Annotated in this window: 200 protein-coding genes, 4 tRNA genes and 15 pseudogenes (1 of these 219 cut by a window edge); 77 read left to right on the top strand and 142 right to left on the bottom strand. The window is 62.3% G+C overall.

Features of this window, described 5'->3' with window-relative positions:
• Positions 1-937 carry the start of an ABC transporter substrate-binding protein/permease gene (locus tag F8O05_RS08265; protein WP_158052254.1) on the bottom strand. The gene continues 1,361 nt to the left of window position 1, outside the view, so only the first 937 of its 2,298 coding nucleotides appear in the window; the start codon lies at positions 935-937; its stop codon lies off the left edge, out of view.
• 167 nt (positions 938-1,104) lie between these two features.
• Between F8O05_RS08265 and F8O05_RS08260 the strand changes: the two genes are divergently transcribed.
• The 5 genes from F8O05_RS08260 (at position 1,105) to F8O05_RS08245 (ending at position 5,193) form a co-directional block, all read left to right on the top strand.
• The gene (locus F8O05_RS08260; protein ID WP_158052253.1) at positions 1,105-2,043 is read left to right on the top strand and encodes a zinc-binding dehydrogenase; all 939 of its coding nucleotides are present in this window, start codon (positions 1,105-1,107) and stop codon (positions 2,041-2,043) included.
• A gap of 171 nt (positions 2,044-2,214) precedes the next feature.
• Positions 2,215-2,754 carry a M20/M25/M40 family metallo-hydrolase gene (locus F8O05_RS15245; RefSeq protein WP_318655817.1) on the top strand — a complete coding sequence of 180 codons (540 nt, stop codon included), beginning with the start codon at positions 2,215-2,217 and terminating at the stop codon, positions 2,752-2,754.
• The gene (locus tag F8O05_RS15240) at positions 2,660-3,058 is read left to right on the top strand and encodes a zinc-binding metallopeptidase family protein (protein WP_318655816.1); all 399 of its coding nucleotides are present in this window, start codon (positions 2,660-2,662) and stop codon (positions 3,056-3,058) included. Before F8O05_RS15245 ends, F8O05_RS15240 begins: the two co-directional genes overlap by 95 nt.
• 73 nt (positions 3,059-3,131) lie before the next feature.
• Positions 3,132-4,211 carry a flavin-containing monooxygenase gene (locus tag F8O05_RS08250; protein WP_192497095.1) on the top strand — a complete coding sequence of 360 codons (1,080 nt, stop codon included), beginning with the start codon at positions 3,132-3,134 and terminating at the stop codon, positions 4,209-4,211.
• Positions 4,212-4,344: 133 nt separating this feature from the next.
• A complete protein-coding gene (locus F8O05_RS08245; RefSeq protein WP_158052252.1) occupies positions 4,345-5,193 on the top strand; it encodes an HpcH/HpaI aldolase/citrate lyase family protein in 849 nt (282 codons plus the stop codon).
• Here F8O05_RS08245 and F8O05_RS08240 read toward each other — a convergent pair.
• Positions 5,190-5,690, bottom strand: a complete 501-nt coding sequence (locus tag F8O05_RS08240; RefSeq protein ID WP_158052251.1) for a VOC family protein — start codon at positions 5,688-5,690, stop codon at positions 5,190-5,192. The two genes, F8O05_RS08245 and F8O05_RS08240, sit on opposite strands and share 4 nt — an antisense overlap.
• A 76-nt stretch (positions 5,691-5,766) precedes the next feature.
• Here F8O05_RS08240 and F8O05_RS08235 point away from each other — a divergent pair, with 76 nt between their 5' ends.
• The 6 genes from F8O05_RS08235 (at position 5,767) to nhaA (ending at position 12,142) form a co-directional block, all read left to right on the top strand.
• The gene (locus F8O05_RS08235) at positions 5,767-5,958 is read left to right on the top strand and encodes a hypothetical protein (RefSeq protein WP_225735804.1); all 192 of its coding nucleotides are present in this window, start codon (positions 5,767-5,769) and stop codon (positions 5,956-5,958) included.
• A 216-nt stretch (positions 5,959-6,174) separates the two neighbouring features.
• Complete coding sequence (gene chrA, locus F8O05_RS08230; RefSeq protein ID WP_225735803.1) at positions 6,175-7,380, top strand: chromate efflux transporter; 1,206 nt, start codon at positions 6,175-6,177, stop codon at positions 7,378-7,380.
• A 125-nt stretch (positions 7,381-7,505) separates the two neighbouring features.
• The gene (locus F8O05_RS08225; RefSeq protein WP_404811364.1) at positions 7,506-7,745 is read left to right on the top strand and encodes a heavy-metal-associated domain-containing protein; all 240 of its coding nucleotides are present in this window, start codon (positions 7,506-7,508) and stop codon (positions 7,743-7,745) included.
• A 43-nt stretch (positions 7,746-7,788) separates the two neighbouring features.
• Positions 7,789-9,786, top strand: a complete 1,998-nt coding sequence (locus tag F8O05_RS08220; RefSeq protein ID WP_404811362.1) for a heavy metal translocating P-type ATPase — start codon at positions 7,789-7,791, stop codon at positions 9,784-9,786.
• A gap of 99 nt (positions 9,787-9,885) precedes the next feature.
• Positions 9,886-10,593: a Crp/Fnr family transcriptional regulator gene (locus tag F8O05_RS08215; RefSeq protein ID WP_225735802.1), complete on the top strand. Its 708-nt coding sequence runs from the start codon at positions 9,886-9,888 to the stop codon at positions 10,591-10,593.
• 190 nt (positions 10,594-10,783) lie between these two features.
• Complete coding sequence (gene nhaA / locus F8O05_RS08210; protein ID WP_225735801.1) at positions 10,784-12,142, top strand: Na+/H+ antiporter NhaA; 1,359 nt, start codon at positions 10,784-10,786, stop codon at positions 12,140-12,142.
• Between the two features lie 29 nt (positions 12,143-12,171).
• Here the strand turns inward: nhaA and F8O05_RS08205 are convergent, their stop codons facing one another.
• Both F8O05_RS08205 and F8O05_RS08200 read right to left on the bottom strand, forming a co-directional pair.
• Positions 12,172-12,591, bottom strand: coding sequence for an arsenate reductase ArsC (locus tag F8O05_RS08205; RefSeq protein WP_158052246.1), 420 nt, complete (start codon positions 12,589-12,591; stop codon positions 12,172-12,174).
• A gap of 20 nt (positions 12,592-12,611) precedes the next feature.
• A pseudogene (locus F8O05_RS08200) lies at positions 12,612-13,442 on the bottom strand (arsenate reductase/protein-tyrosine-phosphatase family protein); the annotation flags it as partial.
• Between F8O05_RS08200 and F8O05_RS15285 the strand changes: the two are divergent.
• Both F8O05_RS15285 and F8O05_RS15010 read left to right on the top strand, forming a co-directional pair.
• Positions 13,345-13,825 (top strand): annotated as a pseudogene (locus F8O05_RS15285) (cupin domain-containing protein); the annotation flags it as partial. The pseudogenes F8O05_RS08200 and F8O05_RS15285 sit on opposite strands and share 98 nt — an antisense overlap.
• On the top strand, positions 13,826-14,278 hold the full coding sequence (locus tag F8O05_RS15010; RefSeq protein ID WP_225735809.1) for a helix-turn-helix transcriptional regulator: 453 nt from the start codon (positions 13,826-13,828) through the stop codon (positions 14,276-14,278).
• A gap of 100 nt (positions 14,279-14,378) precedes the next feature.
• On the opposite strand, the gene F8O05_RS08190 is transcribed toward F8O05_RS15010, so the two are convergent.
• The 7 genes and pseudogenes from F8O05_RS08190 to F8O05_RS08160 all read right to left on the bottom strand — a co-directional run bounded on the left by F8O05_RS08190 (position 14,379) and on the right by F8O05_RS08160 (position 24,255).
• Positions 14,379-15,584 carry a Fic family protein gene (locus F8O05_RS08190; RefSeq protein ID WP_192497094.1) on the bottom strand — a complete coding sequence of 402 codons (1,206 nt, stop codon included), beginning with the start codon at positions 15,582-15,584 and terminating at the stop codon, positions 14,379-14,381.
• Between the two features lie 236 nt (positions 15,585-15,820).
• A complete protein-coding gene (locus tag F8O05_RS08185) occupies positions 15,821-18,937 on the bottom strand; it encodes a type I restriction endonuclease subunit R (RefSeq protein WP_158052245.1) in 3,117 nt (1,038 codons plus the stop codon).
• The gene (locus F8O05_RS08180) at positions 18,938-20,056 is read right to left on the bottom strand and encodes a restriction endonuclease subunit S (protein ID WP_158052244.1); all 1,119 of its coding nucleotides are present in this window, start codon (positions 20,054-20,056) and stop codon (positions 18,938-18,940) included.
• A 92-nt stretch (positions 20,057-20,148) separates the two neighbouring features.
• Positions 20,149-22,221: a type I restriction-modification system subunit M gene (locus F8O05_RS08175; protein WP_318655815.1), complete on the bottom strand. Its 2,073-nt coding sequence runs from the start codon at positions 22,219-22,221 to the stop codon at positions 20,149-20,151.
• A complete protein-coding gene (locus F8O05_RS08170; protein ID WP_158052243.1) occupies positions 22,218-23,072 on the bottom strand; it encodes an aminotransferase class I/II-fold pyridoxal phosphate-dependent enzyme in 855 nt (284 codons plus the stop codon). The genes F8O05_RS08175 and F8O05_RS08170 overlap by 4 nt, the downstream gene beginning before the upstream one ends.
• A gap of 48 nt (positions 23,073-23,120) precedes the next feature.
• Positions 23,121-23,567 carry a protein kinase family protein gene (locus tag F8O05_RS08165; protein ID WP_158052242.1) on the bottom strand — a complete coding sequence of 149 codons (447 nt, stop codon included), beginning with the start codon at positions 23,565-23,567 and terminating at the stop codon, positions 23,121-23,123.
• A pseudogene (locus F8O05_RS08160) lies at positions 23,564-24,255 on the bottom strand (histidine phosphatase family protein). Before F8O05_RS08160 ends, F8O05_RS08165 begins: the two are co-directional and overlap by 4 nt.
• On the opposite strand from F8O05_RS08160, the pseudogene F8O05_RS08155 reads away from it, so the two are divergent.
• Both F8O05_RS08155 and F8O05_RS08150 read left to right on the top strand, forming a co-directional pair.
• Positions 24,143-24,718 (top strand): annotated as a pseudogene (locus tag F8O05_RS08155) (hypothetical protein); the annotation flags it as partial. The pseudogenes F8O05_RS08160 and F8O05_RS08155 sit on opposite strands and share 113 nt — an antisense overlap.
• Before the next feature lie 455 nt (positions 24,719-25,173).
• The gene (locus F8O05_RS08150; RefSeq protein ID WP_158052241.1) at positions 25,174-26,250 is read left to right on the top strand and encodes a 2,3-butanediol dehydrogenase; all 1,077 of its coding nucleotides are present in this window, start codon (positions 25,174-25,176) and stop codon (positions 26,248-26,250) included.
• On the opposite strand, the pseudogene F8O05_RS08145 reads toward F8O05_RS08150, so the two are convergent.
• A pseudogene (locus tag F8O05_RS08145) lies at positions 26,247-26,744 on the bottom strand (HAD-IC family P-type ATPase); the annotation flags it as partial. The gene F8O05_RS08150 and the pseudogene F8O05_RS08145 overlap by 4 nt on opposite strands.
• Positions 26,745-26,841: 97 nt before the next feature.
• Between F8O05_RS08145 and F8O05_RS08140 the strand changes: the two are divergent.
• Positions 26,842-28,188, top strand: a pseudogene (locus tag F8O05_RS08140) (ATP-binding protein); the annotation flags it as partial.
• A 75-nt stretch (positions 28,189-28,263) separates the two neighbouring features.
• Here the strand turns inward: F8O05_RS08140 and F8O05_RS08135 are convergent.
• From F8O05_RS08135 to cmtR, 4 genes and pseudogenes are all read right to left on the bottom strand, one after another.
• A pseudogene (locus tag F8O05_RS08135) lies at positions 28,264-29,246 on the bottom strand (arsenic resistance protein).
• Positions 29,247-29,261: 15 nt separating this feature from the next.
• Positions 29,262-29,570 carry a hypothetical protein gene (locus tag F8O05_RS08130; RefSeq protein ID WP_158052240.1) on the bottom strand — a complete coding sequence of 103 codons (309 nt, stop codon included), beginning with the start codon at positions 29,568-29,570 and terminating at the stop codon, positions 29,262-29,264.
• Complete coding sequence (locus F8O05_RS08125; protein WP_158052239.1) at positions 29,567-31,507, bottom strand: heavy metal translocating P-type ATPase; 1,941 nt, start codon at positions 31,505-31,507, stop codon at positions 29,567-29,569. Before F8O05_RS08125 ends, F8O05_RS08130 begins: the two co-directional genes overlap by 4 nt.
• Positions 31,508-31,557: 50 nt before the next feature.
• Entirely contained in the window at positions 31,558-31,929 is a 372-nt protein-coding gene (gene cmtR / locus F8O05_RS08120; protein ID WP_158052238.1) for a Cd(II)/Pb(II)-sensing metalloregulatory transcriptional regulator CmtR, read from the bottom strand.
• Between the two features lie 295 nt (positions 31,930-32,224).
• Here cmtR and trxB point away from each other — a divergent pair, with 295 nt between their 5' ends.
• Genes trxB through F8O05_RS08095 form a run of 5 tightly spaced genes read left to right on the top strand, consistent with a single transcriptional unit; the run spans position 32,225 to position 36,034 of the window.
• Positions 32,225-33,202, top strand: a complete 978-nt coding sequence (gene trxB / locus F8O05_RS08115) for a thioredoxin-disulfide reductase (RefSeq protein ID WP_158052237.1) — start codon at positions 32,225-32,227, stop codon at positions 33,200-33,202.
• Positions 33,199-33,522 (top strand): thioredoxin, encoded by a 324-nt coding sequence (gene trxA, locus F8O05_RS08110; protein ID WP_158052236.1) that lies wholly within the window; start codon positions 33,199-33,201, stop codon positions 33,520-33,522. Before trxB ends, trxA (F8O05_RS08110) begins: the two co-directional genes overlap by 4 nt.
• Positions 33,519-34,616, top strand: a complete 1,098-nt coding sequence (gene arsB, locus F8O05_RS08105; RefSeq protein ID WP_158052235.1) for an ACR3 family arsenite efflux transporter — start codon at positions 33,519-33,521, stop codon at positions 34,614-34,616. Before trxA (F8O05_RS08110) ends, arsB (F8O05_RS08105) begins: the two co-directional genes overlap by 4 nt.
• Positions 34,613-35,614, top strand: coding sequence for a metalloregulator ArsR/SmtB family transcription factor (locus F8O05_RS08100; protein ID WP_158052234.1), 1,002 nt, complete (start codon positions 34,613-34,615; stop codon positions 35,612-35,614). The genes arsB (F8O05_RS08105) and F8O05_RS08100 overlap by 4 nt, the downstream gene beginning before the upstream one ends.
• 12 nt (positions 35,615-35,626) lie before the next feature.
• Positions 35,627-36,034 carry an arsenate reductase ArsC gene (locus F8O05_RS08095; protein ID WP_158052233.1) on the top strand — a complete coding sequence of 136 codons (408 nt, stop codon included), beginning with the start codon at positions 35,627-35,629 and terminating at the stop codon, positions 36,032-36,034.
• Positions 36,035-36,107: 73 nt separating this feature from the next.
• On the opposite strand, the gene F8O05_RS08090 is transcribed toward F8O05_RS08095, so the two are convergent.
• Positions 36,108-36,656, bottom strand: coding sequence for a hypothetical protein (locus F8O05_RS08090; RefSeq protein WP_192497092.1), 549 nt, complete (start codon positions 36,654-36,656; stop codon positions 36,108-36,110).
• A gap of 507 nt (positions 36,657-37,163) precedes the next feature.
• Between F8O05_RS08090 and F8O05_RS08085 the strand changes: the two genes are divergently transcribed.
• Entirely contained in the window at positions 37,164-37,505 is a 342-nt protein-coding gene (locus F8O05_RS08085) for a hypothetical protein (RefSeq protein ID WP_158052232.1), read from the top strand.
• Between the two features lie 141 nt (positions 37,506-37,646).
• Here F8O05_RS08085 and F8O05_RS08080 read toward each other — a convergent pair whose 3' ends face one another.
• The 4 genes from F8O05_RS08080 to F8O05_RS08065 form a co-directional block, all read right to left on the bottom strand.
• Positions 37,647-38,462: a DUF5677 domain-containing protein gene (locus F8O05_RS08080; protein ID WP_158052231.1), complete on the bottom strand. Its 816-nt coding sequence runs from the start codon at positions 38,460-38,462 to the stop codon at positions 37,647-37,649.
• 92 nt (positions 38,463-38,554) lie between these two features.
• Positions 38,555-39,013, bottom strand: a complete 459-nt coding sequence (locus tag F8O05_RS15005) for a toll/interleukin-1 receptor domain-containing protein (protein ID WP_225735799.1) — start codon at positions 39,011-39,013, stop codon at positions 38,555-38,557.
• A 621-nt stretch (positions 39,014-39,634) separates the two neighbouring features.
• Complete coding sequence (mobF, locus tag F8O05_RS08070; protein WP_158052334.1) at positions 39,635-43,174, bottom strand: MobF family relaxase; 3,540 nt, start codon at positions 43,172-43,174, stop codon at positions 39,635-39,637.
• A gap of 446 nt (positions 43,175-43,620) precedes the next feature.
• A complete protein-coding gene (locus F8O05_RS08065) occupies positions 43,621-43,953 on the bottom strand; it encodes a hypothetical protein (protein ID WP_158052229.1) in 333 nt (110 codons plus the stop codon).
• A gap of 162 nt (positions 43,954-44,115) precedes the next feature.
• Here F8O05_RS08065 and F8O05_RS08060 point away from each other — a divergent pair, with 162 nt between their 5' ends.
• The 4 genes and pseudogenes from F8O05_RS08060 to F8O05_RS08045 form a co-directional block, all read left to right on the top strand.
• On the top strand, positions 44,116-44,712 hold the full coding sequence (locus F8O05_RS08060) for a DUF305 domain-containing protein (protein WP_158052228.1): 597 nt from the start codon (positions 44,116-44,118) through the stop codon (positions 44,710-44,712).
• Between the two features lie 128 nt (positions 44,713-44,840).
• Complete coding sequence (locus F8O05_RS08055) at positions 44,841-45,419, top strand: CueP family metal-binding protein (protein ID WP_158052227.1); 579 nt, start codon at positions 44,841-44,843, stop codon at positions 45,417-45,419.
• Between the two features lie 93 nt (positions 45,420-45,512).
• Complete coding sequence (locus F8O05_RS08050) at positions 45,513-47,792, top strand: heavy metal translocating P-type ATPase (protein ID WP_158052226.1); 2,280 nt, start codon at positions 45,513-45,515, stop codon at positions 47,790-47,792.
• A 289-nt stretch (positions 47,793-48,081) separates the two neighbouring features.
• A pseudogene (locus F8O05_RS08045) lies at positions 48,082-48,609 on the top strand (flavoprotein); the annotation flags it as partial.
• 33 nt (positions 48,610-48,642) lie between these two features.
• On the opposite strand, the gene F8O05_RS08040 reads toward F8O05_RS08045, so the two are convergent.
• The 7 genes and pseudogenes from F8O05_RS08040 to F8O05_RS08010 all read right to left on the bottom strand — a co-directional run bounded on the left by F8O05_RS08040 (position 48,643) and on the right by F8O05_RS08010 (position 54,824).
• A complete protein-coding gene (locus tag F8O05_RS08040; protein ID WP_158052225.1) occupies positions 48,643-49,083 on the bottom strand; it encodes an arsenate reductase ArsC in 441 nt (146 codons plus the stop codon).
• A 25-nt stretch (positions 49,084-49,108) separates the two neighbouring features.
• The gene (locus F8O05_RS08035; protein WP_158052224.1) at positions 49,109-50,107 is read right to left on the bottom strand and encodes a metalloregulator ArsR/SmtB family transcription factor; all 999 of its coding nucleotides are present in this window, start codon (positions 50,105-50,107) and stop codon (positions 49,109-49,111) included.
• Positions 50,104-51,195 (bottom strand): annotated as a pseudogene (gene arsB / locus F8O05_RS08030) (ACR3 family arsenite efflux transporter). Before arsB (F8O05_RS08030) ends, F8O05_RS08035 begins: the two are co-directional and overlap by 4 nt.
• A complete protein-coding gene (locus F8O05_RS14790) occupies positions 51,177-51,503 on the bottom strand; it encodes a hypothetical protein (RefSeq protein WP_192497091.1) in 327 nt (108 codons plus the stop codon). Before F8O05_RS14790 ends, arsB (F8O05_RS08030) begins: the two are co-directional and overlap by 19 nt.
• A 29-nt stretch (positions 51,504-51,532) precedes the next feature.
• Complete coding sequence (locus F8O05_RS08020) at positions 51,533-52,543, bottom strand: MFS transporter (RefSeq protein WP_225735798.1); 1,011 nt, start codon at positions 52,541-52,543, stop codon at positions 51,533-51,535.
• Complete coding sequence (locus tag F8O05_RS08015; RefSeq protein ID WP_158052223.1) at positions 52,540-54,195, bottom strand: ABC-F family ATP-binding cassette domain-containing protein; 1,656 nt, start codon at positions 54,193-54,195, stop codon at positions 52,540-52,542. The genes F8O05_RS08020 and F8O05_RS08015 overlap by 4 nt, the downstream gene beginning before the upstream one ends.
• Before the next feature lie 281 nt (positions 54,196-54,476).
• On the bottom strand, positions 54,477-54,824 hold the full coding sequence (locus F8O05_RS08010; RefSeq protein WP_158052222.1) for a sulfate permease: 348 nt from the start codon (positions 54,822-54,824) through the stop codon (positions 54,477-54,479).
• A 189-nt stretch (positions 54,825-55,013) separates the two neighbouring features.
• Here F8O05_RS08010 and dprA (F8O05_RS08005) point away from each other — a divergent pair, with 189 nt between their 5' ends.
• Positions 55,014-55,994 carry a DNA-processing protein DprA gene (gene dprA, locus F8O05_RS08005; protein ID WP_158052221.1) on the top strand — a complete coding sequence of 327 codons (981 nt, stop codon included), beginning with the start codon at positions 55,014-55,016 and terminating at the stop codon, positions 55,992-55,994.
• A gap of 3 nt (positions 55,995-55,997) precedes the next feature.
• Here dprA (F8O05_RS08005) and F8O05_RS08000 read toward each other — a convergent pair whose 3' ends face one another.
• The 6 genes from F8O05_RS08000 to nrdH form a co-directional block, all read right to left on the bottom strand.
• Positions 55,998-56,207 carry an excisionase family DNA-binding protein gene (locus F8O05_RS08000; RefSeq protein WP_158052220.1) on the bottom strand — a complete coding sequence of 70 codons (210 nt, stop codon included), beginning with the start codon at positions 56,205-56,207 and terminating at the stop codon, positions 55,998-56,000.
• A gap of 31 nt (positions 56,208-56,238) precedes the next feature.
• On the bottom strand, positions 56,239-57,534 hold the full coding sequence (locus tag F8O05_RS07995; protein WP_158052219.1) for a tyrosine-type recombinase/integrase: 1,296 nt from the start codon (positions 57,532-57,534) through the stop codon (positions 56,239-56,241).
• Between the two features lie 363 nt (positions 57,535-57,897).
• A complete protein-coding gene (nrdF, locus tag F8O05_RS07990; RefSeq protein WP_158052333.1) occupies positions 57,898-58,884 on the bottom strand; it encodes a class 1b ribonucleoside-diphosphate reductase subunit beta in 987 nt (328 codons plus the stop codon).
• Positions 58,885-58,972: 88 nt separating this feature from the next.
• Positions 58,973-61,102, bottom strand: a complete 2,130-nt coding sequence (nrdE, locus tag F8O05_RS07985; protein ID WP_263970288.1) for a class 1b ribonucleoside-diphosphate reductase subunit alpha — start codon at positions 61,100-61,102, stop codon at positions 58,973-58,975.
• 2 nt (positions 61,103-61,104) lie between these two features.
• Entirely contained in the window at positions 61,105-61,524 is a 420-nt protein-coding gene (gene nrdI / locus F8O05_RS07980) for a class Ib ribonucleoside-diphosphate reductase assembly flavoprotein NrdI (protein WP_158052218.1), read from the bottom strand.
• Positions 61,525-61,670: 146 nt separating this feature from the next.
• Positions 61,671-61,907, bottom strand: coding sequence for a glutaredoxin-like protein NrdH (nrdH, locus tag F8O05_RS07975; protein WP_158052217.1), 237 nt, complete (start codon positions 61,905-61,907; stop codon positions 61,671-61,673).
• A 331-nt stretch (positions 61,908-62,238) separates the two neighbouring features.
• On the opposite strand from nrdH, the gene F8O05_RS07970 reads away from it, so the two are divergent.
• The 5 genes from F8O05_RS07970 (at position 62,239) to trxA (F8O05_RS07950) (ending at position 67,263) form a co-directional block, all read left to right on the top strand.
• A complete protein-coding gene (locus tag F8O05_RS07970; RefSeq protein WP_158052216.1) occupies positions 62,239-63,786 on the top strand; it encodes a Mur ligase family protein in 1,548 nt (515 codons plus the stop codon).
• Positions 63,787-63,850: 64 nt separating this feature from the next.
• On the top strand, positions 63,851-64,678 hold the full coding sequence (locus F8O05_RS07965) for an aldo/keto reductase (RefSeq protein WP_158052215.1): 828 nt from the start codon (positions 63,851-63,853) through the stop codon (positions 64,676-64,678).
• Positions 64,679-64,758: 80 nt separating this feature from the next.
• Entirely contained in the window at positions 64,759-65,829 is a 1,071-nt protein-coding gene (locus tag F8O05_RS07960) for a DUF4349 domain-containing protein (RefSeq protein WP_158052214.1), read from the top strand.
• 81 nt (positions 65,830-65,910) lie between these two features.
• Entirely contained in the window at positions 65,911-66,747 is an 837-nt protein-coding gene (locus tag F8O05_RS07955) for a PRC-barrel domain-containing protein (protein WP_158052213.1), read from the top strand.
• A gap of 135 nt (positions 66,748-66,882) precedes the next feature.
• Positions 66,883-67,263: a thioredoxin gene (gene trxA / locus F8O05_RS07950; protein WP_158052212.1), complete on the top strand. Its 381-nt coding sequence runs from the start codon at positions 66,883-66,885 to the stop codon at positions 67,261-67,263.
• Positions 67,264-67,275: 12 nt separating this feature from the next.
• Here the strand turns inward: trxA (F8O05_RS07950) and F8O05_RS07945 are convergent, their stop codons facing one another.
• The 3 genes from F8O05_RS07945 to F8O05_RS07935 all read right to left on the bottom strand — a co-directional run bounded on the left by F8O05_RS07945 (position 67,276) and on the right by F8O05_RS07935 (position 73,553).
• Positions 67,276-69,192: a heavy metal translocating P-type ATPase gene (locus F8O05_RS07945; RefSeq protein WP_158052211.1), complete on the bottom strand. Its 1,917-nt coding sequence runs from the start codon at positions 69,190-69,192 to the stop codon at positions 67,276-67,278.
• 76 nt (positions 69,193-69,268) lie between these two features.
• Entirely contained in the window at positions 69,269-72,157 is a 2,889-nt protein-coding gene (locus tag F8O05_RS07940; protein ID WP_158052210.1) for an FAD-binding and (Fe-S)-binding domain-containing protein, read from the bottom strand.
• A gap of 28 nt (positions 72,158-72,185) precedes the next feature.
• Positions 72,186-73,553 carry a DNA methyltransferase gene (locus F8O05_RS07935; RefSeq protein WP_158052209.1) on the bottom strand — a complete coding sequence of 456 codons (1,368 nt, stop codon included), beginning with the start codon at positions 73,551-73,553 and terminating at the stop codon, positions 72,186-72,188.
• Positions 73,554-73,588: 35 nt separating this feature from the next.
• Between F8O05_RS07935 and F8O05_RS07930 the strand changes: the two are divergent.
• Positions 73,589-73,738 (top strand): annotated as a pseudogene (locus F8O05_RS07930) (BCCT family transporter); the annotation flags it as partial.
• 5 nt (positions 73,739-73,743) lie between these two features.
• A complete protein-coding gene (locus tag F8O05_RS07925) occupies positions 73,744-73,941 on the top strand; it encodes a hypothetical protein (RefSeq protein ID WP_158052208.1) in 198 nt (65 codons plus the stop codon).
• A 106-nt stretch (positions 73,942-74,047) separates the two neighbouring features.
• On the opposite strand, the gene thrC is transcribed toward F8O05_RS07925, so the two are convergent.
• On the bottom strand, positions 74,048-75,511 hold the full coding sequence (gene thrC, locus F8O05_RS07920; RefSeq protein ID WP_158052207.1) for a threonine synthase: 1,464 nt from the start codon (positions 75,509-75,511) through the stop codon (positions 74,048-74,050).
• A gap of 96 nt (positions 75,512-75,607) precedes the next feature.
• On the opposite strand from thrC, the gene F8O05_RS07915 reads away from it, so the two are divergent.
• On the top strand, positions 75,608-77,296 hold the full coding sequence (locus F8O05_RS07915) for a helicase HerA-like domain-containing protein (protein WP_158052206.1): 1,689 nt from the start codon (positions 75,608-75,610) through the stop codon (positions 77,294-77,296).
• Positions 77,297-77,299: 3 nt separating this feature from the next.
• On the opposite strand, the gene F8O05_RS07910 is transcribed toward F8O05_RS07915, so the two are convergent.
• Positions 77,300-77,506: a hypothetical protein gene (locus F8O05_RS07910; protein ID WP_158052205.1), complete on the bottom strand. Its 207-nt coding sequence runs from the start codon at positions 77,504-77,506 to the stop codon at positions 77,300-77,302.
• A gap of 36 nt (positions 77,507-77,542) precedes the next feature.
• Positions 77,543-77,746, bottom strand: a complete 204-nt coding sequence (locus tag F8O05_RS07905) for a hypothetical protein (RefSeq protein ID WP_158052204.1) — start codon at positions 77,744-77,746, stop codon at positions 77,543-77,545.
• 80 nt (positions 77,747-77,826) lie between these two features.
• On the opposite strand from F8O05_RS07905, the gene F8O05_RS07900 reads away from it, so the two are divergent.
• Entirely contained in the window at positions 77,827-78,144 is a 318-nt protein-coding gene (locus F8O05_RS07900) for a hypothetical protein (protein WP_158052203.1), read from the top strand.
• Positions 78,145-78,164: 20 nt separating this feature from the next.
• Here F8O05_RS07900 and F8O05_RS07895 read toward each other — a convergent pair whose 3' ends face one another.
• The 6 genes from F8O05_RS07895 to F8O05_RS07875 all read right to left on the bottom strand — a co-directional run bounded on the left by F8O05_RS07895 (position 78,165) and on the right by F8O05_RS07875 (position 83,066).
• Positions 78,165-79,067, bottom strand: a complete 903-nt coding sequence (locus tag F8O05_RS07895; protein WP_158052202.1) for a hypothetical protein — start codon at positions 79,065-79,067, stop codon at positions 78,165-78,167.
• Between the two features lie 93 nt (positions 79,068-79,160).
• A complete protein-coding gene (locus F8O05_RS07890) occupies positions 79,161-80,573 on the bottom strand; it encodes a flavin-containing monooxygenase (RefSeq protein ID WP_158052201.1) in 1,413 nt (470 codons plus the stop codon).
• Between the two features lie 247 nt (positions 80,574-80,820).
• A complete protein-coding gene (gene tatA / locus F8O05_RS15235; RefSeq protein ID WP_158052200.1) occupies positions 80,821-81,063 on the bottom strand; it encodes a twin-arginine translocase TatA/TatE family subunit in 243 nt (80 codons plus the stop codon).
• Positions 81,064-81,198: 135 nt separating this feature from the next.
• The gene (locus F8O05_RS07880; protein WP_404811361.1) at positions 81,199-82,389 is read right to left on the bottom strand and encodes an MFS transporter; all 1,191 of its coding nucleotides are present in this window, start codon (positions 82,387-82,389) and stop codon (positions 81,199-81,201) included.
• A gap of 54 nt (positions 82,390-82,443) precedes the next feature.
• A complete protein-coding gene (locus F8O05_RS15230) occupies positions 82,444-82,572 on the bottom strand; it encodes a hypothetical protein (protein ID WP_318655814.1) in 129 nt (42 codons plus the stop codon).
• Between the two features lie 89 nt (positions 82,573-82,661).
• Positions 82,662-83,066 carry a winged helix-turn-helix transcriptional regulator gene (locus F8O05_RS07875; RefSeq protein WP_158052199.1) on the bottom strand — a complete coding sequence of 135 codons (405 nt, stop codon included), beginning with the start codon at positions 83,064-83,066 and terminating at the stop codon, positions 82,662-82,664.
• Between the two features lie 109 nt (positions 83,067-83,175).
• Here F8O05_RS07875 and F8O05_RS07870 point away from each other — a divergent pair, with 109 nt between their 5' ends.
• A complete protein-coding gene (locus tag F8O05_RS07870) occupies positions 83,176-84,024 on the top strand; it encodes an SDR family oxidoreductase (protein ID WP_158052198.1) in 849 nt (282 codons plus the stop codon).
• A gap of 142 nt (positions 84,025-84,166) precedes the next feature.
• On the opposite strand, the gene F8O05_RS07865 is transcribed toward F8O05_RS07870, so the two are convergent.
• The 10 genes and pseudogenes from F8O05_RS07865 to F8O05_RS07840 form a co-directional block, all read right to left on the bottom strand.
• The gene (locus F8O05_RS07865; protein WP_158052197.1) at positions 84,167-85,159 is read right to left on the bottom strand and encodes an MDR family oxidoreductase; all 993 of its coding nucleotides are present in this window, start codon (positions 85,157-85,159) and stop codon (positions 84,167-84,169) included.
• Positions 85,160-85,319: 160 nt separating this feature from the next.
• On the bottom strand, positions 85,320-85,487 hold the full coding sequence (locus F8O05_RS14785) for a hypothetical protein (protein ID WP_192497090.1): 168 nt from the start codon (positions 85,485-85,487) through the stop codon (positions 85,320-85,322).
• The gene (locus F8O05_RS07860) at positions 85,480-86,172 is read right to left on the bottom strand and encodes a DsbA family oxidoreductase (RefSeq protein WP_158052196.1); all 693 of its coding nucleotides are present in this window, start codon (positions 86,170-86,172) and stop codon (positions 85,480-85,482) included. The genes F8O05_RS14785 and F8O05_RS07860 overlap by 8 nt, the downstream gene beginning before the upstream one ends.
• Before the next feature lie 166 nt (positions 86,173-86,338).
• Positions 86,339-86,470 (bottom strand): putative transporter small subunit, encoded by a 132-nt coding sequence (locus F8O05_RS15000; protein WP_225735796.1) that lies wholly within the window; start codon positions 86,468-86,470, stop codon positions 86,339-86,341.
• On the bottom strand, positions 86,470-88,119 hold the full coding sequence (locus tag F8O05_RS07855; protein ID WP_192497101.1) for a sodium:solute symporter family protein: 1,650 nt from the start codon (positions 88,117-88,119) through the stop codon (positions 86,470-86,472). Before F8O05_RS07855 ends, F8O05_RS15000 begins: the two co-directional genes overlap by 1 nt.
• Positions 88,120-88,666: 547 nt before the next feature.
• A pseudogene (locus F8O05_RS07850) lies at positions 88,667-89,644 on the bottom strand (DegT/DnrJ/EryC1/StrS family aminotransferase); the annotation flags it as partial.
• A 12-nt stretch (positions 89,645-89,656) separates the two neighbouring features.
• Positions 89,657-89,884 carry a hypothetical protein gene (locus F8O05_RS15225; protein WP_318655813.1) on the bottom strand — a complete coding sequence of 76 codons (228 nt, stop codon included), beginning with the start codon at positions 89,882-89,884 and terminating at the stop codon, positions 89,657-89,659.
• A pseudogene (locus F8O05_RS14995) lies at positions 89,881-90,959 on the bottom strand (UDP-N-acetylglucosamine 4,6-dehydratase family protein). Before F8O05_RS14995 ends, F8O05_RS15225 begins: the two are co-directional and overlap by 4 nt.
• Positions 90,960-91,013: 54 nt before the next feature.
• Positions 91,014-91,775: a nucleoside-diphosphate sugar epimerase/dehydratase gene (locus F8O05_RS14990; protein ID WP_225735795.1), complete on the bottom strand. Its 762-nt coding sequence runs from the start codon at positions 91,773-91,775 to the stop codon at positions 91,014-91,016.
• 361 nt (positions 91,776-92,136) lie between these two features.
• Complete coding sequence (locus tag F8O05_RS07840; RefSeq protein ID WP_158052194.1) at positions 92,137-93,519, bottom strand: hypothetical protein; 1,383 nt, start codon at positions 93,517-93,519, stop codon at positions 92,137-92,139.
• A 211-nt stretch (positions 93,520-93,730) separates the two neighbouring features.
• Between F8O05_RS07840 and F8O05_RS07835 the strand changes: the two genes are divergently transcribed.
• On the top strand, positions 93,731-94,171 hold the full coding sequence (locus tag F8O05_RS07835; protein ID WP_192497089.1) for a PaaI family thioesterase: 441 nt from the start codon (positions 93,731-93,733) through the stop codon (positions 94,169-94,171).
• A 46-nt stretch (positions 94,172-94,217) separates the two neighbouring features.
• On the opposite strand, the gene F8O05_RS07830 is transcribed toward F8O05_RS07835, so the two are convergent.
• The 3 genes from F8O05_RS07830 to F8O05_RS07825 form a co-directional block, all read right to left on the bottom strand.
• The gene (locus F8O05_RS07830; RefSeq protein WP_158052192.1) at positions 94,218-95,669 is read right to left on the bottom strand and encodes a hypothetical protein; all 1,452 of its coding nucleotides are present in this window, start codon (positions 95,667-95,669) and stop codon (positions 94,218-94,220) included.
• 200 nt (positions 95,670-95,869) lie between these two features.
• Positions 95,870-96,031, bottom strand: a complete 162-nt coding sequence (locus tag F8O05_RS14780; protein ID WP_192497088.1) for a hypothetical protein — start codon at positions 96,029-96,031, stop codon at positions 95,870-95,872.
• A gap of 11 nt (positions 96,032-96,042) precedes the next feature.
• Positions 96,043-96,474: a hypothetical protein gene (locus tag F8O05_RS07825; protein WP_158052191.1), complete on the bottom strand. Its 432-nt coding sequence runs from the start codon at positions 96,472-96,474 to the stop codon at positions 96,043-96,045.
• A gap of 216 nt (positions 96,475-96,690) precedes the next feature.
• Between F8O05_RS07825 and F8O05_RS07820 the strand changes: the two genes are divergently transcribed.
• A complete protein-coding gene (locus tag F8O05_RS07820; protein ID WP_158052190.1) occupies positions 96,691-98,097 on the top strand; it encodes an MBL fold metallo-hydrolase in 1,407 nt (468 codons plus the stop codon).
• Between the two features lie 78 nt (positions 98,098-98,175).
• Positions 98,176-98,454 (top strand): metal-sensitive transcriptional regulator, encoded by a 279-nt coding sequence (locus tag F8O05_RS07815; protein ID WP_158052189.1) that lies wholly within the window; start codon positions 98,176-98,178, stop codon positions 98,452-98,454.
• Here the strand turns inward: F8O05_RS07815 and F8O05_RS14775 are convergent.
• The 7 genes from F8O05_RS14775 to galU form a co-directional block, all read right to left on the bottom strand.
• On the bottom strand, positions 98,451-98,609 hold the full coding sequence (locus F8O05_RS14775; RefSeq protein WP_192497087.1) for a hypothetical protein: 159 nt from the start codon (positions 98,607-98,609) through the stop codon (positions 98,451-98,453). The genes F8O05_RS07815 and F8O05_RS14775 overlap by 4 nt on opposite strands.
• A gap of 114 nt (positions 98,610-98,723) precedes the next feature.
• Complete coding sequence (locus F8O05_RS07810; RefSeq protein WP_158052188.1) at positions 98,724-99,074, bottom strand: YciI family protein; 351 nt, start codon at positions 99,072-99,074, stop codon at positions 98,724-98,726.
• A 217-nt stretch (positions 99,075-99,291) separates the two neighbouring features.
• Positions 99,292-99,364: transfer RNA gene (locus F8O05_RS07805), tRNA-Ala, on the bottom strand.
• A 60-nt stretch (positions 99,365-99,424) separates the two neighbouring features.
• Entirely contained in the window at positions 99,425-100,474 is a 1,050-nt protein-coding gene (locus F8O05_RS07800; protein ID WP_158052187.1) for a hypothetical protein, read from the bottom strand.
• A 96-nt stretch (positions 100,475-100,570) separates the two neighbouring features.
• The gene (locus tag F8O05_RS07795; protein WP_158052186.1) at positions 100,571-101,977 is read right to left on the bottom strand and encodes an RAD23 family protein; all 1,407 of its coding nucleotides are present in this window, start codon (positions 101,975-101,977) and stop codon (positions 100,571-100,573) included.
• 379 nt (positions 101,978-102,356) lie between these two features.
• Complete coding sequence (locus F8O05_RS07790; protein WP_158052331.1) at positions 102,357-103,004, bottom strand: GNAT family N-acetyltransferase; 648 nt, start codon at positions 103,002-103,004, stop codon at positions 102,357-102,359.
• 8 nt (positions 103,005-103,012) lie between these two features.
• On the bottom strand, positions 103,013-103,945 hold the full coding sequence (galU, locus tag F8O05_RS07785; RefSeq protein WP_158052185.1) for a UTP--glucose-1-phosphate uridylyltransferase GalU: 933 nt from the start codon (positions 103,943-103,945) through the stop codon (positions 103,013-103,015).
• 49 nt (positions 103,946-103,994) lie between these two features.
• On the opposite strand from galU, the gene F8O05_RS07780 reads away from it, so the two are divergent.
• Entirely contained in the window at positions 103,995-104,579 is a 585-nt protein-coding gene (locus tag F8O05_RS07780) for a 5-formyltetrahydrofolate cyclo-ligase (protein ID WP_192497086.1), read from the top strand.
• A 90-nt stretch (positions 104,580-104,669) separates the two neighbouring features.
• On the top strand, positions 104,670-105,074 hold the full coding sequence (gene mscL, locus F8O05_RS07775; RefSeq protein ID WP_158052183.1) for a large conductance mechanosensitive channel protein MscL: 405 nt from the start codon (positions 104,670-104,672) through the stop codon (positions 105,072-105,074).
• Between the two features lie 103 nt (positions 105,075-105,177).
• Here mscL and F8O05_RS07770 read toward each other — a convergent pair whose 3' ends face one another.
• From F8O05_RS07770 to F8O05_RS07760, 3 genes are read right to left on the bottom strand one after another with little or no spacing between them, the layout of a single operon-like run.
• Complete coding sequence (locus F8O05_RS07770; RefSeq protein WP_225735794.1) at positions 105,178-106,608, bottom strand: MFS transporter; 1,431 nt, start codon at positions 106,606-106,608, stop codon at positions 105,178-105,180.
• Between the two features lie 37 nt (positions 106,609-106,645).
• Positions 106,646-106,888, bottom strand: a complete 243-nt coding sequence (locus F8O05_RS07765; RefSeq protein WP_158052182.1) for a hypothetical protein — start codon at positions 106,886-106,888, stop codon at positions 106,646-106,648.
• Between the two features lie 22 nt (positions 106,889-106,910).
• The gene (locus tag F8O05_RS07760; protein ID WP_158052181.1) at positions 106,911-111,305 is read right to left on the bottom strand and encodes a DEAD/DEAH box helicase; all 4,395 of its coding nucleotides are present in this window, start codon (positions 111,303-111,305) and stop codon (positions 106,911-106,913) included.
• Between the two features lie 151 nt (positions 111,306-111,456).
• On the opposite strand from F8O05_RS07760, the gene F8O05_RS07755 reads away from it, so the two are divergent.
• Positions 111,457-111,528 (top strand) — tRNA-Arg (locus tag F8O05_RS07755).
• A 136-nt stretch (positions 111,529-111,664) separates the two neighbouring features.
• On the opposite strand, the gene F8O05_RS07750 is transcribed toward F8O05_RS07755, so the two are convergent.
• Positions 111,665-113,083 carry an aldehyde dehydrogenase family protein gene (locus F8O05_RS07750; protein ID WP_158052180.1) on the bottom strand — a complete coding sequence of 473 codons (1,419 nt, stop codon included), beginning with the start codon at positions 113,081-113,083 and terminating at the stop codon, positions 111,665-111,667.
• Between the two features lie 223 nt (positions 113,084-113,306).
• On the opposite strand from F8O05_RS07750, the gene F8O05_RS07745 reads away from it, so the two are divergent.
• A complete protein-coding gene (locus F8O05_RS07745) occupies positions 113,307-113,816 on the top strand; it encodes an SRPBCC family protein (RefSeq protein ID WP_192497085.1) in 510 nt (169 codons plus the stop codon).
• 164 nt (positions 113,817-113,980) lie between these two features.
• Positions 113,981-116,344, top strand: coding sequence for an HNH endonuclease (locus tag F8O05_RS07740; protein WP_158052178.1), 2,364 nt, complete (start codon positions 113,981-113,983; stop codon positions 116,342-116,344).
• Between the two features lie 205 nt (positions 116,345-116,549).
• Here F8O05_RS07740 and F8O05_RS07735 read toward each other — a convergent pair whose 3' ends face one another.
• The 3 genes from F8O05_RS07735 to F8O05_RS07725 form a co-directional block, all read right to left on the bottom strand.
• Entirely contained in the window at positions 116,550-117,047 is a 498-nt protein-coding gene (locus tag F8O05_RS07735) for an HNH endonuclease (protein ID WP_158052177.1), read from the bottom strand.
• Between the two features lie 403 nt (positions 117,048-117,450).
• Positions 117,451-118,479, bottom strand: a complete 1,029-nt coding sequence (locus F8O05_RS07730; protein WP_158052176.1) for a C40 family peptidase — start codon at positions 118,477-118,479, stop codon at positions 117,451-117,453.
• A gap of 444 nt (positions 118,480-118,923) precedes the next feature.
• The gene (locus F8O05_RS07725; protein WP_158052175.1) at positions 118,924-119,607 is read right to left on the bottom strand and encodes a metal-dependent transcriptional regulator; all 684 of its coding nucleotides are present in this window, start codon (positions 119,605-119,607) and stop codon (positions 118,924-118,926) included.
• Between the two features lie 104 nt (positions 119,608-119,711).
• Here F8O05_RS07725 and serC point away from each other — a divergent pair, with 104 nt between their 5' ends.
• A complete protein-coding gene (gene serC / locus F8O05_RS07720) occupies positions 119,712-120,824 on the top strand; it encodes a phosphoserine transaminase (RefSeq protein ID WP_158052174.1) in 1,113 nt (370 codons plus the stop codon).
• A 55-nt stretch (positions 120,825-120,879) separates the two neighbouring features.
• Here serC and F8O05_RS07715 read toward each other — a convergent pair whose 3' ends face one another.
• Positions 120,880-121,818 (bottom strand): DUF3027 domain-containing protein, encoded by a 939-nt coding sequence (locus F8O05_RS07715; protein WP_158052173.1) that lies wholly within the window; start codon positions 121,816-121,818, stop codon positions 120,880-120,882.
• Positions 121,811-122,194 (bottom strand): cold-shock protein, encoded by a 384-nt coding sequence (locus F8O05_RS07710; RefSeq protein WP_158052172.1) that lies wholly within the window; start codon positions 122,192-122,194, stop codon positions 121,811-121,813. The genes F8O05_RS07715 and F8O05_RS07710 overlap by 8 nt, the downstream gene beginning before the upstream one ends.
• Before the next feature lie 186 nt (positions 122,195-122,380).
• Here F8O05_RS07710 and F8O05_RS14770 point away from each other — a divergent pair, with 186 nt between their 5' ends.
• The 6 genes from F8O05_RS14770 (at position 122,381) to F8O05_RS07685 (ending at position 129,467) form a co-directional block, all read left to right on the top strand.
• On the top strand, positions 122,381-122,650 hold the full coding sequence (locus tag F8O05_RS14770; RefSeq protein WP_192497084.1) for a hypothetical protein: 270 nt from the start codon (positions 122,381-122,383) through the stop codon (positions 122,648-122,650).
• 8 nt (positions 122,651-122,658) lie between these two features.
• The gene (locus F8O05_RS07705) at positions 122,659-124,410 is read left to right on the top strand and encodes a helicase-associated domain-containing protein (RefSeq protein ID WP_192497083.1); all 1,752 of its coding nucleotides are present in this window, start codon (positions 122,659-122,661) and stop codon (positions 124,408-124,410) included.
• Positions 124,411-124,553: 143 nt separating this feature from the next.
• On the top strand, positions 124,554-126,194 hold the full coding sequence (locus F8O05_RS07700; RefSeq protein ID WP_158052170.1) for a DNA repair helicase XPB: 1,641 nt from the start codon (positions 124,554-124,556) through the stop codon (positions 126,192-126,194).
• Positions 126,195-126,341: 147 nt separating this feature from the next.
• Entirely contained in the window at positions 126,342-127,040 is a 699-nt protein-coding gene (locus F8O05_RS07695; RefSeq protein WP_158052169.1) for a response regulator transcription factor, read from the top strand.
• A gap of 6 nt (positions 127,041-127,046) precedes the next feature.
• On the top strand, positions 127,047-128,888 hold the full coding sequence (locus tag F8O05_RS07690) for a sensor histidine kinase (RefSeq protein WP_158052168.1): 1,842 nt from the start codon (positions 127,047-127,049) through the stop codon (positions 128,886-128,888).
• 288 nt (positions 128,889-129,176) lie between these two features.
• Positions 129,177-129,467 (top strand): WXG100 family type VII secretion target, encoded by a 291-nt coding sequence (locus tag F8O05_RS07685; protein ID WP_158052167.1) that lies wholly within the window; start codon positions 129,177-129,179, stop codon positions 129,465-129,467.
• Between the two features lie 166 nt (positions 129,468-129,633).
• Here the strand turns inward: F8O05_RS07685 and groL are convergent, their stop codons facing one another.
• From groL to F8O05_RS07660, 4 genes are all read right to left on the bottom strand, one after another.
• Positions 129,634-131,253 carry a chaperonin GroEL gene (gene groL / locus F8O05_RS07675; RefSeq protein WP_158052166.1) on the bottom strand — a complete coding sequence of 540 codons (1,620 nt, stop codon included), beginning with the start codon at positions 131,251-131,253 and terminating at the stop codon, positions 129,634-129,636.
• Positions 131,254-131,424: 171 nt separating this feature from the next.
• Positions 131,425-131,637: a cold-shock protein gene (locus F8O05_RS07670; RefSeq protein ID WP_158052165.1), complete on the bottom strand. Its 213-nt coding sequence runs from the start codon at positions 131,635-131,637 to the stop codon at positions 131,425-131,427.
• A 137-nt stretch (positions 131,638-131,774) separates the two neighbouring features.
• The gene (locus tag F8O05_RS07665; protein WP_158052164.1) at positions 131,775-132,350 is read right to left on the bottom strand and encodes a LytR C-terminal domain-containing protein; all 576 of its coding nucleotides are present in this window, start codon (positions 132,348-132,350) and stop codon (positions 131,775-131,777) included.
• Positions 132,351-132,397: 47 nt separating this feature from the next.
• Complete coding sequence (locus F8O05_RS07660; protein WP_158052163.1) at positions 132,398-132,700, bottom strand: DUF3263 domain-containing protein; 303 nt, start codon at positions 132,698-132,700, stop codon at positions 132,398-132,400.
• A gap of 136 nt (positions 132,701-132,836) precedes the next feature.
• On the opposite strand from F8O05_RS07660, the gene msrB reads away from it, so the two are divergent.
• Complete coding sequence (msrB, locus tag F8O05_RS07655) at positions 132,837-133,241, top strand: peptide-methionine (R)-S-oxide reductase MsrB (protein WP_158052162.1); 405 nt, start codon at positions 132,837-132,839, stop codon at positions 133,239-133,241.
• Between the two features lie 10 nt (positions 133,242-133,251).
• Here the strand turns inward: msrB and F8O05_RS07650 are convergent, their stop codons facing one another.
• The 8 genes from F8O05_RS07650 to F8O05_RS07615 all read right to left on the bottom strand — a co-directional run bounded on the left by F8O05_RS07650 (position 133,252) and on the right by F8O05_RS07615 (position 141,910).
• On the bottom strand, positions 133,252-133,794 hold the full coding sequence (locus tag F8O05_RS07650) for a hypothetical protein (protein ID WP_158052161.1): 543 nt from the start codon (positions 133,792-133,794) through the stop codon (positions 133,252-133,254).
• Between the two features lie 11 nt (positions 133,795-133,805).
• Entirely contained in the window at positions 133,806-134,147 is a 342-nt protein-coding gene (locus tag F8O05_RS07645) for a cupin domain-containing protein (protein ID WP_158052160.1), read from the bottom strand.
• 210 nt (positions 134,148-134,357) lie between these two features.
• Positions 134,358-135,767, bottom strand: a complete 1,410-nt coding sequence (locus tag F8O05_RS07640) for an O-acetylhomoserine aminocarboxypropyltransferase/cysteine synthase family protein (protein ID WP_318655812.1) — start codon at positions 135,765-135,767, stop codon at positions 134,358-134,360.
• Between the two features lie 79 nt (positions 135,768-135,846).
• Entirely contained in the window at positions 135,847-137,475 is a 1,629-nt protein-coding gene (locus F8O05_RS07635) for an ABC transporter permease (RefSeq protein WP_158052159.1), read from the bottom strand.
• Complete coding sequence (locus F8O05_RS07630; protein WP_158052158.1) at positions 137,472-138,386, bottom strand: ABC transporter ATP-binding protein; 915 nt, start codon at positions 138,384-138,386, stop codon at positions 137,472-137,474. The genes F8O05_RS07635 and F8O05_RS07630 overlap by 4 nt, the downstream gene beginning before the upstream one ends.
• A 113-nt stretch (positions 138,387-138,499) precedes the next feature.
• Positions 138,500-139,492, bottom strand: coding sequence for an aminotransferase class IV (locus tag F8O05_RS07625; RefSeq protein ID WP_158052157.1), 993 nt, complete (start codon positions 139,490-139,492; stop codon positions 138,500-138,502).
• Positions 139,455-141,671, bottom strand: a complete 2,217-nt coding sequence (gene pabB / locus F8O05_RS07620; protein WP_158052156.1) for an aminodeoxychorismate synthase component I — start codon at positions 141,669-141,671, stop codon at positions 139,455-139,457. The genes F8O05_RS07625 and pabB overlap by 38 nt, the downstream gene beginning before the upstream one ends.
• Positions 141,672-141,834: 163 nt before the next feature.
• Positions 141,835-141,910: transfer RNA gene (locus F8O05_RS07615), tRNA-Thr, on the bottom strand.
• 174 nt (positions 141,911-142,084) lie between these two features.
• Here F8O05_RS07615 and F8O05_RS07610 point away from each other — a divergent pair.
• Both F8O05_RS07610 and F8O05_RS07605 read left to right on the top strand, forming a co-directional pair.
• Positions 142,085-142,861: a DsbA family protein gene (locus F8O05_RS07610; RefSeq protein WP_192497082.1), complete on the top strand. Its 777-nt coding sequence runs from the start codon at positions 142,085-142,087 to the stop codon at positions 142,859-142,861.
• The gene (locus F8O05_RS07605; RefSeq protein WP_158052154.1) at positions 142,858-143,601 is read left to right on the top strand and encodes a hypothetical protein; all 744 of its coding nucleotides are present in this window, start codon (positions 142,858-142,860) and stop codon (positions 143,599-143,601) included. Before F8O05_RS07610 ends, F8O05_RS07605 begins: the two co-directional genes overlap by 4 nt.
• Here the strand turns inward: F8O05_RS07605 and F8O05_RS07600 are convergent.
• From F8O05_RS07600 to F8O05_RS15170, 3 genes are all read right to left on the bottom strand, one after another.
• Positions 143,585-145,081, bottom strand: coding sequence for a dynamin family protein (locus F8O05_RS07600; RefSeq protein ID WP_192497081.1), 1,497 nt, complete (start codon positions 145,079-145,081; stop codon positions 143,585-143,587). The two genes, F8O05_RS07605 and F8O05_RS07600, sit on opposite strands and share 17 nt — an antisense overlap.
• Positions 145,074-146,921, bottom strand: a complete 1,848-nt coding sequence (locus F8O05_RS07595) for a dynamin family protein (protein ID WP_158052152.1) — start codon at positions 146,919-146,921, stop codon at positions 145,074-145,076. Before F8O05_RS07595 ends, F8O05_RS07600 begins: the two co-directional genes overlap by 8 nt.
• 166 nt (positions 146,922-147,087) lie before the next feature.
• Positions 147,088-148,530 carry an IniB N-terminal domain-containing protein gene (locus F8O05_RS15170; RefSeq protein WP_192497080.1) on the bottom strand — a complete coding sequence of 481 codons (1,443 nt, stop codon included), beginning with the start codon at positions 148,528-148,530 and terminating at the stop codon, positions 147,088-147,090.
• A 355-nt stretch (positions 148,531-148,885) separates the two neighbouring features.
• Here F8O05_RS15170 and F8O05_RS07585 point away from each other — a divergent pair, with 355 nt between their 5' ends.
• Positions 148,886-150,085: an Hsp70 family protein gene (locus F8O05_RS07585; RefSeq protein ID WP_192497079.1), complete on the top strand. Its 1,200-nt coding sequence runs from the start codon at positions 148,886-148,888 to the stop codon at positions 150,083-150,085.
• Positions 150,086-150,087: 2 nt separating this feature from the next.
• Positions 150,088-152,013, top strand: coding sequence for a LuxR C-terminal-related transcriptional regulator (locus F8O05_RS07580; protein ID WP_225735808.1), 1,926 nt, complete (start codon positions 150,088-150,090; stop codon positions 152,011-152,013).
• Positions 152,014-152,055: 42 nt separating this feature from the next.
• On the opposite strand, the gene F8O05_RS07575 is transcribed toward F8O05_RS07580, so the two are convergent.
• Complete coding sequence (locus F8O05_RS07575) at positions 152,056-154,878, bottom strand: helix-turn-helix transcriptional regulator (protein WP_158052148.1); 2,823 nt, start codon at positions 154,876-154,878, stop codon at positions 152,056-152,058.
• 227 nt (positions 154,879-155,105) lie between these two features.
• Between F8O05_RS07575 and F8O05_RS07570 the strand changes: the two genes are divergently transcribed.
• A complete protein-coding gene (locus F8O05_RS07570; RefSeq protein WP_158052147.1) occupies positions 155,106-156,185 on the top strand; it encodes an ABC transporter ATP-binding protein in 1,080 nt (359 codons plus the stop codon).
• A 74-nt stretch (positions 156,186-156,259) separates the two neighbouring features.
• Here F8O05_RS07570 and rlmB read toward each other — a convergent pair whose 3' ends face one another.
• The 4 genes from rlmB to F8O05_RS07550 all read right to left on the bottom strand — a co-directional run bounded on the left by rlmB (position 156,260) and on the right by F8O05_RS07550 (position 160,654).
• A complete protein-coding gene (gene rlmB / locus F8O05_RS07565; protein WP_158052328.1) occupies positions 156,260-157,243 on the bottom strand; it encodes a 23S rRNA (guanosine(2251)-2'-O)-methyltransferase RlmB in 984 nt (327 codons plus the stop codon).
• A 2-nt stretch (positions 157,244-157,245) separates the two neighbouring features.
• A complete protein-coding gene (cysS, locus tag F8O05_RS07560; RefSeq protein ID WP_158052146.1) occupies positions 157,246-158,643 on the bottom strand; it encodes a cysteine--tRNA ligase in 1,398 nt (465 codons plus the stop codon).
• A gap of 49 nt (positions 158,644-158,692) precedes the next feature.
• A complete protein-coding gene (gene ispD / locus F8O05_RS07555; protein ID WP_158052145.1) occupies positions 158,693-159,970 on the bottom strand; it encodes a 2-C-methyl-D-erythritol 4-phosphate cytidylyltransferase in 1,278 nt (425 codons plus the stop codon).
• A gap of 201 nt (positions 159,971-160,171) precedes the next feature.
• Positions 160,172-160,654: a CarD family transcriptional regulator gene (locus tag F8O05_RS07550; protein ID WP_158052144.1), complete on the bottom strand. Its 483-nt coding sequence runs from the start codon at positions 160,652-160,654 to the stop codon at positions 160,172-160,174.
• 194 nt (positions 160,655-160,848) lie between these two features.
• On the opposite strand from F8O05_RS07550, the gene F8O05_RS07545 reads away from it, so the two are divergent.
• Complete coding sequence (locus F8O05_RS07545) at positions 160,849-161,454, top strand: hypothetical protein (protein ID WP_158052143.1); 606 nt, start codon at positions 160,849-160,851, stop codon at positions 161,452-161,454.
• A gap of 96 nt (positions 161,455-161,550) precedes the next feature.
• On the opposite strand, the gene F8O05_RS07540 is transcribed toward F8O05_RS07545, so the two are convergent.
• Positions 161,551-162,234 carry a response regulator transcription factor gene (locus F8O05_RS07540; protein ID WP_158052142.1) on the bottom strand — a complete coding sequence of 228 codons (684 nt, stop codon included), beginning with the start codon at positions 162,232-162,234 and terminating at the stop codon, positions 161,551-161,553.
• A 50-nt stretch (positions 162,235-162,284) separates the two neighbouring features.
• Positions 162,285-163,487 carry a sensor histidine kinase gene (locus F8O05_RS07535; protein WP_158052141.1) on the bottom strand — a complete coding sequence of 401 codons (1,203 nt, stop codon included), beginning with the start codon at positions 163,485-163,487 and terminating at the stop codon, positions 162,285-162,287.
• A gap of 197 nt (positions 163,488-163,684) precedes the next feature.
• Between F8O05_RS07535 and phoU the strand changes: the two genes are divergently transcribed.
• Positions 163,685-164,350 carry a phosphate signaling complex protein PhoU gene (gene phoU / locus F8O05_RS07530; protein ID WP_158052140.1) on the top strand — a complete coding sequence of 222 codons (666 nt, stop codon included), beginning with the start codon at positions 163,685-163,687 and terminating at the stop codon, positions 164,348-164,350.
• 143 nt (positions 164,351-164,493) lie between these two features.
• Here phoU and F8O05_RS07525 read toward each other — a convergent pair whose 3' ends face one another.
• The 4 genes from F8O05_RS07525 to F8O05_RS07510 all read right to left on the bottom strand — a co-directional run bounded on the left by F8O05_RS07525 (position 164,494) and on the right by F8O05_RS07510 (position 167,685).
• Positions 164,494-165,249 (bottom strand): phosphoglyceromutase, encoded by a 756-nt coding sequence (locus F8O05_RS07525; RefSeq protein WP_158052139.1) that lies wholly within the window; start codon positions 165,247-165,249, stop codon positions 164,494-164,496.
• Between the two features lie 49 nt (positions 165,250-165,298).
• A complete protein-coding gene (gene ygfZ / locus F8O05_RS07520) occupies positions 165,299-166,495 on the bottom strand; it encodes a CAF17-like 4Fe-4S cluster assembly/insertion protein YgfZ (RefSeq protein ID WP_158052138.1) in 1,197 nt (398 codons plus the stop codon).
• A 9-nt stretch (positions 166,496-166,504) separates the two neighbouring features.
• On the bottom strand, positions 166,505-167,140 hold the full coding sequence (locus F8O05_RS07515; protein ID WP_158052137.1) for an FABP family protein: 636 nt from the start codon (positions 167,138-167,140) through the stop codon (positions 166,505-166,507).
• Between the two features lie 266 nt (positions 167,141-167,406).
• Complete coding sequence (locus tag F8O05_RS07510) at positions 167,407-167,685, bottom strand: hypothetical protein (protein ID WP_158052136.1); 279 nt, start codon at positions 167,683-167,685, stop codon at positions 167,407-167,409.
• Positions 167,686-167,858: 173 nt separating this feature from the next.
• On the opposite strand from F8O05_RS07510, the gene mshD reads away from it, so the two are divergent.
• The 7 genes from mshD to pstB all read left to right on the top strand — a co-directional run bounded on the left by mshD (position 167,859) and on the right by pstB (position 176,379).
• The gene (gene mshD, locus F8O05_RS07505; RefSeq protein WP_158052135.1) at positions 167,859-168,731 is read left to right on the top strand and encodes a mycothiol synthase; all 873 of its coding nucleotides are present in this window, start codon (positions 167,859-167,861) and stop codon (positions 168,729-168,731) included.
• A 155-nt stretch (positions 168,732-168,886) separates the two neighbouring features.
• Entirely contained in the window at positions 168,887-171,001 is a 2,115-nt protein-coding gene (locus tag F8O05_RS07500; protein WP_158052134.1) for an RNA degradosome polyphosphate kinase, read from the top strand.
• A gap of 57 nt (positions 171,002-171,058) precedes the next feature.
• Complete coding sequence (locus tag F8O05_RS07495) at positions 171,059-172,018, top strand: NUDIX hydrolase (RefSeq protein ID WP_158052133.1); 960 nt, start codon at positions 171,059-171,061, stop codon at positions 172,016-172,018.
• Between the two features lie 150 nt (positions 172,019-172,168).
• A complete protein-coding gene (pstS, locus tag F8O05_RS07490; protein ID WP_158052132.1) occupies positions 172,169-173,275 on the top strand; it encodes a phosphate ABC transporter substrate-binding protein PstS in 1,107 nt (368 codons plus the stop codon).
• 160 nt (positions 173,276-173,435) lie between these two features.
• Positions 173,436-174,404, top strand: a complete 969-nt coding sequence (pstC, locus tag F8O05_RS07485) for a phosphate ABC transporter permease subunit PstC (protein ID WP_158052131.1) — start codon at positions 173,436-173,438, stop codon at positions 174,402-174,404.
• Positions 174,405-174,414: 10 nt separating this feature from the next.
• Positions 174,415-175,563: a phosphate ABC transporter permease PstA gene (gene pstA, locus F8O05_RS07480; protein ID WP_158052130.1), complete on the top strand. Its 1,149-nt coding sequence runs from the start codon at positions 174,415-174,417 to the stop codon at positions 175,561-175,563.
• Positions 175,564-175,599: 36 nt separating this feature from the next.
• Positions 175,600-176,379, top strand: a complete 780-nt coding sequence (gene pstB, locus F8O05_RS07475) for a phosphate ABC transporter ATP-binding protein PstB (RefSeq protein WP_158052129.1) — start codon at positions 175,600-175,602, stop codon at positions 176,377-176,379.
• Here the strand turns inward: pstB and F8O05_RS07470 are convergent.
• From F8O05_RS07470 to F8O05_RS07460, 3 genes are all read right to left on the bottom strand, one after another.
• Entirely contained in the window at positions 176,376-178,610 is a 2,235-nt protein-coding gene (locus tag F8O05_RS07470) for a YhgE/Pip domain-containing protein (protein WP_158052128.1), read from the bottom strand. The two genes, pstB and F8O05_RS07470, sit on opposite strands and share 4 nt — an antisense overlap.
• Positions 178,611-178,756: 146 nt before the next feature.
• The gene (locus tag F8O05_RS07465) at positions 178,757-179,392 is read right to left on the bottom strand and encodes a TetR/AcrR family transcriptional regulator (protein ID WP_158052127.1); all 636 of its coding nucleotides are present in this window, start codon (positions 179,390-179,392) and stop codon (positions 178,757-178,759) included.
• Positions 179,393-179,730: 338 nt separating this feature from the next.
• On the bottom strand, positions 179,731-180,357 hold the full coding sequence (locus F8O05_RS07460; protein WP_158052126.1) for a DNA-directed RNA polymerase subunit beta: 627 nt from the start codon (positions 180,355-180,357) through the stop codon (positions 179,731-179,733).
• 109 nt (positions 180,358-180,466) lie between these two features.
• On the opposite strand from F8O05_RS07460, the gene F8O05_RS07455 reads away from it, so the two are divergent.
• The 3 genes from F8O05_RS07455 (at position 180,467) to F8O05_RS15165 (ending at position 181,598) form a co-directional block, all read left to right on the top strand.
• Positions 180,467-181,300: a protein-disulfide reductase DsbD gene (locus F8O05_RS07455; protein WP_158052125.1), complete on the top strand. Its 834-nt coding sequence runs from the start codon at positions 180,467-180,469 to the stop codon at positions 181,298-181,300.
• Between the two features lie 10 nt (positions 181,301-181,310).
• Positions 181,311-181,384 (top strand) — tRNA-Lys (locus F8O05_RS07450).
• Between the two features lie 88 nt (positions 181,385-181,472).
• Positions 181,473-181,598 carry a hypothetical protein gene (locus tag F8O05_RS15165; RefSeq protein WP_263970280.1) on the top strand — a complete coding sequence of 42 codons (126 nt, stop codon included), beginning with the start codon at positions 181,473-181,475 and terminating at the stop codon, positions 181,596-181,598.
• Positions 181,599-181,997: 399 nt separating this feature from the next.
• Here F8O05_RS15165 and F8O05_RS15280 read toward each other — a convergent pair.
• The 13 genes and pseudogenes from F8O05_RS15280 to F8O05_RS07380 form a co-directional block, all read right to left on the bottom strand.
• Positions 181,998-183,044, bottom strand: a pseudogene (locus F8O05_RS15280) (recombinase family protein); the annotation flags it as partial.
• Between the two features lie 163 nt (positions 183,045-183,207).
• The gene (locus tag F8O05_RS07435) at positions 183,208-183,399 is read right to left on the bottom strand and encodes a hypothetical protein (protein ID WP_130455668.1); all 192 of its coding nucleotides are present in this window, start codon (positions 183,397-183,399) and stop codon (positions 183,208-183,210) included.
• Complete coding sequence (locus F8O05_RS07430) at positions 183,396-184,004, bottom strand: hypothetical protein (RefSeq protein WP_130455666.1); 609 nt, start codon at positions 184,002-184,004, stop codon at positions 183,396-183,398. The genes F8O05_RS07435 and F8O05_RS07430 overlap by 4 nt, the downstream gene beginning before the upstream one ends.
• A 9-nt stretch (positions 184,005-184,013) precedes the next feature.
• On the bottom strand, positions 184,014-184,478 hold the full coding sequence (locus F8O05_RS07425) for a single-stranded DNA-binding protein (RefSeq protein ID WP_158052124.1): 465 nt from the start codon (positions 184,476-184,478) through the stop codon (positions 184,014-184,016).
• 44 nt (positions 184,479-184,522) lie between these two features.
• Positions 184,523-186,340, bottom strand: a complete 1,818-nt coding sequence (locus F8O05_RS07420) for a type IV secretory system conjugative DNA transfer family protein (protein ID WP_158052123.1) — start codon at positions 186,338-186,340, stop codon at positions 184,523-184,525.
• Entirely contained in the window at positions 186,337-186,933 is a 597-nt protein-coding gene (locus tag F8O05_RS07415; RefSeq protein ID WP_225735793.1) for a hypothetical protein, read from the bottom strand. Before F8O05_RS07415 ends, F8O05_RS07420 begins: the two co-directional genes overlap by 4 nt.
• 155 nt (positions 186,934-187,088) lie before the next feature.
• Positions 187,089-190,091 (bottom strand): hypothetical protein, encoded by a 3,003-nt coding sequence (locus F8O05_RS07410; protein WP_158052122.1) that lies wholly within the window; start codon positions 190,089-190,091, stop codon positions 187,089-187,091.
• A gap of 70 nt (positions 190,092-190,161) precedes the next feature.
• Positions 190,162-191,196, bottom strand: coding sequence for a DNA-processing protein DprA (gene dprA, locus F8O05_RS07405; RefSeq protein ID WP_158052121.1), 1,035 nt, complete (start codon positions 191,194-191,196; stop codon positions 190,162-190,164).
• A 160-nt stretch (positions 191,197-191,356) separates the two neighbouring features.
• Positions 191,357-192,835 (bottom strand): ATP-binding protein, encoded by a 1,479-nt coding sequence (locus F8O05_RS07400; protein WP_158052120.1) that lies wholly within the window; start codon positions 192,833-192,835, stop codon positions 191,357-191,359.
• Positions 192,832-193,611, bottom strand: coding sequence for a hypothetical protein (locus F8O05_RS07395; protein WP_158052119.1), 780 nt, complete (start codon positions 193,609-193,611; stop codon positions 192,832-192,834). Before F8O05_RS07395 ends, F8O05_RS07400 begins: the two co-directional genes overlap by 4 nt.
• Positions 193,612-193,630: 19 nt before the next feature.
• Positions 193,631-195,100 carry an SCO6880 family protein gene (locus F8O05_RS07390; RefSeq protein ID WP_130455652.1) on the bottom strand — a complete coding sequence of 490 codons (1,470 nt, stop codon included), beginning with the start codon at positions 195,098-195,100 and terminating at the stop codon, positions 193,631-193,633.
• A 3-nt stretch (positions 195,101-195,103) separates the two neighbouring features.
• Complete coding sequence (locus F8O05_RS07385; protein WP_130455650.1) at positions 195,104-196,492, bottom strand: conjugal transfer protein TrbL; 1,389 nt, start codon at positions 196,490-196,492, stop codon at positions 195,104-195,106.
• Between the two features lie 30 nt (positions 196,493-196,522).
• Positions 196,523-196,792 (bottom strand): DUF6112 family protein, encoded by a 270-nt coding sequence (locus F8O05_RS07380; RefSeq protein ID WP_024355940.1) that lies wholly within the window; start codon positions 196,790-196,792, stop codon positions 196,523-196,525.
• Between the two features lie 103 nt (positions 196,793-196,895).
• Between F8O05_RS07380 and F8O05_RS07375 the strand changes: the two genes are divergently transcribed.
• Positions 196,896-198,254, top strand: coding sequence for a hypothetical protein (locus tag F8O05_RS07375; RefSeq protein WP_158052118.1), 1,359 nt, complete (start codon positions 196,896-196,898; stop codon positions 198,252-198,254).
• A gap of 38 nt (positions 198,255-198,292) precedes the next feature.
• Here the strand turns inward: F8O05_RS07375 and F8O05_RS07370 are convergent, their stop codons facing one another.
• The 11 genes from F8O05_RS07370 to mqo form a co-directional block, all read right to left on the bottom strand.
• Positions 198,293-198,559: a DUF6112 family protein gene (locus tag F8O05_RS07370; protein ID WP_130455646.1), complete on the bottom strand. Its 267-nt coding sequence runs from the start codon at positions 198,557-198,559 to the stop codon at positions 198,293-198,295.
• Entirely contained in the window at positions 198,559-199,740 is a 1,182-nt protein-coding gene (locus F8O05_RS07365; RefSeq protein ID WP_130455644.1) for a M23 family metallopeptidase, read from the bottom strand. The genes F8O05_RS07370 and F8O05_RS07365 overlap by 1 nt, the downstream gene beginning before the upstream one ends.
• A gap of 6 nt (positions 199,741-199,746) precedes the next feature.
• Positions 199,747-200,433 (bottom strand): hypothetical protein, encoded by a 687-nt coding sequence (locus F8O05_RS07360; RefSeq protein ID WP_130455642.1) that lies wholly within the window; start codon positions 200,431-200,433, stop codon positions 199,747-199,749.
• Between the two features lie 77 nt (positions 200,434-200,510).
• Positions 200,511-201,587: a ParB N-terminal domain-containing protein gene (locus F8O05_RS07355; protein WP_130455640.1), complete on the bottom strand. Its 1,077-nt coding sequence runs from the start codon at positions 201,585-201,587 to the stop codon at positions 200,511-200,513.
• Positions 201,584-202,453, bottom strand: a complete 870-nt coding sequence (locus F8O05_RS07350) for a hypothetical protein (protein ID WP_130455638.1) — start codon at positions 202,451-202,453, stop codon at positions 201,584-201,586. The genes F8O05_RS07355 and F8O05_RS07350 overlap by 4 nt, the downstream gene beginning before the upstream one ends.
• A gap of 75 nt (positions 202,454-202,528) precedes the next feature.
• On the bottom strand, positions 202,529-202,963 hold the full coding sequence (locus tag F8O05_RS07345; protein WP_130455636.1) for a hypothetical protein: 435 nt from the start codon (positions 202,961-202,963) through the stop codon (positions 202,529-202,531).
• Positions 202,960-203,640 carry a DUF2637 domain-containing protein gene (locus tag F8O05_RS07340; RefSeq protein WP_192497078.1) on the bottom strand — a complete coding sequence of 227 codons (681 nt, stop codon included), beginning with the start codon at positions 203,638-203,640 and terminating at the stop codon, positions 202,960-202,962. Before F8O05_RS07340 ends, F8O05_RS07345 begins: the two co-directional genes overlap by 4 nt.
• Complete coding sequence (locus F8O05_RS07335; protein ID WP_158052117.1) at positions 203,637-204,545, bottom strand: bifunctional DNA primase/polymerase; 909 nt, start codon at positions 204,543-204,545, stop codon at positions 203,637-203,639. Before F8O05_RS07335 ends, F8O05_RS07340 begins: the two co-directional genes overlap by 4 nt.
• A complete protein-coding gene (locus F8O05_RS07330; RefSeq protein ID WP_158052116.1) occupies positions 204,545-205,627 on the bottom strand; it encodes an ArdC-like ssDNA-binding domain-containing protein in 1,083 nt (360 codons plus the stop codon). The genes F8O05_RS07335 and F8O05_RS07330 overlap by 1 nt, the downstream gene beginning before the upstream one ends.
• 226 nt (positions 205,628-205,853) lie before the next feature.
• Positions 205,854-206,801, bottom strand: a complete 948-nt coding sequence (locus F8O05_RS07325) for a helix-turn-helix transcriptional regulator (RefSeq protein ID WP_158052115.1) — start codon at positions 206,799-206,801, stop codon at positions 205,854-205,856.
• A 74-nt stretch (positions 206,802-206,875) separates the two neighbouring features.
• The gene (gene mqo, locus F8O05_RS07320) at positions 206,876-208,375 is read right to left on the bottom strand and encodes a malate dehydrogenase (quinone) (protein WP_158052114.1); all 1,500 of its coding nucleotides are present in this window, start codon (positions 208,373-208,375) and stop codon (positions 206,876-206,878) included.
• 53 nt (positions 208,376-208,428) lie between these two features.
• Here mqo and F8O05_RS07315 point away from each other — a divergent pair, with 53 nt between their 5' ends.
• Positions 208,429-209,145 carry a TetR/AcrR family transcriptional regulator gene (locus F8O05_RS07315; RefSeq protein WP_158052113.1) on the top strand — a complete coding sequence of 239 codons (717 nt, stop codon included), beginning with the start codon at positions 208,429-208,431 and terminating at the stop codon, positions 209,143-209,145.
• A gap of 433 nt (positions 209,146-209,578) precedes the next feature.
• On the opposite strand, the gene zapE is transcribed toward F8O05_RS07315, so the two are convergent.
• Positions 209,579-210,577, bottom strand: coding sequence for a cell division protein ZapE (gene zapE / locus F8O05_RS07310; RefSeq protein WP_158052112.1), 999 nt, complete (start codon positions 210,575-210,577; stop codon positions 209,579-209,581).
• 42 nt (positions 210,578-210,619) lie between these two features.
• On the opposite strand from zapE, the gene F8O05_RS07305 reads away from it, so the two are divergent.
• The gene (locus tag F8O05_RS07305) at positions 210,620-211,204 is read left to right on the top strand and encodes a TetR/AcrR family transcriptional regulator (protein WP_158052111.1); all 585 of its coding nucleotides are present in this window, start codon (positions 210,620-210,622) and stop codon (positions 211,202-211,204) included.
• Positions 211,204-212,166: an IS481 family transposase gene (locus tag F8O05_RS07300; protein WP_158052110.1), complete on the top strand. Its 963-nt coding sequence runs from the start codon at positions 211,204-211,206 to the stop codon at positions 212,164-212,166. The genes F8O05_RS07305 and F8O05_RS07300 overlap by 1 nt, the downstream gene beginning before the upstream one ends.
• Here the strand turns inward: F8O05_RS07300 and F8O05_RS14975 are convergent.
• Both F8O05_RS14975 and F8O05_RS14970 read right to left on the bottom strand, forming a co-directional pair.
• On the bottom strand, positions 212,128-212,529 hold the full coding sequence (locus tag F8O05_RS14975) for a hypothetical protein (protein WP_225735812.1): 402 nt from the start codon (positions 212,527-212,529) through the stop codon (positions 212,128-212,130). The genes F8O05_RS07300 and F8O05_RS14975 overlap by 39 nt on opposite strands.
• 97 nt (positions 212,530-212,626) lie before the next feature.
• Positions 212,627-213,052: pseudogene (locus F8O05_RS14970) on the bottom strand (DNA cytosine methyltransferase); the annotation flags it as partial.
• Positions 213,053-213,252: 200 nt separating this feature from the next.
• On the opposite strand from F8O05_RS14970, the gene mobF (F8O05_RS07290) reads away from it, so the two are divergent.
• From mobF (F8O05_RS07290) to F8O05_RS07280, 3 genes are all read left to right on the top strand, one after another.
• Positions 213,253-216,789 carry a MobF family relaxase gene (gene mobF, locus F8O05_RS07290; RefSeq protein ID WP_084344313.1) on the top strand — a complete coding sequence of 1,179 codons (3,537 nt, stop codon included), beginning with the start codon at positions 213,253-213,255 and terminating at the stop codon, positions 216,787-216,789.
• A gap of 153 nt (positions 216,790-216,942) precedes the next feature.
• Positions 216,943-217,299 carry a sulfate permease gene (locus F8O05_RS07285; RefSeq protein ID WP_158052109.1) on the top strand — a complete coding sequence of 119 codons (357 nt, stop codon included), beginning with the start codon at positions 216,943-216,945 and terminating at the stop codon, positions 217,297-217,299.
• Between the two features lie 1,501 nt (positions 217,300-218,800).
• On the top strand, positions 218,801-219,367 hold the full coding sequence (locus F8O05_RS07280) for a hypothetical protein (RefSeq protein WP_158052108.1): 567 nt from the start codon (positions 218,801-218,803) through the stop codon (positions 219,365-219,367).
• An 85-nt stretch (positions 219,368-219,452) separates the two neighbouring features.
• On the opposite strand, the gene F8O05_RS07275 is transcribed toward F8O05_RS07280, so the two are convergent.
• From F8O05_RS07275 to F8O05_RS07225, 11 genes and pseudogenes are all read right to left on the bottom strand, one after another.
• A complete protein-coding gene (locus tag F8O05_RS07275; protein ID WP_084344309.1) occupies positions 219,453-219,899 on the bottom strand; it encodes an HIT family protein in 447 nt (148 codons plus the stop codon).
• On the bottom strand, positions 219,896-220,747 hold the full coding sequence (locus tag F8O05_RS07270) for a macro domain-containing protein (protein WP_158052107.1): 852 nt from the start codon (positions 220,745-220,747) through the stop codon (positions 219,896-219,898). The genes F8O05_RS07275 and F8O05_RS07270 overlap by 4 nt, the downstream gene beginning before the upstream one ends.
• Complete coding sequence (locus tag F8O05_RS07265; RefSeq protein WP_067243095.1) at positions 220,748-221,257, bottom strand: TIR domain-containing protein; 510 nt, start codon at positions 221,255-221,257, stop codon at positions 220,748-220,750.
• Between the two features lie 77 nt (positions 221,258-221,334).
• A complete protein-coding gene (locus tag F8O05_RS07260; RefSeq protein WP_217996167.1) occupies positions 221,335-222,489 on the bottom strand; it encodes an XRE family transcriptional regulator in 1,155 nt (384 codons plus the stop codon).
• Complete coding sequence (locus F8O05_RS07255; RefSeq protein WP_157517869.1) at positions 222,476-223,258, bottom strand: hypothetical protein; 783 nt, start codon at positions 223,256-223,258, stop codon at positions 222,476-222,478. The genes F8O05_RS07260 and F8O05_RS07255 overlap by 14 nt, the downstream gene beginning before the upstream one ends.
• 120 nt (positions 223,259-223,378) lie before the next feature.
• Positions 223,379-225,496 (bottom strand): recombinase family protein, encoded by a 2,118-nt coding sequence (locus F8O05_RS07250; RefSeq protein ID WP_225735792.1) that lies wholly within the window; start codon positions 225,494-225,496, stop codon positions 223,379-223,381.
• Between the two features lie 384 nt (positions 225,497-225,880).
• On the bottom strand, positions 225,881-226,444 hold the full coding sequence (locus F8O05_RS07245; RefSeq protein WP_158052106.1) for a hypothetical protein: 564 nt from the start codon (positions 226,442-226,444) through the stop codon (positions 225,881-225,883).
• A 10-nt stretch (positions 226,445-226,454) separates the two neighbouring features.
• Positions 226,455-226,916 (bottom strand): single-stranded DNA-binding protein, encoded by a 462-nt coding sequence (locus tag F8O05_RS07240; RefSeq protein WP_158052105.1) that lies wholly within the window; start codon positions 226,914-226,916, stop codon positions 226,455-226,457.
• Positions 226,917-227,011: 95 nt separating this feature from the next.
• The gene (locus F8O05_RS07235) at positions 227,012-228,757 is read right to left on the bottom strand and encodes a type IV secretory system conjugative DNA transfer family protein (protein ID WP_225735791.1); all 1,746 of its coding nucleotides are present in this window, start codon (positions 228,755-228,757) and stop codon (positions 227,012-227,014) included.
• A gap of 17 nt (positions 228,758-228,774) precedes the next feature.
• Entirely contained in the window at positions 228,775-229,311 is a 537-nt protein-coding gene (locus F8O05_RS07230; RefSeq protein WP_158052103.1) for a hypothetical protein, read from the bottom strand.
• A pseudogene (locus F8O05_RS07225) lies at positions 229,308-230,561 on the bottom strand (ATP-binding protein); the annotation flags it as partial. The gene F8O05_RS07230 and the pseudogene F8O05_RS07225, both read right to left, overlap by 4 nt.
• Between the last annotated feature and the right edge of the window lie 125 nt (positions 230,562-230,686).

Here is a 230,686-nt window from a genome sequence, read left to right as displayed (position 1 = left end):
CAAAGTTCGGGTTGACCGGGAGCTCGCCGGGTTCGCCCGGTTCGAGCTGTTCGTTCCCGAGCACCGCCTGACCGTTGCCGATCGTGGTCGCGTCGGGAGCGTCGTCGCCGAGGTAGTCCTCGAGGATGGCCTGGTAGGTGCCGTCCTTAATGAGGTTCATCAGCCCCTCGTTGAAGGCTTCGCGAAGTTCGGCGTTCTGCCCCTTCTTGACGCCCATGCCGTAGCTGGATGCCTTCTCTTGCGGGGTTACCGTCTTCAGGTCGACGTTCCCGGTAGCAATGCCATACGCGAGGATCGGATAGTCGTCGAAGACTGCGACCGAGCCGCCCGAGGTCACGTCACTGTACGCATCCGCGGCATCTTGGAAGCCGGTGACGGTGAACCCGTATTCGCCAGCGAGTTGCTCCGCGAAGGCGTAGCCTTCAGTGCCGGTCTTGGCCGAGACGGTCTTCCCCGCGAGGTCCTCATAGGATGCGATCGAATCGTCATTCTTGGCGACCGCCATTTGAATACCCGAGTCGAAGTACGGGTTGGAGAAGTCGAAGATTTCCTTGCGCTCGTCGGTGATGGACATGCCTGCCATCACGGCGTCGGCTTGACCTGCTTGTACGGCCGCGAGCGCACCGTCGAAGCCGAGCACATCGATCTTGACGTTGAAGCCTTGGTTCTCGGCGACCGCGTTTATGAGGTCGATGTCGATGCCGCGCAGTTCCCCATCGCGTTCGAATTCAAAGGGGGCCCAGGTGGTGTCGGTGGCGATCGTGAAGGTTTGTCCCTCGACCGCGCTCGAGCCCTCTTCCGATTGGCTCGTGACCGCCCTGGCGATTGAGTTAGCCCCACCCACGGTGAGCAACAAAATCAATAGGGCGGCGAAACTAGACAGAATTGCTGTGCGGTGAGCCCGCCACCAATTCGCAGATTGCGTTATGAATGCCATTGGATTCCTTTAGTCGTCTCTGACTTCTATCGGCGTGCTTTCGCCTCAGGCTAGCAACCTTGGTGTTCGCTCAGCGCATTAGCATCGGCCATGCGCAGAATTAGCGCGCGGGATAAACTAAAGTGACATTTGCATGATTATGCATGGAATTGAATAAGGAGAATTCGATGAAAGCCTGGATGTTCCACACCACTCACCAGCCGTTCGAGCGCACGGATATCCCCGAGCCCACCGCAGGCCCCGGCAAGGTCGTCGTGGATGTGAAGGCAGCAGGCCTCTGTCACTCTGATGTCGGCATTTTGGAAGACGAAGGCTGGCTCGCGATTATGGACACTCCCGTGGTCCCCGGTCACGAAACCGCTGGCGTGATTAGTGAAGTTGGCGAAGGGGTCACCGATTGGAAGGTTGGCGACAAGGTCGCCGTCTGGCCGATGATCGGTCCTTTCGGTTACGGCGTTAATGGCGGCTGGGAAGCACGCGCCGAGGCAGACGCCGAGCAGCTCGTACGTATCCCGGAAGGCGTTTCGTTCGCTCAGGCCGCGGCCGCGACCGACGCGGGTATGACTTCCGTGGGCGCACTGTCCACCGGTGGCGTGAAGGCTGGCCAGAAGGTCGGCATCATCGGCTTTGGTGGCCTCGGCCAGATCGGTGCGCGAGTTGCGCATCTCGAAGGTGCCGAAATCTACGTCGCCGAAGTCAACGAATCGGTCTGGGACCGAGCAAAAGAAGCAGGCGCCGTCAAGGTCGCTAAGGACATCAGCGAGTTCAAGGATGACGAACTTGACGTCATCATCGACTACGCCGGTTTCGGCACCACGACCGCTGCAGCCATCGAAACGGTCCGGCGCGAGGGCGTCGTGGTCCAGGTCGGCATGGGCAAGCTCGAGGCAACGATCAGCACCAACGCACTGATCCTCGGCAAGGTCTCGCTGATCGGCTCCAACGGTGGTTCGAAGGAAGACATCGCCTCGGTCATGAAGTGGATGGCCTCCGGCGAGCTCAAGCCGGTGCTCACCGAGATCGACTTCGAGGAAATTCCGGAAGGCATCAAGATGCTCCAGGACGGCACCGCGAAGGGCCGCTTGGTTGCGAAGGTCGCCGAATAATCCATTTCGGTCCGCACCGACTAGATGGCGGCCCCGCTTCTCGAAGCGGGGCCGCCACTTTCACAGCATGGTCAGTGCCTTTCGGCAGTGATTTCAGGCATCCGGGCGTACGATTCGGGGTGTTCATGTTCCGAGCGAAAGGCCATCGTGAAGGCGGAGATATTTAAGTGCTTGGATGCGCAGCTCGACTGGCAGCGGCAGCTCTATAAACACTTTCATCGCCATCCCGAGTTGAGTCTCGAAGAGCGGCAGACGGCTGAGCGGGTCGAAGAAAAACTTGCCGCGCTCGGCTATCGGCCGCAGAGGATCGGCGGCACCGGCGTGGTCGGTGTCCTTGAAAACGGTCCAGGCGCAATAGTCCTCTCCCGGGCAGATATGGATGCGCTGCCGTTAACGGAACAGACGGGCCTGGATTACGCATCCACCATCGATGGCGTGATGCACGCTTGCGGTCACGATTTTCACATCGCCGCGCTACTCGGTGCGGTGAAGTTGCTCAGCGACCACCGGGGTTCATGGTCTGGGACGCACGTGGCGCTCTTCCAGCCGGCGGAAGAAACCGCAGCGGGTGCTCGCGCGATGGTGGCGGATGCGCTGGTCGAGAAGGTGCCGCGTCGTGCGGAGCGAATGCCAGGCATCAGGTTCTCCCGAAGAACCTACGTTCGAGTATTACGACCAGTTCCCGCTGACCACCAACGACCCGCTCGTTAACGACCGCGTCACCGAAGCATTTCGTGCGCATTTTGGTACGGAGCAGGTCTTCCACACCGAGCCGAACACGGCATCCGAAGATTTCAGCACGATTCCGGATGCCTTCGGCATTCCCTATACCTATTGGATGGTGGGATCGACCCCGCCCGACAAGCTCGCTGCCGCACGCGCTCCGGAATCCACGGAGTCCGATATCCCTGCGAACCACTCGCCGTTCTTCGCGCCAGCGATTGATCCCACGCTCGAGACGATGACTCGCGCCGCCGCCGTTGCTGCGCTCGTTTACCTCGGCGGCGAGTCCTGAGGCAGCGCATCCCTCGCGGAGATCGGAGCGGCCTTCGGGAAGTAATCCGCGCAGATTCCCGTTACAAAAGAGTATGAGGCTGTTGGAAGTGGTCATCATCGGCGCGGGGCAAGCTGGTCTCACCGCCGCCTACTGGTTGCAGCGCCGTGGGTTGAAGCCCTGGGAAGACTTTGTCGTGCTTGATCGCAACGACGGCCCCGGCGGTGCCTGGCGACACCGCTGGCCCGAACTCACTCTCGGCAAAGCCCACGGCGTGCACGATTTGCCCGGGCTCAAGCTCGGCGAACCGGACCCCACCGAGCCCGCATCCGAGGTGGTCTCCCGCTACTACGGCGAATATGAGCAAAAGTTCGCGCTGCCAATCGAGCGCCCCGTGAAGGTCGACGAAGTACGCTCGCTCGGCAGTGCTCCGGATGCACCCCTCGAGGTTCGTGCCGGCTCAAGAACCTGGCAGACCCGGCTGGTGATCAATGCAACTGGCACCTGGACGAAGCCGTTCGTGCCCTACGCTCCCGGCGCCGACAACTTCGAAGGCCTGCAGCTGCGCACCGTGGACTATTGGTGCTCTGACGACTTCGCTGGCAAGCACGTCGTCGTAGTTGGGGGTGGCCTCTCCGCGGTGCAGTTCATCCTGATGCTCGAACAGGCAGGTGCCACCACTACCTGGTCGACGCGTCGGGAACCCGACTGGGTTGAGGATCCTTTCGACGAACGCTGGGGCGTGGCCGTCGAAGAACGGGTGGATGCGCGGGCGAGCGCCGGACTTGTCCCCCACAGTGTGGTGCGCAATACCGGTATCCCACCCTGGCCCGAATACCTCGCGGCGCGCGACCGTGGCCGACTCGTTTCGGACGGGAAGATCGCACGGATTGAACGCGATGCGGTGGTGTTTGAATCCGGCAAACGCGTCGCCACCGATGTCATCCTCTGGGCCACCGGCTTCCGCCCCGACCTCGATCACCTCACGCCACTGCACCTGCGCGAGCCCGGCGGCGGGGTACGCACGACCGGCGTGGTGCAGGTTGATCGTGACCCGCGCATCCTGCTTGTCGGCTACGGCGCATCCGCTTCGACCGTAGGCGCGACTCGCGCTGGCCGAAAGGCCGCGGTAGCCGCGATGGAACGACTTGCAACTCCGGCTAAGGCTGCATAACTGCACCCTGCTGCGAAATGACCTCCAAACTTCAGCGGATCCCACGCGAGATATCCCCCAATATTCGCGAGCATCCCATCCTGCTGGAAAACTCATCCGGGTGTAATCCGCCTGGCGACACAAAGGAATATGAATGACTAGCCCCACCGCGGCCACCAAGCCGCCCGTCCCCGCCGAAATTTCGCGATCCTGGCTGCTGCTTTCTGCTCGCGCCGAAGACCGCTTCGATGCGGCTCGCGCATCTCGCAGCGACCAGCTCATCCTTGATCTCGAAGACGGTGTGGACCCCTCCCAAAAAGACAGCGCGCGTGAGTCGGTGCTGAAGTGGTTTGCGGAGGAGAACGACGCGTGGGTGCGGTTTAACGTCCACGGTACTTCCTACTGGGAAGACGACGTGGAGTTGTTGCGCGGCAATTCGGGGCTTTCTGGTGTGATGCTCGCCAAGGTTGAATCCGCCGATCAGGTCACCGAAACCTTTGAGCGTTTGGGCAGCACCACCCCCGTGATTCCGCTCATTGAATCTGCAATCGGTATCGAGCGTGCCGTCGAGATTGCGCAGGCCAAGGGTGTGTTCCGCCTCGCCTTCGGCAGCGGTGACTATCGCCGCGACACCGGTACTTCCGCCACCGATCTTGCGATGTCGTATCCGCGCTCTCGCCTCACGGTGGCGAGCGCAATCGCAGGCTTGACCGGACCGATCGACGGCCCGACGGTGAGCAAGAGCCACCCGATCCTGCGCGAGCAATCCGAAACCGCAGTAAGCCTCGGGCTCACCGGCAAGCTCTGCCTCGACACGAACCAGCTGCCGGTGATTAACGAAATGTTCAGCCCGCCAGCGTCGGATGTCGGCTGGGCGCGCGAGTTCCTCGCTGAGTTCAATGCCCGCGGCCGCGTGGTTCGCGATGGCAGTGACCTGCCGCGTTTGCACCGTGCGGAACGCATCGACGGACTCGCTCGCGCGTTCGGGATTGACCCAGCCTAGCTATTTTGTTCCTGCTGCGTCGCTGCCCACTCAGCGACGCGGCGGGCGCTCTCTTCTTCCGAAATGTCCTCGATGCGGGTCATGATTGACCAACGGATTCCAAACGGGTCGCGGATGCTCGCATAGCGGTCCCCTGAAACAAAATTCATGACTGGCTCGCGGATCACCGCGCCCGCAGCTTCGGCCGCGGCCACCACCTCGTCGACGTTTGGCACATAAAGCCCCATGGAATAGCAGTCATCTTCGCCCGCGGGTGGGGCAACAAGTCGGTAGTCAGGCACCGGCTCGCCAAGTTGAAGCTGTCCGTGCCCGAAGTCGAGCACGGCGTGAACGACGGCTCCGCCCATCTCCGTGACATCAACGACTCGCGCCCCAAACACATCCCGATAAAAATCGATGGCTTCACGGGCGTTTGGGATCGCCAAGAACGGGGTCAGGCTACTGGCACTTTTGGGCGTGCCGTGATCGGTGTATTGACCATTCGCTGCAGTATTCATGAGGCAAATCTATGACGAGTGCGGGCCACCTGGCTTGAAGATTCGCGCCACATTCTCCGTGAATACAATGCCGAGTGTGAGTTCGAACCCGGCCGCCTCGCGCGGGGTGCTGTACCCGGCACCACTTCCGACCTTTCACCGCGAGCCTGTCACCGGCGACCTCGCGGCATTTGTGCGGTGGTTCTGGATTCCGGAATGGAACATCGAACCGGGGCGCAGCTCCCGGCAGCACCTCATTGCGTATCCGGCGTGCAATCTTGTGGCGTAAGAGCTCGGCGCTCCGGGCGATGAAGCTCTCCTTGCGAATCAACTCGTTGACATCGCCGAGCCACTACCGACGCTCGCTGCCAGCTGATTAGCTCTGGAGCGCGCTGCCTCGAGTGATGCTGACTGCTTTGGTCCCGCATTTCGCATGAGCTCCGCCGCGAGTGAACTGTTCGTGAACTCGGCCCGGCGCCGTCTCCCGACGGGGCACCATGGATGTGTGACCACCTCTTCTGTTCGCCTCCGCCCAAAGAATGTCTGGGAAGTGTTCCGTGTTTTTCTTCGGCTTGGGGTGACCTCATTCGGCGGCCCAGTCGCGCACCTCGGATATTTTCACGAGGAGTTTGTCGAACGTAGGCGCTGGTTGAACGACCGCGAGTACGCGGATTTGGTTGCCCTCTGCCAGTTTCTCCCCGGTCCAGCATCAAGTCAGGTGGGCATGGCCATCGGCCTGCAACGCGCAGGCCTCTGGGGTCTCTTAGCGGCTTGGTCCGCGTTCACCCTGCCGTCCGCAATTGTCCTAGTCGGCTTCGCGTTCGGGGTCGCGTCGTTCGGTGATCTCTCGGATGCAGGTTGGATTAGCGGATTGAAAGCCGCGGCGGTTGCGGTGGTGGCACACGCAGTCTTCGGTATGGCTCGCACGCTCACGCCCGATGCCAAGCGCGCAACAATCGCGCTGCTCAGCCTGATCGCAGTGTTGCTTATCCCCCATGTTGCTGTGCAGGTCATCGCCATCGTTGCAGCAGGCCTCATCGGCTTGGTCTGGCTTCGCACTGAAGCACCGGACGCATCCGAACCAATGAAGCATTTCTCGGTCCCTCGCCCCGTCGCCATCGGAAGCCTCGCTATCTTCGGCGCGCTGTTGATTACGCTTCCGCTCGTGGTCGCGGCCACCGGCAACTCTGTGGCACAGCTCTTTGATAGCTTCTACCGCGCCGGCGCACTGGTATTCGGCGGTGGACATGTCGTTCTCCCGTTGCTGGAGGCCGAAGTCGTCGGGACCGGTATGGTTTCGGCGGATGCATTCCTCGCTGGCTACGGCGCGGCACAGGCAGTGCCGGGCCCGCTTTTCACATTCGCCGCGTACCTTGGCGCCATGAATGAGCTGGGTCCCACGGGCCTCGTTGGCGCAGCGATCGCTTTGATTGCGGTCTTCTTACCGGCAGCGTTGCTTGTGATCGGTGTTCTGCCATTTTGGGAGCGGGTGCGTCACTTCAGTCACGCCCGGCGCGTCCTCATGGGGGTGAACGCCGGTGTCGTGGGGATTCTTGCTGCAGCGCTCTACGCCCCCGTATTTACGCTCGGAATCACAAGCCCGCTGACGCTAGCGATCGCCGCGGCCGCTTTCGTTGCCCTCCGAATGTGGAAGGCACCGGCTTGGGCAGTGGTTATCGCCGCGGCGGTTCTTGGTTGGTTGCTGCTGTAGTCACGATTCTGCGGTCGAACAACTGGACTTGATCTACGTCAAGGCCAAACTTGATGCCTCTCGATAGAGTCACCAACAGATAGGGAAATGTCCCGATCAACCCTGAAAAACTATCGAGGGAAGGCATCGTGCGCAACACATCTGAAACAGTCCAAACCCTTTTACGGGCCGAAGGGTTTTCGTGCCCGTCTTGTGTGTCCAAGATCGAGAAGCAGGTGGGCCGTCTCGACGGCGTCGAAAACGTCACCGTCCATTTCGCTTCCGGTCGAATCGAGGTCGATCACGACGCGTCGAAGTCCTCCGTGGAGGACCTGATCGCGGCAGTGGATAAGGCTGGCTATAAGTCCAAAGCCTCAGCGTTCTAGCGCTCAATTCTCTCGACGAAAGGCGGTGGTATTCGTGGACGCAATGCGCAGATGGAGACGCAGCAACTGGTTCGTACCTGTTGTTTCTGGTTTCTTGATTCTCGCTTCTTTGAGCATTGAACACCTCCTCGGAGGCAGCGCCAATATCGCAATTGGACCGCGGTGGTGGGTGCACGCCGGTGCACACGTCCACGGGTCCGGTGATGTCTTTACACTCGCCAATGCCTTCATGTTTGTTGCCTCGGTGGTCGCGGGTTACGGCATCGTAGTCAAGGCGTTCCGTGCGCTGATGGTGAGGTTCATCAGCATCGATCTGCTGGTAGCGATCGCGGCGATCGGCGCAACGATCATCGGAAATTTTTGGGAGGCTGCGGCCGTCACGTTCTTGTTTGCAATCGGGCACGCTCTCGAAGCGGGCACGATGAACAAGACCCGGTCGGCACTGGCGGCATTGGTCGCGGTGGCACCCGACAACGCCGTGGTGCTCCGAGATGGTGACCAAGTGGAGGTACCTGCGGGACAGGTGCGACCGGGTGAAATAGTGCTCGTGAAGAGCGGCGCGAAAGTACCCGTTGATGGGCAAGTCGTCTCGGGAACCGGCGCGATTGATGAATCCTCGATCACCGGCGAATCCATTCCAGCTGAAAAGGCCGCGTCGGATCACGTGTTCGCCGGGACGATTTCCCGCGGTGGGTTCCTGCAAGTGATGGCCACGGGAATCGGCGCTGATACGACGCTTGCGCGCATCATCCACCGTGTCGAAGAAGCGCAGGACGCGAAGGCCAAGACCCAAGCGTTCATCGACCGTTTCTCAAAGTGGTACACCCCTGCCGTGATGATTCTGGCACTGCTCGCCGGACTTCTGACTGGCGACGTTGTGCTCGCGTTGACGCTGCTGGTCATTGGGTGCCCGGGTGCCCTTGTGATTTCCATTCCCGTTGCGATCGTCGCCGGTATCGGCCGCTCAGCGCGAAATGGCATCCTCATCAAAGGTGGCGAGTATTTGGAGACCACTGCGAAAATCTCCGCTGTTGCTGTCGACAAGACCGGCACTCTGACCGAAGGTCGCCCGGTGCTCACTGACGTCGTCGTGCTCCAACGCGACTTACTCCGACGCGACGTGCTGCGGTGGGCTGCTGCCGCGGAAGCCGGGTCCGAGCATCCACTCGCGCGACCCCTCATCGACGCGGCCCGCGAGGAGGGCGTTGCGCCCGAAGGCATTCCCGGCGCGGTCACCCCCGTGACAGGAAAGGGAATTTCCGCAGCGGTCGCGAATCGGCGGGTGCTGGTCGGCAACATCCCGTTGCTCGAGGAATACGACGTCGTCGTCGAATCAACCGCTGTTGCTGCCGTCAACACACTGGCATCCGAGGGTAAGACACCAATGATCGTCGCGGTGGATGATGCGGTGATCGGTATTGTCGCTGTGGCGGATGCGATTCGGGAAGATGCGTCCAAGATGATTCGACGGCTGTCTGCGAATGGGGTCAAGAAGGTTGTCATGCTGACCGGTGACACACGCCTGGTTGCCGAAGCGATCGGCCGTGCCACGGGCATCCATGAAATTCATGCGTCACTGTTGCCGGAAGACAAGCTGGATGCTGTCGCCCAGTTGCAGAACGAAGGCTACGTCGTCGCGATGGTCGGTGACGGAGTCAACGACGCTCCTGCCTTGGCAACAGCAGACATCGGGGTGGCGATGGGAGCCGCAGGTTCCGCGGTCGCCGTCGAGACGGCAGACATCGCCCTGATGGGCGACAACCTGCTGAAGCTTCCCGAAGCGATCCGCCTCGCCAGGCGCACTGTAAACATCATGCGGCAAAACATCGCAATCGCGCTCATCACCGTGATCTTGCTTCTGGTCGGTGTCTTTTCCGGCGGCGTGACGATGTCGGTAGGCATGCTCGTTCACGAAGGGTCGGTGCTCATTGTGATCCTCAACGCGATGCGATTGCTCCGCAATAGCCGAAATGACACAGCCACGTCGAACACCGAACGCTCAGCCCGAAACGTAGTCGAGGCTTCCGCGAGAAGTAAGTAGACGACTCCCCCATGATGTCGTCATCTGGGAACGCGTCGGGTTCAGGTCTCGGTTGGCCAAGCATCATTGCAATACTGAGGAGAAAGGAAGGAACAACTGTTGCCTACACAAGGAGCATCCAGCGAAGCATCCGAACTCTGCGTGAGCCTGGTGCCGCTCTTTCAAGGCCTGAGCGTTAGCGAGCAGTTGGAAGTTGCCCGCGTCGCGCGCCCCTCTCAATTTGATCGTGATCAGCAGCTCTATCTGGCGGGAAGCGACGTGTCACAGTTGATGGTCATGCACACCGGACGTGTCAAGGTGTCACGTACGAGTCCCGATGGATACGAACAGATCATTCGGATACTTGGCCCGGGCGACTTCATTGGCGAGTCCGCCTTCCTCACCGGCACAACACCTGATCACGCCGCTACCGCCATCGAAAACACTGAGCTGTGCGTATTCCGACATGAGGATCTCAGCAAGCTCGTCGAGCAGCACACGAGCATCGGTATCCGGATGCTGCAAAGCCTGAGTAGGCGGCTAGGCGAAGCAGAAACACGACTGGCCGCCGTGATCACCGGTGATGTGAGCTCTCGACTGGCCGATTACCTGCTCACGTTACCTTCACGCCGCCATGGGGATGCGCATCCCGTGGTGGTGCTGCCGCTCCCCAAGAAAGACATTGCATCACTTCTAGATACCACTCCGGAGTCGTTAAGTCGACAATTGCGAGCTCTCAGCGACGCCAAGGTAATCGACCAGGGTGCAGGCGGCAGCGTGACCATTCTCGATATTGATGCTCTGACCGCGCTCGGGACTCGCTTCTAAGCAGCCTGACGAATGCATCCATAGCGCTGGTGGCCAGCCACAGGCCTGGCATCGAGCCCGGCATCGGCGGGTGTGGCGTAGTAGATGTGTGGCATCTGATCTCGTCATGATGCTGGTCGAGGGTAGGATGGGTGTGGAGTGTCGGGAAGCCTGGTCGACGGTTCTGTTGTCAACCATTCCCGGAGGTTCAATGTCCACGCCCACTCCTCGGCCTGTTCGTTCGCGTCGCCGTTCGGCGTTCCCCGCTCGCGGGAGCTATCGGGAGGCGGTACGCATTGACGAGGTACTCCGCAAGGAGACCGTCGGCGGGATGCTCCTGGTCGCACTCGCCGCGGTCGCCATCGTATGGGCGAACTCACCCTGGGCGGAGAGCTACTTCGCAGTACGGGACTTCCGCATCGGATACGCGCCCTGGCATCTGGAGCTGACCTTAGGAGGGTGGGCGGCGGACGGGCTGCTTGCGATCTTCTTCTTCCTCGTCGGACTCGAACTCAAACGCGAGTTCGTCGCCGGTGATCTCCGCCAGATACGCACCGCCGTCGTGCCGATCGCCGCAGCGGTGGGCGGGGTCGCTATCCCCGCACTCATCTACCTCGCCGTCATTGGTAGCGATCCCGGGCTCCGTGGCGGGTGGGCGATCCCGACTGCCACGGACATCGCGTTTGCGGTCGCGGTGCTCGCGTTGATCGGCTCGCACCTGCCGGGCCCATTGCGGATATTCCTGCTTACCCTCGCTGTCGTGGACGATCTGATCGCGATAGGGATCATCGCGCTGTTCTATACCGATACCATCAGCCTGCTCCCGCTACTACTCTCGGTTGTCGCGATCATCGTGTACGGGCTGATCGCGCAACTCTCCCGCCGATTCTTCGGTCTGCATCCGGCAGCGGCGTGGCTGATCCTGCTTCCCATCGGTGTCCTGGCGTGGGCGTTTATGCACGCTTCCGGGATCCACGCCACCATCGCCGGTGTGCTCCTCGGATTCACGATCCCTGTCCTGCACCACAAACACGACCATATTGATGATGCTGGGCCGGGGCTCGCGGAACAGTTCGAGCACCGGTTCCGGCCGTTGTCGGCGGGGCTTGCAGTGCCGGTATTCGCGTTCTTCTCCGCGGGCGTCGCCATCGGAGGGGTCGAGGGATTCGTCTCCGCGCTCGCCGACCCCCTTACGATCGCGATCATCGCCGCACTCGTCGTCGGCAAACCCATCGGCATCCTGGTTACGACTTGGCTGGTGAGCAAGATCGCCCGCATCCGGCTGGACCCGGCGCTGCGTTGGATCGACCTCTCCGGAGTCGGTCTCCTCGCTGGAATCGGGTTCACGGTGTCGCTTCTGGTCGCTGAGCTCTCATTTGCTCCTGGAAGCGCAGAGCATGGCCACGCCAAGGTCGCGATCCTTCTCGCTTCTGTGGTCGCCGCCGGACTGGCGACTATCGTCCTGACGGTGAGGAACCGCGGCTACCGAAAGATCAGCGAACGAGACGCTGTGGATGCCGATGGGGATGGCATCCCGGACATCTACCAGCAGGACGATGGCGAACGATAACTGCTCCGGCGTTCTCTGCGGGAGCCTGTTTAGTTCTCCTGTCTAACAAGGTCAATGAAGAGTGCTTCGATGCGTTCCTTGATCTCGTCACGGATGGGCCGCACGGCGTCGAGGCCCTGACCTGCGGGGTCAGCGAGTTTCCAGTCTTCGTAGCGCTTACCGGGGAAGAATTGGCAGGCATCACCGCAGCCCATCGTGATCACCACATCCGAGGCCTGTACGGCTTCGGTGGTGAGGATCTTGGGTCGTTCGGGGGTGATGTCGATGCCGACTTCGCGCATGGCGTCGACCGCGACGGGGTTGATTTGCTCAGCAGGGATCGAGCCTGCTGAGCGAACGTCGATGCGGTCACCTGCGAAGTCTCTGAGGAACCCTGCGGCCATCTGCGAGCGGCCCGCATTATGCACGCAGACGAACAGTACGGACGGCTTCAACGATGCTTGGGTCATGATGATCGGTGTTCTTTCGCTCAGTGGGTCGCGAGGGTGTCGAGCAGGGTGCGAATGCGGGCTTTGATGTCGTCTCGGATCACCGCGACGCCTTCTTCGGAGGCGAGGGCGGGGTCGCCGACCGTCCAGTCTTCGTAGCGGACGCCGGGGATGATCGGGCACACATCCCCGCAGCCCATCGTCACTACAACATCCGCGGCACGCACGGCATCATCGGTCAGCGGCTTCGGGAACGCCTCGCCCGTTTCCCGGTCGCCCTGGATCTCAGCGAGCAGGGAGCGCACCTGCGGGGGGACGTCGGCGGCCGGGGTCGACCCAGCCGACCGGGCGATCACGCGGCCGTCTGCGAGCTCGTTTGTAATCGCGGCGGCGAGCTGGGAACGGCCCGCGTTCGCCACGCACACGAACAGCACCTGCGGAACCCCATTACTTCGGTCACGGGTCAGGTCGGCCAGCCGCTGGCGTGCGAACCGCTCCGTCAGCGGGATCATGTGCTGCGTGAACTTCGCGGATCGCACGAGGCCCGCGTAGGACTCGCGGACGATCGCCATCACGAGGTCGCGGTTGAGGTCGGTGAGTTCGTCGGCGAGTTCTCCTGCGAGGCGGGTCACGCGGGCATCCATCCTCCTCCGGGCTTCGGTGCGATCCTCGCCCTCGACCGCTGCAACGTTGGAAACGGTGGCCGGTGCGAAGGCGTCGAGAAGGGCGGTGACCGCGGTGCGGCGTTCAGACACGATGCGGTAGTACACCCAGGTGCCGCGCCGTTCGGAGGCGAGTGTCCCCGTCTCCTTCATTACCTTCAGATGGTGCGAGATCGTCGGTTGCGACACGTCGGCGAGTTCTGCGAGGTCGCTCCGCGCGCACCTGTTCCACACCGGTCCGCTTTGCGGAGTGACGGCGTTTGACGCACAGCCCGGTCGTGGGTTCCTCCACGTGCTCCGCCGCGGTGAAATGGGCGTGACCCACCGAGACCCGGGCGCGCGGCCGCAGCATTTCCAGGTCGACGAGCCGAGCTTGCTGTTCTACCCGCGTCCCCTCGATCACGCGTTTCACAATGCGCCGACCGAGTATTCCGATTTTGCGTGCGCGACCCTCGATGTCGGCACGGGCAGTGAGCATCCTCTGATGCGCACTGCCGCCCGTCATCGTGCTGCCGCTCGACAGGGTGCCGACGCTGGCGCCGTCGCTCGACTTGCTGTTCGCGGAGGTGGATCAAGCTCGGTGCGGCGACCGTTTGCCCATCGATCGCCTGTTCGAAGTGGTGCTCATCCAGCTATTTCGCTGGCTCTTCGATCACGTCGCCGAGCTCGGGATGCCCCGGGGGTTACTGGCGGGACTCGCTGATCCGGAGCTCGCGCCCGTCCTGACTGCGATGCACGAGCATCCGGAGTATGCGTGGAGCATCGAACGGCTTGCAAGTGAAGCGCGCATGGGTCGAAGCGCCTTCGCCGAGCGATTCAAGCGGGTCGTCGGTGAGACACCCGCAAATTACCTCGCCGACTGGCGCATCCTCATCGCGCAGGATCTGCTCCGGCGCGGCAACCCGGTGGGGCACGTCGCGAGCGAAGTCGGGTACGCGACGACCCCCGCCTTCTCGCGTGCATTCGCCCAGCGCGTCGGGCAGACGCCGCGGGAGTGGGCCGCGTCGAATGTTGTGGTTGTGGATACTGCCGGGACGCTCGACTAGTTGTGGTCTACGCTGCGGATGCGTGAGGTGGAACGACTTCGAGCTCAAGTTCGAGTGCGGCGATGAGAACGCCCATCGCGTTGCGCAGGATGCAAGTACCTCACGCTACTTCGTCGTCGAGGAGAACCTCGATCACCTTCGGTGCATAGAACCGTCGGTTTCGAGAATTCTCGTTGAGCGGACGCAGGACATTCAGCTCGACCAGTGCACCCACCAAGTCCCGCACGCGCTGAGGCGACAGCTGCAGCGAATCAGCGGCTGCCTTCACCGTGAAGGAGGTCGTCGCGATGCTCAGGTCGACCAGGGAGTGGTACGAGTCCGCGCGAAGGTTCGATCCACGGATCTGCTCCTTCAGCTCCCCCTGCACCTTCACCAACGCGTTGAGCTGGCGGAGCGTCTGTTTCGCTGAAGCATCCAGCCCCCGAGCAAAGAACGTCACATAGCCGTTCCAGGCTCCATCGGTACTCACCGCGAGCAGTCGGTCGTAGTACTCGGATCTGCGAGCTTCGAACCAGGGTGACACCGTGAGCGTCGGCTCAGCGAGCACCCCTTCATGCAGGAGCTGCAGAACGATGAGGAACCTCCCCAGGCGACCATTGCCGTCGCGATACGGGTGGAGAGTCTCGAACTGGTAGTGAGCCATCGCCGTGGCCACGACCGGGTCAATGGACGTTCTGCGATCTACCTGCATCCAATCAGCGAGATCACGGAGATTCGCTTCCAGCGGCAGCCCCGGAGGTGACGGAACGAATCGCGACGCCCGCACCGGCAGTTCCCCCGGAGGCGCGTTGTCCCGTCGACCGATGACGACCTGGGACTCTCGCACTCGACCCGACTCTTCTTCCAGATGCGTGCCCTGCATGAGAATACCCTGTAGTGAATTCAGCAGCGACAGCGAAGTCGCTCGGCCTCTCAGCGCCTCCGTGAAACCGAACTCAGCCATCCGCACATAGTTGAGGATCTCGGTCATCGCGACCGTGCTCGGGCGATCCGTGTCGGCCGTCAACACCGATTGAAGCGGTGCATAGGTCCCCTCGAGAGCGGACGTACTCTGAGCTTCGCGGCGCAGGGTCGGGTAGCGCAGCAGCTGAGGGTTCGGAAGCTGCCGAGCCGTGCTGTCGAGCGCTGCAAGCGCTGCTCGCGCGTTGGCCACAGCCATGTACGCGGTGCCATCCAACTCTGGAGCCCTCTCAGGAAGCGGACTCGGAACGAATGCGCGATGCTCCCACGGACCGTCGAACGTGTCCGTGCCGTGGATCGGGACGAGGGAACCCATCGAGTCATCTACGAACGCATTGAGATCCATAAGCAAGACAATACCGTGTTTTGTTGCGCATGTTCAGCTCTAAGCAAGGGAATCAGCGAAAAGCAATCCCAACTCTTCGCCTTCAGCAAGCTTCCCTCCCGGACCCCAGAGCCATATGGCTGCAGGGTCTCGGAGTGCTCACGCGACCGCGACCGGCAGCTCATCCCAGTGCGTCGGGCATCGCTGGGAGAGCATCTCCCGCTTCTACTCCCGGGCGGAGACGGCCGACGGTTCGACTAACCCGCACGCTCCCGCAAATACTCATACAACCCGGCCTCGAGAAAGAGCTCGATCAGGTCGTCGATCGGCTTCTTCTGCGCAGCAGAGCGCACCTCGTTGTGCGACGAACCGTTTCTCCACAGCGCTTCTTCGAGCACGAGCTTGAGTCTCGGCGAGTGTTTGAAGTCGACCTTCGAGTTGTTCACCGACTGCACGACGAGGTCCTCGTCCTCCGCGACTTCCGCCTGCATCGTGTCGACGAACGCGACTTGATACTCGGGCAGCGCATCCAGATCACCGAGGTACTTGTTCACGACCTCGATGAGCTCGTCCTTCGAGGTGCGCTCCTGCTCCCGCACCTTCGCAAGCCCGGCCTCGGTCATGCCGCGCAGCCCGTCGGCATCGCCCGAGTGCAGCTGGAGGTCTTCGTCCCGCAGCTTCTCGAGCTTGTAGTGCGTCAGCACGACGTCGGATACGTCGATGGCTTCGGCGTCGGCAGCATCGGCGCGGAACGCCCGCAGCTTCCGCGACAACAGATCGGCGAACACCGAAAGCTTCTCGTAGTACGGCTCCTGGTAGTTCAGCAGCTGCGAGAAGAACGCATACGCCTTCACATACTGCGCCAGCGTCGTGCGGAAGTCTTCGAGTTTCTCGCGCTCCTCGTCGTCACCGTGCAACACCGCGTCGCTCCAGCGGTGCTTGAAGCGATCGAACGCGGGGTCGAGCAGCGAAGACAGCGCGTCTCGCTTCCCGCTCGTCGCGGACCACCCCTCCCACACCCGCTCAACCTCGGAACGCGTGTAGATCTGCTGCATGTCGAGCTTCAGCGCGATGTCCGGCACGAGGTCGATGTCCGACTCCTGCTGAATGGATGCATCCTCGTAATAGACCTGGAATGCCTCGAGAATCTGCTGCGCGTCGTTCACGAAATCGAGCACGTACGTCTCGGTCTTGCCCTCCGCCCTGCGGTTCAACCGCGAGAGAGTCTGCACGGCCGAGATTCCCGAGAGCTGCTTGTCGACGTACATCGCGACGAGCAGCGGCTGGTCGAACCCGGTTTGGTACTTGTTCGCGACGATCAGGATGTTCTGGCCGTCTTGCGCAAACGTCTTGGCGAGATCGCCGCCGCGGGCGGCGGGGTTCATGGATGCTTCGGTCACGGTCGGCGCTTCGACGCCGGGCAGGACCGTGACGTCGGGGTCGGGCACCTCACCCGAGAACGCGACGAGCGTCTTCAACGGCAGGCCGTCACGCTCGATCGCCTTCGCGAATGCCCGCGCGTACTTAACCGCGGCCGCACGCGATGACGTGACGACCATCGCCTTGGCGCGGCCCCCGAGGTGATGCCGCACCGTCTCCTGGTAGTGGTCAAGAATGACCTTGACCTTCGAAGACACGTTGGTGGGATGCAGCTCAACGTGCCCGATATACGCCCGCGCGCCCTTCCGCGCATCCACCTCGACTTCTTCGCCTTCGGCGTGCGCCTCGGCGTTGAGGGCGATCCGCGCGGCAAGCTCATAGGTCGTGTAGTTTTTCAGCACGTCGAGGATGAACCCCTCCTCGATCGCCTGCTTCATCGAGTAGAGGTCGAACGGCTCGGGTTTGCCGTCGCTCCCCTTCGTGCCGAACAGCTCGAGCGTCTTCGCCTTGGGCGTCGCCGTGAACGCGAAAAAGCTGAGCCTGTCGTCTTCGTCAGCGCGAGCGGCCATGCGAACGAGCGCGTCCTGATCGGCACCGATCTCTTCTTCGTCTTCAGCGGATGCCGGCGCCTCGCCACCGTAGAGCAGCTCGCGGAGGGACGCGGCCGAGTCGCCAGTCTGGGAGGAGTGGGCCTCATCGGCGATGATCGCAAACTTCTTGCCGGCGAGCACGCCTCCCTCTTCGTGGATCTTCGCGAGTGCGTGCGGGAAGGTCTGCAGCGTCACGCCGATGATTGGCACGCCAGCGCTGAGCGCCTCGATGAGGTGCGCAGTTTTCGATCCCTCGGTGCCACGCGTGATCGGCTGGAACTGCCCCGTCGTATTCACGAGCTGGTCGACGGCGTCCTGCAACTGCCGGTCGAGCACCTGCCGGTCGGCGATGACGATGACGCCGTCGAACACCTTGTCACCTTCGGGCGTGTGGAGGGTCGCCATGCGGTGGGCCGTCCAGGCGATCGAGTCGGTCTTGCCCGAGCCGGCCGAGTGTTGGATGAGGTAGTTGTTGCCCGATCCGTGCTCGCGCGCGTCGCGGGTCAGCTTCGTGACGGCGCGCCACTGGTGGTAGCGAGGGAAGCGCACGTGCGCCTTCTCTTCGATCTCACCCGTGACGGGGTTCACGTTGGTCTGGTGGTTGACGTAGATGAACTTCGAGATGATGTGCAGCCACGCGTCGCGCTCGAGCACCTCTTCCCAGAGGTATGCGGTGCGGTGCTTGCCCTCGACCGGCGGATTACCCGCGCCGTTGTCGTGGCCACGGTTGAACGGCAGGAACGTCGTGCCCACGCCCTGCAGCTTCGTGGTCATCATGATTTCGCTATCGGTGACCGCGAAATGCACGAGCGCCCCGCGGAACTCGGTGAGTAGCGGCTCGCCGTGCGGCAGCCGGTCATGCTTGTACTGGTCGAGGGCGTGCTGCATCGACTGCGTGAAGTCGGTTTTGAGTTCGATTGTCGCGACCGGGATCCCGTTGAGGAACAGCACGAGGTCGATGCGGTCGGATTTCCTAGTCGAGTAGACGACCTCTTGCACGACACGCAGCCGGTTCTGCGTGTACCGCGCGATGAGATTCTCGTTGCGATTGTCGGCGGGTGGGTTCTGCAGCAGGCTGAAGTGCTTCGCTCCCGGAATGTCGAATCCCTTGCGCAGGGTTGCGAGCGTGCCGCCGCCGTGTGCTTCGGGTGCGGCGAGCTGTTTCGCGACGCGGTCGAGGATGCGCCGCTCACCTTTCGCGCGCGTCGCCGGGTCGGCGTCGGGCGGCACGATCTTGGCGAAGTTCTTGGGATCGGTGTCTTCGAGCCACCCGAGCAGGTCTTCGGGGAAGAGCGCGCGTTCTTTGTCGTAGCCGACGGAGTTCTCGGAGCGCTCCCAGCCGTGCGCGGCGAGGTAGTCGGCGATGTGCCGCTGAAACGCGAGTTCCTGATGCTTATTACTCATTTATGCCTCCGCGAGGGTGCTCTCGAGTTCTTCGGCGACTGGCGTGCGCTTCTCGGTGACGTCAATCTGTCCGGTCACCGCTGCCGAGATCAGAGCCGCCCGCCGCTCCATTGCAAGATCAATAGCCCTCTGAGCATCGCGTTGGCGTTCCAGATTGAAAGTCTCCATTTCATCGAGTTCCGAGACAATCTCCTTTTGCTCAACCAAGCTGGGCAAGCGAACGGGAATGCGTATCAAGTCTCGAACGCTGACCCGCGGAGTCCGCACGACTCCCGAATCATCGCTCCCGATACCACGCAGGTTCTTAGAGATTTCCTGCAGAAAACGGGTCGATTTGATAAGTCGTACGGCGTAGAGCGGATCTAACCCACTGCCAGGGCGTAACACCGCGTAGTCGGGACTCGCTATGCCGTCCCATTTCGAGACTCCGATTGCACCCTGAAACGCGCGCATCCTATTTAGGACCAGGTCTCCCGCACGCACAGTCTTGTATCGAGACAAGTCTTCAGCACGGGGAAGGTCGTCTGTTTCATCTACCCACCTGGTCACTCCGCGATGAATGGAAACGGAGAGCAAGTCGTCAGCCCTCGCCCGGTCACCTGCGCGTTCGTCAACTTCCATAAGTTGGTTGCGCAGTCCTGCAATCGTCGCGTGTTCAAAACAAGTCGCGAACTTTGAATCCACGTCGGACCGAGTCCGCTCGGCCAACAGCGTCAAAACCAACTTCATCTCGTCAACAAGCGCATCAATTTCGGCGGTTTCGTGGTCGAGGTAGTCCGCGATGCGCCGCTGCTCGTCGAGTGGTGGTGCCGGCACTTCGAGGTACCGAAGCTGGTCCCATTCAGCGCGTGGCATCTTAGAACCATACGATTCCGCCGAGACACGTCTAATGAATTCTGGCGTTCTCATCACGTACCCGAGGAAGTGTGCATCAAATCCTGCATCTGGATCCAGCAGAACGAAGTCCCCTACATAAGCGCCGGGCCGATCCGAAACCCAGACTTTGGCAAGGTACGGTCGGAGTTTCCCGAACAAGATCTGGCCGTCGCAGAAGGCGTTTCCGATGGTCTCTGTTTCAACAACGGGCGAATCGGTAAGTCGACCAGTCCAGGACTCCACTGACTCGAGTGCAAGGCGGTACTCAGAATCTGACTTGGTCGGAGCTACCCGATTGACGGCTCGATCGAGGCGCACAGTCGGGAAAGTAACACTCACGCCTTCACCTGCTCGAGTCGGGCGCGGATTCGGCCGAGGACCTCGTCGAGGTCGCGGTCGATCTCTTCGAGCGGTCGCGGTGGCACGTACTTGTAGAAGTGACGCGTGAACGGGATTTCGGCTCCCTCACGGGTCTTGCTCTCGTCGATCCACGCGGCGGGCACGAATGGTTTCACTTCGCGCTCGAGGTAGGCGTGGATGTCTTCGTCCCACGGCACGTTCTCCGTGTCGCGCAGCGAGGCATCCGGCACGGGCTTGCCAGCCTTCTTCACGATCTCGCCGTTCTCGTCGTATTCGCCGAGTTCATCGATGATCGTCTTCACGAGGGCAGGCTTCAACGCGAGGCCCGCAGCAGTTGCGGCAGTCATGAACTTCGCTTGGAACTCGGTGCGGCTGTGCGTGATCTCACCCGCCGCATCCTGTATTGAATCTTGGTCCGCGCGCTCGAGGGCGTCGCGGAGGCGACCCACGGCATCCTCACCCAGCTTCTCGACCGACTTCAGCGCGAGTACCCGCTCGATGCGCTCGGGCGCGAACGCGTAGTTGAGCTGCAGCGGGCGCTCGACCGTGATCGTGCGGTACATAAAATCAGTCGTGTCGAAGATCTTCGAGTGCTCAGTCTCACGAAACTGTTCGTACAGCTTCACGATCTCGACGATGTTGTCTTCGCTGATTTCCTTGCGCTTCGAGCCGACGCTCTTGCGCATCTTGCGGAACATCGCGGTCGCGTCGATGAGCTGCACCTTGCGGTGGCGATCCTTTGGCTTGTCCTTGTTGAGGATCCACACGTAGGTGCTGATGCCGGTGTTGTAGAACATGTCGGTCGGCAGCCCGATGATCGTCTCGAGGTAATCGTTGTCGAGCACCCACTTGCGGATGTTTGACTCCCCCGAACCCGCACCGCCCGTAAACAGCGGCGAACCGTTGAGGACAATCGCGCCCTTGCCGCCACCGCGAGCGCCAGGCTCGCCCGTGCCGCTTGGCTCGCGCAACTTCGAGATGAGGTGCATGAGGAAGAGCATCGATCCGTCGCTCACGCGGGGCAGGCCAGGGCCGAATCGCCCGTCGAACCCGGCAACTTCGTGCTCGGTCGTCACCACGGTGCGCGACTGCTTCCAGTCGACCCCGAACGGCGGGTTCGAGAGACCGTAGTGGAAGGTGCGGTTCTTGAACGCGGGCTCGGTGAGGGTGTTGCCGTGCACGATGTTGTCGATCGGCTGGCCCTTCACCACCATGTCGGCCTTGCAGATCGCGTACGACGACGCGTTGAGCTCCTGCCCGAGCAGGTTCACCTGGGCGCTCGGGTTGAGAGCCTTGATCTCGTCGTCGGCGACCGAGAGCATGCCGCCGGTACCGGCGGTGGGGTCGTACACGTCGCGAATCACGCCCGGCGTCGTCAGGTCTTCCTCGTTCGCGAGCAGGATCGACACCATGAGCTTCACGACCTCACGCGGCGTGAAGTGCTCACCCGCGGTCTCGTTCGAGGCCTCCGCAAATTTGCGAATGAGCTCCTCGAAGATGTGGCCCATCTTCTCGTTGTCGACCACGCTCGGGTGCAGGTTCGCCTTCGCGAAGTGCTGCAGAATCTGCAGCAGTAGGTCGTTCGCCGCGAGGTCGGCGATCGTCTCTTCAAACTTGTACTTCTCGAAAATGTCGCGCACGTTGCTCGAAAACGAGTTCACGTAGTCGCGCAGGTTCTCTTCCAGGCTGTCCGGGTCACCCTGCAGCGTCTTGAGGTCGTGCTTCGAGCGGTTAAAGAAGCTGTACTCATGGCCGGCGCGCACGCGCAGCATTGCGCTCGGCGGCTCGGCATCGGGGTCGAAGCCCTCGACCGCTGCAAGCACCGCCGGCTTCGTCGGCGCGAGCACCGCATCCAATCGCGAAAGCACCGTGAACGGCAAAATGACGTCGCCGTACTGGTGCTGCTTGTACGTACCCCGCAGGAGGTCGGCAGCAGACCAGATGAACTGCGGGTGGTTGAACTGAATCGACACTCGAATTACCCCTGTGAAGTCTGAATTGTCGTACTTGTCGACCTTACGGGAGCCGCCGACAATCGTCGCTCTCACCCGCCATGCTCCGTCGCGCGCACGATCCGCTCCACCGCATCCTCGACCGTCTCCGGTGCGCAGGCCAGGTTCATTCGCGCGAAACCTGCGCCCTCCTTGCCGAACGCCGACCCCTTCGACAACGCGAGACGCCCGTGTGTGAGCGCGTGCTTCGATGGGTTATCGCCCCAGCCGAGTGCGCGAAGATCGAGCCAGGTGAGATAGCTCGCCTCGGCCCGATGCATCCCGATCTGCGGGATCCGCTCGTCGAGGAGTTCACGCAGGAGCGAGAATTTGCCTTCGATGGTCTCGAGGGTGCTGTCCAGCCAGTCACGTGACCGCTCGAACCCGGCGCGCGTCGCGAGGAACCCGAAGAGTCCGGTGCGGTAGCCCACCTCGTCGGGGAGCTCCTGAATGAGCGCGTGCATCCGCTCTGATGCCGCCACGAACATCGCCGTTTTTAGCCCGGACAGGTTGAAGGCCTTGCTGCCCGACTCGGCAGCGATACGGTGCTCACGTGCGGCTTCCGACACCGTCAGGTACGGCGTGAAGGTGACCCCGCGGTGGACGAGCGGCGCGTGAATCTCGTCGCTCACGACCGTCGCGCCATGGTGCTCGACAATCGTTGACAGGGTCGCGAGGGTTTCGCGGTCGTGCGCAAACGACCCGAACGCCTCCGCGACGCTCCGGTCACGAGGATTCACATAGCCGCTATCGCCGATCTCGATCGCATGACGAAGCGCATCCTGAATCGCCGGGGCGAGCGGGAAGTCCATCTCGGCGACGAACATCGGGAGCACGTCGGGGTCGTTGGACGTCCACTTCGAGCTCGTTCGCTGGCGGAGGGTTTCGAGCGGGTCGGCTTGCGTCATGCGGCCATTGTGACCAAGGATGCTGTGCGGTCCGGCGAGCGCGAGTCACTATACGAGCGGCCACGGGAAGCGGCGGCCGGTCTCGTCAATCGGGAACTCGCGCGCCGCGAACAGGTACCGCGCGCGACCCTGGAGCGCCCGCACCTCGCGTTCGGTGAGCAGTTCGGCGACCTCGGCCGGCACCTCGTCGATGAGGTTGCCGACGTCGTCGAGCAGCGCATCCGAGATCGGCTCGCCCGCAAAATCCCAAATCACGGTGCGCAGCTTGAACGCAGCCGAGAAGCACAGCCCGTGATCGATCGCCCAGATGCGGCCGTCGCTGCCGCGCAGCACGTGGCCAGACTTGCGGTCGGTGTTGTTCGTGACGAAGTCGAACACCGCGATGCGCCGAAACTCGTCGTGCAGCGCCGGTTCGTCCGCAAACAGCGTGAAGTAGTGCTCCCACCCGTCGCTGTCGCCCGACTCGAGCAGCGGCGCGGGAGCATCCTCGCTCACGCCGCAACGAGCTCCGCGAGCGAGGCATGCGACGAATTCACGGTCAGCACGACCGGGTCGGCATCGCCGCGATACGCGACGGCCGACACCGAGCACGGGCTCACGCTGACGCGCTGCAGGGCGTCCAGGGGCATCCCGAGCGCGTCCGACAAGAACACGCGAATCGGGTCGGCGTGCGAGAAACATACGACCGTGCCGCCCCGTGCTTCGATCGGATGCGCTCTATCGTCTCGCGCATCCGATCGCGCTGCTCGACGAAACCCTTGCCTCCCGGAAACCGGAACGCCGACGGCTCGCGCTGCACGGTCTGCCATTCGGGCAGGCGCGACAGCTCGCTCAGGAGTCGGCCGGTCCACTCGCCGACGTTCGTCTCAACCAGGCCCGGCTCGGTGTGCACCCGCAGCCCGCTTCTGGATGCCGTGGGCGCGGTGGTCTCCGGCGCGCGTTCCAGCGGCGACGAGTAGAGGGCGTCGAGAGTCAGCTCCGCCAGGCGCTCGGCGACACGCTCGGCCTGCTCGCGACCGGCGTCGGCAAGATGCAGGCCGGGCGCGCGGCCCGTGGTCGGGGTCTGGCCGTGGCAGTTCGGCGACTCCGAACCGTGGGATGTCGGTCGCACGATTACGAACGCGATCACGCGCGGCGCGGCCGGGCGGGATGCTGCCGGTCGTGGCAGACCGGGGCCGCGCATCCGAATCGACGTCGGTGACGTCGAGGTGCGCGAAACCGAGGCGCGGACTCGAGCGGCCGTCACCCTGCTCGTCGACACGTCGTTTTCGATGGCGGTGGAGGGGCGTTGGCTGCCGATGAAGCGGACGGCGCTCGCCCTGCATCAACTCGTCGCAACCCGGTTCCGCAGCGATGAGTTGCAGCTCATTTCGTTCGGTCGGCTCGCTCGGCAGCAGTCAATCGAGGCGCTCACGTCGATGCCGCCGGTGCACGAGCAAGGCACGAACCTGCACCACGCGCTGGCGCTCGCGAATCGATTCTTCCGTGCGCATCCGAGCATGCAGCCCGTGCTGCTCGTCGTGACCGACGGCGAACCGACCGCCCACCTCATGCCGGGCGGTGAACCTTGGTTTTCGTATCCGCCGGATTCGGCGACCCTCAGCGCCACGATTGCCGAGCTAGATCGGGTCGGTCGCCTCGGCGCCGCCGCGATCCTCGCGCTCAGCGGCCCCGGCGACGAAGTCATCACACTTGAACCGTTCTACGACTCCCACGCCGCGGCGATCGCGATGGCTGGCGCCAGCGGCGACCCGCTCGCGCCATTCCGGGGGTCGGGCCTGCAGCTCCGACTGGTGGACGTGCCATGACAGTAGATAACGCATATCGTTCTCCTTCGCGCTTTCCAGACTTGGCGTCGGAGCGAAGCCGATGCCGCGCTCGACGGCTTGGGTGCTGCGTTCTCTCCATCTTCCACCGCCGCTGACCCATTACCCCCGTCCCGAATACTGATCGGGAACATCTACCGAACGGTTACCGCCCGCTCACGCCTTTCACAACCTTCCGTTCTAGCTTTCAAGGGTGGGCCCCGATGAGCCGGATGCGCCACCCGCGCGACGGCGCGACCGACCCACCCTTTCGCCATAGGACTAAGGAGATCAAGATGAGAGCTGCTCGCTACTACGACAACCGCGACATTCGCATTGAGGACATTGAAACGCCCACCGTCGAGCCCGGCACCGTCGGCATTGACGTCGCATGGTGCGGCATTTGTGGTTCCGACCTACACGAGTACGTCGACGGCCCGATCTTCATTCCGCCACACGGGCAACCGCACCCCATCTCGGGCGAATCGGCACCGGTGACCCTCGGCCACGAGATGTCGGGCGTGGTCTACGAGGTCGGCGAGGGCGTGGAAGACGTCGCCGTCGGTGACCACGTCGTCGTGGAGCCTTACATCATCGACGAAGACGTCGACACCGGCCCCGACAGCAACGACTATCACCTCTCACCGAACATGAACTTTATCGGGCTCGGTGGCCGCGGCGGCGGACTCAGCGAGAAGATCGTCGTGCAGCGCCGTTGGGTGCACCCCGTCGACAAATCTGTGCCGCTCGACGAGGCGGCACTCATCGAGCCGCTGAGCGTTGGCGCCCACGCGGTCGAGCGGTCCAGGGCTAAAGCTGGCGACGTCGCGATCGTCGGGGGCGCCGGTCCGATCGGCCTGCTCACGTCGGCGGTGCTGAAGGGAATCGGCGTCACGGTCGTCATCTCAGAACTCAGCGAGATCCGTCGTCGAAAGGCGATCGACTCGGGCGTCGCCGACCATGCCTTCGACCCGCGCGAGGTCGACGTCGTCGAGGAGGTCCGCAAACTCACGGACGGCCGCGGTGCCGATATCGCATTCGAGTGCACGAGCGTGCAGGTCGTGCTCGACACGCTCATGGACGCCCTCCGACCACGAGGCGTTCTCACCGTTGTCTCGATCTGGGGTCACAAGGGCGAGCTCGATATGCAGAAGCTCGTGCTCAAAGAGATCGACGTGCGAGGCACCATCGCGTACGTCAACACGCACCCGCAGACAATCAAGCTCGTCGAGGAGGGCAAAATCAATCTCAAACCGTTCATCACGGGCAAGATCGGGCTCGACGACCTCATCGACAAGGGCTTCGACACCCTCATTAACCACAACGAGACCGCGGTGAAGATTCTTGTGTCGCCCAGCGGCAAGGGGCTCTAGGGCAACTCGGTGCCCAAAAAAGAGGGATGCACCCTCCTACCGCGCCTCACAGCGGCGCTCCGCTCCGGCGACAGGTCGAGCCGCCGCAGCAACTTCACGTTGAGCGCGACGATCACCGTAGATGCGGACATCAGCATGGCGCCGACGCTCATCGGCAGCACGAAGCCCGTCGGCGCCAGTACGCCAGCAGGAAGCGGCACCGCGATGGGGTTGTAGCCTGCCGCCCACCAGAGGTTCTGTCTCATCTTCCGGTATGCGGCGCGGGACAGCTCAACCACCGAGAGCCCTGAGCGCGGGTCAGAGCTCGCAAGGTTCACGCCACATCCGATAGCGACATCGGTTCCCGCGCCGATCGCGATGCCAACGTCAGCCTGCGCGAGCGCGGGTGCGTCGTTGACTCCGTCCCCGAGCATCGCAACCTTGTGTCCCTCACGCGGGAGCTCTGCTACCTTGGCGGCCTCGTCTTCGGGACGACCCCCCGCAAACACCCGATCGCTTCGCGTGCCGTCGCGAGACCGTGGCACTCTTCAACTCTAACCGCGGCCGCAGGGCCAGCAAACAGCGTGATGTGAGCAGCAGCCGTCGGAGCGTCAAGCCGCCCGCGCAAAGTATGCGACTGAGTTGGTGGAACGCCGGGCGACCACGTACCTCCCGGCAGCTGGAGAGCCGGGTCCTGCCCAGCTGCGTTCGCACGGAAAGCTTCGCCTGCCGCGACATCAAGACACCTCAGCACCCCTCGCTGGCGCGTACCCATTCCTAGCCGAAGGCGGTCTCGGGCCCGACGGTGTTTTCGTTGGTCAGGACCTGTACTCCGGTGGGTCCTTCGTCTACGACCCATGGGGGCTCTACGCACGCGGCCTCATCACCGCGCCAAACCTCGTGCTCGCGGGCATCGTCGGTTCCGGAAAATCCAGTCTGGCCAAAAGCCTCTATACACGATCGCTCCCTTTCGGCCGTCGTGTCTACGTTCCTGGCGATCCGAAGGGTGAGCACACTGCGGTAGCCGAAGCCGTCGGCGGCAAAGCAATCGTGCTCGGTCACGGACGCTCTACCCGGCTGAATCCTCTCGACGAGGGCTATCGGCCCACAGGGATGGGTGGGAGAGCTGGTCAGCCACCGTCTCCGCGCGACGCCGCGATCTGATCGGTGCACTGGCGGAGACAGTTCTGACGCGACCTCTCCCTCCGCTGGAACACACGTCGATCGATACAGCGCTGACTGAGGTCGTACGCAGCAACGATGTACCGATCCTTCCGATGGTCGTCGACCACATCCTTGCTCCTACCTCGGAAGCGGATCTCGATGACGACTCGCCGAAGACGGACGTCTCGTTGGACACGCACTGCGGCGGTTAGTCTCGGGTGATCTCGCCGGGCTTTTCGATGGCCCGTCGACCGTCACATTCGATCCGACGCTGCCGATGATCTCGCTTGATCTGTCACGGGTGACGGAGAACTCGACGCTGATGTCGGTGCTCATGACGTGCTCGTCGGCCTGGATGGAGTCCGCGCTGCTCGACCCGAACGGCGGCCAGCGCTGGTGTATCTATGACGAAGCATGGCGTCTCATGTCTCATCCGGCGTTGCTGCGACGCATGGATGCTCACTGGCGGCTGGCGAGGCACTACGGAATCGCGAACATGCTCATTTTCCATAAGCTGACCGATCTGGAGAACGTCGGAGATCAAGGATCCGCAATGCGAGCTCTGGCCAATAGCCTGCTCGCGTACGCCGAAACGCGGATCATCTACCGCCAGGAGTCCGACCAGCTCGGAGCCACGGCGAAGGCACTTGGACTAACCGGCACCGAGCAGAAGCTCCTGCCCGTGCTCGGTGTGGCCAAGGACTTTGGCGTATCAAGGACCGTTCGTTCGTATGCCAGCACCAACTGCATCCCGGGGAACTGGAACTCTTCGTTACCACCACCAGGATGACTGGCAGGAGATATAACCCTCACCATCTTCTCGGGCGGTTGTGGGTTGACGTTCGTGGAACTCCTACCGCCACCCTATTTCTACAGAGCTTCTTGCCGTCCAACTCGGAGCGTCAGGAAGCGTGGGATGAGGCGGACGAAGATCACCATAACGATCAGTTCGACCAGTGTCTGGGTGACTACGACAAGCGGGGTGAGTGCGAACGCTGCGGGCAGCGCGAGCACGAGCGGGAGCACGACGAGCGAGTTGCGCGTCGCGCCACTGAATACGACCGCTCGCTGACCAGGAATGTCGAGTCTCGCAACTTTTCCAGCGACTGCGCCGATCGGCACCATGATCGCGGCGAAGAGGACGTAGACGGGGATCGCGAGCAACAGCGAGTCGAGTTGGGCACTCACGCCGCCGATCTGGGAGGCGACGACGATCGCGAGCGTGAGCATCATCAGCGGCACCATCGCCCCAGCACCACTGTTTCCAGCGCCCTGCCCCAACGGGTGAGCGCAGCCGCGAGCTGTGTGAGCACAGCCGCGGCCAGGGGCAGGACGATGAGCAGCAGGAACGCTTCGAGAAAAGGGGCGAGATCGACGGCAGCGACGAACTCAGCTCCGACGAAGACCCAGAGATAGAGCGGGAGTAGCAGCATCTGGGCGAGCATGAGCAGCGGAGCTGCGGCGAGGAGACGATCTTTTGCGCCGCCCGCGATCCCGGTGAATACAATCACATAGTCCACGCACGGCGTCAGCAACACGAACAACACCCCGACTAGCAGCACCTGGTCGTGTGCGACGATACGCGACAGGCTCCACACCACCACTGGCGCGAAGATGAAGTTCACGACAAGCACGGTGGTGAGAAATCGCCAGTCTCGGAACACCTGCCCGATCTGTCGGAACGGCACCCCGAGGAACGTCGCATACAGCAGGAGTCCAAGCACGGGGTTGATCGCGGCCTCGGCCGGATACGCAACCACAGGGAGCAGGAGCCCGACGAGAAGTCCAATAAGGAGGGCCACCAAGTAGAGCCGCACCTGGAATCGCTCCATCCACTCGGCCCCGGCTCTCATTCTCCTCTATGTCAGTTACAGGTGATTCTGGAGTGCTCGCTCGATTTGTGTTCGGGTGGGCGTTCCGGCAAGGCCGTGTTCAGTGAAATAGACCCTGCAGGCGAGCGAAGTGGTCTGTCCGTCGGATGGGAACAGGTCTTCACCGTCGACGACGATAGTTGGCGAGCCAGCGAACGCAGTAATCGCTGCTTCGGTTGGCGTGCGGATAAGGACGAACTCAACAGCCACATCCGCCAGGCCTGCACCGTCGAGTGCTTGTCTGGCCCGTGCCCCGGCCTCCTCCCAGCTGGGGCATTCCTCGATATGTAATACCTGAACCTTCATGCGTCCACTCCTTCGTTCTTCATTTTGGGTGTGGTATTTGCACCGCGGTTCTGCTCTGACGCGATCGGGTATGGGCGCGGTCGTCGGGTGCGGGCAGCGCGTAACCCGTTGGCAATGACAAAAACTTCGGCGACCTCGTGAACCAGGACGACAGCGGCAAGACCGAGTACACCGGTGATTGCCAATGGCAACAGCACGACGATGATCGCCAAAGACAGAACGATGTTCTGGTTGATGATGTTTCGCCCGCGGCGCGCATGGAGCAGCGCCTGTGGGATGAGGCGAAGATCATGACCGGTGAAGGCAATGTCGGCGGACTCTATGGCTGCATCCGACCCGGTTGCGCCCATTGCGATGCCGACGGTGGCCGAGGCCAGCGCGGGGGCGTCATTGATACCGTCACCAATCATGCCTGTCGGCTGTTGCTTCACTGTGTCGGTGATTTCACGGGCTTTATCTTCGGGGCGTAGTTCCGCGCGCACGTCAGCGATCCCAGCGATCTTCGCGAGAGCGTTCGCGGTGCGGGAGTTATCGCCAGTGAGCATCATTACCTCGACCCCCAGGTCACGGAGTGAGGCAACGGTTTCGGCGGCCTCGGGCCGGAGCTCGTCGCGGACACCAATCGCACCGACAGTGTGCCCGTCGCGGGTGACCATGACGCAGGTCTGACCGTCTGATTCCATTGCCGCGACCCTGCTCGCGAGGTCACCGGCCGGGGTGATCCAGCGGGGGCTCCCGACGGTGATCTTGTGGCTGTCGACATGGCCGGTGACGCCGTGGCCGGGTGTTTCGCTCACCCCGGATGCGGCGGGTGTACCCGGGGCCGCGGCGGTGATAGCGGCTGCAAGTGGATGGGTGCTGTGCTGCTCGATGGCCGCTGCCCAGGCGAGCATTTCTTCGCGGGAAACACCGTCGGCTGCCTCGACCGCGGTGACTGCAGGCTGGTTGCGGGTGAGGGTGCCGGTCTTATCGACAGCGATACGACGCAAGGTGCCAAAGCGTTCGAACGCCGCACCGCTCTTGAATATCACTCCAAAGCGACTCGCGGCACCAATCGCGGAAACGACTGTGACCGGCACCGCGATCGCGAGTGCACACGGGGAGGCCGCGACAAGCACAACCAGAGCGCGAATGATCCACGTCTCCGGATCACCGAACAACGACCCGATCGTCCCGACGAGCACAGCGAGGATAATCACGCCCGGTACAAGTGGGCGTGCGATGCGGTCCGCGAGGCGGGCGCGCTGACCTCGGTCCTGCTGCGCCTGCTCCACGAGCCCGACGAGAGTAGTCAGCGAGTTGTCTGTGCCATCAGCGGTGGCGGTGATTTCCAGTGACCCGGAGGTGTTGATCGACCCCGCCGCGACCTGATCGCCAGCGGTAACTTCCACGGGGATAGATTCCCCAGTGACCGCCGAGGTGTCCAGCCTGCTCGCACCCCGAGCGACCGTGCCGTCGGTTGCGATGCGTTCACCGGGCCGCACCCGCAACACATCACCGCCCCGGATCTCTCGTGCAGGGATCTCGACAGGTATGCCAGCGCGAAGGATGGTCGCCGTCTCGGGTACCAGCTTGAGCAGAGAGCGAAGGCCGGACCGGGCCCGATCCATCGCTTTGTCTTCGAGCGCTTCGGCGATGGAGTACAGGAACGCCAGCGCCGCGGCCTCCTCGACATACCCGAGGATCACCGCCCCAACGGCACTGATCGTCATTAGTAGCGCGATGCCGAGCTTGCCCTTGGTGAATAGACCCCGCAGCGCCCCGGGCACGAACGTGTATGCCCCGAGCAGTAGCCCAATCCAGAACAGCACCAACGCCACCATTTCAGCGGTCGGATTATTCCCCGTCGTCCACTCGGTGACCAGGCCCACGATGAAGAAAAGTCCAGAAGCCAGTGGAATCAGGATCGCTAGATCACCCCACCATGGGCGCTCCATCTCCCCCGTCTCGGCCCCTGTTGTGCTGGGCGGCTCGCAACACGACGCGCTCACTGGGTTGTCTCAGCGGTGTCCACTGTGATGCAGCAGCCAGGAACAGCGCAAGCCGGATCGAGGCACGGGACCTGCTCGTCGACTGCAAGGGTCACATCCACCAGCGCCGTCAATGCCGCCGTCAGGTGAGGGTCGGCGATCTCGTAACGAGTCTTGCGACCCTCGGGCTCAGCGGCCACGATCCCGCACCCGCGCAGACAGGTCAGGTGGTTCGATACATTCGTGCGTGTCAGCTCCAATTCCCGCGCCAACTCCGCTGGGTACCCTGGTCCGGAAAGTAATGTCAACAGAATCCTCGACCGCGTCGGGTCAGCCATGGCGCGACCCAACCGGTTCATCACGTCCACACGAGAAGCAATAGTCAGCATGTGCTGAACTATACAGTCCTAGATGAACAGTCAGCAAGTGGTGACCTATGAGCTGACGCTTTGGCTGGAACCTCAGAGAAGATCCCGACAATCGCCATCACGCGCGTGATTCCACGGATCGTCGGAGGCGTGGAGTTTCCGCGTCCCAGCGCTCCCCTAGTGAAGCGTTGCGCGCTCACTAGCCGCAGCGGGACCATAGCGCACCCGCAACCTTATAGTTGAACACCACCTAACGAGTCAGTGAATTTCGTCACACGAGGCTGCAGCATGCATCGAAGTTTGTAAATATAGATGCATGTCAATTCAAGAAGTAGAGCTAGTTATTGTCGGCTCCGGACCTGCTGGATACACGGCCGCGGTTTACGCAGCACGTGCGGGCCTTGCTCCGGTAGTCCTCGCAGGATCCGTAACTGCGGGCGGCGCGCTGATGACAACAACCGAGGTCGAAAACTTTCCCGGCTTTATCGACGGGATTCAGGGCCCAGACCTGATGGATGCGATGCGCGCTCAGGCCGAGCGATTCGGTGCGCGAATCATCAACGACGATGCTGTAAGCATCGACCTTCAAGGTGCCGTCAAAACGATCAAGACCGGTAACGGTGAGGCCTATGCCGCTCGTGCTGTAGTGCTGGCGATGGGGTCCGAGTACCGCAAGCTCGGCTTGCCCGAGGAAGATCGTCTTTCTGGCCATGGTGTCTCGTGGTGTGCCACGTGTGATGGGTTCTTCTTCCGCGAGAAGCAGATCGCCGTAGTTGGAGGCGGTGATTCCGCGATGGAAGAGGCGCTATTTTTGACGCGATTCGCGTCAAAGGTCACCATCGTCCACCGTCGTGATGAGTTCCGCGCCTCAAAGGTCATGGTCGATCGAGTGCTCGCTGACTCCAAGATTGAAGTTGCCTGGAACTCCGAAGTGGCTGAAATCCTTGGCGAGGAGCAGGCCGATGGACTCCGGCTCAAGAACACGGTTGACGGCTCGGAACGAGTGTTAGATGTGACGGGGGTGTTCATTGCCATCGGTCATGACCCACGATCCGCGCTTGTCGCAGAGCAGGTGGCAACCGATAGCGACGGCTACGTGAAAGTTGAGCATCCATCCACCCGAACGAGCCTCCCAGGCGTGTTCGCGGCGGGCGACTTGGTCGATCACACTTACCGGCAGGCGATCACCGCTGCAGGTACGGGATGCGCCGCAGCGCAGGATGCACAGCAATTTTTATCAAGTCTCATCTCATCTGAACAACGCTCGGATCTCGTTCTGGAGAGTGTCATATGAGTATCGTCAACGTCACCGATGACACCTTTGAACACGAAGTGCTCCAGTCAGGTCTCCCTGTTGTCGTCGACATCTGGGCGACCTGGTGCGGCCCGTGCAAGGCGATCGCACCAGTGCTTGAAGACTTAGCAGCCGAGTTTTCGGGCCGAGTGAAGATTGTCAAAGTTGATGCGGATGCGAATCCGGCCACCGTATCTGCGGCGGGTGTCACTTCGATTCCAACCCTCGGTTTTTACCAGGCTGGAGAGCGAGTCGATGTGCTTATCGGGGCACACCCAAGACCAGTTATCGCGGCAAAGATTAAGGAACTGCTCTCATGACGAATACCTTGGCAACTCCGTCGCGGGTGACACCCAAGCGCATGTCGGCTCTCGACAAGTGGCTCGCGGTCTGGATCGGGCTAGCCATGATCGTAGGCCTCCTGCTCGGCCGTTTCATCCCCGGCATCTCCGAACTCCTGACACGACTTGAGGTTGGTGGCATCTCCGTGCCCATCGCACTCGGGCTACTCGTCATGATGTACCCCGTGCTCGCGAAGGTCCGCTACGACAAAGTCGCAGCAGTCACCGGAGACAAAAAGCTGCTCATTTCATCGCTCGTGCTCAACTGGCTCGTTGGCCCTGCGCTTATGTTCACCCTTGCATGGATCTTCCTCGCAGATCTCCCCGAGTATCGCACCGGTGTCATCATCGTTGGGCTTGCTCGCTGTATCGCGATGGTCGTGATTTGGAACGACCTGGCATGCGGTGACGGCGACGCAACCGCGGTACTGATCGCGGTGAACTCAGTGTTCCAGGTCGTCATGTTCTCCGTGCTCGGCTGGTTCTACCTCACGGTACTCCCCGGCTGGCTCGGCCTCGACACTCAGGGCCTCGACGTTTCGGTGTGGCAGATCGCGCTCAATGTGCTGGTTTTCCTGGGCGTTCCACTGCTTGCAGGGTTTATGTCGCGGTGGGTCGGCGAGAAGCGTCGCGGCCGCGAATGGTACGAAGCGAAGTTCCTCCCGAGGATCGGCCCGTGGGCGCTCTACGGTCTGCTCTTCACCATCGTGCTGCTTTTCGCGTTCCAGGGCGAAGCAATCACAAATAATCCGCTTGATGTTGCTCGTATCGCGGTGCCACTGCTCGCGTACTTCGCCATTATGTGGTTTGTCGGCATGATCGCTGGTAATGCGATCGGTCTCGGCTATGCCCGATCCACGTCCCTTGCGTTCACCGCAGCAGGCAATAACTTTGAGCTCGCGATCGCAGTCGCAATCGGCACGTTCGGTGCTGCCTCTGGCCAGGCGCTCGCGGGTGTGGTCGGCCCCCTCATTGAAGTGCCGGTGCTCGTCGGCCTGGTGTACGTCTCCCTGTGGCTGGCGAGAGTTTGGTTTAAGACTGACCCATACGCGACTGAAACGAGCAAGTCATGATCCCGGACACCGCGCTCCGCAACCCAGAAATATGCACACCTACAGTGGAGCACGCGATGGGGTCTGCAGCCGCTTCCTCTGTCGCAACCACACTCAAGGCGCTCGCTGAGCCACTCCGCCTGCGAATGCTCTCTGCCATCGCCACAGACCCCCGCGGTGAAGCGTGCGTGTGCGATCTTGCTGAGCTTACTGACGTGTCGCAGCCCACGGTGTCTCACCATCTGAAAGTCATGAAGGACGCTGGGTTGCTCGCCTCAGAGCGTCGTGGCACCTGGGTCTGGTATCGAGTCGTCGCATCTCGCAAAAATGCTGTCACCGCGCTGCTAGATTCCTTTGCACCGGCGACCCTCCTTGAGGATATTGAGAGCGAACAGGATCGCACTGTCGCGCTGCGCACTATGGATGCTCGCGTTACGCGGCTCGCGGATGAACTGGCCGACGAACTTTCCGAGTTGAATCGCGACCTGGTAACCGCGATCGTACGGGAATCGTATGCGGGTCTCGTCAGGTCTGCGAAACTTACCCAACACATGATTCCCCTCACTGAACGCTTCGCGAGACAACGTCTTGCTGACCTGATGCGTGACCGTGAGACTTCTGTTCCGCAGGTGCTGTTCGTATGTGTTGCGAATGCCGGGCGTTCCCAGCTCGCGGCAGCCCTCATGAATCAGTTGTCGGGTGGCACCGTTATCGCTCGCTCGGCCGGATCGAACCCAGCTGTCGATGTGCACCCGAGTGTACGTTCGCTCCTCACAGAAATTGAGGGTGACAAAGATGCGACAACAGCATTTCCAAAGCCACTCACCGATGACGCGGTGCGTGCCGCAGACGTCGTCATCACCATGGGCTGCGGTGATGTCTGCCCCATCATTCCCGGTGTGCGCTACGAGGATTGGGCAGTAGGAGACCCTGCCCTCGCCTCTGATGACGGTGCCAAAGCGATCCGCGACGACCTCGCCACCCGCGTACACACATTGCTTGACACGCTCACCACATAAGGAAAAACTTCAATGACCACTCAAACCAAGCCCTCCGTGCTATTCGTCTGTGTGCACAACGCCGGGCGTTCGCAAATGGCCGCGGGATACCTACGCCACATCGCTGGCGATCGCATCGAGGTACGCTCCGCCGGGTCGATGCCCGCCGACCAGATCAATCCCACAGCCGTCGCCGCCATGCGCGAAGAAGGCATCGACATCACCGCCGAGCAACCCAAAGTGCTTACCACTGAGGCTGTGCAGGACTCTGACGTAGTGATCACGATGGGTTGCGGTGATGCCTGCCCATTCTTCCCAGGCAAGCGTTACGAGGATTGGGAGCTTGATGACCCCGCGGGGCAGGGCATTGACTCAGTGCGCCCCATTCGTGACGACATCAAGCAACGTATCACCACGCTTATTTCTTCACTTCTCGATTGATTTGAAACGAATGGGGTGGTGCTCAATACCTTGAGCACCACCCCATCAATGGCCAAACGAGCTGGACCGGAAGTCACCACTCCCTCAGGGAATTAGCGACCGAGCGACGAAACCAACTCAATCGGCGCTGGTGTGGTTGCACAACAGGCGGCGCGGGGATCTGATCAAGCCGGTCCGTCATCACCTTGATGCGGGCGGCGTCGATCTCGCGCACCGGCGTGCTCCTGAACTCTGGAACGAGATATCCGGTGACCTTTCCCTTGTACGAGCGCACCGTACCAACCGCCCGCTTCTTACCGCTGCGATTGGGTTCGGTACGGATCATTTCAAGCCAACGCTTGGAATACTCCTCGAAGCCCAACGACTGCGCCTGTTCGATCTCCAGCTCGGCTTGCAGCCGCGCTGCGATCTCCTCCGGTGGCTCCCAAAGGCCCCGTGCCATCTTCGATTGCACCCCTGCAAGCCAGGTTCGTGCATCCGTTTTGGTGAGGAAGGTGAGCGGCCGGTCTTGATCGGTTCTGGCCGTGTAGGTCGTTCCGTCGAGTCCTGGGTATCGAGCTTGCCAGCGGCCCGATGGGAGCTTGCGCAGGCTCCCCCAATTCTCGCGTTTGCTGTTGCTCATGATGCTCTCCCATGGACTCGAACGGACGCTGGCGGACCGTCGTGCCACTTCGGGTGGGTATTCCTGTTCATTTCTGTTCTCCTCTGTCTTTCGACTGGGAGACATGAAAACGCCCCTGATCTGCGAAAACTCGCGGATCAGGGGCGTGAACAGGTATTTACCTGGAGCCTCTAGAAAGAAATCTTAGAAGTCCCAGTTCTCGTCGTGGGCCGCGTAATCATGCGGATCTTCGTGGGTTGCAGCGAGGCCGTGCCCCCTGCGTGCCACTCGTGAAATATGGTCGCTTCGCGTGGAGTTGCGAGACCGTGGCACACGATAATTCTACTCGTCGTGTAGGAGATCAGCGGGAACCTGTCACGTGGAAGACCTTCCCTATCGGGCGATGCTCAGGGGCGTGGTGCGTGTGCTAGCCCCGAGTCGTCGCACCTAAGGGCCAGCCGAACCACAGAAGCCGTCAGATTACTATGGAACTGCTCGAACGCTACGCACGAGAGAGGTAGGACCGTAATGGATGACCGTATCCGGCAGACGGGTCAGTTCCTGAAGGACGCCGTACAGGAGTCCGCGCGTCAGACGTTGAGCAATCATGGCGATGAACAGCACCAAAAGGGGTTCAGGAGCGCAGCTGGCATCAGCCTGCGTCTAATAGACCAAAAGATCGACGCCTTCAAGGAGCAAATGAAGGGCCCAGGTCTGAGCAAGACTGAGCAAGCAATTTACGCTCACCTCGATGAACTAAAATCCGACATCGAAGCTAATTTTGAGCGTTACTGGCGAGGCAGCGGAGTGAACTGGCGTCCACCAAAGCCAATCGCCAAGGGAGTGCTTCGGAAGCCCGAAGAGCTTTAACTCTGGGCCGCGCGGGCCGAGCGATCAGTTCCTCAATGTCCTCGACGCAATCGATCGTTCCACACAATCCATCCGCCGGTTCACGATCTTGCCGCCTGCCGCGACGTCACCTGGGTCTGGCCCAAGCTGGCAACGGCTTTGCTACTTGGCTCTTGTCTTGCCCTGAGCATGCCGTTTCCGATACGCATCACTGAGTTGGATCTCCGGGTTAATTTCCAATGCCCTTGCAATGCGACGGAGCGTGCTCCGGTAACCATGGTCCTTGCTGATGTACGTTACTGCACGCCCGCTCCACACCATGGATGCAGCAGTCAGAAATCGCAGCAAGCCCTCATCAAGTGCGAGGGCTGGTTTCAGCCTCGGAGGCGGCACACGTTCTCCCAACGGTGGCGGCGAGAAGTATAGGTCGACAACGGGTACGCCTGCATGGCTGTATGAACTGAGGATTCGATAGTAGATGTACGCGTCGGTTCCACCTGGCTCCAAATCCTCGCAGATGAGATCGAATCGTCGAGCGTTGTCTGCGGAGCCGAGGAAGTCCTCCATGTTCGTCCCCGTTACCTCCCCCTCGCGGAAGGTCGTCGCGACCGCCCGCTTCAGAGAGGATTGAAGGCCGGTTCGTTGTCTAGCGTACTCGTGGAGGAAAGCACGGATACCTTCATCGTCTTTGCTCTGTACGAGCCACGCCGCGGTAAGCGCGCACTCGTACACAACACGGGCCAGCGGAAGCGCAGCATTGTGATGGCCACTGTCCAGAAGCAGTTGGACAGCTCGTGCCGTCTCGTGAACATGGCGCGTGAGGCCCACCACACACTCCATGCGAGCCACGTCCTGCGTCGTAATCGCCCTACCTGCGCGAGCACGAGGCTGAGACATTTCTGTCGGGTGCCCCTGCGCATCCCAGGCATCGAGAAGCTCGATCATGAGCTCACGCAGTTCTAAGGTGCTATTAGCCATGAAAAGGTCCTCGTTGATTACAGGTTCAAGAAGTGGTCACAAAGATCGGAGGAACGCACCTCATCCAGGCGCGTTCCTCCGGTGTTAGAGCGCTACTCGTCGACGCTCACGCTTACGAGGTCGTCGATCAGCACGGTGTCCGCAAGCTTCGTGGCAACTTCTGACAACGAGGAATAGCTGGCTGTGTCGAGTCCCGAACGTGCTGCAAGCAGTGGACTGAACCTACGCAACTCATCGAACGTCGTGCCGTGGACGATGGGAATGACACGATCCGTCGCCAGTAGAGCAGACAACTCCTGCGAAGCGATGCCGTCACTGTTGAGGCTTTTGAAGAGCGAGGGAGTCACGAGCACAATTCCAGCTCGCGAGCCCGCAAGTCCCTTATCAATCTTGCGGATTAGCGAAGTGCCAAGCGGAACGTCCATCTCGCTGAACCAAACGGTCACATCGAGTTCAACCAGCAGGTTGTTCAGCTCAAGTGCTGCGCCCCGGCGGTCGTCCCACGCATGGCACAGGAACAAGTCCCGCGCCTCCGAGTGAGTCTTGGCCATCTGAACGACTTGCTCGCGCACAGGATTCAGGGTCTGATACTCGGAAGTTGAGTACGTGACAGCTGTTCGACGTGCTCGACTCGAACCCCCGCTCCCTCCCCCGCCGGACCGACTGGCGTAGCTCGCAATTCGACGGAGCGGTGGAGTGTATGCGGGTGTCGGTGTGTACTGTGGCCGCTCGTAGTAGCCGTACCGTGACGAACCGCCGTGGACAGGACAGTCGGCGCCGCCGCCTCGAATATGCCCTAGTACGGGCGCTGTGCATCTGGACATAGGTGCAGTTCCTCCTCAGAAACTTCGCACCGAAGACCTAGAACCCTGCGAGCGAGTCCTCTTGACTCGCCCCTCCGCAGTGGTATTAGAGTTGAATCCACCATCCCCTGCGAAAGTTTGGTGCCCTCAACCCCGACCCGGCTCCCCCGGCGATCGGGGTTGTCGTGCTTCGGCTGCCGTTTGGCGATCCAATACTACATATGGGCACCGACATTGGATAGCACCACAAGTGGTAGTAGTTACATCAGTGTAGTTTTCCACCGACCTACCTCGGAATCACACAGGTTATCCATTAGTTTGTTCACAGATCCGCTTATAGGAACGTGGACTCTTCCAATTCGTCCAGTCTCACAAATAGAGGCCCCGTGTCTCCCTCGTCCTTTCCCGTCGACGCTGTTGAGCGCGAAGAACGCTAGCATTTCTGATGACTCGGAGAACGGCTTCAGCGCGAGCGTGGTCGATCTTCTGAGCTGTGGAATTGGGCGAGGATCCAAGTACCGCGGCACCAGTGACCTGATATCGATCGCGGTAAGCGGCAACCGCGCGCGCAGCGTGACGCCAAGCGGAGGCGCTTTTCGCGTCGGCGGGCTCAGCGCCAAGAGCCGCAACCCAAGGCGCCAATACAGAGACGGCGGCGTCGAGTACCGCATCAGCACGCGCCTCGATGAGCCCCGCGCGCTCCACGAGCGCACGCTGCATTTCATCGTCTTTCACCCCGCTCGCTTCCGGAACGAGACCTGCGATGAGTCGCGTGGGTCTCATCGCGCGCCCAGATCCGTCTGGTCGAGCAGTTGCTGCGGCAACCCGGTGTCGCAACACCGCAGCAACGTCATCGGCATCGTCGAATCCTCGCGCGCGCACGAGACGCGGTAGTAGTACGTCGACATCGTGGTGGTTGGCTTCGGCGCGCCTCAGTTCGGCAGTCAGCGGCCCGAACGCATCCGAATCGATGGCTTTGTCTGCTTGCTCGGCGCTGAGCCCGGACGCACGCACGAGCAACGCCCACCGGTCCCTTTGCGCGGCCGCGGCGATCGTCTCGTACTCGGCTGCGAGCTGGGCGATAGTGCCCCAGGTCTCTTGCTCGGCGGCGAGGGTCTCGTGTGCGGATAGCTCGGCACCCACATGCTGGAGCACACCGCTCAACACACTGTGCGCGGTGGCTTCATCGCTGTCGCCGGGATGCGGACCCGAGTGGAAGCCGTCGGGCTTGTCAACGGCGACATAGGCGATGTTCGCCTCGCGACCGCGGGTCATCGCAACGTAGAGGCTCTCACGTGTCAGCGAGGCATCGACCAGAACGTGCGCGGTGTCGGTGGTGAGGCCTTGTGCTCGGAACGATGTAACGGCGTATCCGAGGTCGACGTGCTCGGAAACATAGCCAGCAGGCAGCAACAGTCTGGTTCCCCTACGGCGCCCCTCGCGTCGCACAAGCATCGAGCCGTCGGTACGGGCATCGAGAACGCGCCACCGGTCACCGTTACGCACCCAGCCACCGCCCGTACGGAGCCGACGATCATTCTTCCGCGTGATGACGACGTCGCCGCTCGCCGCTTGTGTGCCGTCGTGCAGGTCGGCCTCGCGCGGTCCACGCACCACTCCAGCGAGGATCAGGTCCGTCCGCGCGCGACTGTTGAGCATGGTAACCGATTCGTTCGAGTCCGATACGAGCACGGTAGTGCGCCCGGCACGTTGGTCGGTCCGCCATGCGTCGTATGCAGCCTCAACCATGGCCTCGGTGTCGCCCTCAAGGATGCGGTCGTGCTCCGCGTAGGTATCGAGCACCTCGACTTGGCCCTGGCGCAGGTCGAGGGAGGCGCGCTTCTCCCACTCATGTGTAAACCGGTGCACGTCGACAAGTTCGGCCACGTCGTCACGATCGTGAGCGAGCAGCCCGAAGGCTCCACCTGCGTCCACGGCCTGGAGTTGCGCGTAATCGCCGACGAGCAGGACTTTCGCTCCGGCATCCGCGGCGAGCCCAGTGACGCGATCGAGCGACAGCGTTCCGGCGAGGGATGCTTCATCGAGGATCACGAGCTGGTTCGCGTTGAACGTTGCGCCGGTTTGGAGGTGTGTCTGCCACCACTTCGCAGTGTTTTCCGTTGATATCCCTAGCTCCTCGCCGAGCACCTGAGCTGCTCCGGCTGAGGGCGCGAGTCCGACAACGGATCCGGGCCCGTGCTCCTTTTCCCAGGCACGCCGGAGTGCGTTCATCGCAGTGGTCTTCCCAGCGCCAGCGGGGCCCACGAGCACGTCAACGACGCGACCTGACACCGCGATCGCTGACAGCGCGGATGCTTGATCAGCTCCGAGCATCCGGCGCTCACGGTCGGGCTTCTGCGCAATGCGCTCGATGATCGCCAGCGGAATCGTGGGGCCCGTCGTTGTACGGGAAAGCTGCAGCAAACGATCCTCTGCATCGAGTAGCCCTTCGGAGGAGAAGACCGTGGAGTTCTTCGGCCGGAATACCGACGACTCATCAGCACGTCGAAAGACAGCGGGACTGGAGGCCAACTCAGGTGGCGTCAGCCGGAATGATGCCGCCTCGGCCGCATCCACAACCATCCCAACCACGGCCTCACGGTCGCGCGTGCTCGCAAAGCGATACCCCATCGTTTGCCGCGCCGCTTCGGCAGTGAGGTTCCAACGTCGCCAGGTGGAGCGCTTCTCCCCCACGGCGGCGACAACGCTCGATCCCAAGTTCGCGATGATGTCGAGGGGGATATCGTCGGCACGCAACAGCAGCGGCGCATCGTTAGCAGCGACTCTTCGCGCCCACGCCGTCACGTCTTCCCCCAGGATCACTCCAGCTCGTTGCCGCCACCTGTCGGTGAGTTCAGCGAGCGAATGGATCTCCTTCTCCGGGCGCGTGACGAGTGTCGCCTGAGCGCGCAGCTTGATGATCGTTGCACTGGATGGCTGCCTGCCATGCTTCTCGACGTACGCCGCGATGAGCCGATCCTTCTCCTCATCAATATGTCTCGAACGAGATGAGAACGCATCGACCAGAGGCTTTGGAACAGACACAATGCTCCATGCCGGGTTCCGGTCGCGCCCTCGTTCCCGAGCCTCCCACTCGACCCCCAAGACGCGTGTGAGGTGATCTGCAAACACGGCCTCGTGTAGCTCGGAGAGCGCAACCGTCGCGGCGTGCAGCGGGCGGCTGTCGAGGCTGCGCCACTTGCTATCCATCACGGTCTGGACCTTGTTGCTGATCACAACGTGCGTGTGTAGGTGAGGATCCCCCGCGCGTGAGTCGTAGTGATCGTATGCAGTCGCGATCAGCCCGCGCACGTCAACCTGCGCAACCGCACCGTCACCGGGGGTTGCACCGGCGCGTGTGGCCGCAACCTCCCGCTCCATGTACGCAACCACCTCTGCAACCGCCGCATGGTGGGCATTGGCGATGAGCGATTGTGTCCCGGCATCCGCGACAGCCCACAACACCGAGGCGGACTTCGGGATCAAGAACGTGTAGTCGTACCCCGCGACCGCTCGCCGCGTCCCCCTCGCTGACTCCTCAGTTTCGATCGTGGCCGCCTCGCGCCCGCGCGCTGCGGCGCTCAGGCCCGGCGGGAGTGCGGCGACCCGCTCGGTGATCCGCTCCAACTTGGGCTTGTACTTCGGGTACGCCCGGCCCAGCGGTTCGCCAGTGATGGGGTCGCGACCCATGCCGATGAGGAGTTGGAGCTGAGCTTCGGAAACCTCGTCGCCCAGTGCAAGCTGACCGATTCCGAGCGCAGCGATGCCGCTCCCCATCCACCTGCCGGGCGGCGTACCGTCGGCGCTGTAGTAGCGCGTGAGCGGTGTCGAAAGGTCGCGGTCACCGTCTCCGGCGGCGACGGTGCGCAGGAGGTACTTGTAGCCATCACCCGCCGACATTAGCCTCATCGACACTGTTATTGACGCTCACCTTTCCTCCGTCAGGGAGGAGGTGAACATGCAACATCTGCGGCATCAAGAACGCGTCACGAACGGCGACGTTCCTCGATCTGCCAGACGCGTGGGGCTACAGACGAAGGTCTGGCCCGTGTCAACGACCGGCGTGATCGATCAAGTCCAGGCGACAAGAACCTCCACGGCATACCTTGGTTCAGTGCGCAGGTCAACGCCGCGAGTGCCGACCTCGGGCAGCTGCTCGCTCCGTCCTTTGGCACATGCCACTCAGAAACCACACTCCCGCTGAATACCCCGGGGAGGTATTATGCGGAGTGGTATTGAAATAGAATGGGTGAGGCAATTTGAGTCTTACCGGCCCGGGAGGTGGAGGTATGTCGATAGCGAATACCGCCCCTTCGCGTCCGGTCAGCCCGCACCCACCCCGGTTCCTCGTTGCGCTATTCGCACTCGGCGCTCTCCTCCTGTGCGCCGTACTCATGCACGCCTTCGGGCATGGTGGGCGCCACGAGGCCGCACCTGCAACGGCGTCGGTAATGCACGCTGAAGCCGCGCCCGGAAGCCCCACGACGGCGGTCACCTCCGGGCATGGCGAGCACCCAACGGCCGCGCACGCAGATGGACTTTCGGATCCCGGTGTCGCCTGTGGAGCGGGCTGCGGCGAACATGACATGGTCCAGGTCATCTGCATGCTCGTGTTCCTGACCGCGGGTGTGTTCTTCCTCTTCGTTCTCTCCCGGCGATTGGCCACCGATCACTGGTTCGGTGCGCACGAATTGAAGATGGCTGTTCATGCCCGGGGTGCGCCCCGTCCGATGACGCCGTCGCCGCAAGAACTCTCCATTAGTCGAACTTGATCGGTCTACCGGGGCCGCGCCATGTGCGCATGGCCTCGCTTTGCCGATCCCAAATTCTTCGACGTATTGGAATAACTCATGAAACTCCGAACCTTGTTTATTGTCCCGGGCATTCTCGCCGCCGGACTGGTCCTTGCCGGTTGCACGACTGGCCCAGCGGAACCCGCACCTGCTACTTCGACAGCACCATCATCAGTGTCGGAGGACTTCAACTCTGCTGACGTGATGTTCGCGCAGATGATGGTCCCTCACCATGTGCAGGCCGTCGATATGTCCGACCTGATTCTCGCGAAGGATGACATCGACCCTCGTGTTGTCACCCTCGCCGAAGAAATCAAAGCCGCACAACAGCCTGAGATCGACACGCTCAACACCATGCTCGAAGCCTGGGGCATGCCCCAGGCCGCAACCGATGGTATGGGCATGGGCCACGGCGGCCACATGGACGGCATGATGACCGAGGAAGACATGCAGGCACTCGAAGCCGCAACTGGACCCGACGCGAGCCGACTGTTCCTGGAGCAGATGATCGTGCATCACGAGGGTGCCGTGGAGATGGCGCAAGCTCAGGTCGACTCCGGTGTGAATCCGGATGCCGTCTCGATGGCACAGTCGATCATCGACACCCAGAACGGTGAGATCGAGACCATGCGCGACATCTTGCTGAGCCTCTAACCACCCATCCCCCTCGGGTCGGCGCGAAACGACTTGCGCGCCGACCCCAGCAACACCAACACACTGCACCGGTTGCGCACCCTTGACTACTAAGGGAAGCCACCGGGCCCCGACTGAAAGACGACGCTATGAAGCGACTCACAACCCTTGCCACGGCAGCTGCGGCAATCCTCTCTCTTACTCTGACTGGGTGCTCCGCCTCGGATGCTGCGGCGCCCGACACTCCCAGCGCCGACCTGCTCGCCTCTCACAACCTGACCGACATGTCGGCGAGGGAGATCGTCGACACACTCGACCGGATGAACGTGAGCGACCGGCCTGCCGACTTAATTGCATCCGTGCAGCCCGATGCCCTCGTCCTGACGGACAACGTCACCGAAGTCTCCCTGGACATGCCGGATGACGTGACCTATGTCTCGGTTGCCCCCTTCGTTTCGCAAACACACGAGTGCTTCTACCACAGCCTCACGACCTGCCGAGGAGAACTCTCTGCGCAGCAAATCGAGGTGCGGTTCATCGACGATGCGACTGGCAACGTGATTCTCGAAGAAACCACGACCACGTTCGACAACGGGTTCGCTGGGTTCTGGCTCCCCCGCAACCTGAGCGGGACGATCGAGGTGACGTACGACGGGAAGACCGGCGAAACCCCGTTCTCGACCGCGAACGACGCCGCGACATGCATCACCACGCTCCAACTCACGTGATTTTCGGGAGCCGCCCGATGAGACACGGCGACTCCCACCCGACAACAGCGGGGCATCGAGCCCGACGCACCCGCCTATAGACAGGACTTCACCATGCATCGAGATCCAGCCCATGAGCACCACGACCACTCGGGAGGTCACGGCGATCACCCGCCTGAGACGCCAACTAGGGACAACGCATCCGCCCACCACAACCATCACCAGGCACAGACGCATCCTGATCACCACGCGCACGCCGAAACCTCTACCGACGCGCGTGCGGATCAGCATGCCGCCCACGACGCTCATGCGGGCCATGCCCACGGGGCAGCGAACCACGACGCCCACGCAGATCACGACCCGGGCGCGCATGCCGGACACAGCGTCGCGATGTTCCGCAACCGGTTCTGGGTGACGCTTGTGCTGTCGATTCCGGTGGTCATCTTCAGTCCGATGGTCGCGATGATCTTCGGCTACCACATACCCGAAACCGGCTGGACGACATGGATCGCCCCGGTCCTTGGCACGGTCATCTTCTTCTACGGCGGCATGCCGTTCTTGAAGGGCGCGCTCCGAGAGATCCGGCTTCGGCAACCAGGCATGATGCTGCTGATCGCGATGGCCATCACCGTCGCGTTCCTCGCATCCTGGGCCACGTCGCTGGGCGCTGGGCTTGACCTCGACTTCTGGTGGGAACTCGCCCTGCTCGTGGTCATCATGCTCCTCGGGCACTGGCTGGAAATGCGCGCGCTCGGTGGGGCATCAAGCGCCCTGGATGCCCTTGCTGCGTTGCTGCCCGATACCGCCGAGCTGATCCGCGAAGACGGAACCGTGGAGCAAGTACCGAGCACCGATGTCGCAACGGGTGACCTCGTCCTCGTTCGAGCCGGAGGGCGCGTGCCAGCCGACGGCACTGTAGAAACTGGGTTCGCCGACATGGATGAGTCCATGGTTACCGGTGAATCAACGACCGTCACCCGCACCGCTGGAGACGCGGTCACCGCGGGCACCATCGCCACCGACTCCGCAATCCAGGTTCGTGTGACCGCCGTCGGCGAGAACACCGCGCTGGCTGGCATTCGTCGCCTGGTCGCGGATGCGCAGGCATCGTCCACCCGCGCGCAGGCACTCGCCGACCGTGCAGCAGCCTTGCTGTTCTACTTCGCCGTCACCGCGGCCATCATCACGGTGATCGTGTGGCTCATCGTCGGTAGCCCCGCCGATGCCATCACACGCGCCGTGACGGTGCTGATCATCGCGTGCCCGCACGCCCTGGGTCTTGCCATCCCGCTCGTGATCTCCATCGCAACCGAGCGCGCCGCTCGCGCTGGCGTTCTCGTCAAAGACCGTCTGGCGCTTGAGCGCATGCGCAGCGTCGACGTCGTCATGTTCGACAAGACCGGAACCCTCACCGAGGGTCGCCACGCGGTCACGGCGGCAACCGTCGTCCCGGGCGCCGACCCGCAGCGCGTCTTCCGGCTGGCTGCCGCCGCAGAATCCCCCAGCGAGCACCCGGTCGCCCGCGCCATCGGCGCATGGGCGCGGCAACACGCAGCCGGATCGGCCATGCCATCAGTGGAGGCGTTCCGTTCCGAGCCGGGCGTCGGCGTCACAGCAACAGTGGACGGCGTCGAAGTGCGGGTTGGTGGACCGCGCCTGCTCGACTCACTTCGTTTGTCTATCCCTGAGGGCATTCAGGCGAAGGTCTCCGAATGGGAGTCGCTTGGATCGAGCGTCCTCTTCCCGGTCATCGACGGTCGCATCGAAGGTGCATTCGCCCTGCAAGATGTGATTCGTCCCGAGTCTCGCGCTGCCATCGATGAACTGCATCGACGCGGTATCCGCGTGGGCATGATCACCGGCGACGCCCAGCAGGTGGCGGATGCGGTTGCAGCTGACCTCGGCATCGATGAAGTCTTCGCGGGCGTTCTGCCCGGCGACAAGTCCGACAAGGTCGCCGAGTTGCAGAACCGCGGTTACAAGGTTGCGATGGTTGGCGACGGCGTGAACGATGCACCCGCTCTTGCCCGCGCGGATGTGGGTGTCGCGATCGGTGCGGGTACCGACGTCGCGATCGAGTCGGCAGGCATCGTCCTGGTGTCGAGCGACCCGCGCGCCGTGTTGAGTGCTATCGAGCTTTCACACGCCTCCTACCGGAAGATGGTGCAAAACCTGGTGTGGGCAACCGCCTACAACGTGATCTCTGTGCCGCTGGCCGCGGGTGTGCTCGCGCCGATCGGATTCACGCTCCCACCGGCCGCAGCCGCCGTGCTGATGTCGCTCTCCACGATCATCGTCGCTCTGAACGCTCAACTGCTCCGTCGTTATGAGCTGGACCCAGAGAAGCTGGCACCACTCCAACCGACGAAACGCGAATCCGCCCTGACCCATTGAGTCAGAAGACGAATCGAATCAACCCGGGCCGCGCGCGATTACGCGACGGTCCTGTTGCCGCGGCCGAGTACACCCGAACGACGGGCAGATCATCAGTACTCGGTCGCGGCATGAGTAAGTGGATGCACATCGACATACCGAACGGGGCGACGCCGGGTTGTCATCGTTCGTGCTGGATTTCGTCGTGCCACCCGGGCGGATGCTGCCGCGATGCATGGCTGCAACCGAAAGGCCGTACTCATTCCGAGAAAAGCAGGCACGCGCTGAATGCCTACGCTCACACGGAAGCGTCACTGGCTTCCGTACCGACGCCATCCCCCTCACCGGCGATGGTCGCGCGGTCGTCACTGCCGAGGATGGGCGGATGCTCGACCCGGCGGATCGAGTGCTCGTGTTGACGGGGTTCAGGCCCGATCTGTCGTTCCTGTCGGAGATCCGGCTCGAGTTGGATCACCGACTGCAAGCCCCGGTGCGGGTCGCCAGTGAGGTTGATCCGAACCTCCATTCCTGCGGTTCGGTGCGGGCGACCGGGGCGGCGGAACTCGCCCATCCGGAGCCGAGGTTCTTCATCCTGGGGGCGAAGTCCTACGGCCGTGCGCCCACATTCCTCGCGATGACCGGCTACGAGCAGGTGCGCTCCATCACTGCTGCGATCGCGGGTGATGAGGAGGCCGCCGCCCGCGTGGACCTCGCCCTGCCCGATACGGGCGTGTGTGGCGGTTCCGGGCTCTTCGATGTACCCGAGCCTGCGGCGGGCGGCTGCTGCGGGGCCCCGCAACTCGTCACGCTCGGCACGGCCCCCAGCCGAGAGCCATGACCCGAGGACACCGGTGAGGAGGGCGGGAACCGTTCAACGGTTCCCGCCCTCCGGCCGTCCGGGTTCGGGTGAGCCCAGCAGTTCGGTGATGAGCGCTTCGACACGGGCCTTGATCTCGTCGCGGATCAGCCGCACGGCGTCGATGCCTTGACCTGCGGGGTCGTCGAGCTTCCAGTCCTCGTACCGTGTGCCGGGGAAGAACGGGCAGGCATCCCCGCAGCCCATCGTGACCACCACATCCGAGTCCTGCACGGCGTCGGTCGTGAGGATCTTTGGCTGCTCGGCGGTGATGTCGATCCCGACTTCGTGCATCGCTGCGACGGCGACCGGGTTGATCTGCTCGGCGGGCATCGACCCTGCCGAGCGCACCTCGATGCGGTCTCCGGCGAGGTGGCGGAGCCAGCCTGCGGCCATCTGGGAGCGGCCCGCGTTATGTACGCACACGAACAGCACGGACGGTTTCTGATCGGTCATCTTCTGCTTGCTCTTTCTCGGTGGTTCAGTCGGTGAGGAGGGTGTCGATGAGGCCACGGACGCGGCCCTCGATATCGTCGCGGATCGCGGCGACGCCTTCCGGGGAGGCGAGGGCGGGGTCGCCCACGGCCCAGTCTTCGTAGCGGACGCCGGGGATGATCGGGCACACATCCCCGCAGCCCATCGTCACGACCACGTCGGCGGCGCGCACGGCATCGTCGGTGAGTGGCTTCGGGAACGCCGACTCCGCCTGCCGCTCGCCCTCGATCTGGGTGATGAGCGACCGGACGTGCGGGTGCACGTCCGCGGCTGGGGTGGAGCCTGCGGAGCGGGCGATGACTTTGCCGTCGGCGAGTTGGTTCACGAGGGCGGCGGCGAGCTGGGAGCGGCCCGCGTTCTGCACGCACACGAACAGCACCTGCGGCACCCCGGCTTGACGGTCGCGGGTGAGGTCGGCGAGGCGCTGCCTGGCGAACCGCTCGGTGAGGGGGATCATGTGCTGGGTGAGTTTCGCCGACCGGACGAGCCCGGCGTAGGATTCTCTGACGATCGCGGTCACGAGGTCGCGGTTCAGGCCGGTCAGTTCGTCGGCGAGTTCGTCGGCGAGGCGGGTCACGCGGCCGTCCATCGTGCGCAGCGCTTCCGCACGCTCGGCCGCGTCGTCTTCGCTGGTGTCGAGGGTCGCGGCGGGCGCGAACGCGTCCAGCAGCGCCGTCACCGCACCGCGCCGGGCGGGAGCGATCCGGTAGTACACCCAGGTGCCGCGCCGCTCCGACAGCAGCATCCCCGTCGCCTTGAGCACCTTCAGGTGATGCGAGATCGTGGGCTGCGACACGTCGGCGAGTGCTGCGAGGTCGCAGACGCAGCACTCGCCGCGCGGGTCGGTCGCGATCGCCGAGAGCATCCGCAACCGCAGCGGGTCAGACAGCGACTTCAACGCCTCGGCGACCGTCGCGGCCGCCTCGGTGCCGATGGCGTGCGTAGTTGTCGGCGCGCAGGCGTCGGTTTCGAGCGTGGTGGTCATGATGCGGCTCCTTGGTAGGGGTCGGTGTGGAACCAGGCGCGGGCAGCCCAGAGCGAGACATAGACGAGGCCGACAAGGACCGGCACCTCGATGAGCGGGCCGACGACACCCGCGAGGGCTTGCCCGGAGGTCGCCCCGAAGGTGCCGATCGCGACCGCGATCGCGAGCTCGAAGTTGTTCCCGGCCGCGGTGAACGCGAGCGTGGTCGAGCGGGCATACCCAAGGCCTAGGCGTTTGCCGAGCAGGAGGCCCGTGAACCACATGAGCGCGAAGTAGATGAGCAAGGGCAGCGCGATCCGCGCCACATCCCACGGCCGATCCGCGATCTGGTCGCCCTGCAGCGCGAACAGCAGCACGATCGTGAACAGCAGCCCATACAGCGCCCACGGCCCCACCCTCGGCAGGAACGTCTCCTGGTACCAGGCACGTCCGCGGCGCTTCTCGCCGACCCAGCGGGAAGCGAACCCCGCGACCAGGGGTATGCCGAGGAAGATGAGCACGTTCAGGGCGATCTGCCCCATCGACACATCCAGCCCTTGGGTGTCCAGGCCGAGCCAGGCGGGAAGGATCGTGAGGTAGAACCAGCCGAGCACCGAGAACATCACGACCTGGAACACCGAGTTGATCGCCACCAGCACCGCCGTCGCCTCCCGGTCACCGCAGGCGAGGTCGTTCCAGATCACGACCATCGCGATGCACCGGGCGAGACCCACGATGATCAGCCCCGTCCGGTACTCGGGCAGATCGGGCAGGAACAGCCACGCGAGAGCGAACATCACCGCCGGGCCTGCGATCCAGTTCAGCAGCAGCGAGGAGACGAGGAGGCGCTTGTCGCCGGTGACGGCGGCGACCTAGTCGTAGCGGACCTTCGCGAGCACCGGGTACATCATCACCAGCAGCCCCAGGCCGATCGGCACCGAGACCCCGCCCACCTCCATACGGGCCAGCAGCTCCGAGACGCCAGGGATGAAGCGGCCCAGCAAGAGCCCTACGAGCATCGCGGTCCCGATCCATGCGGGCAGCCACCGATCCAGCGTCGACAGCTTCCGCGCGGCGGGCGCTGCCTCCGTCACTCCTTGATTCGACATAATTCTATATTGATGTTCCTCGAATCAAGGTGCAAGTTGGAACGCGGGGTGAGCGGGAGTGTTTGCCCAGTGTTCGCTTGCGAGCCCAGGTCTGGGTCGGAGGGTGTGTGATCGTCGCTGGCTGTGAGGTCGGGATGTTCGAGGGTATCGATGTAGCGGTTGGTGCCTTCGATGCTAAGACCGAAGAGGTCGCTGATCCGTCTCGCGTCGCCGCGGGTGGCGTGAGCTTCGGCGAGGATGCGATCTTCGCGGAGAGCCTGCGGGCGGATACCGACCTGCTGCCAGGGATAGGTCCGGCTGGCGGCCATCAGCCTGGGCGCGGAGCGCTGGTGGATGATCAGGTGCGGGTTCTGCGACTTCGGGCGACAAAGAGCGCGGAGAGCATGAGGATCAAATTGTCGGCAACGCCAATGACCACAAGAGGTAGTGTTCCTCCACCCCAGCACAGGATCATAAACGTCAAGTACCGACGTGGAAGCTTCAACGACGACACGATCAGCGAACCGACAGCCCCACCTATCCCATATGCGGCCAGAAGAAACCCGAAAGTAGCTTCAGCATCCTCGAATCGGTCGCGGGTGAGGAACGGGAGGAGAACTTCGATCGGGCCTTGGACAATGAGCGCAAGCGACGACCCGAAGATCAGCGTCCAAAGCAACCAGCGTGTACGAGCCACGTAGGCAACCCCCGCACGAAGGTCACCCCAGACGCTCGGGCGATCCTCGGGAGAAGTGGGCTCAGTGTGTTCGTCACGACGGCTAAGAAACAAGGTGATGACGAAAGCAATCGCGTACGAAGCCGCGACGATGACCGCTCCGATAGCGGGGAAGAATATACCGACGATGACTCCACCGAGGGCCGGGCCCAGCCCTTGCCCCATCGATGGACGGAGCGCCCCTTCGAGCCCATTCGCGGCCAGGAGCTGCTCCGGCGGAAGGACCACAGGTAGGTAAGCACTGTACGCAGGGTAGAAAAAGGCGCTCCCGGCAGCCATCGCGAACGAGACTGCGGCGACGTGCCAAAGTTCGATATTACCGGTGAGCGACAGGACCGCCACGGCGGTCATGATCGCGGCCGTTGAGCCCTGCACTGTGATGAGAATCCGCCGTTTGGAGAACCGGTCGGCGACAACCCCACCGAGAACGGAGAAGGAGAACAGGCCAAGACTCATTCCGGTTGCGACCGCCGACAAGGCAAGTGGGCTGTCATCGAGTGCGAGTACTTGGAAGACCATGACGATCGTCCACATACCGGTCCCGAATACCTCGATGCCGACGGCGGCAAACAGGAGACGGTAATCACCTGATGCCAATGGGCGGAGTGCGCGGAGCTTGATGGTGTTGCTCATACCAGCGCCTCGCCTTCAGCCATCGCCATCAGATGAATATGAGGCCATTGGGCGACATCGCGCAGGAGTTGCCGGTCGTGGGTCGACAGTACGACGGCCGCTTGGGTAGCCCCGAGTGCCTCGGTGAGTTCGTCAACGAGCGCGATGGAGAGGTGGTTGGTGGGTTCGTCTAGCAGTAGCACGTGCGGGCGTGCCGCGAGTACGAGCGCCAGATCGAGGCGTCGTTGTTGACCCATCGACAGTTCACCCACTCGTTTGCCTGCCTCGCGCGATCGCAGCAGTCCAAGTTGACCGAGACCGACCGTCTCAGATGACTGCAGCGTTCCTTGACCGACGAGTTCGTCGAGGTGACGGGCGTATATCTCATTCGCCCGGCGATCCGGCGGCAGCATCGTCTCCTGACGAAGAAAACCCAAACGGGTGCCACGGGATGTCCGCACTGTTCCCGTGTCTGGCAGTAGTTCGCCCGCCGCGATACTCAGGAGCGTCGACTTTCCGGCCCCGTTCGAGCCGGTGATCACGAGCCTGCCGCGGTGCGAGAGTTCGAACGACACCGGCTGCGCTAACCTCCCGGCAAAGCTCACGTTGTCGACGTTTAGCAGCACCGCCCCTTTTCGTGTGGGCAGGTCGGGGAACTGGAACAGTTGCGGTGGTTCTGGCACCGTCACCGCGTGTGCTTCGAGCGCTTCCTGGCGTCGGTGCACGCTCTGCACTAGCCCGCCCGCGCGCGTCGCGCGGCCGTGCTTCGGTGACCCCTTCTCCGGTCGCCACCCCGACACCAGCCGATTCTGCGCAGCGCTGAGACTCTCCTGCAGCCGCGCTTGCTCCTGCTGCTGACGCTCGTACTCCTGCTCCCAGCGTTCCCGCTCGGCCAGGCGCCCTTCTCGGTATCCCGCGTACCCGTTGCCGTAGATGCGGGGGCGATCATCAGGTGTCGGATCGAGGTCGACCACCGTCTCCGCAATGTCAGAGAGCAGCGCGCGATCGTGGCTGACGATGACGACACCACCGTTGCGCGTGCGGAGTTGCATGGTCAAGAAATCAAGTCCGCTGCGGTCGAGGTGATTGGTGGGCTCGTCCAGCAGTAAGAAATCATCTTCAGCCCCCAACAGGCAGGCCAACCGCACTCGATATCGCTGCCCCACAGACAGATCAGCGAGCAACCGCGTCATGTCGGTTTCGACGTCGAGTGCTTCGAGCGCGATTTGTACCCGGCGCTCGGCATCCCAAGCGTCGAGCGCTTCCGCATCTTCCAAGGCCGCAGCGTACTGCTCTGCGGCCTCGCTACTCCCTTCCGCGAGAGCGGCAGCGGCGTCGTCGAGTGTGGCCAGCGCTGCGAGCGGTTCGGCGATGGCCTCCGCGACGGCCTGCCCAACGGTTCGGTTGTCGGTGGAGTCCATCTCTTGTTCAGCGAGCCCGAGCGTGCCGATGCGCTGGATCGTTCCACTATCAGGTACCAGCGTGCCCGCGAGCGCGTGCAGAAGTGTGGTCTTTCCGCGCCCGTTCTCTCCGACGATCGCCACACGGGACGCGGGAGTGACGACAAGATCGACATGGTTGAGCACCGGGGTTACGCCTCGCATTACGGAGACGTCGGAAGCGGTGAGCTGCGCGCGATGGCGCGCCGGATGACGGTTAGTAGGGGTAAGCATTCAAATCCTTCAGCAAGGCGCACCACGACAAGCCGAACAGCAAGCGGGTACGCGAATGACGGCGACCCTCCATGGGGCCAGAACAAGCGGCCGCCGCAAGCTCGGAGCTACTCAACGAGCACGGTAGGCCTACTCAACCATCACAGGAAGTACAAATGCATACCGTCAATTCTACCCCACACTCATACGGCACCAACGAATCGGGTGCCGACAGCGGCTCCGGAGGCTTGATCGGTCTGATTCGGCCGCACTATCGGCGCCGCTGTCGCGGTCGGTCGGAATCAGTTCAGGGCCAGCTCGGACACTTTCTCGCCGTCACGCCGTTCATCGAGTTCCTTTGCACGCACGCGACACAAGATGATCAGGCTAATGGGTCCAAACATGATGAATTTCATCGCATTCCACAGGCTGAGAAGGACAAGGAGATTCAGCCATCCTGGGCCGCCACCAGCTGCCACAGATGAGCACCAAAACGCAAAGCCGAGGTATGGCAGGGCGAGGAGCATGGCAGGCACTCCCCACTTCAACCCACGCCGACTCCGGATCCACCGGAGCACGATGTTGCTCGGGGCGTAGCGCTGCAGGAGCGAGTAAATGAAGCTCGTGATCGCCAAGAGTGGGCGAATCATGATGGGCCTCTCGTCACACGTCGTTCTCCGTCGAGGAAGCAGCGTGTGATCGAACGCCCAAAAGGGCCGCCACGGAGGGCCCGCAGAGTTGAGAACCTGCTTCAACCTCCAGGGTACGCCGACATTCCGATTGGCGAAAGGGCAGCTCCCGCGCACCTCCTGAGCGATACATAGCCAAGGAGGCTTCCCATGCCAACGCTCACTGCCCTCGCCAAGGACGAAAGAACGGCTCGCCAGCTTTTGGCCGTGATCGGTACACCGGGCGACATCTCGACCGGTGCGCTTATAAACAACGTCGGCGCCGTTGAGGCAATCACTCTCATCGAGCGCGACATCACAGTGCCAGGAATGGATGCGGTCGAATCGGCCGTTTGGCGAGATCGTATGCGTCCCCGAGCCGGTGTGGATTATCTTGCCCCACAGACACTCAGCAACGAGAATTACCGGGTGCTGATCCCGAGCGATCCAGATTGGCCGACTGGGATAGCCGACCTCGGAGATCGTGCCCCGTATGCGCTGTGGGCGCGCGGGCGTACAGATCTACTCGGCAACACACTCTCACGATTCGTCACCGTCACTGGTGCGAGAGCAGCCACAGCGTATGGCACGCACATCACCGAGGACCTCGCCGGTGAGCTGGTCCGAAACGGCAAGACGCTGGTCGCTGGCGCGGCATACGGAATCGAAGGATCAGTACACCGTGCCGCGCTTGCCGAAGGGGGCAACACCATCGCAGTGCTCGCTTCCGGGATCGACCGCCCCTACCCCGCGGGGCACAGTGAACTGGTGGCCTCGGTCGCACGTGCTGGTCTGGTGCTTTCTGAGGCGCCACCCCGCGTCGCACCAACCCGGCAGCGATTTCTGGATCGTTCTCGCATCCTCGCAGCACTATCCGGAGCCACGGTCGTTGTTGAAGCAGGGTTTCGGTCCGGTGCGCTTCATACTGCTCATGAGGCCAACGCACTCGGCCGAATCGTTGGTGCAGTGCCCGGCCCCATCACGAGCGCTGCCAGCTCCGGCACGAATCATCTGTTGCAAGACGGCGGTGCTGAAGTCATTGTCCGCGCGTCGGACGTGATGCGCGCCCTGGACACCGAAGACGCTCCCAGTCGGAACTCGGTCCGCCCGGGAGCGTCTCGATCACAATCTCCAACGAGCCGCGCGTTGTAGCGGCTACCTCGCTGTGGGAATCTCCACGACCAAGGCATTTCGCACTTCATCAAGGTCGACGCGGATGAGCCGACCGACACGGTAGCCGCGCACGGTTCCATCAGAGATCCGGCGCCGAAGGGTCTTGACCGAGACACCCAAGCTCTCTGCTGCCACTGCGAGTGAAACCAGCACAGAGTCCTGGAGTTCCTGCGACTGTCGAGCGATCATCATGCGGCCCTTCTGTGAGCTGACTACCTTTGCTTCACAGGTGTCCAGCGCTGTCCGGTTGCGATGTCTCGCCCTCGCTTGGTGCCTCGGCGATCGTCGCGGCGACACGTACACTCATGCGATCCGCCAACTCCCGATCTCGACTCATCGTGGCGTGCTGGTATCGGAGCGCGATATGGATGTCAGCGTGGCCGCCGCGTCGCATCAGCTCCGCGAGAGTTGCTCCCTCCTGCGCGAAGAGCGTCAAGCCCGTGTGCCGGAGGTCATGGAACCGGAAGCGATGCGGCAGGTTTGGAACGCGCTCACGTGCGTCAGCCCAGATGTACCCCCAGCGAGTGTTCGAAAGCGGCACGCTGCCCCGCGGGCTCGATGGGATCACGGGAGCTTTGGCCTCCGGAGCGACGTATTCGTTGAAGTGTTCCTTCAAACGACGAATCATGAGTTTCGGAACGCTCAACGAACGCTTGCCCGCCTCACTTTTCAGCTCCGTATAGTCGCCGGTGTTGGCGTTGAGCTGGCGGCGCACGTGCAATGTTGCGCTGCCATCGTCATGCCATTCGATGTCTCGGCGTTGCACGCCCAAACACTCGCCCCGTCGGAGTTGGCACCATGCAGCAAGCTGCACCATGATTGCCCACTGGTTCGGCACTGCCTCGTACAGGGCTTCGACCTGTACCGGCGTAATGACGTCTTCGCTTTCGTCGTGGTCGGCGTCGTAACGGACGGACTCCTGGCGCGGGATCGAGACGTTCGGTGCCGCGGGGATGACGCCATCTCGGGCGGCTTGACGCAGGATCATCATGAGCACGATCAGTACCGGTCTCGTGATTCCGTTGAACTTCGACTTCGGATTCAACGGTGCCGGAATCTGATCGAGCCGATCTGTCATCTCGCGAATGCGATCGGCATCAATCTCCTTCAAAGGAGTATCGCCAAATTCCGGCACGAGATACCCCGTCACTTTGCCCGCGTAGGAGCGAACAGTTCCAGCGGCTCGCATCTTGCCGCTGCGGTTCGGTTCGGTTCTGATCATCTGCAGCCAACGCTTCGAGTACTCCTCGAAGCCCATGGAGCGCGCTTTTTCCTGCTCCGCGTCAGCGCGGTTTCGTGCCGCCACGACCGCCGGTGGCTCCCACTGTCCGAGCGAAATCTTCGTATGCACCGCCGCAAGCCATCGGCGGGCGTCCGTCTTGGTGAGAAATGTAAGCGACTTATCGTCGTCGGTTCTCGCCGTGTAGGTCTCGCCATCTGGGCCCGGGTACCGGGCCTGCCAACGACCGGAGGGCAACTTGCGCAGGCTCCCCCACGATTCCCTCTTCGTCGCACTCATGATGCCCTCCCGTGTACTCGGATGGACGCGAATGGACGCTCGTGCCACTCCGTGCCACTCACTCCGCGCATCGGCGAGTATCCGCATGATTCCGCGGATCTCATGGGGTTAGCGGTGCTTCCTGTGGCACGGAGTGGCACGGACTCGGCGCCCTGCCGAACCCAAATTTTGGTGGGTAGGCTCCCTCGCTTCCGCGGGGAAGGTGCACGCGTGCCATCCGCGTGCCACTCCGAATGGGTGTTCCTGGTCATTTCTGTCCTCCTCTGTCGTCGAACAGAGAGCATGAACAAGGCCCGAACCCGCGAGATTTCGCGGATCCGGGCCTCTGACCAGGCTTTTCAGCCGGGGCGCTTCAAAAAACTTCTAGAAGTCCCAGTCCTCGTCCTCGGTGTTCTCGGCCACGCCGATCACATACGACGAGCCCGAGCCCGAGAAGAAGTCGTGGTTCTCGTCCGACCCCGGCGAGAGCGCCGCGAGGATCGACGGGTTCACGTCCGTCACGCTCGAGGGGAACATCGGCTCGTAACCGAGGTTCATCATCGCCTTGTTCGCGTTGTAGTGGAGGAACTTCTTGACGTCCTCCGACCAACCGACACCGTCGTAGAGGTCGTGCGTGAACGCGACCTCATTCTCGTAGAGGTCGTAGAGCAGCGAGAAGGTCCAGTCCTTGAGCTCCTGCTTGCGATCTTCATCGGTAATCTTCGCGAGCTCGCGCTGATACTTGTAGCCGATGTAGTAACCGTGCACGGCCTCATCGCGGATGATCAGGCGGATGAGGTCAGCGGTGTTCGTGAGCTTCGCGTGTGCCGACCAGTACATCGGCAGGTAGAAGCCCGAGTAGAAGAGGAAGGACTCGAGGATGGTCGACGCGACCTTGCGCTTAAGCGGGTCTTCACCGTTGTAGTAGTCAACGATGATCTGCGCCTTCTTCTGCAGGTTCGGGTGCTCCCGAGCCCAGCGGAATACGTCATCGATCTGCTGCGTGTTCGCGAGCGTCGAGAAGATCGAGGAATAGCTCTTGGCGTGCACCGACTCCATGAACGCAATGTTCGTGAGCACGGCCTCCTCGTGGAGGGTGGTCGCATCGGGAATCATGGTGACCGCGCCGACCGTGCCCTGAATCGTGTCGAGCAGAGTGAGCCCCGCGAACACGCGCATGGTGACGGTCTGCTCTTCTTCGGTGAGCGTGTTCCACGACTGGATGTCGTTCGACAGGGGCACCTTTTCGGGCAGCCAGAAGTTATTCGTCAGTCGGTTCCAGATCTCGAGATCTTTATCGTCGTCGATGCGGTTCCAGTTGATCGCCTCAATGTGGTCGACGTGCGGATCACGCTTCGACTGCTCGGTCATCATGAGCGGTTCGCTCCCCTTCTTATTCTTCTCACTTCGTTACACACAACCGCGGCGTCACGAGATTCGCGACGCCGCGGCCAGTGGGTTACAGCATGCAGCTGACGCAACCCTCGATTTCAGTTCCTTCAAGCGCAAGCTGACGCAGTCGAATGTAGTACAGCGTCTTGATGCCCTTACGCCACGCGTAGATCTGCGCCTTGTTAATGTCACGCGTCGTTGCGGTGTCCTTGAAGAACAGCGTGAGCGACAGGCCCTGGTCGACGTGCTGGGTCGCCTCGGCGTACGTGTCGATGATCTTCTCGTAGCCGATCTCGTACGCATCCTCGAAGTATTCGAGGTTGTCATTGTTCATGAACGGCGCCGGGTAGTAGACGCGGCCGATCTTGCCTTCCTTGCGGATCTCCACCTTCGACGCGATCGGGTGAATCGACGACGTCGAGTTGTTGATGTACGAGATCGAACCGGTCGGCGGCACGGCCTGCAGGTTGCGGTTGTACATGCCGTACTGCTGCACATCCGCCTTGAGCGCACGCCAGTCATCCTGGGTTGGGATGTGGTGGTCGGCGAATAGCTCACGCACGCGCTCGGTCTTCGGCAGCCATTCCTGCTCGGTGTATTTGTCGAAGAATTCGCCGGATGCGTACTTCGAGTTCTCGAAGCCACCGAAGCGCTGGCCGCGCTCGCGGGCGAGGCTCATGGATGCGCGGATCGCGTGATAGACGACGGTGTAGAAGTAGATGTTCGTGAAGTCGAGGCCCTCTTCGGAGCCGTAGTGCACCCGCTCGCGACCGAGGTAGCCGTGCAGGTTCATCTGGCCGAGGCCGATGGCGTGGGATGCACTGTTCCCCTGACGGATGGACGGCACCGAGTCAATGCTCGACATGTCACTCACGGCGGTGAGGCCGCGGATCGCGGTTTCAATCGCCTTTCCGAGGTCGGCCGAGTCCATCGCGAGCGCAATGTTCATGGAACCGAGGTTGCAGGAGATGTCGTCACCGATCTCGTCATAGGAGAGGTCGGCGTTGTAGGTCGAGGGGCTGTTGACCTGCAGGATCTCGGAGCAGAGGTTCGACATGTTGATGCGACCCTCGATCGGGTTCGCACGGTTCACGGTGTCCTCGTACATGATGTACGGGTAGCCGGACTCGAACTGAATCTCGGCGAGCGTCTGGAAGAATTCCCGCGCGTCAATCTTGGTCTTGCGGATGCGGGCATCATCGACCATCTCGTAGTACTTCTCGGACACCGAGATGTCACCGAAGGGCTTGCCATAGACGCGTTCCACGTCATACGGCGAGAAGAGGTACATCGGTTCCTTCTTCTTCGCGAGCTCGAAGGTGATGTCCGGCACCACCACACCGAGTGAGAGCGTCTTGATGCGGATCTTCTCGTCAGCGTTCTCACGCTTGGTGTCGAGGAAGCGCATGATGTCGGGGTGGTGCGCGCTGAGGTACACCGCGCCGGCACCCTGGCGGGCACCGAGCTGGTTGGCGTAGCTAAAGGAGTCCTCCAGAAGCTTCATGATCGGGATGATGCCCGAGGACTGGTTCTCGATCTGCTTGATCGGTGCACCCGCCTCACGCACGTTGGTGAGGCTGAAGGCCACGCCGCCACCGCGCTTGGACAGCTGCAGCGCCGAGTTGATCGAGCGGCCGATCGACTCCATGTTGTCTTCGATGCGCAGCAGGAAGCAGCTGACGAACTCACCGCGCTGCTTCTTGCCGACGTTCAGGAAGGTGGGGGTTGCGGGCTGGAAGCGACCCGAGACCATCTCATCGACGAGCGCGGTGGCGAGCTGCTCATCCCCCTGTGCGAGGCCGAGCGCGACCATCAGCACGCGGTCTTCGAACCGCTCGAGGTAGCGCTTGCCGTCGAAGGTCTTCAGCGCGTAGGAAGTGTAGAACTTGAAAGCGCCGAGGAAGGTCGGGAAGCGGAACTTCGCCTTATAGGCGCGGTCGCGCAGCTGACCGATGAACTCGATCGAGTACTGCTCGATAACCTCGCGCTCGTAGTATTCGTTGTCGATGAGGTAGGTCAGGCGCTCTTCCAAGTCGTGGAAGAAGACGGTGTTCTGGTTGACGTGCTGGAGGAAGTACTCGCGAGCCGCCTCACGGTCCTTATCGAACTGAATGCGCCCCTCATCGTCGTAGAGGTTGAGCATCGCGTTGAGCGCGTGATAGTCCAGGCCCGAGCTCTGACCCTTCTTGTGCTCCACGATTACGCTGCCGTGGGAGTCGGTTGCTGTTGCCAAAACTGGTCCAATCCTTTGTTTACCTTGTCGACGTCGTCGGGAGTGCCGAAGACTTCAAATTTATAGAGCACGGGAACATTGCACTTGCGTGCGACCACGTCTCCGGCGAGCCCATATGCGATTCCGAAGTTGGTGTTGCCACCTACGATGACACCGCGTATCAAAGCCCGGTTCTCAGGTACATTCAAAAATTTGATGACCTGTTTCGGTACGGCTCCCCGCCCGTGACCGCCACCGTATGTTGGCAGTACGAGCACGAAGGGTTCATCCGCGAGGATCGTCTCTTCTTGGGTATAGAGCGGGATGCGCCGAGCCTCACGGCCGAGCTTCTCGATAAAGCGATGAGTGTTACCGGACACGCTCGAAAAGTAAATGAGCTGCGTCACTTGAGATCTCACCCTCTTATTTCGTACCGAGCGGGACAGCCTGTGCCACTCGCTCGGGTATATAAATGTAGCCCGGGTCCGAAGACCCGGGGTGTGCGTGGCCGGGCACTCGCTCGGTGCCACGCACTCCGAACTCAGCGTTCGGACTAGGCGCTGTGTGCCTGGGAAAGTTCAGTGATCTTGTCGGGGCGGAAGCCCGACCAGTGGTCGTTGTCAGTCACCACAACGGGAGCCTGCAGGTAGCCGAGTTCCTTCACCGCGGCGAGCGCCTTTTCGTCGACCGAAACGTCAAACACTTCGTACTCGATCCCCTGCTTGTCGAGCGCGCGGTAGGTAGCGGTGCACTGTACACAGGAGGGCTTGCTGTAGACGGCGATAGACATGCGATTCGCACCTTCCGAAAGATGAAACTAATTGAAGTGAAACTCAACACGGTGTGGTGCTCGAACCAAGCCGGAGCCACTAGATGTTGTGCTTCAAGAGGCTAGCAGGACTAGATGCAGTATTACAACCGTGTAGTTCTCCACATGTGAGTCCACAGAAATACGGCGTTTCACAGCCGTTTTCCACTACATTTCACAATTACTCCACAAGTTTTCCCCGGTCTGTTGTGGACAGCGGTTGATCGACTCGACGATCACCACTTGCTCAAGAGATTTACGACATACTTGTGCAGCACATTTGACCTAAACCAATGTGAAAGAACACCTCCCTATGACACAGAACCTCGCGGAGCCGATCAATCCAACCGGCATCACGCTCACTGACCTCGCCCACCGGCTTGGGGCTCAGTACGAGGGCCCTGATCTGCGGGTAACGAGCGTAACTAGCGCCTCCGACACCGCAGCCGCCGGAAGTCTCTTCGTTGCCCTGCCGGGCAAGAAAACACACGGCGCCGAATTCGCTAGCCATGCCGCCGCATCCGGTGCCATCGCCGCGCTGACCGATGAAGCAGGTGCCGAACGCACCCGCGAAGCGGGACTTGCGACGATCATCCACCCCGCACCTCGCGAGGTCATGGGGCAAGCCGCGAGTGCCGTCTACGACACCACCCCAGGCAGCCCAAAGCTCATCGCCGTCACGGGCACAAACGGCAAGACCACCACGACCTATCTGTTGCAGGCGCTCTTCAACGCCATGGGCATCAAGAGTGGACTCTCGGGGACCGTCGAGCGCCGCGTCGGCGCCCAGGGTGTTGAGACCCGCCAGAGCGGTCGACTGACCACCCCAGAGGCCGACTATCTCCACGGGCTCGTCGCGCGTATGCGCGAAGACGCCGTTGAAGCTGCCGCTGTTGAAGTTTCTGCGCAAGCGATCACCCACCATCGAATTGACGGGCTCCGCTTCGACGTCGCGATCTTCACGAATCTCTCGCAGGATCACCTGGACGACTACGGCACGCTCGACAACTATTTCAACGCAAAACTGCCCCTCTTTAGTCCCGCGCATTCAGCACGTGGCGTGACCGTGATCGATGACGAATGGGGCCAGAAACTCGCTCGCGAAGCAACCGTCCCGATGACCACGGTCTCCACAAAGGCCAACACCGCTGCGGACTGGCAGCTGACCACCCAAGAGCTCGATTTGGAACACACCGCGCTTGAGTTGACTCACCGCGATGGGCGTAGCTTCAAGGCAACGGTGAACCAGCCGGGCTGGTTCGTCGCGCTCGACATGGCGCTGTCGGTGGTGGCGCTGACCGACCTCGGCTATGACCTCGAGAAGATTGCCGAGGCGCTCGGCACGCAGCGCGAGCTTGACGCTCCCCTACCCGGCCGACTCGAGCTGGTGAACCCGGAGGGCAACGGCCCCCGTGTCTACGTTGACTACGGCCACACCCCGGCTTCCTTCCGGGCGGTACTGACCACGCTGCGCGGTTTCACCAAGGGGCGACTGTTCATGGTCTTCGGCGCCGACGGGGACCGCGACGCCACCAAGCGGCCCGATATGGCTCGCTCGGCAGCGCTTGCGGATGTCGTGGTCGTCACCGACTACAACCCCCGCTTCGAAGACCCCGCCGCGATCCGCGCGACACTCATGCAGACGCTGCGCGAGGAATTCCCGGATGTCGAGTCCTATGAGATCGCAGATTCCGCCGAAGGCATCGATAAGGCGGTGTCCCTGGCCAATGCCGAGGACATAATCTTTGTCGGCGGCCACGGTCACCGTAAGGACGTCGAGGTGCAGGGCAAGCTCATCCCCTATTCCGTCAAGGACGCCTCGCGCGAAGCGCTCCAGCGTCACGGGTTCCGGGTCGAGTAGGGTCCACCGCCAACAGGCCGAGACCAAATTGCGAATCAATCTCTGAGGAGTAGGGTAGCCAGTCGTGAACGCTCAAATTCCTGCGATTGAACTCCGTGATGGACGCCGCATTCCACAGCTCGGGCTCGGCCTGTACAAGGTGCCTAATGAAGACACCGCGGCGCTCGTACAAGACGCGATCGAGATCGGCTACCGCCACTTCGATACCGCAACTCTCTACGGGAATGAGATCGGCCTCGGTGAGGGACTCCGCGCATCCGGCTTGCCTCGTGAGGATGCATACATCACCACCAAGGTTTGGCAAGACCGCCACGGTTATGACGAGACACTGCGTGCCTTCGATGAGTCGCTCGAGCACCTCGGGCTCGAAGAAGTTGATCTCTATCTGATTCACTGGCCCGCGCCCGAACAGGATCGCTATCTCGAGACCTGGGAGGCGCTCCAGCGTCTCCATGACGAGGGGCGGGCACACTCAATCGGCGTGGCGAACTTCAAAGAACACCACCTCACCCGACTGATCGAAGAATCCGGCGAGACCCCAGCCTGCAATCAGGTGGAACTGCATCCCTCGTTTTCGCAACCGGAACTGCGCCGCTTCCACGCGCAGCACCACATCGCGACGGTCGCCTGGTCGCCGCTCGCCCGCGGCGCGGATCTCGACAATACGGTACTGACCGACCTCGCCGCCGCGCACGAATGCACTCCGGCGCAGATCGTTCTCGCCTGGCACCTCAAGCTTGGCAATGTGGCGATTCCCAAGACCGTCCACCCCGCTCGCCTGCGCGAGAATCTTGCCGCGGCACGCATCCAGCTCAGCGCCGAAGACTGCGCCCAGATCCGCACTCTCGACCGGGGTGAACGGCGCGGTAAAGACCCTGACCTGTTCGGCTAACTCCGCTTCATCCAATCGGATGAGCCTTGCTCTCCATCCCGGTGATGTGCTAAGTCACCCAACGTGTCACAGTTGAGGGTATGAGCACCTCGACTTCTCAACGACTCATGGGCGGGCTCGTCGCGGGCCTCGCCACACTCGCGCTCCTAACCGGATGCGCAGGTGCCGGTGGCAGCACGGAATCCGATCGCGGCGAGCGGAGTGAGGAGTATTCCGCGCCCTCCGAGGAATTCGTCGACGAAGCCCCGATGGATGGCGCAGCCGAAGATTCGGAGCAATCCGAGGCCGGCGGCGCTGCTCCGTCCGATACCAATACGGTTGCTGACCGCGACATCATCACGACCACTTCGGCGGACGTCCGCGTCGAGGATGTGCCGGGGAGCGTCAGTAAGCTCGAACAACTCGTCGCAAAATATGACGGGCGTATCGAAGCACGCACTGAGCGCACCAACGACACGGTTCCCGAGGCGTATCTGACGATCCGAGTCCCTGCCGAGCACAATGATGCGTTCTTGACCGAGCTGAAAGAACTCGGCGAGGTCACCCAGATCGAGTCGTTTGCGGTCGATGTCACGCTCGACAAGGTGGATCTGGAATCACGCATCTCAAGCCTGCAATCGTCCATCGCGTCCCTCGAATCGATGCTCGAGCAAGCCACGAATGTGGAAGACATGCTCGATATTGAGCAGGAGCTCTCGCAGCGGCAAGCCGAGCTGCAAAGCCTCGAGGCGCAACTCGAGGTGCTCTCCGAGGACGTGGCGATGTCCACGGTTTACGTGAACCTGACCACGAATGCGACCCCGCAGCCGATCGATGAACCCACCGGTTTCTTCGCTGGACTCGTCAAGGGCTGGAATGACTTCGTTGATTCGCTCAACGACTTCGTCACTGACTTTGGGTATGCCCTGCCGGGATTGGCGCTCTTGCTCATCATTCTTGCGGCACTGTGGTTCTTTGTGATCCGACCGATTTGGAAGCGGCTACGGAAGCAGGCCCTGCCTCACGAGGTTGCCCCGGAGCCCTACGAGTCGGCGACGAACTCGGATGCATCTCCACAGCCTGAACCGGCGGCCACGTCCCTTGCATCGACGCAAAACAACCCCGATGAGCCAGGAAATTCGCAGTTGCCACCGCTTCCAAAGCTCGACTAGGGCGCGGCTCAAGGCTCCGGCCAGTGCTGGCGTATAAGCTCGCACCAGCGAAACCGCATCAACCCAAGAGGACATGCAGCCATGGCAGACCCAAACGAACGCGATAGTGACCTGAACGCCGAAGACCCGATTGAGTCGTCGAGTTCTCAGTCGAATGCGGACGAGGCTGACCCCATCACTCCACCTGAGGCGACGGAGGTGCCTGCCAATGGCGGCGAGGCGCTTCCCATCGTCGTTGGCGAGGACCAGATCGAAGAGACCGACGAGGAGCGGGCAGCCCGCGAGGCGGAGGAAGAACTGCTGTGGATCTTCCAAGCCACAGTCTTCGACCAAGCAGGTCAGAAGATCGGCCGCGTGGGCCAGGTCTATCTCGATGACCAAACCCAGGCACCCAACTGGGTGACTGTGAAGACTGGCCTGTTTGGCATGAAGGAGTTCTTCATCCCACTCGATGATGCCGAGCGCCAGGACAAACGCATCACGGTGCCGTACAGCAAGGAGACTGTCCTTTCCGCGCCGCGCACCGAGATCGATCAGAACCTCTCTCCTTCGGAAGAGGATGCGCTGTACAACCACTACCAGGTCGAAGGCAAGATGACCGAGGTCGTCTCGCTCGAGGGTGATGCTTCACACCTCACTGATTCGGCCGGGACCGCGGATGCCGCCGATACGCTGCCGGGGTCGGATGCGCTCATCCCTGAACCTGCGGAAGCCAGCGTTCCCGAGCCTGCCAGTGGCAAAGCTACCGACTTTGACGCACTGATCAGCGAAGAAACCGCGCCGGTTGATACCGTGCCAGATGAGGCGTTCGCGAACCCCGAGGCTGCCGCTACCGAACTCTCGGAGGAGGACTCGGAGCCCGCAGTGGAAGCCCCGGATAACCCGTTTGCTGACCCTGACAAGCCCGAGTCGAGATAGGAACGCCCAGTCGTTCACCAGCGGTTTCACAGTGTGGCAGGAATACTGCCGCCGAGAAATCCGTTCTACCCGATACCTACCGTGGCGCCAGCGTGCCGCGGCAGAGATGACGCCATTCAACAAGAGGAGCCGATTGTGGCAACCACTGACCTGAACCAAGACAACTTTGTCGAGACCGTCACCGGAGAAGGCATCCACTTCGTGGACTTCTGGGCCGATTGGTGCGGGCCTTGTAAGCAATTCGCTCCCGTATATGAGCAGGCGAGTGAAGAGCACACGGATGTCACCTTCACCAAGGTCGACACCGAAGCAAACAAGCAGCTTTCGACGAGCCTCGGCATCCAGTCGATCCCGACTCTGATGGCTTTCCGCGATGGCGTCTTGCTGTTCCAGCAGGCTGGCGCGCTTCCCGCACGCGCACTCGAGGACGTCATCAAGGCGGTCAAGGAAGTTGACATGGAGGAAGTCCGTCAGAAGATCGCTGAGCAGGAAGCTCAGCAGGGTTCGCAAGCCTAGCCTTCGGCAGAACTAGAACCCCGACGACCCGGTCTGCGCGTGCTGCGCAGACCGGGTCGTATGTGTAGTGACCGTCTTCTCCCCTCGGCTTCGACCGCCGGTGCGGGCACGAAGGGCGTAGAGGATCGCAGCGAGGTCGACGACCTCTTGTAGCAGCGCGCCAACGACGGGGATGATAAACCCGAATGCGGCGATAAGCATCAATCCGAGCGACAGTGCAATACCGAGCCAGATCGCCGAGAGCGCGACACGGTATGTGTGCCTGCCGATCTCATGGGCACGCGCGACGAGGCCGATGTCGTCGCGCCGAATCACCGCATCCGCCGACTCGCTTGCCGCGGTCGATCCCCGGGCCCCCATCGCGATGCCAACCTCGGCGATCGCGAGCACGGGTGCGTCGTTCACGCCGTCGCCAACCATCGTGACCGGTCGTTCCGTGAGCCCACGGATGATCTCGACCTTGTCTTGTGGACGCAAGTTCGCGTACACCTCGGGGATGCCTGCCTCACCCGCGAGCGATCGCGCGGTCTGCTCGTTGTCGCCGGTGACCATGAGCACTCGCTCCACGCCCATTTCCTGTAACCGAGCCACGGTCTGCGGGGCGTTCTTACGCAGTGCATCGGCGAGGATCAGCGACCCCGCAAACCTGCCATCGATCGCGACCATGACTGCGGTTTGGCCGGGATCGAGCTCTGCCGCGGTTGCGGCAGCATCGTTCTCACGAATGAAGGACAACTTTCCGACTCGCACGAGGTGACCGGCTACGGTCGCTTCGACTCCCTGCGTGGCGTGCTCGGATGCATCCGACACCGGGAGCGATTCGAGGCCACGCTGCCGTGCCGCGCGAATGACGCCGTCGGCCAGTACGTGTGATGAGTGCGCTTCCGCGGACGCTGCAAACTGCAGGAGCCGGTCCGCATCGAGGTCGACGTGTGCTGGCTGCACCGCCACGAGCTCGGGCTCGCCGTGCGAGAGCGTCCCCGTCTTGTCGAAGGCAACGCTCCGACTCTTCGCGAGCGCCTCGAGGGTCGCTCCGCCCTTCACGATAATGCCCTCGCGAGCGGCCGCGCTCATTCCACCGATGAACGCGACGGGTGCAGCGATCAGCAGCGGACACGGTGTCGCGAGCACCAGCACAGCTGCGAACCGCACGGGATCCCCCGACAGCCACCACGCGAGTGCCGCGATGATCAACGACACGATCGTGAATGGCACCGCATATCGATCCGCGAGGCGCACGGTCGGCGCCTTCTGCTGCTGTGCGTCGCGCACCAACGAGAGGATCTGCTGGTATTGCGAGTTCGCCGCATCCGCTGTCGCGCGCATCGTGACGGCACGGTCGCGATTGACCGTGCCCGAAAAAATTCTGTCGCCATCGCGATGCAGTACCGGAAGGCTTTCCCCCGTCATCGACGATTCGTCAAATTCGGCTTCGCTGCCAACGAGCGTGCCATCGACCGGCACGATCTCGGCAGGCTTGATCAGCAGCAAATCACCGATGGCCACTTCATTCACCGGAAGGTCGGTCGCCGGCAGATCAGGATGCACCGGGTCGAGTCGGTGCGCCGACTGCGGCGCACGCTCCAGCAGCGCATTCAAGTCGCGTCGGGCGCGAAGCTCGGCATAGTCCTCGAGAGCTTCACCACCGGTCAGCATGAGTACGACGATCATTGCGGCAAGGTACTCCCCCGTCGCGATCGCTGCGGCCATCGCGACGACCGCAAGGATGTCGAGCCCGAAGTGGCCGCGAATTACATCGCGGACCATGCTGTAGGCCGTCATCGCGATGATGACAATCACATACGCCGTCGCGAGCCACTGTGCTGGGCCACCCGCTCCGGCCAAATCGAGCACGATAACCACGAGCAATAGCCCCAGCGTGACAGCCACGATGGGATATCGCTTCAGCACCTCAGCAATGCGTTGCATACCCCTATTATCCCCATTTGATCAGCGATTTTCTAGGATGCGCAGCCTCACCTAACCGATGCGCGGAGCGTGCGGTCTATTGGGCGAAGCGCTCCATCAGCAGGGTCGCGAGGTGCTTGCCTTCGGTAGCACCGAGCTGATCGGCCTGCGTCCGACACGAGTAACCGTCCGCGAGGAAGATCGCGTCGTCGCCAGCATCCCGTAGAGCCGGCAGCAGGGAGTTCTCGGCTACCGCGACCGAGGTCTCATAGTGTCCGGTTTCAAGGCCGAAGTTGCCGGCGAGACCGCAGCATCCGGAGAGCTGGTTGATCTTGGCGCCGAGGGAGTTCAGCAGCGTACGGTCGGGGGCGAAGCCCATCACCGCATGCTGGTGGCAGTGGGGTTGCACGATGAGTTCGACACCGTCCAGGCGCGGCAGTTCCACCGTCGGGTCCGGCTTCACTGGGGCCATCCCGTTCAGGACCTCCGCGAGTGTGTAGGTGGCGTTCGCAATCTTCCGCGCTCGTGGGTCGTCCGGGAAGAGTTCCAGCAGGTCGCTCTTAAGCACCGCGGTGCAGCTCGGTTCAACCCCGACGATCGGGATGCCGGCTTCGACCACGGGAGCGAATTCATCCATCAGCCGCGATAGTCGTGCCCGGGCACCGTCGAGTTGCCCGGTAGAGATCCAGGTCAGGCCGCAGCAGACTTGGTTATTCGGGGTCACGACTTCAAGACCGACCCGCTCAAGGACTCGCACGACGTCGTGGTCAATTTCGGGGTTGAAGCCGTTCGAGAAGGAGTCGGCCCACACCATAATGCGGTCGCGGTCGGTACGCGGTGACTCGGGTCGGATTGCCTTACCTTCTTTGAGCAGGCGATTGCGATCTTGCTTGAAGGTACGGCTCGAGATCTGTGGAATCGTGCGCCGCTTGTCCACACCGGCGAGCGGCAGGATGGCTTTTCGGAGCCAGTCAATTTTGAACATGCCGTTCACGATCGGCGCGAACGCCGACATCAACGGCTCCCAGCGCGGCAGCTGACCAAGCACATAGTGATTCATCGGGCGCAGGCGACCCTTGTATTTGCGGTAGAGCGTCTCCGACTTATAGGCGGCGACGTCGACACCCGCCGGGCAATCGCTCGAGCAGGCTTTGCAGGACAGGCAAAGGTCAAGCGAGTCGGCGACTTCTTGGGATTTCCAGCCGTCCTTGACGAGCTTGCCATTGGTCATTTCCTGCAGCACGCGCGCGCGGCCGCGGGTTGAGTGGGTCTCGTCCTTGGTCGCCATATAGCTGGGGCACATGAAGCCACCGGCATCGCGGTTATCGGCACGGCACTTCCCCATCCCCACGCAACGGTGAACGGCCTTGGTGAAGTCACCCGAGTCTTCGGCGAACGCGAAGCCACCGCGGATCTTCGGAATCGGCAGCGCTTGCGGGCGCCGGAGGTCCGCGTCGAGCGGTGCCGGGTCGACGAGCACTTCGGGGTTCAGCACGTTTTTCGGGTCGAACAATCGCTTCAAATCGCCAAAGGCAGCAATCGCCTTTTCGGAGTACATCAGCGGCAACAACTCGCTGCGGGCGCGGCCATCACCGTGTTCACCTGACATCGACCCACCGAATTCGGCCACGAGCCGGCCAGCGTCGAGCATGAATGCGCGCAGCGCCGCCCCGTCCCGCTCCAGCGGAATCGACAGCCGAATGTGGATGCAGCCATCACCGAAGTGCCCGTAGGGCATGCCTTCGATGCCGTGCCGGGCAGTGAGTTTGTCAAACTCCCGCAAGTAGTCGCCAAGACGTTCAGGCGGCACCGCCGCATCCTCAAACCCCGGCCAGGCCTGCTCGCCCGACTCGGTACGACTCGCAAGGCCCACACCGTCTTCGCGCACCCGCCACAGCGGGCGAGCGGCGGCAGCGTCCGGGATGATCGAGGAAGAAATCGCGCTGGATGCGGCAACCAGCTTGTGTGCGCGATCGAGCGCGTCGATTTCATTCTCACCGGGCATTTCGATCAGCAGCCAGCCGCTGCCTTCCGGGAGGGCAGCGATCGCCTCGGCACCGTGGTGACGGCGCACGGCATCGGTGAGTCGCCCATCCAACCCCTCGATCGCGCCGGGGCGCTGCTCGAGGAGGGCCGGTACGTCGTCGGCCGCCGCCACCATCGATGGATAGCCGAGCGCGATCGTCACCGGCGAGGAGGGAATGTCCACCAGGTAGACGGTGCCGCCGAGCACGATGCCGAGGGTGCCTTCAGAACCGACCAAGAGCTTCGCGAGCGAGTGGCCGTTCTCTGGCAGCAGCGCCTCTAGGCCGTAACCCGATACCTGGCGGCCGAAGCGACCGAATTCGAGTCGAATGGTCGCGAGGTTATCCGCCACAAACTCGTTCAGCCCAGGGACGACCGAGAGGTCATCCGCCGCGGTGAAACGGCGGCCAAGCCCGTCGATCATGTCGAGTTCGACCACGTTGTCGGCGGTGCGGCCGAAGCGGAGCGAGTGCGAGCCGCAGGCATTGTTGCCGATCATGCCACCGATCGTGCAGCGGGTCCAAGTCGAGGGATCGGGCCCGAAGCGCAGACCGTGGGGCCTTGCCGCGTTCTGCAACTGCGCGACGATGACACCCGGATCAACGACCGCGGTCTTTGCTTCCGGATCGATCGAATGGATCTTGTTGAGGTGACGCGAGGTATCCACCACGATGCCGCGCCCGATCGCGTTTCCTGCGATCGAGGTACCGGCACCGCGCATGTGCACGGGCTTACCGGTCACACGGGCAACGTCAGCAATCGCGATGAGGTCGTCCTTCGATTTCGGGAAGGCAACTACTTCCGGCGTAATGCGGTAGTTACCGGCATCCGAGGAGTATTCGGCGCGACGTAGTGAGGAAGTCGCGACCTCCCCATCGATGCGCTCGCGAATCATCGACGCGACCTCGCGGTCTTCCGGAGAAAGTGGCGCATCGGGCCTTACGGCTTCGCTAATCGTCATGGCACGATGTCCTTTCTCTGGGACCTAACTACCTCACAATGTTAGCGACCGTCGTGCGCTTCCCCGTGAGGTCGACCAGTTCGAGCGTGACCGAGTCTGCGACCGGCTGGGCGATGGATGCGCGGGTCACCAGCACCCCACGCGCGTCACGCCAGGCTCCGCCGAGTCGTTCACCCGCGGTCGACCACAGGTGCCATCCGGCCAGCGACCCGAGGCCCGTGCCCTCGAGCATCCGTGCCGTGACATCGCTCGATTGACCGCGGGCCGGTTGCAGCGCGGTCGCGAGCTGCTCGGCGGGAATCACGGACTGCAGCTGGAACTCACCGTCTTCCCAGGCGTACTCGACCATGGGGCTAACGACGCTGTCGGTGTTCTGGGGCGGGTGCGCGTCGAGGAGGGCGTACTGAGCCCCGAGTGCGTCGAGCCTCGAACGCGTCACCACGAGCGAGCGAGCGCTCGCGTCGAGACTCATCCAGCGGCGCCCCAACTGTTCGGCGGTCGCGGCAGTCGTTCCCGATCCGCCAAAGGGATCGACGACAAGGTCACCCGGATGGGTCATCCACCGCAAGAGAAGTTCGAGAAGCCCCTCGGGTTTCTGCGTCGCGTAGCCGGTGCGCTCTGCCGAAAGGTTCAGCACGGGACGCACGCTCACCTGGTGCACGCCACCGCCCGTAGGTGCATCTGCGGCGCTGTCGACGAGTGTCACCGCGCCCTCGAGCACGTCGCGAAGGATCGTATCGACGAAGTGGCGACCCTGCGCATCCACCTTGCTGCCCATGAACGGCTTGTCGAGGTACTGGCGCTCGTACAGCGGCGTGATGCGGAATCGGTCACTCTTGCGATACAGCAGCAAGTTGTCATGCTTGCGGGGTACTGCACTCGTGCGGGCCGCTCCTCCGGTGCGGTAGCTCCACACGAGGGAATTGACGAAGTGCTCACGCCCAAACACCTCATCGAGCACCACGCGAACGTAGTGCGAAGAGTGCCAGTCAAGGTGCACGCAAATCGCGCCGTCCTCAGCGAGGAGCTGGCGCGCGAGCACCAGCCGCGGCACGAGCATCCGAAGATAGTCGGCAGTACCACCCGCCCAGCGATCGGTATAGGTGTGCATTTCCAACGCGATCTCACCGCCCGCATCATCACGAGTGTGGATGCGGCTGCGGTAGTCGGCCTTGGAATCAAACGGCGGATCGAGATAGATGAGTTTCGCACACGCGCCCGATGCGACCAGTCGCGCGAGCCCCGCAAGATTGTCACCGTGGATGAGTGCGTTCGGTTCGTAGGAGCCGTTCAGCTCTGCGGTTTCGCGCGCCCCGATGACCGCTTCACTTGCCTCCTGCTGGCCTTGGGCGATGAGCGCCGGAAGCTGGGTAAGCAAGGAAGGCGGGATGTGCATCAGATCAGTCTAGGAGACCTACTGATACCCTGGTGTGGATCGGTGAGAACCTCGGTTGGTGGTACGTGCTGACGATCACCGCCGTGATCGGATTTGTGATCTGGGTCGCCGTGTCCAAAGAAGGCAATGTGCGTCTGGGCCCCGATCATTCCCGACCGCAATACAAGCTGTTCACCTGGGTAGCGACCTCATGGGTCTTTCGAAGCAGCAAGTTATCGATGACGTCATCGACCGCTTCGAGACACACTTGAGCTTCCTGCGACACTCGACCGAGGTCGATGCCGCATCGGTACTCACTCCCCCGGTTGCCACCGGCCAGCACGCAGCCATCGAGATCGAGCTCGAACCCGGTGAGGCGGCCCTCGACGACGACAGTGATGTGAAGTAGTCTCGCGCCGCCACTTCGCACGAAGAAAGCGCCCGACACCATCTGACTTGGTGTCGGGCGCTTCTTGTTGCGTTCGCGTTTGCCTCGGTGAGACGAGATTCCGCGGTTAGGCCTGCGCTGGCGCGTGCTCCGCGATGTAGTTCCGCAGCTCCTCACCGGAGTCGGCCATGTCAACAGCGTGCTGCGGCAGCGCCAGGAGCGCCTCGAGTTCCGGTGTCAGCGCCGGAGTCTTTTCACCCAGCGCTTCCTCGATCGTCTCGCCAAACTTCTCCGGCTTTGCGGTCTCGAGTACCAGAATGCGACCGTGAATTTCGTTGTGACGGCGCGCGACCGTGAGGCCGTCGGCGGTGTGCGGATCGACAATCACACCGGAGGTTTCGAACTCGGTGCGGATGGTCTCGACCCGGTCCTCGTGCGTGCTCGAGTCGGTGATGATGCCGTATTCCTCGACGAAGCGCGACAGGTGCGCGGTGAGATCAACGCTGCCATCCTCATCCAGCTTGCTCCAGCTCTGCACGAAGCCCTCTGCATCCGTACCGAACAGTTCGCGAACGAAACGCTCAAGGTTCGAGGCCTTCGAGATGTCCATCGAGGGGCTGCTGGTGACGAGCGTGTTCTCACGCGAACGAGGCGCGTAGATGCCGGTGCGGAAGAACTCGTCGAGGACGTTGTTTTCGTTCGTCGCGAGGATCAGCCGGTGGATGGGCAGACCCATCTGGCGTGCGAGGTGACCGGCGAAAATATTGCCGAAGTTGCCGGAAGGCACTGCGATCGAGACCAGGCTCGCCTCGCGCTCGGCAGTCGTGACGGTCGCTTCGCGGGCGTCCGCGGGCAGCGAGTCGGTCGCGCGCAGCCAAGCCCAGAAGTAGTAGACGATCTGCGCGCAGATACGGCCGAAGTTGATCGAGTTGACAGCACCAATCGAATGGTTGGCCTTGAAGACCGCGTCGTTGTTGAGTTCCTTGACGAGGTTCTGGCAGTCGTCAAAGTTGCCCTCGACTGCGATGTTGTGAATGTTCTCGTCGTCGAGGCTGTACATCTGCGCGCGCTGGATAGCACTCATCCGCCCCTGCGGCGAGAGCATGAACACGCTGATGTTCGGCTTGCCGCGGAAGGCGTATTCGGCGGCGGAGCCGGTGTCGCCCGAAGTTGCGCCGAGGATGTTGAGGGTTCGGCCGCGCTGCTGCAGTACGTACGGCATGACCTCACCGAGGAACTGCATCGCGAGATCCTTGAACGCCATCGTCGGGCCCTCGGAGAGACCAACGATCGAGATGCGCTCGTCGAGCTTCTTGACCGGCACGGTTTCGGGTGCCGCGAAGCGGTCTGCGGAATATGCGGCGCGGATGATCTGCTCGAGGTCGGCGCGCGGGATGTCGGTCGCGTAGAGGCTAATGATTTCGATGGCGAGCTCGGGGTAACTCAGGGTGCGCCAAGCTTCGCGCTGCTCTGAGGAAATAGTCGGGATCTCGGCCGGAATGACGAGGCCGCCATCGGGGGCGAGTCCATCCAAGAGGACATCCGAAAAACCTGCGGGTGCCATCTGACCACGGGTGGAGACGTATTTCATGTGCTGCCTAGTCCAATCGAAGAGAATGCTGCCTCAGCCATGCTAGTTGAGTTGCGCTCCTGAGTTTGGCGAAGTGGCTCACCTAAGCTGTTGCCCATGTCGAATGAGCACGAAGACGCAGTTGCCGCGGCAAAAGCTGCACTTGCTAAGGCCGAAGCCGAACTCGCCGCTGCACAAGCGGAAGCGGCAAACGAAGCAGCTGCGAATGTAGACACAGTTACCGAACCCGCTCAGGCGGGGCCAGAAGGCCCGCTCACCGCCGAGCAGGTCGAGGCAATCCGCGCCGGTTACTCCTTCGAAGAGGCCGCGCTCGAACTCGGCGCGCTCGTCAACGGTGAGGCGCGGGCGGACGTGCCGGTGCGCATCCCACTGGCGATGATGAACCGACACGGGCTGGTGGCAGGAGCGACCGGTACCGGTAAAACGAAGTCATTGCAGGTCATGCTCGAACAGCTTTCGGCTGCAGGCGTGCCGGTCTTCGCCGCCGACATCAAGGGCGACCTTTCGGGAGTTGCCACGCCAGGTGCATCCAGCGACAAACTGCTCGAGCGCACCCAAAAGATCGGCCAGGATTGGCAGCCGCAAGCAGTACCGACCGAGTTTTATAGCCTCGGCGGCCGCGGCCAGGGTGTGCCGATCCGCGCGACCGTCACGAGCTTCGGCCCGCTCATGCTCGCCAAGGTGCTCGGGCTGAATGCCACGCAGGAATCGGTGCTCGGCCTGGTGTTCCACTATGCGGATGAAGCGGGCCTCCCGCTAGTCGACCTCGGCGATCTGCGCGCCGTGCTGCAATACCTCACCTCCGATGAAGGCAAGCCGGAGCTCGAGGGCATCGGTGGGGTTTCGAAACAGACCGCGGGAGTGATCCTTCGCGAACTCACGACCTTTGCCGCCGCCGGGGCCGATGTGTTCTTCGGCGAACCCGAAATCGACACGAACGAGTTCCTGCGCACGGCCGCCGACGGCCGCGGCATCGTGTCGCTGCTCGAGCTTCCCGGCGTCGCACAGCAGCCGCAGGTTTTCTCTACCTTCCTGATGTGGCTGCTTGCGGACCTCTTCGCGACGCTGCCCGAAGTGGGCGACCTCGACAAACCCAAGCTCGTGTTCTTCTTCGACGAGGCGCACCTGCTCTTCAACGACGCATCCAAAGAGTTCGTCACGCAGATCGTGCAGACCGTGCGACTAATTCGATCGAAGGGTGTCGGTATTTTCTTTGTCACCCAGACGCCGAAGGATGTGCCGAACGACGTCCTTGCGCAGCTCGGTTCGCGGGTCCAGCACCAGCTGCGTGCGCACACCCCGGACGACGCCAAGTCGCTGCGGGCGACCGTGCGCACCTATCCTGACTCGGGGTACGACCTCGAAGAGACGCTCACCCAGCTCGCGACGGGCGAGGCGATCGTCACGGTAATGAACGAAAAGGGCGCGCCGACGCCAGTCGCGTGGGTTCGGATGCGTGCCCCACAGGGTTCGATGGACCCAACCAGCGAGGCGCAGATCGAAAGGACCGTGAAAGCATCACCTTTGCTGGCGAAGTATGGCACCCCGGTCGACCCGGAATCGGCGCAAGAAATCCTCGCAAAGAAGATGAACGAATCGGCCGAAGCTGCCAAGCAGGAAGCAGAAAAAGCCGCCGCCGAAAAACGCGAGAAGAAGCCCAGCTCGACCACCGCATCCAAGAAGCGTGGGAAGTCGACGGTGGAGAAGGTGCTCGGTTCGGGTGCGGCAAAGACCGTCGTGCGAGAAGTTACCCGCGGGCTGTTTGGGATGCTGTTTAAGAAATAGGCGTTATCTTCGCGACTCCCCCACGAACGCAAATACCAGCCCCAGAAACATTCCCGTGGCTGTGCCGAAAATCGCGATACCGTGTAACACCGTTCGCGCCTCACCTGCGATGAAGATGGATGCGAGAGCAGCGACGGCAGCGATCCCCACCACGACGATGATCGCGTAAAACGCCAATCGCGCTGAAGGTTTCATCTCAAGCCGCGGCATGCGCTAAGTGTCGCAGCCGCAGCCACAATTGTGCTGTCAGCGCTTGCCGGCGACGAACGCAAAAACCAGCCCAAGTAGCGCACTGCCCATCGCGGTAATCATCGCGAGCATCCGAAACATACTCTTCGGCTCCCCCGACACCAGCAGTGAAGCGCCGAAGCACAGCAGCGTCGCGGCGCCCATGACACAGAGCGCGACAAGCACGGACTTGGTAGTGGGCGACATCCTGCGCTGCGACATCCGGCTAGTTTGTCAGCTTCGTATTTTGCATTTGCTGAGGGTTCCGCTCGCTAAGATCGGTCTACAGGTAGGAGGCACCCATGACTACTGACCCGCGCCAAATACTCCACGAGGACACGATCGCCGCGCTGCAAGCGAATTTGGATGTGGCACTGACTGATCGCGCGTTTGTTGGGGATTGGCAGGAGCCCTGGCCGACCATCCGCGTCGACAAGCTTGAAGACCGGTCAATGAAGATCGAAATCCCCGGAACGAAGACCGCCGTCACGATCGCGTTCAATCGCGAATGTCGGACCATTCGCGTGGAGGCACGCAATCCCTATCTCGGGATCGACCTTGCCCGGCTCGTCACTGAGACGAGCGAAGGGGATGCGGCGCGCTTCTATTGCGAATGCTGATTGATTTGGCTCGCAGGTGACTAGAGCTCAGCGACCTCAAACTTCGTCTCGCCGCCCCGGGTCTCTAACTGGTCAATGATCATTTCTCGGCCCCGGTTCCGATCTGAATCGGTCACGCTGCCGTTGACATAGTCAAAGTCCGTACGCACCTGTACGACGTCTTCGTCTTGCGCCAACGTGATCTTCCCTGGATACACGAAATAGCCCACTGAGTCTTCCAAGCTGCCGGTTACGGTCGTCGTATGCGGCCAGGCGGCAAGTGTGTCCTCAAGCTGACCTCGCAGCTCTTCTCCGCTTCCCCGTAGCTGCACCGACACGATCGACTGTGGATCGGTGGGATGGGCAACCAACCGGTCAAAGCCATAGTGCGCTGCCTCTGCTGCCGAGGCGAGGCAGTCTTGATCGTCAAAATCGCACTCGAGCCTGGCATCAATCCAACCGGTTGAGCCGAGGTGCACGGTCGTCACTGTGGTGTTGACGACCATTGCACTTGCCACGGCAAGGGTTGTCGCTTCGCTTGCATGCGAAAGCAATACTTCACCGTGCGGGAAAACAAGCGTGTACGCCTGCATCACATACCAGTCACGGTCTGTCGCGAGCGCGCGCTGCTCCTCCATAAATTCCGTTAGCTCGGTCACGTCAGCCTCGGTCAGCGCATCTTCGAAATGCAGCTCGGCTTGGACAGCCATACTGCGGCCCTTGTTGAAAGATTCGTTTGTGGTGAATGTTCCTTCCGAATAGTGATCGGAGGCGTGTGCCACGAGCGACCGTTCGGTACGACCGCCGTCACCCCGCGGAACGACCATCCACCCCACCGCTATCACCACGATCAGGAACACCGCGAGCGTCCCTAGGCAGCCAAAGCCGAGGATGCGCGGCCAACGTCGCCGCTTCGGTTTGGTGTCTAGATCTGCCGCGGCCATCCCGCCAACCTATCCGAGTCGGGATTTTTTAGACGGCGGTGGCGGTCGCGATCTGAAGATCGCGACCGCCACCGCCGTCATCTGAGTGAGGAGTTAGGCTTTCGCTGCCGGCTCTGCCTCTTCGGGCTTGCCGTGCACGAGCTCTTCGATGTCGCTGCGCTCAGGCGTCGACAGGTACCGTTCGAGGGAGTCGTCGAGTTCGTTGAGCCACGTGGTGTGGTGCTCGGCCGCCATCGTCCCGGTCATGACGGAGCGGTGCTGCTTGTCACGATAGGTGAGGATGTTTTGCTTCTTGTCTTCCTTCCAGGCAAGGAAGATGCGGACGACTTCGTCGAGGTCGAACATCGGGTAGTCCGTTGCCTCGATCAGGTCGCGAATGTAGTCGGCCTGGAACTGTACGTCGTCGGCATCGCCGTCGAGTGCCTGGAAACGTGCTCGCCACTGCTTCACGTGAGCCGCACGTTCCTCGGCCGAGGGCAGCTTCGCGCGTCCCATAATGAGGTCGCGAACGTACCACGCTTGCGCGTCGAACATGTTGAAGGTAAACCACTGGTCCTGCGCGCCGAGGTAGTACAGCTTGGGGTTCTTCTGCCACACAACGCCGCGGTAGAGCCCCGCGGGGTAAATGTTGTTCGGCGACGACAGTGCGAGGTCGGACGCGAGGAACGGATACTTGTGCAAGTAACCGGTGCACAGAATCACCGCATCGAATTCGCGGGTCTCCCCATTGATGAAGTGGACCGTCTCGCCGTCGAAGTGATCGATGCCAGGCAGTTCTTCCATCCCTTCGGGCCATTTGTAGCCCTGGGGTCGTGTGCGATAGCTCATGGTTACCGACCGGGCGCCCATCTTGAAGGCCTGCACACCGATGTCTTCGGCGGAGTACGAGGCGCCGATCAGCAGCACTCGCTTATCGGCGAGTTTCTCGGCACCGCGGAAGTCGTGTGCGTGGTGCAGCGTACCGGGGAACGTCTCAATGCCCTTGACATCGGGAACATTCGGGAAGGAGAAGTGGCCGGTCGCGACGATGACCCGGTCAAATTCGGAAGAGGAAGTGGTCTTGGAACGAAGGTTTTCCACCGTGACGGTGAAGTTGTCGTCTTCACCGTTGTATTCAATCCAGCGAACTGCGGTGGAGAACTGAACTTTGTCCTTGACATCAGTTTTGCGAACGCGGCCGTCGATGTAATCCCAGAGCGCTTCGCGCGGAGGGTACGAGGAAATCGGACGACCAAAGTGCTCGTCAAAGGTGTACTCCGCGAATTCCAACGCTTCTTTCGGGCCGTTCGACCACAGGTTGCGGTACATCGACGAGTGGACGGGTTCACCGTACTTATCGATTCCGCTGCGCCAGTTATAGTTCCACTGGCCGCCCCAGTCATCCTGCTTCTCAAAGCACACTACTTCGGGGATTTTTGCGCCCTGACGCTGCGCTGACTGAAATGCTCGAAGGGCGGCGATCCCGCTCGGCCCGGCTCCGATAATTGCAATTCGCTGTTTGGACATAAATTCCTTTCCCGGCCTTTCGACCCATGTCGCGTATCTCTAGACGGGTTAGGCGGAAGCATTATCTATGGGCGAAAAATACGCCGATGCCTCAACACCGCAACCTCACGTCGCGCCAGAGTCCGTGTCCGTTCTGGACTGCTCTGGGCCAGATGTGGGCGCCCTCCCGGGCGCCACGACATCTACTATTGTAGCAGATTGCTAATCTTGCGAGATTACGTCACTGAAAGTGCAACATCGAAAATCATCAGGTCGCCGAAGCTGTAGTTCCGGTCACATCGGATGGTGCGTTCATCTCGAGGGCTTCCTCCGCTACCGTCACTGGTTGCGAGGCGTCCCGTGCTCCTGCATCCGCACTCATCTCGTTGCGGAAGATACGCATGGACTGGCCGACGCTCCGCGCAAGATCGGGGAGTTTTCCCGCGCCGAAAAGGAGCATCACGATGGCCAGGATGATGAGGAGATGCCATCCGGTGAGGTTCTGAAACATGAGAGGTCCTTCATTCGCTGCAGTTTCAACGTGAACCGCTTCAACGTGAACCGCGACGGAGACATTACACCTTTCCGTGGCACCACCGCGACTACTCTCCGGCGACAATCCACCATCATCTACTGCGGTGGCCGGTTAACCGCCAACGAGCGGTTCGGCCGCCACGTACTGACGCGAAAGTTGTCGATATTGCGGCGTTAGGAACGCGATGAGCGCGAGCAAGGCGCAGCACACGCCCGAAATCACGAGCAGCAGTGCGATACCCCGCGAGTCACCGGTGCCCAGCAGCCACTGCCACTGCGCTTGACCGTCGGGTGTGCGCAAGTGTGGAATTACCCAGACCTGCGCGATCGGTGCCATGAGGAACGCCGTAACCGGTGCCGCGGCGGCCTCAAAGGTCATGGCAAACCCGAAGACTCGCCCCTGCGAGGCGAAGGGCACGAGCCGCTGAATGACCGTTTGTTCGGCGGCTTCGACCGCGGGGAAAAGCGCCATTACCGCCCACAGACCGACGATGAAGAGCCAAGCCAATTCGCGAATAGTGAAGAGTGCTCCGATGACGCCGATAAGGAACGCGATCAGCAGCATGGTTCGAATCGGGTTCTTCCCGAGGCCGGTCGTTGCCACCACGAGTCCACCAATAATAAATCCCGAGGACGCGATGGCGAACACGATCCCCCACCCTTGTACCCCAAACATGTCAATGCCGTAAGGGTCGAGCAGTGCCATCTCCACGCCGCTGAAAATATTGTTCAGCGTTGTGAAAAGGACCAGCGCGAACAGTCCCGGCGCGGCGATCACGGCCAGCCAGCCACCTCGGATGTCTACCCACTTGACTTGCCCTTCGGCCGCCACGATCTCGGGTTCCGGGATGCGCAGGGAGGTGAGGTGGACGAGCGTCATGCTGAGTGCGACCACACCGATGACGAGCGTCCAGCCCATACCGAGGAATCCGACCGCGAGGCCGCTGAACACACTCGTGACAAGCATCCCGAGCCCTTGCACCGTGCCGACGAGCCCATTTGCATTTGCGCGCCGACGGTCCGGTACGAGGAGCGTCACAGTAGTGGACAGCGCAATATTGCGGAGTTGTTCGACCACTGCGCCGGCAAGCATCACGATCGCGAAGATCCAAAACCACGGCTTCGCAAGGTCAACGATGCGCTCCTCTCCCATCGCGAAAAAGAACAGCAAGTCTGCCACGAACACGCCAAGAGCGAGGAACGTTGCCCAAACCATCACCGCTTTCTTACGAAACCGGTCGACCAGGGTCCCAAAGAACATGCTGAACACGGAGACCAGCAGCATGTACGCGCCGCCGATCACGCCCGTGGCTATGACATTGCGCGTCTCCGCATAAATCCAAAACGTAAGCGCGAATCATAGAAAGCTCGTCGTCACGTTGGCGAGCGCGGTGTTCACGAGCACGTGCAGAAAAAGGCGGAACCCTCGCGTGGCGCGCACCGCACCGGTCCGAGCTTCCTCGCGGTCGATCGTTGACTCGCTCATAGGGCACCAATGTTCGGTGGATGCGGCGGTTGAGTCGCCGGAAAATTCTACCGTTGTGGGCTTGGCGTTTTTCGAGATCGGGAGCCCGGCTATTCGGTCGGGGACGCCTCGTCGAAGGTCTGTTGCGCGGCAAGCACCTGTGGCAGTTCTGCTTCCAAGAGTCCAATGAGCGCGAGCATTGGCTCGGCAATCTTCAGCCCGAGCGGAGTCAATGCGTAGTCGACATTCGGCGGAATATTGCTGTGGACGGTGCGTTCGACCATGCCGTCGCGCTCGAGCTGCCCCAGGGTTTGGGACAGCATCCGGTCGCTGATCCCCTGCACCCGGCGACGGATCTCCCCAAAGCGCATCGGGCCATCCCCCAATTTGAGCGCCGCAACGGTCAGCGCACCCCAGCGACCGGTGAGGTGTTGCAAGACCGCCCGGGAATCACAGGCGCTCGAAAAGACATCCGCACTCAGTGGTACGGCAGGCTCTTCGCTTTTGCTGGACATGCTTCCATCATAGTGAGCTGATAGTACTTACGAAAGACTTGCGCTAACTATTTGTTAGTGCTTTACTTTTTCAACGCTTGCAATTGAAGCCAACCGAAAGAGGAACCCAATGCGCATTGCAGTTACCGGAGCTACCGGCCACCTTGGCGGTCTCGTCATCGATTCCCTCCTCGAGCGTGGCGTCGCCGCCGCCGATCTCGTTGCGATCGTCCGCAACGAGCAGAAGGCTGCGGATCTCGCCGCGAAGGGCATCACGCTCGGCGTTGCATCGTATGAAGACGAGGCAGCACTGACCGCAGCACTCGAAGGCGTCGATCGCCTCGTGCTCGTCTCGGGCAGCGAAGTGGGCCAGCGACTGGTACAGCACACCAACATCATCAACGCGGCAAAGGCCGCCGGGGTGAAGTTCATCGCGTACACGAGCCTGCTCAACCTCGACTCCTCGAAGCTCGGCCTCGCACCCGAGCACGCTGGCACCGAGAAGCTGCTCACGGAAAGCGGCATTGACCACGCCGTGCTGCGCAACGGCTGGTACTGGGAGAACTTTGCGTCGGCGCTCGACTCGGGTAAGGCCGTCGGCAAGTTCTTCGGTGCCGCTGGCGACGCCAAGGTATCGGGCGCGGCCCGTCGCGACTATGCAGAAGCAGCCGCAGTCGTTATCGCCAGCGAAAACCAGGCTGGCAAGGTATACGAACTCGCCGGTGCCCCGGCGCTTACCTACCCGGAGATTGCGGAGGCAGCGGGGCAGGTACTCGGCAAGGAAGTCACCTACGAGGACCAGTCGGTTGATGAGTACACGGCTACGCTTGAGGGCTTCGGCATGCCTGCCGACATGGCCGCAATGTTCGCCGGTATGGACCCGATCATCGCCGAAGGTGCCCTCTACTCCGAGAGCACCGATCTGCAGGACCTGATTGGTCGTCCGTCGACCACGGCCGCGGATGCACTCTCTGCCTAGTTCCGGGGCCGCCTAGTTCCGGGGCCGCCTAGCTCCGGGGCCGCCTAGCTCCGGCTCTTATCTAGCGTGCCCTTGGTGCGGTGGTGCAGACCATCGCCCAAGGGCATTTTCACGCCCAATGGCCCTAGCGTTCCAACGGCACTTAGGCGTTGACGTCCACGACGGTGCGTCCACGCACCTGTCCCGCGAGGATCTGCGAGGCGTACGGATTCGTTTCGGCCAAGCCGATGGTCTGTGTAAGCGCATCCAGTTTCTCGAGGTCCAGTCGTTCCGCGAGCGCAGCCCACGCACGCTCACGCAATTCCCGAGGGGCATTCACCGAATTGGCTCCGGTGAGCGTCACCCCGCGAAGGATGTACGGCAGCACTGTTCCGAGTAGGTCCGGACCCTGCGCGAGACCACACGCGGCAACCACGCCGTCGTATTTCGTTTGTGCGAGCACATTCACGAGCGTGGTGCTTCCCACCGAGTCGATTGCCCCCGCCCAGCGTTCTGATTGGAGCGGCTTCGCGATCTCCTCGGAGAGCTCCCGCCTGTCGATTACTTCGGATGCGCCGAGCCAGCGCAGGTAGTCCCCTTGCGCATCCTTTCGGCCGCTGGAGGCAATCACGCGAAAGCCGGCGCTTGCCAGCACAGCGATCGCAATCGAGCCGACCCCGCCAGCTGCGCCCGTCACGAGTACATCGCCGTCTTCGGGGCGCACTCCCCCGTCTTCAAGCTTTAACGCCGCGATCATCGCGGTGAACCCCGCCGTGCCAATGGCTGCCGCGCGGTGCGCGCTGATTCCCATCGGGAGCCGCACCAGCGCATCCGGCCGTACCCGGGCCCGCGTCGCAAATCCACCGGGCAGCAACTCCCCGATGCCGTCACCGTTGAGTACGACCTCATCACCTACTGACCAGTCACTCGACCCCGACTTCGTCACTACCCCGACGATGTCGATACCCGGAATTGCCGGGAAGTTTCGCAGAATGCCACGGCCGGCGATCGCCATTCCGTCCTTGTAGTTATAGCTCGAATAGCTCACGTCGAGCTCGACCGTGGCGTCTTCGGCAACTGCGGCGAGCAACTCCACCTCATCACCCTCAACGATGCGGGCTTGCTCACCCTTGGCCTCGATCACTACTGCGCGCACGGGACACCTTTCCGGGCGATTGCGGCTACGGTACCGCTCGCCTCGGCAAGCAGCCTATCGAGGAGATCCTCACGGGGCGCTCAGTGTCTGTGGCAACGCATAAACCCCGTTTCAGAAGCGCTATTTCACGCGCCCGAAACGGGGCTTATCACTGCGGATGCTAGTTGCAGGTTCCGTCGGCACTACAGCTCGAAATCGTGGCCGGATCGAGCATCCCGAAAATTGATCCGAGGGTATCCCCTGTCTGCACGAGTGTGATGGGCTCGGTATCCGCACCGCCCGAGTCGACCGCAGCGTCCGGCTGTGTGCGCTCTTGAGCGTTAGGCATCGGCGTTACCTCCTTCAGCATCCATGTTCGCGAGCGTCCGCAGTGCGCTGCGGTACGCATCCAGCGGCAGTGCCCCGGGTGCGGCGTACTTGTGGTTGAAGAGCATGTACGGCACGCCGGTCACGCCAAGCTGCCGCGCACGACCGATATCAACCTGCACGGCTTCATCGAATTTGCTCGTCTCGGCGAGCGCTGCGCGCGCTTCTTCTTCCGCAAGCCCGACTTTGGCGGCCTCGGCAACGAGCACATCCTCGTCGAAGACGTCGAGCTGCCCCGAGAAGTAACCGCCCTGCAGCGTGCGGAAGAGTTCATTACCTTGACCCTTCTCGGTCGCTGCCTGCAGGAGTCGGTGAATCGCACGGGTGTTTGCCATTGGTCGATCCACCGCGTAGGGCATGTCGACCTCGGCGGCAAGCTGCTTGATCTGCTCTTCCATCTCGCGGATTTGCGCTTCGGAGCGGCCGAGCTTCTTTACGAGGTGGTCGACATTGCTCTGCGCGCTAGCCATCTTTGGGGCGCTCGGGTCGAGTTCGAAGGAGTGCGCCTGAATCTGCACCCGATCTTCGAGCCCTTCAGCCTTGATGGCTTCCTGGAGTCGGGCCTCCCCCACATAGCACCACGGGCACACCACGTCCGTCCAAATATCAATCGTGATCGGGTCACCTGAGATTGCCGGTTCGGCCATGATTCCTCATTTGCTAGGGGGGTGTCTATTACAAATCAACATGCGTGCCGTTGAATTATTCCCCTAATGAACCTCGTTCACAAAACCCCAACAAGACGAAGAGCGCCGGACTCTTGGTTGAGAACGACGCTCTTCGTGATTCTGCTTTCAGGTGAGCCTGCAGCCGCTAAATAATGTCGCGGCCTTCCTTCCTGGCTTTCCACCAGTCGGTCACAAACGCACGCACGATGACCCCGAGCGTGCCGAGCACAATTACTGGCCACACGAGCACGTATGCCGTCATGAGGATGGTTTCCACTATGCCCTCCCTTCGAAGGTTTCCGTTCTGGATTCGCTGGCTTCGATAACTGCTTCGGCCTCGGCAACGGTGTTGATTGCGTCGGTGTCCTCCGCCTCATCAAAGTCACCGGTGCGCTTGGCGATGAGAGCAAAGTCGAAGGGTTCCTTCTTCGAAGCCAACGTGATCGCCACACAGACAATGGTCGACACTGAGTACGCGATGAGCGACCCCGAGAGCACCGGATAGGTGTGCAGGAAGCCGATGGCAAAGGGAGCAGCGATGATGGTCGTGGCAACGCCGATGATGATCGACCAGCGTTTGCCGATGAATCCGAACAGCATGAGCCCAAGCACGACCCCGATGCCGAGGGTTGCCAGGATGTCGGTCACGACAGCGAACGGACCAACCAGCGGAATCCACTCGAAGCGAACCGGCAGGAAGAAGGCCATCGCCGCAAGTACCGCGGTGGTGAAAGCCACGTTCGTGACGCGGTTCCAATAGAAGCTCGCGATCACTGGGAAGACCAACGCACCCCATAGCGCACCGACAAATACCAGCAGGTCCAGGATGTTCAATTGCGAGCCAGCGAAATATAGTCCTGTCGCAATCGCCACGATCATGGTGATGCGACCGACCCAGATCATCACGCGAGGGTTCGCGTACTTCTTCCCGGCAATGTTCTGCCCGTAAATGTCCGCCATCATGATCGACGCGAGTGCGGTGAGGTCCGCATCCGCCGTCGAGGACAGCGAACCGATAATCATCACGAAAAACGCGCAGAGCAGGATCGGCGGCAGATAGGTTGCGGCCATCTGCGGAATCAGGTTGTTGACGTCACCGCCCATCGGCTCCACGCCGGCGTACAGTGCAATAACACCGAGCATCCCAATACCGATAATCGTCGCCCCATAACCAATCGTGGCCGTTATGAAGGTCTTCTTAATGTATTTCTCTTGTACCGCGAACAGTCGCTGCGCGATCGTCTGGTTACCAATCGCGTATGCGAGCACAGCAGCAATATAGGGCGCACCCTGATTGAAGAAGGCATCCGAAGAGAAGAAGTCCTGCTGTTGCGGCGTGAGGTTGTCTTTACCGGTCACGAACAGGTCCGGTCCACCAGCCATGAAGAAGACGACCGGGATGATGATGATTACGGCACCGAGCATCAGGATGACCTGCATGAAGTCGGTCAGCACGGAAGCCCGGAAACCGGACCACAGGGTGTATAGCAGCACACCCGCTGCGATCGCGATGATGCCCTGGCTAAAGGTGAACGGCGAGAGCATCGACACGAGCGCACCGCCGGCAATCAGGTTGGAGGTGAGGCTAATGATGCTCCCGAGGATGTTCGACCCGGCCAGCATGAGTTGACTCGCACGGCCGTGACGGGCAAACATCACCTCAGCAATGGTGTGTGCGCGAGGTGCCACCTTGCGGATGCGCCGCCCAAAGGGATAGATCAGCAGGATCATCAGCGCACCCCACAGACCGTAGTGGATGGGCCCGGAGACCCCGTAGGTATAGCCGGAGGTTGCCGAAGCGTACATCGATGCGGCCCAGATCCAGGTTGCGGTCATTGATGCGGCCGATATGCCGTATCCGATCCGCCCGCCACCGGTCATATACCCATCGGCGTTCTCCTGCTTCTTGGAGATGCGGATGGACATGTAGAGGCTCGCGCCAAAAAACAGCAGTATGAGGGTCACCACGACGGGACCCGAGAGAGTTTGAAGGTGCTCCACCTAGTTATCTCGCTTTCAAGTCTGGTCCAAATCCGGTCGAGAGTGACGACCGAAATAGTTCAGATTGAAAGCGTCGCTAAGTGTGAACGTTAAAAATGAGGCGGCGGCTACGGAACCACAGGATGTGGCGGATGCGACGCTGAGGTGACGACGCTATCGACAAGGGGACCCTTTCTGCGAGTACTAACGATGAGGTGACTAACCTGGATCGCTTCGCAAACGGCTGTCCTGTCACAGTCGTGATGCTTGCCCGCGTGAGCGACCCGGTGTGCATTCCTTTCGGACCGGTATTGGCGACACGACAATTACCGGTCCGCATCGAATCTCCTGAGATTCGCGGATCGATACTGCGTGCAGTGAGTGGGAAGGCAGTGTGTTTTGTGAGGAACCGCTCCCATTGCCCTCAACCTCGCGGCGCGCGAGGGACTTCAACATCCTAGCAAACTCTCCGCGAGAGTCGATCGTGCTCCCCTCATGGCCTTCCCGCACGGTCGACAAACGCACGCAGACGTTCCAAGACCCGCTCGAATTGCGTTTGTGTCATTGCCGAGCCGCTCGGCAAGGTCAAACCGGTTTCATACAGCCGCTGTGCGGCGCCGGAGATGTTGCCTCGAGCATCTGCGAAAATCGGTTGGAGGTGCATGGGTTTCCAAAGCGGGCGACTCTCGATGCCTTCGGCATCCAGCGCCTCGCACAGGTCAATGGCAGTCCAGCCGGTGATTTCGGGGTCTACGAGGATCGCGGTGAGCCAGCAGTTATCTTCGCGGTCATACTCACCGCCAAAAATCTGCACACCGGGAACGGCAGCAAAGAGCTCCCGGTAGCGGTCGCGAATGTCACGGCGTCTGGCAATCATTTCGTCAAGCCGGGAAAGCTGCGCCCGCCCAAGCGCCGCGAGTATGTTGCTGAGTCGATAGTTAAAGCCGATGTCGACGTGTTCGTAGTGCCGCACGGGCTGGCGCGCTTGAGTCGACAGGTAACGCGCATTGTCGATAACCTCGCGCTCACGGCTCAACAGCATCCCACCGCCCGAGGTGGTCATGATCTTGTTCCCGTTGAAGGACACGATCGAGGCGCGTCCGAAGCTACCCGCTGCCCGCCCGCGGTGGCTTGCGCCGAGCGATTCGGCGGCATCCGCGAGTATTGGCACTTGAAATCTTTGGGCTAGTCGTTCAATTTTCGTGTAGTTCGCGGCTTTGCCGAGGAGGTCCACCGGGATGATTGCGCCGATTCGTTCACCATTCGAGCCCAACTCCGTAAGGGCGCATGCCAGTAGTTCGGGATCGAGATTGCCAGTCGCAGGATCGACATCAATGAAATAGGGTTCGGCACCGGCGTACACAATCGAGTTGGCGGTCGCTGCGAATGTCAGCGTTGACGTGATGACCACATCCCCAGGTTCAACACCCAACGCGAGCAAGCCCAAGTGCAACGCTGCTGTTCCCGAACTGAGCGCAACGGCCTACCCGACGCCAACGCGGGCGGCAAGTTCTGCTTCAAAGGCCGCGAGCTCTGGCCCCGCGGGAGCCACCCAGCCGGAGCGCAGTGCACGAACCACGGCGGTCTCTTCGAGCAGCCCGATATCCGGTGGCGAGAGGTACACTTTGGAGTCCGCGACACCGTTTGCGTGGGCGAGGTCGCCGTCCCGTTCAGCCCACAGCGCATCCCGGATGGCTTCGCTGAGGGTCATTGTCTCGCTCCAATTCGTGCGTGCTGCCCGCTCATGAGGGGAACCGGACCGGAGTGGTGCTTGATGAGTGCCTGCCACTCGCCGTGGTCCAAGTCAGAGGGCGGCATGACACCACTTTCGGTGTGCGCAATCTTTGGGTGGAAAGGGCTTCGGACGGTTTCACCTTTCTCCACAAGGTCCTCGTGGAGTTTCTCACCAGGTCTTAACCCGGTGAACACACTCTCAATGTTTTTGCCGGACATTGCGATCATCCGCTGTGCAACGGCCAAAATACTTACCGGTTCGCCCATATCGAGAATGAGCACTTCGCCCGCTCCTCCGATCGCACCGGCCTGCATTACGAGTTGACAGGCTTCGGGAATCGTCATGAAATAGCGCGTCGCGTCGGGATGCGTGACAGTGAGAGGCTTACCTTCTTGGATCAAGCGGGTGAATGTGGGAAGCATGGAACCACGACTTCCGATGACATTGCCGAATCGAACTGACAGATACCGCTGATGCGTCACACTGCCGTACCAAGCGGTCAATCGCTCCGCCAATCGCTTTGAATAGCCAAGCACGCTGGACGGATTCGCGGCTTTGTCGGTGGAAATACTGATGAATGTTTCGACGTTGGCCCGTCGTGCTGCTTCGAGCACATTCCTAGTGCCCAGTACGTTGGTTTTCCACCCCCGTCGGGGTACTGCTCGAGCATCGGCAGGTGCTTGAGCGCCGCGGTGTGAAAGACGACTTCCGGTCGACGAGCGCGAAAAATGTCGATGAGGGCTTCGGCATCACGGATATCTGCCAGCACCACGTCGTCAGTGGTAAGCAGCCCATTGCCACGAATTGAGATCGCAGTTTGCTGTAAGTTCGTTTCGTCTCGATCTAGCATGATCAGTTCTGCCGGGTTGAACTTTGCAATTTGGGCACAAAGCTCGGAACCAATCGACCCTCCGGCTCCCGTCACCAGCACACGTTTACCCAGCAAGTACCCGGCTACGTTCTCAACGCGGGTATCATTCGGGATTCGTCCGAGAAGGTCCTCAATGGAAATATCGCGAAGGTCCACGGTATTCAGCCCGGCATCGAGCATCGAATTCACCGTGGGCATGACTTTTACCCGCAGCCCTAACGGGTCGACTTGCTGCTACAAGCGGCGCAGCTGTTCAGCTTCAGCACCGTAGAACGCTACAACTACGTGGGTAGCTCCGGTTCGTGCTGCGATCTGTGCGAGTTGGTCAATTGTGCCGAGCACTTTGACGCCCTCGAGTCGCAGATGCTGTTTCTGCGGATCGTCATCGATCAAGCCAACGGGCCGATACTCAGTCTGTTTATCGGTGTGCATGCGACGAATGAGCATGGCACCGAGCTCTCCTGCACCATAGACGAGAGTGATCTTTCCGCTACTACGCGGAGTCTTCCGCTCTTCGAGGGTGAGTCGGCGCAGGTAACGGATCCCCAACATGATGAGCAGTCCACAAGGGATGGCGAGGAATCCCGAACTGCGCGGTGCGCTGAACCAATCGGAAGCGACCATTACCAGCACGGATAGTCCGATACCAGCTGAAACCCCTACGAATCCAAGCAGTCGAACCTCTTCAAACGATCCGTATCGATATCGACCGCGGTAGAGGCAAGAGAGCCATCCAAGGCTAAATTGCAACAGGCCAACTGTCAGCGACATAGAAAGCACAGCGATAGCTGAGATATTGCTTACTACGAAATTACCGACCAATAGTTGCACTGCCAGGATTGCGATAAACCACGCACCAACATCGATCAAGATTTGTGACGCAGATCGTGCAAGAGCGCCGAAAGCGAGTTCTAGTTGCGATTCCCGCTGAACAGCAAGTTTTGGGCACATCGAACTCAAGCCCCCTCGGTGATCAACTAAAAAACTGCCGATCACTCGGCTAATACTGATTCCCGTCGTTGGGATGTTGCCCCAACATTACCTAGGAAAGTGCCAGGTTCGTTTAATCTGCGCGCAACGCTTTAGTTAGCCGAATCGAACATAGTCGCAGAGCGCATCCAACTCGCTAATATACTGATACGCAGCCCCGACCCTGTTTACTTAAGGTGACTTAAATACCAATATCGTTGGATATACGCGCAATTTACCGGTTATTAATTGGGCAATCTAGTAAGGCAATCAATTGTGCTTCACCTCCGGGAACACATTGACATAATTACGCCGGGCAAATGCGAAAGTGTTTGCGCTGAACAACAAAACCCCTGATGCAGGCCACGCATTTCTGAGTGAGGTTCACCTAATAAGAATGGACATTCGAGATCTCTGGGTACCCGTTGACGATAGAAATGTCGCCATACACGTTAAAAAGCGAAGTGCGTTGCGAAGGTTTCGGGTTCCCTGATGTGGGAGTATCCACCACCCCGATCTCCCCGCGGCTCGACACGAACGAGGTCGCGGAAATACTGTCGAAGCCCGCTGGCGACTGCATCACCGTCAGTTCCTCAAGCTGCGTGTTGCGAGTAATCGACGGACACTCCTCATCCATGTTGCCGGGTACTTCGGTGCACAGGCTCACGCGATCTTGCACTTGCGAGAGCACCGCCTGTTCAAATGCGGCATTCGGAGCCGCGGAGAAATGGACCGTCGCGCTCGTACTGTCGGGAGTGGTCACGCTGACCTTTTGATTGCCTCCGGAGACCGAAAAATACTCCCCAGCATTCGCGGTGACGCTATACACTCCCGGATACACGTAGACAAGCTGCGAGCCGCCATTCGGATCGATCCCGACCTCCTGCTCACCAATGCTCACGGTTTCTAGCCCCGTCGCTGAAACGCTAATCGCCGACACTAGCGGTTCGCTGATGCTCCAGGTCTTCGTTGTCTTGCCATCCGCATCGGTGTTCACCAAGTTCAGTGCGAATACATGTTCAAACTGCTCACCTTCGAGCGACAAAGTCGCCAGTACATTCGCGCTGCCACCCTGCTCCTCGATGAGTTCCACTGACAGAACGCTAATGCGCGACTGCGCGCTCTCGAGGGCCGCAATGGATAGTGCATCCCCGGATGCCAAGGGCGCCCCGGGGTCCACATAGGCCCCCGCTCCTGAAGCGTCACCCTCGGCGATCGCCGTGACGTACTCACGAACCGTTTCACTCGGGTTGTCCACCAATGGAATTTCAATCCCCGAGCTTTCGGTGGCTGCCGGACCCCGCTGCTGACTGTCAAAATTGAACACTGTATCGGCCGCCTCGGTGGCGTTGTTGAAGAACACCAACCACGCACCACCCGCACCGAGTAGGAGGACCGCAAGGATCGCCACCACCCAGATAATCCCCCGGCGCTTTTTCGTGTCCTCTGGTGGCGTGTCCTCTGGCTGCGCGGCCTCATCAAAGCCAAGGAATGCCGCGTCCGACTGTTCCGGCTGCGCCTCCTGTGGCAGTTGCGGTAGCGGCGGCATATGCTGCGCTCCGTCCTGGCCGTAGTAGTCGCCGCCACCATAAACCTCTTGACCGCCGTGTGAGGCAACACCGTGTGAGGCAACACCGTGTGAGCTGCCACTGTGTGGGTCACCGCCGTGTTGGTCTCCGCCGTGTGAGCCACTGCCGTCACCCGGTGAATACTGGTTCGAGCTATTCCAGTCACGGTTGTTGACCACGCGCGCATCCTTCTGTTGTCCCACGGCTCAGTCGTCGGTCACGGAGCGGATCGAGGACCAGGTTGGGTTGAGATTTTCCTGTCTGAGCGTAGCAACCACGGGCGTGTCGAAGAAGAAACATCATCGCGCAGTTGCAGTGGTGCGCAGGAAGTTTCCCTCGCCGGGGTGAGACAGCGTTCCTGGTCGCGAATAGAATGGCCAGTTGAGCCATAGAACAGATGGGTAGGCGATGGCAGTGGATGCACACCGGGGCGAAGGCGCGACCGTTGAATTACAGCGCGGTAATGTCGAACAGGTCATGCGCAGCGACTGGGTCGCGGCCGTTCGCGGCATCACCCTCGTTTCCGTGAGCGCAGACGCACTCGTAATCTCACAGAAAATTGACCAGAGCGACGTCAACGGTGTGGGTGTGGCCCACGGTGGCGTCCTGTACACCATCCTCGATAGCGCGGCTGGGATCACGGCAAATGCGCTCGAGCCGGGCGCCCAATGGCTGACCGAGTCTGCCACGATTCACTATCAGACGCTCGCCCATCAAGGGGATCTCCTCACCGCCACCTGCACCATGATTTCCGAGAGTGCCGATGTGCGCCGATTTGAAACCGTGCTGGAGAATCAGCGCGGCGAAGTGATCGCCGTCCTCGATTCGGCCATGGAGCGCATCGAGGAAGTCTAGGATCGTCGCCGCGAATCGCTGCGGCTACTGATTGCGCGCTGCACGCCTATTCGACGCCCTCCGTGGGCTCATGATCGCGACGTCGTTGCAGCACGAACGCCACCGCACCCGCGCCGAGCAGCAGCACGGCCATGAGTATCGTGCTAAACGGGATATTCACTCCCGATATCCCTAGCGGATCGCTCATGGACTCATTTTGTGTGGTCGAGATGTTGGTGTGCTTGATCGAAATCGGATCCCACCCCAGCACACTGCCCAGGCCGTCATAGATCGCCAGACGGTGCTCGCCCGCCTCCACCACATCGGGCAGCTGCACTCGAATTGTGCCGTTTTCGGCGACGAGATAGGTACCCAGCTCACGTGGCGTGGAGAACATGACCACCACCACGCTCTGACCGGCGAATGCGTCGCCGACGGTCACCAAGATCGAGTCCCCGGGCATTGCCTCAGTTGGTGCCTGCGTGTGGCCGCGAGATTCGGCAGTCAGGTCAGCAGCAGAGGGGCCAGTCATTGCGGGTGGAGTGGTCGGCGGCCGTGTGGGTTCGGCGTCAGTGGTATAGCTAAATGCCCAGGTGGTCGTCGCGCCCTCGGCCACGGTAACCCCGCTGCTTGGTTTTGCGGTGACGACGAGGTCGGCGGTCAACTCCACGGTTCCGGAGGCTAAGGCGTCGCCGCTGCCGGTGACGTAGGTGAAGGTCTCGGATGCGGGGATCAGCACCGAATTACCATTCTGCGTCGGTGCGGTAGGGGTTTGCGGAATCGCCGGATCGGAGTCATAGACAAATGCCCATGTGGACGTAACTTCTTCGGTCCAGTCGTATTCGACCTTGGTCGAATACAGGCCCGTGGCGATCACTTGCAAGCCGCCTTCAGGAATCGCGATCTGGCCCGTGACAGGCTCCGAATACTCGTCGAGCCGTTCATCACCAAGGTAGAACCCCGTGAAGTTCACCGGATCCCACTTCCCTTCCACGGTGCGCCCGTCCATTGAAACCGGGGCGACGAAATACCGCAGGTCTTCAGCCTCGGGGATCGTGATGGAGTTCTTGTCTTGGCTGGGAGGAATTGGGGCGGTCTGGCAGGTGGTCGAAATATTGCCCTGATAGCTGAGCCCTTCCTCCGAGACCCAGATGCGCAGTCCCCGTTCATCGACGGGCACGTCAATCGATTCCCATGAGCCGGGCTCGACCGACACCGTGGTGCTCCAGATCACGGAATCGGCAGTTGCCGAATCCGCATCCGATGCGGTCGCGTTAATCTCGATTTCCGTGGCGCCGGTCCAGTTCTCGTCGAGGCTCACCACAAGCGGCACAGAGCCACTGCCGCTCACATCACAACGAGCGTGTGGGGGCATACCAAGCCACTGACCGTCGCCGTATTCGTGCGGGTCAAAGGGCAAGTCGGGCGGAGTGGTTTCCGCAGTTGCAATGTGGCTTCCGGAAGCGACGAGTATGCCTCCGAGCAGTGAGGCCATGAGGACTCGACCCAACTTGCGCATATTCACCCCTCAGCAATTCCATTCGTGAATGCGGCCCATTGTGTGGGCATCGATTGACGAATCGAAATCGTTCCTGTCGCCGCAAATGTACCAAGCCCAGTAATTTACCGCGCTGTTTCGCGGAACAATGACGCGTTGGGCTTAATGCGAAGTACACGCAGAACCACGTCTGCACGATTTCGCGAGACGGGGCGCTCTGTTTAGCGCAGGAAGAGATTGATCATGCAACCGCTCGTGCCAACGACAAATGCGGCGAAGAGGACGAGTGTTAACCAAGCGCGTTTCGGGAGGTTTTCGGGTGATTCATCCAGCTCTGAGTCATCGATCGAGCGATCTTCAAGAGCACCGTTATTCGAGGTCATATCCCTCACACCTACCCAATCAGCTTGAGAACGTCAGTCACAATCGCGAACGCGAGCACGAGATACACGAAAAACATGAAGCCGGTGTACATCCAACGTCCTCGGTGATTGGAACGCCAAAACCGACGCAGGCTAATTGTCCCGCTCACCGCGGCAAACACGCACAGCGCAATGCTCAATGGGGCCACAAATAGCCCGGCAACACTCACTACGGGAATCACAATCGGCACCAAAAGGTACGTGATGATGCATCGCACCCCAGAAATCACCAGTGATGTCTGGAACGCACGCTGGGCACCGGTGTCGTCCTTTGATTCGACCAATTCGACCCGCAACAGCGCCCGCATGAATCGATCGAGCGGGCTATCGACGGGAGTGTCGAATGGGCCCCGGGGTACGCGAGTGGAGACCGCTTGCTTGCGACTATGCAGCTGAGTGCTCATCCGACTGCGCCCCCACCTTCACCAGAAATTCTCTCGAACCGGCACCTCGAATTGCGCCATGTTCCTGCACCCAAGTTACCACGTCGCCCCCTTTCTCCCGAACTGCGACTCCGGACTCAATCCGCTTATGCATCCCACTCTTGCATACCCCCGGGGGTATATGCCACACTCTTCACCAACGGCAATTTGTCGCCATAACTTTCCGGAGGAATCACAATGCTCCTTGAACGCCTCTACGACGAAGATCTCGCTCAAGCCGGATATTTCATCGGCTGCCAGGCCACGGGCGAGGCAATCGTCATCGATGCCCGCCGCGACATCAACGAATACCTCGCACTCGCGAGCAAGCACGGGATGCGTATTGTCGCCGTGACCGAGACCCACATCCACGCTGACTATCTCTCCGGCACGCGCGAACTCGCGCGCGCCACCGGCGCCGAGATCTATGTCTCGGGCGAAGGCGGCGAGGACTGGCAATACGGTTTCGAGGCCCGGCGTCTTCACGACGGTGATCGAATCGAGATCGGTAAGCTCAGCGTCGAAGCTCGCCACACACCCGGCCACACACCGGAACACCTCGCCTTTCTCGTTACCGACGGGGCCTTTAGCGATGAGCCCGGTTATCTCATCTCCGGTGATTTCGTATTCGCCGGTGATCTCGGGCGCCCAGATCTGCTCGATGAGGCGGCGGGCGGAATCGACACCCGTTTTGTGGGTGCCAAGCAACTCTTCGCGAGTCTGCGTGACTTCTTCCTACAGCTACCAGACCACGTGCAGGTCTACCCCGGCCACGGCTCAGGAAGTGCCTGCGGTAAAGCCCTCGGCGCTGTGCCCTCGACCACGGTCGGTTACGAACGCCTCTTCGCGTGGTGGTCGACTTACCTTGCCAATGACGACGAAGAGGGATTCGTCGCGGAGCTCCTCGAGGGACAACCGGATGCACACGCCTACTTCGGTCGAATGAAGCGACAGAATAAGGAAGGCCCGGCGATCCTCGGTGACCTGGCACCGCTAGTGGAGCTGAGTCAACCTGAGGTGATCCGTCAGGTCATCAGTCGGGAGGCGGTGTTCGTTGACACGAGGCATCATCACCACGCGCATGCGGGTACCGTCGTCGACTCGCTCAATATCCCCGGGCCAGCCAAAGCTGCAACCTATGGGAGCTGGGTGGTTGACCCCGAACGCGACCCGACACCGCTCATCCTCTTCACACCCGATCAACACAGCGCGCAGGCGACCCGTGACCATCTGCTGCGGGTCGGGATCGACAACGTCATCGGTTACGTGACCAGCATGGCGGGTCTGCCACTCACCACCCCTACGGTCGTTTCGGCGGAAGATTTGGCGGCTCTTGACAAGACTCTCCTGCTGGATGTGCGCAATAAGACTGAGCACGCGCAGGGCCACATTCCAGGCTCGCAACAGCTCAGCGCTGGCCGCGTGCTGTGGCACCTAGACCAGCTTCCCAAGGCCGGCACAATCGTGACCTACTGTCAGTCGGGAGTACGAAACTCGATCGCGGCAAGCGCGCTGCGACGCGCCGGATACGACATTGTTGAGCTGGACGGTAGCTATAACGGCTGGTCCACCTGGCACCAAGAACGAGCGACCGTGAACCAGTAGTTTCGATTCCCACCGACTTCATTTCCCGCCCAGGAGCTCAAATCTCTGCCCCGGGCGCAACGCGAGAAAGGTCATCCCATGCGAACCGCCGACGCCGAAACACAACGCAAAATCCTTAACCGCCTCAAGCGTGCCCGCGGTCAGTTGGATGCGGTCATCAATGCCGTGGAAACCGGTGGCAAATGCCGTGACGTGGTCACCCAACTCTCGGCAGTCTCTACCGCCCTCGACCGAGCTGGGTTCGCAATCATCGCGAACGCCATGCAGTACTGCCTCGTAGACCCCGATGAAGCGGCCGAACTCGAAGACGGCCTGACCACCGCGGAACTCGAGAAACTCTTTCTTTCACTCGCCTAAACGCCCATTCGCATCGCCACTATCAGATAGGAAACCCCAAAATGTGCCAAGCAATTACCTGCCGCAAGTGCGGCAAAGTCACCTGGTCCGGATGCGGTCAGCACGTCGATCAGGTCATGCGTGGAGTCCCGATAGCCGATCGTTGTGTCGGCCACGAGAACGAGCCTGCCAGTGGATTCTTCGCCAAGCTCTTCGGGCGGTAGGCGCGGGCAGTAGTGAAGGGTGGTAGGCGCGGATACTCGCGCCGGGCAGTAGCTCAGGGGCAGCAGCTATGGACGTTGCGCGCCAGGCAGACACTCGCGCACTTCAATCCAGGTGTCGAGCTGCCCGGCAAATTTGCTGGCGATCTCGACGGCACGCTCGCGGTTGGCCACGCGAATCGCCCAGACCCGTGCCGAGGGCTTGCCGCCTTCGTTGTAGAACCCCTCGCGCACTTCCGCACCGGGACCGACAACGATCGCCTGCGATTCAGGGTCCAGCACTTCCACCCAGTCCAGCTCGGAATTGGTGAACAGTTCATCCTCGTATTCCGCGAGGAAAGCCGCCACCTCTTCCCGCCACGCGGGACTCCGAGCAAGCAATTCCGATTCCCGGATATGCCATGACATGAAATAGCGCATGTTGATCTCCTCACCGAGTTGCCGCCATAACCCGTGACACCCTGGCGAAGGGGCCTGCACCCTTCGCGGATCACGGTACCTCTATGGTCCCAAACCGCTCACCGAGTGTCGAGTGTTGGGAAAAGTGCGGTCAGGTCGTGGCCAACCGTGCAACCTCGAAGATTGAAATGACCCCGACTTCCGCACCATAGTGCCGAAGTCGGGGTCATTTTCACAGTGGAGCTAAGGGGATTCGAACCCCTGACCTTCTCATTGCGAACGAGACGCGCTACCAACTGCGCCATAGCCCCAAATGCGGGAACAGTCAGTAACTTTACCACTGCGCTGAACCCCGCAAGGTCACGTTCCCGCTAGCGACCGCCGAATCCGCCCGGGCCGCCGGTCTCTCCCGAAGCATTGCCATCGCTATCGGAGTTTGACGAGCCACCATTGGCACCGCCACTCGCGGATCCGCCGTTGGAGTCACTACTGCCATCAGATGCCGCATCGGAGCCACCGATACCGCTGGCGTCAGCCGCAGCATCCTCTGCCGCGTCACTCGCGGCGTCCTCCTCCGGCCCTTCGGGCTCTTCGGGCTCTTCGACGGTCTCCTCGGGTTCTTCTTCGGTTTCTTCCGGCTCGGTGGTCGGTTCCGGTTCGGTGGTCGTCTCTGGCTCGGGAGGCGGCACGTAGGTCGACAGGCTCGCATAGTGCTCCTCGCGCAGCACACCGAGGGCATTCGCGAGTTCGATCACGGCGGCACCGAGCGCATCAATCTTGTCGTCACTCAAGTTGGAGGTTACTTTTTCGGTAGCCGCATCAACTTCAGCGAAGCTGTCCCAGGAACCGCCGTACCACTCACCCTGAAGTGATTCCACGTTGCCGGCGAGCGCTGGAGCATAGGTATCCACGAAGTATTCGCGAATCTTGTTCGCCTGCTGCTCAGCTTTTCCGGCGTCGTTTGTCGAGACCGCGTCACTCATGTCATCAAGTCGCGAACGCATCTGCTCACGCTCGGCTTCGGGAGTGAACGCCGAAGACATCGCGAATGCCCCAAGCACCACCGAGACCGAATCCTCGGCAGCTTTCATCTCATCCGAAACCACCACAATGTTGATTTCGGAGGCCTGGGCTTGCTCCGCAGCCAGAGCATCCCGACGCCCAGCGCCGATCAGCGAGATCACCGCAGGCAGAATCAGCAGAACTACGAGAGCCGCGGCAACCGCGGCGATCAAGTTCACTTTGCGCTCGCGCGAGGTGGCTTGCCAGGAAGCGAGCAGTCCGCCTTGACTCGCGCGCGCGTTGGTGGCGCCGGTGCGGACATCGGCGGGGCCAGCGGAGTCAAATACTCCGGGGTCGACATTCAGAGACGAGTCATTTGTCTCGTCAAATGGGTCATTGAACGATGAGTTCTTCGCCATCACGTCTCCCGGAAATCATCGATCGTGGGCACGATCGATGTTCCATGCTAGTTCACCCCGAATGGGTGCATGAACATCTGCGTTGTGTTGCGCGCACTAGCCTGCACGTCGACGGCGCAGCACGCTGTCGAGATTCGTCAACTCGCCCTCGCCGTACTCCCCCACGAGCGCTTCCAAGTTGCCAACTTCCGACCATTTACCGCTCGAACTCACGGTGATTGGTTGGATGCGTTCTGCGGCCGGTGGTTCTTGTTCGGCGACCGCAGTCTGCTGCCCCATCTCCGCCGGTGTGGTTTGCTGCACTGCACCGACTGATGCGTGGTCATCTTGTGCGGCTCGGTTTGGCAGTGCGGGAATTTCGGCGTGGGTGGCGCGAAGCGCATTGGCCGACTTTCGTGCTTCTTCGCGGAGCAGTTCCATGATGTCGGCGTCGGTGACCTTTGGCCCATCATCCGGACCTTCTGGGTTCGTGGGCTGCGCTGTGGCGCGGTCAAGGTAGAGCGGACGCGGCACGGGTACGGGCGTCCAGCTCTCCTCGCTGGATGCTGCCGGGGCACTCTGCGAGGGCTCCACGTCATAGATCACCAATTCCTGCGGCGTCGGTGACACGCGAGCTTCCGGAACCGCTTCGGAGACCTGTCGCACCACGCTCTGCTGGCGCTGCGCTCGGGCCCGCAGCTGGGCTTGCCAGACCCGGTTAATCCGGGAGAGCATCCACACCGAGACACCGGTCGCAAGTAGGCCGAAGACCAATACCGCGACACCCCATCCGGCGGCAACACCACCGAGCCCCAGGGCCGCGACAACGAGGCCAAAGAACCCAACGAGCGTCGAGGTGAGTCGACCGCGACGTCGGCGGGCTGCGGCTTCCGATTCGGGTTTCGACCGGATTGCCGGCGCCTCGCCGGTCAAGCGACGTTCCATGGCGCGCACCGAACCGGAGGCGCCGTTGGCCCACCGATCAGCGGCGCACTGTCCCTCCGAGCGGAGTTCGGCCTCGCGTGCCTCCGCGGCTGCCGCAGCCGCACGAGCCCGTGCCGCAGCTTCCCGTCGTGCGTTCACGTCTGCCATGGCTTCCTCCGCTACCTTTCGTTCTTCTTCAAGTCTCGCCTCGCGGGCTTCGGCGGCAAGCCGCCACGCCTCCGCGCGCAGGTTTGACTCACGAAGCTCCTGCTCAGCGCGTGCCTTACCGAGCCGCGCCTCAACTTCACGTCGCTCGGCTTCGGCACGTGCTGCTGCGCGATGCGCCTCTGCCTCGATCTTGCGCACCTGCTTCAGTTCGCGCTGCTTTACCCGAACCGTACGGGCCTTCGCCTCAAGTTCAACTACTTCGGGGGTTTCGCTCGTGGCCGCCATTGCCCGCAGCGTTTGCTGTAGCCGGATGGCGTTGCGCTGTGAGGAGCGCGCGTTGTGCTCACGCACCCAGCCCGGGGCGAGGATTCCCACCCAGAGCAACGCGACCAGCACAAGCGCGATGCCGCTGGCTCCCCCAAATTCCCACATGCGGACAACCGTAGGAGTGATTGTGAATATTGTGACGATTGTGATTGGAGTGTCCGTCGTTCTGGGGAAAAATTCAGCTTGATCAGCAGAAATTCGAACCAGATTTCGAAATCCAATGCGCGCCCATCTCGACGCGAATTACCCTTCGCCTGCACGGGCAGCTGTGTCTCCGAGGCAGGTTGTCGCGTCGCCGAGACGTGCTGCTGCATCAGCCAAACAGCGAGCCGCGTCGCCCACACGTGCCGCCGCGTCACCGAGAGGTGCAGTCACATCATCGAGACGTGGTGCATTCACCGAGCCGTGGTGTTCTATCGCCCTGGCTCGGTGCGAGGACCCCGGCTCGACGGACCATCCGAGCGTGGTGGAGCACCTGCCTCGGCTAAGCATCCGAGCGCGGCGGGGTTTCCGGGTGCGCCGCCACCGATTCGTCAACTTGTCCGTCTCGCCAGCGGTTGAGAATGCCGCGCGGCACTTCTTCCCGCACGAGCGCGAAACAGTAGTGGTCTCGCCAGTCTCCATCGATATGGATGTATCGATTGCGTCGCCCTTCGTATCGAAAACCAAGTTTTTCTACGATCCGCAGCGAAGGGTGGTTTTCCGGGCGAATGCAGATTTCCATTCGGTGCAGACCGATGGTGTTAAAGCAGTAGTCCGTCACTGCCGCGACCGCCGCCGGGGTATAGCCGCGTCCGGCCACCGATTGCGCAACCCAGTACCCGAGTGATGCGGAAGAGACCGCGCCGTATTGAATGTTGGAGACCGTGAGCTGGCCAACAATTGCGCCGTCCACCTCCAAGATGAACGGCATGGCGGTGCGTGCCGACGCCTGATCGAGCAGGGACCGAATCGACCCGCGCACATTCCATCGGCCGCCGCCGCCGGGAAGCGTCGCTTCCCACGGCTGCAGCCACGGGCGATTCTCGAGCAAAACCCGCTCAAGTTCGCGAGCATCCCGCGTGCGAATACTGCGGATGCGCAATTCACCGTCGTCAATAGTCGGCACGAAAGGTGCCCCGTTACTCAACATCAGCGCCTCTACCGTGTGTTCGGGAGAGTTCTCACGTACTCCTGAATCCATTCACTTACCTGCTCGCCAATCTCGGGATGCGCCACCGCGAGTTCGATGTTCGCCTTGAGGTAGTCAAGCTTGTTCCCGGTGTCGTAGCGGCGACCGCGGAAGATCACGGCGATCACGCCACCAAAATCTTCGCGGCGCGCGGCCAGCTCTTGCAGCGCATCCGTAAGCTGGATCTCTCCGCCGCGCCCCGGCGCGGTTCGCTTGAGCACCTCAAAGACCTCCGGGCGCAGCACGTAGCGGCCGATAATCGCGTAGTTCGACGGTGCAAGTTCGGGCGCTGGCTTCTCAACGAGTGCGTCGACCCATACCGCAGGCCAGGCGTCGCCTTCATTCGCTGTTTCGAATTCGCCGTTCACCTTACTCGGCGCAACAACGCCGTAGGAGGAAACCTGTTCTTCGGGCACCTCCTGCACGGCAATGACGCTCGCGCCGGTTTTCGCGTGGATTTCGAGCATCTCGCGCAGCAGTTCCCCGTCATCGTCGATGATGTCGTCACCCAGCAGCACCGCGAAGGAATTGTCACCTACGTGCTGGTGTGCGCGCAGCACTGCGTGGCCGAGCCCGAGCGGATCCCCCTGCCGTAGATAGTGGACATCCGCAAGATCCGAAGCGTGCCGGACGGCATTGAGTCGTGCATCATCGCCGCGCTGCTTGAGTGCCGTTTCCAGCGCCGGTACCCGGTCGAAGTGGTTTTCAAGCGGCGTCTTGTTCCGCCCGGTCACCATCAGCAGGTCGCGAAGATTCGCGTTCACCGCTTCCTCAACGACGTATTGAATTGCCGGTCGATCAACAACCGGCAGCATTTCCTTCGGGATTGCTTTCGTCGCCGGCAGGAATCGCGTGCCCAGTCCAGCCGCAGGAATTACTGCCTTCGTCACCTGTGAAGTCATGATGGGGATACTACCCGGCAAAATGGTCGCGTCGACGTACCCTGGCCTCATGCTCGAAACAGTGATCGCCGAGAAGAAGCGTCTGCGCGCCCGCGTTCGCGAGTTGCGAGCGAGACGCAAGGCTGCCGATATCGCTGCGTTGGCGGCCCCTGTGGCGGATGCATTACTCGCGCTCGTGCACGAGCATCGCGCCCGTCGGGTGGCCTGTTTTCTGTCGTCCCCGGTGGAGGTCCCCACGCGGGATTTCCTTCAACGAGCCCGCGATCACGAGATTGAAGTGCTGCTGCCGGTTGCCAAACCCGAGGGCAGACTCAAGTGGGTTTTGGATACGGGAGCAGAGCGCCAGCATCCACTGCTGCGGGTACCCGAGCCGGTGGGCCCCACTGAACCGGGGGATGCTTTGGCCACGGCGGAGCTGATTATTGTGCCCGCAGCGCTCGTCGACCGGCAGGGTTATCGGCTGGGGTGGGGTGGTGGGTTCTATGACCGAGCGCTTGTGGGTCGAACGGTACCGGTATTCGCGCTGGTTCATGAGGATGAAGTGGTGGATGCTGTGCCACGGGAATTACATGATCGGCCGGTCGACGGAATTGTGACGCCCAAAGGACAATTTCAGGTTGAAAGCGCGCAATAGTTCTCGAGTTGGTTGATTTTGGAGGCAGGCCCGTGACTATGCTGTGCCTGCGTTTACCCAATTAGATCTCAGTGAACTGAAGGAGGAGCTGTGAAAGGCTTTAAGGAATTTATCGCTCGCGGTAATGTAATTGACCTCGCCGTAGCCGTGATTATCGGTGCGGCATTTACGTCGATCGTGGATGCCCTCGTTGGCGGCATCTTCGATCCGCTGATTGCAGCACTCTTCAACGCTGACGCCATCGCAGACGCGACGCTCCAGATCGCCGGCATCAACTTCGGTATCGGTAGCGTTATTGCCGCAATTATTAACTTCCTGCTGATCGCGGCCGTGGTGTACTTCTGCATCGTGCTGCCGATCAACAAGTTCAACGAGAAGGCCTACGAGCGCAAGCACGGCCACAAGCCTTCTGAAGAAGAGGCCGAGGTTACCGAGACCGACCTGCTCACCGAGATTCGCGATCTGCTCGCAGCGCGCGAGGGTCAGGGAAAGTAATTCCTGGCAATCCTCGCGAAGGCGAAATTCCCCGTTGCACGATCCGCTGTGAACTTTGCAACGGGGAATTTTCTTATCCGGCGACGGTCCCGCGCGGCGTAGTTTACCCCTTCCGTGCGGCCTGCTTGACCGAATCGGGCAGGGTGTCCTTAGCACCAATCCAGGCGAATGCCGGGATGAGCAAAATTACGGCCCCGAGCACGAAGGTCCATTCGTATCCGGCGAAATCAATGATCAGCCCCGCGATGATCGGTCCAATAATTTGGCCAAGGTCCTGCGTCATTTGATAGCTGCTGAGCGCTCGGCCGCCCGAGCGTTCACGACCAATAATGTCGGCCATCGCGGCTTGTTGCGTGGGCGCACAGAGGCCCGAACCGGCACCACCGATCGCACTGACGAGCAAGACATACCAGAGGTCCGCACCGAAGGTGAGCGCGAGCAGTCCCAAGCTCGCGACGATCAATCCCGCGATGATCAGCGGCTTGCGTCCGAGTCGGTCGCTCGCGCGTCCCGACCACTGCAGGGCCAGCACATTGCCCACGGCATTTGCCGCCACAACCGCGCCCGCCGCCCAGGGCTCGTCGTTGATGATCTGACTCACAAATAACGGCACTACCGCGGCGCGCATACCAAAATTCGCCCATCCATTCGCAAAGCCAAAGGTAAGCGAAGCCCGATAAGCGGGAACGGCCAGAGCATCCCGCATCAAGAAGGGCGGTAGGCGCTTCTTCAGCATCGCCGCGGAACCGTCTTTGCCGTCATTTCGACCAAGCATGAAGCCGACAATGGCAGCCGCGACCAGCAGGGCCGCGCCATAGACAATGAACGGCACGCGCAACCCCATTTGGCCGAGGATGCCGCCGAAAATTGGACCCGAAATATTGCCGATGAGGAACATCCCGCCCCAAAGCGAAGATATCTTCCCGCGCAGGGACGGTGGGGCGAATTTCACGATCATTGACGATGAGGCGATCGTGAACATCGCCGAACCAATCCCACCGAGTCCGCGGAAGATCAGCAATTGCAGATAGTCGCCCGCGAACGCCGTCGCGAAGCTTGAACCGGCGACAATAATCAGCCCCAGCACGTAGATGGTTCGTTCGCCAATTCTTTCCACGAGGGGCCCCGCGAACGGTGCGGTGACGAGGCGCATAAACGCAAACGCACTGACCACGACGGACACGAGCGTCGCACCCACATCGAAGGAATCGGCATATTGCGGCAGCACGGGCACCACCAGACCAAAGCCCACGGCGATAAAGAAGGTGGCGCTCAGCAGCAACCAAATTTCGGCCGGGATGCGTTCCGGTGCGATTTCCTTCGGGCTCGGCAGCGGCAACATGCTGGTTTCGAGCGAAACTAATTCGCGTCGCGTTTCGATGCGGTCCTGCTTGCAGCTTTCGCCGACGGTCACCTCGCCGCCAGGTGCGTCGCGTTCAGGTATGCCGTTACTGGAGACCGCAGGTTCAGGCGTGTCGCGATCAGTCGTGTCTCGTTCGGGAATTTCACGCTCGGACTTATCACGCTCAGACATGTCGCGCTCCGGAAAATCGCGCTCAGACATATCGCGCTTAGACATTGTGGGGTGGGATATTCTCGCGCAGCCGGTCATCGTTCGAGTCGACGGTATCTTCTCGAATGTTTAGGCCTTCATTATCCTGCACGGTCCGCTCACCCCAGGCATCGAGTCGGTCTTCAGCAGCTGCGACGGCACGGATGGTTTCCGGTCGCCCAACGGTTGCCGGGAATTTCTGTGGGGTGGGGTCAACACCGGGCTGAGGTGCGGTGCGTACACGACGTGGTTGACGTGCCATTTCTCTCTTATGTTCCTGCGCGTTACTCCGGCGTTTGCGCGGACGTGGCATTCCTCGGGTTGCTGATCGCTGTCTCACTCAATTCGATGCTGTCGTCCTCGTCACCGTGGCCGCCGGCATCCTGGGGTTGCGTCGTTGCTTCAGACGCAGACACTTCGTCTAACGCGGCCACCGGGTCGGAAAATTCCTCCGCGGCAGAGTCTTCGGCGTCGAATTGATTGGGGCGACGCGGTACCGAGCTGCTGAGCGCGGTAAGTTCGCCCTGAGACTGAACCGTATCAGCATCCGTCCCGTCGGTGATTTCGCCAGCAATCGGCTCGCGTTCTTCCGGCATAGGCACTTCGAGCGCGACCGCAATTCGACGGGCCACCGATTCGGGATTGGCAAACAGCTCAAAGGCGTGCACGCGCAGGTAGTACCACCCAAGCCGCTTGAGCAATTCGGGGCGCAGACGGAGGGATTCGCGCAGCGTGGTGACGCGTCCCGCCGTGGTCACGCGACCCTCGAGATCAATCGCAATCGCGCGATTGCCATAGGATGCGGCCAGCGGAACGCGCCCTCGATAGTCCAGGGCCACGTGCATCCCGAAACTTCCGAGCCGTCGCGCGAGGTCAACGAGCATCGGTGTGCGCTGCTCATCCAACGGCGCCGAAGCGCCCGGACGTTCGGTGCGCTCCGCCAGCTCGGTGAGGATTTGCGCCAGGCCAATGGCCCCGGCGGACATCCGGTTGATATCCATCTGATCAGCGCGCACGCAGGTGACGATCACGAGGGATCGACGTGCGCGTGTCATCGCGATCGCGAGGGCCTTCTCGCCGAGTGGGGTGCCGAGGATGCCGAATTCGGACAGCACCCGCCCGTGCGGGGTGATCCCGTACCCGAGTGAGAAGATCACGCGATCGCGTGACTGTGCGGCGGCACCTTCGATCGTGGTCACCACGAAGGGCTCATTGCGCGGTCGGGTGAAGAAATCGGTGACATCCGCGCGCTTCGACACTGCGGACCACACCGCCTGCTCGACACGCTGCACGTGCGCCGCGGAGGCGCTCACCACCATCAGCGACTCGCGCGTGCGACGCAGCGCGTGGTCGACGACGAGTTCCACGACTCGCGTAACCTCCGCATCCGTGGCTTCGACCGCACCCGAGTCTTGGTCGGGAAGTCCCGTGCCGCCTTCGACGTAGGAGTACGTCAGGGAGGAGTGACCGAGGAACGCGCCCGCCCAGGGCATGGATTGCATCCGGCCACCGTAGAAGCGCTCGTTGACGAGCTCGGCGAGGTCCTCTCCCCCGGCCCGGTAGGAACGCGTGAGCGAAATTGTCGGGAGGAACTCGGCGAGCCGAGCATAGGCCGAATCGGCTTCCAGGCGCGCCAGTTCCGCGGCATCCACGCTGTGCAGCTCACGCTTTTGGTCGAGCATGGGCTTGACCCCGACCGTGAACGGTGAGGGGAATTGCGTAACCGGATCACCGAAGGCCACGACCTGCTTGGCACGCCGAATCGCGCCCACCGCTTCGGCTGTGGAGAATGCGGCGGCGTCGACAAGCAGCACCGTGTCAAAGCGGATGCGATCATCAATCCGCGGGACATCGTAGGGAGTGGCAATCCACACCTGTGCGAGCGTGCTGGCTATCGGGCCCGCGCGATTGACCAGTCGGGTTGCCGATACGCCACTGTTGCGCAGCAATTCGCGCAGCGCCTGCGCACCGTCTGATTCGTCCACGAGCGCGACCTTCCACGCCTGTGCGAGCTGCCACGCCAGCTGTTGCGCGCTCGACTCGGTGTGGGCCTCGTCCACCACGCGGAAATCTGCCTCGAGTCTCGTGAGCACGCGAGTATTCGCGTTCAGCAGCGCCTTTTCAGTAGTGAGCTGCTCTTCCAGCACGGATTGCCACCAGGCGAGTTCAAGCTCATCCCCGACAACCTCGGCTTCGAGGTGGCGTTCGGCGAGGTCATCGAGCAGACCGCCGAGCCCATCTGCGTGGAGCTGTTCGCTCAGCTGCAGGCGTTCCACCGCGTTATCGAGCACTTCGGATTCCGCCGCAAAGCCATCCAGTCGCTCATCGAGCTCTTCAAGCGGGGTATCCGCGAGGGCGACCTCACCGACATCGGTGAGGGCATCATCCACGGTGCGCATGAGCGCCGAAATCTCGCGCCACTGGGTGCGCGCCTGCTCGATACCGATTGGCACATTGGGCTGTGCCGCATCCTGCACGTAACGGTGCCACAGGATGCGTTGCCGCTGCACGTATTTCAGCGACTCGTGCAAATCCGCGATGGGCGTTCCCGGGCGCACGTATTCGCGCGCGAGATTGCGCAGTTCGCGGCGGCGAGCGTTCGGAATAGTGGAGTTTGGGTCTCGGCGGGGGCTCGTCGCGTCGATGAGTTCCGCGAGTTCCGCATCGAACACTTCGGGTTTGAAGCGATCTAGCGTCTCGCGGATATCCGCGAGCAGGCGCAGATAGACACCAAGTTCCGCATAGGTTTCCGGCATCCGCAGATTGGTCTGCGTGACGATTTTCAGCCCCTGGTCGATTGTCTCGCGGGTGCGGCCATCGGCAAGCGCGACGGCGGCACCGTGGACCTGCGAAACATCTTCGGTGGAGCCGAACTGCACGGCATACCAGGGCGAGTCCTCGGGACCAAAGCGGAATTGGCCGAGTTCCCCGAGCTCGCGCAGTCGCTCCGCGATGGCTTCCCGATCTGATTTATTCGCGAGCCGAATGAGCACCTCTCGCTCAAGCCGAGCGGTGGTTGACGGTGGGATATCGAGCAGCTCGAGCCGGCTCAGCGCCTCCAGCACATCCAGCGGTGAGACGCCGAATTCAGGAGTTGGGCGGCTCAAAGCGCTGCGATAGTCCGCAAGGACGTGACGCAGCCGCACGAGGGCGTCATCAAGGTCGGCGGTGTTGGGACGTTCGGCGCGCTCGTTGCGGGTGATCCCGGCGATGAGGTCGCGGCGCAGGGTGCGCGGCGAGACCGCGAGTCCGTCGAGGCCGGTCTGCTTCAGGCGGGCCCGGATCGCTCGCGTGGATGCGGACCGGGGCGAGACGACGAGCACCCGGCGACCGCGGTCCACCAGTTGGCCGATCGCGTTCACCACGGTCTGGGTGACGCCCGTACCTGGGAGCGCTTCCACCACGAAATTGGAGCCGCCCAAGATGGTGTCGACCACCCGCTCCTGCTCGGTGTCAGCATCCAGCAGCAGTCGATCGCTCGAGGGGTCGCGCCGATCGGGGTTGACGCTTGTTTCGGTGTGCATGGCGGCGCCGAGCTGATCGCGCGCACCGGGGTGACCGGCGAGCGCATCCAGCACCGCGTGATTGAGCTGCTCGGCATCCGCCAGCATCGCTTCGGAGACTTCCGCGAAGGTGGCTACGAGGGCGCGCGAGTCGATATCGAATCCGGGCAGGATGCTGCCGAGTTCGCGTAGACGGTCGAAGGCGTCCTCAGGGAAGAGCGTCGCGTCGGGGCCGGCGAGGGCCATGAGTTCACTCGCGCGCAGCGTGACGCCATCCTCATAGAGTGCCCGCAGCAGGGCCGCATTCGGAGCGAGGGCACCGGTGAGCTGTACTTCATAGTCGCGACCCACTCGACGAAGCGCCGCCGCACGCAAGAAGATCGGCGCGTTCACTTCGCCGTTATTCGAGGTCCATGAAGCGAACCCAATGGCGAGTTTGACGGTGTTCAACCCGCGACTAGCTTCGAGCTCGATGCCTTTTTGGGCCACGAGCATCGCGGAGTCGAGCGCGTTGCGGAACGCAAGCGGTTCGCGCAGCAGACTCGAGAGCTTCACCGGGCGTCGCGAGAGCAGTGGCGCAATCCCGGAAGGATGCGCGGTAGACAGGTCGATGTAGGTTCCGCGACGACCGCGGAAGGTTCGTTGTGTGGCGTGCCCGCCGAGCGACTCGAGTTCAGCCCGCCAGCGGTTCTGCGCTTCGGTGAGCGATTCGCCGAGCGGCTGCGGGCTTGCGTGCTTCTCCCCTGCTTCAGGCTCGCTGCCTGTGGTTGACTCGCTGCTCGCGGTTGAGACGGGAGGCGCCATGGCTTCCTTGTGCGACTCCTGGGCGAACTGTGAAGCGTCGAGCGGTTGTGCGGGGATGCTCGTGATGGGTTTGGTCGCCGGTTTTACGGTCGAACGTCGTGCGGGTTCCGGGGTTTCGGCTTCCTCCGCAGCGGTGTCATCCGTCCTGGTGGGAGCAAAGGGCGAGGATGCGCTGCTCGGGTTCGAGGCGCGAGTCTCTTTAACTTGGTCGAGCCAGCGGGAGGGGTCTTCACCGACGCCAACGCCCTCGTCGAGTTCGAGGTTTTGGTTGCGGTATATCTCTTCGGTGTCCTGCGTCGGAGCAGCGTTATCCGCCTGACCTCGATCGTTCTCGGCCTGACTATTGCTTCGCTTACGGAAAAACCCCCACACGCTCTTCAAGATAGGGGAAGAGCACCGTTGAATCGCTCACCCCGCGGGAGTTTCACGCATCCTCTGGAAGAATTCAGCCCCAAACGGGCTGTACGATAGCGGTTGCATGTCTTCCGACCCGGCACTCGAAGCTGTCGGTCCGACACGCGTTGCCTCCGTAGCTCAGTGGATAGAGCATCCCTCTCCTAAAGGGTGCGCGGGAGTTCGATTCTCCCCGGGGGCACTTTTGCGGTCTGAATGTCTCGGTCTGTGGTGCTCCCAAATACGCAATTTGGCGGTCAGCCTCTGGGACCGACCGCCAAATTGCGGAGCGTATGCGGCGAACAATGACCGCGTGCTGGGTTATTCGCCGCTAGTAATTACTTGTTGACGGTGATCACGTGCGGCTGCGCGACAGCCTTGAGACCGTCTGCGCCGAACTCAAGGCCGTAACCCGAGGACTTCGCACCACCAAAGGGGATGCGCGGGTCAACACCACCGTGGCCGTTGATCCAGGTCGTACCTGCTTCGAGGCGCTTGGCAACCTCTACCGCTGCGGCGGTGTCGGTGCCCCAAACCGAGGAACCGAGACCCACGTCGACGCCGTTAGCCCACTCGATAGCCTGGTCAACATCGGAGTACTTGATGATCGGCAGGGCCGGGCCAAACTGCTCTTCGGCAACAAGCGGGTTGTCGTTGTCAATGTCGGCCACGATCGTGGTCGGGTAGAAGTAGCCGGGCTGGTTTTCGTCGGGGTTACCGCCGAGCGCAATGCGGGCGCCCGACTCGCGAGCTGCCTCGACTAGCTTCGAGACGACCTCGTACTGGCCCTTGTTCTGCAGCGGACCGAGCACGTTCTGCTCGTCAAGACCGTTACCCATCGGCATGTTCTTGGCGACCTCTACGAGCGCTTCGACAGCGGCGTCGTAGTCGTTTTCGTGCACGTAGAGGCGCTTCAGCGCGGCACAGGTCTGACCGGTGTTGATGAAGGCTCCCCAGAAGAGGCCTTCGGCGATCGCCTTCACGTCGGTACCCGGCAGCACGATGCCGGCATCGTTGCCACCGAGTTCAAGGGTCAAGCGCGCGATCGAGTCGGCGGCGTCACGAGCGACAATCTTGCCAACCTCGGTCGAACCGGTGAACATGACCTTGCCGATCTTCGGGTGGCTCGACAGGGCGGCGCCCACCTTGCTGTTCGCGGGAACAACGTTGAGCACGTCGGCCGGAAGCACCTCGTTCATCACCGCGGCAAGACCGAGCACCGAGAGTGTGGTCGAGCTGGCGGGCTTTGCGACGACGGTGTTCCCCATGCGCAGCGAAGGGGCCCACTGCCAAATCGAGATCATCATGGGCCAGTTCCAGGGGCTGATTGCACCGACGATTCCGATCGGGTCATAGTGCATCTCGGAGCGGACGTTGTCGTCCTCGACGATGACCTCGGGCTCGAGTTCAAATGCGGCGTTCGCGCGCAGCCATGCGGCGCAGGCACCCACTTCAAAGCGCGCGTTCGGGCCGTTCAGCGGCTTACCCTGTTCGCGTGAAAGCAGTACCGCGAGGGGCTCTGCTGCTGCCTCAATCGCATCCGCTGCCTTGTTGAGGTAGTCGCTACGCTGCGCGTGCGAGAGCTTGGCCCAGTCGACCTGCGCAGCTTCCGCACGGTTTACCGCGTCCTCAAGCTCTTCGGCGGTGGCCACTGGAACGCTTGCAATTACTTCCCCGGTGGCGGGGTCGATGGCATCACGGCCCCCGTTCTCGGCCTGAATTGCGGAAAGGAGTTCATCTACAGAGTTGAACGACATTGAGGTTGACCCTTCTCTTCATTGAGCGCGGCGGCATAACGACCAGCGCCAGGTGAACTCACCGTATGTGAACCCTCCGACACCCTCAAGCGCATCCGACCGAGGCGGCGCGCTAAGACAACGCAAGGGCATTCCTGGACAATTCCGGGACACTCTGACAAGGGTTTTCTCACCCTGAGCGTGGATGCGCTCTACGCCGGGCCCGCTTCGTACACTAGGGAGCATGCCGCATTCACTCGAAGCCACCGCGACCGTAACCCTCTCCCCCGAAGAAGCGTTCGCGCTCGCACACACCCTCGGCGCGGATCGTATTGCCTGGGATAGTCACGTGGAAAAGCGAATGCTGCTCGGGGACGCGCGATCAATCGATCGCGGCGTCAAGGTATTTGAACGGGTCAAGGACGGCCGGCGCGTGATCCTGGAATATGACGTTTGGTTCCCAGGGCAGCTCTCGAGCAATCGAATGGTCAAGGGCCCGTGGTGGCTCGCGAGCTACGGTGAGGGCTGGCACTTCCACGAGACAGCCGGCGGAACCAAAGTGACCTGGAAGATCACCTATGAGCACGCCGCGAAGGTACTCAGTGATCAACTCGGTGCCGTGATGAAGCTTTCGTTTAAATCCGAGTTGGATGAGCGGATGGCAGATTTTGTTGCGGCAAGCCTCGACGCTGCTCTAGTGCGGGATGCAGTTTCGGGGCAGCTTCCGAAATTCGCCCGGCATCGCGACCGATAGGGATTGTGGCCACTTGTTTGGCGAGACGCTCGCCAAACAATCGCTCATCACCGCATTCGAAACTCGAATCTCTATTCGATAACAGAGAGGACAGCTTGTAGCTAATCTATTCGACCTCTTGTAGGGTTGGTAGTAGTAACCAGCCCTGTGGGAGGTGATCCACCATGACCGTGTCCACCGCAACGTTCCCATTCGATGACGATGACGCGTTCGATGCCGAGCGCGGGTTCGATGGTGCTAGCTTCTCCCGCGCCTTCGACATTTCCAGGGATCCCGATTCCAGTACGCAGGATTCCGGCGCGCAGGATTCCGGCGACAAAAACGTACCCTCCGATGCGACTGCCGACACACCAGCCAGTAGCGCGACGATCGGTGACGGTGACCTCGCCCGCTTACTCGCGTCGTTCACCCACCTCACCAACGCCTATACCCGCAGCTTTCCACTCTCCACTGGCGCGCTCGAAGATGACCTCGAAACCGCCCCACAGAACACACTCTTCGATCTTGTCGATGCTGCCTCGTCCGTGAACCGGCAACTGTCCGCGATGCTCGCCGTAATCGCCCAAGAACTCGCCCACCGGTGCCGAGGCGAGTTACTCTCCGAACGACTCGACTTCCAATACGGCTACCGCTCCACGCCCCAGTTCATCGCGGACTGTCTCCAGCTCGAACGCCGCGACGTGTACGCACTCACCAAGGTTGGAAAAGCCATCATCGGCGAGCGCTCCCTCACCGGCGAACGCCTCCCCGCGAAAGCCGAGCTCGTCGCCGACGCCGTCCGCTCAGGAGACCTCGGGTTCGCGCATGCAAACGAGATCGTGCGCACCACCGAAAAACTCCGCAAAAACCCGAAGGTGGACCCGGACGAGATCGATGAAAGCGAACAACTCTTAGTCGATATCGCCTGCGACGGGCTCCCGCTCCCCGAGTTTCGCAGCGCGATCGCGCACCTGGAGGGGTATGTGAACCCCGACGGGCTCGCCCCAACCCTGGAAGCACAACGCCAACAACGCGGGTTGAGCTTCCGCACGATGGCGGACACCGGCATGTTCCACGTGAATGGCAAGTTCGACGCCGCCGACGGCGCCTATATTCGCCATGCCCTCGAAGCGGTGGTGACGGGCACGTTGCGTGCCTGCCGAGGCCACAACCATCCCAACCCTGCAAGTGCCGACCAGCCCGTTGCTGCTGGTGCTGCCTCCACCGCGCCTACTGGGACTGCCGCGACAGCTGCGGGAGAGGACACTCCAGCCAGCGACACACCAGTGGTCAGCGACGCGCCAGAAACCAGCAGCGATCCTTCGGGTACTGCCACTGACACCAACGTGGGTGCCGACGCGGGTGCCGACGCGGGTGCCGACGCGGGTGCCGCGGCCGGCGCCGCTGCTCCCAATACTGCGGGGCTTGAATCCGCAGCCAGCGCGGCGACAAACCCCGCGCCGGAGTACCTCAGTGAAGACACCCCGTTCCCTGACGCGAGCTTCCGTTACGACCTCGCCAAAGACCCCTACCGGCGAGACCAAGTCGCCGTCGAAACCAGAACAATCCCGCAGATCCAGGCCGACGCGTTCGTTGACTTCGCAAAACACGTCATCGGCTGCGATCTCGCCAACCTCCCCGGACCGTCCACGAGCGTGGTCGTGCGCATGGGATTGGAAGACTTCCTCCCACCCGATGCCCTCACCGAGCTCGCCCCACCGAGCACACTCACTGAGACCAGACCCGAGGCGACACTCGACACCGAGGCAACTGCCGACACCGCAGCGCCGGCTACTGCGGATGCGCCTGCTGGTCCTGTACCCGCAGCTGCCGAACCTTACCGGTGCCCGGCAGCTGACACCCCAGCCGATCCTGACCGCACGGAGCACGACTCAGCCGAAGCGTTCCGCCACCAACCTCCCGGCAACTGCACCAGCAGCAGCCACACAGACGTGGGCTATCCCTCGCGGGTGCATACCCGGATCGCGACCATCGACGGACACTGCGGCGGCACAATCATCGACGTCGGAACCGCCCGCATGCTCGCCGCGGGTGCCGGAGTGATCCCGATCGTGCTCGGGCCGGACTCGATCGTGCTCGACATGGGCCGCGAAGTACGATTGTTCACCCGCCAACAACGCCAGGCGCTGGTTGAACGTGACGGGGGCTGCGCGTTCTGCGGCCTCCCGCCCGGGATGACCGAAGCCCATCACATCGCCTACTGGAACGCCCACGAGGGCGCCACCGATCTCGACAACGGGATCCTGCTGTGCTCCTCCTGCCACCGGCGGGTACACGCGGGCTGGGAAATTCGAATCGTGCACGACCCCGCCACCACCAAGAACGCTGCACTGAACGCAATCCGAAAGGGCGGCGGGACGGTGTGGTTCATTCCACCCGCCAACGTCGACCTATCCCGAGAACCACGGTTAGGTGGTCGGAAACGGTTCGATCTGGGCTATCGGAAAGCCCATCCACCGGTGCCGATCCCGGGGTACGAGAACGCGTCCTGGAGCAACCGCGGCCCAACCTTCCGACCCAAAGGCTAGCTAACGATGGGCATGAGCGAGTACGCGTGGGATTCAAGCTCACGCATCTGCGCTAACGGTCCGCTCAGGCTACCTCTTCGGCGCATCTCGCACATCTCATCTGGCGCTGCCTGTCTCCGCAATCCGCCACCGCAGCCTGACTATTCTGCCTGCCACCGCGGCCTGACCACGCTGCCTGCCTACGCGGCCTGACCACGCGGCATGCCTATGCTGCCTGCAAATAAGCAGCCCACGGTGCACTAGCCACTTGTTCGGCAGCCCGCAAATGCCAACGCTGTGGTGCAGGGGCAGCCGGACGGCGACGCAGTCGCCAGCCCATCTCTTCCGGCGTCCGATCGCCCTTGACGTTATTGCACCGCAGGCAACAGGCAACGAGGTTCTCCCAAGAGTCACGGCCACCCCGAGAACGCGGGTGCACGTGATCGATAGTGTTAGCAAAGGCATCGCAGTAGCCACAGCGGTGGCTATCACGTCGCAGCACTCCCTTGCGCGACACCGGCTGCTGGCGCGCCATCGGGATGCGCACATAGTGACGCAAGAGAATCACCTGCGGCCGCGCATGCTCCTCACACATGGAACGCAATGGCTGAGACTCATCAGCCTCAAGAACCGATGCCTTTCCCCCGAGCACGAGCACCAGCGCTCGACGGTCGGACACAATCGAAATCGGCTCATAGCCGGCATTTAGAACGAGGGTGCGCATACGGTTCCTTCCCTGGGGCCCCGTGGCTCGAGGCTTGCTGCGGAAACAGAGAACGGCACCGTCAATAGACGGTGCCGGAGGAATGCCTCGGGACGAACACTACGGTGCTCCCCCATGGGCAAAGCCATGTTTATCACGTGGAAAAAATGACGCTCAAACCCACTGCAGGCACCCGAGCAGGCGCACACAACCCTGGTGGGGTTGGTCTCGACGACTCGCATGATGCCTCCACGTCCTTGGTCTGGCGTGCTGCAAGCGATAGTACTCCCGTTCGGAACCACAGCGGTGTATTTCTCTGATCTCGTCACGAATAATTCACTCTGAAGTTCACTACCTGTCACAGCCCGGAAAGCAGCAGAACGCCCCGCAACAGCGAGGCGTTCTGCAAAATTCATGACTGAACTTAGATGCGCACGAAGTAGTGCGAGTCCCAGTTGATGCCGCCGTATTCAATGCTGCGACCCCAGTCGGGTGAGTGCACCATCTGACCGCCACCAACATAAATACCGACGTGGTAGCCGTTACCGAATACAACGAGGTCGCCGGGCTGCGGGTCCGATACAACGGTGCCCATGGCCGCCTGGCTGTTAACGCCCCAGGGCAGTGAAATACCGTGCTGTGCGTAGACGTAAAGCACGAAGCCCGAGCAGTCCCACGCACTGGGAGTGGTTCCGTGGCCGTACATACCCTGCCCGACCCAGCTTTCGGCGGTCGCTGCAATCGTTGCACCGGGTGCCGAGGGCTCATAGGAGGCCGACGAAGTGCTGGTCGAACTCGAAGATGAGCTGCTCGATGACGAAGACGAGGACGATGAGTCCGATTCCGAGTCGGTGGACTCTTCAACGGGAGTCTCGACAACAACCTCGGTGGCAGCTGCCTGAACGACCGAAGCGTCGAAGCTCTCAATCGAGGTCGAGCTAGCGTCCACCTCGATCGGTGCCGGGGTGACGACCTCAGCGGCTTCTTCAACCGCGTCTTCCGGCAGTTCCGAAGCATCCTTCGTGGTCGCCGAAAGCAGGTTGGCCTGGTGGTCATCGGCAGCAACGTTTACGCCCTGCCCACCAACGGTGGTGAGTGCGGCAGTTGCAAGAGCGGTCACCGATGCGGCGGCGGCAAAGCCACCGGCAACACGTCGACGTCGCTGCGCAACCAGTGCGGCGGGACGAGCAGCGCGAACGGTGAGGCTGCGAGCGTCAAAAGCTGCGGGGATTTCAACCTCATCCTCGGCAAGCGGTGCAGAGACGCGCTCAACGAGTTCGGTCGGGAGCACTGATACCAGCGCGTCCATTTCATTGCGCTCGATTTCGCCGGTGTCCTTCGGAGCGCCCGAAGGCACGAAGCCCGCGATGGGACGAACACCGGTGCGGCGCTCAATCTCACGAGCCTGGCGACGAGTAAGCGGCGCAGTGCCGGTCAGCGTGGTTTGTTCCAAAGTTCGACCCTCCACGTCGCCCGGCTATCGCCGCCCGCCCCACAAAGTGCTGTGGATGAACAATGTCGAGGAGCGGGATTGCGACGCCCCGACATGATCTGAACACGGATGTGTTCGTCGATAGCTACGAGCGTAACGAAAGATCTCGGAAATGTCACGTCTTGGTGACGAAAATCTTACGGATTTATAACGAGGACAGTTTTGCTATTGAGTTTGCGCGGATCAGATCCGCAAAGCCCGAGATCCGGACCGGCCCTTTCCCGCAGAAATGCGGGTCAGAAACCTGGTTGTGAAAGCAACCTCGACAACACTACACGAATTCCAAAGAGTTACAGAATCGTGCCAAGCATCAGCAACTCTTGCGCCAGAGTCCAAAAATCGGGCCCGAAAAAGGCGGGAAACCCGACCATGCTCCCAGCTCTGCATTACTTCGGGGCACAGACGCTACTTCGAAACGTAGATGTGTTGGGCCGCTTCACGCGGAATGATGACTCCAGCATTTCGTCCAACCACCGTCACGATGAACCGCTGCCCCGCGTTTTCAATCGTGATGGATGCACCGGGGAAGACTCCCCCACCATGCAACATTGAGAGTAGGTCGAGATCCGCTTGAACCGGCTCACCGAGGCGACGCACTTCCTGCGGCCCAGCATCCACCGCGACATCGCTGAGCGCCTGGACACCTTCAAGAAAGGAATCCCGAGCCGACTTACTGTCATCCCCAGAACTCGGGATTGGGGTGCCATAAGGCGAATGAGTGGGCTGGCCGAGCAAATCAAAGATACGTTCTTCGGCCTCATCACTCATGACGTGTTCCCACCGGCAGGCCTCATCGTGTACCTGCGAGAGATCCAGACCAATCACATTGGCGAGGAGTGACTCGGCGATGCGATGCTTCCGCATCACCCGCGTTGCCTTTTCACGACCCTCTTCGCTCAGCACCAGACGACGATCGGGAGCGACCTCCACGAGCCCGTCACGCTCCATCCTGGCGATGGTCTGCGAAACCGTGGGACCGGAGTGCCCCAACCGTTCCGAGATCCGCGCGCGCAGCGGGGTGATGCCTTCTTCCTCGAGGTCAAGAATGGTCCGCAGGTACATCTCCGTTGTGTCGATGAGATCCGCCACGTCATCCCCTCCCTTCTTCGCATCGTCAATCGAATACATCGCGCATGAGCGCCAACTGCAAGCCTACAGATCAGAAACCGCACAATCGCTCTAGGCTGGTCGACATGACCGAAATTCGTATTCCGGCTGACCTCCTCCCCCAAGACGGGAGATTCGGATCCGGCCCTTCGCTTGTGCGTGCCCAGCAGTTTGACGATCTCTTGAATCGCGCCACCACCGTGATCGGTACCTCGCACCGGCAACAGCCGGTGAAGCAGCTTGTCCACGATATCCGAGAAGGCATCGCACAGCTGTATCGAATCCCCGATGGCTACGAGGTTCTCCTCGCAAATGGTGGCGCCAGCGCCTTTTGGGATGCGGCCGCATTCGGATTGATTGAACAGCGTGCACAGACTGCAGTATTCGGCGAGTTCGGTGGCAAGTTCGCCAAGGCCGCGGCAGCTCCATGGCTTTCGGCACCGGATGTTCGCGAGGCTCCGGCCGGTTCGGTCGCCCATTTGGAACCGGCCGAGGGCATCGACCTCTACGCAACCCCGCACAACGAGACATCCACCGGTGCGATGGTTTCAGTTCGGCGTGTCGCCGCAGAGGGCGCTCTGACCATGATCGACGCCACGAGTGCGGCAGGCGGTATCGACGTCGACCTCTCAGAGACCGATGTCTATTACTTCTCACCGCAAAAGAACTTTGGTTCGGACGGTGGCCTGTGGCTTGCGATTGTGTCGCCAGCTGCAATCGAGCGCATCGAGCGCATCGCTGCCTCGGATCGGTACATTCCCGAGTTCCTGAATCTCAAGCACGCGATTGATAACTCGCGGAAAGATCAGACGCTCAATACGCCGGCAGTCGCATCCCTGTCGTTGCTCGAGTCGCAGGTTCGTTGGATGAACGACAACGGTGGTCTCGAATTCGTGGATGCTCGCACCCGTCAGTCTTCAAACTTCCTCTACGAGTGGGTCGCTCACAACCCGTGGTCGAACCCGTTCGTAAGCGAAGAGGAATACCGCTCGCAGGTAGTTGTCACGATTGATCTCGATCATTCGGTCAACGGCAAGGCCGTCACCTCGATTCTGCGTGAAAACGGCATCGTGGATATCGACCCCTATCGCAAGCTCGGCCGAAACCAGCTGCGGATCGGCACCTTCGCATCGGTGGATCCGCTGGATGTCTCGAGTCTGGCCGACTGCATTACCTACGTGGTCGAACGACTCGACTAAGAGGTAGTCGCAAAAACGCAGCGCCCCCGATCTTAAAGTCGGGGGCGCTGTTCGTTCAGGATGCGCTATCCGCGGCATCCGCTTCGGTCGCGGTGTCATCGTCATCTTCAAACGTGACGCCGTCGAGCACCTCATCCATTTCTTCGGCATAGTCGCGGATGTCCGCAGCTACCGGCAGGGTGGCGCTGGACTCAGTTGCCCGGTCCGCTGCCGCCTCCGCCTCGTTTGTTCGCGCCGCCTCGCTCGCGTGCACAGCCTCGCTCGCGTGCAAAGCCTCGCCCGCTTGCACAGCTTCGCTCGCGCCTGCTTCCGCCGCCGCATCGCTGGATGCAGTTCCATCCGTCGAGGCTTCGGCCTCGGTACCGGAGTCAGCAGCGGTGTTGTTCGACTCGCCGCGACGACGCAGCCGGGTGCGGGTGCGTTTGCGGGTGCGCATCCGCGGGGCCGCGGGGGCTTCTTCCTCAGTAGCAGCGTCAGCTTCCGGAAGTGGGTTGCCGTGCGAATCGTGCGTGGCGCGGAACCGGGCCAGTCGCTTCGCCCAGGGCACCCACTCGGGCGCGAGCAGCGCATCCTCACCCGGAAGCAAGCCGCACTCGAGCACGGTCGGCGCCTCGGCCCCGGCGACCTGCGTCATCGTGACCGTCCACCACCAGTCGCGGAACCCCGGTGAATGAGAGACAAACCGCAGCGAGAAAATCTCGTCGTCTTCGGCCACCGCCTCATGAAAATCACCGACGAAGTTGAACTCGGTGATCTCGTATAGGGCTGTCTTCCCAATTTCGATCGCCGTCGCGAGTTCTTCGGCGCTGAGGTCGGGAGCACGCTTTACGGGGAGGTCCTCCGCAGTGCCCTCCTCGACAGCACCGTTCTCGGCGGCACTTTCTTCGACAGCGCTGCCCTGGACGGAGCTACTCTCAACAGCACTGCTCTCCCGGGCCGCGCTATCCGGCTCGACTTCGGCAACGGGCTCGCTGCTTGGGGTGGACTCAGGCATCGAGGTCGTCTGCCACTCGGCGCAGCATCGCTGCGATCTTGCTGCCGGTCGAGGCCGGCGGGTACTGGCCTCGACGCAACTGCCCGCCAACCCTATCGAGCACCTTCACGAGGTCCTCCACGATGACTGCCATGTCGTCAGCCGACTTGCGCTTCATTTTCACGACCGAAGCTGGCGCATCCAATACGCGCACCGAAAGTGCCTGGGCGCCCTTTCGACCATCGGCGATGCCGTATTCGAGTCGGGTACCGGACTTGAGCGCAGTCACTTCCGGTGGCAGCGCGGTGACGTGCAGGAAGACTTCCTGACCGTCATCACCCTGGATGAAACCGAATCCCTTGTCAGCGTCATAAAACTTCACCTTGCCCGTTGGCATGGCACATCTCCTTGTGCGCTCTCAACTCGATGAGCGCGTCGTCCTTACTCATGGAAAACTTGGTTGGTGGAGCGTCGTGGCCCACTCGCGCACGCGACATGCACGCGCGTAACGCGGGGCCGATCTCCAACCTCAGCAGTCTACCTGGCAACCCATGTCGGTAACCGAGTCGACTAAGCTGGTTCGGTGACCACTTCGCAGAACGAAATTGAAGCCTCATTCGCCGAGCGCCTGCTCGCCTATCTCACCGTGGGCGTGGCGGGGCTGTCGTTCATTGCGTTGTTCACCGTATTGCTTGCACCACTGTTCGGAGTTGACTTCGCGGTCAGCGACTCCTGGCTCTGGCCCACATGCGTCTTCATTGCCTATTGGGGCTTCCCGCTGGCGCTCATCCTGCTCATAGTCTTCGTGATTTGGCGCGTAATCGCCAACCGGAAAGCGCAAAAGAACCTCTAGCGCGTCCCGTGTCTTCAGTCCCCGATTCGCTACGCATTCTGGCTTCGCTCCGAACGCTCGATGAGCGCGGATTCGCACGACTGATCCACGACCGCAAAGTCAATGCGCGGGGCATCGATGACCTCCTCGATCTTGCCGAATGGCTCGAGGCTCCCAGCAATATTGCCGCGGCACTCGGCCGCCTCGATTGGCCGACGCTGCGTGGCCTGCGCCTTGGGAATGTGGATGCACTCAGCCGCGCGGCGGACCTTCAGCTTGCGATCGGCGAGGGCGCGGAGCGTTCGCTTTTGCCTGTGGCCGCGGAACAGTTGGCGCAGTTGCTCCCCGAGGTACCCTCGTATTCGCAACTGGCAGCCAGCCAAGACGCCGACGAGAGTGTGACACCGGCGGCGGGAACCGCATCCGCCCAGCACATTGCGCAACTGGCAAACGACGCCCTCTGGCTACTTTCCACTTCCCCGCGCCTCGTGCGTCGCACCCGCGAGCACGCTCGGCTCAGCGGCGTCGAAATCCGTCGACTTTCCGCGGAGCTCGAAACCGATTCCGCTGTCGTCAGTGCGCTGTATCGCTGGTTGCACGCGGCAGAGCTGATCACGCCGCGTGGGGACCTGTGGCTATTGACGCATGCCGGAGCGGAGTTTTGCTCGCTCCCGGTCAGCACGCGGTGGCGCACGCTCGTGCAAGCCTGGCTGCGAGAACTCACTATTGAGCGGCTCGCCACGCTCCGGGAGTCGTTCGGGCGGGATGCCGCCGAGGCACCGAGCAGTTTTGACGAGGATGACACTGCCGAGGTGACTCTACCGAATGCCATTGCGGCGCAGCTCGCCGCGGCGGCCGCACTCGGCATCGCCGATCGAGGTTGGCTCACCCCGCTCGGTGGTTTCGTGCTCGATGACGATCTGGCTGCCGCCACCGAACTACTCGAACACCACCTGCCCGAAGAAATCTCGCAGGTGTATGTTCAGCCGGATCAGACGATTCTTGCGCCCGGGCCGCTATCCGGAATTCTCGACCAGCAGCTGCGACGGGTCGCGGACCTGGAGCGTCGTGCCCTTGCCAGCGAGTATCGCCTCACCTCGGCCTCGCTCATGCGTGCATTGAATGAGGGCATGGGCGAAGCGGAAATCCGCTCGTTCCTCGACACTATCTCGCTCACTGGCATTCCCCAACCGGTGGACTATCTCATCAGCAGTACCGCGGCCGCACACGGACGAGTTCGCGTGCAAGCTGCGGATTTCGGTACGGGCCTTGCCACCCGAATCGTGGTCGCGGACTCGCAATTGCGCGATACGCTCGCCGTAGACACCGCCCTCGGCACCCTCGCGCTTCGCCCGAGCGGAGCAGACCTCCTCAGTCGCGTCTCACCACATGTTGCGCATGCGGCGCTCTTGGATGCGCGCTATGCGGCGATCCTGGAAGACGAGAACGGCCAGCCGCTCCCCCCTCACGATCAACAGCTCGCCGAACCACAGCATCCCGAGCCCGGGCCGATCGCCGCTCGAGCCGCGGCGAACCTCGCCGAGCAGGCCGCTGCGAGTGATCACGCCGATGACCGGCTCACCTGGCTGCAGCGTCGGCTCGAGATCGCCCGCCGCAATCGCGCGGAGGTGCACGTCTCGATTGAAGTGCCCGGGAAGGATCCGGTCTCGCTCGGGCTGGTGCCCCTCTCTGTTGGGGGCCAGCGGCTGCGCGCGCTCGATCTGGACGCCGATGTTGAGCGGACCCTTCCGATGCGCTCCATCCTCGCCATCGATGACTGAGTTTGCCGGACCAGGCGCTGTCTTCGTGCTTTCTACACCAGGATGGCGACTTTGCCGGCACCGCACAGTCCAGCCGCAGGTCTGCGGGCTCCGTTCGCGCTGAGCGCGACTGTGCCGCATCCGGGTCGGTACAATTAACCCTTATGGCTCTTGGACCTCTCATTGTGCAAAGCGACCGAACCGTCCTGCTGGAGGTCGCGCATCCCGACGCCAATGATGCCCGTCACGAACTCGCAATCTTCGCCGAGCTCGAGCGTGCTCCCGAGCACGTCCACACCTATCGGATCACCCGGCTCGGCCTGTGGAATGCGCGGGCAGCCGGGCACACCGCCGATGAAATGCTCGAGACCCTGAATAAGTACGCCAAGTTCCCGGTGCCAGATTCGGTGGCCTATGACCTGCGCGAGACAGTTGACCGCTACGGCAAACTCGTCATTGACCGCGATGACGAGGGCCTCGTCATCCACTCCGATGACGAAGCCATCATTCGCCAGATTGCGACCAATAAGAAGGTCGCCCCGATGCTCGAGGCGCCAATCCACGGTGGCTACCGGGTACAGGATTGGGCCCGCGGTTCGCTGAAGCAGCAGCTCGTGAAGCTCGGTTGGCCTGCCGAGGACCTCGCTGGATACACCCCCGGCACGCCCCACGAGATCGACCTCAATGAGGACGGCTGGTCCCTGCGTGAGTACCAGCGGGATGCCGTGAATAACTTCTTCGAGGGTGGTTCGGGCGTCGTGGTACTCCCTTGCGGAGCGGGAAAAACCATCGTCGGGGCCGGGGCGATGGCCGCTGCCGACACGAACACCCTCATCCTCGTGACCAATACCGTCTCGGCACGGCAGTGGCGTGCCGAATTGCTGCGCCGCACCTCCCTGACGGAGGACGAAATCGGCGAGTACTCGGGAGACACCAAAGAGGTCAAGCCCGTCACGATTGCGACCTATCAAATCCTCACGGCGAAGCGAAAGGGAGAATATGCGCACCTTTCACTGCTGAACGCGCTCGACTGGGGGCTGATCGTGTACGACGAGGTGCACCTGCTGCCGGCACCGGTGTTCAAGCTCACCGCTGACCTCCAGGCCCGCCGACGCCTCGGGCTCACTGCGACGCTCGTGCGCGAAGACGGCCGCGAGAGTGATGTGTTCTCGCTGATCGGTCCTAAGCGCTTCGATGCTCCCTGGAAGGAAATTGAAGCGCAGGGATTCATTTCCCCCGCCGAGTGCTTCGAGATCCGCGTGGATCTGCCCTACGAGACGCGGATGGAGTACGCTTCCGCCGCCGATGAGGACCGCTACCGGATCGCCGCCACTGCTGAGGCCAAGCTCGAGGTGATGAGGCACATTGTCGAAAAGCACCGCGAGGAGCGCATCCTCATCATCGGGCAGTACCTCGACCAGATCGATCAGGTCGCCGAAGAACTCGGCGTCCCGAAGCTTACCGGCCAGACCCCGAATGCCGAGCGAGAGGAGCTCTACGAGGCCTTCCGTAACGGGGATGCACCGATTTTGGTGGTCTCCAAGGTCGCGAATTTCTCCGTGGATTTGCCGGATGCTTCGGTCGCGATCCAGATTTCGGGCTCCTATGGTTCCCGGCAGGAAGAGGCGCAGCGACTGGGCCGTCTGCTGCGGCCGTCCTCGACAGGCGTTTCCGCATCCTTTTACACGATTGTTTCGCGCGAGACCGTCGATCAGGACTTCGCGCAGAATCGCCAGCGTTTTCTTGCCGAGCAGGGCTATGCGTACTCGATCCTCGATGCGGAATCGCTCACCGCGGCGGTGTGATCGCACACCGAACACCTCGCAGCGGCTTCAAAGCCGTTTTGAAGTCTATGAATCGGCTATCTCGGAGCTATGAATTTACCGTCTCATCAGGGAACCTGGGAATGATCACCAGCATGCCTTCAGCCAGAAGCGGCAATACTTGTCTGTATGACTGACGGACCCAAGATCCTTGTTGTTGACGACGAGCCAAATATTCGCGAACTGCTTTCGACGAGCCTCCGCTTTGCCGGGTTCATGGTTCGCACCGTCGGCAACGGCGCTGGAGCCATTGCCGCAGTGATCGACGAGGAGCCCGACCTGATCGTGCTCGATGTGATGCTCCCCGACATGTCCGGTTTTGGTGTGACCAAGCGGCTGCGCGCCTCCGGCTATGTTTCTCCGATCCTTTTCCTCACCGCGAAGGATTCCACTGACGACAAGATCGAGGGCCTGAATTCCGGTGGCGATGACTATGTCACCAAGCCCTTCTCCCTCGATGAGATTGTCGCGCGCATTAAGGCGATCCTGCGCCGCACGATGCAGACTGAAGAGGAAGCGGTGATCCGCGCGGGCGAGCTGACCATGGATCAGGACACCCACGAGGTGTTCATTAACGACGAACCGATCGACCTCAGCCCGACTGAATTCAAGCTGCTGCGCTACCTCATGCTGAACCCCAACCGGGTGCTCTCGAAGGCGCAGATCCTCGACCACGTTTGGGAATACGATTTCAACGGAGACGCGGGAATCGTCGAGTCCTATATTTCCTACTTGCGCCGCAAGTTGGATGCGCACACGAGCGAGTCGCTCATCCAAACGAAACGAGGCTTCGGGTACATGCTCAAGGTTCCCGGCGCAAAGGTCTAATTGCCTGTGGCCAAGCGCTTCCCGCGCTGGGACCAATTTTCCCTTCGCAATCAGCTCACCATCGTCAACGTGGTGCTGCTTGCCTTCTCACTCATCGTGGCGGGCACCGGCACCACGTTGCTGTTGCGCCCAACCCTGGTCGGTCAACTCGATGCGAACCTGCGCTCAATCGCCGCCGACCCCTCACTGGTCGTAGGCAGCGAAGCGAATACGGGCCAGTTCACCTTTGAGCACATCCGTACTGCCCCGCAGCCGTATTACGTGGCCATTGTTGACGATGACGGGCGCCTGCTCGTCGATAACTGGACGGGTAGGCCCCGATCGCTGGCTCCGGACACCACCGATATCGCCGTGGGTGTGCCCGGGGATCCGGATGGTCCCTCCTATCTCATCTCGGAGATACGGGATGGCCTAGGTGCGCCCTGGCGGGTGGTCACCGTCCGCGAGGACCAGTACCAGGCGGATCAGGTCTACGGCACCTTGGTCGTGGCGATGCCCCTGTCGAGCGTGAACGCGACCATGGCGAGCTTCCTGGCGATCTTCTTTGGTTTCGGTCTGTCGGTGCTTATTTTCGCGGCCGCGCTGACGCGCCTGCTCGTTTCGGCCACGCTGCAACCGCTGCGCAAGGTGGAGTCCACCGCGATGGCCTTCGCGGCCGGTGACTACGATCAGCGACTGCCTGAGTCCACGCCAAATACTGAAGTCGGGCGGCTCTCCCGAGCGCTCAACTCAATGCTCGGTCGAATCGACTCGGCACTGATCGAACGAGATCGCACTATCTCTCAGATGCGCCGCTTCGTCGGAGACGCCTCCCACGAGCTTCGCACGCCCCTGGTTACCGTCCGCGGCTATGCCGAGCTCTACCGGATGGGGGCGCTCGATAACGAGGAAAAGGTCGACGGTGCGATGGACCGTATTGAGGGCGAGGCCAAGCGCATGGGGGGCCTCGTGGAGGACCTGCTGCAGCTTGCGCGCCTCGACGAGGACCGTGAAATGCCGAAGGACGTCATCGACCTTGAGCCGCTGGCCGAGGACGCTGCCATGGATACCACCGCGCAGGCGCCGGGCCGCACCGTCAGCGTCATGCCCGTGATCGTGGTGCTGCCCGGTGACGGCAAATACGACCCTGCAGAGAGTGCGTTCGGTCGGCCCGGCTCCCCTGGTCCGAAAACCACGAACACGCTGCTTGACGCGACCGCCCTCTCCGGACAATCGCTTGAAGACAACGGTTCGGCGAGTGATGACTCGGCAACCGGCGAACGTACTTCGCGTCGCCGTCGCCTCGCCCAGGCACTGAAGTTGCCACGCATCCGTCGGAATAATCAATCGGAAGCAGCTACCGAAACCGACACCGTCGCGGCAACCACCGAGTTTGCCCCGGAACCGCAGCTCGTTGCCCCAGTGGAAATGGCCGCTGATCCCTACGAGGATGACGGCGACGAGGGCGATATCCCCGCGATGATCTACGGCAACAGCGACAAGGTGCGCCAGGCGATTCAGAATATCGTCGGCAACGCGCTGCGCTATACCCCCGAAGGCAGCCCCCTCGAGTTGGGCGTCGTCGTGGATGTGCCGCGCAAGCTCGCGATTATCGAGGTGATCGACCACGGCGATGGCGTGACAGAAGAGGAGCGACAGAAGATCTTCCAGCGCTTCTGGCGCGCCGACACTTCCCGAGCCCGTGACACGGGCGGCACCGGGCTTGGCCTGGCAATCGTATCCGCCATCATGCAGGCGCACGAAGGCACCGTGGATGTCGTGGACACTCCCGGTGGCGGCGCGACCTTCCGCCTGAAGTTCCCGCTGCTAACCGCGCCACCGGTTGACGAGCAGCTAACGAATCACTAGGCAACGCCGCACTGCAGGGCCCCATCATTGCGATGGGGCCCTTTTGCGCGCTGCGTCTTCAGGCTCGGCAGGGCAGACTCGGCAGGGCAGGCTCAGCAGGTCAGACTCGGCAGGCCAGGCTCGGCAGGTCAGGCCCGGCGAGTCAGGCCTGGCATGCATCTTGGCTGTGGATACCCACTTACCCACAGCCCGAGGGCCTTGTCATGCCCGCGAGTGGATGCTCGCCCTACGGTGATCTCATCGCCCGCGTGAGGTGCGCAGGCGAGGAGCAACCCAAAGGAGCAAGCGATGGCAAAGTTCACCGTAGATTCAGATCTGATGTCCTCGACCATGTCGACCGCATACACCGAGATCGACGCCGTACAAACCCACTCGGCACAGTTGACCACCACGCTCAATACGCTCGAATCGAGCTGGCAGGGACAGGGTTCACTTGCCTTCCTCAATGCGGTCGAGCAGTGGCGTGGCGTGCAGACTCAAGTGGAAGAGGCGATCCAGCAGATCAACACCGCGCTCGGTGCGGCCGCCGAGCACTATGGCACCACGGAAGGTGACGTTATCCGCCTCTTTGCGGTTTAGGCGGCGGCTGGGTCGCCGGTACATCACCCGGCAGTGCAGCGTCCGGCAGTGCGTCGCCCGGCAGTGCGTCGCCCGGCAGTGCATCACCCAAGAATGCCTCTCCCGGAAATGCACCAGCGGGCGGTGCCCAAAGGGTACCGCCCGCTGTGTGAACCGTGAATGAGACTTAGAAGTCCATGCCGCCGGTGGGGTCACCAGCCGGTGCTGCACCAGCCGGAACCGGCTTGTCAGCAACAACAGCTTCGGTGGTCAGGAAGAGACCTGCAATCGAAGCCGCGTTCTGCAGCGCCGAGCGGGTTACCTTGACCGGGTCGAGGATGCCCGTAGCAACCATGTCAACGTACTCACCGGTTGCGGCGTTCAGGCCGTGACCAGCCTCGAGGTTGCGAACGCGCTCTGCAACGACGCCAGCCTCGAGGCCTGCGTTGAGTGCGATCTGCTTGAGCGGAGCGTCGAGCGCCCACTTCACGATCTTCGCACCGGTTGCTTCGTCGCCCTGGAGGTCGAGGCCGTCAACTGCAGCGCCCGACTGTGCGAGTGCCACGCCACCACCGGCGACGATGCCCTCTTCAACAGCAGCCTTCGCGTTGCGGACAGCGTCCTCGATGCGGTGCTTGCGCTCCTTGAGCTCAACCTCAGTTGCGGCACCAGCCTTGATGACTGCGACGCCACCGGCGAGCTTGGCGAGGCGCTCCTGGAGCTTCTCGCGGTCGTAGTCCGAGTCGGTGTTGGCGATTTCCGACTTGATCTGAGCAACGCGGCCCTCGATCTGCTCGGCAGCGCCAGCGCCCTCGATGATGGTGGTCTCGTCCTTGGTGATGACGACCTTGCGTGCGCGGCCGAGCATCTCCAGGTCGGTGTTCTCGAGCTTGAGGCCAACCTCTTCCGAGATGACCTGGCCACCGGTGAGGATCGCGATGTCCTGGAGCATGGCCTTGCGGCGGTCACCGAAGCCAGGAGCCTTGACGGCTGCCGACTTAAAGATGCCGCGGATCTTGTTCACGACTAGGGTAGCGAGTGCTTCGCCGTCGACGTCCTCAGCGATGATGAGCAGCTGCTTACCAGCCTGCATGACCTTGTCGACGACCGGGAGGAGGTCCTTGACGTTCGAGATCTTGCTGTTCGCGATGAGGATGTAGGGGTCTTCGAAAACGGCTTCCTGGCGGTCAGCGTCGGTTACGAAGTACTGCGAGAGGTAGCCCTTGTCGAAGCGCATACCCTCGGTGAGCTCGAGCGTGGTGCCGAAGGTGTTCGACTCCTCGACGGTGACCACACCTTCCTTGCCGACCTTGTCGATTGCTTCGGCGATGATCTCACCGATCTGCGGGTCAGCTGCCGAGATCGAAGCGGTAGCAGCGATGTGCTCCTTCGTCTCAACTTCCTGCGAGCCGTTGAGCAGCGATTCCACAACTGCGTCAACAGCCTTGTCGATACCGCGGCGGACCGAGATCGGGTCTGCGCCAGCAGCAACGTTGCGGAGGCCTTCCTTCACGAGCGCCTGAGCGAGAACCGTAGCCGTGGTCGTACCGTCACCGGCGACGTCGTCGGTCTTCTTCGCTACTTCCTTGACGAGCTCGGCACCGATCTTCTCGTACGGGTCCTCGAGCTCGATCTCCTTCGCAATCGAGACACCATCGTTCGTGATGGTGGGGGCGCCCCACTTCTTCTCGAGTACGACGTTGCGGCCGCGCGGGCCGAGCGTAACCTTCACGGTGTCCGCGAGCGTGTTCAGACCACGCTCAAGACCGCGGCGGGCCTCTTCATCAAAGGCGATCATCTTCGACATAAATACTTCGTCCTTTCAGGACGTCCATTGGCGGTTCAACAAATTAGCACTCAGCTAATTCGAGTGCTAAAGACCATGTTGGCACTCTGACCCTGAGAGTGCAAGCAGGCGTCTCTCGGTCCGCTTTGGGCGAACTCACTCACTGTCACCGGCTCGCTGCCATTGCCTCGGCTAGCGAGCTTCCAGCATCCGGACCTGCTCGGCTTGCGGCCCTTTCTCGCCCGCAACGATCTCAAATTCCACGGGCTGCCCTTCGACAAGCGTCCGGAAACCCTTCATCTCGATCGAGCGGTAGTGCACGAACACATCACCGCCACCCTCATCGACGGTGATAAAGCCGAAACCCTTTTCGGCATTGAACCACTTCACGATCCCAGTGCTCATAGCGATCGCCTTCCCGGCACCTGCGCGCCCTCGTATATCAGCACGGGGCAAGCTACTGGCTGAGGGAAACGCCTCGGTGCCGATACCGGGCATGAGTGCAAACGGCAGCTGAACGGGTGGCAAACCGCCAGCCGGACTCAGCCGTTTACGAGTGATGCGGCGTCGGCGCCCGCAATCACCACAATCTCCCCGGCGTTCGCAATCTGCGGGTCGACCTGCGCTTCACCAAAACCAAGCGTCTCAACAACACCCAACGCCGCACCGAGATCCGCTTCGCTGCCGACGGCGACGATCGTGGTCGAGTAGTCAGCAGAATCCGCATCGCTCACGGTAACCACATTCCACGAATCACCAGTCAGCAGATCCGAAGTCGCACCCGCGAGGCCACCGACGCCCGCGCCATTGAGCACGGTCACCGAGATATTGGGGTCTTGCGTCGCTTCCGGTTCGGTGGGGGTGGGCGTGGTTTCGGGTTCCTCCGTTGCCGCGGGGGTGGTTTCGGTTGTGGCCTCGTCTCCCGCCTGCGAAGTGAACTGCACCTGCCGGTCGATCATCCACATCACACCGACACCAATGCCGACCAAGAGGACGAAGGAGGCCAGTGCAATCAGCCAGGACGCCAGTTTCGAACCCCGCCCACGCGGCGCACGGTGCGCCCCGCGCCGTTTCAGGCTGGCGGGGAAATCGTCGAAACGATCTTTGGGGTACTTCACGTGGTGGGTCTTTCCTGGTGCGGTGGGATCGAGCGGACTGAGAAAGTCTATGCCGACCGGTAGCGTCGGGCACGTTTTCGGTCACGAATTCGCTGCAACCGTTTCACGAGGAGCGGGTTTTCGCGAAGCGCGACCGGTGATTCCATGAGCGTACCGAGTATTTGATAGTAACGAGTTGAGGAATAGCCAAAATCGGTGCGAATCGCGTCCTCTTTCGCCCGGGAGTGCTTCGGATGCGCATCCTCGAAATCGAGGATTTGTCGCTCGAGGTCAGTCAGATCGCGGGGCTGCGAGGGTTTCGCCTGGTCAGCAGGCTGCGCTGTCTCAGCAGGCTGCGCTGTCTTCCCCATCGGCTCCCCTTTCCGCGATCCACAACCGAATTGTCTCCGAACTTCGTGGAGACGCTCTAGTGAGGATAGGCCGGACCCGCTGAGCCTTTGCAACTGACGCGCGTACACTGATGGATCGCGAGAGGAGTTCCCCCAAATGACTTATGAAATCGAGCGCACCACCGAGCAGTGGCGAGAGATTCTCAACCCGCAGGAATTCCAGGTGCTTCGCGAGGCCGCGACCGAACGCCCCTGGACCGGGCCGCTACTGGATGAGGCACGCCCAGGCGTGTACTCCTGCCGCGCTTGCGGCAACGAGCTTTTCAAAGCCGAGACCAAATTTGATGCGGGCTGCGGTTGGCCCAGCTTCTGGGAGCCACTGCGCCAGGAAGCGGTCAAGCACGTGGAGGACAACTCCCTCGGAATGCGTCGAGTCGAAGTTCTCTGCGCCAAATGCGGCTCTCATCTCGGGCACGTGTTCCCCGACGGCTTCGGCACCCCCACAGGTGACCGCTATTGCATGAACTCAGTAAGCATGGAGTTCACGCCCAGCGCGCAGTAGCGGTCGAGCGTTATTCGCGCCACTTCCGAATCGTGATGCTGTCACTAATCAACCACAGTTCTCCCTGCGTCACCAACCCCCGAAAATAGGCCTGCTGCAGCACCGAGACACTGTTGGGGCGCTGCCGCAGATCAATCTCATCGTGGGCCGCCGTACCGGGCCTGGTGCCATTAGAAATCGGTGCGTCATATTCGCGGTTCGACAGCAGCGTGATCATGTCTTCTTGGCCAATTACCCCGGCTGCGCGAGCTTCGGTGATCGCCAGTGCACTCGGCATCCTGCCGGTGGCGCGCTTGAGAATCCGAACCACGCGCACATACGACAGCCCGAGGGTTTCGGTGACGGTTTCGATGGGGATGCGATGCTCCACCATGAGGTGTGCGACTGCTCGTTCGGCGTGTGGCACGTTGCGCGGGCGACGCTCCCAAATCCCCCGCATCTTCGACAGCGCGAGCTGCTGGTCACGGACGACCCGATCGTAGTTGTGCTGAACCGTAGGCTGTGCATCGGCACCTCGCCGGCGGTACCCCTGTGGCTCTGACACGACTCTCATCGCCCCTCACCTCATGAAAATGAATCTCGTCCGACGCCGGTCACTGTGGTCAGCAGAAACGCGGCATCTTCCAAGGCGGTGACCTCGTGGCGCTCGTGCGAAAGCAACCACAGCTCCCCGGCACGAATGTCACGCTGGATGCCCTGTCCCGTCGCCACGCGGATTCGACCAACTAAGACCTGGATGCTGCCAGCCGGTGGCGAATTATGTTCCGGCAACACGGAGTGCTCGGTCAAGGCAATGAGTGACTGACGCAGCTCACCGTCGTGCAGCACGAGTTCTGCACTTCGACCGCGTTCGCCCTCGCGAGCGGCCAGCAAATGCTCGTACGCCAGCGCGTTGAGATCAGTCATTGATCTGCCTCCCCGGGCGGATGCGAACACGGCCGCACCCGGATGTTCCCAATGAGCCCAGGGTAACCCGCAAGTGATTAATCCGAGCAGCTCTGTGCGTTTTCAACAAACGTTCTCGGCATGGGCTCAGCTACGCTGTGCGTCCTGCCCGAAGCATCCCGCGCGAAGCCACCTGTCCAAGGCACCGCCCTGGCCGCAATTACTCGGCGACTACGGGCCGAATTGACGGACCACCGCAGCGAGGGCCTGCTCGAGGTCCGCAATGAGGTCGGCAACCGATTCAATACCAATCGACAGCCGGATAAGCCCGTCGTGAATGCCGAGTCGCTCGCGATGCTCCGCGCTGAAACCGTTGTGCGTTGAGGTGCGCGGGTTGATCGCGAGCGATCGCACATCACCGATATTGGTCATCCGCGAGAACACCCGCAGGTTGTCGATAAAGGTACGGGCACCTTCGAGCCCGCCCTTGACCGTCACCCCGAAGACCGAACCGGTGCGGCCGCCGTAGAGCCGTTGCGCGAGTTCGCTATCGATACCGTGCGGAAGCCCCGCATAGTCGACCGACTCCACGCCGGGCTTGCCCACCAGCCACTTCGCAATCGCAACCGAATTATCGACGTGTCGCTCCATGCGCAGCGAGAGTGTCTCCATCCCCTGCTGCAGCAGAAAAGCGTTGAAGGCCGAGATTGACGGGCCGATGTCGTTGACGGCAGTCTGGCGAAGGTAATTGGCAAACGCGCGGTCATTGCCGAAGCGCTCCAAGAACGAGGGACTCGCAGCCGACTGGCGTTCGGTCAGCAGCGAATAGCGGTCCCCGGTCGAGGTCCAGTCAAAACGGCCGCCGTCGACGATGAGCCCGGCGAGGCCCGCGCCCTGGCCCGCAAGAAACTTCGTGGCCGAGTGCACCACAATATCGGCGCCGTGCTCGATGGGGCGGATCAAATACGGTGTCGCAACTGTGTTGTCGACAACGAAAGGAATGCCGTGCCGATGGGCAATTTTCGCGATTGCCGCCACATCGGTGATGTCGTTTTTCGGGTTCGGGATGGTCTCGGTGAAGATCATCTTCGTCTCGGGGCGAATGAGTGCTTCCCACTCCTGCTCATTGCGCCAGTCCCAGACGTAGTCGACGCTCACCCCGAGACGCTTCATCGCCCGGTTGAAAATGGTCTGCGTACCGCTGTAGATACTCGCGGTGGAGATAAAGTGGTCGCCCGCTTCGAGCAGACCGAAGAGCACCGAGCTGATCGCCGCGGTGCCGGAGGCCACCGCTACCGCCCCGGTACCACCTTCGAGTGAGGCAATCTTCTGCTCGGCGACCTCGGCGGTGGGGTTGAGGTGTCGCGAATATAGCTGGCCTTCATCTTCGAGGCTGAAGCGATCCCAGGTGTGCTGAAAAGAATCGAACCGGAAGGCGTTACTAATGTGGATCGGCACCACTCGATCACCGAAGTCATTGCGGGGCTGCTCCCCCGCGTGCACCTGGCGGGTCTCGAACCCGTAGCCGTCCCAGTCATAGTTGGGCTCAACGATCCGCACGTCTTGTTCGATATCGTCTCGCTCGAAATCACGCTGCTCGATATCGCCTTCAACGATCACGACCTCGGTCGGTTCGGTCACGGTGCCCTCCACATGCGTCAATACCAATTGCACCAATCTGTCATGGACTGAACCCGCACGCGAAACCTATGTCGCTTCATTACGCGCCGATGTCCCGTCGACGCAATCCCCCGAAGCCGAGCAACACAAATAGCAACATCAGCGCCGTCAATATGACAGGCGGCAGCGGAGCCACCGATTCAACGGGATAGTTCGGTACGTGCGTGAGCGGCGAAATATCCATCGCCCAGTCCGGTAGTCGCAAAAGCTGTCCGAGAAAGAGCACCACAGCCACCCAAATCACCAGCAGCCACGCCAAGATACTCGCCCGCGGCAGCAGCCCATAGAGCGCGGCCGCGAGGGATGCAATGGCCAGGATCGCGGGCAGGTACAGCATCGTCGCAATCGCCAGTTCGCCGACGCGCTCGGGTTCACCGCTGCCGATTCCCACGCCCACCGCCACACTCACGCCAACGAGCATCGTCGCGACCACCGTGTGCACCGCGACCACGCCGAGCCAACCCGCCAGGAAGCCGCTGCGCGAACGACCCGCGACCAACAGCTCCTCGAGCCTGCCCGCATCCTCTTCCGCGCGCAGGCGCAGTACCGCAGCCACCGCGAGAATGATCGGCGCGAGCATGACGTAGGAAAGGATGACCCCCGCGAACTCTCCCGTGAGGTCACTTCCTTCAATCGAAATCCAGTCTTTCAGTGCCGGGTTCTCGGCGAGAAAATCGTCCAGATTTGTGGCCAGCGAGCCCATCGCGACACCAAAAAACATGGTCCCCAGCGTTGTCACGATGGCGTTCGTGCGCAGCAGTCGATCGGCGAGTCCCCACGGTGCCATCAACCAAGCGGATGCGGTGAGTCGCCCCGATCGGGAAGCCACGAATCCCGCACCGAGGTCACGGCGGCGCGCCAGCAGATATGCGATCCCCAGTGCCACCAGCACGAGCGCGACGGCGGCAAGCAGCGGCCACCACCGCAGGTCCACAAACACTCGGGTCTGCTGTGCCCAGGCGAGCGGTGAAAACCAGGACAGCCACGAGCCCTGGCTCTCGAGAACATCACCGGCCCCACGTACGAGGAAGGCCGCGGCAAGGGCTCCGGAAGAGACCCCGACCACCGTGCGTGCGTGTTCCGAGAGCTGTGCGACCAGCAGGGTAATACTCGCAAACACCATGCCGATAAGCGCAGTTCCAAGCCCGAAGGCTACCGAATCCAGCACGGCCATCTCCGCGGCAATGAGCCCAGCCGCGGTCCCCACACCGATGAGGAGATTGGCCAGCGCCACCGCCAGCAGCGCGGCCGCGGCGGATGCAAAACGGCCCACCGGGAGCGCCTGCAGCAGTTCCAGCCGGCCCGCTTCTTCCTCTCCGCGGGTGTGCCGTGCCGTCAAGAGAATGGACATGATGGCCACGGTGATGAGTACGTACAGGTAGTGCTCGTTGGCGACCATGGCACCGAAGGTGTAGTGCTCGAGGGAGAACGCGGGCCCGGTCATCAGCACAGTCGCGGGGTTTCCTAGCAGTGCCGCTCGAGCTTGCAAGGATTCAGCCGTTGGATACGCCTCGTCGAGCGAGAGCACCGAGGCCCAGACACCGAGGGCGATGGCGAATACCCACACGGGGATGCGGATCCGATCCAGTCGCAAGCGAAACCGCAGCAGTGCGCCGAGCCCGGTGAATGGCCCGCCGGCAACCTCCGTGGTCTTCGCCGCGTGGCTCATTCGCTATTCGCCTCGCTCGCAATGCGATCGCCATAGTGACGCAGGAAGAGGTCTTCGAGTGAAGGCGGAGTAATGGTGACATTCTCGATACCGCCCTCGGCGAGCACCCCCAGCAGCGCCGCCAGGTGTCCCCCGTCAATATCAAATTGCACCTGACCCGACTGTGCCTTGAGATCATGTACCCCGGCGAGCTTCGCGAATGCATCCGCAGGCCTGGATGTGTGCACCCGCACCGTGGCGCGCGTAAGATGCCGCAGCTGCGCGAGCGTGCCCGTTTCAACAGCCTTGCCGGCACGAATGATGGTCACCGAATCGCAGAGCTTCTCCACCTCCGCGAGAATGTGGCTCGAGAGTAGGATCGTGTGTCCCGCATCCCGGAGCGCTCGAGCCTCTTCGGTGAAGACCGCTTCCATAAGCGGGTCGAGGCCCGAGGTTGGTTCGTCGAATACGAAGAGTTCCGCATCCGCCGCGAGCGCGGCGATCAGCGCAACCTTCTGCCGGTTCCCTTTCGAATAGGTCCGCGCCTTTTTCTTCGGGTCCAGTTCAAAACGCTCGATGAGCTCACTCAACCGGCGCTGTCGATGCCGATTGCCGCGCATCCGCAGCAGCAAATCAATCGCTTCGCCACCGGTGAGGTTCGGCCACAGACTCGTATCCCCCGGAACGTATGCCACCCGACTGTGGATCCCCACAGCATCCCGCCAGGCATCCTGCCCGAGGACGCGACAATCGCCGGAAGTTGCCCGCAGCATCCCCAGCATGATCCGGATCGCGGTAGATTTTCCCGCGCCGTTGGGGCCCAGGAAGCCGGTGATCTGCCCGGTAGGGGCCGTCAGATTGAAATCGTCGAGGGCACGCAAGCGACCGAAGGTCTTCACGAGCTTTCGCGCCTCGATGGCAAGTTCGGTCACGCTGGCCTCCGATCACTCACGCCACTGTTCCGAGGCTAGCGAGGAAAGATCAAGGGCAGACGTGAAGCTCCAGCGTGCTGAGGCGAGTCGCGCCGAGGTTAGTCGAGCCGGGGTTAGTCGTGCAGGGCCGGATGCGTGCGGTGCCGGTCTTGCAGGCTCGTGACGGTTGCGTCGATGGGCTGCAGAGTGGTCCACCACCAGTCGCGCCATTCGGCTTCCTGAGGATGCTCGGGGATGGCGATCGGGCCATCGGCAGTGTGGATTTCAAGCACCGGGCTCACCCCGTGCACGGCATTCACGAACCACAGCGGGCCCCGGCCAAGTTCCTCCGGTCGCACCGCGCGGAAGCTCACTGGAATCTCCAGTTCGAGCGCCCGATCATAGACCTGCCGCTGCGTCACACTTGCCAGTTGCCGGTCGAAGCGATTGGACAACACGATCTGCCGATCAAGCCAGTGCACGAGTGCTCCGGTGGATGCCTCGAGCACCACCCCGTCAGCGTCACGCAGAATAATGTCATCGGTGCCGACGGTGGCCTTGGCTGCAGCCAGCCGCGCGATGTCGGGACCTTTAATCTGTGGGCTTTGGCGCGGATCGAGGCCGTCGTACACGGTGAGACTCGTGAATTCGCGCGCGCTTGGGCAAGGGCGAATCGCGAGTACGAGGGGTGGTTCCAGCGCCCCATCGATCAGCGTACCGCTGGGGTTGCCTTTGCCGGTGCTCTTGCCCATGCCCCTGTCCGTGGCCATGTCTGTGCCCGTACCCGTGCCCGTGGCTATGTCTGCGCCTTCACCGGGTGCCGAGCTCGTTTCCACACTGATACGCGGAAAAAGCGATGCGGCGCCTTCCGCCGCGATCAACGCGGCAACGCCCCGCCAGATCGCGGGCCAGTCAAAGCGAGTCTGCGAAACGCGAGCCACCGCATCCTCAAATCGAGCGACGTGATAGTCAAAGGCCGCCGCCCGGGTGGCTTCGCTGCGCCAGGAGTCCGCGACGAGGATTTCCCCGGCAGCGGCGCGTTCAAAGCGGACAAACTGTCCGCCCTGCCAGCGGTACTCAACCGTCATCTCAGCTGCCATCACAGTCGTCGTCTCGGGTGCCTTCATCTCGGGTACCTTTCTCGCCCGCTACCGTGCGGGCAATTGCGGCGATGAGCGCCGCGGCCTTGAGGTCCTTCTCATCGATCTCGGCCTGCGCATCCGAGTCGAGCACGATCGCCCCACCCGCTCCAAGCTGCAGTCGGCGGCCCGACTTCACGATGGTGCGAATCAGGATATTGAGGTCGGCACTACCATCCCGACCGAGGTAACCGAGCGTGCCGGAGTAGATGCCGCGAGGCCCGGCCTCGAGCTGATCAATGATCTCGAGTGTGCGGGCCTTGGGCGCCCCCGTCATCGAACCGCCCGGGAAGGTCGCGCGCAGGAGGTCGATGAGCGTGTGGTCGGCACGCAGCCTGCCACGAATCGTGGATACCAGCTGATGCACTGTGGCGTAGCTTTCGATCTGCATGAGCGCGGGGACCTCGACGCTCCCGGTTTCGCAAACCCGACCGAGGTCATTTCGCAGCAGGTCCACGATCATCAGGTTCTCGGCCCGGGTCTTCGGGTCCGCCTGCAGGTCGAGCGCGATTCGAGCATCCTGGGCGGGATCGGCCGCGCGCGGTGCGGTGCCCTTAATCGGTTTCGATTCGACGGTGCGATCGGGCTGCGCGAGCAAGAACCGTTCTGGCGATGCCGAGAGGATTTCCAGGTCGTCGCCGAAGGTTTCAAACCGGAAATAGGCGGCGTAAGGAGCGGCATTTTGTCGACGCAGCTGCTGGTAGAGTTCGAATCCATCCACTCGAGCATCAGCTTCGAAGGTGTCGGTGAGGCACACTTCATAGGAGTCGCCGCGCAGCAGGGCGGATTTGATCTCGAGAATTCGGGCAGCGTATTCGCGGTCGCTCAGCCGCCAACTGCCGGGAACGCCCGACCGCGCGGGATCAGCAGTCGAGCCTGTCTGGGCGTGGTGGGGACGAACCCGAGCCGAGCTTGCGTCTGCCGCGGCAGCGCGTGTTCCCACACGCACGGCATCTCGAAGTTCCTCCAGTAGCGCTTCGCGGTCTGCGCCGTCCCGCACGATCAAGTGCACTCGCTCGTGGTCATGGTCGATCACCAAGTGCGCCTGCGGGAAGATCCAGTACGCATCGGCTTGCTCCGCGCGGTGCCGGGGTTGGTGCCCTGGCACCGTGAGCGACTTGCACTCGTATCCGAAGTAGCCAAAGTAGCCGTCGCTGAAGGGCACGCGGTCGTCGCCGACTATCGGCTCGCCGCTGCGCGTAACTTCCGCATGGGGCGGAAGGCCGCGCTCGAGGTACTCGAAGATGTCCGCTTCGACGAGTTCGGTTCGGTCCCCGGTCAATACCTCCGTCTGGCCGCCGACCCGGTAGCGGATGGTTTGGGCACCGGAACCTCGGTTCGTGCCGAGCACGCTATACCGACCCGAGTCGCCCACCCGCGAGGCCGAGTCCAGCCAAAATGCGGCGGATGCGCCGGCTTGTAATCGCGTGAACGTCGCTTCGGCGTCGATCGCAAGCTCAAGCGTTTCGATGTGCACCGTGGCGGCATCCTCACCGTGTTGTGACGACAGCAGGTGGGATGCGCGGTCGAGCCGGCTGCCCCACCGTCCTGGCTTTGACTTGGCCTCGGCGGTTCCGGCTCGCGAGTCAAGCGCGAGAAAGTTCCGGATCAGGCTTGCCCCGTGCTCAGTGAGGATCGATTCCGGGTGAAATTGCACTCCCCAGTGGGGGCGTCCGATGACCTCAAGGCCCATCACCACGTCGTCTTCCGAGCGGGCGTGGATGCGTAGGGTCTTCTCGTCGATATCCCGCACGTGCAGCGAGTGGTAGCGCACTGCCGCGAAATCCTGCGGCAAGTTGGCGAACATTCCGTCGCCAGAGTGTGTGACCCGGCTCACGAAGCCGTGGCGCGCCTGCGGGGCCCGATCCACGGTCGCTCCCGCGAGCATCCCGAGCCCCTGATGGCCGAGGCACACCCCGAGCACTGGAATTTCGGTGGCGGCTTCGAGCGCTGCCCGGGATCCGGCGAAGTCTGCGAGCTCCGCGGGAGTACCCGGGCCGGGTGAGATCACCAGGTGACTGAATTCTCCTGCCCGAATCCGCGCCGGGATGCGTTGCGCGAACACCTCCTCGGCGGGCACCACGAGCGGCGCCGAGTCCGCGACGGCGGCAATGAGCTGCGCGAGATTAAACGTGTAGGAGTCGCGGTTGTCGACCAGAAGTATCACGTTGCCCCGCTCTCCACTCCGCTGCCCCGCAAGCACTCGACTGGTTGTCGAGGAATTCGCTGGTGCGGGCCGCGTGACAAATCAAATTCGAGGATAGCGCGAAGCGAGCTCACACTGCTGTCGCGGCGCTCTAGAAGTCGCGGCTGCGGTGGAGAAGTCTAAGTGGAGCCGCCTATCGGGTTCGAACCGATGACCTTCTGTTTACAAGACAGATGCTCTACCAGCTGAGCTAAGGCGGCGCGAGGTCCATCCTAGGGGGAAATGTGCTCGAATCACCAATCCGGGCGACTTCGCGGCCGCGCGGCGAAATCAGCGGTATTGGACCAAAGCGCGCGCGTTTATGTAACCGTGGTTCACTTATGATTCGACCCATTAGGTGTTGCGTTTTCTATGCCACGGCGAGGGAGCTTTTTATGGGTGTTGGTGCAGGTCAGCGGCAAGAGCTCGCCGATTCCATTCGGCAAAAACACCGCAAGGACACCCAACGGCAGCGAATGGTGCTGTCCATTTTTGTCACCATCGGCGTGCTCATGAGCGCGGCGTCGCTGATCTGGATTCAATTGCGGGCCAATCCCAGCGACGCCACCGTCGCCAGCCCGCAAAACGCCACCGAAGACTACGGCTTCGCGATCACACCCGATCTGGTCTCAGACTCGGTGAATGCGGATGCAAACCCCACAGAAATCAAAATTTACGAGGACTTCCTCTGCCCCACCTGCAGTGTGTTCCACGAAGAATCAGGCGATTTCCTCAATGAGCAACTCGCTGCCGGAAACATCAGCCTCACCTATCACCCGATCGCCTTCCTCGTGAATGCATCCACTGACGAGTACAGCCAAAGGGCATCCAATGCCGCGGTTTGTGTGGCCGATCAAGCCGGGGTACTCGCCTACGCCAGCATGCATTCGCTGCTCATGGAAAACCAGCCCGCGCAGGGCGGTGAAGGCCTCAGCGATCAGGAACTTATTACGTTTGCCGAACAGGCGGGTGCTGGCGATATTAGCGAGTGTGTTGCGAACCGTACCTTTGGCCCGTGGCTGGAAGAGGCCCTCAAAGAGGCGAAGCGCGTTGATGTATCGGCAACACCGACAATCAGAATCGACGGCGTTAACGTCGTCAAGACTATCGACGGCAAAGAATCCATCCCCGGTCCCGCCGAACTGGAATACGTCCTCAAGGAAAACCAATGACTGAGACAGGCAATATTCCCAGTTGGGATGCACAACGCGAGGCAGCACCCGAACGCCCGAGTATTCCCACGGGCCTCATCAAAGAACAGCGCATTGACCGCCCGCAGCGAGTAATGGTCGCGTACTATCTGGCGCTCTTTGGGACGTTGTGCTTCCTGGGGGTCCTCCTCATCGCCATCCTGCACATTGATCAGATTCGCGAAAGCTTCATTGCGGTCCTCAATGACAACCTCGAAGAGGACTACGCCCAAGAGGACAAAGAAAAGGCCGTCTACATCATGCTCGGCATCATGGGCATCCTCGCGTTAATGGTGACGTTGGGGCTGCTGATGGCTGCGACTTCGGTCAAGGCGAGCAAGAATTCTGCCGGCCGGATCATTATGTTCATCTTGCTTGCGCTATTCATCCCAGCCGCTTTCCTCGTCGCCTCCCTGCGCGAGGAGAACGCGCTGGAACTGGTGCTCGGGGCGCTTGCCGCCCTCGCGTTCTTGGCAGCGGCAGTCCTCTACCAAGGCACGGCAGTGACGACGTGGTTGCGACAGAGCGATAAGGCTCCGGCAACGCCCATCACGGCGTTCCATGACACCTCCGGGCGTCCCATTGAGGAACTCACCAAACTGCGAACTGGTCGGGCTGAGTCCAAAGAAGCTGTATCCGAAGAAGCTCAGGCCGACCAGATCGATCTCGAGAACCTCAAGGTTCCCGAAGACGGTTTCGAGGACACTACCCGCGAGGCATAACCGCCACCTGCTGCTCATTGTTGAGCGCAACGATAATATTTTCGCAGCTGCGCTCGGCTACCCGACAGGCCAGCAGGGTCGGTCGGTCGAGCAGTGGGTTATCCAGCAGCCCCCGCCAGCGCTGCAAGTGCTCCACGGCACTGGCAAGCATGATCTCGTTATCCTGCGGTTCTTCGAACCCGAGCCGCGTCGCGGTATCCGCACCGTGACCCCCGATGAGTCGTTCCAGCTCATTCACCAAAGAGGCACCCAGCTTAACCTGCTGACCGGCAATACGCCCCAGCAACTGCATCTCCGTGAACGTGTGCGTGCGCGACATGTGTTCATCCGCCCGCACGAGCAGTTCTTCGGAGCCGGGCACGGGCTTCTGACGCAGGAGCCGGTGCAGGGCATGAACGATTGAATGCGCCTTCAACTCGGACTGCCGCTGAGTGAAGTGCACGTCGATAACCCGTCGAAGTTCATCCAGCCCGCTGCGTCGCAGTAGCTCTGCCGCGAGGTCACTGGCGTCATTGATGCCGCCGCGGATCACCGCAATGGCAATGCGAATACCGTACATGCCGAACCGGTCGACAAGTTCTACGCGGGTGCGCTCTGATGGCAGGGAGTCGCCCTTCGCCGTAATGAACAGCTCTGCGCTCACCAAGAGACGATTCGTGTCCTCGGGCGCAAGCGCCGCCAACTGCCGCAAGACGGCGTAGTCGGCCTGCCGGAGGGTCATCGCGCCCATCCCCATGAGACCCGCGAGCGGCACGATCGTTTCGCAGACCCCCTGCAAATCAGGATGCTTCCGCAATCGCTCGACAGCCTGATTGATCGACACCATTGCCGTGAGCCGTCCTGAACCGAGTTCATCCGCACGTGAGAGCACCGCGATGGAGCCGATGGCGGCATTGCCATGGCGAGTGCGCGCATCCAAGGCCTGTAAATAGCGGATGTCGGATTCGTGGAGCGAGCGCAAGAGGTACACGACCGCATCCGCCCCCGAAGCCCCCTGCTCAGGGAGCAGGAAGCGGTTGGTTTCGTTGGAGACGTCTTGGGAGATCGAAGCAATGCCGGGAGTATCGATCAGCGTGATGCCTTGGATGCCCGGGGCTGGCCAGGTGACATCGAGTCGGTCGTAGTCCTGCAGAGCCAAGTCGTTGAGGTCGAGTTCGTGGCGGTCGCGATCCCGCCTGGCCGGCAATGGCACCGATTTGCCATTCGCCAGGCGTGCCCGCACCGTGGGGGTTTTCCCGTAGTGATACCACGTGACCACGCGAGTGGATTCTCGAGAATCAGTCGGCGCGAGCCGCTCACCGAGCAGCCCGTTCAAGAGCGTTGACTTGCCCGCCTTCACCGATCCCACCAGCGCGACCCGAAGCGGCTGATCGAGCCGGTCATTGAGTTCGTTGAGGATGGTCAGTGCTGCCGCGTCGCCTTGATAGCGTTCGCGCGCTGCGGCGATCAGCTCCCGGGCCGATTCCAGAGAATCACTCATTGCCACTCCAATCTCCATTGATTTCCACCTCGGTTGCCTCGATGGCCTGCCTGCACAGTGCCCGAATCTCTTGTAATTCGGTCGCGGCCTGCACTGTGCGCCGATTACGTTCAGACTGCGGTACGTTCGCCTGCTTCTTCGCCATCTTGACCGATTCACCAAGTGAAAGTTTGAGGTCCTCTGCAGCAGACGAGAAATGATCACGCAAGACCCGGCGAATGCGGCTGATTCGGTCGCGCGCTTCCTTGCTGACCTGGAAGATCGACTCATCAACCAGCTTTCGAACCGCCATTTTCGCTTCATTGCGACGCTGTTCCAGACGTGAGTTTGCCTCTTGCCGGTACGCGAACCCGCCCATAATCAAACCGGCGGCGATCGAGATCGGGTTGACCAGCGCCATCCCCGCCAGTGTGGTCATGAGGCCAAACATCAGCACCCCACCGTAGGAACCCTTCATCCCGATCATGAGCTTTTGGCCGATCGAGAGGTGACCGCTCGACACGGATTCGAGTCCGCCGATGGAGCTAATCAACTGCCCGGTGTCGGCTACGGCAAGGTCCGGCACAGCGGTGCGTCCGTCGGTGGAGAAATGCTGTGCCACCACTTCCGCGAGGTGGACGCTGCGCTGATGCGCCCACACGAAGTTGTCTGAGATTGCGAGGGTGACGGATTCTGCCAACCACGAGCCAATTTCTTCCCAGGACTTGCCGGGGTCGCTCGCGTCGATAAGCTGTTCCGCCTCCCGTCCCACCGCACGCAGTCGGTCTCGGAGGTCATATTCGATATCGGAGAGCAAGTCGGCCGAGCCGTCGGAAAGTGTTTGCTGCCACCGGGCAGAGCGGTCCATGAGGCTTTGTGCGGATTCCTCGGCCTTTTGCAAGTTCTGCACAATTGCTTTGCCATCGCCCGGGTCCTTGAGTGCCAGGAGTTCGGCTTCGATCACCATCGCGAGATGCTCACCGATGGTGCCAATGTCCTTGGCAATGCTGCGGTGGCGGTCAGCGAGTACTTTTTTCCGGACATCCGTGCGCAGGTGCTCTGCGAGGTCGTCGATGCGCGCAACCTTTCGCAGCTCCGGATCGGCATCGCGGTCGGCCAGGCTGTGCAGCAATGAGGATGTCGGCAGCAGCGGAATGTCGATATCGGCTTTGGCGATGTGCTCGGTATTTGCTTCCAGGATGTCGCGCCACTGGTGTTGCAGGTCGGTCTTACTCATAACGCCGACCACGTGCGGACACAGCGCTACCGCTTGCTTGAGAAAAGCGAGTTCCGGCTCGGTAAGCTCCTGCGTTGCGTCAGTCACCATGATGGCCGCATCCACTTGCGGGAGCAGCGTGACGTTTCGAGCGGCATGCACTCGGATACCGTCCACTCCCGGCGTATCGATGAAGACGAGACCTTCGGAGAGGATCTGTCGCGGCAGGGTGATTTCCGCCCGCACGTTACCGAGCAGCCCTGACTCCCCCGCGAGTTCCGTGACATGCTCGCGGAGCTTTGCGGGATTTATCTTCGTGCGAATGGTGCGTTTGTCTTCCGCCATCTCGGTCACGAGTGTGGCGGTCGGTTGTTCACCCCACCGCACCATTGTCGGCACCGAGGTTGCCAGGACGTCATCGACCGGGCATACGGGTGCCGAAACGAGCGCATTGACCAGAGCGCTCTTGCCCTGTTTGATCTGCCCCACCACCACAATCTCGGTGGTAGTGTCAGCAAGTTCACGATCAACTTCGTGAAATTTTTCCGTGAGATCGGCCCTGCCGCTTCGCTGCGCAATCTCCCGCAACTGCGTAGCGATTGACTGCAATTGATCTGCAGTGGCGCGGACTTGCGATAACAACATTCAAACTCCTCGGCAGATGCCACGATTTGGGGTGCGAGAGCTGTGAAGAAGAATGCTGTACCGGGGCGACATTCGCTGTTGCTCCGGTACAGCATTCGTTCTGCGCGTGTTGGCTCCGCGTTGAGCGTGCCCTCACACTACTGGGTTGGTGTCCAGTCTGGTGAGACTAGCCGCCGATCTCGACATCAACCTCGTTGTTGCTGAGCACATCGTTGTTGCTCTGGTAGTTGTAGTCGTTGTTGTTGCTCTCGTAGGAGTACTCGTTGTTCTCGTACTCCCACTCGAACTCTGCTTCAACCGAGTTGTCCTGGAAGGAGTCCTCGATCTCAACGTCAACCTCGGTGTTCGTCGAGTTGTCGTTGAACGAGTCTTCCAGCTCTACCTCTACCGAGTTGTCGGTGTTGAACGAGTCCTCAACCTCAACGTCAACCTCGGTGTTCGTCGAGTTGTCGTTGAACGAGTCGTCGACATCAACATCAAGGTTGGTCGAGTTGTCGTTGAACGAGTCATCGATCTCAACATCAAGGTTGGTGGAGTTGTCGGTGTTGAACGAGTCTTCGATGTCAACCTCAACGTTGTTGCCCGAGAAGTCACCGTTGTTCTGGTTACCACCGATGTTGGTGGAGTTGTCGGTGTTGAACGAGTCTTCAACATCAACCTCAACCGAGTTGTCGGTGTTGAACGAGTCCTCGTTGTTGTTCGAGTTGACGTTGTTGTTCGAAGCAACGGTGTTGTTCGAGTTGTGGTTCCAGGTCGCATTGCCCGAGTTGTCGCCGTTGTTCTGGTTGCCACCAACGAAGGTGTTGGTGTTCTCCGAGAGGTCGACCCCAACATCCCCAACCGTGATCGACTCGTCGTGCGTGAGCGTCACGGTGTTACCCGAGTCGGTGTTGTTGTTCGAGTTGCGGTTGGAGGTGTAGTCGCCACCGGCCACAACGCCGCCGTCCTGTGCCACGGTCTGGTTGCTGCCGAGCGCGAGGTTGCCATCACCGTTGTTCTGGATCACGTCGCGGCCAGCTGCCACGGCGTCGCCTGAAGCGACAACGTTGCCGTGACCGACCGCGTTGCCGTCGCCGACCACGATCGGGTCCTTCGCGAAGACATCGCCGGTGACCGCGAAGCTACCGTCGGTCGCAAAGGCCTGGGTGACCTCGTCAGCACCCCAGATGTTCTGGATGATGCCGCTGTTGTCCCAGTTCACTACGGAGACGTTCTGCACGAGCTGCTGGATGAGCTCCGAAGGCTCCGGCTGTCCGCCACCGTGGTGACCACCGCCGCCACCACCGTGGTGACCGCCACCGCCGCCACCGTGATGGCCGCCGCCACCGCCGTGGTGTCCGCCACCGCCGTGGTGTCCGCCACCGCCGTGGTGTCCGCCGCCACCTGCGTGACCACCCGCGTTGTTAGCACCGGACTGGTTCACCTGGATGAAACCGTTGGTTGCGTTGGTGATGAGAGGGGTAATTGCGTCAACATCGGCGCAAGTGATGTCGTCAAGGCCGTTTGCCGACAGCACCGTGTCGGGGTCAGCCGAGAATTCTTCTGACTTCACCGGGTCCCCCAGCAGGCTGAGGATGAAGCTCAACAGATCAGCAGTTGTAGTTGCCATGAGATTTCCTTTCCCAAGAAATCCGAGATCGAATTTTTCGATTTCGGCACTTTCGAGACTAGGAACCGAAATACCCACCCCACCACGGGGCACCGCCCCCTGCTTTTCTCCCTAACCACCCATTACAGGCTCACTCCGAGGGTGAGGTGGACTAGGGGACCGATTAGGGGATTCAAGACTTTTGAGTTGCAACAGCTCTGCGGCTTCAGCAATCTTTGCTCGCTCCCTGCGGGTTACGCTTCGGACTGTTACCGGGTCGCAATAAACAAAATCGCTATAGGGGATTCGCGCAGCACGATCGTTCGCGCGATTGCAAATGATGGTGGGAGACAACGTGGTCGGAATAGAAGTAGGGGTGTCGAAAGTCACCTTCAGCAATGGTGAAGTCGCTTCCATCAACCAAGATTTCCCGCGGGATCTACTGATCCGCGTTGCGGACGATCTCCCCTATGTCACGGTCACCGAAGACCGTGCCGAACTTTACCCCGCGCACGAGATGTACGCATCCGCCGTCGGCGAAGCCCTGGCTGTTGAATCAGTGGATGCGCCGGCGGATTTTCGGGCCGCAGTCGCGGTTCCCGGCTGGTGGACGCCGCGGACCCTCGCCCGCGTCCAGGATGCGCTCCGCGCGCGTGGCCTCGATGTGCTGATGGTCAATGACGCCGAAGCCGCAGTGGTCGAGTATCAACGGTCTACCGAACCGCTCCCCAGCACGGTGGCCGTGGTGGGTCTGCGTGCAAGCCAAGTGAGTGCTGTCGTGGTGAAAAACTGCAACACTCGCCCAACCGCACTCACCAGTCCGGTTCTCGTCCACAACGAAGGCGGCGATGACCTCGACGTCGCAGTACTCCAGCATGTTCTCCAAGGTCTCGCTTCCGACGGCTACACCGTTGATCCCACCGACCCGGACGTCTTAGCCGCCGCACGCGCCTCGCTCGCTGACTGCCGTGCCCTGCGCGAGTCGCTCTCGCTGTCCGTGACGGAATCCATGCAGCCCGAATTTCCAGAGACAACGCCGCGGCTGCGGATGGTCCGCAGCGAGCTCGAGGAACTCGCAACCCCATGGGCAGATACTGTGGTCCGCACCGTCGGAGCCGTCCTTGAGCAATGTGCGGCACCAATCGAGGCGGTCCTGCTCATGGGCGGACTTGCCAATATGCCTCTGATCAGTCAACGGCTCTCCGCAGACCTCGGGCTGGAAGTCTATGTCCCAGACGACCCGACGCTGATCGTAGTGCGCGGCGCAGAGCGGCTCCTCAACGCCCAACCGATGACTGAACTCACCGAATCAGAGCACCACGCAGAGCCCGTACGGGAGCCAGAGACTGGCACCTTCTGGAAACTCATTCGAGATCGTGTCTCGCAGTGGACCGGGCCCGTGCAAACCGCGGTGCCACAAGGCGAATCGAGTGTCGCCCCGGCCCCGGCCCCGGCCCCGGCTCCAGAAGAAGAAATGGACACGCTCTTGGACCCCGCCGCCACACACGAACCCATCGGCACCCCCGATACGAGTTGGATTCCAACCACCGCGCGGAATGAAAGCCTGGTTCGATAGTGATGAGTTCGCAGGACACCCTCCCGAAAAGTCATTTTGCGCAGCGCACTGAGGACCGTGAGCAAGAGGTTGACACGCTGCTGATGCACATCGCGGTTTCGTGCCCCTGTGATGCCGCAGAACTGTCCCGCAGAATCACCCGCGCAAAGGCTGCAATTCACGAGGATCTCACGCAGCTGATGGCAAGTGGTGACGTCTATTTCCACGATGGCGCACTGCGCGCCGCCGCCGCCTCGAGAATCATCGCGTCCGCCCCGGCCGAACAACTCCGTGAAATTCACGACCAAATTCTCGCCGAGATCGAATCAGGGGCAGCGTCACGCACCGCCACGCTCGTGGCGCTCGCAGAATCGGGCTGCACCGATGAGGCGCTACTGCGAGCGCTCATCGAAGCCGTAAGCGAGCATCCGGAGGATGCGCTGGCGATTGGGGCACTGACCACGGTGGCCCGTGCCCGCGGGAACTGTGATGAGGATGTCCGCGTGATGACGGCGACTCACGCGGCATACCGAGGCCAGACCGAGCAGGTACTGTCGCTCACCGACGGTTTGTTGGCTACGGCGTCTCCCGAAGTATTCGCGGAAGCCGGTGCACTTGCCGCCGCCGCGCTCATTCAAAGTAATCGTCTCGAGCGCGCGCTCGCCGTGTATCGGCGAATCGGGGCAGAACGCATCGGGTTCAATGCCGCCTGGGCGGTCGTTGCCGCCATCGGCAAGGGCGATTTGGCCGCGGCCCGGCATTGGCGTTCGGTACTCGGCAATGACACCCTGACGAATCATGAGTCCGGCCTGGTCGACCTTGCCGACGGCATCCTCAATACCGTATCCGGCAATGGTGATGGTGCCTTGGAATTACTGGCGCGGTCGGTGTCCGCACTGGCGCCGCTGGGCGAACATGTGCTGCTGCCAGAGAGCCCGGCCGCGTTAGCCGCCATCGTCGCGATTGGCCGGGGCGACCCCGCCACCGCCCAGACGCTCCTCGACCGCGCCCTCAAGGCAAACCTTGGTGGTGCCTGGGGCCGAACGCGTCATCTCTTGTTGAGTTCCTGGTCGCAAATGGTGCAGGGGCAGGTGGATGCCGCGGAAGCCACGCTCGCCAAGCTCCAAGCAGTCGAAAACCTCAGTGACCGCGATCGTCTCTTCCATTTGTGTTTGTTGGCAGGCATCGCACGACGCCGCACGGATCTCACCGCAATGCGGGATGCTTGGCAAGCCTTGCGAGGTCACACCTTCGGAATTTCACTCACGCTTTTTGACCTCCTCCCACTCGGGGAAATGATGGTGGTTGCCGCAAGACTGCGTGATTCGGAGCGTGCGGAAGAACTCGCACTGCGTGCACAGTCAGTTGCGACTGGGCTCCACGAACCGATCGTCTGGACGGCACCGTTCCACTGGTCCGGAGTGCAAGCCGCGTTCCAAGCCAATGCACCGGCCACCCTCATCCCGCATGCAAATGCATTGGTCGCGGCGAGACAAACCAGCACCTACGCCGCAACCCTTGCCAGTGCCGGCCAGACTTGGCTACAGGTGCTTCGTCGCGAGGCTAATTTTGAGTCCGTCGCAATGAGCGCGAAGGCACTCGCAGAACACGGCCAGGTGTGGGATGCGGCCCGACTTGCAGGACAAGCCGCCCTGCAGGAGCCGGAACGCGAGGGGGCGCTCTCGCTCATGCAACTCGCGCGCGAGATCAATAAGGCACAGACCGGGAACGGCGCGACACCACGACAAACCACGCAACTGACCAGTCGTGAGCTGGAAGTCGCTCGACTGGTCACCGAGGGGCACGGCTATCGGGCGATCGGTGAGCAGCTGTTCATCTCGCCCAAGACGGTGGAACACCACGTCGCGCGGATGCGAAACCGTCTCGGTGCGGCAAGCCGCGGCGAACTCCTCGCAAAACTCCAGGAGATCATCGCGGAATTGGAGTAGCGCCCACCCGAGATTGAACCCTGGCCAGAGCATCCCAGAAAGCTATTCTTTGCGGGGTTCACCGATCAGTCGCGCGACTTCTGCGCGGGAGGACAGCCCCAGCTTTCGCAGAATATTTGAGATGTGCGACCGCACCGTGGCCACGGAGACCACGAGCGAGTCTGCGATCTGCGGGTTCGAGCGCCCCTTCGCGAGCTGTTCGGCCACTTGGCGCTCGCGTTCGGTAAGTCGATCGAGTAACCGCTGTGCCTCGGGATGCCGTGTCGATCCACCGCTCACGGAATCTGCCAGCTCGCGTACCCGAGGCAGGTAGCCATCGGCACCAATACCCGCCAATATCGCGGTGGCCGAGTGCACGACCTCTTGCGCCTCGGCGTCTTCCCCCTGCTGCGCCAAAAAGCGTCCATAGTCCGCGAGCGCGAGCCCGTGTTGCAGCGGGTAGTTTCGATGTTCCACGGCAGATTGGAAATGCCAACGAGCCGTCTGCAGGTCGCCTTCGGCCTGTGCAAGCCTGGCGTTCAGCCAGTCGAGCGAGCCCCAGTATTCCTGCCATTGCTTGCCGCGCCATTTCCCGAGTTGCGCAATCAGGTGTTGTGCTTCGGCAACCTCACCATGTTCGATGAGAGCAAGCGCTCGATAAGTGAGGAACCCGTGCTGGGTGCTGCGGAAGCCGCGGATTGCTTCCGGCGAAGTGAGCCGTAATGTTTCAGCATGATCGCCGCGCACTCGGGCAAGCTCGCATTCGGCGATCACACCAAGATCTGGGCTGTAGCCTTCCCAATCGATCTCGCCGTAGCGCCGCGCCGCTTCCACGTAGAAGTCGGTGTCCTCGTGACCGGCAATCGCCGAAACCATCAGTCTTAGGGCGGCCCAGCCGAATCGTGTTTCCACATCGAGCGCACTATGCGTCACAGCTTCGGTGAGTTCCATCAGTTCAACCGCAGCCCGCAATTCCCCGCCGAGGATCATGCAGTGCCCGAGTATGACACGGGCAGTGCCTGCTGCCCAAGGTTCCCCCACCCGCTCGAGTATCTCCACGCTCTGTTCCGCGGTAACCCTCGCCAAATCAGCACGGCCGATGGCCACTTGCGCACCGGCGATTGCGACGAGCGCATCTACCTTAAGCGGACTATCGGGGGTACGGTCGATCCGAGCGATGAGCGCGGGCAATCGTGCGATGACCGCATCTAAATCACCCTGCTGTTGATCTTGCACCATCGAATAGCAATCGAGCACGAGTAAGCGACCGTCCCGATCCACCATCCAGGCAAGCCGGGAATCGGTGAGTTCTTCCCCGCTCGCCGGAGCCGCGGCCACGAGGGTACGGGCCCGTTCAATCAGCCCTGGAACGGCCGAGGTGTCCGCTTTGCGCATGCTGAGCAGCACCACCATGAACGCAAAGAACCCGAGGATCGTCGCTTCATCGGCATTCGTTGGCGCCGTGGCCAATATTTCTTTCATCGCGCGAGGCGAAACCTCTACCCCAACGCGGTGTGCCGAGAGGATCTGTGCGAGTAAGTGTCGCAGCAGATTCGGTGGCTGTTGCTCGATATCTGGCAATAAATCCAACACCAGATAGCCGGTCCTTGCTTGCAGGTGCAATAACGCAAGCGTCTCGACGAGTTCAATTCGGGCAGCAGGTTCGGTTACCAGCTTGAGTGCGGCGCGGAGTACCTCATTGGCACTGCCAAATTTCCGCTCGCTCGCGGCCACACTGGCGTACCGCCGCACCTCGGTCTGAAGCTGCGCATCCCAGTGCGTTGCGCCAAGCAGCCGGTGCCGCAGCGAACGGTAGCCATCGGTGACCTCTGCAAGCGCACGGTAGAGCGCGCGAGCACGTTCGGGAGCCAGGGATTCCGAAATCGCCTCCGCGAGGAGCGCATGCCGAGTGTGAAAGTGTTCCTCGTCATGCGATTCTGTGATCACTCCCGCTTCGATTGCCCGGTCAAGGTGTACCGGCTCATCGAGGATCTCCGCCGCCGCTTCGATCTGTGTCCGGGTGAGCACATGGCCGGCGACAGAGATGAGTTCCGCCGTGGCTTGTGACGCCCGATCAAGCCCCTTAAATTCGCGCAGCAGCGGACCGTTCGCCTCGTGACCGACTCGTGTTGGTGACTGCCAACCGAGTTGCAACTGTTCAACATCCTGCGGGGTCAAGCCGGACACGATGCTGTCGATCTCGAGAAAGGAACCTTCTGTCTCGTCGACAATTTGCTGGGCGATAGCCGGGCCCACGACCGCACCGTGGCGCTCGGCGATGAGGCAGCTAACGGCGTGCGCATCCAGCGGCCCTAAGTGGATGCTGGTGTCGAGATGGCTGTCGGCTACCAGTGCCTGTAGAAATTCACCGAATGACCCCGACTCATGCGGCGTGCGGGCGCTGAAGGCGAGGAACATTTGGCGCCGGGTGATGCGTGGGATCAGATAGCGCAGGACCCGATGCGACTGATGATCAATCCATTGCGCATCGTCAATCAGAAACACCCGGCCGGGATGGCTGCCATTGCCGAAGAGTCGCCGGATGCATTCCCGGGCAACAGCGATCGGGTCGGTCAAGGAACCGGGTTCGAAATACCAGTCGGTGACCCCGCTCGCGGCAACGATGCGCTCAATGAAGCTATAGGGCTCACCGACCTCAAATTCATCCGCGTGTACGACCACGAGTGACCAGCGACCATCATCGAGGGCTGCCGTACGCAGTTCACGCAGCAGACAGGTTTTCCCCATCCCCGCGAGCCCCTCGATGAGCACAGTCATTCCGGCTTGTTCCTGCGCCTGCCGCAACGCTTCCACGGCCCATTGGCGGCGCTGTTGCACCGGTGAGGCCGAGTGATTCTTGACCGGATTGGCGGACGAATGTGCCAATGTCCCTCCTCGCCAACTGCTCGTCACGTACCGTTTGTGCAACCAACGCGCCGCTGAAACGTGGTCGGTCGCAGAATTGCCTTCAACCTAATCGACGCTGGTTCGCAAATATCTCAATCCACGTTCATTTTCGCGAAAGACTGCACCCCGAGCCAAAAATCATCGAGGTTTACTTCGCGTTGTTTCGCTATGTGTCGGCCTGCGTACGGGGACTACGATTGCTCTTCATGGCAACAGTGACTTTTCGCGGTGTGACCCGTCGATTCCATGGCACGACCCGTAACGCCGTTGACCGTTTTGACCTTGAAATCGGGGACGGTGAGTTCCTGGTGATGGTGGGACCATCCGGTTGCGGCAAGACGACCACGTTGCGGATGCTCGCGGGGCTCGAGCCCGTCGATAGCGGTTCGATTCACATCGGCGAGCGAGACGTCACGAATGTGCCGCCGAAGGATCGCGACATGGCGATGGTCTTTCAAAGCTACGGCCTCTACCCGCACATGACGGTGGAACAAAACATCGGCTTTCCGCTGCGCACCAGTGGCATGCCCAAGGCCCAGCGTGCAGTGAAGGTACGCGAGGCCGTGGACCTGCTTGGACTGGGCGAGCTACTGCACCGCAGGCCGGGCGAACTTTCTGGCGGTCAACGCCAGCGCGTGGCGATGGGCCGCGCGATCGTCCGCGAACCGCAGGTTTTTCTAATGGACGAACCCCTGTCGAACCTCGACGCAAAGCTGCGCGTGCAGACCCGCACGCAGATTGCCTCCCTGCAGAATCGACTCGGCGTCACCACGGTCTATGTCACCCATGACCAGACCGAGGCAATGACCATGGGCGACCGAATCGCCGTGCTCAATCACGGCAAACTGCAGCAGGTTGGTGCGCCGCAGGAACTCTACGACGCCCCCGCCAATGAATTCGTGGCCAGCTTCATCGGCTCCCCCGCCATGACGATCTGGTCTACCCGGTTGCGGGGCGGGATGCTCGATCTCGGCGGTGCTTCGACTCGGGTTCCCGACACGGTCGCGCAACTCGCGGGCGACCGCGAGGTTCGCGTGGGGCTTCGCGCCGAAGACTTTGCGGTGGCAGCCGACGGTGAAACCGGGCTCAGGATGCGCGTGGACCTCGTGGAGGAGCTCGGCAGCGACGGCTATCTCTACGGGCGTGCCGCACTCCCCGGCGGCGAGTTGCCACTCACCGTCCGGGTCGATGGACGTCATCACGCCCAGATTGGCGACACGGTGACCGTGCTTCCCAATACCCGGCGGCTGCACCTCTTTGATGCCGCCACCGGTGAACGCCTCTGACGCGCAGGGCCTAGAGCGCGGGGCCTAGAGCGAAGTGCCCAGGGCGCGGGCGGCAGGGCGCGGGCGGCAGTGCGCTACTCAGCGGCGGCTTCCGCGCGCAGCTTCGAGACCTCATAGAGGGTGACCGAAGCGGCGATACCGGCATTGAGGGATTCGGTAGCCGAGTCAATCGGAATCGATACGATCGCGTCGCAGTGCTCGGCCACGAGTCGCGAAAGACCCTTGCCTTCGGAGCCAACCACAACAAGGAGCGGTGAGGTCGCCAAATCGAGGCCGGGCAGCGACACGTCGCCGTCTCCGTCGAGACCGATCACAAACACCCCGGCTTCCCGGAAGGCCTTCACGGTATTCGTCAGGTTGCCCGCGAGCGCTACCGGTAGGCGCGCAGCGGCACCGGCCGAGGTCTTCCAGGCCGAGGCTGTCATCCCCGCGGCCCGACGCTGCGGCACGATCACACCGTGACCGCCGAATGCCGCCACCGAGCGCACAATCGCCCCGAGGTTACGCGGGTCGGTGATCCCATCGAGTGCCACAAACAGCGGTACTTCGGCACGCGAGACGGTTTTTTCGAGGAGCTCGATCGGGTCGGCGTACTCATAGGCGGGGACCTTGAGCGCAACCCCCTGGTGCACGGCGTCGAAGGGCACCATGCGATCCATTTCCTGTCGGGTGACCTCCAGCATCGGGATATTGCGCTTTGCGGCAAGTTGCACGATCTCGCGCATCCGATCGTCGAGGTCCGCACCCTGGGCAACAAACACCGTGGTCGCCGGAATATTGGCGCGTAGGGCTTCGAGCGCCGAGTTGCGACCGGTGACGAGCTCGACATCGCTAATCTGCGAGCTGCGGCGCTGCTGCGGGCGACGCTGCGGCTGCTTTTGGCCGCTTCCGGCCGCCTCCGCAGCCGCGCGACGACGACGGTCCTTAGCCCAGTGCCGGTCCGCCGCCTTCGGGGTCGGTCCCTTGCCCTCGAGCGCCTTGCGCCCGTGACCACCGGTGCCCTTAAGCGGGCCCTTCTTCTTGCGGTTGCCCGTTGGGCGCTTACCACCAGTACTCATACTCATACACTCCAGTGCGACCCCTGCGGGGTATCTTCAATCGTTATTCCCGCGGCGGCCAGGGCATCTCGGATGCGGTCAGCGGCTTCCCAGTCGCGCGCGGCTCGCGCCGCCGCTCGCTGTTCAAGCAGCCCGCTGATCAGTGAATCCAGGGCGGGTTCGAGCGCTGAATCGCTCGCGGAAGAATCTGCCCATTCATCGGCCTGCGGATCAACACCAAGAATACCGAGCATTCCGCGAACTGCCGACGCGAGTTCCTGAACGCGCCCCGCATCCTTAGCCTCAATCCCCTGGTTTCCCTCGGTGACGGTCTCATGCACGACTGCGAGCGCCTGCGGCACACCAAAGTCATCGCGCATCGCGGCCACGAACGGTTCGGGAAGCGCAGTCGCCGGGGTCGGTACGCTCCCGACGAGGCGAGTGGCGCGTGCGAGGAAGTTCTCAATGCGTTCGAAGGCCGCTTGGGCTTCGGCATAGGCTTCCTCGCTCAACTCGATCGTGGAGCGATAGTGCGCCGAACCGAAGAGGTAGCGCACCACAATCGGCCGCCGGTCGCTGAGCAACTCCCCCACCGAGACCACATTGCCGATCGACTTCGACATCTTGGTGCCGCCGAGGGAGACCAGCCCGTTGTGCAACCAGGTGCGCGCGAAGCCATCCCCCGCGGCGCGCGACTGCGCGAGTTCGTTCTCGTGGTGGGGAAAGCGCAGGTCGCGCCCACCGCCGTGAATATCAAACTCGGTGCCGAGGTACTTCGTCGACATGGCCGAGCACTCAATGTGCCAACCCGGTCGGCCTCGCCCCCAGGGTGAATCCCAGGCTGCCGACTCGGGTTCCTCGGCTTTCTTCCCCTTCCAGAGGGCGAAATCTTGCGGTGAACGCTTCCCGCGCGGGGCGCCATCCTCGGCGGCGACCATGTCGGCGGGTCGCTGATGGGTCAGCTCGCCATAGTCGGTCCAGGATGCGGTGTCGAAATACACCCCGTCATCGGCGACATAGGCGTGGCCCCGGTCGATGAGTCGGGCGATGATCGCCTGCATCTCCGGGATCGCGCCGGTCGCGCGCGGCTCATAGGTCGGCGGTTGGATGCGCAGGGTCGCGTACGCCGAGGTGAACTCGCGTTCGATGCGGTACGCGAGTGCCCACCAGGGTTCGTGTTCGGTGGCGTTTGCGAGGGTCTTGTCATCAATGTCCGTGACATTGCGCACGAGCGTAACTCGATACCCTTCGTGGCGGAACCAACGGCGAATCTGGTCGTAGACCAGTGCCGAACGCAGGTGACCGACGTGCGGCGAGGACTGCACGGTTGGTCCACACACGTACATCGATACCTCACCTTCGCGGAGAGGGACGAAATCCACGTACGTCTGTTGGCGGGTGTCGTAAAGGCGCTGACTCACGCCTTCCATCCTAGGGTCGCGAGCCGGGATCTCGCCGCGCACCCGCCAGTTATGGGCGCGCGGCGGTCGAAGTGGATGCCGGCACCGCCACGAGTGCGGTGGCGATTGCGAAGACACCTTCGTTGCGACCGCTGAAACCAAGGCCGTCAGAGGTGGTTGCGGATACCGTCACCGGCGCGCCGATGGATGCGGAGAGCACCGTTTCAGCTTCCCCCACACGCTCTGCAAATCGCGGCCGGTGGCAGACCACCTGCAGACTCACGTTCTGGATCCGGCAGCCTTTCGTCGCGAGCAGCTCCCGCGTCGCCTCGAGAAAGACGGTGCCGTGGACACCCTGAAATTGTGGATCGGAAGTCCCAAACACCGAACCGATGCTCCCGAGACCCGCGGCCCCCAGCAGTGCATCCACCATCGCGTGACTTGCGGCATCGCCATCGCTATGCCCCGAGAGCCCCCGCTCATTCGGAAAGTGGATGCCGGCGAGCCAGCACGGCGCGCTGACATCGAAGGCATGCGCATCAGTTCCGACACCGACCCGCAATTCGCCGGGGCTGGGGGCGGGCCCGGGAGCGACGGGGCCGGGAGTGACTGGTCCGGAAGCGACATTGCCGCGCTGCCGCGCCAGCAGCTCCTCCGCCTGCCTGAGGTCTTCAGGACCGGTGATTTTGAAGGCGGATGCCTCGCCCGGCACGATTTCTACGGTGCCACCAGCTGCGGCGAAGGTTGCCGCATCATCCGTGGTCTCCCCCTCGCCAGCCCGATAGGCCGCGAGCAATTGCGAAAAGGGGAACCCCTGCGGCGTCTGCACCACGCGAAGGAACTCGCGGTCCACGGTGTTGACGACGCGACCGGTTGCATCCACCTGCTTGATCGTGTCGATCACCGGCAACCCCGGCACGATCCCGTGCCTAGTTGCACGCACCGCCCCGGCAATTCGAGCAAAGAAATCAGGCGAGGCAAGCGCGCGGGCGGCATCATGCACGAGCACGATATCGCAGTGCTCGGGGAGCGCCGCCAAGCTCGCGCGCACCGATTCGTGGCGACTATCACCGCCGTCGACGATAGCGGTCGCGGCCAGTTTCTCCCCGAGTGGTACGAGCTCATGCTGTGCCAGTTCTTCGGCCATTGCCCGGGAGGATGCATCGCCCGGCGGTACGGCAATCGTCACGGCCACGCGTCCGGGCAGACCCGTGAGACTGCGCAGTGCATGCGCCAGTATCGGTTCGCCGGCGAGGGTGACGAACGCCTTCGGAGTTCCGAGCCCGAGACGCGTTCCCGAACCCGCGGCAACGATCACGATTCCAGTGCAGGGCGAGAGTTCACTCATACCGGCAAGCTTCCCACAGCATCCGCCTACCCAAGCAAGGCTGCGCACGAATGCTCCAAACCGCATCTAAAGCATCACGCCCGCGATAGCTTGGGCACAGGCACGAAAAAGCCGAGTGGCCCGCCGCGATCTGCGGCAGCCACTCGGCTAATAACTCAGTGACTCGAACTCATCGAATCACGCTCAGCGAGTCAGGCTCAGCTAGGAAGCGAGTACCTCGTCGAGGTGCTCATTTGCGGCATCCTCGCTGGTCTCCTCGGCAAGTGCGAGCTCCGAGACCAGCACCTGACGTGCCTTCGAGAGCATCCGCTTCTCGCCAGCGGACAGCCCCTTGTCCTGATCGCGACGCCACAGGTCGCGAACAACTTCCGAAACCTTAATGACATCGCCCGAGGCAAGCTTTTCCATATTCGACTTGTAGCGACGCGACCAGTTGGTCGGCTCCTCGGTGATCGGTGCTCGCAGTACGTCAAACACCTCTTCGAGGCCCTTTTCGTCGATGACGTCACGCACCCCAACAAGTTCAACGTTGTCAGCCGGAACTTCAATGGTGAGATCGCCCTGAGCTACGTTGAGCTTCAGATAGGTCTTCTCCTCGCCCTTGATAACTCGAGTCTTGACTTCTTCGATCGTTGCCGCACCGTGGTGTGGGTAGACGACAGTCTCTCCGACCTCAAACTTCATAAATAGTTCCCCTCACTTACGCAGATTTGTCTATTCTAGCACGGATTAGTGCTAGGATTTCGCGCCGCACAATGAGGCAGCAGAATCACGCAGCGTGCCAAAGCCACTCACGCAATCGGCTAGGCTTGAGGAAGATTTGTTATTCGCGAGTTGTCAGCTCCGACAACTCGGACCGTGACCAGGAGGCCCCTGCAGTGAAGATCCGCGCCGTTGCCGCAGCCGCGCTTGCCCTCGCCATCGGCGTTGGGCTGACTGGCTGCAACATGATCAGCCCTCAGCGTACGGAGATGCAATACGACGCGAGCGACGGTGTCAGCGCTGACCTCGGCGGAGTTTCTGTGCAGAACGCTCTGCTGCTGACCACCGAGTCGGTCGACGAGGCAAACTTCGTCTTCACCGCAGTCAACCTCACCAATGCCGAAGCGACCGTAACCGCACAGGTCGGCGCATCCTCGGTAGAGAAGACCATCGACCACACCATCAACAACAGACTCGTCAAGGTTGGCTTTGGTGAGAGCGGGTCGGAAATTGTTTCGGGCGACTTTGTGAGCGGCTCGACCTTCGAGGTGACCTTCACCTCCACCTACACCGACGACGAGGGCAACACCCAGACGGCCGAGCAGACCGTGATTGTTCCCGTGCTCGGGTCGGAGATTGCCGAAGGCGTACTCGGCGAGTACGCCACCCTCCTGCCGGAAGCCACCGAGCCCGGGTTCACCGAGACGGAAGAAACCATCGAAGAAGAGGTCGGCGAGGACGAGGGCGAGCAGGAACAGCTCGACACCGAAATCCAGCCCTAAGCGCTCCTGAAGACACCAATAGCTCGGCCCCAACGATTTCTCGTTGGGGCCGAACTATTTTCCACTCGGCTGTTTTCCACCCCGTGTGGGTCGGCGCTAGCCTTCGAAGCGGTAACCCAGGCCGCGCACGGTCATCAGCAGTCGCGGTGAGGATGGCGTCAATTCGATTCGCGAACGGATGCGCTTAATGTGCACGTCGAGAGTCTTCGTGTCGCCGTAATAGTCGGGACCCCAGACTCGGTCGATCAGCTGACCGCGGGTCAGCACCCGCCCAGCATTGCGCATCAGGAATTCGAGCAGCTCAAATTCCTTCAGCGGCATCTGCGTCAGCTCTCCCCGCACCACCACGGTGTGACGGTCCACATCCATCCGAATGTCATTGACTTCGACGATGCCATCGTCTTCTTCCTCTTCGACCTGCTCGGCGCGGCGCAGTACCGCCCGCACGCGAGCCAGCAGCTCACGCGTCGAATAGGGCTTGGTCACGTAGTCATCAGCGCCGAGTTCAAGACCGACAATGATGTCGACTTCGGAATCCTTCGCCGTCAGCATGATGATTGGCACATTCGAGGTGGCTCGGATGCGCTTGCAGACTTCGGTGCCCGGAATCCCCGGCAGCATCAGGTCGAGCAGAATGAGGTCTGCCCCCTCCCGCTCGAACATCTCGACCGCATCGTTACCGTTTTCGGCCACCGCGGTTTCGAATCCTTCGCGGTTGAGGAGGAAAGCGAGTGGTTCGTGGAGCGAGGATTCATCCTCAACAATCAAAATTCGAGTCACAGAGCTATTGTGCATACGTAGGGCTAACGGTTGGTAAACACATCGAATTTTCAGTCTCGATCGGGCGAAAATTTTGGCAGCTGAATCGGCGAGGTCTGCTCCGCTTCGTACCGCACCGGCTCCTCACGAAGCGAGTCAATGAGCGGTATCCGAATCGTGAAGGTCGAGCCTTCCTCCGGCTTCGACCACACCCGGATTTCGCCACCGTGATTCTCCACAATGTGTCGCACGATACTCAGCCCGAGTCCGGTGCCACCGGTATTTCTTGACCGGGCTGCATCCACCCGATAGAAGCGTTCGAAAATGCGCTGCTGGTCTGCGTCACTAATGCCAATCCCCTGGTCCGCCACCGAGATCTCCAGCACATCCTCGGTCTTGCGCATGCCGAGACCCACACTGGAATTCTCTGGCGAATAGGTAATCGCATTCGTAATCAGATTTTGCACGCACATAAGAAGGAAGGAATCATCGCCCCAGACCTTGGCATCGGGGGCGGTCTTCGCCCGCACTCGAATTCCCTTCGCCTCTGCGGGCACGCGCGTGAGGTCGATGGCCTGCTCGACAACCTCGGCCATGTCGACCACCGCCGCGTTTTCGAGGGTGTCCATGGCTTGCAGTCGACTGAGGTCAATTAGCTCCCGCGTAAGGCGAGCCAGCCGATCGGTCTCCACGAGCATCCGCCCCGCGAAATACCGCACCTGTTCGGTGTCATCCGCGGCTTCCTGGACGGCTTCGGCCAGCAGCGTCACCGCCCCGATTGGGGTTTTCAATTCGTGCGAGACATTCGCGACGAAGTCCCGGCGCACTTCCTCGACGCGGATGGACTCGGTGATGTCTTGCGCGAGCGTCAGGATGAATCGCGGGGCCAACTGGGTCGAACGAATCCGGTATTGCACGCCCGCGGAACCGTATCGGCCACGGGGCACGATTTTTGTCGCTTCGACCGGTTGCTCGCTCTCCCAGGCCTTGGATGCAACCGGCACGAGGATGGGCGCAAGTCGCCCATTGCGAGTAACGAGGCCCGCCTTGGTGGCCCCGAAGCTGGAGCGAATGACCTGATGCGAGGGGTCGGAAACGATCGCGGTTTGGGGCAAGGCCGCGAGAACTTCCTCAACATCCGCGGAAATCACCGGCTGCGCCAGCGCAGCTGCTTGGGATCGCGCGCGCACTATTACGTAGACCACCGCGGCAATGACGAGGCCAACCACGATCCCGAGTCCAACGCTTGCATATATGGCCCCTGCCGTACTCATACAGCAACTGTAGAGCAGCAGCGGAACTGGTGGTTTCAACTGGGCGGCGCAGCGCAGATTAACAAATGGTTACCGGCAGGACACCGCGTAGACAACTCCGCCGGGTAGCTTCGCAAATCGATACATTCCCGGTTCTTCCCCGCTAGGGTTCAAGGAAGCTGATTAAGTTCCACCCAGCAACACACTAAAGGATGCCAATGCGCGAAGTATTCCAGCAAGAACTTGCCGAAGTTCAGTCCGGCCTGATTGCAATTTCAAAGGATGTGCACTCGGCAATCACCCGTGCGACTGCGGCATTTACATCGTCTGATGTGTCGCTCGCCGACGAGGTGATCGGTGACGACCTCAAGATCGACGAGAAGACCATCCACGTCGATGACCTCGGTGTCGAGATCCTGTTGATGCAGTCGCCGGTGGCTCGTGACCTGCGCTTTATCGTCGCAACGATGCGGATGACCGCGGCCTTGGAGCGGATGGGTGACCTCGCCGCACACGTCGCTCAGCTCGCACGCATGCGCTACCCGGACCGCTCCGCGCCCACTGATCTGCACGACCACTTCCAGCGCGTCGGTGAGCTCGATGTCGCTCAAGCTGACCGCGTGATGCGACTGTTGGAGACTGAAGACTCCGACCTGATCGACGAGATCATCGCTGCGGATGACGCTGTGGATCAGATCCACAAGGAGGTCCTGCAGTTCCTCACCAAGCACGAGCAGGCCGGGGATGCGCCCGTCGCGCAGATTGTGGATGCCACCCTCGCGAACCGCTACTTCGAGCGCTTCTCCGATCATGCGGTGAGCATCGCCCGCCGGATGCGGTACATGCAGGAAGGTACGCTCGACGAGATCGAGCCCGGCGAGTAACCGGTAGTCGTAGCCTCACGCGCAGAAAGATAGCTCCGGCCATTTGGCCGGAGCTATCTTTCTGCGCCGAGTTTCTCCGCCGAGTTTTTACGCCAAGTTTCTACGTGGTGTCAGACTGCGCTATCAGACTGCGCTCACTGGGGTTATTTCTTCTCGCCCTGGCTGGCTACCGCGGCGGCCCCGGCGGCTGCAGCTTCGGGGTCGAGGTAGGCGGCGGGCTCAACCGGCTTGAGCGTTTCGGGGTCGAGCTTGTAGACGAGCGGGATACCGGTCGGAATGTTGAGGCCCGCGATCTCGTCGTCGGAGATCCCATCCAGGTGCTTCACCAGCGCACGCAGCGAGTTGCCGTGGGCGGCGACCATCACGGTCTTGCCGGCGCGCAGGTCGGCGGCGATATCCGATTCCCAGTAGGGCAGCAGTCGCTCGAGCACGTCCTTGAGGCACTCGGTGCGGGGCAGTTCGTCCCCGAGCCCGGCATAGCGCGGGTCGCCGACCTGCGACCACTCGCTGTCGTCCGCGAGCGCGGGCGGCGGGGTGTCATAGGAACGCCGCCAGGTCATGAACTGCTCTTCACCGAACTCGTCGCGGATCTGAGCTTTGTCCTTACCCTGCAGGGCACCGTAGTGGCGCTCATTCAGTCGCCAGTCACGCTTCACGTCGATCCAGCCGAGCCCGGCGGTCTTCAGGGCAATATTTGCGGTGTCGATCGCGCGCGTGAGTCGCGAGGTGTAGAGGATGTCGGGCGCGAGGCCCGCTTCGTGCAGGAGTTCGCCGGCGCGGACAGCTTCGGCCCGGCCCTTCTCGGTGAGGTTCACGTCGACCCAGCCGGTGAACAGGTTCTTTTCATTCCATTCGCTCTGGCCGTGGCGGACCAGGATGAGCGTCAGCGGTGCGTTCATGCTCCCAGCCTAGTCGGAAGCCGGTAAACGATTCCCGTACCGCGGCGCATTATTTCGCGATACGACGGCGAAGATTCTTGGGGATGCTCACGGCGCTACCCGAGTCGGGACTCACGATCACCGTCTGGAAGGCCGCAAGTTGTTCCACCGGCGGCTGCTCGACCGAGTCATCGGCGACACCCGTTGCCGTGTCAGCAATCAGCGGCGCTTCTTCAGCCAGTTCCACGAGCAGTTGCGCGGTCGGATCCACTACGCGCTTGAGCAGTGCCAGCGCGATCGGACCGTCCTCATAGTGGTTCACGGCGCTGGTCACCCGCCCCACCGGGCGGCCCTCGGGATCGCTCGCGAGGTGAATGAGCGAACCCTTGGCGGGCAGTCGCCCGTCGGTGCCTTCCAGGTCGAGCCGCACGAGCCGACGCGGCGGATGCCCGAGATTGTGCACCTTCGCGATGGTCTCTTGCCCGCGATAGCAGCCCTTATTGAGGTGCACCGCGGAGCGCAGCAGGTCGAGTTCGTGCGGAATTACCCGCTCATCAAATTCATACGCCTGCCTCGGACGCCAGGCGGCTACCCGCAGGCCGTTGAGTGCCATCGCTCCCGCGCCAGCAAGCTCTCCCGCACGAATGCGTTCGACGATCGCCTCGCGACCTGCCGCATCCACGAGGTGGAGCGACAGCGGGAAGCCGTGGCCGGGGTGATCTGCCGGCGCAACGGCGGCGTAGCTCACCGCACCGGCCACGCCCTCAGTCCACGGGTCGTGCCAGATCAGCGGCACGCCGTGGGGTGCGTAGGCGCCGAGGTCCTTGTCCCCGAGCGTGGCAATCGCAAATATCTCCGCCGAACGATCGGTCACGGCCACGCGCATCCGGAAGCGCATCCGGTGCAGCCATTCCGCGAGCCCCGGGCCGAGATCGGGCTCGGCAATCAGCCACACCGAACTGCCGTCATCGACCATGCCGAAGGCGTATTCGATGCGCCCTTGGGGGCTCAGCAGCAGGTTCTCGGCGCTTTCACCGGGTTGGAGCCCAGCGACCGACTGTGTGGTGAGCGAATCGATCCAGGTGAGCCGATCTTCACCGGCCACCTCGATGATCGCGAGGTGCGAGCAGTCCACCACCGCTGCGCCGCGCGCGAACTCGCGCTGTTCGCGCAGCGGTACGCCGCCATAGTGTGCGGCCACGCCCGCGTCGGGTTCGGCGGCAGCGATTGCGCCGGGCAGACCGAGGAAAGGTGATTCGGTAGTCATGCCGCCACCCTAGTGGGCGGCAGTGGTGGATTCATCAGCCTCGACCCGCGCGAGTTCGGCTGACGCGTGGGTGGCCAGTTCATCCTGCCCGAGTGCCTTGATATTCCAGAGCCAGAACATCTTGTTGTTCACAAGTCCGTACATGCGAGTCGCGGCTCGGTAGTCCTCGGCATTTTTCGAGCTGAGGATGCCGTTGGTCGCGAGATCGACTCGTGGCCCGCGGATCATCCCGTAATAGTGCTCGGAGATACCGGTGGGATGCACGATCGCCACTTCGAGGTCAAAGCCACCTTCATCATTGCGAAGTGTTTCGACCGTCTCGGCATTGTGCATTGTGGGGCTCTCGCTCGGCGGCAGGAACCCCGGGCCAACATCGCCCGCATCCCGCTGGCGCGAGAGCCGCCAAAACCCGGTCTCCGCAGTCAGCGGCGAAGCCTCGTCTGACTCCTCATCGAGGAGCCAGACCTTCGAGTGATACTCGAGGTAGGGCAGATCATCGTGCCGGAAGGTCACACGCTGCCGGAAGGGATGCTTGCGCAGCTCCCCATCGACCTCGTATTCGACCATGCCGGTGCCTTCCCAGGTACCGATGAGCCAGTACAGCGGCACCAGCTCGGGTTGCAGACCGACCGGAATTTCAATCATTGGCGGTGAGTGCCCTAAGTGGTAGGACTACGCCTGGCCCTTGAAGAGGCGACGCAGCACGACGACGGCGGTGCCGAGGATGCCAACCATGGCGGCACCAAGAAGGCCCATGAACAGGATCTCGAAGAACATTTCCATGCCTCAAGCTTACCCCGGGTTAGGCAGACAAAGTGCCAGCCAAAGTAACCCTGACCTTAGTTTCACGAGGGCACAGTTTCACGAGGGCACAGTTTCGCGAGGGCGCTCCCGCTAGAGCGCTACGACAGCTAGAGGGCTACCACCGCGTGGCCACCGAGCAGCACAAAGATCAGCGAGGCGATACCGAGGATGATCGCGGCGCCGCTCATGCTCAGGGCCATGCGGTGAATGAAGCCTACCGCCTTGGCGCTGCCGAGTTGCAGCAGGGCGGTGACCAGCACCAGCATCAGCATGGTGATCGGTACCCAGGCCAGCTGCCGGTCGGGATCGGCAAGCAGACCGATGCCCACGGCGGCAAAGACCGCCGCGAGCCAGATCACTCCGATACTCAAGTGCTCCCGGGTCATGGCACAAGTATGACGCATGAAATTGCCCGCGCAGGGTTTCCGGAAGCTCTCCTTCTATAAGCTGAACACACAGCACTCGCGAAGCAGCGGCACCGGCATCGGCGCACGGCTGCGGCGGGACCGGATGCACGAGCCCCGGCACGGTCAACGGGGCCATACGAGAGGATGCAGCAATGCCAGTGAAAGCGGTAGCAGGCGACACAATCACGGATGCATTCCCGAAATTCGCGAAGACAGTGGAACTCAGTGATGGCGTCGCGGCCTTCAACGAAGACACCGTGCTGAACCTCGGTGACCGCGAAGCCCACACCGTCGAAATTGATGGCGACCTTGCGGCGCTCGCCCTGAGCCACCGACTCGAGGACGGCACCCTCGAGAGCGAGTTGGCCGTGCATCCCGAACTTCGCGCGCGCGGACTCGGGACGCAACTGCTGCAGGCACTGCGCAACTACGCGCGAGAAACCGGTAACGGCGCCCTGCAGCTGTGGGCTCACGGGAACCTGGCTGGTGCCCAGCAGCTCGCCGGCGGTCAGGGCTTCGCGAATGTGCGGACCCTCTACCAGCTGGAAATGCCGCTGACTGCGGAAGTGGCCGAACCGCAACTGACCGATGGTGAACGCATCCGCAGCTTCGATCGCGAACGCGACGGTGCCGACTGGATTGCGTTGAACGCCCAGGTCTTTGCGACGCATCCCGAACAGGGCGCGCTACAGCTGGCCGACCTGGATGCGCGGATCGCGCAGGACTGGTTCGACGCGGAAGACTTCCTCATTTTGGAATCGAGTCGCGGTGAGATGCTCGGCTATAACTGGCTCAAGGTGACCCCCGAAGAGGGCGAAATCTATGTCATCGGGGTGGCCGAGAAGGCAGCGGGGCACGGCTATGGCACGGCGTTGATGCTGGCGGGTCTGCAGCGTCTTCGCGAACGCGGCGCGAACACGGTGGCGCTCTATGTGGACGGTGAAAACGAGCGCGCGGTGGCGCTCTACCGTCGACTCGGGTTCACCGAGCGGACCGTCGACGTGCAGTACCGCGCGAACCGGTAGGACGCGTGAACCGCTCGTGGGCAAGCGAACCCAATTGTTCACCTGCATCCGCTATCTCCATAGCTATATTTCTGTATCCAATGTCCGTATCTAATTGATTGCGATTTTCTGCCCGCACTCACGCCGCATCCCGCGTGATTGAAAGGATCCCCGCCATGGACCAGGCCTCGATCACCCCCGTTAGCGAGTTTGGACTCGAACGCTATATCGACCGCGAATTGAGCTGGCTCGCGTTCAATCAGCGTGTGCTCGAACTCGGCGAAGCGGCAGACACGCCGCTGCTCGAACGCTGCAACTTCCTCGCGATCTTCCCCTCGAACCTCGACGAATGGTTCATGGTGCGGGTGGCGGGGCTCAAGCGCCGCATCGACACGGGCCTGGACAAGCCCACCGCGGCGGGCCTGTCCTCCCGGGAACTGCTGCGGCAGATTCGCGCCAAAGCACGCGAACTGCAGTTGCGCCACGCGGAAATGTTCAATCAGGAGGTCCGTCCGGCCCTGGCCGAAGAAGGCATCCACATCCTGGGTTGGGATGAACTCAGCTCGCAGCAGCAGGAGCGGCTCACGGATCTCTTCGCGACCCAGGTGTTCCCCGTGCTGATGCCCCTCGCGGTGGACCCGGCGCATCCTTTCCCCTATATTTCGGGGCTCTCCCTGAACCTGTCCGTGCGGGTCAAGAACCCGATGACCGAGCGAATCGAGTTTGCCCGTCTGAAGGTGCCGCCGGTTCTCCCCCGACTCTTTGAACTCGATTCACCCGAGGGGCAGACCTGGTACATCCTGCTCGAAGATCTCATTGCTCAGCACCTCGATTCCCTCTTCCCCGGCATGGAAGTCGTCGACCACCACGCCTTCCGCGTGACCCGCAACGAGGACATGCTGATTGAAGAAGACGAAACCGAAAACCTCTTGCAGGCTCTCGAAAAGGAACTGCTGCGGCGCCGGTTTGGTCCGCCGATCCGGCTGGAAGCCTCGGACGACATGGATGAGGAGACCCTCGACATCCTTAAGGCCGAGCTCGACATCACCAATGACGAAGTGGCCGTACTTCCCGGGCCGCTGGATCTGAGCGCGCTGTTTGCCCTCGGGAAGATCAACCGCCCGGACCTCAAATTTGCCCCGCAGATTCCCGTGACGGTCGCGGAATTCCGTACCTCGGATTCGGACGAAGAGGCGGATATCTTCCGTGCCATCGCCGAACGGGACGTGCTCGTGCACCACCCCTACGAATCCTTCTCAACGAGCGTGCAGGCCTTCGTGGAGCAAGCTGCGGATGACCCGGATGTGCTCGCAATCAAACAGACCCTGTACCGCACCTCGGGCGACTCCCCAATCATTGCGGCGCTGATTAAGGCCGCAGAGTCGGGCAAGCAAGTGCTCGCGCTCGTGGAGATCAAAGCTCGCTTTGACGAGCAGAACAATATTGTCTGGGCACGCAAGCTTGAAAAGGCCGGCGTGCACGTGGTCTACGGGCTCGTGGGACTGAAGACCCACTGCAAGTTGTTGCAAGTGATCCGCCGCGAAGACGGCAAGCTGCACGCCTACAACCACATTGGCACCGGCAACTACAACCCGAAAACCTCCCGCATTTATGAGGACCTCGGGCTCTTCACCGATGACGAGGAAGTTTCGGGCGACATCACGCGCCTGTTCAACCAGCTCTCGGGCTACGCCATCGAGCGCGACTTCAAGCGCCTCCTCGTCGCTCCCCTGCACCTGCGCCCCGGGCTGCATGAACTCATTGAGAAGGAGCGACAGGCAGCGCTTCGTGGGGAACCGAGCCGCATCCGCATCAAGGTGAATTCGATGGTGGATGAAGCGCTCACCGACGCGCTCTATGAGGCAAGCCAGGCGGGGGTCCCGGTAGACATTTGGGTGCGCGGTATTTGCTGCGTACGGCCCGGCGTGCCCGGACTGAGCGACAATATTCGCGTCCGCTCTGTCGTGGGACGAAACCTCGAGCACTCGCGCATCTTCAGCTTCCACAACGGTGGCGACACGCAGATCTACATCGGCTCGGCCGACATGATGCACCGCAACCTCGACCGCCGCATCGAAGCCCTCGTGCGCTTGAGCGACCCCGACCACATCCGGCTCGTCACCGAGCTCTTTGATCTCGGGATGTCCGACGAGTCCGCCACCTGGCACCTCGCCGCCGACGGCACCTGGGCCCGCCACCACCTCGATGCCGAAGGCCGCCCGCTCACCGATGTCCACAACGAGGTGATGCGCCGCACGGCCGCACGACCGCGACGCCACACGCTGCGGTAGGCTGCGCATCCGGCCGGCTGGTCTTTGCGATAGCTCGTCTTTGCGATAATCGACGGCGTGAGCTCTTCCAAGACTAAAAATTCCACCGTCTATGCCGCCGGCGCACTCGTCTGGCGGCAAGACGGGGATGAATTCCACACCCTCGTGATTCATCGTGCCTATCACGGCGACTACTCGCTGCCCAAGGGCAAGGTGGATGCTGGTGAAACGCTGCCCGAGACCGCCGCGCGTGAGGTTTGGGAAGAGACCGGTCTTCGTGTCGCCCTCGGCGTGCCGCTAACCCTCGTGGAATACACCCTCCCCGGCGGTCGGCCGAAGGAAGTGCACTATTGGGCCTGCGAAGTGACCCGCGAACAGTGGGAATCGCACCGCTTCGAGCCCAATGACGAGGTGGACCGCATCGAGTGGGTCCCCCTCGAGGCCGCCGAACAGCAGCTCACCTATCAGCGCGACCGCGAACTCGTAGCCGAGTTTCGCGCGCTCGCCGAGACTGGCCGGGCCCGGACCTTCCCGGTGATTCTGCTCCGCCACGCGAAGGCCGTGCCCGCGCACGCCTGGACCGGCGAAGACGAAACCCGCCCGCTCACCGCGCGCGGGCAGGCCCAGGCCGCGCAGATCGTACCGATTCTGCAGGCCTACGGCCCCGAGACACTGGTCACCTCCACCGCGGTGCGCTGTCGCGCGACCCTCGCGCCCTTCGCCGACGCGACAACGACCACTCCGAGCAGTGCACGCATCCTCTCGCAATCGGCCGCACCGCTCGACGGTGAGGTGCGCGAATTGGTCTCAGAAATGCTCCTCGAGGGGCACGGCGTGGTGATCTGCAGCCACTCACCGGTGATGCCCGATCTGGTTGACGCGGTGGCACGGCTCACTGGCACCGCCTCGAAGGAGCTGAGCAAGCGGGCGCTGCTCTCGACCGCGGAGGCCACAATTTTTCACCTGCACGAAGGCCCGTCGCGGACCGAGTCACAGATCGAATTGATTGCAACAGAAACCGTCGGAACACTCATTTAATGGACCGAGTCCGGCATGATTGTGCGGAAGTTACCCCACCTGTTAACCTTGCGTTCACCCGTTAGGGGCCGACGCGTCACCCATGCCCCATAAGTTCGCACGCGGATCCAATCAGATTCTCAGCAACGTTTCTTATGGAGGAAACTTTCAATGAAGCTTTCGCGTGTAGGCACCTCTGTTGCCATGACCGCAATTGCCGCTCTCGCTCTCGCTGGCTGCGCCGGCGGTGGCGACACGGGCTCGACCACTGACAGCACGGGCGCCGAATCTCAGGGTCTGACGGGCGAACTCAACGCCACCGGCGCCTCCTCGCAGGAGCTCGCACAGCTCAACGGCTGGATCCCCGGCTTCACTCAGGTTGAAAGCGGCGTGACGGTCAACTACACCGCAACCGGTTCGGGTACCGGCCGCGACAACTTCGTCGCCGGCACCTCGGACTTCATCGGTTCGGACCGTGCCTTCAAGCTCGACGAGATCGAGGCGGAGTCCTTCCCCGTCTGCGCCGAAGGTTCGGACCTGGTGGAGTTCCCCGCATACATCTCCCCGATCGCGGTTGCCTTCAACCTTCCTTCGGTTGACACCCTGAACCTCGACGCCACCGTGCTCTCGCAGATCTTCTCGGGCGAGATCACCACGTGGAACGACCCGGCCATCGCCGAGCTGAACGCCGACGCTGACCTGCCGGACACCGCAATCAACCCGGTTCACCGCGGTGACGCATCGGGTACCACCGGTAACTTCCTGTCCTACCTCGAAGCTGCTGCTCCCGAGGCCTGGACCTTCGGTACCGAAGACGAGTTCCCCGCTGACCTCGGCGGCGAAGCAGCCCAGCAGACCGCCGGTGTTGCCGCCGCGATCGAGGCTGGCGAAGGCTCGATCGGTTACCTCGACGCTTCGCAGGCTTCCGACCTGCAGGTCGCTGCCATCAAGTCGGGTGAAGGCTTCGTCGAGTACACCCCCGAGGCTGCTGCCGCAGTCGTCGCCGGCTCGCCGCTCGAAGAGGGCCGCGCAGAAACCGACGTGGTGTACGAACTAGACTACACCGGTGTTGAGGGTGGTTACCCGATCGTGCTCGTGTCCTACCTCATCGGTTGCGCTGACTACGCGGATGACGCCAAGGGTGAGCTCGTGAAGGCCTACTTCAACTACATCATCACGCCAGAAGGCCAGGACGCTGCGGTTGCAGCGGCTCAGAACGCGCCGCTTTCGGACGAGCTGCGCGAGCAGGCTCAGACCGCCATCGACGTCATCCAGTAGTAGTTCCGCAGGTCTGCAACATCACTCATTGTGAGCCAATTCGTGCCCGGTGCCGAGCGAATTTCGCCAGCACCGGGCACAGTGGGTTGCCGAACCGCTCCTTCACCGTCACCCTCTTGACCCCCGCAAATCGAATCCGTCCTCCAGGAAGGCTTGTCCGATGACGAGTACTGATACCGCGGCAAAGACGACTGAGGCTGCTCAGTCTCGCACTGCCGTTCGCCGCATCGGTGACATCGTATTCAAAACCATTTCGACCACATCCGGCTCGCTGATTCTCGCGATTCTCGCCGCGGTGTTCCTCTTTCTGCTGGTCCAGGGCCTCCCCGCAATTTTCACGCCGGTGGACCCCGAGAACCACTCAGACAGCTTCCGTGCCGCGACTGGTAGCTTCTGGGGCTACATTGGCCCGCTCGTGTTCGGCACCATCTGGTCTTCCCTCCTCGCGATGATCCTCGCGATCCCCGTCGGCATCTCGGTGGCGCTGTTCATCAGCCACTTCTCGAACCGCAAGTTCCAGGGCGCCTTTGGTTTTGTCATCGACATGCTCGCCGCCGTCCCTTCGGTAGTTTTCGGTCTCTGGGGCATCCTCGTATTCGCTCCCACCGCGGGGCCGCTCTACACCTGGCTCGGCACCCACATGCAGTGGTTCCCGCTGTTCTCGGGTACGCCGCTTGCCAGCGGTCGAAACATGGCCACCGCCGTGGTCGTGCTCGCCATCATGATCCTGCCGATCATCACCTCGCTCACTCGCGAAATCTTCTTGCAAACGCCGCGCCTTCACGAAGAAGCCTCGCTTGCTCTCGGCGCCACCCGCTGGGAGATGGTGCAGCAGGCAGTTTTTCCCTACGCCCGCTCGGGCATCTTTGCCTCCGCCATCCTGGCCCTCGGCCGTGCGCTCGGCGAAACGATGGCCGTCGCCATGGTGCTCTCCGCCTCGGGCCTGGTGACCTTCGAGCTGCTCACCTCACAAAACTCGCAGACCATCGCCGGCCAGATCGCGAACCAGTACCCAGAAGCCTCCGGAATGAACTCCAACACCCTCATTGCCGGTGGTCTGGTGCTCTTCGCCATCACGCTCGCGGTCAACTCACTCGGCCGCTGGATCATCGCGAAGTCGAAGAAGTAGGAACCCGATCATGACTACTACCATCACGCAGACCGCACCGCGGCCGACGAAACACATCGACAGCGCACTCACCGCGGGCCAACTCAAGCCCTGGCAAGGCACCGTTATCCTGATCGGCGCGTTCGCCGCATCCTTCGTGCTGTTCCTGCTGCTGTGGCTCGCCACCGGCGACCCCTTCTACACGGTTGTCGAACGTAGCGGCAAACTCACCGTCAACTTCAACTGGGGCGGCTGGCTTGCCCTCGGTGCGATCGTCTACCTGGTCGCCATCTGGGCCATCGCTCGTGCGGTTGAAGGTCCCCGCCAGGCGACGAACCGCCTCGTGACCGGCATCGTCACCAGCGCCTTCATCCTCGCGATGATTCCGCTGCTCTCGCTGCTGTTTACCCTCGTCGTCAATGGCTGGGAGTGGCTGACCTCGGCCAACTTCTTTAGTAATGACGCGGCCATGCCCGGCCAGCGCGGGGCGCTCCACGCGATCGTGGGTACCGTGCTGATCACCCTCGCGACCAGCGTGCTGGCGGTGCCGATCGGTATCTTCACCGCCATCTACCTCGTCGAATACGGCAACAATAACTGGCTCTCGAAGGCGCTGAACTTCTTCGTCGATGTGATGACCGGTATTCCTTCTATTGTCGCGGGTCTGTTCGCTTTCGCGCTGTTCATGCTCGTCACGAACCTCTCCGGTGGCGACATCACCAAGGTGAACTCCGGGTTTGCGGGTGCGATCGCCCTGCTCGTGCTGATGATCCCGACCGTGGTGCGTTCTTCGGAAGAAATGATCCGACTGGTGCCCCACGACCTGCGCGAGGCCTCCTACGCCCTCGGTGTACCCAAGTGGCGGACGATCGCCAAGATTGTGCTGCCGACCTGCCTGGCGGGTCTCGTCACGGGTGTCCTCCTTGCCATCGCCCGCGTGATCGGTGAGACCGCGCCGCTGATGGTTGCCGCCGGAATGACGATCAACATGAACTGGAACCTCTTCCAGGGCGTGATGTCGGCGCTGCCGACCTTCGTCTACCAGCAGTGGAAGTTCGGCACCGACGAAGGCGAAATGCTCGCCTGGGGCGGCGCGCTCATGCTGCTGCTCATCGTCGTCGTCTTCAACATCATCGGCCGTCTGGTCTCCCACTTCTTCTCCCCCAAGCGCGACCGCTAGGTTGTCCGGGGCAAAAATTCAGTAAAGGATAATTCAGTGGCTAAGCGCATTGAGATCAAAGACCTCAGCATCTACTACGACAAGTTTAAGGCTGTCGAAGACGTCAACATGGTCATCGAGCCCAAGTCGGTTACCGCATTCATCGGTCCCTCCGGCTGTGGCAAGTCGACCGTGCTTCGCACCCTCAATCGGATGCACGAAGTCATCCCCAAGGCCTGGGTTGACGGCAAGGTGCTCCTCGACGGTGACGACCTTTACGGTCAGAACGTCGACCCCGTGAACGTGCGTCGGCAGGTGGGCATGGTGTTCCAGCGGGCAAACCCGTTTCCGACGATGTCGATCAAGGAGAACGTGCTCGCCGGGGTGAAGCTCAACAACAAGCGCATCAGCTCCAAGGATGCCAATGAGCTGGTCGAGAAGTCGCTGCGTGGCGCGAACCTCTGGGAAGAGGTCAAAGACCGTCTCGACGCACCCGGTGGTGGCCTCTCGGGTGGTCAGCAGCAGCGTCTGTGCATCGCTCGCGCGATCGCGGTAAAGCCTGACGTACTGCTGATGGACGAGCCCTGCTCGGCACTCGACCCGATCTCCACGCTCGCGATCGAGGACCTCATCCACGAGCTCAAGCAGGAATACACGATCGTGATCGTGACCCACAATATGCAGCAGGCCACGCGTGTTTCCGACCGCACCGGCTTCTTCAACATTGCGGGCACCGGCAAGCCCGGCAAGCTCATCGAGTTTGACGACACCCGCAATATCTTCGAGAACCCGGCGAACGAGCAGACGCAGGACTACGTCACCGGCCGCTTCGGCTAGTTAGTTTTCCCTGCGGTTGCAGGTTCGGGGCGTGGCTGTGAGGCTGCGCCCCGATTGCTTTTCCCGCCGCCCGGCAGTCGCTGCTCACGGATGCTCTGCTCGCGGATGCGCTGGAGCATGATCGCGAGGGTGGTCGCGACCAGTGCCGCGGCGAGCCACACGAGCAGATACCAAACCGCCTCGGTGACCCCGATCGCGCCACCGGCGATCAGGGAACGGAACCCATCCACCGCGTGGGTCAGTGGCAGCCACGGATTCACGATTTGGAAGAACGCCGGCGTCGTTTGCACCGGGTAGGTGGCGCCCGCCGAAGACAGCTGCAGCACCACCAGAATCAGCGCAATGTACCGTCCCGGTGCGCCGAGCAACGCGATGAGCGCCTGGTTGATGGCGACGAAGGTCAGGCTCGCGAGCAGCATCAGGCCAACGAGCCCCAGCGGGTTGGCGAATTCCACGCCCACCGCATAGTGAATGGTGACAAAGAGCAGCGCGGTCTGGGCCAGTGCCATGAGTGCCCCGGGCAGATAGCTGCGAAGCGCATCCACCACCGCCAGGCCCCGGCCGGTGGCACGCGCCAGCGGTTCTTTCATGAGGTAGAAGCCCATGCCGCCGACCCACAGGCCCAGTGACATGAAGTAGGGCGCCATACCGGCACCGTTCGTGGCGACCTCATTGAGTCGAGTTTCCTCGATCTGCACCGGGTCGGATGCGACTTCACTGAGGCGCTCCGACTCACTATCGCTGTAGGTCGGCACCTCCCCCGCGCCGTCTTCGAGACCGGTCGCAAGGTCTTCACTGCCGTCCACCAGCTGGGTGAGCCCATCGGCAAGCGAAGCGGAGCCATCGGCGGCCGTGACCGTGCCATCCTGCAGCCGCACGGCACCGTCATGCAGTTCTACGGCTCCGTCATAGAGCGTGCTCGTGCCATCGACAAGCGTGGCGATCCCGTCCGCGAGTTCCCCGGATTTATCGGCCAAGGTATCCGCGCCGGTTGCCAGGGTGCTCGTGCCGTCGACCAAGTCACCGGCGCCGCTTGCGACCTGCTGGGCACCGTCGTTCAACGTGTGGACGCTCGAGCTCAGGTCGTCCAGGGCGTCCAGGCCACCGAGATCGAGCGAGTCAAGCCCAGACAGTGCCCCGTCCAGGCCGTCCCGAACCGCGCTGGCGTCTCCGGCGAGCTGCTGCACGAGCTGCTGCTTATCCGCGTCACTCAGGGACTCCCAGTTTGTGACGAGATTCTCGAGGCCGGTAGATATGTCCTCCGCTCCCCCGGTGAGAGTGCCCGCATCCTCGGCAAAGGTGCCCACGCTGTCCGCGAGGGGTGAGACCGACTCGCTCACGGCATCCACCGTATCGGCAAGCTGCTGAGTGCCGTCGGCGACCTGCCCGGCGCCGTCGCGCAGCTGCTGGGCACCGTCGTTGACGTCGCTCGCGCCGGCGGCGAGGTCGGCGGCGCCGTCGTGGAGTGCCGCGCCGCCGTCATTGAGGGTAGCGGCGCCGCTGTTGAGTTGCTGGGCGCCGTCGACGAGCTGCGAGGTCGCCGTCGACAGATCGCCCGTACCGGTGACGAGTTGCCCGAGACCGATATTGAGCTCGCTTGCACCGTCGCTGGCGTCGCCGGCCCCTTCCGAGAGCCGCACCGCCCCGTCGGCAGCATCGGTGAAACCATCATGGGCGGTGTTGAAGCCCGCGTAGATATTGCTCAGGTATTCCGCCGAGACCGAGGATGCAAGCGAATCGGCAACCACCGTACCGATCTGCTTGGCGATCGTGCCCACGAACATATTCGCGCCGTCATTCGTAGCGATGCTCAGTCTTGCCGGGAGAGGATCGTCACCGGCCACCGAAAGCGCATTCGCAGAGAAATCGCTCGGGATGCTGAGCACCGCATAGACGTCCCCGCGTTCAAGTGCCTTCGCGGCGTCCTGAGCCGAGAGCTCTTGCCAACTGAAATTATTTGATTCGGTGCTCGTGAGCAGTTCCTCGGTGAGTTCCGCGCCGAGATCGAGGTGATTGCCGTCGAGCGTGGCTGCTTCATCGGCATTTACGACCGCCGCGGGGATATTCTCAAAGCGGCTTTGCGGGTCGCTGAAGGAGCTCGTCAGCAAGGATGCGTAAATCATCGGGATGGTCGCAAGCCCCAGCAGGATCACGAGCGGCCAGATGCGATTCTTAAGTCGTTCGCTCGCTGCTTTCCTGGCTTTGGGCGCGTGGGTTGACGAATCAGTCATGGTGAAAAATCTGCGATTCTCTCGGTGGTTCACCGAGCGGAAGAATTTGTTTTCGGCGGCTGGCCGAGCAAAAAGTCTCTCGGCAGTCGGCCGAGCGAGGAGTTTTCTCGGCAGTCGCTCGAGCAAGGGTGAGCGCTGGGGATGCGCTAGGGAGCGGCGGCCGTGAAGTCGCGGTCACCGGGGCCAGCAGCAGCCAAGATATTTGCTGCCAGTCGAGCGACCATGGCGTCGAGTTCGTTGTCGCCGGTGAAGTCGGTGGCAAGCCAGCGGACCACCCGCCAAGTGGCTCCGGCGCCGAGGAATTCGGCCCGGGAGCGGGCCTCTCCTGCGGCGAGTCCGTCACCGATGACTGTTCCGATCGGTGAGTGATTGAGGAGTTGGTCGGCGAGAAAATCGATCACCCCGGCAGTGACCTGCACTGCCGCAGGTCCGCGCAGAACGCTGAGGTAGCTCTGCGCATCCTGTTGCAGGGCGCCGAGCAGGATGCGCAATTTCGCCTGCGCGAATTCCTCCCAGGTGCCGCCGAGGCCTTCGGCGGGGATGCGCTCGAAGATGGCGCTGAGTCGGTGCAGCGTGGCGGCGCGCACAAGGTCGGGCACGTCGATGAAGTGCTGATAGAAGGTAGGGCGGCTCACCCCGGCTGCTTTGACGATCTCGGTGATGGATGCAGCGGCGGGGTCGTCGCCGCGATCAAGAACCTCGAGCATGGTCGCCACGAGCGTGTTATATGAGCGCACTGCACGCGGGTCGAGGTCGGTCGACGAGTTGTCTTGAATAGCCACGGAAGCTACTTTACATCTGTAAAATAGAATCTCGCAAGTGGTCTATTGGCTTGAGCAGGTGGTCGATGCCCCGGGTCGGCTCGCTCGAGGAATGCAAGACGCACCCGCGGCGGTGATGCTGCGGGTGCGTTGCGGAAAACTAAAGTGCCAGGCCGCAAAACGCCTCTCGGCGGAAGGCCGCTCGAAGCGGCAAAAATTGGAGCCCGGGGTTATGCGACCTGACTCGACAAGTGTATTGATTCACAAGCTCGATGCAAGCCCGTTCGTCTGAGAGCGAACCACGGAATTTCTCACCCAAACGCTGCGTTATAAGTGCACAACGTCAATGGGCAGAACGGTTAGTCGAGTAGTCCCTTACGCCACAGTCGTGCAGAGGCCGCCAGGTCCTTCGCGAAGCCCAGGTAGCGTGCGGACCGTTTCGTCGCCCGGCTGGCGCGTTCGGGCTCGCTGTGCTCATGGTCCGCTGCGATGCTCGCGCAACCAAGCGACATCACCGAACAAAACGCTGCCGCGCGATCCAATGCATCCTCAAAATCGCCGCTAAATGCGCCGCGGAAGATCGTCTCGGTGAGCGAGCGAATCTCCAGGGGCCCGGTCGGCTCAACCGCACCGGCGACGATGTGGTGGATTGAGGTGTCCACCGACACCCCGCGACGATAGATATAGCTGGAGCTTTCCGGGTCCTGCGCGATTGCCTCGTGGACGAGGTACAGCCGCCACAGTGAACCGGCAAGTGAATGCGGGTTTGCGTTCGACCACAGTTCGGCAAGATCGGCCAAACCGTTGTGACGGGCATAGCCCACGGTGCGTTCAATCACGTCGGGATCGTCTGCTTCCCGAACTCGGTGCAGTAGCGCCTGCGCGGTATTGCGAGCAAGGCGGGATGCGTGGGCGGGGTCTTCTCCCCCAATAAAATTATCGAAGGCGTGGATCGGCATGTTGACCGGTCGATCGAATTTCTCCATGTGTCCCTCCTCTCCAAAAGGCTCGTCGTATAAGTCTGACGGGGTATATCCGGGATCGCGAGCACCGAGCGTGAAATTCCGCGCAGGGCGCACCGATAAGCTGGCAGGCATGGCATTACGCAGCTCATCCTCTGAGAACCCCGTCGAGCCTAGCGCCGACCGCCAAGACTCGCTCAACCCTTCGCCCAGCCAAAGGGCGCTGCCGGAATCTAGTGACAAGCGCCTCACGGCAATTGTTCTGACGGTGATTGTCATTGGAACGATGTTCGCACCTTGGTGGAAGACCACGGGAGAACTTCTTCAGCAGACCACTGAGCTTTCTGGCTGGGATCTGCTTATTCTCGGTTTTGGTGCTGGCGGCTACGCACCGCTCACTGGGTTCAGTGTCTTCGGGAATGTACTTTTCGGTGCGCTGACCACCGTGCCGCTGTTGATCGTGGCAATACTGCTGATTGTTCGGGCGGTGAAGCCTCGTGCCATTCCAGCCAATGTGGTGGCGCTCTGGGCATTGCTTGTAATTCTCACGATTGGCTGGCTGATGGTTCTCGGGTGGGCCCGATTGAATGCCACTCTGGGCATCTTCCCGGTCGACTGGGGCGCTTTGATTGCGGCAATGGCGATGGCGTTCACGGCTGTCGCGATGTGGAACTGGTGGCGTCGTGGTGAACGCGAGTTCTTCCCTCGTCGTGGCTTCCTGCGACGCGCTAACAAGGAACTCGACGAGGCAGAGTCGACCACCATCGATGAGCTGCTCGACGATGAGGAACATTCTGCGAAGGATCTGGCGGGAGCCGCTGCGGGTACAGGTTCGGGTACGGGCTCGGATACGGATGCAGGCTCGGGTATCGATTCGATCGTCGAGGTCGGAGTCGATGCCACCGAAAATGACACGCAATATTCCGACACGACGGCAAGTGACACGGACGAGGAAAAATCACGCTAGTCTATTGGGCGGGCCTATAGCTCAGTTGGTTAGAGCAACGGACTTTTAATCCGTGGGTCGTGGGTTCGAGTCCCACTGGGCCCACCCAAGTGTCGATGTTCAAACATGCGACATCCGCAGGTTTGACATCCTTCCCCGCGCGCACGCTGGCCTCATAGGCCAGCGCTGCCGCGTGGACTGCCGGATCGAGCAGCGTGTCGAACGGCTCACCCGGCTCCGTTTCCACCCGATCGGCGTTCTCGACCTCGTAGACATGGATGCGCTCGAAGAACGCTTGGTTGCAGATGCGCCGGAGTGAGTCATCGATGCTCATGTAGATCGCGTGCATGTCACCGGCCAGAGCGAGGCAGTCTTCGAGGTGTGCTTTGGCCTGATCGTACTCGATCTGCCCTGCATCGATCTGCGCGTCGAGGAACGCGAGCCGGCGTGCGATGCGGTCTTGTTCTTCTTTGAGGAGGTCCAGCGGGACGGCTCCGGCGTGGTGGGCGTGGAGCAGGCTGCGGCGTTCGTCACGGAGCCAGTCGCGCTCGACGGCGTGGGTGTGCCGTTCTGCTTTGTTCGCGGCGTGGAGGTCATCGAACTGGCGCACGAGCATGTGCCGCAGCGCGGTGACGATGTGCTCGGGTATCTGCACGCGCCGGTAGTAGTCCTCGACCTGTCGTTCGATGTGCTCGATCGGCATGGCCTGGCGGACACAGTTCGTGCGCTTGGAGTGCCGGCCTGCGCAGATGAAGTATGGGTAGACGATGCCTTTGCCGTTTTTCGCGTGGGTGACCATCAGACGGGAGCCGCAATCGCCGCAGTACACCGAGCCTTTCAAGTAGTGCTCGTGGGTTTGCGTCTTCTCCCCGGACACCTGGTGCGCGGTGAGGACGTTCTGCACCCGGTACCAGAGCTCCGCGCTCACCAGCGGTTCGTGGAGTCCGTCGTAGCGGGCGCCACGGAAGATCACGTCGCCCTTGTAGTACGGGTTGGAGAGCATCTGCTGGATCGTGGACAGTCCCGGAGCCTTCGCAGGCCGTTTCGGGGTCGGCACGGTCGTGAGGCCACGGTCGACAAGTTCTCTGTGCAGCATCGAGGTCGAGTAGTTCCCCGTCGCGTACGCCTCGAACGCCCACCGCACCAAAGCAGCGCGGTCGGGGTCAGGGATCACGGTGGGGATGTCGCGCCCGAGTTCGTCGCGCTTGTGGACGTTGAGGTAGCCGATGGGGGCGCGACCGACGGTGCCGCCGATGGCGGCTTTCTGGGTCATGCCCTTGGCGACCTCGTTGGCGAGGTTGCGGGAGTAGAACTCCGCGATCGTGGACATGATGCCGTGCAGCAGCATCCCTGACGGGGTCTCGTCAATGTTCTCCGTCGCGGACACGAGGATCACGCCGGCGTCTTTAAGCGCGAGGTGGATCGCTACGTCGTCGGCACGGTTGCGGGCGAGCCGGTCGACTTTGTGGACGATGCAGTACGCGACCTGGTGGGTCTTGACGTACTCGATCATCCGCATCAGTTCTGGCCGGTCGGCCTTGCGTGCGGACTCGCCTGCGTCGATGAACTCCTCCACGACGATCGCGTTCAGATCACGGGCCTTGCGGAGGTTCGCGTCGCGTTGCGCGGGGATCGAGAATCCCTCGTCGCGGCCGCCGCGCTCTGCCTGCTCCTTGGTGGAGACGCGGAGGTAGGAGACGGCGAGGGTGGTGGTCTCACCGAGTCGGTCGATGCTGGTGGGTGGCGCTGGGGGTGCCAGAGTCATGAGTCTTGTTTCCTCTCACCGGAAGGGTGGGAGCCAACGCGACGGCGAAGCGTCACGCGGTGCGACTCGTAAACGGGAAACACGTCCGCCGGAAAGGAACCGGGGTAAGCCACAAGGGCAAAGAGACTGCGCACCCGGCCCGGTAAGGCCGCGGCGTCGGGTTCTATTCTACCTTGTCGGGCTCAGAACGCCCAGGATCGGCGTCATCCGGCGTGGGCGCGTCGTTCGCCTTCGATCTGCTGACCGCCATGCCGAGGAACACCTGCGCGAGCTTGTGCAGGTCAGGTTGACTGCGTGGCACTGCTTTGACGGTGAAGCGTCGATCCTCACCCCGCCTGCGCTCACGCCGGTTCATGGTACTTCTCCCGTGCTCAGGACGAGACCTGCGATGAACTGGTCCTCGGCACGTCGCCGCGCTTCCACATCAGCGTGCATGTATTCCACGAAGTCTTCCTCGCGGTTCGGGATCACGATGTCATCGATGGTGTCGGTGTCGGATTCTCCGGGCCAGGCGATGCGGCGGGTGGGGCGGTCGGTGGTCAGGCGCGTGCCGCAGGCTGCGGTCCAGTGCCGGAGGCGTTCTTGGGCTTCGGTGAAGTCGCGATGCCAGATGAGCATGGCGGAGCCCTTGGCTTCGGGGTGGATCGCGCACAGCCAGTGGATGTGCAACGCGGACAGTTCCCACACCAGTGCCGGGTGGCGGTGCCAGAACGGCGGGCAGACGGCGACAGAGAGGCCGTAGGTGTGGCGAAGCCAGTGCACCCATTCGTTGAGCGCGAGCCATTCTTCTTCTGCGGCGTCGGCGGTGAGGAGATTCCAGTTCACCGGCCCCGGCGGACCCGCCATCCCCTCATCCTCCGCGGTGGAGGGTTCGGTGTCGGGGTCGTAGCTCTCATCGAACTCGTCCTCCGCCACTTCGCCCGGATCAACTTCGCCCGTGTCGGGCAGTTCATCGACCATGATCCGTCCTCACCTTCCGACCGCGGTTGCACCAGCGGGCGCGCGGCGTGGTGCGCCGGGTGACAGTGCAGCGTCCTCGAGTCCGGCATCCAATGAGTCGGTTGCTTGTGTGCGTCGGGGACGGTCGACTGTGTAGCGGGTGCGGGCGAGGTCGTGCCCGATTTTCTTCGCGATGAACTCTTCTGCCTTGACGGTCTGCCCGGTGTCGTCGGTGCGGTCGTAGTGGTGGGTGTAGCCCTCGGCGACGAACTTGTCGCCTTTCGCCAAGCGCTGGTGGGCGCGTTCGGCGGTCTTCCGGAACGCGACGAGGTCGTGGAAGGTGGTCTCGGTCTGCGTGAACGAGCCATCGTCTTCGCGGCGGTAGTGTTCTTGCCCGATCTTCACGAACAGTCGTGCGTCACCTTTCTCGGTGAACGACAGGTGCGGTTCGGAAGCGATGAACCCGGACAGGGACTCTTGTGTGTGGATAGCCATTGGACACTCCTCGTGACAGCGGCACCCCCGGTCAGGGTGCTCTGTCACTCAGGTGCGCCCACCGGCCCCTCATCACCCGCGGATGCCGGAGAACCGGTTTGTAGCAGCTTCTCCACCACGCGCCGCTGACCCTGCAGGTCGCTCGCGCCCTTGCGGCGCGTCCAAGCACGCAGTTTCGCGACGATCGGTGGCGCGGCGCGTAGCAGGATCAGTCCGGTACCGAATGGGAGGGTGCGGATCACGTCGGGAGGCATGATCGCTACCCGGCGGATGGAGCGTTGTGCGGTGCGGGAGCCGTGGTCGCCGATGGTGGTGGAGTCGGTGATCTCGTCGCGTTCACCGATGAGGGTGGTGAGGTCTTGAAGGTCACGGGAGTTGGATGCGCCACCGAGGATGATCTTCACAATCGATGCGTCCCAGATCGCGCCGGCAGCGTTATCCGACCACTTCTCGCGTGCCTGTGCGAGGGATTGCAGTACCGGCATGGTCGTGATCCCGGTACCTCCGCCTTCTGCCATCAACGTCGGGAGCGATGGCAGTGGGGCGAGGTTTCCGATCTCATCCAGCGCCAGCAGCAGCGGCGGGTCGAGACGTGCTGACGGTGAGCGTGCGGCGAGGCGACGGGCGGCTTCGACGAGGTCTTCCACGAACGCTGACACCAGTGCGGCACTGTTGTTCGCCCCGGCGCCTGTCGCGAGCAGATACACGGTGCCGCGCTTGCGCAGAAACTCCTCCGGATCGAACCGCTCCTCCGGGCCTGGGCTGACCGCGTCGAGGACGCGGGGATCTGCGAGCGCGGCAAGAGACAGGGACACGCCTTGCCAGATGGAGTCGCGGGTTCTGGGGTCTGAGTCGATCATCGCCTGCAACGAATCCGCCCACCCCGTCGCCGCCCGAGGGTTCGCGGTAAGGATCGCGACCGCATCGGACGCCGCAGCCGGGTCCAGGGTCCACCGGAACAACTCGGCAGGCGCACGCTGGTCCAGGGCTGCGGCATGGAGGAGTGCTTGGAGGGCGGTGCGGGTTTTCCCTTCCCAGAAATCCCCGCCCTCGACACCGCCAGCGGACAGGCCGGTGCCTGCGGCGAGGCCGGTGGCGCGGATCATCGCAGTCAGCGGGTCTTCGCATCCCCGGATCGGTGACCACCGCAAGCCTGCGGGGACGCCTTCGGCGAGGTGCTGCGGATCGAACACCGCCACTGGCCGCCCCTCCGCACGGCGTGCTGTGAGAGTGGCGGTGAGGTTGTCGGGGCGGGTGGAGGTCGTGACGACGGCGCCTGGGGCGTCGAGGATCGCGTTGATGACCACATGCAACCCCTTCCCCGATCGTGGTGGCCCGATCAGCAGGATCGAATCCTCCACACTCGCCCACACGTTTACGTTCCTCGATGCGCCGAGGAGGTATCCGACATCGGTGACCGCAGGCTGCTGGATGGAGGGGCGGAGTTGCCCGGCCCGACGCAGCAGTGCTTTCTCTGATGCGGCGGTGGTGACGTCGGTGCGGGTGGCGATCCCGACGATCCGGTACGGGTCGACCTTCGTCTGTCGTGCGTGCTCGCGGAAGAACCGCCACACCCACCACCCCGCACTCCCGACCGCGACGATGAGGATGCCGGTGACGATCCAGTACGCGACCGGGTTCAGCTCGTCGGCAGCGAGTGCGCTACCGGGGTCGGAGGGGTGCAGGAGCACGCCGGGGCCGGCTTCGATCCCGCCCGGCGGCTGCGCAATCCCGGTAACCCACGCGGTGATCGTTCCCGCAACGCGGAGGATGACGGCGAGGACGGCGGCGGCGATGAGGGCGATGATTCCGAGGTTCGCCAGCTCATCCCCAAGCGCCCCACCCTGCCGCGGGGTGCTCATTGGATTCTCCCGACCGTGAGGGTGCCGGAGATGCGGCCGAGGAGGATCACTTCACCCGTCACCGCAAGCGCGGTTTGCTCTGCGGTGAGGAGGGTGCGGGCGGTGCCGTCGCTGCTGGCGTCGGTGTGGGCGTGGATGATCGCGACGGCGACATCCTCACCCGCAACGAACCCTGCCCCTGCCACCTGATGCAGCACCGGCTGCGCGGCTGGTACCGGAGGCGACACCACAGCCACCGGTGCCGGTGCTGATGCTTCCCAGGGCTTTGGGGTGGTGCGTTCGCGGGGCGGGGTGATGATGTCGGTGAACGTTGACCCGTCGGCCTCGTGTACCTGCACGCGCAGCGGCGACCGGTACTGGGCGGTGAGGGCGTCGAGGATGGTCGGGAACGCTTCGCGCCGCCATCCCGGAGCGAACGGCTCCGGGAGATACGGGCGCCCGTCGACCGTGACCGTCATCGCACCATCAGCGGTGATGGTGAACTCCACCACCGGCACGACGACCGGTCCACCGGGCTCAGTCTTCGGTGGCTTCGGCGCTTTCGGGGGTTGGTGGTCGGGGTGGGTGCGGCGGTAGCGAGGCTTCGGCGTCACAGGGTTCCTCTCCGTGGAGTGCAGGGGTGTCGCCAGGCAGGTGCACTAGCACCGCCCCCGAAACGCAGGTGGGAGGGCACGAACCTGGGGTGGTTCGTGCCCTCCCATACCGACCCGCCCTGGGGTGGGGGTGCCGGAGGGTCGGCAGCCTGTGGTTAGTCCTCCTTTGCTCCCTCGAACTGGGCCTTGAACTCCTCGAACGACAGGTCCTCGTCACGGACGTACCCGGCGCGGTCGCGCGTGATCGCGAGGTGACGCCCGAACAGCAACACCCCACCGGTAACCGCAGCGATCAGCCCACCAGCGAGACCGATCGGCCACCAGTCACCGCCGCCGGTGTGCGCGAGCTCACCCGGCGTGCCTGCTACGTCTGGGGTGTCGGTGACGGTGGTGGTCTCATCCGGTGCACCGCAGACCCCACGGTGCAGGATCGTGCCGTCCTCATCGGTGACGGTCTCCACCCAGTAGTAGATGCCGACCGTGTCGAAGATCACCTCGTCGGAGCGATACTCACCTGGCCCATCGAGATCAATCGTGGTGGAGGTGAAGACGAGTTCTTCCGGGGTGCAGGTCGCGGTGTCACTGTCCTGCCGGTACGCCTCGAAGATCAGGCGTGCCCCGTCGGGGACGGTGCCGGTGACGGTCGCAACATCATGCGCCGGATCACCCAGCTTCACGTTCGCCATGGCGTTCGTCTTCACGATCAGCTCCTCCGGCTGCTCCTTCACCACCGTCGTCTCACCCGGCGCCCCACAAAGACCCTCGGCGATGATCTCGCCGTCGGCGTTGTAGAGGGATTCGACCCAGTACACGTTCCCCGCGGTATCGACGGTGGTGGTGCCGGAACGGTAGACACCGGCCTGGGTGACCGGGATCTCCTCGCTCTCGTAGAACGGCGCCTCACACAGGGCTTCGGCGTCTGCCAGGTGGGGTCCGTAGGCACGGAACACCAGGTAGGAACCGTCGGGAATCTTCGTGCCCTGCACGAGCGCGGTATCCGAGAACGGCTCGCCGACGAACGCTTCCGGTGTCGCCTGCGTCACCACGGACACAGGCACCTCTCTGCCGGTGGGTGGGACGTAGAAGCGTTCCAGCACGTCCACCGGAGACGAGGAGTAAGGCTGCACGCGGTCGTCGCCGGTGAAGGTGGTGACGAGGACGTAGAAGCCGGGCTCGGTCGGCACGATCTTGTCGTCATCCGTGTACCCGAGCTTGTAGACCCCATTGCGTGCCGGCGTCATCAGTTCCGCCAGCACCGGCGCGCTGGTGAGGTCGAGATCGTCGGTGAGTTCCGTATCTGACGCGAAGGGGCCGTAGACGGTGTGATGCAGTTCATCGACATCGGCGTTCCAGTAGCCGTCGCCGGTGAAATCGCCGTGGTTCGCCGGGAACCCGGTGACGGTGATCACATCGAAGGCGCGTCCGCCGGGGTGCACGTTGTACTCCCGCATCAGCGAGGTCACCGTGACCGGCCACCGCACCGACGTCGTCTCCACCGTGATCCCGTACTCGTCCTGCCAGTCGTTCGCGAGGTAGTCGCGCACCCACTCCGGCTGCGTAGTCTTCCGAACCTCCCACACCCAGGTCACAAACCCGCCCGTCGGCGCGACCACCGACGGGGACGTGTAGACGCCGGGGCCGTCTGCGGTGACCGTCACGGTACCGAGCGGCACCGCGTTCGGGTCGATCGCGGCGTTCTGCGCCGGGGGCAGCGTGCCGGGCACCTGGTAGGCGGTGCCCTCGAACACCACCGGAATGTGCGCGCCGTCCTTCTTCAACCACGCACCATTACTGCTACTAACGGTGATCGTGTCCGTGAGTGCATCACCGGGGACAGCGAGACGCTGATCCGCCTTGGAGACAGCTTCGGGCTGGAACGGCACCACCGACGTCTCAGTGACTTGGCCGAAGCGGTCGGTGAACGAGTCGGTGAGGTACTTCGCGTTCTCACCGTGCGCGGTCTTGTCGATGCTCCACACCCACGTGTAGAACCCCGACTCCGGCGCAACGATCGTGCCCGGCGATGTATACGACCCCGCACCCGTCAACGTCACCGTCTCGACGCCTGCGACGAGGGCTCCGGCCGGTGGGGTGTCGGCTTCGGCAGGCTGCTCATCGAACGGCCCATACAAGGTGCCGGTCGCGGTCACCTCAATCGGGTTGCCGTCCAGGTGAATCCAGGTGCCCTTCGACACCGACACCGTGAGCCCATCCACGAACGCATCACCCTCCGCGACGTAGCGGGAGGCGACCTGGGTGGTGATCTCCGGCTGGAAATCCAGTTCAATCACCGGCGACTCCACCGACGCCGACAACCCGGTGGATGACCCTGCGACGGCGGCGATCAAACGCTGCTTCCCAGGAGTCGTGTAGAGATCAAGCGCCGCACCATACCCGGCCGCATCGATGCTCATCGACGCGCCAACCCGGTAGGACGGCACACCGACTGCGGGGGTGCCGGTGATCGGGTGCGCCCCGGAGCCGATCGTGCGCGCCGAGGAACCGATAGCGAAGACCGCATCCGACAAGGTCGCAGCACCGGTGAGGCCTGCGGGGTGGGTGGCGACGGTGAGCGTGCCCGCGTACTGATCCGACATCTCAAGCGATAGCGACAGTGACGGGTCGGTGACCGCGTTTGCTGCGGCCTCCTGCCGCATCGCGGCGAGGTTCGCGAGGATCGTTCCCCGCTCCGACGCGGGGGCTCGGGCAACGTAGTAGTCGTCACCGGACATGCCGTGCGAGTTATACCGGCCAGGGCTCGCCACCGACCACACATGCAGCGCGACCGCGGCGGTGACGTTCGGATCGCCCGACTGCCCCCACCGGTCCATCACATAGTTCAACTCGGCAAGCTGCTGCCGCGACAGCGAATCCAACGCCGTGATCCGTTCCGGCCCCGATGTGTTGCCGTAGGGCGGGTCCGCGTCCAGGTCCGCGCAATACGCCTGCCGGCCGTCCACATCCGTGTTGTACGCGCCGAGGAACGCACCATCTGACCAGTACCCGACCCCTTCACTGCCCGCATGGGCAGCCTGGGAGCCAAGCGCGAACGAACCCGCGATGACCAGGAGCGCGAGCAGCGCTGACAGCCAGCGCCGCACCCCCGTTCTGGGTGGCGCAGCCTCCGGCTGCGTGATGTGGGCGAGTGATCCTGACACGAGATACCTCCTGGTGTGTGTTCATCAGCGACCAGAGCCGGCCGCCTTCACACCAGGTGCACCACCCGCCTCACAACACCGGCCCCCTCAAATCCCGCCCCTGCGCCGGCGGCCCAGCCTCGAGCGGGTCGGACTCGAGTCCCGCACGCTCCCGCACGGCACGGTGAGCCCGGTCACGAACCCCATGCAGCAACTCGCGCACATCTTCATAGCCAGTCACCACCGTGGCGAGGCCGTCACGCAGCAACCGATGACAGCCCGTAGAGGTGGCGCTCGTGATCGGCCCGGGGATAGCCCCGACCGGGCGGCCGAGTTCGGCGGCGCGGGCGGCGGTGTGGAGGGTGCCGGAACGGTACCCGGCCTCGGCGATGAGGACGGTGCCGGAGAGCGCGGCGAGGAGCCTGCCTCGTTGCAGGAACCTCCACTTCGTCGGCGCCGCACCCGGCGGCAACTCCGACAGCAACAGGCCGTCCTTGCCGACACGGGTCAGCAGATCAGTGTGCCCTGCCGGATACAGCCGATCCAAGCCGCCTGCGAGCACGGCGACCGTTGAGCCATTCGAGGCGAGTGCGGCACGGTGCGCGGCACCATCGATCCCATACGCGCCGCCCGAAAACACCACACGGGAGTCGGCGACCGCCGACTGCACCAGCTCCGTGGTGACGTGTTCCCCGTAGGCGGTGGACGCCCTGGCTCCGGTGATGGTGAGGCGATCCCACATCGGTCCGGTCAGCAGCCCTGGGTTGCCTTTCGCCCACAACGCCACCGGCGCGCCATCACCGAGCGCGTCGATCCCGGCAGGCCATTCAGCATCGCCGGGGATCAGCACCCGCATCCCGTGCCGCTCTGTCTCAGCAAGCACCCGCTGGATTTGTGCGGCGTCGAGGCGTGGTGCGAGGCGGCGCTGCCAGGTGTCACCGTCGGGCCCTGCCGGGACTTCATCGGCGAGGACGCGGGCGACCGTTTCGGATGCGCCGACGGTGCGAATCATCCGCCCCGTCACCGCATCTCCTGGTTCGGACGCGATAGCGAGGATGATCCTCGCGGTGCTCTCATCTGCTGCCAGTTCGTTGATCGTGTCCATCAGTGCTGCTCCCTCGGTCATGGCGTGTCAATCGAGGGATAGGTGCGAACCGGCACGCCGAAACAGTCATTACGAGAGGATCGGTGGGCGCGGGAACTTGCACCCTCACAACACCCCACAGATCGGCCAAAACCCGCAGAATCACGCGGAATCAGAGTTCAGAAATCCTGAACCTGAGCATTTAGCCCTTCATCCTCGCGGTGGTGTCGAACGCGGCGAGCTCGGCCGGGTGAAGTTGGTGCTGGACGACGAAGGAGCGTTCTTTGATGCGCCAGAGTCCTTGCCCGGTGCCGAGTCCTGGGAGGAGTTTCTGTTCGGTGCCGGTGAGTCCGAGGGCTGCGGCGGTGGCTCCGAGCTGGTCGGGTTCTTGCCGGTAGATGATCCTGGTCTCCGCATTCGCCAACAGGCTGTTGGCGAGGGCGCGCATCGCGGAGCCTTGGTCGCCGACGTTGTCGAGGTCGGTGAGTTTGTGGAAGATCAGCATGTTCGCGATCCCGTAATGCCTGGCGAGCCGCCATTGCGCGTCCATACGGCGCAGGAGAGCTGGGTAGGCCATGAGTCGCCAGGCTTCGTCGTAGATCACCCACCGGTGCCCGCCGTTCGGGTCCATCAACGCCGACTCCATCCACGCGCTGGAGCAGGTCATCAGCACGGAGATCAGCGTCGAGTTCTCCGCGACGCGGGACAGGTCCAAGCTCACCATCGGGAGCGATGGGTCGAACCTGACCGTCGATGGCCCATCGAACAATCCGGCAAGATCGCCCGCCACGAGGCGGCGGAGGGCGTGGCCGACGAGCCTGCCGTCTTCTACCAGCCGGCCATCCGTGTCGGTCGCAGGATCGGGGCTCAGGATGCGGTCGACCACCATAGGCAGGATCGGCACGTCAGCGGTGCGGACGCTGTCTTGGAGAGCGAGGTCGATCGCGGTGTGCTCCAACGGCGACAGCACCCGATCCAGCACGGTTTCTGCGAGCGCGCCGATGAGTTCCCGGCGGCGGGACGCGACTTGCGCCGCCCATTCCGCATCGCTCACCCCGGACGGGCGGTGGCCCTCATCGAGCGGGTTGAGCCGGTTGCGAAGCCCATGCCCGAGCACGATCGCTCGCCCACCAACAGCCTCCGCCACCGCCGTATGCTCACCCTTCGGATCGCCGGGCACATACACACGGCGACCAAACGGGATCGACCGCGCATAGAGCGATTTCGCGAGTGAAGATTTACCGGACCCGACGATGCCAGCGAGGACAATGTTGGGTGCGGTGATGACCCCGCGGGCGTACAGAGTCCAGGGATCGTAGACGAACGAGCCACCCGAGTACAGGTCCTGGCCGATGAACACGCCGTCAGCACCGAGGCCACCTTCGGCGAGGAACGGGTACGCGCCCGCGAGCGTCGCGGACGTGTCCTGATGCCGCGGCAATCGCAACCTGCCCGGCGTCCGTAACGCCGCTGCCCCTGGTTCGCCTGCGGCGGGCAGGTAGGTGGTGTTTCGGCGTTCGGCACGCTCAGCGGCCACCCGTTCACGCTCTGCCGACTGCTCAGTGCGGCGTGCGTTGGTCTCGATCTTCGTGGCCGCGTGCTTGCGTGCTTTCCGCTGCCGGCGGCGTTCCCCGGCCGGTTCGACCAACGCCGCGGTATGGAGCTTCTGCCGATCGGTCACAGCGCTCGCCCCCGAGACACCGAGGAGGACTGCGACGGTGCGAACCAGTCATCCTCGTCTTCGACCACGGGCACTTGGCGGCGTGGCTGTGGATGGCTCGGCGCAGTCCGCGTCGCCGGAGCTCCGGCATCCGGTTCTCGTGTCTCCGGGTGCGTGCGGAGGAGGGAGACGTGCCCGTGGTCATGGTTGTACGTCAGCGTGTAGATGCCTGCGGTGGTGGTGCGGTCGAGCGGGCCGGCGGGGATGGTGTCGTAGACGTATCCGTTGACGAGCGCCGCCTGTGTGGTCTCTTCGCCCATGTCGAACCCGGCCAGGTGCTCGATCGCCGCATCAGTGCCGTCACGGTCGATGATGGCCAGCACCTCGTCGGCGTCCTGTCCTTGCAGGAACACGATCCCCACCCGCCGGGCAGGGACAGAGTCTGAAGGGGCGGGGCGCCATGCGATACGCCCCGAGGCGCCCATGGCGGCATCCACCTGGTCGTGCATCCCATCGAGCAACGCCGCGGCCTGCCGCAGTTCGGCGGCCGCGGTGAAAGCGTGACTTGCGCCGACACCTTGGTTCCCGGCGTCGTCATAAGCGCGCACTTGGTTCGTGGAGTGGGCGGTGGCGAGCTGGTCGAGCACTTGCCGGAGGGATCGCACCCCGGCAAGGAGATCACCGAGCACAGTGTAGGTGTCGGCGGGGTTCTCAAACGTACGGGTCGCATGTGCGAGGCCGCGGAGCGCTTCGGACGCTTCCGCGGCGTCGGCGGTCGGGTTCTGGAAGGTCGGCATGACGGGCTCCTACTTGCTCTCAGACGGTGCGGCACAGCGGCAACGCTGCGACCGTGAAGGCTTGCGCCTGCTGCCCAACAAGACGGCGGGTCTCACAAGACGCTTGGATCGCGGCCTGTTCGATCGCCGCGACCGCGGTGTCGAGTTCTTCCGGGGACGGCGCGCTGACGCTGATGAGGCCGGTGTAGCGGAGCACACCGTGGCCGGCGGTGAGGTCGGCTTCTTGTTGGAGGACATCACCGTATTCGGCGGTTTGAGAGGCGTCTTCGATCTGCCCCATTTTCTGCCGCTGCGCCGCATCTGAGATCAGTTCGGTCTTCTTCTTCCTGATGTCACGGGCTGCTTGATCCGACCGGATCGGCGTGCACACCAGCGAGAACGAACGTTGAATCCCCGACGACAACAACACCGGGGCGAGAAACCCCGGATACACCTGCGACCTCGGCCACTCCGACACCCACAGCACCGCATGGTGCGCGGAATCCGACCGCAGGCGATCCCACGACTCGGTGACCGCGACCGGCCCCGCAGTCGCAAGGGAACGCCCGATGTCGGTGTTCCGTTCGAGGATCGCCGCGGTAGCGGGGTCGTAGGCGGAGCGGAGGATCACCGCGACCTGAGCGGGGGTGAGCCACCCGGTGATCGTGAGCTCCGCCGCCCGAAACGCGGTCACGAGCGTTGTCATCTCTTGGCGAAGGACGGCGGCGGCACCTTTGATTCCGCCGCCGTTGGTGCGTACCTGTCGGGCTGAGGCTTTGAGGTCGAGGGCAAGGCTGATGGTGGTGGCGTGGCGTTCCCCGGCGGGACCGGCACGGTCGATGAGTTCCCGGTACACGGTGGAGGTCCAGGAACCGTCATCGGTGCCGTGGCGTTGCCACCATTCGACCAGCCCGGAACCCCCATCGGGGAGGGTGCGTTCGCACACTTGCAGGCGGGCGATCCGCCCGGACCGGCAGGTGGTGGCGAGCACGCGCCCCCAGGTGGCGACGCGGCGTTCCTGCTCTCCGGGGTCGAGGAGCACGAACGCGGGATGTGAGACGCCGACGATCGCGGTGAGGGTCTGGTGATGGGGGTCGTGGATCATCGCCGCCCCGGTCTCCGGGTCCTCCCACTCCCGAAGCGACGCCGCATCACCTGGAAGAGCGAGCGTCCCCGCAGGACGCGGTTTCACGACCCGCCGCCGGAACACCGTCTGCCGTGCCTGCGTGCGGGCAACCCACCGGAAGGTGACGGGCACCCATTCGATGAGTTTCCGGCCCCCGACCGGGGTCCAGGCGAGGACGGCGGAGAGGAGCCAGATGGGTGCGGTCCAGGCCAGCAGTATCCCGCCGCCGGCGTAGAGGGCGCCGACGATGGAGAGGACGCCTGTGGCGAGGGCGATGAGTTGCGGGAGGGAGAGGCCGAGGAGGATGCCGCGGCGGGTGAGGCGGGAGAACTGCACCGCCCGCAGCCCAAACCCTGCACTGCTCGTGTTCTGCTGAGTCGACATCGATTATTCCTTCCCGGCAGACGGCTTCGGTGACGGCACAGGCGGCGGCGTCGAGGGTGTAGGTCGTGCCGGTGGTGCGGTCGGTGTGTGATTCGGCGCAGGTGGTGGTGCGGGTTGCACGGTCTCACCGGCCCCGGCCGCGTGCCCTTCCGCAGCACCGCCGACCTTGCCACCGAGCTTCGGCCCCGCGGTCGCTGCCGCACCGACCACCTGAGCCCCGACAACGACCGCCGCCGCAGGCCCCGCAGCAGCAGCCCCGCCGGCCCCGGCACCAGCTGCGCCAGCACCGCCGCCCGCACTCCCAGCCCCCGCACCAGCTGCGGCACCAGAACCACCCGCTGCGCCCCCTCCTGTAGCGGGAGTGGCCGTCGTTGCGGGTGGGGTGCCTTCACTGGGTGGTGCCGCACCACCGCCGTTGTCGGCGCCGTCGAGTACCTTCTTCGTCCCGTCCGCCTTCGGTGCTGACGGGACGGGGATGGGGCGGTTGAGGGCGGATTTGGCTTCTTGTTCGGCGCTCATCGAGTGATACATATCGAAGCCGATGAACGTGACGAACTTGTACGTCATGTATGGGGCGAACGCAGCGATGAACATCAACACCACACCTGCGATGGGATCACTGATCGACGCCAGATCAAGCTCAATCGGCGCAGACACTTGGGTGATCGCGACGAGGAAGATCACCACCAGCACGAGCTTCGACAAGATCAACGCGATCACGAACGTCGCCCATTTCCCGAACCACCCCTTGGTCGCATCCCACGAGAACCCCGCGAGAGCGATCGGGGCGAATACGATCGCGACCAGGAGGAGGGCTTTGCGGATCAGGAGGGAGAACCACACGATCGCAGCCGCACTGATGGCGAGTCCTGCGAGGAAGATCGTGACGATCGCCCCGACACCGGGGGCGGCGATGTTGATCCCCGCGAACCCTGCCGCGAGGAGGGTGATGCGGTCGCCGATAGATTCCATCGTGTTCCCCGTGGCCTGCACGATCCCGACCGCGAGCTGATCCGTGATCTCCAACAACAGCCCCGTGAGACCGATCGCGACGAACGAGCCGAGGATGCTTTTCGCAGCTCCCAGGGCGGCGCGGGTGAGGGCGGTGGGGTCGCGGTGGACGAGGCCGGTGATCAGTTGCAGGCAGAAGAAGATCAGCACCACGAACACTGCGACCCCGAAGAGGATGTTGTAGACCCCGACGTAGCCTTCGTCGGTGACGTCGACGAGGGTAGTGGTGTCGAATACCGTCCAGACCGCCTCGAACAGCCACGCCGCCGCCCCGCCCATTGCCTGGGCGAGCCAGTCGAACGGGGCCGCGATCAACGTCGCTGCTCCTTGCCCGACGGTGTCGCATACGGCCGAGATCACCGGCACATCACACACACTCACCGCATCCTCCTTCCCTCGTCCGTGGTGGGGTTAGACGGCTTGGCCGACGCCCCAGAAGAAGTTGATGAGCGTCACCGACGCGCCGCAGATGATCGCCGCGCCGCAGGACACGAGCACGCCGACCTTCCCGCGCGAAGCGAGATGCGGGTTGCTGCTGTTCGCGCCGAAGCCCCATACGATCGCGGAGACGATCAGGGCGAGGACGGAGAGGATCAGGCCGACGGTCATCACCGCGCCGACGATGATGCGCAACTGCTCGATACCGGGAAGCCCGGTACCGTTCGGGTCAATATCAATCACAGGGATGCTCCTTCAGCTCACAAACGCCAGGGAATGGCGAACTTGCCAGCCAGGTGCACCCGCGCCCCCATCGCGCATCTGGGAGCTCACCTAAAATGAGGAGATGACCGGACGCACCGAGACGATGCCGCCTTTAGTGATGTACGTCGTCCACGCGAAGGGCGCGAACCGGATCAGCTATCTGAGCGTCGAGAAAATCAGCGAAGCGTTCGACAAAGAATCCACCCCGACCTTCGGTTCCCTCTGCGCCATCGTGCGCGAAGGAGATGAAGAACTCGGCACCGGGGACTATCTGATCGGGTTGGCTGTCACGCGCGGCGTCGCCGGCATTGCGAGCGGAACGCTACGCGCGACCTTGTCGCCGATCCTTCGTCTGCTCGCGCCTCTTGAGTTCGGAGAACTGAGAGAACAGGCAGTCTCGATGCCGTCAATGCCGCAGCACTTCTACGCACGTCGACTCGATAGTCCTACAGCAAGAGCTCTCCTCGAACATCTCAGACAGGTTGACCCAACGGTCGGACCGTGGTTGGATTCCGTATTCAGATCGCCGCGCACCTTCGATGACGAGGTGCAGCAATCGAGAGTTGAAGCGCGTGATGCGGTCTTGCTGGCTTCGCAGATTGCTGAGATTCCGTTGCCCGCGGATGCTTTCAGCGAGCCGCCCAGCGTCGAGGAAAAAGAGACACTTCTCGATACCGTGCTAAACGCTGGGTATGAGCGAGATATGGAGGAGGAGCTTCTGCCGCTCGATCTTCAACGTTTCGATGGCAAGCTGATCGCCGATCAACGGGCGGCCAGCCTCGCCGTGTTCGAGGATCGCAGCGGCCAACGGAAGCTCCTCGTCATGTCTGTCAACAAGAAACCCATAGAGGAAGAGCTTGGTGTCGACCTTCTCTACTGGGATCAGGTTCACGACGCTTTCACCTTCGTTCAATACAAGAGACTGGAACGAGCTGACAGCGGCGACGGGAGCGGCAGCTACGAGTGGGTTTATCGACGTAAGAACGAGATAGAGAAACAACTCAATCTCATGCCGAAAGGCCGTGAAGTCCCGAGGAAGACCATCGACTGGCGAGCTTTCGATACCCCATTTTGGTTCAAGTTCGTGCGCGGAGACGCTGGTCGAAAACTCGACGGGAAGACGCTCAAAGGCATGTATGTCTCCGCTGACTGGATGCGGCTCGCCATGACTGATTCGACGTTCAAAGCCGGCCCACGATCTGGCTTCCGAGTGACCTACAACAACACCAAGTACCTCGGGCGAGGGGCCTTCACCCAGCTCATCTCACGCGGATTCATCGGAACAGCAAGCACGCGTTCTCAGGCGTTCAAGAAGGCAATGGCAAAACTGGGCTCCGACCGTGAACTCATCATCGCGATCAAAACTGAGTGGCAGAACGACACCGAAGACGAACGAGCACAGACCGCTTCAGATGCATCCTCGCCCGCACTCCCGTTCTAGGAAGACTGGTACCTCGCAACCTCCTGTCACCGACACGCCTACAAGCGGTCGCCGACGCCCAGGAGGAAGTTGACCCAGGCGACACCGGCTCCGGCGAGGGCTGCCGTGCCGAGTGCCACCCAGACCCCGAGCCGGGCTTTTGTGGCGGTGTGCGGGTTACCGGTCGAAGATGAGATGGCCCAGATGATCGCGGAGATAATCAGCATCAGTACGGCGATGATGAGTACGAACATCAGTAGCGCACCGATCACCGTGCGGAGGTCGTCGGCTGCGCCGACGCCGCCGAAGTCAGGGAACACGTCCATCAGCGCCCACCTCCGTTCAGGGTGCAGGATGCACGGGAGGTGTTGCCGCCGGTGATGCCTTCGGCGTCGTGGTCGGTGAGCCATTGGTCGGAGTCGATCGCGGGCTGCCCTTGACCTCCGGGCCGGATTTCGAGGTGGAGGTGAGGCCCGGTGGATTTTCCGGAGGAGCCGACATCGCCGATGTGTTGCCCGGCGGTGACGGTCATGCCTTCGGTGACGTGGATGCCGTGCTCCCACATATGCGCGTAATAGGACGCGACCCGCTCTCCGCCGACGGTGTGCTCCACGATGATGAGCCCACCCCAGGAGCCGGTGTATCCGGCTTGGGTGACGATCCCATCGGCGACAGCGTAGATCGGGGTGCCGTCAGGCGCGGCGAAGTCGCTGCCCGAGTGGAACGCGGTCTCGAAGGTGATCGGGTCGGTGCGCCACCCGAACGGGCTGGTCCGCACCCAGGAGCCCTCCGGCAACGGGAACACGACCCTGGTGGTCTCCGGCACCACCACCTCACCGCCTCCACCGCCGCCGGTTGATGGCGCGGGGCGGGTGAGTGCGGTGAGGATCGCTTCGGCGACGGGCTGATAGTTCTGATACCGGTCCGGGAACGCCGACACCTCAACGGCCTGCGCCGCTTCGCCTGGGTCGAGCTGCTGCCACCCCGGAATGTCGAGCAGCCCGCGCGGTGAGGGGTAGTTGGGTCCGGTGGGTCCGCCGTAGAAGGCGCGGGCTTGATAGTTCGGGTCCATGAGTTCCGCGACAGAGCCCCACCCTGCTTGCGGGCGCATCTGAAACAGACCGAGAGAGTCGTGATCGGACGCATCCCCGTCGTTGGGGTAGTTCGCGGATTCTGGGTAGGTGCCGGTGTTGGCGAGCATCCGCAGGTGCGACTCCGTGAGCGCCGCCATCAACGCGATCACCACCCCCGGACGCCCCACCCCATCCGTCTGCCCACCAACCGTGATGACGGTCGCAGCGTGGGTGAGCTGCTGACGATTCAACGTCACCGTCTCACCATTGCGCGTCGTCGCAGTGAGCGAGTCCGGGATCGGCCCGACGATCAACGACCCCGGCGCGCACGCAGCGACAGCAGGATTGACGAGGACAGCGACGGACAGGAGCACGGTCGCGGGGCCGAAACAGACGGCGGCGACGGTGAGGGCGGCGAGGAGTTTCTTGAGCATGGCCGGTCACCGCAGCGGGTTGTCGAGCTGCGACAACCGCAACACCGCGCACGTTTCAGTGATTGGAGCGGCAGGCGCCGGTGCGGAGGTGCGTTCGGGTGTGCAGGTGAGGAACACGGTGAACGCGACCGGGTGCGTTGTCGTGACCGGGTCGGTGCCCCAGTAGCCGGTGCGGTGGCGGGTGCCGGTGATCGTATACGCGACCGCACCGTCAGGAATCTGCCCCGGCGCCGCCTGCACCACCGCATCCTCCCACGCGGCAGGGATCTCGATCGTGTCGATGGTGAGCCACTGCCGCGTCTGATGCGTGCGGAGCTGCGTCCATGCCTCCTGGGTCGGCAGATAGGAACGGACATCGGATGCAGCCGCGTCGGCTTCCGTGTCGGCGGTTACATCGGCGAGCATCTGCGCGTAATCGGCAGGCCCATACCCACTGGTCGTATCCCAGGTAAACAGCGCTTCCGCAACCGCGCCTGCGAACTTTTCCGACCCACCGAGGGTGACCACGGCTTCCGGTTCTGCCGGGACGTGTGCCGGGTTCGTTGCCGTCGGCCCATCGGGACGGGCGGGTTCGGTGGTCTGGGGGCCGCGGGTGAGTCCGTAGACCCCGACGCCGATGAGGAGGAGCAGGATCAGGCCGACAGCTGTGGCGGCGATGAGCACGGTGCGGCGGCGGCGAGCGGTGGGGTCCATCCTGGTGTCCTTCCCGACGAGATTCGGATCACCAGACAGGTGCACCACAGCATTCAGGGCAGGGAGGCGGCGGAGGGTCAGGCGGTTTCGCGGCGCACGTTTCGTGCAGTGCGGGCGGCATCCAGGAACGCGACGGTTGCAGTGACGGCGTTCTCGAACATCGCCCACTGCTCACCAGACAGGGCTGGGCCGATGGTTTCGGGGTCGTAGCGTTCGGTCCAGGTGGAGAGTTCATCCCAGAGGTAGACGAACGACCGCACCGGCAGGAACTCCCGCGGCTGCTCCTCAACCGCGTGAAGGCGTGCGGATGCGAGCTGGGAGGGGCGCTTCTTCGTCGCAGTCCTCGCACGCTCGACAGCGAGTACCGCGAGCCGTTCCAGATCGGCCGGCCGTGCCGTGTCTTCGAGCTCCCGGATCCGGGTCGCGCCTGCGGCTGCGGTGTCGCGGATGCCTGCCGGTTGTGCGAGGTCGCCCGCGAGGGTGTCGAGTTCGGCGAGGGCTTGCGCGGCTTTGATGCGATGCTGCGCTCCGGTGATCGACCCGCCCGCGTCGATCCGGTCAAGTTCCTCCCGTGCCCGCTGCTGTACGTCGTCGGTCTGTGCCGGGTCAGCGGCAAGGTTCTGCAACTCGTTGATGCGTTCGAGCGAGGTATAGGCGTTGCGGCCGGTGACCATGAGCGCGGCCTGCTCGCGGGTCTTCCCGATACTCCCGGCCGACGGTGGGGCCACCGTGGCCCCACCGTGTGACCTGGGGTTTTCTTGTTTCGAGGTGAACCGTGACGCTTCCTGTCGGCCCGTCGCATCCTCGACCATGAGCGCTTTCAATTCGGCATAGAGAGCGGCTTCCTCGGTACGGGTGAGGGGCTTATGCAGGAGATTGTCGTCCTGTTCGGCGAGGAGCTGCCCGAGGGTGGTGGAGATACCGGAGCGCACCCACACGTTCACCGTCTTCCACCCGAGCCTGCGGATCGCAGCCAAACGGCGGGCACCGCAAATCAGCATCCCGTCCGGGGTGATCGTGATCGGCTGCAACAGCCCATCCCGCGTGATCGACTCCACCAGCGCGTCGATGTCGCCGTAGTCCTCGCGGTGGCGGCGGCCGGACCAGATCGACTCGACGGCCCGCTCCAGCTCGATATGCCCCGGCGTGGTCATGGCCGGCCTCGCATCACCCCGGGCGCGGCAACCGTGACGGCGACCGCGAGGTCAACATCAGTGAGGAGATGCCGGAGTGATTCGCCAATCAGGAGCCGCAGCAGCACGCCACGGCTCGCATTCGTACCGGTCAGGCTTGCGTCTGGTGATCCGAGGACGATGCGCAGCAGCCGATACCAGGACGGTGCGGGGATATCGAGGAGTGCCCGGGCGTGACGATCACGCCGCAGCGATTCATATGCTCCCGCTCGTGAGACGGATTCTGCGAGGCGTGCGCAGATGCACTCGATCGCCGCGCGGGCGACCACTGGTTCCCACCCGTACCAGCACAGCAGTGCGATTGTGTCTTCGACCGCTGACTCCACTCCCGTCGCCCCTGACGCTTCCACCTCGTCGTCAGCGTCGTCTTCGTCGTCGTCAGTGAAGGGGTCGGCGCGGAATGCGGGGTGGTAGTCGGTGAGGAGGTTTTCGCGGTCGGAGAAGCGTTCGGCGTCATGGAAACTCGAGTATCTGGGTCTGCGTGCCTGGTGCACGGAGCACAGGAGTCCGTTGGCGCGGTTTTCTGCGATGCAGGTGATCTGCACGGCACGGGTGATGACCGCCCACGGATCATCCGCCCGCCGCACCGAGGGCGCACGCATCGCCTCGAACGCCGCGGTCGCCGCCTCCCACGGATCAAGACCGTGCTTGCGCGCGAGCGCGGCGTACTTGTCGGCCGCGTACCGCATGAGTTCGGTAGCGACCGGGTCATTCCGCCAGGCGTCCGGCCCCTCAGCGTCGAGGCGGGTGAGGAGTTCGCGGAGTCGTTCTGAGTTCTCGAACCCACGCCCGCGACCATCGCGACGTGGAGTGTTTCGTTGTGGCATGGTGGCACCTCCTGACAGGCAGGTGCGCACCGGCTCCCCACCGCCACCCCACCACCGTCTTCTGCGCATAGCCGTTCACCCCAGCCCGATCCCGGACGGCCGCACCCACGACGACGAGCGCGGACGATCCTGTGGCTCGAACACATCGAATGACTCGAATACTGCCGGCCCCGCGGGTGCCGCTCGTTCGGCTCGGCGATCCCGAATGTCGCGCGCATGATCCCGGGTCGCACGGTAGGCGTGACCTGGCGCGCGGCGGGCACGGTGCGCGAGGGCGGTCTGAAAGTTGATGCCGCGGCCCGCGATCCTGGCGGTGCTCGACGCGATCAGATCAGTCGGACGCACCCACGCGATCCCGCGCCCCACCCGCGAACCAGGATCAGCGCCTACTTTGGTGAGTGAGGGGTCGCGGTGCACGGCGAACGCAGACCGCTCCGCCTCCGCACCCTCGACCATTTCTGGCCGCGTCTCCGGTAGCTCAGTGCGGTGTGTCTCTGTGTGGTCGTTCATGGGGTTTCCTCCTTGCTGATGGCTGGGGTGAACCAGCGGCCGACGGTGGAGGGGTGCACGCCCAGGCGCCGGGCGATCTGCTTGTTCGACCACCCCTCCACGTCCCGCAATTGCGTCGCCTCCGCCCGCCGCTCACTCACCGATACCACCGGAAACTCCATTGCCGATTTCGGCTCCATTTCTCGTACGGCGACCGTTTGAGACGGGGCGACCGTCTCGGCAGGAGCGGCCTCGATCACGTCTGCGCCCGGTGTGGTGGTGGGGCGGGTGAGGAAGACGGTGAGGTGTGTGATCGACAGCAGCACCAGCGGCGGGATCGCCGCGACCGATGCGGCAAGCACCGGCGGGACGTCGGTGTCTGAGGCGATGATCGCGTGGATCGCATTCGCCGTCACCGACACGACGGCGCCGGCGGCGAGAAGCGTCCAGGGGTACCAGGTCGGGCGGGACTGGCTGGCGAGGGCGACGACGGCGACAGTTGCGACGACGATGATGCCGTCCACGATCAACGGCCACGCCCACGCCTGCCCCGCATCGATCCCAGACCGGCGGGCAAGGTCGGCAAGCGCCGTAAAGCTGAGCCAGAACGCGCCGGCTGCGATGAACACCGTGCCCGTGATCGCCGTCACCACCGCCAACCGGCGACCCCGCGGCGAAACAGCCTCGGTGGTGTTCATAAGATCACCCGCCCTGGTGATCCGCGCACCACACGCCGCTCGTCCGCTCCGGGCTCTACAGACGTATGCGGTGTGGGGTGGGTGGTGCGGTAGGCGGATCGGATCGTCGCCATGATCTCCCGCGAACCCAGCCCCGCATGCTCAGCCGCAGGCCCCAGAGCGTCGAGGGTCGCGTCGGGTGGGGTGCCGGCCTCGGCGAGTCGGCAGGCGGCCCAGAACAGGCCCCGGTTCCGCTCACCCTCACCACGCCCCGCCACCCAACCAGCGAGTACCTTCGCATCCGACCCCCGCCGCTCAACCCGAGCAGCACGCGCACGGCCCAGAGGGATCGGGGTGCGCGGGTCAAGGAAGTCGTGTAGCCGCGCCGCATCCACCGGCACCGGGGTATCACCTGATGCGACGATGAGCCGGTACGGTGCCCGCACCCCACCAGGGCGCAGCACCTTCGACGGCGGCGCGATGATGTAGCCGCCGTCACCACGGAAATCGACATGCGCCCGCGCCGCCTGCCACGACGACTGCACACGGTCCGGGTGCGCCGGATAGTAGGCGTGCAGGCCGCCGGAGGGGGTGCGCACGAGCGCCGCCCACCCCGTGGCATGGCCTTGACGGTGCGCTTCGCGGAAGGCGGGGAATCCGGTGCCGGTCGTGTGCACGTCGACATCGACGACCTCCACCCCGGATGTGGCACCGGTGGGGATGCCGATGTTCGCGGACGGCCACCTCGACCACCATCCCGCAACCTGCAATGGGTCAGCGGACGCATCGTGGAAGCCGCGGGCCACCAAGGGGCGTTTCTCACCCGGCACGCACGGGAATACCGGCACCCCGGCCGCAGCGAACCGTGCCGCCGCCTCCGCAAGCGGCATCCGACCGACTTCGGCGAAAAGCTCGACGTCACCCATCACAGACTCCTCACCGACGCTGCCACCGCACGGCGCGGCCCCTCAGCCAAGGGATCAGCAGTCGCCTCGATCGCAGGCTCGGTGCGCTTCTTCGCCGGGGCGTCGCGGGTGAGGCCGGGTGGGTCGCCATCGCTGATCTGTGCGGTGAGGAGTTGGTCGAGAATGCTGGCTACGGTTTTGCGGACTCGTTCGCCGGTGGCTTGGACGACTTCGACCGGGGATTTCTCCGGCACCGTTGCCGCCCACCCCGACACATACGGGACCGTGTAGTCGCTGGTGTCCATGCCGTGCGCTGCGGCGACCATCAATGCCACCGAATCCGCTTCGACCTCACCGATCCCGCGATGCCCCGTCGCATCGGCGTTGTCTGGGCCGTGCAGCAGGACATGGGCGAGCTCGTGCACGAGGGTCTTCACCTGTGCCGCCTCGGGCATGTTCTCCCGCACCGCCACCGTCCGCGCACCGAAATCGGTGAGGCCGTTCGCACCGTGGATCATGCCCTCATGCGGCACCCGCAACACCGTGAACCCCTCCGCCTCCACCAACCGCGCAATGCCATCCCAGAGGCCGTCGGGTGCTTCGCCTTCCAGCAGCCGCGGTGAGGGTGGCGCGGGGATCGGGTCACCTGAGGTTTGGGAGACATCCCAGACGTAGGCAGGGCGGACGCCGACCATGCGGGAGCGCACCGCCTCACCCGGCTTCGGCTTCTCGAACCGGCCGAGCCGGCGCCACGACTCCGCCACCCTCGGCGTGAATGACGCGAACCGGCCCGTCACCGGGGCAAGGATCATGTACCCCGACTGACCCTTTGAGACTTGCCGGCCGAGTGCCTGCCATTGTTTGAATCCCGCGACATATGACGGCACCGGCTCTGGCACTCGGCCCGCCTCGAACGCCGCCTGATGCTGCACGAAGATCAGCAGCGTGTTGTTGAACGAGCGGGCACGGAACCGGGCCGCGAACGTGAGCGCCTGCTTCCAGTCCTCACCCGACACCAACGACTCCACCGCATCGGTGAGCTGTTCATACAGAGCGTCGAGCTTCGCATCCCGCGCCGCCCTCGCTTCCTCGCTGGTTGCCATCGCCGTCCTCCTTCCGCAGGCACCCGTACACGGCGGGTGACCTCTGCGACCAGAAGGTGCGCGAAGGGACTCAGGAAACGCAATCGAGACGGACGACGGACAAAGTGTGAGCGACCGTCAGGTGCATCGCTGAACCCGACGTGGTCAGCCCACCTCTACCCCAGAAGCAAGATGCCTGGTGATCCGAGCACCGGATCACGGTCGATTCACCCGGACGCACGCGCGTTCACTCGGGGTGCGACGGCAGTGGGTTTTTGCGGCTGATCCGGCGATACTCGCTCGGAGCGACCCCGATACTACGGCGAAACTGCTGCGCCGCGAAATCAGGATCACCCCACCCCACCGACACGGCAATGACCGAAATCGGCGAGTCGGTGACCTTGAGTAGATGAGCCATCCGTTCTGCGCGCAGCATCGTCAGATACGCGATCGGCGACTTCCCAAACGACGCAGTGAACACGCGCCGAAGCTGCGATGGAGACAGGTGCACCGCGCCCGCCAACTCGGGCACCGACCATCGCCGATCAAGCTCACCGGAGAGAAGCTCAGCAACGTGCCGAGCCTCATCACGGAGCGGTCGAAACGCCCGGTGTCGTGGAGCGGAAGGCACAACGGTGCTCCGCTGCGTCGAACTGATCCGCTCATCAGTGACGGCAAGATGCGGAACGATGACATCGAGAACGGCTGAGACGAGCGCCTGGGCCCGGTAGAAGCGCACCGCGGGTAAACCCTCGACACTCAACGCCGTGAGCTCATCCAGCCACGGCATCAGCAATCCAGCACGATCATCACCGATCCGAACGACCTGCGCTGGCTCCGCGTAGTTTGTGTCGAGGAAGGTGCTGGCATCAAGTCGATCCTTGAAACGCGCTGCGTACTGCCAGAACACCTGATCGATCACATAGTCGCGATCTAGATACAAGGTTGTGGTAGTAACCCATCCTTCGGGCTCAGCGCCACACAATGTGTTAGCCGCGAGTACGACCACATCGCCAACATTGACATGCTGGCTGCCGAGCTCGCTGAAAAGGCGCGCGCTTCCGCCACGGATGATGATGAATTTCACGCAGTCGAAGGCGATGGGCGCAATCGCTGTCACTGCGGTCTGCGTGCGTGCGAGCACCGGAGAGAAGCGCCCCGGCGACGGCGACGGTCCAGGCGAGGAGTCCTTCATCGAAGGCCACCGTTCGTTGACTTCAACGAGGCTTTGCTCCTCTCCTGCATCGCATCATGGCTCGTCGCGCTTCCTTATCGGTCTTTTCCTGCTAGCGGTTGGTCGAGGTCAAGAGATGAGGTGATTGCCTCTTTAACCTGTTCGGTAAATGCGGGGTCAGAGGCGAGAGAAGTTCGCAGGCTTGGGATGTAGTCGATGAGTGTCGCGGTTTCCCATGCTTCGACGTGCTGGGGGAAGCAGCGTCGCAGAATTTCGAGTGCGATCGGCACGGCGGTTGAAGCGCCCGGCGAGGCTCCGAGAACGCCCGCGAGCGTGCCTTCCGCAGACGTGATCACTTCGGTGCCGAACTGCAACACTCCACGGCCCTTGGTGTCAGGCTTCACGATCTGGGCGCGCTGCCCCGCGACGATGGCCTGCCAGTCCGTTTCGTTCGCGGACGGTGCGAACGCTTGCAGTGCCGTGACCTTGCTGGCGTGTGTCGCCAGCAAGTCGCGCGCCAGGAGCGACACGAGATTCAGGTTCTTTACGCCCATTGTGGTCAGGGGCCAGAGGTTGTCAGCGCGAAGCGAACCGGCCAGATCCCAGATCGAACCGTTCTTCAGAAACTTGGGGATTGCGCCCGCGAAGGGCCCAAACAAGACCGATCGCTGGCCATCGATGATCCGTGCGTCGAGGTGCGGCATGGACATGGGTGGCGCACCGATAGGGGCCTTTCCATAGACCTTGACTTGATGCTGGTCAACGATTTCAGGTGCGGTCGTGCTGAGGAAGGTGCCGCTAACGGGTAGAAGTCCATATCCGCGTACCTCGGTTGCTCCGGCCGACCGCAGAAGCTTGAGCGCCCAGCCTCCAGCTCCGACGAGCACGGTTCGCGCGCGCTTCACGGATACCGCCCCCGAGGTGCGATCGCGACTTCGCACCTGCCACAGACCATCCGTGCCCCGGTGCAACGCCGTCACCTCGGTGTGAGTGTGGAGACCTCCGCCGCGCCGCGTGAAGTCTTCAAAGAGCTGGCGGGTGATGCTGCCGAAGTCCACATCGGTTCCTTCGGCGGCATAGGTCGCGGCGATCGATTCATCGGTGCGTCGGTCACGAGTCAGGAGCGGCGCCCACTGCTCGATTGTTGTGGAATCCGCGGAGTAGTCCATCGACTGGAAGAAGTGGTGCGACGTCAGTGCTTCGTGACGTGCGGCAAGGAAATCTCGATCCGCATCTCCGCGCACAAACGCAAGGTGCGGCGTGGAGTTGATGAAGGTTGAGGGGGCAGCGAGCGCTCCCTCCTTGACGAGGGATGACCAGTACTGAGCTGTGATGAGGAACTGCTCATGCACATCCACGGCCTTCGTGATCTCGATGCTGCCGTTTCGGGTGCGTGGTGTGTAGTTCAGCTCGCACAGTGCGGCGTGGCCCGTGCCGGCGTTGTTCCATCCGTTCGACGCTTCGGCGGCGACGTCATCGAGGCGCTCGAAGACCTCCACTGACCAACTGGGCTCAAGGCGGGCGATCAATGAGGCGAGTGTCGCGCTCACGATTCCTCCACCGATCAACAACACATCTGTGGTTTCTCTGGTCACCCGAACACCTCACCTTTACTTAGTACATGTACTTCGTATAGTAGCATCTCAGTGTGAGCAAACCGCGCCAGAGACCCCCCAAGCTCAGCCGAGAGCGCCTGATCGAAGCGGCGCTGAGGCTGATCGATGAAGACGGCGTCGAGAAGGTCACCGTGCGCCGCGTTGCGGCAGTCCTTGGCGTGACGCCCATGGCGCTGTACTGGCACTTCGCTGGCAAAGACGAGCTCCTTGACGGCATCGGCGATGCTCTGGCTGAACGCCTAGATCTGTCCGGGATCGCCCTCGATAGGCCGTGGGATGACCGGCTCTCCGCCCTCATGCACCTGTTGATCGACGCACTCGCCGCCCACCCCGGCGCGGCCGAAATCACGATGCGACGACTGCTCTATACGACGAAGGGGAAACGGTTCGTAGAGTTGGGTCTGAGCGCACTCAGCGACGCGGGGATCAGCGAGGACGATGCTCTCCTTGTCGGACGTTACGCGCTTCGCACCGCAGTCGCGGTTGCTGCCGAGCCAGTCTTCACCGGCATAGAACTGCCTCCGGAGAGAGCCGCACGATTACAACGCGAGTTCGAGGAGCAGGCAGTCACGCTCTCCGAGGGAGACTTCCCGGCACTGCGCCGAATGAGCCAACAACTCCAGGCCGCGAGCGACGCAAAACGCTACCGCGACATCGCCGTGCGACTCCTCACCGAGGGAATCAGACAGTTTCGCGTGGATCTCGTGGGGCCTGATGTCGAAGGGCGCCACGAGGTAATCGCCGACTGAAGAGTTCTTCGAGCTTCGCTGGTGCCTACCAGCATTAGCGCGGGGTGACTCCCAAAGCTAACCAAGGTTCTTAGACATCTCAGGTTGTAACGCACTCCGCATAATCGTAAGTGCAGCGACGGCTTGCCGGGGCAGAACGCCGTTCCCGAGGGCCATTATCTGTTGGTTTGTTGTGAGGTCGTGACCCTCAGATGTGACCCAACCTTGGGGAAGCCCCATCAGCCATTCCACGAATTCTGGAGAAGGTCGCGGACCAGTTATGTCCTTCTGGAGTGCCGGCGCCGGTGCAGGGCGGCCAGTGATCTGCTCCCACCTGATCACAGCTTCTGCGTATCGCCCCCATCGTTGAAAATCAGTTCGACCAAGCTCCAAAGGCTTTCCGCTTCCTCCACTAGCTGTAGTTCCCCGAGACGTTGCGAACGCGAGAACACGCCTATGCGAGTTTGAGCGCGGAGAGTCTGCTGGCGATTCGCTTGGCGTCTCGTGGCGGTTCGGACGCTTCGACAAGGCGGCCAGGTTCGCCGGCTGCGGTGACGTGCAGCGGAATGTCTCGGTCATAAAGGACATCGATCAAGTTGGCGAATCGCGCGAGAGGGTCCCGGTCAACGGTCGCCAGATCGGGCACGTCTATCAGCGCGACTGTGCGAAGTTTCTCTGCCAGCCAGAGGTATTGGGCGACTCCGAGGGGTCGCGTGCAGAGGTCGCTGAACGTGAAGACGGCGGTGTCGCCGTCAACGCTGCGGGCTTTGATGATGTGACCGGCAGCGTTGAGTTCGATGGAAGGGGTGTCGTTCGCAACAGGTGGTTGCGTGCGCCAGGTCCCTGTGCCAAAGCCTCGAGTCAATGCCGCATGTGTCAGGCGGTAGTCCTCGCCTTTGCCAAGGTGCACGACGTCGAGCTCGGCGCGAATGATGTTGATCGCGGACCGGAAGCGCTCGTGGTAGAGCGGGTTAGGCATGAGATCCTCGGGCGCATAGTTCGATGTCGCGAGCACGAGTATGCCGCCATCGAGCAGACTCTTGAGAGTGGCAGACAGGTAGACGCCGTCTGCGACGTCGTGAACGTGGAACTCGTCGAAGAACACTGCCCGGGCGTTCCCAAGGAGTCGCCGTAACGATCGCTCGAGAGGCTCGCGTTCACGGATGATCTGGGCCTGGAGGTCACGGAAGAAGTCGTGGAAGTGAAAGCGACGCTTATCGTCGGTGGGAATGGCCGCGAAGTAGGTCTCGCTGATCAGGCTCTTACCTCGCCCCACGTCGCCCCAAAGGTAGTAGCCGTGGCGCGCCGGCGTGCTGAGCGCGTCAATGGCGGCGATCTGCGCGTTATCGAACGTGATCGCTGAATCTCCAATAGCCGCACGAAACGGGCCGCTGCTCGCGCTTGCGATCTTGTTTGGTCCGTTCGCGGTTCGTCGGTGATTGCCCAGCCCCATACCTCATTACTCTATATCTATAGAGTAATGAGGAGGAATCAGATGGCCAGACCCGGAGACCGACGTCCGTTGATCACCGATCATGCGATCGGTGTGCTCGCCAGTGGGGGTGCGCGTGCACTTTCGCATCAGGCCGTTGACAGGGCGGCTGGCCTCGCGACGGGGTCCACGTCGTACTACTTCCGCACCCGTCGCGACCTCGTAGTTGCGACGATCGGTCGCATAAAAGAGCACTCGCGCGCCGCTTTCGACGAGTCACCCGCACCTGTGACCGTCACTCCGCGGACGGCTGCGACTCTCATGGCGGACCAACTTCTTTTGCTCGCGGGTCCTCGCCGCGATGACGCACTAGCGGTGTTCTCGCTGCTGCCGGAGGTCGAAGGGGATCCCGAGTCGCGTGCGCAGCTGGCGAGTTGCCTGTTCTCCCGCGAGCTCGCTACGAACCTGCTCGTCGATCTCGGCGGAAGCGACGCTGACGGAGCCTCACTGGATCTGATCGACTTCCTCACCGGAATCCTCTTCGGGTTGCTCTTTGGTCAACGGCGAACGGAGGATGCCGGCAGGACGTCGATTGCCGAGGCATTGCAGCGGTTTCTCGTGGTCAACGTCGCCGCCGCGGGTAGCTGATGACACACGCGAACGCACCGCTTACACCAGAGGGCCGACGCAGGCTCGCTTCGCTGATCGTTGACAAGGGATGGCCGGTACGTCGCGCCGCGGACCGTTTTCAATGTTCACCGTCGACCGCCTCGAAGTGGGCGCGTCGATACCGGGTCGGACTTTCGCTCACTGATCGCAGCTCGCGTCCACATCGGCAACCGGCCCGCACTAATCAACACGCCGAACGTCGCATCATCGCTCTGCGGTTCACTCGCCGTTGGGGGCCACATCGAATCGGCTATCACCTCGGTATCCCGCGATCCACGGTCGGGCGTGTGCTCGATCGGTATCGGATGCCGTTGCTCGCCCATCTTGATCAAGCCACTGGGCTCCCCGTCCGCAAGATCAAACCGGTCCGCTACGAGAAGAGCAAACCGGGCGAGCTGGTCCATGTCGACATCAAGAAGCTTGGGCGCATCCCCGACGGAGGCGGCCACCGTGTGCTGGGGCGGCAGGCCGGCGCAAGAAACAACAAGAAACAAGGTCGCGGCTACGCCTACCTCCACCATGCGGTCGACGACCACTCACGGCTCGCCTACTCCGAGATCCTGAACGACGAAAGGAAGGAGACTGCCGCCGCGTTCTGGCGGCGCGCACGCGCATTCTTTGCCGAGGGCGGCATCCAGGTCAGCGCTGTCATGACCGACAACGGTTCCTGCTATCGATCACACGCTTTTGCGGACGCCCTCGACGGGATTATGCCCCGTCGCACCCGGCCCTACCGGCCACAGACGAACGGCAAAGTCGAGAGGTTCAACCGAACGCTGGCCGCCGAGTGGGCCTATGCCACCGCCTACGACTCGGACGAGGCTCGCTCGGCGGACTATCCGCGCTGGCTGCACCACTACAACCATCACCGCCCGCACTCAGGAATTGGCGGCGACGTCCCCTCATCGCGCGTTCGCAACGTCTCGGGGAAATACAACTAGCTCGCATCCGTTCGGTCCGTTGAGGACGAGGTCGATGATCTGGTGGCTGAGTGCGATGGTGCCGCGTCGCGCCTTGACTTGCTGCAAGTTCTCCCCGCCACGTGCTGCGTCCGATGCGAGCGGAGTTCGGAAGAGTACGGCTGGCGAGGATGAATACCCTATATCTGGGGTGAGGCGCACCGACGACGGAAGCGGGTAAACCGATCCATTGCGCGTCATACCAGAGGTCGGCCAGGTCTCCCAGAACTGCTCCTGCTGCCCGAAGAGGTCGAGGTGCGGTTTTTCCCAGACGCCACGGGTCGGGTTCCACTTCGCGAGGGGTTGCACCGGTGGGGGTTGCATCATCGGGATTGTGTTGCTCATTGTCGTCTCCTTCGGGGTGTGCGCGGATTGCTGCGGGTGCGGAGAGCAGCCCGCGGACGTTCTCGATCACAACCCACTCCGGTTGCAATGCCTCGATCGCTGCCGCCATGTGTGCCCAAAGCCCGGAGCGGGTGCCGGGTTTCAAACCCGCCATCTTCCCGACGGTGGAAACATCTTGGCAAGGGAACCCGCCGCAGAGGATGTCCACCGGTGGCACGGTGTTCCAATCGATGGTGGTGATGTCACCGAGGTTCGGAGCGTCCGGCCAGTGGTGGGAGAAGACACGGGCGACGGGTTCGTTGATCTCGGAGAACCAGATCGTGCGGGCTCCGAAGACTTCCTCGACGGCGAGGTCGAGTCCGCCGTAACCGGAGAACAGCGACCCGACACGCAGCGGCGCGGCCGGATTGGCGAGGGGCTGGTCTGCCACGGGTGAACCTCCTGGGACGGTGATCCCCGGAGCCGTGCTGCTGCTCCGAGCTGGTTGCCAACCAGGTGCACGAGCCACCCAACCCACTGCCATTCAGCCGGCTCCTCCTGAGTCACGTCGGCCGACGTCGGCGCCAAACGCCTTCGGTCTCTCGCGGTTCGCTCGAACGGGTTGTCACGCGTCTTGCAAGCGAGGTTCGCCGCCTCCGGAAAGTGCCCTCAAAAGTCACCGCGCCCGCGGGCTGTGAAGCTCACCTTCGGGGTGAGGAGAGGCGGTGCCTGGTGACGGTTTCGATGCGGGTGATGTCCGCCGGTGACGGCTACAAGTACCTCCTGCGCACCGTCGCCACCGGCGACGGTGACCGAGTGCTCTCCACACCGCTGACGAGGTACTACACGGAGGAAGGAACACCACCGGGCCGATGGCTCGGATCAGCCGTCACCGCACTCGGCGGCGGAACGATCGCCGTCGGTGACGAGGTTTCCGAGTTGCAGCTTCAACGTCTGATCGGGCAGGGCCGCGACCCGGTGACCGATCAGGCGCTCGGCAGTCCGTATCGGAAGTACCCGACGCTGACCGAGCGCATCGAACACCGCACGTCGAGGCTCGATGCTGACCTTCATGTGACCGAGCGTGCGGAAGCGGTCGCCGCAATCGCGGCTGAGGAGAATGCTCGTGGGGTGCGGAAGGCGGTTGCTGGGTTCGATTTCACGTTCTCGATTCCGAAGTCCGCGTCGGTGCTGTGGGCGGTGTCGGACGCGGGGACGCAATCGCTGATTGCGGACGCGCATCACGCGGCGGTTGCGGAGATGGTTGCGTTCATCGAGCGCGAGGTTGCAGCAACCCGTGTCGGCGCAGCAGGGCGCAATGGGGCGGTTGCACAAGCCGATGTGTCCGGGGTGATCGCGACCGCGTTCGATCACTACGACTCACGGGCGGGTGACCCGCATCTGCACACGCATGTCGTGATCTCGAACAAGGTGCAGACCGTCCACGACGGCAAATGGCGCTCCCTCGACGGCCGACCCCTCCACGCCGCGACCGTCGCCCTCTCTGAACTTCACGAGGCCGTGTTCGCTGATCACCTCACCCGTGCGTTCGGCGTCGAGTGGGAGGCGCGTGACATGGGACGCGACCGCAACCCTGCCTGGGCGATCACTACCGTGCCCGAGCCACTGGTGGCGGAGTTCTCATCCAGGTCCAGGCAGATCGATCAGGAGAAGAACCGTCTCATCGCTGAGTACGTTGCCCGTCACGGTCGGCAGCCGTCGCTGGCGACGGTCATCAAGTTGCGGGCGCAGGCGACGTTGGCGACCCGGCCGGAGAAGCAGGTGCGTTCCCTCGCGGACCTCACGAGTGAGTGGAGGGGTCGTGCGTCGCACCTTCTCGGTGAAGACGCCACCCGCTGGGCTCGCACCGTCGCCGCCAACGACGCCCCCATGCTGTTGCGCGCGGACGATGTGCCTTTGGACGTGATCGCTTCGCTCGGGCGCAGCGTGGTGGAGACAGTTGGTGAGAAGCGGTCGACCTGGCGGCGCTGGAACCTTACCGCCGAAGCCGCCCGCCAAACGATGCCGTACCGGTTCGCCACCACGCAGGATCGTGAAGCTGTCGTCGGGATGGTGGTCGATGCTGCCGAGCGCGCGTCGATCCAGCTCACCCCGCCCGAGCTTGCGTCCAGCCCGACCGTGTTCCGTCGGGCTGACGGCAGCAGCAGATTCCGACCAGTCGCATCGACGGTCTACTCGTCGCCTGGCATCCTTGCGGCGGAAGACCGGCTCCTCGAGCGCGCCCGCACCATGACCGCACCCACCGTGCCCGTCGAGGTGGTCGAGAAGGTCACCCATCGCCCGGACCGCGACGGCAGGCTCCTCGCCGACGACCAAACCGCAGCCCTCACCGGCATTGCGATCTCAGGCCGAGCAGTGGACGTCTTGGTCGGCCCGGCCGGGGCCGGGAAGACGACAGCGATGCGTGCCTTACGCACGGCGTGGGAGCGGGAGCATGGGCGCGGCAGCGTCGTCGGGCTGGCACCGTCGGCGGTGGCCGCGCAGGTCCTCTCTGATGATCTGGGTATCCGGACGGAGAACACCGCGAAGTGGTGGCAAGACCACCAGAACGTAGGCGTGTCATTCCGTAAGGGGCAGCTCGTGATTGTGGACGAAGCCTCCCTTGCCGGCACCCTCTCGATCGACCGGATCACGGCGCACGCGGTGGAGGTGGGGGCGAAGGTGCTGTTGGTGGGTGACTGGGCGCAACTGCAATCCGTCACCGCTGGTGGCGCGTTCTCCCTCCTCGTGCACGACCGCGGCGATGCCCCGGAACTGGTCGATGTGCACCGCTTCGTCAACGACTGGGAGAAGACCGCCTCCCTTGATCTCCGTCACGGCCACACCGAAGCCATCGACGCCTACGCCACCCACGGTCGCATCACTGGCGGTGATACCGAGGCGATGATTGACGCCGCCTACACCGCCTGGCGCGCCGATGCCCTTGCCGGGGTTTCGACGGTGTTGATTGCGGACTCGACCGAGTCCGTCCATGCTCTGAATCAGCGTGCCCGCGCTGACCTCATCCTCGACGGTACGGTGAACGCTCGCCGTGAAGTCGCCCTCCACGGTGATGCCCGTGCCGGGGTCGGCGACACGATCATTACCAGGAAGAACGACCGTCGTCTCCACACCCCGCGGGGATGGGTACGCAACGGGGACCGCTGGACCGTCACCGACATTCGCGATGACGGATCGCTGACCGTCCGCCGCGCGAACAGCCGCGGCACCGTGCTCCTCCCGGCGGACTATGTCTCCGATCATGTTGATCTGGGATACGCAGTCACGGCGCATAGGGCGCAGGGCATCACGACGGATACCTCGCATGTGCTTGTTGATTCGTCTACGACGCGGGAGAACCTGTATGTCGCGATGACCCGCGGAAGACAATCGAACCTCGTCTACATCGCCACCGACCGCCCCGACGACAACCACACCACCCCCCATCCCGCGGATGACCCGGAGGCGACCGCGCGGAGCGTGCTCTTCGGGGTCCTGCAGCACGTCGGTGCCGAGCTCTCCGCGCACGAGACGATCACGGCCGAACACGAGACCTGGGGGTCGGTGGGTCAACTCGCGGCCGAGTACGAGACGATCGCGCAAGCCGCCCAACACGACCGCTTCGCCACCCTCATCCGTCAATCCGGTCTCACCCCGGACGAAGCAGAAGACACGATCCACTCCGACGCATTCGGCGCCCTCACCGCCGAACTCCGGCGGGCGGAAGCGAACCACCACAACATCGACGCCCTCATGCCTCGGATGGTCGCAGCCCGCGGGTTCGGCGACGCCGACGACATCGCCTCCGTCCTGCACCACCGCCTCGCCCGCGCGACCGAGAGGCCGGCTGGTTCTGGGCGTACCCGCAAGGCACCCCGCCTGATCGCCGGCCTCATCCCCGAAGCAACCGGGCCCATGTCCGCAGAGATGAGAAAGGCCCTCACGGAACGGCGCGAGCTGATCCAGCAACGCGCCGAAGCAGTCCTCGACCAAGCCCTCACCGAACAGCAGGAATGGGCGCTCGCACTCGGAGACACACCGGCAGATGCGAGAGCTGCGGCAGCGTGGAAACAGCAAGCGCGAACGGTCGCCGCGTATCGCGACCGCTACGGCATCACCACACGCACGCCGCTCGACCCTGCACCCAATAGCGATGCGCAGAAGATCGACGCGGCACGAGCGAAAGCCGCCCTCGCGAGGCTCCGCGACCTCGCCGGCGGCGAGGGCAGCGATGACCTTTCGCGGACGGTGCGGCGCGAGGGTGCGAGCCGGGGCCTGTGACCGGTTGCCCTTCCGATTGTCGCTGGTGCGTCGTACTCTTGAAAGTGAGGCGGATTTCTCCTTGATATGACGCTCCTCGGGGCAGGCCGCACGGCCACCCACACACGCACCGCCTCCGACGATCAGTCGTGCATGTGAGAGGAAACCCCCGTCATGATCCGCCAGCTCTGGACTCTCAGCGTCCACACCCGCGCCTTCCTGCGCCGTTACATGCCCACCAACATCCTCCTCGACGCCATCCGCACCCGCCGAGGACTCAAATGGGGCGTACCCGCGATGCTCCTCGCCGTGCCCTACCTCCTGGCCGCGAGCACCTTCACCACCCTCATCGCGGACGGCGGACCCGGATGGCTCAACCTCCTCGTCCTCCTGTGCCTGTGGAACACCATGAAGTTCGTCATCATGGGACCTGTCAGCCTGATCCTGCTCGCCCGCGTCCGGGTACGCGAGGCTGTGGTCGCCCGCGCCGAACGAAGAACAAGGACCGAGTCGGCCGAGCTAGCGGACTGACAGGCTCGACTGGCTTCGTGGCCCAGAGACATCGCTGTGATCCAGGAGACCCCCACACCTCCACTGCACCGTTGTCGATCTCCACGGTAAGATTCAAGAGTTCCCTGACGTAAACCGCCATTGGAGTCCAATGAACACATCAACATCGTTGTTCGGACTGCTTGCCGTGGACACGCAGCGTAACGAGCCCGAACCTAAGCCCCGTCCGCAGCCTTCAACGCTCACGCACACAATCGAGACATCTGATCACGGGTTCGGGTTTTCCCCGATAGTGATCTCTCGGATGGAACACTAATGCAGACAAGAGAAGCCTTAACGTCCTTGTTTGCCGAGTTAGCACGCTACCCGCAAAGCGATGTCAATAGTGTCCGCGGGACAGCAACGATCACAGAGACAATTGAATCATCAGATACCGATGAGGCAGTCACGCAACTCCTCCTAAGTTACGTCGGGCCTCGTTGAGCTACAGAGCACCCATCCTCATCGGTGAACGTGATGATCCTCATATCGCCGCTGTCGAGAATGCCCTTATAACACGCGGAAATCGCCCACTGATCTTCGACCTTGAGTCAGTCATGAGCGGCGGTCTTTCGATAAGCGATGAAGGTTACGCCGCGAAAGTTGATGGCGCTTGGCACGACCTCACCGATGCGCGATTTGGGTGGCTACGACGTCTTCACCGGGCAGACTGGGGGCTTGCCATCAAAACAGGCTCGCTGAGAGCTTTGGAGCTTGGAACTTGGCATTCGGCGTACTCATGGCTTCTGGACGACTGCAAAGTCAGTTGGATAACAAGCCCAGTGGCGCTGCGCAGAGCTGAATCGAAGCTCTGGCAATGGAAGGCTGCAGTCAGACTTGGCATTCCATACCCAAGAACACTAGTCACGACGAGTAGCGAGGCAGTCGCGACTACCTTCTCGAACGAGGTCATTGTTAAGCCTCTCGGTACGGGCCAGTTCATCCAGGACGGTGAGACAATGACGGTCTACGCCGAGTCCATGATGCCTACAGACATTCGGCTTAGCGCACTGAACGCAGCGCCATTCATTGTCCAGGAACGGATACCGGCTGTTAAGCATCTTCGCGTTGTCACCGTCGGCGATCGTAGCTGGGTAGCAGCGCTAGATGTTGACCTAACTGCTCCCGCTGATTGGCGGCGGCGTTCACGCCATCATTCTGCATTTGTAGAAGCCCCTGACGCGAGCTCGATAGCGCCCACAGGCGCGCTGACAATTGCGAGTCATCTCGGACTCGGATACTCGAGCCAAGATTGGGTCCAAACGCCTGATGGGGAGGTATACCTTCTCGATGTGAACCCATCGGGGCAGTGGCTTTTCCTTCCGGAGCGAGTGGGTATGGCGGTCACTGACACCCTCGCAGATCTACTCGTGGGGGCCACATGAGAAAGCAGACATTTCGCGACAAGACAAGACGTGCATTCGCCGAAGTTCGCATGGTTGCGAGTACGGCGCTGGGTCTCTTCGCTGGCCGGAGAGTGTGGATGCCGAAGGAAGAGGCACCTGAAACGAAGTGGATAGACGAGTGCCCCAAACGGAACCTTGCCATGGCACGCTCGTCCTATGACGAGCGTCTGAAAAGCGAATCAGCGGGCATCGAGGCGGTTCGGCGCCGTGCAGAGTTCGCACTCACAGCGATCATTGCGGCCATCGGACTGAGCACTGCCGCCTTCGAGCGGCTCTGGGCCGTTGCCTCGACCTCCACCAGCTTGCTCGTCATCTGGTTGGTCGGCGTTCTCATTGTCATCATGGCAGTTCTGGTTTTTGCCGGTGTCGCGGTGTCGAACAAAGTCCTTGGAGTGGTCACGGTAGAAGACTTCATTCACCTTCGTGATCCCCGCCGAGAGGAGCTTCGACAGTACGTTCTGGCAGTGCATACGACATCCAGGACTCGCCGCGCGATGGTCACTGTTTTCCGTGACGGCTTCTTAATCGCGCTAGTCGGGCTAACGCTGCTCGCGATCGCTCACACCGTATCTTGGGCGGTTCCCCTGGACGATGCTCCAACTCCTGTGGATGTCAACATCGTTAGTCCTTCGCCCGCACCATAGCTTTGAACGGCGACACGAAATGTCCCGGCGCGAGACGTTAGGGGAATAACGAATCCCTAGTGATTTCGTTCGGTCAACGTGGCGTCTACGATGACGGCCAGTGGGCGCGAACTTGCTTGGCAATGAGTTCTGTCTTGGCGAGCGGCATCTCTTCCACAGGACCCCATTCGGTACCGCCAGAGTCTAGGGTTCCGGCGACGTGGAAGTGAACGTGCCTGATCGACTGGCTTGCCGTCTCACCGTTGTTCTGCCAGACGGAGATGCCTGGACGCTGGTAAGCGGCGTCGATAGCCCTGGCTGAGTTCCTTACTTCGACCATCAGCGCCGCACACTCATCATCTGTCAAATCGAGAATGGTCTCTCTGTGCACGGTAGGGATGACGAGAAGGTGCGGTTTCCCACGCTGTTCCTGCGTAACCATAACCGCTGTCAACGTGTTCCTGGTCACGAAGGTGAACGGTCGACTTCCCTTGAGGTAGGCGCAAAACGCGCACGGCTGCGCGTCAGGAAGCCGAATAGCTGACTCACTCACGACGGCCTCATCGATGACAGGAACGCTTGGACCTCGAGCCTGTCCAGGCGATCGAACTCCCTCGGATGCACCACTATTCGCAGCTGATCGCAGACCTTCTTCGTGCGTGACGCGAACATAAAGGACATCACGATGAAGCGGATCGAGTCTTGTGCCGGCATGACCTGTGATAGCCGGGACTGTCCTCCACCGATGACGGGTACGGCTACCGCCGTTCCGTTCGCAGTCTGCGAGACCTCCTCCCACAATGATGCGAGGCTTCGCCAGATACCATCCGGCGTACTCTGTGCTTCGTTGGCCTCGTTCATCTCGCTGTAGGCCAAGAAATAGAGGCGATGAGAACCGTTTCGAAGCGTCGCCACGGCCCCAACACCGTATTTCTCAGTCTTGCCAGGCTTATGAATCGTTGACGTTACTGCTTTGCCCTGCAGTGCAGCAGCGAGTTCGCGGTCCAGTTGATCCGTATCGCCACCGTAGAGGCGTTCGAGTGCCTGACCTTGAACGCTGTTCTTCGAGATGACGTTAGGAACGGACGTATCGAACGTATCGCACGTGCCCACAACGATATTGCAATCCTGCACGAACAGATCGCCCTTCACAATCTCGATCCTTGTGTTGGGCGAGTTGTAGTCCTGCCGGATGGGGCGCGGCCAAGCACGGACAAGTCCGTACCCGACCGAAACGACAGCAATGATGATGGCGAGCGGCCACCCCTCGATCGGAAGACTCCCGAAAATGAAGTTGGTCAGTTCGAGCAGAACCGCAAGAACTCCGACTGCGGAGAACGTTTGAATGAGGAACCAACGCCAGAACCGCCAAGTACGTAGATCGTGTATGAGGTCGCTCATTTAGAGGCCGAGCTGCTCGTAGATTTCGGACTTGTAGTAGTGCGGACCAGAGTTGTCGCTCGTCGAGTACCGGGGGGCGTAGTTGTCCAGGGCGAACTTAATTATCTTCGGCTGGAAGGAAACCGACAGTGTGTAGTAGTCAGCGTTTAGGAGCGGTGCGGGTATGAAGTTTCTGTCGATGTTCCGGTCACCGTCGAGGTTCGCAACGACAATGGGCAGGTTGAACTCGATCATTACCTTGACCTCGTGAGCGAGGAACGAGACGCCATCTCCACCCTTCCTCTTGCCATCGCTGCTGCCAAGAAGGACTACCTGCTTGGCGTTCTTCATTCGTTCACGCAGGTTCCGCTTGATCGTCTCGGGCTTGCTCGTGTCGCGGGAAATGAAGAGATCGTGAGCATCGTAGAAGTCGAAGTCGATGTTGGCATTCTCCCTCCAGGCTTCCATCAGGCGGTACTTGGAGATGTCCTCGCTGGCAAACGCGACATATGTCTTGTTTCTATAACTCATGATTTCCTCTTTTGTTCTGAGAGCGGTGTGGACTTGACCAGACGCTCGTGATTTCCCTGTCTAGATGGAGCGACTCATCAAACCAGCCGCAAAGCAGGCCGTTCATCAGCGTCACCGAGCATTCGGCGGACTTGTGCTGGTTTCCAAGCAAGCTCCTGAGCCAAGGAAGCGATGGTCACACCGTTTGCCTCGGCCATCTCGACGGCGCGGCGAAGGAGCGAAGGAACCTCACCGGGAAACTGGTAAACGGGCTGGGTTGCGATCACACCTTGCTCTGAGAGCTGGTTCAGCTGAATGTATGCGCGTCGAGCGGTGGCGTCGGATAGCAGGCCGACCTCTCTGCTCCTGTAGATGAGGGATTTGATGGATACCCCCCATTGTTCGCTCAACTGGTTCAGCTTTCGAAAGTCGATCCGTCGAGGGAGTAGGTCATGGATCACCAAACTTGGTGTCAGGAACTCGGCGGCGAATCGGTCTGCTTCTCGTTCCAATGCGGGGTCACCGCCGGCGAGTTCGCCGTGCATGACGAGGTGTCCGAGTTCGTGTGCAGCGGTGAAGCGGTGCCGGTAGATGTCGTTCGCACGGTCGGGTGACAGGACGATGATCGGTCGCGACAGCGAAAGTGTGGAGAACGCGTCGATCCGGGCAACTTCGTTCTCTGCGAAGGGGACTAATACTGCGACGATGCCCCGATTTTCGATGGTGCGCACGAGATGCGGGATCGGTTCCGCGCCTAGCCTCCATGCCTTGCGTAGTGCCCGAGCTGCCGCTATTGGGTCGTTGGGGAATGCGCCAGGTTCTATCTCGCCACCAACGAAGCCAGGCAGGTTCACGGGTGGCAGGCGCACGTGCTTCTCGACTGCATGCACCAGTTCCCACAGTTGCTCTGTGTAGGACACTGCCTTTGCGCGCTGTTTCGCCGTTGTGGCGCGAAGGCTACGGAAGAAGGCATCGGCTGTTTCCAGTCGAGCGAGCGGCCGCCCCGCGGCGAAGAACTCGCGAGGAACATCAAGTTCTCGAGCTAGAAGCGGGATGAGTTCCGCGCGGGGTGGTGTGGCGCCGGATTCATATTGCCCAATAGCGGCGGCCGAGACGCCAAGTGGTTCTGCGAGACTCTGCTTTGTGCGCAACGCGAGTTGTCGAGCTTGCCGCAGACGGTCACCGTCGAAGGTCTTTGCGATGTCGAGATCAGTGGGGGGCCCGACCGGTCTGCTCGAATCACGGGAGATCATCTGATGCACCTCCAGTTCCCGTGTCAGGGACGCCCTCGGCCTCGACGTTGGTACTCGGCAGTTCACCCGGCTTCAGAAGCGTTAGGTCGCTCTCTGGAAGAGGGGCGTCATCGAATCGTGCAGAGGAAGGCTCGCCTAGGCCGACCAGGGCAACTCCTTCTCCATCGAGCAGGTGCAGCGGCAACTCCTCGCGGTAGTGCCAGGTGACGAGTCCGGATGATTCAAGAGTCGCCTCGCCGACGTAAACGTGCTGGACACCGCCGCGGGCGGATACGTCGTAGGCGACAAGGCAAACTCTCGTGGCGGAGCCGAAGGAACCATCCTTGACGGCGGCATCGAGGTCGCCCTCCAACTCCAGCTCGAACTCCAGCTGTTCCTGCATGCGGCGGCTAGCTTCGTCTTCGAGGGAGAACACTCGGCGACGGAAATCCGAGCGGCCCAGCCTGATTCGATCAGCACCTGACGAACCGCGTCCGCACTTGGCTGGAAAGACTAAGGTGCCATCGAACACCACCAAGTCGTAGCGACTGCCCGTCGGATGGATTACTTCACGCCCTGGCAGGAATGCCAGGTGGGCCGTTACTTCCTCGGGCAAGATCACCCAGAACGAGCCGTAAGCCTCGTTCGAGGCCAGTTGGCTTCCGGTCTTGGCGTCGAGGGAACGCTCGTGAGCTGCGCGACCGGCCTTGGCGAGCGCAAGCATCACGCTTTGGCTGTGCTCTCCGAAGTGACGGTTGAACCACCGAGACGGTTCGGGCAAGTCGTTCATCGATGCTCCTGACGCTGGCTGACATCACAACCTTAGCACTATCGCTTTAGAAATACGCAGGAATCGATCACTGTGGCTTTCGGCGTGTCGCGATCGCGACCTGAATCTGTTGGCCCATGGCTATTTGGCCATTGGCCTCCTTCCTCGGGGACGGAGGCTTATGCCCTCAGCAACTACGGCGTTGCGCACGGTCTTCGGGTCGATGCCGAGACGATCGGCGACCTCCTGCAACGTGTGCCCGTCGCGGTAGAGGATGGCCGCGCTCGCACGGCGCTCGTTGCTCAGTCCTGTTGACCGCAACCTTCCACCAGATCGTAGGACGAAGGTCGGAATCGTTCCGCGATGCACGCCGTACTTCACGGCGATGGTTTGGACGGGCATCCCAGCCTCATAGTCCGCGAGCAGTTCCACACGCCGCTCGGTGGTCAATCGTGTTTGAGACTTCGCCGGATTTTTCGCGACCGCGCCTCGCGAATCGTGTCTCTTAGGGGTTCGCCCCCTCGGTACGCGTCGCGCGGAATCCCTGAGCACATGGGAAATCAACGATTTCAGCGCCGGGCGCTTGTTTGAGAATCGCCTGGGAAGGCCCACCAGAAGGTCGTTGTTCAAACCGGCGACATTACCGGTTTGAGACCTCGATTCAGCGGCCCGCCCCTCGTGGCGGGCCGCTATCGTCTGCACTTCAGGGTCGAAGAACGCGTTGAACGGTTCCCCCGGTTCACCGATAACGGTGCCCTCCTCACTGAGGTAGAGCTTGTCGAAGAATGCCTGGTTGGCGATGCGCCGCAGCGAGTCATCGATGCTCATGTACAGCTTGTAGCAGTCTCTGCCCAGTGCGAGGCAGTCGTCCAGGTGGGCACTTGCCAGTTCGTACTCCATGTCACCAGCTTCGATCTGTGCTTCGAGGAACGCGAGCCGTCTGCCGATGCGATCCTGCTCCGACTTGAGGAGATCAAGCGGCACCGCTCCTGCGTAGTGGGCTTGCAGGAGTTTGGAACGCTCTGCCTGGAGATCGTCTCGTTCGAGCACGTGTGCGTTGCGTTCTTGTTTCACGGTGGCATGGAGCTGTGAGAATTGCGCCGTGATGAGGCTACGCAATGCCTGGATGGTGTGCTCAGGGATTTGGATGCGCCGGTAGTAGTCTTCGACCGCGGCTTCAACATCAGGCACATACATTGCTTTGCGTTCACAGTTGGTGCGTTTGGCGTGACGACCGGCACAGATGAAGTACGGGTAAATGACGCCACGGCGGCTCTTGGCGTTGGTGACCATGAGTCGGGAGCCGCACTCACCGCAGAACACGGTGCCTTTGAGGTAGTGATCGTGGGTTTGGGTTTTCTCACCGGATACTTGCTTCGCACCGAGCACTGCTTGGACTCGGTACCAGACTTCGGGGCCGACGAGCGGTTCGTGGATGCCGTCATAGGTGGCACCCCGAAACGACACGCTGCCCTTGTAGTACGGGTTGGACAGCATTTTCTGCACCGTCGATAACGCGGGCGGCCGTGCTGGTCGTTTCGGCGTGGGCGGTGTGGTGAGGCCCCGGTCGATGAGCGCTTCGCGGAGCATGGCAGTTGAGTAGTTGCCAGTCGCGTATGCCTCGAACGCCCACTTCACGATCTCCGCACGCGTGGGGTCAGGTTCAACGATGCGCAGCTCGCGGCCGAGTTCATCGCGCGTGGTCACGTTGAGATACCCAATGGGTGCTTTTCCGTTGGTGCCACCCGTCATCGCTTTTTGGCTCATGCCCTTTGAGACTTCGTTGGCGAGGTTGCGGGAGTAGAACTCGGCGATGGTGGACATGATGCCGTGGAGCAGCATGCCCGAGGGAGTCTCGTCAATGTTCTCTGTTGCCGAGACCAGCATGACCCCGGCGTCTTTGAGCGCGACATGGATCGCGACATCATCGGCTCGGTTACGTGCGAGGCGGTCAACCTTATGCACGATGCAGTAGGCCACGTGGTTGGTTTTGACGTACTCGATCATGCGCATGAGTTCCGGGCGGTCGGCCTTCCGGGCTGATTCACCGGCGTCGACGAACTCTTCGACCACGATCGCGCCGAGGTCGCGGGCTTTGCGCAGATTCGCTTCGCGTTGAGCGGGAATAGAGAAGCCTTCGTCACGACCTCCGCGTTCAGCTTGCTCTTTCGTGGAGACGCGTAGGTATGAGACTGCGATGGCGGTGGTTGCACCGAGGTGCGTGAAGTCGTTGGCGGCAGATTGTTGTGTGGTGCTCACGGGTTGTGTTTCCTCTCCCCATAGGTGGGGCCAACACGAGCAGCCTGTACCGCTCGTGCGGTGCGACTCGTAAAAGGAAACATGACCTGGGTGACTCTCAGCCGAGCCAGCCAGGTAAGCCACGATGGGCCAAACAGGACTGCGCACCGCGGCCAGGCCGAGGGCCTGACCGCTAGCTTCTTACGTCTCTAGATTCTATCTCACCGGGCTGACAGCTCCCAGGTGTACCGCCCGAGCCGTCGCGGCCGGTGCGGGTCTGCTCGGTGCGAGCGAGAGCCATTCCGATAAAGACTTGGGCAAGGCGTTGAAGGTCGGGGGTTTCCCGAAGCTCGGCATGCACTTCATAATCTCGCATTCGGGCAGGGAGGCCCGGATCGGGGGCACTCATGATACTTCCCCGGTTTCAGCGTCGAGGGTTCGGTAGAACTCATCTTCTTGTGCACGCCGAACGTTCACTTCCGCCAGCACAAAATCCGTGAACTCGTCATCGCGATCCTCAATGACAATGTCTTCGACTTGCGGTGCCGGTTCTTCACCAGGCCAGGTCGTCTGCCGTGTCGGGCGGTCTCGGTCGAGGCGTGTGCCGGAGACAGCGACCCAGTCGCGGAGGCGTTGTCGAGCGTCCACGAAATCACGGTGCCATCCCAGTGGTGCTGATCCGTTTTGATCTGGGTCATAGGCACAGAGCCAGTGCAGGTGTAGTGCGGACAGTTCCCACACCAGTTCGGGGTGGTGGTGCCAGAACGGCGGGATCACGCTTGCCGGGAGCCCATAGGTTTTACGGAGCCAGTCAACCCATCGGTTGAGTTCAAGCCACTCAGCCTCCAGATCGTCAGCACTCAGGAGATTCCAGTTCACTGGGTGTGGGGGCTCTGAGGGAGCATCAAAACTGTCTTCCCCGAGAGCACCAACGTCGATCTCGTCAGGTTCAATGTTGTAGTCGCTCATGATCGTCGCCTCAGATCCCCATACCGGGTGAGGCACCGCCGGAGCGTGACTGGGTTGGAAGATCGAATGCTGATGCATCGCGAGAAACCGCCTCCCGTGCGGCTGTCTTCCCTCTCGGTGTGCGGTCGACCTCGTACCGAGTGCGGGCCATGTCATGACCGATTCTTCGAGCAGTGAACTCTTCGCCCTCGATAGTTTGCCCATCACGTTCATAGGTGTATTCGCGAACGAAACCCTCCGCGATAAACCGGTCGCCCTTCGACAGCCGGGCATGCCCCTGCTCGGCAGCGGCCTTGAACGCGACAAGGTTGTGAAAGGTCGGCTCCAGCTCAGTGAACGACCCATCATGTTCCTGGCGGAAATGTTCTTTGCCGACCTTCACGAACAAACGAGCATCCCCGTTCTCGGTGTAGGTCAGCTGCGGTTGCGATGCGACAAAGCCTGAAAAGGACTGCTGCGTGTGAATAGCCATCGGTCCCGTCCTCCTGACAGTTCAGCGGCGGCCTTCACGGTTTGAATACCGCCTCGTGTCAGACAGGTGCGCGACCTTCCCCAGCCCTGGCAGGGTTATGGGCGTTGATGGAGGAGGTTCTCGATCTCGGTGCGGTCGGCACGTAGTGTTTTCGCGTCGTCACGACTGACCCAGGATCGGAGGTTGGTGACGATGGGTGGGGCGCTGCGGAGCATGGTGATGCCGGTACCAAAGGGCAGGGTGCGGAGCCGGTCGGGTGGCAGGATCGGGACGCGGCGGATGGAGCGCTGGTTCGAGCGGGTGCCGTGATCGCCGATGGTGGTGGAGTCGGTGTATTCGTCGCGCTCACCGATCAGTGTGGAGAGGTCTTGGAGATCGCGGGAGTTGGATGCGCCGCCGAGGATGATTTTCACGATCGCGGCATCCCAGATCGCGTTCGCTGCGTTCTCACCCCACTTATCGCGTGCCTGCGCCAACGACTGGAGTACCGGCATCGTGGTGATGCCGGTGCCGCCACCTTCGGCCATGAGTGTCGGCAGCGATGGGAGTGGTGCGAGGTTCCCGATCTCATCCAATGCGAGCAGTACTGGCGGGTCGAGACGCGCACCCGCGGAGCGTGCAGCCATGCGCCGTGCGGTCTCGATGAGATCTTCGACGAGCGCTGCCACCAAAGCTGAGGACGCGCCCGCACCTGCACCGGTTGCCAGCAGATACAGGGTGCCGGATTCAGTGAGGAAGGCTTCAGGGTCGAAATGCTCACCCGAACGCGGTGTGACGGCGTCGAGCACGCGTGGGTCAGCAAGCGCGGAAAGTGCGAGGGAGACGCCTTGCCAGATGGAGTCGCGGGTGCGCGGGTCGGCATCGATCATCGCTTCGAGCGATTCGGCCCACCCGGCGGCAGCCCCGGTTGAGCCGGTGAGGATTGCGACGGCTTCGGCCGCAGCGGTGGGATCGAGCGTCCAGCGGAACAATTCAGCTGGTGGCCGGTTATCGAGGGCCGCGGCATGCAGGAGAGCTTGGAGAGCGGTGCGGGTTTTCCCCTCCCAGAACCCGCCCCCTTCAACTCCACCTGCTGAGAGGCCGGTGCCGGATGCGAGGCCGGTGGCGCGGATCATCGCCGTGAGTGGGTCCTCGCACCCGCGTACCGGTGACCAGCGCAGCCCTGCTGGGAGGCCTTCAGCAAGATGTTGCGGATCAAACACAGCCACAGGACCGATGCGTTGACGTGCCCTGAGTGTCGCGGTGAGGTTATCCGGACGGGTCGAGGTGGTCACAACCGCGCCGGGAGCATCCAAGATCGCGTTGATCACCACATGCAAGCCTTTGCCGGAGCGGGGTGGGCCGACGAGCAGGATCGAATCTTCCACACTCGCCCACACCCGTTTCCCGCGTGAACGGCCGAGCAAATATCCGACATCGGACGGCTTCGGGGCCTCCAGGGACGGGCGCAGGGTGCCTGCCCGCTTGAGGAGTGCCGTGTCGGAAGCGACGCGAGAGACTTCGCCACTGGTGGCGATGCCTTGCAGCCGTCTCGGGTCAGTCTGCACACTCTGCGAGTGGTGACGCACCTTTGTCCACACCCACCACACCCCAGCACCGAGAACTACCAGTAGAAGCGTGGTGGTGATCCAGTACGCGATGGTGTTCAGCCCGTCAGCCTCTAGCGCGGCCGCTGGATCGGCTGGATTCAGGAGCACTGAGAGGCCTGCGGTGATGCCCGCTTGTGGTTGCGGGCTGCCGGTGAGGAAGGCGGCGATCGTGCCCGCGACACGGAGGATCGCGGCGAAGCCTGCCGCGGCGATGAGGAGTCCGATGCCGAGGTTCGCGAGCCCATCACTCATCGACGCTGCTTGCCGGTTCATGACCGTCTCACGATCTCGTAGTTCCCAGAGAGGCGACCGATCAGTACGACCTCCCCAGTGGGTGACGCATCGAATTGGGCGGCCTCAAGGAGTGCACGGGCACGCCCAGTGTGGGACGCATCGGTGTGGGTGACGATGATCGCGACGCCAATGTCTTCACCCGGAATGAACCCTTCCGCGGTAACTTCCACAAGCTGTGGGGCGGCCGGAGCATCAAACGCTGTTTCTGTTTTCGCAGGTTCGGGTTCAGGGCGGGTGCGGCGGCTTGGGCTGGGGGTGATGATGTCGGTGAATGAGGTCCCGTCAGATTCGTGCACCTCCACTCGCACCGGGGTGCGGCGTTGATCGGTGATGCGGTCCATGATGCGTCCGAAGTCACTGCGCCGCCACGCAGGCGCAAACGCCTCAGGTGCGAAAGGTGCACCGTCAACCGTGACGGCTAACGTGCCTCCTCTTTCCACGGTCACGACCACGAGCGGAAGTGTCACCGGTGACCGGCTCTCCTGTTGGGCACGAGTCTCTCGACGGCTCATACTCCCTCACCACCCTCGTTCAGGCTCAGTGAGGCTGAGGGTTCGTCAGCGTCGATGGACTTCTCACTTTTGGTGATCATGCGGGTGGTGGTGTCGAAGGCGTCGAGTTCTGCCGGGTGGAGCTGATGCTGGATCACGAACGAGCGGTCCTTGATCCGCCACAACCCCTGCCCGGTACCAAGCCCCGGGAGAAGCTTCTGCTCGGTGCCGGTGAGTCCGAGGGTTTGGGCGGTGATGCCGAGTTGGTCGGATTCTTGCCGGTAGATGATCCGCGTCTCCGCGTTCGCAAGCAATGAACTGGCGAGGGCGCGCATGGCGGAACCTGAGTCGCCGACGTTGTCGAGGTCGGTGAGTTTGTGGAAGATCAGCATGTTCGCGATCCCGTAATGACGGGCGAGCCGCCATTGAGCATCCATGCGTTTCAGCAGTGCCGGGTGGGACATGAGTCGCCAGGCTTCGTCGTAGATCACCCACCGCTGCCCACCGCCCGGGTCCATGAGCGCAGACTCCATCCATGCACTGGAGCAGGTCATCAGCACCGAGATCAGGGTCGAGTTCTCAGCCACCCGAGACAGGTCCAGGCTGATCATCGGTAGCGACGGATCAAATGCCACCGTCGACGGCCCATCGAAGAGGCCCTGGAGGTCGCCTGCGACGAGGCGGCGCAGGGCGTGGCCGACCATGCGGCCGTCTTCGGCGAGTCGCCCGTCCTCGTTATCTGTCGGGTCGGGCGTGAGAATCAGGTCAACCACCATTGGCAGGATTGGCACATCGTTACCCGCGACGACCGCGGTCAAGGCGACATCGATCGCGGTGTGTTCCAGCGGGGTCAGCGAACGTTCCAGCACGGTGGCGGCAAGAGCACCGATGAGATCACGACGGCGGGAGGCGACTTGGGTGGCCCATTCCTGGTCCGACAATCCTGAGGGGCGGTGGCCTTCATCGAGGGGGTTCAGCCGGTTGCGGAGCCCGTGGCCGAGGACGATGGCTTGCCCGCCGACCATTTCCGCGACCGGCGTATGCTCACCCTTCGGGTCCCCAGGTACGTAGACGCGGCGACCAAACGGGATCGACCGGGTGTAGAGGCTTTTCGCGAGGGAGGATTTACCGGAGCCGACGATGCCTGCGAGCACGACGTTCGGTGCGGTGATCAGGCCGCGCTGGTAGAGCACCCATGGGTCATACACGAAGCTGCCGCCCGAGTAGAGATCCTGACCCACAAACACGCCATCGGAACCGAGCCCACCTTGTCAAGCCCCGGGTTTGGTAGAGGGTCTCTTTCTTGGTTTTCTATGCGGCCAGGACCATTGGCTGGTGGAGGTCGTGGGCCTCGACCGGAGTTAAGTAATCAATCCCGGAATGCAGGCGGCGCCGG

It is taken from the genome of Gulosibacter chungangensis (assembly GCF_008831155.1).
Classification (GTDB): domain Bacteria; phylum Actinomycetota; class Actinomycetes; order Actinomycetales; family Microbacteriaceae; genus Gulosibacter; species Gulosibacter chungangensis.
The sequence above is the reverse complement of the archived record's forward strand: the minus strand, read 5'-3'. Positions and strand labels throughout refer to the sequence as shown.

Coding starts and splice junctions, on each gene's coding strand:
- F8O05_RS08035 (WP_158052224.1), bottom strand. CDS start 50,107: ATGACCACCACGCTCGAAACCGACGCCTGCGCGCCGACAACTACGCAC.
- nrdH (WP_158052217.1), bottom strand. CDS start 61,907: ATGTCTATCGCCGTCTACAGCAAGCCCTCCTGTGTACAGTGCACCGCT.
- F8O05_RS07570 (WP_158052147.1), top strand. CDS start 155,106: ATGGCAACAGTGACTTTTCGCGGTGTGACCCGTCGATTCCATGGCACG.
- rlmB (WP_158052328.1), bottom strand. CDS start 157,243: ATGAGTACTGGTGGTAAGCGCCCAACGGGCAACCGCAAGAAGAAGGGC.
- F8O05_RS08185 (WP_158052245.1), bottom strand. CDS start 18,937: ATGAGTAATAAGCATCAGGAACTCGCGTTTCAGCGGCACATCGCCGAC.
- F8O05_RS08245 (WP_158052252.1), top strand. CDS start 4,345: ATGACTAGCCCCACCGCGGCCACCAAGCCGCCCGTCCCCGCCGAAATT.
- F8O05_RS07750 (WP_158052180.1), bottom strand. CDS start 113,083: ATGTCGTTCAACTCTGTAGATGAACTCCTTTCCGCAATTCAGGCCGAG.
- F8O05_RS07285 (WP_158052109.1), top strand. CDS start 216,943: ATGATCCGCCAGCTCTGGACTCTCAGCGTCCACACCCGCGCCTTCCTG.
- F8O05_RS07820 (WP_158052190.1), top strand. CDS start 96,691: ATGCTCCTTGAACGCCTCTACGACGAAGATCTCGCTCAAGCCGGATAT.
- F8O05_RS08000 (WP_158052220.1), bottom strand. CDS start 56,207: ATGATGATCGCTCGACAGTCGCAGGAACTCCAGGACTCTGTGCTGGTT.
- F8O05_RS07325 (WP_158052115.1), bottom strand. CDS start 206,801: ATGAAGGACTCCTCGCCTGGACCGTCGCCGTCGCCGGGGCGCTTCTCT.
- F8O05_RS07335 (WP_158052117.1), bottom strand. CDS start 204,545: ATGGGTGACGTCGAGCTTTTCGCCGAAGTCGGTCGGATGCCGCTTGCG.
- F8O05_RS07890 (WP_158052201.1), bottom strand. CDS start 80,573: ATGTCCAAACAGCGAATTGCAATTATCGGAGCCGGGCCGAGCGGGATC.
- F8O05_RS07925 (WP_158052208.1), top strand. CDS start 73,744: ATGGGTCTTTCGAAGCAGCAAGTTATCGATGACGTCATCGACCGCTTC.
- mobF (WP_084344313.1), top strand. CDS start 213,253: ATGCGGGTGATGTCCGCCGGTGACGGCTACAAGTACCTCCTGCGCACC.
- dprA (WP_158052221.1), top strand. CDS start 55,014: ATGCCAACGCTCACTGCCCTCGCCAAGGACGAAAGAACGGCTCGCCAG.
- F8O05_RS07510 (WP_158052136.1), bottom strand. CDS start 167,685: ATGACCCGGGAGCACTTGAGTATCGGAGTGATCTGGCTCGCGGCGGTC.
- F8O05_RS14790 (WP_192497091.1), bottom strand. CDS start 51,503: ATGGCCGCCAGCCGGACCTATCCCTGGCAGCAGGTCGGTATCCGCCCG.
- F8O05_RS14785 (WP_192497090.1), bottom strand. CDS start 85,487: ATGCCTAACGCTCAAGAGCGCACACAGCCGGACGCTGCGGTCGACTCG.
- nrdF (WP_158052333.1), bottom strand. CDS start 58,884: ATGACCGAGCAGTCGAAGCGTGATCCGCACGTCGACCACATTGAGGCG.
- F8O05_RS07765 (WP_158052182.1), bottom strand. CDS start 106,888: ATGGCACGTCAACCACGTCGTGTACGCACCGCACCTCAGCCCGGTGTT.
- F8O05_RS08055 (WP_158052227.1), top strand. CDS start 44,841: ATGAAGCGACTCACAACCCTTGCCACGGCAGCTGCGGCAATCCTCTCT.
- groL (WP_158052166.1), bottom strand. CDS start 131,253: ATGTCGAAGATGATCGCCTTTGATGAAGAGGCCCGCCGCGGTCTTGAG.
- F8O05_RS07265 (WP_067243095.1), bottom strand. CDS start 221,257: ATGAGTTATAGAAACAAGACATATGTCGCGTTTGCCAGCGAGGACATC.
- F8O05_RS07420 (WP_158052123.1), bottom strand. CDS start 186,340: ATGAGCACCCCGCGGCAGGGTGGGGCGCTTGGGGATGAGCTGGCGAAC.
- F8O05_RS07550 (WP_158052144.1), bottom strand. CDS start 160,654: ATGAAGTTTGAGGTCGGAGAGACTGTCGTCTACCCACACCACGGTGCG.
- F8O05_RS07435 (WP_130455668.1), bottom strand. CDS start 183,399: ATGAACCGGCGTGAGCGCAGGCGGGGTGAGGATCGACGCTTCACCGTC.
- F8O05_RS07915 (WP_158052206.1), top strand. CDS start 75,608: ATGTCGAATGAGCACGAAGACGCAGTTGCCGCGGCAAAAGCTGCACTT.
- F8O05_RS07330 (WP_158052116.1), bottom strand. CDS start 205,627: ATGGCAACCAGCGAGGAAGCGAGGGCGGCGCGGGATGCGAAGCTCGAC.
- F8O05_RS07350 (WP_130455638.1), bottom strand. CDS start 202,453: ATGCCACAACGAAACACTCCACGTCGCGATGGTCGCGGGCGTGGGTTC.
- F8O05_RS07515 (WP_158052137.1), bottom strand. CDS start 167,140: ATGATTGAAATTCCGGTCGGTCTGCAACCCGAGCTGGTGCCGCTGTAC.
- F8O05_RS07305 (WP_158052111.1), top strand. CDS start 210,620: ATGGCCAGACCCGGAGACCGACGTCCGTTGATCACCGATCATGCGATC.
- thrC (WP_158052207.1), bottom strand. CDS start 75,511: ATGAAATACGTCTCCACCCGTGGTCAGATGGCACCCGCAGGTTTTTCG.
- galU (WP_158052185.1), bottom strand. CDS start 103,945: ATGACTTCACAGGTGACGAAGGCAGTAATTCCTGCGGCTGGACTGGGC.
- F8O05_RS08010 (WP_158052222.1), bottom strand. CDS start 54,824: ATGATTCGCCCACTCTTGGCGATCACGAGCTTCATTTACTCGCTCCTG.
- F8O05_RS07960 (WP_158052214.1), top strand. CDS start 64,759: ATGAGCACCTCGACTTCTCAACGACTCATGGGCGGGCTCGTCGCGGGC.
- F8O05_RS08205 (WP_158052246.1), bottom strand. CDS start 12,591: ATGACCCAAGCATCGTTGAAGCCGTCCGTACTGTTCGTCTGCGTGCAT.
- F8O05_RS07375 (WP_158052118.1), top strand. CDS start 196,896: ATGACCGGACGCACCGAGACGATGCCGCCTTTAGTGATGTACGTCGTC.
- F8O05_RS07470 (WP_158052128.1), bottom strand. CDS start 178,610: ATGACTGATTCGTCAACCCACGCGCCCAAAGCCAGGAAAGCAGCGAGC.
- F8O05_RS14780 (WP_192497088.1), bottom strand. CDS start 96,031: ATGACCTCGAATAACGGTGCTCTTGAAGATCGCTCGATCGATGACTCA.
- F8O05_RS07830 (WP_158052192.1), bottom strand. CDS start 95,669: ATGCGCAAGTTGGGTCGAGTCCTCATGGCCTCACTGCTCGGAGGCATA.
- F8O05_RS15225 (WP_318655813.1), bottom strand. CDS start 89,884: ATGACCCTCAGCGAAGCCATCCGGGATGCGCTGTGGGCTGAACGGGAC.
- F8O05_RS07735 (WP_158052177.1), bottom strand. CDS start 117,047: ATGCGCACCCTCGTTCTAAATGCCGGCTATGAGCCGATTTCGATTGTG.
- F8O05_RS08190 (WP_192497094.1), bottom strand. CDS start 15,584: ATGGATCTCAATGCGTTCGTAGATGACTCGATGGGTTCCCTCGTCCCG.
- F8O05_RS07740 (WP_158052178.1), top strand. CDS start 113,981: ATGACCGTGTCCACCGCAACGTTCCCATTCGATGACGATGACGCGTTC.
- F8O05_RS14975 (WP_225735812.1), bottom strand. CDS start 212,529: ATGAGCAACACAATCCCGATGATGCAACCCCCACCGGTGCAACCCCTC.
- F8O05_RS07235 (WP_225735791.1), bottom strand. CDS start 228,757: ATGAGTGATGGGCTCGCGAACCTCGGCATCGGACTCCTCATCGCCGCG.
- msrB (WP_158052162.1), top strand. CDS start 132,837: ATGACTTATGAAATCGAGCGCACCACCGAGCAGTGGCGAGAGATTCTC.
- F8O05_RS07635 (WP_158052159.1), bottom strand. CDS start 137,475: ATGAGCCACGCGGCGAAGACCACGGAGGTTGCCGGCGGGCCATTCACC.
- F8O05_RS07870 (WP_158052198.1), top strand. CDS start 83,176: ATGCGCATTGCAGTTACCGGAGCTACCGGCCACCTTGGCGGTCTCGTC.
- F8O05_RS07800 (WP_158052187.1), bottom strand. CDS start 100,474: ATGGCGAAGAACTCATCGTTCAATGACCCATTTGACGAGACAAATGAC.
- F8O05_RS07455 (WP_158052125.1), top strand. CDS start 180,467: ATGGCATTACGCAGCTCATCCTCTGAGAACCCCGTCGAGCCTAGCGCC.
- F8O05_RS07355 (WP_130455640.1), bottom strand. CDS start 201,587: ATGACCACGCCGGGGCATATCGAGCTGGAGCGGGCCGTCGAGTCGATC.
- F8O05_RS07815 (WP_158052189.1), top strand. CDS start 98,176: ATGCGAACCGCCGACGCCGAAACACAACGCAAAATCCTTAACCGCCTC.
- F8O05_RS07595 (WP_158052152.1), bottom strand. CDS start 146,921: ATGTTGTTATCGCAAGTCCGCGCCACTGCAGATCAATTGCAGTCAATC.
- F8O05_RS07245 (WP_158052106.1), bottom strand. CDS start 226,444: ATGAGCGACTACAACATTGAACCTGACGAGATCGACGTTGGTGCTCTC.
- F8O05_RS08240 (WP_158052251.1), bottom strand. CDS start 5,690: ATGAATACTGCAGCGAATGGTCAATACACCGATCACGGCACGCCCAAA.
- F8O05_RS08150 (WP_158052241.1), top strand. CDS start 25,174: ATGAGAGCTGCTCGCTACTACGACAACCGCGACATTCGCATTGAGGAC.
- F8O05_RS07370 (WP_130455646.1), bottom strand. CDS start 198,559: ATGGACGTGTTCCCTGACTTCGGCGGCGTCGGCGCAGCCGACGACCTC.
- F8O05_RS07525 (WP_158052139.1), bottom strand. CDS start 165,249: ATGAACGCACCGCTGACGCTCATCCTGGTCCGCCACGGCCAGAGCGAA.
- cmtR (WP_158052238.1), bottom strand. CDS start 31,929: ATGCTGACTATTGCTTCTCGTGTGGACGTGATGAACCGGTTGGGTCGC.
- phoU (WP_158052140.1), top strand. CDS start 163,685: ATGCGCGAAGTATTCCAGCAAGAACTTGCCGAAGTTCAGTCCGGCCTG.
- F8O05_RS07695 (WP_158052169.1), top strand. CDS start 126,342: ATGACTGACGGACCCAAGATCCTTGTTGTTGACGACGAGCCAAATATT.
- F8O05_RS08170 (WP_158052243.1), bottom strand. CDS start 23,072: ATGACGCAAGCCGACCCGCTCGAAACCCTCCGCCAGCGAACGAGCTCG.
- F8O05_RS07670 (WP_158052165.1), bottom strand. CDS start 131,637: ATGAGCACTGGGATCGTGAAGTGGTTCAATGCCGAAAAGGGTTTCGGC.
- F8O05_RS07860 (WP_158052196.1), bottom strand. CDS start 86,172: ATGGCCGAACCGGCAATCTCAGGTGACCCGATCACGATTGATATTTGG.
- F8O05_RS07280 (WP_158052108.1), top strand. CDS start 218,801: ATGCCGAAGGAAGAGGCACCTGAAACGAAGTGGATAGACGAGTGCCCC.
- F8O05_RS07300 (WP_158052110.1), top strand. CDS start 211,204: ATGACACACGCGAACGCACCGCTTACACCAGAGGGCCGACGCAGGCTC.
- tatA (WP_158052200.1), bottom strand. CDS start 81,063: ATGTTTCAGAACCTCACCGGATGGCATCTCCTCATCATCCTGGCCATC.
- F8O05_RS07580 (WP_225735808.1), top strand. CDS start 150,088: ATGAGTTCGCAGGACACCCTCCCGAAAAGTCATTTTGCGCAGCGCACT.
- F8O05_RS07825 (WP_158052191.1), bottom strand. CDS start 96,474: ATGAGCACTCAGCTGCATAGTCGCAAGCAAGCGGTCTCCACTCGCGTA.
- F8O05_RS15170 (WP_192497080.1), bottom strand. CDS start 148,530: ATGGCAACTACAACTGCTGATCTGTTGAGCTTCATCCTCAGCCTGCTG.
- F8O05_RS07260 (WP_217996167.1), bottom strand. CDS start 222,489: ATGATCTCCCGTGATTCGAGCAGACCGGTCGGGCCCCCCACTGATCTC.
- F8O05_RS07685 (WP_158052167.1), top strand. CDS start 129,177: ATGGCAAAGTTCACCGTAGATTCAGATCTGATGTCCTCGACCATGTCG.
- F8O05_RS07940 (WP_158052210.1), bottom strand. CDS start 72,157: ATGACGATTAGCGAAGCCGTAAGGCCCGATGCGCCACTTTCTCCGGAA.
- F8O05_RS07790 (WP_158052331.1), bottom strand. CDS start 103,004: ATGTTGAGTAACGGGGCACCTTTCGTGCCGACTATTGACGACGGTGAA.
- F8O05_RS08040 (WP_158052225.1), bottom strand. CDS start 49,083: ATGACCGATCAGAAACCGTCCGTGCTGTTCGTGTGCGTACATAACGCG.
- F8O05_RS07360 (WP_130455642.1), bottom strand. CDS start 200,433: ATGGACCCCACCGCTCGCCGCCGCCGCACCGTGCTCATCGCCGCCACA.
- F8O05_RS07625 (WP_158052157.1), bottom strand. CDS start 139,492: ATGAAGGCACCCGAGACGACGACTGTGATGGCAGCTGAGATGACGGTT.
- F8O05_RS07430 (WP_130455666.1), bottom strand. CDS start 184,004: ATGGTCGATGAACTGCCCGACACGGGCGAAGTTGATCCGGGCGAAGTG.
- F8O05_RS07900 (WP_158052203.1), top strand. CDS start 77,827: ATGACTACTGACCCGCGCCAAATACTCCACGAGGACACGATCGCCGCG.
- F8O05_RS15230 (WP_318655814.1), bottom strand. CDS start 82,572: ATGAGCGAGTCAACGATCGACCGCGAGGAAGCTCGGACCGGTGCGGTG.
- F8O05_RS07605 (WP_158052154.1), top strand. CDS start 142,858: ATGACTGAGACAGGCAATATTCCCAGTTGGGATGCACAACGCGAGGCA.
- trxA (WP_158052236.1), top strand. CDS start 33,199: ATGAGTATCGTCAACGTCACCGATGACACCTTTGAACACGAAGTGCTC.
- F8O05_RS07345 (WP_130455636.1), bottom strand. CDS start 202,963: ATGAACGACCACACAGAGACACACCGCACTGAGCTACCGGAGACGCGG.
- F8O05_RS07230 (WP_158052103.1), bottom strand. CDS start 229,311: ATGAGCCGTCGAGAGACTCGTGCCCAACAGGAGAGCCGGTCACCGGTG.
- F8O05_RS08080 (WP_158052231.1), bottom strand. CDS start 38,462: ATGGCTAATAGCACCTTAGAACTGCGTGAGCTCATGATCGAGCTTCTC.
- F8O05_RS07780 (WP_192497086.1), top strand. CDS start 103,995: ATGCTCGAAACAGTGATCGCCGAGAAGAAGCGTCTGCGCGCCCGCGTT.
- F8O05_RS07795 (WP_158052186.1), bottom strand. CDS start 101,977: ATGTGGGAATTTGGGGGAGCCAGCGGCATCGCGCTTGTGCTGGTCGCG.
- F8O05_RS08220 (WP_404811362.1), top strand. CDS start 7,789: ATGCGCAGATGGAGACGCAGCAACTGGTTCGTACCTGTTGTTTCTGGT.
- nhaA (WP_225735801.1), top strand. CDS start 10,784: ATGTCCACGCCCACTCCTCGGCCTGTTCGTTCGCGTCGCCGTTCGGCG.
- pstA (WP_158052130.1), top strand. CDS start 174,415: ATGACTACTACCATCACGCAGACCGCACCGCGGCCGACGAAACACATC.
- F8O05_RS07460 (WP_158052126.1), bottom strand. CDS start 180,357: ATGGAGAAATTCGATCGACCGGTCAACATGCCGATCCACGCCTTCGAT.
- F8O05_RS08250 (WP_192497095.1), top strand. CDS start 3,132: ATGAGGCTGTTGGAAGTGGTCATCATCGGCGCGGGGCAAGCTGGTCTC.
- F8O05_RS07395 (WP_158052119.1), bottom strand. CDS start 193,611: ATGCCGACCTTCCAGAACCCGACCGCCGACGCCGCGGAAGCGTCCGAA.
- F8O05_RS07745 (WP_192497085.1), top strand. CDS start 113,307: ATGCCGCATTCACTCGAAGCCACCGCGACCGTAACCCTCTCCCCCGAA.
- F8O05_RS07390 (WP_130455652.1), bottom strand. CDS start 195,100: ATGTCGACTCAGCAGAACACGAGCAGTGCAGGGTTTGGGCTGCGGGCG.
- F8O05_RS07500 (WP_158052134.1), top strand. CDS start 168,887: ATGGACCAGGCCTCGATCACCCCCGTTAGCGAGTTTGGACTCGAACGC.
- F8O05_RS08260 (WP_158052253.1), top strand. CDS start 1,105: ATGAAAGCCTGGATGTTCCACACCACTCACCAGCCGTTCGAGCGCACG.
- F8O05_RS08130 (WP_158052240.1), bottom strand. CDS start 29,570: ATGAAGGTTCAGGTATTACATATCGAGGAATGCCCCAGCTGGGAGGAG.
- F8O05_RS07660 (WP_158052163.1), bottom strand. CDS start 132,700: ATGGGGAAGACAGCGCAGCCTGCTGAGACAGCGCAGCCTGCTGACCAG.
- pstS (WP_158052132.1), top strand. CDS start 172,169: ATGAAGCTTTCGCGTGTAGGCACCTCTGTTGCCATGACCGCAATTGCC.
- zapE (WP_158052112.1), bottom strand. CDS start 210,577: ATGGGGCTGGGCAATCACCGACGAACCGCGAACGGACCAAACAAGATC.
- F8O05_RS07935 (WP_158052209.1), bottom strand. CDS start 73,553: ATGCACATCCCGCCTTCCTTGCTTACCCAGCTTCCGGCGCTCATCGCC.
- ispD (WP_158052145.1), bottom strand. CDS start 159,970: ATGAGTGAACTCTCGCCCTGCACTGGAATCGTGATCGTTGCCGCGGGT.
- F8O05_RS07945 (WP_158052211.1), bottom strand. CDS start 69,192: ATGCAACGCATTGCTGAGGTGCTGAAGCGATATCCCATCGTGGCTGTC.
- F8O05_RS07535 (WP_158052141.1), bottom strand. CDS start 163,487: ATGAGTACGGCAGGGGCCATATATGCAAGCGTTGGACTCGGGATCGTG.
- F8O05_RS07995 (WP_158052219.1), bottom strand. CDS start 57,534: ATGAGTGCGACGAAGAGGGAATCGTGGGGGAGCCTGCGCAAGTTGCCC.
- F8O05_RS07650 (WP_158052161.1), bottom strand. CDS start 133,794: ATGAGAGTCGTGTCAGAGCCACAGGGGTACCGCCGGCGAGGTGCCGAT.
- F8O05_RS07645 (WP_158052160.1), bottom strand. CDS start 134,147: ATGACTGATCTCAACGCGCTGGCGTACGAGCATTTGCTGGCCGCTCGC.
- F8O05_RS07855 (WP_192497101.1), bottom strand. CDS start 88,119: ATGTCCATCCGCATCTCCAAGAAGCAGGAGAACGCCGATGGGTATATG.
- F8O05_RS15005 (WP_225735799.1), bottom strand. CDS start 39,013: ATGGCCAAGACTCACTCGGAGGCGCGGGACTTGTTCCTGTGCCATGCG.
- F8O05_RS08095 (WP_158052233.1), top strand. CDS start 35,627: ATGACCACTCAAACCAAGCCCTCCGTGCTATTCGTCTGTGTGCACAAC.
- ygfZ (WP_158052138.1), bottom strand. CDS start 166,495: ATGACTACCGAATCACCTTTCCTCGGTCTGCCCGGCGCAATCGCTGCC.
- dprA (WP_158052121.1), bottom strand. CDS start 191,196: ATGACCGAGGGAGCAGCACTGATGGACACGATCAACGAACTGGCAGCA.
- serC (WP_158052174.1), top strand. CDS start 119,712: ATGACCGAAATTCGTATTCCGGCTGACCTCCTCCCCCAAGACGGGAGA.
- F8O05_RS07905 (WP_158052204.1), bottom strand. CDS start 77,746: ATGTCGCAGCGCAGGATGTCGCCCACTACCAAGTCCGTGCTTGTCGCG.
- F8O05_RS08090 (WP_192497092.1), bottom strand. CDS start 36,656: ATGAGCAACAGCAAACGCGAGAATTGGGGGAGCCTGCGCAAGCTCCCA.
- F8O05_RS07340 (WP_192497078.1), bottom strand. CDS start 203,640: ATGAACACCACCGAGGCTGTTTCGCCGCGGGGTCGCCGGTTGGCGGTG.
- F8O05_RS07810 (WP_158052188.1), bottom strand. CDS start 99,074: ATGCGCTATTTCATGTCATGGCATATCCGGGAATCGGAATTGCTTGCT.
- F8O05_RS08020 (WP_225735798.1), bottom strand. CDS start 52,543: ATGAGCAACACCATCAAGCTCCGCGCACTCCGCCCATTGGCATCAGGT.
- F8O05_RS07425 (WP_158052124.1), bottom strand. CDS start 184,478: ATGGCTATCCACACACAAGAGTCCCTGTCCGGGTTCATCGCTTCCGAA.
- F8O05_RS08050 (WP_158052226.1), top strand. CDS start 45,513: ATGCATCGAGATCCAGCCCATGAGCACCACGACCACTCGGGAGGTCAC.
- pstC (WP_158052131.1), top strand. CDS start 173,436: ATGACGAGTACTGATACCGCGGCAAAGACGACTGAGGCTGCTCAGTCT.
- arsB (WP_158052235.1), top strand. CDS start 33,519: ATGACGAATACCTTGGCAACTCCGTCGCGGGTGACACCCAAGCGCATG.
- F8O05_RS07895 (WP_158052202.1), bottom strand. CDS start 79,067: ATGGCCGCGGCAGATCTAGACACCAAACCGAAGCGGCGACGTTGGCCG.
- F8O05_RS07600 (WP_192497081.1), bottom strand. CDS start 145,081: ATGAGTGATTCTCTGGAATCGGCCCGGGAGCTGATCGCCGCAGCGCGC.
- F8O05_RS07875 (WP_158052199.1), bottom strand. CDS start 83,066: ATGTCCAGCAAAAGCGAAGAGCCTGCCGTACCACTGAGTGCGGATGTC.
- F8O05_RS07970 (WP_158052216.1), top strand. CDS start 62,239: ATGACACAGAACCTCGCGGAGCCGATCAATCCAACCGGCATCACGCTC.
- F8O05_RS08015 (WP_158052223.1), bottom strand. CDS start 54,195: ATGCTTACCCCTACTAACCGTCATCCGGCGCGCCATCGCGCGCAGCTC.
- F8O05_RS07365 (WP_130455644.1), bottom strand. CDS start 199,740: ATGCTCAAGAAACTCCTCGCCGCCCTCACCGTCGCCGCCGTCTGTTTC.
- F8O05_RS07240 (WP_158052105.1), bottom strand. CDS start 226,916: ATGGCTATTCACACGCAGCAGTCCTTTTCAGGCTTTGTCGCATCGCAA.
- F8O05_RS07715 (WP_158052173.1), bottom strand. CDS start 121,818: ATGCCTGAGTCCACCCCAAGCAGCGAGCCCGTTGCCGAAGTCGAGCCG.
- F8O05_RS08100 (WP_158052234.1), top strand. CDS start 34,613: ATGATCCCGGACACCGCGCTCCGCAACCCAGAAATATGCACACCTACA.
- F8O05_RS07270 (WP_158052107.1), bottom strand. CDS start 220,747: ATGAGCGACCTCATACACGATCTACGTACTTGGCGGTTCTGGCGTTGG.
- F8O05_RS08085 (WP_158052232.1), top strand. CDS start 37,164: ATGGATGACCGTATCCGGCAGACGGGTCAGTTCCTGAAGGACGCCGTA.
- mobF (WP_158052334.1), bottom strand. CDS start 43,174: ATGAGGCTAATGTCGGCGGGTGATGGCTACAAGTACCTCCTGCGCACC.
- mshD (WP_158052135.1), top strand. CDS start 167,859: ATGCCAGTGAAAGCGGTAGCAGGCGACACAATCACGGATGCATTCCCG.
- trxB (WP_158052237.1), top strand. CDS start 32,225: ATGTCAATTCAAGAAGTAGAGCTAGTTATTGTCGGCTCCGGACCTGCT.
- F8O05_RS07700 (WP_158052170.1), top strand. CDS start 124,554: ATGGCTCTTGGACCTCTCATTGTGCAAAGCGACCGAACCGTCCTGCTG.
- F8O05_RS07770 (WP_225735794.1), bottom strand. CDS start 106,608: ATGTCTGAGCGTGATAAGTCCGAGCGTGAAATTCCCGAACGAGACACG.
- F8O05_RS08125 (WP_158052239.1), bottom strand. CDS start 31,507: ATGGAGCGCCCATGGTGGGGTGATCTAGCGATCCTGATTCCACTGGCT.
- F8O05_RS07710 (WP_158052172.1), bottom strand. CDS start 122,194: ATGCCAACGGGCAAGGTGAAGTTTTATGACGCTGACAAGGGATTCGGT.
- F8O05_RS07910 (WP_158052205.1), bottom strand. CDS start 77,506: ATGCCGCGGCTTGAGATGAAACCTTCAGCGCGATTGGCGTTTTACGCG.
- F8O05_RS07955 (WP_158052213.1), top strand. CDS start 65,911: ATGGCAGACCCAAACGAACGCGATAGTGACCTGAACGCCGAAGACCCG.
- F8O05_RS08060 (WP_158052228.1), top strand. CDS start 44,116: ATGAAACTCCGAACCTTGTTTATTGTCCCGGGCATTCTCGCCGCCGGA.
- F8O05_RS07255 (WP_157517869.1), bottom strand. CDS start 223,258: ATGAACGACTTGCCCGAACCGTCTCGGTGGTTCAACCGTCACTTCGGA.
- F8O05_RS07610 (WP_192497082.1), top strand. CDS start 142,085: ATGGGTGTTGGTGCAGGTCAGCGGCAAGAGCTCGCCGATTCCATTCGG.